Raw genomic sequence first — 230,686 nt, 5'->3', positions numbered from 1 at the left:
TTCTTAGCATTAAAGAATTGTCCATCGTATCTCATCTAAACATCTCAGACTTTAGTAAATTAATAGATCCATTGAATATTACAGAAGTGCACAATGATGATGTAGAAATTCGAGAAATATTAGGTTCTATAAATTTAGACTAATGAGAACAAAGTCTTTAACTTCAAAACAATCCTAAAAAAGACGGTTCAATTATTAGATTCTTTAGTATATAGTTATATTATTATAAATTTTGACCTTTAAGATTTAGAAATTATGTCAGCTGTTTTGCAAGAGATTACTTTAGATATTCCAATTGAGGATGAAATGAAAAGATCTTACTTAGATTATGCTATGAGCGTAATCGTAAGTAGGGCCCTTCCAGATGTTCGTGACGGTCTTAAACCCGTACACCGTAGGATCTTATACTCAATGTATGAGTCGGGTTATTATTACAATAAACAACATCGTAAATCAGCTAGGATTGTTGGTGATGTAATGGGTAAGTACCATCCTCATGGTGATATGGCTATCTATGACTCTTTAGTTAGAATGGCACAAAATTTTGCAATGCGCATACCCTTAATTGATGGTCAGGGGAATTTTGGTTCGATTGACGGCGACTCAGCCGCTGCGATGCGTTATACGGAATCTAAATTAACTAAGATATCCCATACACTTCTTAACGATATAGATAAAAATACAGTCGACTTTCAGCCTAACTATGATGCAACCGAATCAGAACCTCAGGTTCTTCCTGCGGCGTTTCCCAACCTTTTGGTTAATGGATCTGGTGGTATTGCTGTTGGTATGGCTACCAATATTCCACCGCATAATCTGTGTGAGATTATAGATGCATGCATTGCTTACATAGATAATAACGAAATTACCATAGATGAATTGATGGAAATCATACAAGGCCCTGATTTCCCTACTGCTGCAACCATTGTGGGACGTAGCGCCATTAAATCTGCTTATCACACCGGTAAAGGCATTATTTATATTCGTGGTAAAGCTTCTATCGAAGACCTAGATAAGAGACAAGCGATCATTATCGAAGAAATACCTTATGCAGTTAATAAGGCTAAGATGATCGAAAAAATTGCCGAATTAGTTAATACTCAAAAGATACAAGGTATAAGCAACATTCGCGATGAATCAGATCGTACTGGCATAAGAGTTGTTGTTGAGATTAAAAAAGATTTTGCAGCTTCAGTAATACTGAACCAAATTTATTCATATACACCTTTGCAAGTATCTTTTGGTATTAACATGGTCGCCCTGGATCAAGGGATACCAAAACTGATGAACCTTAAACAAATTATTCAAAGCTTTGTTGATTTCAGGGAGGAAGTACTACGCAAAAGAAGTATTTACCTTTTAAATCAAGCTCGAGATAAAGCTAATATTTTATTTGCTTTGAGAATTGCTATAAGCAATATTGATGAAATTATTGCAATCATCAAAGGATCAAATGATACAGCAGAAGCTCGTGATAAATTACTTGCCAAAACCTGGAACATAGAAGATTTAGGAAATCTTACAGATCTTCTTGGAACATTAGGTGACACAAGAGAGATTAGTCCACAATACAGGTTTTCGGAAGAGCAAGTAAGGGCAATTCTTGATATGCGTCTTCACAAGCTTACAAGTTTAGAACACTCTAAAATCGAGGCTGACTTTTTAAAATTAATGAGTGAGATTAAGTACTTGCTTAGCTTGCTTGAGTCAAGAGAATTATTGTTAGGCGTGATGAAGGATGATTTACGAGAAATTCGCGAAGAATTTGGAACTCCAAGACTAACGCAAATTGAAGATGGAGAAATGTCTGACCAAGATATTGAGGATTTGATGCAAAAAGAGGATATGGTAGTTATTTGCACTCTTGGTGGCTACATTAAAAGAGTACCATTAAATAGTTACCGTAATCAAAAAAGAGGAGGAAAGGGGAGAAATACTTTATCTGGAGAGGATATTGCAACCCAAGTTTTTGTTGGAACAACACATACACCCGTACTTTTCTTCTCCACCTCTGGCAAGGTATATAGCTTAAAACTTTACAAAATACCATTAGGAAGCCCCCAAAGTAAGGGTAGGGCTCTTGTAAATCTATTTCCTGATTTAAAACCAGGTGAGACTATTAATAATATTTTGCTGCTACCTGAGAATGTAGCAGAATTAGAGAATTTGAATTTAATTTTCGCAACAGCATCAGGTTGTGTACGTCGTAGCTCTTTAGATGATTTCAAACGTATCGCATCAAACGGTAAAATTGCCATTAGACTTGAAGAAGATGATAGCTTAGTTGAAGTTAGCTTATGCAAATCTGATATGCACATTTTAATAAGTACTAAAATGGGCCAATCTATTAGGTTTGCCGTAAGTGATTTGCGCGTATTCAAAAGTCGTACATCTGACGGCGTGCGGGCTATTAAGCTTAAACCTAAAGACCGAGTGATTAGCATGACAATCTTGAAGGGAGCTAATTACCCATTACTTGAACGTGATTCATATTTAAGCATACCTTATGCAACAAGACTAAAAATCAAAGGAGATCCAGAATATAACCTGAAGAAAATTGAAGAAACTTCTTCTTTAACTAAAGAGCAAATTACAGAAATGGCTCAAAACGAAGAAGTGATCTTTTCTATTACAAGTAAAGGATTTGGTAAATGTAGTTCTGCTTATGAGTACCGTGTTACTGCTCGTGGAGGTAGCGGTGTGAGTAACATGAACACATCTAATAAAACTGGTCATTTAGTTACTGTAGTCCCAATTACAGGTCATAATGACGAGGTAATTTTAGTCACAAATACTGGTAAATTAATACGCTTTAACATAGACTCAATCAGGGTGACAGGTCGTAACACTAGCGGCGTTATACTATTTAGAACAGCAGGCTCAGATGAAGAAATTGTATCAGCTGCGTTGATCGCTGATAACAATAACGATGAAGATGAGGCAGAAGATGCTGAATGATAGAATTTATCACACTACCTCAATATATCGACTACAATGAATCTATAAGTATCATGATGGATAAGGTCCAAGATGTCCTTATCCATCATGATAAAATTTATGTTCTTTTAATAGAATATTCTGATTTATATACCTTGGGCACCTCAGCGTCTGATAAAGATTTATTGGATGTAAAAGATGCGCAGATTTACAAAGCAGCCAGAGGAGGGCAGGTAACTTATCATGGTTCTGGCCAAAGGGTTGTATACCCAATCTTGCACTTATCGCACTTTAATAAAGATATCAAAAAATATATAAATTTCCTAGGCAGGGTATTAATTGACAGCCTTAATGAGCTAGGCATTGAAACATACCTTTCTGATCAAAACATAGGTATTTGGACTAAAACGACAAATGAAAAGGTAGCATCTATCGGTATTAAAGTAAGTAAATGGGTAGCCCATTACGGCATTGCTATTAACATTTCTACTGATTTAAGCAAATTTTCTAAAATCATCCCATGCGGCATCAATCATCCACACCAAACATCTCTCCATAATTTTGGCATTCAAATTTCCTTACCTGAATTCGATCAAATTTTTCAATCAAGATTTAAAAATAATTTTATTTTATACTAATAAGTTTACAACTATTATAATAAATTATACTTCAATTTAGAGACTAGATAAAAATATTGAGTGTAAATACTGTAAACTAGTGGTATTTCACTTTATTAGATAATTTTATGACTGATTTAGATAAGGAATTATGGACAGCTGTATCTAGAGAGGATAAAAATTTGTTCGAGGAGTTAATCGAACGCGGTGCTGATGTTCATGCACGGAATCAAAATGGCGCAACACTTTTACATTATGCGCTAACACTCCACAAGGATGCGGATATGATAGACTTTTTAATCAATAAAGGTTTGGATGCAACAGCGCAAGACCATCATTCAAATACTTCTCTAGATTATTTATTTGCAAATTTTAAATACTATCCTAATCCGTATAAAACTATGTGGAAATTAATAGAAGCGGGATGTGATATGAATTTACTTAACACTCGAGGTAGAACTTCTTTCGAATTAGCGCTGTTATACAATAATTATCACAACATTCATACTGATGAAGGAAAAGAAAAACGAGACCTTGAAAAAGTAGTATTTATAGATAAATTAATTGATCATGGAGCTGACGTTACAGGTTTAGATGATGATGGTTACGTGATTACAAGACAAAAACTTTTCCTAAGAAAGTTTGATCGAGACACCTATTTGAATTTATTAAGTAGAGGAGCAATTTTCCCGTCTGAGCAAACTATTAATTATCGCGCGGAGTTTATAGATGAAGAATTGGTAACTTGCACTTTAAGTGATGAAAAAAAATATACAGGAATCAAAGCTCTCAGAAAAGCCATTGATAACTCAAAGACACTTGATCCTAAGGTTAAAGAAAAAGCTCTAAAAGAAATTGATAAAACTTTAGCAGAACTCAAAAATCCAGCATTTAATGCTTTAGTAACAAAAATTAGAGCAGGGTTTGATAATGAAAAAGTGGAAACTAGATATAGACAAATCGCAAAAGATATGTCTTCAGATTATCCTGAAGTTACTTTATTGAAAGACTGTGGTGAGGGTAGAATAAAATCTGGAGTTGAATTTGATTCAGAATTTTTAGGATCTGCTATAAATGCGCAAAAAGAATCATATCATCCAATACTTGAAAATACTGAAATTGTTACAAAAATTAGTCCTTATCTTAATGCGCTAGAGTTAAAAGCATTACGTACTGCTTTAAAATCTAAAACAACTATTAAAAAATATAATCCAAAAGAGATTAAAAAGATATTTGATACTTTAAGTGCCTCAATCGATGAGTCAGCTAATCCAAATAAGTTTGCCGATAAGATATCACAACAAAATAAAAACCATTTCAAAGGAGGGAAGGGATATTAAATTAAGTTATTTATAAATTCAAAGTTTCATAAAAGCAACAGTTAGATATAAATTTATCTTTTTATGATGTGTTTTCAAGCCTCTAGCAAAGTGCAAAGCTATAATATTAAATAGATTGTTAACCTTAAATTAGTTACTCAAAATGACAAACAATTTTTTCCAAGAATCTTTTCAAATGTTTACAGATCCTTCCGCATATACTAACTGGATGCAAAATTTTTCCAAGTTTGATTGGGCCAGTTGGACTAAAAGCTTACAAGATCATAATACAAGAGCTTTTTCTCAGTTTAATCCTGAAATTTTAGAACAATTTCAAGAAATGACAAGAAATAATGCTGCTTTCATGCAAAAAAATATAGTCACTTATCTTGAAAATGTGAAGAAAAATATGTCCGCATCAAGTATGGATGAAGTAGTGGCCAACCAGCATAAGTTAGTAAAAGAGTTATCCATTAACCATACGGAACACTTAAAAGATAACTTGCAGAACGTTATGCAATTAACGACCCACGTTTCAAACGAGGCGCTTGCTAAATTTGCACAAGAATTGCAAAACTATCTGAACAAAAATGCTCCTGAAGGTAAATCTTGTAGCAGTAAAAAATGCTAACCTTCAATTAATCCTAAGCTTACAAAATTATTATGTTTTGTAAGCTTTCCTACCCTCTTCTAATATATCCTTCAAAAGCCTCACTAAGGATATAAATATAATTTGCTATATAAGGGTAATTCGGTTATAAAATGTAAGAAGAACAAAATTGAGAGAAAATTTTTGTTTTAATGATATGACCTTATTTATCTCAACTACCTTTTGTAGTATGTCGTAGCATTATTACAAAAATGATTATCTTATAAACTCCACGCTTCAAAGTGGTTGTGACCAGCATGTTCAAAAAATAACAATTTAAGATATTAGCTTTTAAAAAAGCAAAAGATTATGAAAAAAACAATATTAGTAGATGCAAGATACCCCCGTCATATGCGGGCCGCGTTAATTGATGAAAACAAATCAATAGAAGAGTTTGAGTGGGAAATGCCAGAGCCTCAGATTAGAGGTAATATATACTTAGCCAAGGTTTCAAGAATCGAACCGGCATTGCAAGCAGTGTTTATCACATATGAAAACGGCAAAAGCGGTTTTATGCCATTTTCCGAAATTCATCCAGACCTCTTTATACTTCCAGAAAATAAGGAATCAGCAGCTCAGCATGAGATACCCTTACCACAACCTTCTGAAAATATAGAAACTTCAGATCAAACGGAAGAAAATTTGTCTAACGATATAGACATAGAGGAACTGGAGAAAAAAGCTTTTGATGACAACTCGATAAAGATTGATTTCGAAACACTAAATGATGAGATAGAGAGTGTCAGGGAGCGTTATCAAAATATGTACAAAAAATATAAAGTACAGGATGTTATCGAAAAAGATCAGATACTTTTAGTACAAGCAATTAAAGAGCCTAAGGGAAATAAAGCAGCTTTCTTTAGCACGTTTATATCTCTTGCTGGAAAATTTTGTGTGTTAATGGCAAATACACCAGAACACCATGGAATATCAAGAAGAATAGTTAATTCAGAGGAGAGAAAAAGGCTCAAAGATATTATACATACAATACTTGAAGAAGTTGACGATCAAAGATTCAGCCTAACAATAAGGACGGCTGGGGTTGATCGTTCATTGGAAGAAATAAGGAAAGACTATGAGTACTTAGCAAGGATGTGGAATAAAATTAATCAGACTGTAGCTAAGTCAAAAGCTCCATGTATAGTACACACAGAGGAATGTATGATTTCAAAAATTATACGTGATATGTTTGATGACCGTGTACAAGAGCTGATCATTGAAGGACACAAACATTATAAACAAGCTTTATACTTCTTTGAGCAAATTTTACCTTCTGCTGCCTCAAAAATTATTGAACATAAATCAAATGAGCCTATATTCAGTGCCTATGAAATAGAAGAGCAGGTAATGGGGCTATACCAACCAATTGTCCCTCTGCCATCCGGTGGATATATTGTAATCAATCCAACAGAAGCCCTTACCTCTATTGACGTAAATTCTGGTAAATCAATCAACGAAAAAAACATAGAAGAGACAGCTTTAAAAACAAACATTGAAGCGGCAAAAATTGTTGCAAAGCATTTGAGATTACGCGAAATCTCTGGATTAATCGTAGTTGATTTTATTGATATGCAAGAGTCTAAAAATCGTAGAATTATAGAGCAAGTCTTCAAAGAAGCTTTAAGTAGAGATAGAGCTAGAATGCAGGTAAATAGTATTAGTAATTTGGGATTAATGGAGTTATCTCGTCAAAGACTAAAGCCAAGCTTTTTAGAGTCTCATAGCTCTATGTGTAAGTATTGTAGTGGAAAAGGCTTGGTAAGATCTCAAGAGGCAAATTCTATAGTAATGCTTCGTACAATTGCAAAAGAATTGTCAAACGAAGGAGCTGATGTAGTAAACATCTTTGCTCATATTGACTCAATTTCTTATATATTTAATAAAAAGCGCAAAGAAATTGAATTTTTGGAAAATCAGTTTGGTGTGGATTTAAATCTACATGAAGATCATAATGCAACCGCCGAAAGCTTTGCTATAGAAAAAATATCCTATAAAGCTAAGAAGGCTCCAAAGCTTGAGGTTATAACAGATAACGAAGAGCCTGCAAAAACGGAAGAAGAGACAAAAGAAAAGCCTATGCGTAAGAGACGCAGCAATTTCAAAAGTCGCCCTAAAAGGAAAGTAAACCAAACGGCTTCAGGAGGGTAAAATGACTTTATCGTTCCAGCAGATTATTTCTCGTCTGCAAGAGTTTTGGGCAAAGCAGGGTTGCGTTTTATTGCAAGGCTATGACATGGAAGTCGGAGCCGGTACTTTTCATCCTGCAACAACTTTAAAAGCTCTTGATTCAAAACCTTGGAGAGCCGCTTTTGTACAACCCTCAAGACGTCCTGCAGATAGTCGTTTTGGCGATCATCCAAATAGATGGCAGCGGTATTATCAATTTCAGGTTATACTTAAACCTTCTCCGGATAATATACAAGATCTGTATTTACAGAGTTTAAAAGTTCTGGGCATAGACTATAAAGTACATGATATTCGTTTTGTTGAAGATGACTGGGAATCTCCGACTCTAGGAGCTTGGGGCCTTGGTTGGGAAGTGTGGTGTAATGGGATGGAAATAACCCAATTTACGTATTTTCAAGGCGTTGGAGGTTTGCCTTGTAGCTCAGTATCTGGTGAAATTACATATGGATTAGAAAGGCTTGCTCTCTACATTCAGGAAAAAAATCACTTCAAAGAATTAATTTGGAATGATGACCCTAAGAATCCTATGACATATGGCGATGTTTATGCCGCTAATGAAAGACAAGCATCTGACTATAACCTTTACCACGGAGATATAGGAATGCTGCTTCGACATTTTGATGATTACGAGGAAGAAGCATTTAAGATGCTTAAAGTGCCACTCCCTTTGGTAGCATATGAATTTTGTCTTAAAACAAGTCATATTTTTAATTTATTAGACTCACGAGGGGCTCTTAGTACAACTCAAAGAGCGGCCTATATTGCCCGCGTACGAAATATTGCTAAAATGTGCTGCCAGGCTTATTTAGATTCACAAAATAATTTATGAGTTCCTTATTATTTGAGTTATATTCCGAAGAAATCCCTGCTTTAATGCAGGAAAGAGCTTTAAGTAATTTATTAAATGCCTTTAAGCAGGTTTGTAACAAATATAATATTACCTTTAAAGAAGAAGAGGGAGCAGTAGGGCCTTGTAGAATGAGCTTATATTTTAATGGCCTTGAAGTAGAATTAGTTGAAACTAAATTACGCGGCCCAAGCTTAGACTCTGGCCCTGAAATTTTGAATAGATTTTACAGCAAACATCACGTTAAAGCTAACGACCTGACAATAGAAGAAGAGAGGGGAAAAAAGTACTACTATCTTAGCAAAAAGAATGATAGTAGCTTGGAAGATATTTTATTATCGGAAATACCTAAAATATTAAGTAGCTTTTCATGGCCAAAATCAATGAGATGGGGAGATTATCAAATTAGCTGGATCAGACCTTTAAAAAATATTTTATGTTTACTTGATGGAAAAGTGCTTCCAGTTAAGTATGGCCATCTAACAGCCAATAATTTAACTTTCGGTCATAAGTTTTTTGCTCCTGAATCTCTTAAAATTACTTCTTGGGATGATTATCAAGTCCAATTGTTAAAGAAACATGTTATTATCTCGAATCGTAAAGATTTGATAAAAAGGCAGCTTACAGAAATATGCCAAAAAAATGAGCTTGTTTTGAATGAAGATGAAAAATTGATTGAAGAAATATCTGGATTGACCGAATATGCTACAATGTTGTTAGGAGAAATTGCTCCAGAGTTCATGAGCTTGCCGTCTGAATTACTTACCTTATGTCTTAGAGTTCATCAACGGTATTTTACTTGTCAAAATCTTGATGGCAGCCTAGCAAATAAGTTTATTTTTGCATCAAACCTACCTATAAAAGATTTCACAGAAGTTATAGAAGGGAATAAAAGAGTTCTAGCAGCAAGGCTTAGTGATGCATTATATTTCTACAATAGAGATTTAAAAGAAGATCTTGAGTCTAAATTTACTGATTTAAGTAACGTTGTCTTTCACTTAAAACTTGGCAATATGCAAGAAAAAGTGTTGCGTATTGAAAAGATATCTAAATTTTTAAGACCTCTTGATAAAGATTTGCACTTAGCTGCAAGACTTTGTAAATGTGACCTATTAACTGAAGCTGTAAAAGAGTTCCCAGAGCTTCAAGGAGTTATGTCTAAATATTATGCTCCAAATACTCAAGTAGGAGAGATTATTGCTGCACATTATAGCCCAAAAGGAGCAAATGATAAAATTCCCGAGCTACAAGCTAGTATTTTGAGCATTGCAGATAAAATAGATACTTTAGTAGGACTTTTGATAGCTGGAGAGAAGGTAACGAGTTCAAAGGATCCATATGGAATCAGACGCAATGCTATTAGTATCTTACGCATCATTTTAGAACACAATCTCGAAGTTAATCTAAAAGAACTAATTCAGTTTACTTTAGACCTTTACGATAACGTTGAATTTAATAAATTTGAAGCTTTAGACTCAATTCAAAACTTTATTTTAGATAAATTTGATAGTCTGCTTGAACAAAAACATAGCTCACAAATCGTGCGCCTCGTGATTAAAAATGATTTAAGCAACGTGATATCTTTACGAAATCAAGTTGCAGAATTAGAGGCAATTTATCAAACAGAAGATTTTGCAAGCATTGTGGCTGCCTATAAAAGACTTTATAACATTACGGATAAAAAAGCTGAAAGTGGTAAAATAGATGCTCAAATCTTTGAAACTGAGTATGAGAGAGAGCTTTATATGGGATTGCTCAATGTAAAATTATCAACCATGCAAGCTTCTATAGATGAACTTTTAAAACTCGTGCCTCAAATTAATAATTTACTAGATAATGTCCTAATTAATGATCAAGACAAGCGATTAGCTCAGAATAGAATCAATCTGGTTATGCAAACTCAAAGCTTATTTGATAAGGTATTACATTTTAAATCCCTAATTTAAAAACGAGAATCTTTGTTTTCGTAAGCATTCATCACAAGTCCCATAGAAATCAATGTAGAAGCCATAATACTTCCACCATAAGAAATAAAGGGTAGAGGTATTCCCACAACGGGCATTAGTCCCACCACCATTGCTATATTGATAAAAAAGTGAAAAAATAGGTTACTTGCAACGCCCTGACATATTAATTTCAAGAACACGCTCCGGCACTTTATTGAGGCGCTTGTGATACATGCTAAAAGTAAGCAAAAAATAGTAATCACAATTATACATCCCGTAAATCCAAATTCTTCACCTAGTAATGCAAAAATAAAGTCAGTTTGATGTTCTGGCAAAAAATCTAGATGAGTTTGGGTACCTTTTAAAAATCCCACTCCCAAAAATCCACCGGATCCTATAGCAATTTGCGATTGTATAATGTTATATCCGCTACCCAGTGGATCGGCATTTGGATTTAAAAATATAGTAATGCGTTGCTTTTGGTAATCATGCAAAAAATTCCATGCAATAGGGCAGCTAATTACTACAAAAAAAAGCGTTACAATAACCTTATTGACGTTTATTCCGCTAACAAAAAAAACCGTCGCAGCGGAAGCTAAGACTAAAATTCCCGTACCAAGGTCTGGCTGTTTGATAATTAATAGAGCAGGGAAGAGAGTACCTATAGCTGGTAATATTAAATGCTTCCATTCACATACTTCCTTTAATCTACAGTCATGAAAGTATCGAGCAAGCATTAAAATAATTGATATTTTACAAAGTTCAGAAGGTTGAAACCTGAATCTTGCAATCTCAAGCCATCTAGTAGCACCCATAGCGCTATATCCTAGAACTTCTACTCCAATAAGCAATAAACATGATATGAAGTATATAGGATATGCGAAATTATAGAGCGTTATAACTCTTAATTTTGATATTCCAAAAGCTATAGGAATAAATATGCAAAATAATATCAGCTGCTTATACCACCAACGTACCAGTACTCCGTCTGCAGCAGAATATAGCAAGCTTATACCAATGGCGCTAAGAGCAATTATGAGAAAAGTAAGTAATTGAGGAAGTCGTATTAGCATTATTCCTTTTTATCATACTAAATAAAGGATATAAATAGCGGCTTCTACAATTTTTTAATTTTGATATATTTTTACCTATGCATATGGATAAAAGAGATAAACATATATTTTATGCATTTAACATATAAATTTGATAGTTCAAAGTTCCCGCGAAGCTGATCCACAAAAAATAAGGAGTAAGTAACAAGCGTATGGATTGATTACTTTGATAAATTAAAGCTAACAAGTTAATCCAAAGAAGTGCGATATCTAGAAGAGCTAGGTCGATTCTATGATAACGAAAAAACATAGGAGACCATAATAAGTTTAACATCAATTGAAAGATAAATAGACCTACATTTTTTGTATTCCAAACCTTAGCAAGCGCTATGCCTATCATTATGTAAAGTATTGTCCACACTGGTCCAAAAATCCATGAAGGAGGCTGAAAGCTAGGTTTAATTAAATTTTGATACCATTCTGAATTACCACTACCAGATATGTAACCCGATAACATACCTAAAGCCAAACAATAAATACTGCCTAAAATTTCATATTTAAATTTTTGCATACTAACCCTTTTAACAAATATCCTTATATTATGTTACTTTAATACAACGCTACTTCCAAATATTTAAAATATTTCAGCCAGCTTCACAAAAATTTAAACCTAATTATTATTATTATCACGTATATACTTATCCAAGTTACATGAAATACTCCAAAATCATAACGCGTAAAACATCCTTATGGCTTTTACTTGCAACGATCATACTACTTACAGGTAGCCTAATTAAAGATCACTTTGACTACGTTACTTTAGAAAAACTATTTGCAGATGTGACCAAAATTCCTGGAGATAGCTGGGATGAGCAATACAAAGACGTGAAAATTAAAGATAAATACAAAGTTGTTTACATTCCAACAGTTGGAGGGGAACATAGCGCTGCAAAATACTTTCAACATGCTGCTGAAAAGATTGGCTGGGAAGTAAAAATTTATCCTATGACCATACAAGGCAAGGAAGACGAAATAATATCTTTTAATCCAGATTTTATTATTGGGACATTCTTAAATACTACAGACAGAGGATTTTTAGATACGCTTCTTCAATATAAAAAATATTATTGGATATCTATGCCCATTAAGTCTAGGATTAAAAAGAGCTTGGATACTGTTTTAAAAACTGATGCTAGATTATGGTACATAGTATATTCTGGTGCTGGAATGTTATCTTGTCCAGAAGAAGAAATTGGCCTTTATAAAATTATGTGGAACAAACTTAATAAACCATTTTATGGTATTAAATTTCTACCTTTACCACCCTCCAATGACTATGAACCAGCTGAGCCTAAGAGAGTTTTTTGGGGAGGTGTTAGTGGAGATGGGTTTAGATTCTCACAAAGATATAAAAGTTTCATTACATTACTTAGTCAAAAAGTACCAATTAAAGTATATGGGCCTCGTTATACTTATCACTTTTTAGAATCTAAATTGTATGGAGGATATATTCCCCCCGGACTTGAAAATATCGAGGCTATAAGAAAAAATGGCATTTACTTAGTTAGCCATCAAAAGGCGCATTTTGATGGAAATGTCCCAAGTATGAAACCATTCGAAGCAGCAGCTGCAAACGTGATCACTATATCCGATATGCATCCATTTGTGATGAAGCATTTTGGGGATAGTATGCTTTATTTTGATCATAATGCATCACCTGAAGAAATGTATAGGCAAGTCGAAAAACATGTAAGTTGGATTTTGGAAAATCCTGATAGGGCTAAAGAAATGGCAAATAGAGCTCACCAAATCTTTTTGGAAAAATTTACAGTCGATCAAGATCTAATTCGAATTGCAAAAATGCACGAATATATATTGACACAAGAGAAGCAAATGAATCTAGAATATCCTTTTTCGTATGGAGATGTATGCAATTAAATAGATTATTTTCTAAAAAGATATCCCTGTGGGTTTTATGGATTATCATTGTACTAGGGATATATATTATAGTTCAAGATTACCTTAACAACTTAAGAGAAAAAAAAATATTTGAAGATTCGGCGAAAATTCCAGTCGAGTTTTGGGACGAAAAATATAAAGATATGCCTATTAAGGACTATTATAAAGTAGTTTATGTAGTTTATAATGGGGGAGAATACAGCGCTGCAAAGTATTTTCAATATGCAGCTCAAAAAAAAGGTTGGGAGATTAAACTTTATTACCAATCTATTGTAGGCAAAGAAAACGAAATTCTAAATTTTGATCCTGATTTTATAATCTTCCCATTACTCACCTATACAGAGGGCGTAGATAGCCGTATTAAAACACACAGATCTAAAAAGTACTATTGGATTCCTATGCCTTTAGAATTGATAAGAAAGTTTGAAGGAGTTGATAAAAAAGACTTGTTAAAACCTCAAGGTTGGTTCAAGCATTGGTTATCTTTTGCTGACGGATTAATTATAACTAATGTGCGCCAAGTTGATATATATAGGCAAATATCCAATCTATTAGGTAAACCATTTAACGCTGTAAGTATGCTACCAGCACCACCAGCAAATAATTATACAGTGGCAGAACCAAAAAAAATTATTTGGCCCGAAGCTGGTTGGGATCAATTTCGTTCATCTAAAAAATATAAACGTTTTATATCGCTTCTAAGTCAAAATGTCCCAATGCGTGTATATGGCCATTATAAAAACTTACTTTATTTACCTGCGGGCATATATGGGGGATATATCCCTCATGGATTAGACAATATAACAGCAATAAGAAAAAATGGTATTTATTTACTTACACATAGTAAAGAGCATTTTGAAAGTAATTTTCCTAGTATGAGACCTTTCGAAGCAGCAGCTAGCAACGTCATTACTATATCCGATATGCATCCTTTCATCATAGAACATTTTGGAGACAGCATGTTATATTTCGACCAGAATGCTTCAGCAGAAGAAATGTATACACAAGTCAAGAAACATGTAGATTGGATTTTAGCAAATCCTGATAAAGCCAAAGAAAAAGCAAAACTTGCTCATAAGATTTTCTTAGAAAAATTTACTGTCGACAAAGACTTAATTCGTATCGCCAAGATGCATGAATATATCCTGAAGCAAGAAAAAAACATGAGTCTTGACTATAACTTAGTTTATTAAAAGCCTTCAAAGTCTTTTTTCAGCCCTAAAAAAATTATTGCTTAATAGAGAATAGATATATATATTAAATAAATACAGTTTCTTGATTGTGATTCTGATATATTGAATCTAAAAGGTATCAAAAAAGTTTTGATACTATTTTTCTTAAGGCTAGGGTTTATGCGTTATATCTTATCGTTATTATTGTTTTTAAGCACCTCTATTGTCCAAGGTCATAATATACTAGATGTAGACTTTATCCAATCCATGACTGATGGTAATGATACAGCTAAAGACATAGTAATGTATAACTTTAAAAATATCAAAACTTTTAAAGAACACTATGAAGCCAAAAAACCTTCAAAAATGCAATATCAAGAAACTCCTTTAATACCAAAAGTGATGCATCAAATTTGGGTGGGAACTAGTGATATTCCAACTTTATATCAAAATTATATTAATGAATGCAAAAAACTTCATCCTGATTGGGAGTTTAAGATTTGGCGTGATGAAGAAATTAATGCTCTTGATTTAGATTACAGAGATTTATATGAAAAAGCCAGAAGTTATGCTGGTAAGGCTGATATAGCAAGATATGAAATTTTGTACAAATTTGGAGGTGTGTATAGGGATATGGACGTAAAATGTTTAAGATCTATAAATGATCTAAATCATTTGTATGAGTTTTATGTACCTATAGACATGCCTATCACCAAATGGGTAAAATGGGTAGGAAGAATTCCACTTAATAACGGTATCATAGGATCAAAACCTAAACATACAATTTTAAAGCGTACGCTTGACCTTATTAGGAGTAATTTTGATAAAAATTGGCAAGATTTTGATCAAAATAAAGGAGCTTATTCAATTCATGATATGACTATTAAATCATCCATGATACCTTTAACTGATGCGTTTACTCAAAAAGCTACAATAGAAGATAAAAACGTTGCTTTACCTTCAACTTATTTTTTCTCACTCACGAATTACCGTAATAGGCCTATTAGTTTAGTGAAAAAAGTGGTACACAAAATAGTAGGTAAATCTAGTGTAACGGCTTTCCATTTCGTAAGACCTGAGAGCCTAATGACTCATAATAATATCGGTATTAAAAAATATGAGATTAGTTACTGCTCTTTTGATAAAGGAAATCATCAGAATAGTACTAAAATAAAACGGATTTTACAAAGTTTTAAACCTAGACAAGCTAGGATTATGCAAACTTTTAGAGACTCATATAAGCGTAACAATACTAAAACTATATTGTACAATAAAACTGACAGAATGCCTAAAGTGATTCATTTTATTGTTTTTGATGATAAAGAATTAGCTACGCTTGAAAAACAGATCTTTTTGTGGAAAATGATAAATGGGGATTTTGAGATTGAAATTTGGGATAAATCAAAAATAACAGAAATATTTCGAGATATAGATTTTAGTTTATTACCTAAATTATCTGAAGATTTGAGGTTTTATACAGCTTTACGAATTTTAGAAAAATACGGAGGAACTTATGCTTTTTTCAAAGCCGTACCTCATCAACCAATCTTTGAACTTAATAATAGATATGCCTTTTATGCAGGACTAATGCCTTTAGTAAGATCTAATTCTCAAATTGCATTTTCCACTAAGCTAATAGGCGCAAAACCTATGCATAGAATCATATCTAGGGCTCTGAAAGAAATTAATCCATATAACGTCAATTCTTTAAAAGATCTAAATAAAGTGCTTGTACAAGAAGCCTATAAAAATATTGAATTATCAGGTCCAAATGTCATACTTCCTACAGTATATTTTGAACCATTATCAAGGTTGAAAAACGAACCGGTTTTGGATAAGATATTAAGGTTTATTACTAGAAAGCCTAAGGCTTTTTCTGTGCTGACAGAGTTTACAGTTGTGGAGTAAGTTAAGGTATGTTAAGAATTATTTTTTTTGTTATTTTTTTATTACAAAGTAGTACTATCATCTCATATGCATATAAAGTTCTTGACGTAGATTTTATAGAATCTATGAGCGACAACGATGCAGTTGCAAAGCAGATATTAGAATACAATATTGAAAATCTTAAAATTTTTCAAAAACAGTATAAGGCAAAAAAACCCTCAAAAATGCCTTACGTAGATAGGCCTTTGATTCCTAAAGTTATGCATCATATTTGGTTTGGTGAAGATATACCTCCTTTATACCTACACTACTTGGATGAATGTAAAAAATTGTATCCAGATTGGGAATTTAAATTTTGGAATGAGAAAGATATAGATAATTTAGGAATAAGATATAGGGATGCGTATGATAAAATTAAAAGTTATGCGGGTAAGTCTGATATAGCTAGGTATGAGATTTTATATAGATTTGGAGGCGTTTATAAAGACCTGGATGTAAAATGTTTTAGACCTATAGATGACTTAAATCATAAATATACCTTTTTTGCTGCTATTGAACCTGTTGGCAAGCCTATCAAAGCTCCTTGGAAATTTATCCTTAATAATGGTATCATCGGCTCGAGCCCTGGTAACCCAATTTTGAGAGATACGCTCACTATAATAAATAATGAATTAGATCATAATTTGCAGGAGTTTGAAAAGAATATTTCTATGAATATACACCAACTAGCTATCAAATCTTCAATGCTTCCATTAACTGAAGGGTTTTTGAATCAATCTTCTATACACGATAAAAACATAGCATTACCCTCAACTTATTTTCTATCTTTATTAAATTTTACATTTAAGCCAGTAAGATCTTTAAGAAAGTGGCGGCAAAAGCTAAGCGAAATATCTTATGATCCTATGAAACCTCAATTTCATTTTTTAAGACCCGAAAGTTTAATGTTTCACAATTATAGAATAGAAGATAAAAGAGAAATACCCTATTGTGACTTTGATTATGGTAACCACATGAATACGGTTAAGATTAACTTAGTATTAAAAGGTTTGGAAATACATAAACGAAAAATGCTTAAGGTTTTTCAACGATTATATACTCAAACAATCCCTGCTAAAGGTCGTCTCAATTTAAATAGAAACAGCAAAACCCCTCAAACAATACACTTTGTAATTTTTAATAAATCGGAAAGAGTAAAACTTGAGAAAAACTTACCTACATGGGAAATATTAAATAGAAATTTTGCAATTAAAGTTTGGGATGAAGAGAAACTTAAAAAAAGTTTTAGTGATATAAATTTTAATATAGATTCTCTGGATTTAGATTGCCTAAGGTTTTATTTTGGTTTGCGGATTTTAGAAAAATTTGGAGGAACTTATGCAAATTACTTAGCAAAACCTCATCAACCAATCTTTGAATTAAACAATAGATTCAATTTTTATGCTGGTCTAATGCCTATAGTAAATAGGACCGATCCAGTAATTTTGTCTCAAAAACTTATAGGCGCCAAGAAAGGTCATCCCATCATATCTAACACCTTAAAAAAAGTTAATTATAAAAATTTAGATTCTGTGAAGAAAATAGGAGAAATATTTACTTTAGAAGCCTATCACGATATTCATCTAACTGGTACAAATATAATTTTACCCGCAATATACTTTGAACCTAAAGCGCCAAATTATACTGAAAATACCTTAGATTATATAAAGAGGCTTTATTCTAAAGAGTCGAAAGCTTTTTCTACTTATACGCAATTTACCGTTGTGGAATAATTACGTTTGAAGTATTTATATTGATTTTCCTTAATTTTATAAATTTTAATTTTTATGCTCCAAAATTTTTGTATAGGAAAAATAAAGATAAAACATATAATATTGTTTTTAATTATTTTCTTAGTTTATGTTAATAAAAAACAGGTAAAAGAACAACTTTTCACACGTGTAAATATAGTTTTAAAAAACATAAAACTACACCAATTGATTGGTAGCAAGAAAGATGTAGATTGTTTTGATTTAATTAATTTGTATTACTCCGGATTGTTTCAAAAAGAAGATTTTATAAATTATGGTGAAAATAATTACTGTATCCAAAAACTCAGATATATGAACGATTCTTCTTATGTAGAATCTATTTATACGCCATTGTTAAATGCTTCTTTAAAAAATCCTGATTATGAATATACAAATGGGTATAATGGCAGTTTTATTAAATATAGAGAATCCTATTTAATGGCATATAGGTACGATGGAATTAAAAAACTTAGAGAAAAAAGGCATCGGGGTAGTATATTTAAAAAAAATCAAGTTCAACTTGATAGAAGAATAAAATTTAACAGTGACATTAACATTGTATTACTTGATAAAGATTTTAAACCAATCAGTAGAGCAATAAGCTTTGCTATGAATAGTAGAGATAGGCAAATTCAAACTTTCTCTATAGAAGATCCACGAATTTTTACCTTTAAAGACAAAATATACGTAATATATAATCAACATTCATTTTCTTCGTTCAAGAAGGAGCTCGGTCCCAGTAGGGGTATGTATTTATCGGAAATCGCCATTGAAAATAATAATATAAAGATTATTAATAATTTAAGGCTATTTTTTCCAGAGAATGTTGCCAATATTGAAAAAAATTGGGCTCCAATCGTGCATAATAATGAATTATATTTTGTTTACTCTGTTATACCCAATTTAGTACTACTCAAGCCGAACCTAAAAACTGGAGAATGTAAAACTTTTTCTGTCACTAAAATACCCGTACAAAACTTTACAAAGTACTATGGCAATAAGAAAGACAACAATACAAGTAATATTCATTTAGGCAGTATTCTTGTTCAAATAAGTAACAATTCATATATATCTTTTTTGCATACTAGATTGTATGATCAAAATAAAAAACCTCAATATTATATTATTCCTGCAATTTATAAATGGGAATCTGATAACAAATTATATTTGGAAAAGATTGGACAAGATCCTATACTAGCTCCGTTTGCGCAACGAAGTTTTGTAAAACTTCATAGTAGTATTGGGGCAACATTTCCAAGCGGTTTATTTTTAGATAATAATGATCTTTTCGTAACTTTAGGCATTAATGATTGTGATACTTCAATATTAAAATTAGATAAAAATAGGTTTTTATCATCAATAAGGTGGATTAGTTTTAGGCAATGAATATTTTGCAAACAAAATTTAAAGAAAAAAGTACTGTACTGGAATCACTTGATCTTAAAGGTAAAAAGAAAGTGGCGGTATTGGCAGGAGGGATGTCTGCAGAAAGAGACGTATCTCTTCAAACCGGACAAAACATTGTTCAAGCATTAAAAGAATTAGGACATAACGTAATATCTATAGATCCTGGCGCTGATCTTAGCGATGTATTAAGTCATATAAAACCCGACGTGGTTTTTAATGCGCTACACGGTACTTATGGAGAGGATGGATGTATACAAGGTTTGCTTAATATGATGCAAATCCCTTACACTCATTCAGGAGTGCTAGCTTCCAGCGTTGCTATGAATAAGCTACAAACAAGAAGAATTCTTGATCATCTACACCAAATCCTTTTTCCTAAATTTTATATAGTGCACAAGAATGACAATCTTAAAAATGATCCTATACCACGTCCATATGTTATTAAGCCCTTATCTCAAGGTTCTAGTATAGGTATTAATATCATTCATTCTGAAGATGATTTTAATTTCACAAAATATAATTTCCCATATGGAAATGAGTTAATAGTCGAGGAATATATCAAAGGAAGAGAAATAAATATCGCTGTTTTAAATGGTAAAGCCTTGGGCATTCTTGAAATAGTTGTTACAAAAGGTGAATTTTATGATTATACGGCTAAATATTCCAATGGCTATACAAAACACGTTGAACCTCATGATCTAACAAAAGAAGAAAAAAATCATGTTTTAAAGCTTTCTGAAGATATATATCAAACTTTAGGTTGCAACGGTATTACAAGGGTTGAATTTTTATATAAAGAAGGAAAGTTTTATTTTCTTGAGATTAACACTCATCCAGGTATGACAAATCTTTCTTTATGTCCAGAGATTGCAATGCAAAGCGGAATTAATTTTAATAGTCTTGTAGAACAAATTCTTGATTCTGCTAAGTATGAGTAAATTATCAGACCCTATAAGACAGAGAAAATTAAGATTATATTTCTTTCATTTTAAATTATTGCTCAAATACTTATTTTTACTTTTAATTGCTTATATTATTTGGAATCAAAGTTACAAGGTATCTACTTTAATAAAAAACTTTTGTTTAGACTGTTCTACAAATATTGGTTTTAAGATGAAAGAGGTGAGGGTAAATGGAGTTAGTAATTTTGAAATCAGAGAGACCTTACCTTATATTAAATTACAAAATAGAAATTCAATTTTTTCTGTTGATTTGGGCGAAGTTAAAGAAATTTTTGAGGCTAATCAATGGGTGAGGGACGTGATTGTGCGTAGAGAATTACCTAATCGTTTAGTGATAGATATATTAGAGAGAAAGCCCTTTGCAATTTGGCAATATAATAAAACATTTTATTTAATTGATGAGAATGGTTATAAAATCACCACAAACGTGGAAAAGTTTCAAGATTTATTACATCTGGTAGGTGAGGGAGCTGATATATATGCTGCTAGCTTAGTTAATCTATTAAAAGATAAACCTCAAATTACTTCAAATATAAAACATGCAATATTTCAAGGACTAAGAAGGTGGGATCTTATTATGCGAAATGGTATGATAGTCAAAATGCCTGAACATAAAATACAGAAGGCTTTAATTTTTTTACATAAACAATTTATAAATGCCTTATTACCAAACGATAGGATCAAAATCTTGGATATGAGAAATGAAGAAAAATATTATATCGAGCCATATTGAAACTGCGCCTACAAAAATTCAGATCATGTCGCTCAATATTTGGGGTGGGCAATGTTACGAAAAACTGATTTCTTTTATCAAAGTCCATCAAGATAAAGATATAACACTAAAAGATCCTAAGGCTCGTAAAGATGTTTTTGAATCTATTGAGAAAGCCCTTCCAAATCATAACGGTATTTTTTGTCCTATCATAGATCAGACCTATGGTATGGCCATTTTTTTTGCAAAAACTATACCTTTATTGGACGAGGGGGTACACTGGATATATAAGAACCCAAAATATATTGGAAACGATCCATCTCACTCCAGATGCCTTCAATGGGCTATTTTAAATCCAAAAGGAAAAAAGATTGGAGTATTCAATATTCATGGGTTATGGAATGGAAACGGTAAAGGTGATTCTCCAGAAAGAATAAAGCAGTCAGAGTCTATTTGCAACTTCGCTACATCACTTCATCTGCCCGTTGTATTGTGTGGAGATTTCAATCTTATGCTGGATACACAAAGTGTTGCGCTTTTAGAGAAAAATTATCAGAACCTCATACGAAATGCCAAAGTTCAGTCTACTAGATCCAGCCTTTATAAAAAGTCTGAGAGATATGCAGACTATATTTTTGTCCCCAAAAACTTAAACGTTTGTTCTTTTCAAGTATATGAAACCGAAGTCTCTGATCATTTACCGTTACTTGCTGCAATAGAAATCAAATAGGATTATATCTGGTTAACAGCAACTCCGATCAAATCGTATCTTGTTGCTTGCAATATCTTTAAATCCTATAATATATATTATGGAAAATATAAATAACATTCAATCGCAGCACTATTGGTTCTGGTGGATTGTGTTGGGTCTGGTAGATTGTACAATAGATTAAAAAATCAATTTTTGATATTTTCTGAAATTTTAGTAAAATTAATCTAGTTAACTAAGCCTGTATAAATCATGGATCTTGACCTATTTATTTTTTCTTCCTTTTTAGCTTTAAGTCTTGTACTGGGCTTTATGAGCAGCACAAAAGTTACAAATATCTCAGAATATGCTATTGGTAATAGGGATTTTTCTACCGCAACATTAGTTGCAACCATGGTTGCAACCTGGGTAGGAGCTGGTTTTTTTTCAAATACACTAAGTGAGACTTATAGACAGGGAGTTTATTACTTGATACCAGCTTCTGTCAGTTCTTTAGTGTTAATTTTAATAGGTTATATCTTTGGTCCTCGCATGGGTGAATTCTTGGGAAAATTGACTATTGCTCAAAGTATGGGCGAGATATTTGGTCCAAGAGTAAAAGGTATAACAATAATATTTAGTTTACAAGTATCATCGACAATTTTAGAGCTAATTTTTGGTACTTCTGGAGAATATGCAACTATATTTAGTGCTATTATCGTTTTGATTTATTCAGCTCTTATCGATCATTATTCCTTTGTTACTGGCTTTAGAGGAATCATTAGTGTTGGTATCATGGCTATGATTATGTCTACCGCTGATTCAGTAATAAATTCTATGTCAGTTATTATTGCTCATGATGTTTGTAAGCCTTTAGGCTTTAAATGGGCTCAAAACGAGCTTTGGGTAGCAAGAATTACTGCTATATTCTCAAGTATTGCTGCTGTAATATTTGCAATTAAAGTGGATAGTATTTTTAAGTTAGTTCTTTGCTAGTTTCCATGATAGGTACTGTACTTATTATGCTTACTGTAAGAGCATTTTTTGCTAAATCTATAATAGATAGTTTGGTTCCTGGCGTTATTTCAAGCATTACTTTGTTATTTGGATTTCACTACCTTACAAATTCGTCAAACCTTTAGAAAAAAATAGCCCTAATAGCGAGGTTATGTACGTCTACACAGGCTTTTTCTGCTTTCTATCCTTTTACTTAAACCTAATTACCGTTAATTACGATCACACATTTGCTAAGTTCTTCGAAGTTGCAACACCGCTAGTCCTTTGTATGGCGACATCTTTGTTCATTTATCCCTTATGGCCTGATTCCTTAAAAAGCCAAGAAACGATAGTAAGGATAATTTGGAATATTGCCGTATTTTATAGCTTAGTCTTTGTCGGATTTATGTTTGCCATAGCTAGTAATTTTGCCTCCCCTCAAGTCATGATCTTAATGGTTAATTTGATAGTAATAGCCCTTTTGGTCAGATGGCAATGGGCTTTAACTATGATACTAGCGGGCATTTTTGTTGCATGGCGTTTTAGTAACTTATGCTTTGCCGATCTAATTGCTGCTAATCAAGGGTCTATAAAGCTACAAATTACTTACATATTGCTGTTGATGAGCAGCTTACTATTGATATTCCTGAAACCAAAACAAGAAGGTCAGACATTAGCTATGGCAAGGATTAAGCATCTTAAAAGTAAGATCCTTTCTTATGAAGCATGTATGATACAAGCCATGTCCTCAAATTCTAAGGTTCAGAATTTGGATCAATATTACGAAAAGGATGGGAATAATATGTCTATAGCCCATATGTTTTTCGATTTTTACGAGAATTTAAGTCATGAAGAACAAAAAGAGACTGCGAGGCTGATTTTGAGAAGTGTTATGAGGCTTGAAAATTTTGAGGCTAATCTTGCAAACATTGATGCACTTGCTCGGGATGATATCAATTTAAGGAAGGAAGAGATAGATTTTACTTACCTTATTCAGGATCGTTTAAAGGCCTTGGCCTTGCAATTGGGAATTTGATCTTAGCTTTGATTAGGCTGTTACACATCTTTGGAAAACCCTATGTAGGATAGGAAATCGCGCAATTCTTGACGTGCTGCAACGTGAGAAAAAGTCATAACTTTTTGCTTTTTGATATTTATCAAATCTACTAAAGTTAGACCTTGTAAGAAAAGTTCTCTAAAAATGACTCTCTCACTAAATCCTGGCGCTATTTTTAAACCTAAACGTTTAGAAATATTTTCCAGTGCTATGGACATATTTCGCTTATTGATTGAATCTATGTTAGCAAGACGATTACGCATTAGTACCCATTCAATAGATTTACCAGATCTTTGAGATTTAACCATTTTTTGTTTCCACACAGTTTCGCTGTAAACAGATGGAGATAAAACATGAAAGGTATTAGGGTCAATTTTCGCAATTAAATCCAAATCTATAAAGCTATCATTAATTGGAGTTATTATTGTATCAGCATATGAGTGTGCTAAACGACTATAATGAGAAAAACTTCCCGGAGTATCAAACACTATAATCTGAGCAAACTGTTTTGCCTTTTCTAATATAGATTCAAATTCTTCTAATTCTTTTTTTTCTCTGATTTCTATGTCTTTATCATTATGCTCTGTAAGCACAAAATGATGTGGAAGAGGAATGTTTTCTTCAGGATGAGTTTGAATATACTTTTTACGGTTGTCTAAATAACTTGTGAGAGAAAGCTGCCTTACATCTGCATCAATGCTTGCAACTGTAAAACCTTCGGCAAGCAAAGAACATATTAGGTGCATAGAGCAAGTAGTCTTCCCTGCCCCACCTTTTTCGTTACCTACTACAAAGATATACGGATAATCCGCAGTCTTAAGCATAATGATCTTGCAAAAGCTTAGTTAATAATCTTACTCCATAAGCCGTAGCTCCTTTTGGACAAATATCCTTGCCCATGTGCTCCCAAGCCATACCCGCTATATCTAAATGCGCCCAAGGAGTTTTGTTTACAAATTTCTCTAAGAAATGGGCAGCAGTTGCACTACCTGCGGCACCTCTGACTGAGCCAATATTTGCCCAATCAGCTACTTCAGATATAATCATTTTTTCAAAATCTTCATGCAAAGGCATCCTCCAAACAAGCTCATCTACTTCTTTACCGGTTTTGATAATTTTATCTGCTAATTTATCATTGTTACTAAAGCAGCCTGAGAAGCTACAACCAAGGGATACCACAATAGCACCTGTCAAAGTAGCAAGATCTACAATATGCGAAGGTTTAAATTTATCTTGTATATACCATAAAGCATCCGCTAAAATAAGGCGTCCTTCAGCATCTGTATTTAATACTTCTACAGTTTGGCCAGACATAGTTGTCACCACATCCCCTGGACGCTGAGCCTTTCCATCAGGCATGTTCTCTACAAGCGCAACTGCAGCAACTATATTTACTTTGGCTTTGAGTTTAGCAAGCGCAGCTACAGCTCCAACTACAGCAGCAGAACCACCCATATCATATTTCATTAAATGCATCTTTTCTGCAGGCTTTAAAGAAATACCACCTGTATCAAAAGTTACCCCCTTACCTACTAAAGCAAAAGGCTCTGAATTTTTTGCTGCATTATTATATTTAAGTACAACAAGTTTTGGTTTATTTACTGAACCTTGCGCAACACCTAACAACGCATTCATTCCCAGCTTGCGCATTTTATCTTCTTCCAATACTTCAATATCGACTCCAAGAGGTTTTAGCTGATTTACTATTCTCTTAGCGTATTCTTCGGGATTCAAAACATTTGGTACCTCATTTACCAAATCTCTAGTCCAAAAAATTGCATCTTGTAATTTACGCTTAGAATCAAAATCTTTTTCAATCTGTTTAAGATCCTTAATTATAAAATGAGCAGCCTGTAGCATTTTTTTCTCTTCAGGTTTTTTGACAGTTTTATATTTATTAAAATCATATGACGCAAGACCAAAACCAAAAGCAAGATCTGTAGCATGCTCTTGCTTTAGAGGTAAAATATTAACCTCCTTAAATTTTTGGTTCAATTTGCAAATTCTACCACCTAATTTTTCCAGTTTTGAAGTCGTAATTTCTTTCGCCGCACCAATACTAATGATCTTAATACCAGCATACCCTGTCTTTGTTGGAACAGTTAAGTATTTCATTTCACCAAATTGAGCCTTAAAATCTTTCTGAGTTTTTAGAAATTTTTTAACTTCATCTACAATATGGGAATCTAATATATTGAAATTTTCAGGTAAATTTAATTTATCGTCAACAAATACAGCAGAGTGATCTAAATTACCAACGGAATTTGTGAAATTAACTTTAACCATATTTTTAACCTGATTTAATTATAGTAATAGCTATTTAATGGAGAGTAGCTTCAAAACTAATTTTTTTATCCTGTACTTCTTGGATAATTTGTTTTGATGCCAAATCCAAAACTTTTAATTTATTTTTACGTAAAAATTCTTCTTGCAGGTTAGCAAAATACCTATCTTGTTCTGCTCTCATGATTGCTATGTTAGCATCAACCTGACTTCTATGTGCTTCAAAATAGCCAGATGCCTCAACCCTTGCTTGGTTGATCTTTTTCTCTTTAACAAGCAGTATTTCTGTCAGATTAGACCTTGCATCTTGCAAAGCTTCTACGGCTTGATTTTTTAAATCTTGAGCTTCAGTAACACGAAGTGTAATATGAGCAATTTGATCTTCTAAAAATTGATTTAGAAAAACCTTTGTCTTCTTGTATAGTAATCCCAGTACTACAAAGAAGCATAAAGCAACGTAAAAATGTTCATCTAGTATCATGGTTGAGACGATCTATTAGATTGAGATGGTGTTTCCTCTGACTTAATTTTTTTAACCAAAATTTGACTTGCTTTAGAAACAAAGCTTTCCATAGTGTCATCTATCGATTTTTGAACTTGATCTAAAGAGATTAAAAGCTCATTTTTACGAGCATCAAAAATATCTCTCAGCATATCCATTTGAGAATCAAGATATTGCTTACATTGATCTTGATTTTCTTTCTGAATTTTAATTAATTGGGCTTGTAAATCTTTTGATTGAATTTGATACTCTTCTTCTTGGGACTTTGCTTGCTCATGAAGATTTTTAGCTTCGCGAATTAGGCGCTCAACTTCTCCATCTCTCATCTTAAAGGCTTCTTTTAATCTAGGTATGAAATTATATGCTAAAAAACCATAGATTAAACAAAAGGATATCGTTAGCCAAAAAATTTGAGATAAGTAAGATGAGACATCTAACTGTGGCATCTGTTATAAGAACAATAATAAGATTGCAATTACGAATGAAAATAACCCCATCGCTTCAGCCAGACCGGCTCCGATCAAAGCAGATTTTTGTAATTGATCAGTAGCAGATGGATTTCTTGCTATTGAATTCAATAAGGAGTTAAAAATTATTGCAATACTGAAAGCAGCAGCACACATACCTATTACCATTAGGCCAATCGCTATATATTTCATTTCCATGTTCTAACTTTTTAATTATTACTAATGTAAATTTAGCGTATCATTTAAGTATACGCAAGACAAAATTGTAAAAATATAAGCTTGAAGAATCGCAACCCCAAACTCAAAAACTAACAAAATCATTATCAAAGGCATAGGCAAAACTTTGAGCACTAATGGCAACATTACCATAAACCCAGCTAAAACCTCTAATAATATGTGTCCTGCAACCATATTAGCAGCAAGACGCAAAGACAAACTAATTGGCTTACCTAAGTAAGAAAACAGCTCTATAATAATCATAAGTGGAGCCAACCATAAAGGAATACCAGCGGGCAAAAATAATGAAAAAAATTTAAAACCGTGTTTTACTATCCCAGCCAAAGTAATAAAAAGAAAAACTACTATAGCTAGTGAAAACGTTATAGCTATATGACTTGTGGGCGCAAAGCTATGAGGGAACAAACCCAAAATATTACAAAATAGGATGAATATGAATAAGCTAAAAATAAGAGGTATATATTTTTGAGCTTTTGCACCCGCGCTGTTTATTAAAGTCTGATTTATTGCATTATATATAAGTTCGCCAAACATTTGTGCCTTAGAAGGTATAATCGCAATATTCTTTACACAATAGGCAAATAATCCACAGGCTAAAATTGAACCTATCAACATAACCATACTTGAGTTTGTAAAGCTTAAGTCATAGCCAAAAATGGAGATTTCAACTATTTTGTGTATCTCAAATTGCTCTAAAGGATTATTCATAATATATTTTTACCCGCTATAATGTTTTTACAAGCTGCGATTATACTAAATATTAAACATATAATCAAAAAGATGTTTTTGGTCTGGAAATATTTATCTAACATCAAACCAACTACAACACCCGCTATTAAGTGAGCTACGATCTCAATACTAATATTAAAAATAGCCCCATATCTAAGTCCTTTAGATGAAGATTTTGGGGCTTTTTCTGCTTGAATTTTAGATTTTAGTTCTTTAATTTTTTGTTCTAGTTCATCTAGTTTACTCATGGTATGCAAGAGATGGTGCATGTAAATTCTTGTCTATTTCAGCAGAAATTTCTTCAAAAGAATGCTGATTTAAAACCTTTCCATTTACTACAATAGCAGGAGTTGGGATTAATTGCGAGTCCAAAACTTCTGCAAATTTCTTTGTTTTTAAAATTAATGCATTCTTCATGTCATCATTATTCAGACACTTATTGTATTTATCTTCTGATATACCTCCCAATTTTCCTATATTAATTAAAACATCTTGATAGTTTTTACCAAAAGCCCAAGATCTCTGTCTTCCATATAATACATTTGAAAACGCTGCAAATTTTGTCTGATCGCATCTTGCTAAAATTGCGGAATCCATATCTTGCCTACTCCAAACAACATTTCTCACAACATATGCTATCCTACCGGTATCTATATACTTAGCCTTAATTTTATTATACACGCTTGTATGGTAGTGGGCACAATGAGGGCATGTCATAGCAGTATATTCAATCACTAACACTGGGGACTTTGAATTACCTAAAACTATATCATCACTGTCAATCGCAAAAACTTGCTTTGCCAACTCTGCCTTAGATAGTTTAGGCGATTCGTTAGTTTTTACTTCTTGTTTTGGTTCATTTTTTACTTCTTGTTTAGAATCCACTTTATCTGGATCAATAGGATTAACCTTACCTTTTTCAGGTTCTTGATTATCAGGTGATTCTAAATTTTCAGTTAAAAATGTCCCATCATCCCCCGCATCATCCATCCAAACATCTTGCACTATGTTTAGTTCTAAATCATTGCTAGCCTTGATAGCTTCGGGTGATGCAGGTTTAGTATCTTGAATCTCATAATGAGATTGATCTCCGGCAATACTTTGTCCAGAAGATATCAATAACGCCAATACGATAGATTTTAAAAGTCCCATAAAAATTAAATTTTTTGATTGTATTACATCTATAAAAAACATAATGCAAACAATCTCCAAGTATTTTAAAGTTCAAAAACCATTTTTGAAGAAGGATTGGAATATTTAAGCCACACTTCGAACATCATCTTAGTAATAACGATCGCTGAAAACATAGATGTCAAAATTCCAATACTCAAAGTGACAGCAAATCCCTTAATAACTCCAGTACCAAAAGCATACAATAGCAAGCTAGCAATTAGAGTAGTCACGTTAGAATCTAAAATACTTGAAAATGCCGAATCAAAGCCTGAAAATATAGCTTTTTTTCTCGTGTATCCCTTTTTTAAATCTTCCCTAATACGTTCATATATTAGTATATTAGCATCAACCGCCATACCAATAGTTAAAATGATTCCGGCGATACCTGGCATTGTCAGCGTAGCTCCAATAAAACCTATTAAAGACATCATGTAGAGCATACATGCCATCAAAGCAACATTAGCGAACATTCCAAAAATCCCATACATCCATAACATAAAGCCCATAACGCCCCCTATTGCTACCATAAAGGCAACCTTCCCTTTTTGAATCGAGTCACTACCAAGGCTTGGACCTACGACACGCTCCTCTATTATCTTTATAGGAGCGGGCAAAGAACCAGCTCTTAATAACAATGAAAGCTCAGATGCAGAATCAAGTGTAAAATTACCTGTAATAATACCCTTGCCCCCTTTAATTTCAGTATTAATATTTGGCGCACTTAACAATTTTCCATCCAAAACTATTGCAAGAGGACGTCCTATGTTATTTTTTGTCACTTCAGCAAATAATCTACTGCCCACATGATTAAATTCAAAAGATACAACTGCTTGACCATCATTGCTGTATACAGGCTGTGCATCAACTAGCATGTCCCCCGTCAGTAAAGGAGTAGTAGACATAACGGCGTACCCCCTGCCCTTGTCTTCTAAAATCATTTGATCTCCAGATATGCCCACATCTTTATCACGCACAAAATCATCTACCAGATGGAACGTAAGCTTTGCAGTTTGTCCTAAAATATTTTTAAGCTCATCTGGATTATTCGCTCCAGGCAGTTGCAATAAAATAAAATCATCACCTTGTCTTTGAATAGTCGGTTCTTTCGTACCATACTGATCAACACGCATACGCACTATCTCTAAAGACTGATCTATGACCTTACCCTTTAAGTAAGATATGTGCTTTTCTGAAAAACTTAGACTAATCTTATTTTCATTCACCTGTGTATTTACAGATCGATCTAAGTTTTTAATTATCTTTTTTACTGCAGCAGAATCTTTTTCGTCTCTTAAATAAAAATTTAAATTGCTTGCAGTAGGACGCATGCCTTGATAACCAATACGAGATTTTCTTAAATTTTGTTTTAGTCTTGCTGCAAGTTGAGAAAATTGCTCATTTAAGTAAGCATCAAAATCGACCTTAAGAAGCAAGTGTGAGCCGCCTTTTAAATCTAGTCCTAATTTTAAACTACTATCAGGCAAGAGGTTAGATTGAAAATAATTAGGTAGTATCAAAATCACTGATACTAGACTTAAAAATATAATAAGAGAAATCTTATAGGATAAATTCATAGCTATTTTGTTATTACTTGCTGAATAGACGATTTATCAACCTTAATTGAAACTTTTGGAGCTATCTCAATTTCTAAAGTTTCCTCTGCAATTTTCATCACCTTCCCATATATACCGCTATGAGTAAGAACCTCTTGACCTTTTTTTACAGATTTAACTAGATCCTCATGTTCTTGACGTTTTTTATTCTGAGGACGCAGTATCAGAAAGTAAAACACTGCAAAAATTAATAACATTGGTACAAATCTAACCAAGATGTCTGAAAAACTTTCCATAGTTGATTCTGGTAACTCTTGTAGTGTTTCTTTGGCCTCTTCCGCCGCTTGCGCATAACTTACGAACATAACCTATTTACTTTAATAATATTAAAAAAAACTTGCTTATTCCCTTTAAATTCGCTAAGTCTTATACAAGGACAATTGCGAAATATATCAAATGAATAACAACTTAATTTTATCAATAATACTTTCAATTGCAATCATTGTTGGATGGCAATATTTTTATGAAACACCGAGAATCAAAGCTTTACAGCAACGAAAAGCGAATATAGAAAAAAATAACTTATTAGCTCAGAAGGCCGAAAAACCTGAAACAATGGTTCCTATAGAACAATCTATTTCCACTCCAACAAGAGTAAAAATAGCAAACGGTGTTATTAACGGATCTATCAACTTAATCGGCGCTCGAATAGATGATGTCTTACTGACGGAATATAAAGACGATTTAAATGATAATCATAAAGTCAGACTATTAGCTCCAAGTAACACTCAAGAAAGTTATTTTATAGAACTTGGGTGGCATAGTTCCGATTTAAATGCCAAGCTTCCAAATAGTAAAACCCTCTGGAACGCTCACACTGATAAACTAACTCCTGAGCAACCTTTAATTTTAAGCTGGACTAACGAAGATGGCGTTATTTTCCAAATAGAGTTCAAACTTGACGATCAATATATGCTATTTGTGAATCAAAAAGTCATAAATAACAGCAAGGCTCCTTTGGAACTAAAAACGTATTCCTTAATCAATAGGCTTTACAAAACAACTAAGAATGAAGCAATTTTACATAAAGGATTTCTTGGCGTCATAGGAAAGGAATTGCACGAATTGAGCTACTCAGATCTAAAAGATCATAAAACTTTCCCAAAACCTTCAACAAACTGGTTCGGAATGACGGATAAATATTGGTTTACAGCAATCATACCGGATCAGAAGAATCAAAATACAATTAACTTGCACCATACAAAAAATCAGAATTTAGATAAATACCAATTGGATATTCTCTCAGAACTTCAAACACTTGAACCTAGTCAAACTACGGAAACTAGTAATAAGGTATTTGTTGGAGCTAAAAAAGTAAAATTACTAGATCAATATGTTAAACAATATGGAATCAAATTGTTCGACCGAGCTATAGATTTTGGACGACTTTATATCATCACTAAACCTATTTTTTATGTAATAAACTTTTTCCATTCCATATTAGGTAACTTTGGCCTCAGTATCATCGCTATCACCATTTTGATCAAAGCCCTACTATTCGGATTAAGCGTCAAATCTGGCAAATCTATCAAAAAGATGAAAGCCTTGCAGCCAAAGATAGATAAAATCAAAAAACAATATGACCATGATAAGGCTCGTCTAAATCAAGAAATTATGGCTTTGTACAAGAGAGAAAACTTCAATCCTCTCTCCGGTTGTTTACCTATATTGGTCCAAATACCTATACTCTTTGCTATATATAAAGTGCTATACGTTACTATAGAAATGAGACATGCCCCATTTTACGGATGGATCGGTGATTTATCAGCACCAGATCCGACATCTATCTTAACATTATTTGGACTTATACCAGTTAATTTACCATCTTTCTTGCAAATAGGAGTTTGGCCAGCGTTAATGGCTATTAGTATGTTTATCCAGCAAAAACTCACAGGTAACGTTGCATCTGATCCAGTACAAGAACAAGTAATGAAATTGATGCCATTTATGCTTTTATTTATGCTTGCACATTTTCCTGCTGGTTTAATGATATACTGGACAGTAAGTAATATACTTTCTATTGTTCAACAGCTCTACATTAACAAATATGTGAATTAGTTATGTGATTAGAAGCAAATTTCTACCAAAAAAATTTTATAATCCTTGGCCTTATATCTCATCTTTTATAAGGCCTTACATCTTAAGACCTATCACATTTATCCAAAAAGAAGTGGCATTAGAGTATAACGATTTGTCTCTTTGGTACTTTATCAGCTTTATATTCGGTTGTGCTTTATATTATTCTTCTTCCGAGCAACACAAGCCCTTGTATATAACATGTTTATTCCTAATCAGCGCTAGCTTATCGTATATTGTTCGTGATAGGTTCTACCTAAAATTTCTTATTCTACTTTGCGCATTTTTTACCGCAGGCTTAGGGATAAGCATACTACAAGATCATCAAACAACCACCTTACCCTTTCCTGAAGATTCTATCGTAAATGTTCAAGGTAAAATCGAAAGACTTAGTAAAACCAACCACGGATTCAAAGCAATATTAAGCAACCTTGATTTTAATGGATCTAATACGGACTCATACGCTAATAGCAAACTTATTGTCAACCTTAAAAAAAAATTTGGAGAAGATCTTAAACAGGGTGATATAGTTGAATTTAAAGCGCGTATTACAAAAATTCCAGGATCAATAGCACCGGGTGGGTATAATTTTAGCTTTTATTCTAAATTACAAGGTATTGATGGTATGGGGATAGCAACCTCGCAACCAACAATCTTGGATGAAAATCCCGATTCATGGGAAGGTATTCGTAGCACTATTTATGACTCTTTAAACCGTCATATGAATCCAACCCATGCAAATTTTATGTCCGCAATTCTTCTAGGCAAACAAGATGGAATAGATCATAGAGTATTACAGAATATGCGTCTAGCCGGCATATCGCATATTTTATGTATTTCAGGATTACATTTATCCCTTGCAACCTTGATTTGCTATAAATTTTTAAGATTTTTACTTAACGGCTCAAATTACCTTGCATACAACACGAACATCAAAATGATAGCTGGAATAGCCGCAACAGCATGTAGTTATGGATATTTACGTTTATCAGGATCTCAGATTGCCGCTACGAGAGCCTTTATTATGTGCTTGGCCGCAAGCCTTGCGATACTATTTCAAAGAAGTTACAGCCCCTTACGCGCCTTGGGAGTTGCTAGCCTAGTTATTTTAGCATTAAAACCTGGATACGTAATGCATCCAAGCTTTCAATTATCTTTTTTAGCAGTACTTGCTTTAATCTGTGGATATCATTTTTTTATAGATTTACAAATTGAAGCGATAGATATATTTGGAGGTAAAAGAAGTTTTGTGATACAGCTTTTTAACTACACCCTTGCAAATATATATACAAGCTTCTTGGTTGGGATTATCACGGCCCCAGTGGTCGCTCATCATTTTCACATGATCTCTAATTATGGAGCTTTAGCTAACCTTATTGCAGTTCCTATCACCACTTTTGTCTTAATGCCAGGAGCGTTTTTATTCTTATTTTTGCTTCTATTTGGCATAGAGAAGTATTTGCTCATATTAATTGGTTATTTCATTGATATAATCTTAAGGGCATCTGAAATTGTTGCGCATATGAAATATAGCGTTACATATACTGGTTTTATTAATCAGACCAGCCTAGGGCTATACATTTTTGGATTTTTATTACTGCTTATTTGTAGATCAAAAATTAAGTACCTAGGTCTAACTATTGTTTTATATGCAAGCTTAGCGATGATTATAGGCACAAAACCAGATCTTATTATAGATATCCAAAAAGGCGCAGTAGGTTTTAATAATCCAAACGGCGAGCTTGAAATATATGCAGATCAACATTTTTCTAATTTTGCAAAACGTTATTGGACTTCATGGTTTGGTAAAGAAATTTTCAGTAAACGTCAAAAATTAAATCGTGATATACATTTTAGTACAAAATATGGTAAAATAATAAATATTACTTTTGATGGCATAAATTGCAACGCCTCTTCAGAAGTTGTTATTAATTATTCGCAAAACTCTTGCATTGGACCTAGTATTTTAAATATAAATGATTTAGAAGACTATAAGTTTGTTTTAGTTTTTTGTGACAAGAAGAATTGTAAAAGTAAACTTTATCATTAAGAATGTATTTTAAGAAGTATTCGCCTAATTACTTGCCTCTAATTTTTTGGCGCACAAGAGTCATAATTTTTTATATCGCGGTTGCATTATTAAGTTTGGTTGTATGGCCAATATTAGCAATCATGTATCTTGTAGGCACTCATTACGACAACAAATATGCTATTGCCAAAAGGTATTCTGAAATATTCATTTGGCTTGGAGAGATAATTTGCGGCCTAAAATATGAGGTTATAGGATTAGAGAAATTACCTCAAACTCCTGCCGTATTCATGGCAAATCATCAGTCTTTTTGGGAAAATGTCTTTATGCAGCTGATAGTCCCAAAACATTCATGGGTAATTAAAAAAGAGTTATTCAATATACCTTTATTTGGTTGGGGATTAAAAATGATGGATCCCATAGCCGTAGATAGAAAAGATATAGTATCTTTGACTAGAATTTTAAAAGAAGGACAGAAGAAAATTAAGCAAGGGCTTTCTCTTATCATATTCCCTGAATCAACTAGAGTTCTTCCCCATCAAAATAAAAGATACAAACCAAGTGCAATTAAGCTTGCTATGGAAGCAAAAGTGCCTGTTGTACTTATGGCTCATAATGCTGGAGTGTATTGGCCTAAAAGCTTTTGGATCAGAAAACCTGGTACAATTACAGTTGAGATTTTATCAGTAATTCCTCCAGAAAATCTTGCTAATGCCGATGTGCGTGAAGTAACAGAAAAAATAGAACACGTGATTAATACATCAAAGAATACGCTTGCTAGAAATAGAGCTGTGCCTGGCTTTGTAGGATAAAATCCTTTACCTTGAAATAACTTTACTCTTACCCTCTTTCCTCCTCTCTTCTTCCCTTTAAACAAAGCTTTTAGAAACCGTAATATTGTTTTTTTGCTTCTCTTCATTTTTTGCATAACACTCCTTTAAAAGATCAATAAGCTCGGGTTTTTTACCTTTACGAACTAAATCTTCTAATTTTTTTCCATCAGGGGTTATGACATCAATATTTGCACCGTGTTCCACTAGCAGTTTAGCAATTTCTAAATCCACTTTATTATATCTAGGTTTAGAAAATAAATTTTGTAATGGAGTATAGCCGAGTGAGTCTAGTATGTTTACATCTGGTTTATATTTTAGTAGTAACTTTACTACTTCTAGCTTAGATAAATTCACAGCTAAAATAAGAGGAGTAGATGAAACTCCCAAAACCGTACCATCAAATTTTTCAATTTTAGCCCCTCCACTAAGTAAAGCTTCTATAGATTCTAGTTTATTGTTTTTAATAGCCAAATCTAAAGCTGTATCGCCATACTTCGTTGTTTGATCAAAATCTACTATTCCTAAACTCATACTTTTATTGAAATATTGTTGTTATACTCTGTAAACAATTTTATTATCACTTGATGACCTTGCTGACTTGCAAAATGCAACGGAGTATAATCCAAAGGATCTTTTGCATTAGGATCAGCACCAGCCTCAAGTAAAATCTTAGCAATTTCTGCATGCCCCTTAAGAGCAGCGTGATGCAAAGGAGTCCTACCATCTTGATCAGATTTATTAGGACTTGCTCCAAGCCTTAATAACTTTTGCACTAATGCTATGTCATTATTATTTACGGCAGCAAATATGTCTTTTAGAAAACATCTACGAATAAAATTCAACTGTCTTACAGCTGAAGTTTTTATAGATGTAAAGATATACTCGATCAAATTCGACCCATTTTCAGACATAGCTATTTAAATATTTGTGGATACTTTAACTATATAAAATGGCTATGTTTTAAAAAAATATAAATAGATATAATTTTGTAAAAAAAGATGAAGCGCATCAAAATTATCATGGTTTATGCAATACCAATCTTTTTGATTTACTTTAAGCTTTCCTTGTTACGTTTTGTTCTATGACTTGTAATAGCAAAATTGTGGGCTTGATCCCGCAATAACTGCAAATATTGCATGGCCTTATTGTCGTTCGGTAGACTAAATGGATCTCTATCTTCCATGTGGAAAGTTTCGTTACCCTTATTTCGCTCGACCCCTTTGGACATACAGGCGTATTTTATTTTCACTCCTAAAAATTCCATCACTTCCTTCACAACACCTAAATGCCCCTTCCCTCCATCAATGATCATTAAATCTGGTTTGTTTTCATCCGTTAATTTAGCTAGTCTACGAGTAAGCACTTCCCGAAGCATCTGATAATCATCTCCTCCAAATACATTTGTGGTCGTACGAATATTAAACTTTCTATAGTCATTTTTTTCAAAACCATTTGGACCAGCCACAATCATTGCGCCAATAGCATATTTTCCCATGATATGACTGTTATCATAAACTTCTATACGCTGAGGCAAATTAGGTAAATTAAAAATCTCCCGAATCATTTCTAAACGCTCATGTATGTCATCGAGTTTTTCAATTTTAGTTTTAAGCGCTGCATCAAGATTTTGTTCAATCATGTTCATAATAAGCTTTTGTTCTTTAGTCTTTGGGGTAAAAAGCTTGGTCTTAAGAGCATGTAAGTTAAATAAACTTTCTTCTAAAAGACCACTATCAGGAACTTGTTTATTTAATATGATATTTTTAGGAGGTTTTCGTTTTTGATAAAATTGCCCTAAAAAGCTTTGTAAAATTTCTGCATCTTCAACTTGCTCAGCATTTTTAGGAAAGTATGCTTGATTACCAAGGTTTTGCCCACAGCGATATATAAATACCTGTACACATGCAGCACCTTTAAGCGTCTTAACGGCTATAATGTCTGCATCTCCTAAAGTTTGAGAATTGATAATATTGCGAGATTGAACATACTCTATAGTTTTAATCCTATCACGAATAGATGCGGCTTTTTCATATTCAAATTGCTCGCTGTATTTTTTCATTTCAATATTTAAATCTTTTATCAAAGTTTTAAACTTACCTGAAAGAAACTGTTTAGTTTGGTCTACTAGATTCTGGTAATCATGTAAACTAATTTTAGCAGTACAAGGTCCACTACATCTTTTAATTTGGTATAAAAGACAAGGCCTTTTTCTAGTCTTAAAGTATGTGTTTGTACACGATCTGATTTGAAATATCTTTTGAATCTCAACTATAGCTGAACTCACCTGTCCAGATGAAGCAAACGGTCCAAAGTAGTATCCATCTTTTGAAAGTTTACCTCTGAATTTAGTAATTTGAGGATAATCATGATCCGTAGAAATTTTAATATATGGAAAAGATTTATCGTCTTTAAGCAATACATTGAACTTAGGTTTAAACTTTTTAATTAATGAAGCTTCCAATAAAAAAGCCTCCGCTTCGGAGTTAGTGATAATATACTTGATGTCACATGCTTGCCAAATCATTTTAGCAATCCTAGTAGTAAGACCTGATTGAAAGTAGCTTGATACACGTTTCTTTAGGCTTTTAGCTTTGCCAATGTATAAAATAGACCCTTTGCTATCAAGCATTTGATATATCCCTGGCAATTCAGGAATATCTTGAATTTTGTTTTGTAATGTCATAATTAAACTATAATAACTATTAGCTATTATAGTTGGGAGAAGCGATAAGTAAAAATATTACTTACAGCCTCTCCATACTTTATTCTACTTCCTCTTCTTCATTCTTTCTACCAGACAGTCCTCCCTTACGACCCATTTCAGCATAACCTTCAGGACCAAGCTGGGCTTTTCTAGCTTCACCTCCTTTATGACCCATTTCAACATAGCCTTCATGACCTAGTTCGCTCTTTCTAGCCTCTCCTCCTTTATAGCCCATTTCAACATAACCTTCATGACCTAGTTCGCTCTTTCTAGCCTCTCCTCCTTTATAGCCCATTTCAACATAACCTTCATGACCTAGTTGTTCTTTGCGCGCCTCGCCACCTTTATGGCCCATTTCAACGTAGCCTTCATGGCCTAGTTGTTCTTTGCGCACTTCGCCACCTTTGTGACCCATCTCAACATAACCTTCATGACCTAGTTGATCTTTACGAGCCTCACCGCCTCTATGGGCAATTTCTCTTACTTTTTCTTTGTCCATTGATGCAAAGCCTTTATTTTCATTTCCCATAAACTACCTTTGGATTGAATTACTAATACAAGCAACATGGAGCGACGTCTACTCCATATTTTCATGGTAGTCATGCATTAAAAATAAAGTCAACAAACCACTAAGTAGGCATCTGTAAAGACTTTCGAAGCAATGTATTAAGAAAAAAGTTAGTGTTTATCAGCTAGAGCAATATGGGTATACAAAGTACATTAGCTAACTTAAATTATACTAATTAAAAATATGCCTAAAAATTTTTTATACTAGACTTGCAACAGTCTCTGAAATTATGTCAACAGAATTAGACCACTCAACTTGTACTCCACATTTCGCAAGCTTAAGATCTAAGTCTTCGTAACCCCTTCTTAGATGATGTATATCTGCGATTCTAGTTACTCCTTTTGCAGATAGACCAGCCAACACTAAACACACAGAGGCTCTTAAATCCGATGCTTTTACGCTTGCTGCATTCAATTCTTTAACACCTATTACTTTTGCCGTTGAGCCCTCAATAGAAATATTTGCACCCATTTTATTTAGTTCTTTTACATGCATAAAACGGTTATCGTATATCTTCTCTGATATGAAAGAGGTCCCCGAAGATAAACACATCAAGCTCATAAATTGTGCTTGTAAATCAGTAACAAAGCCAGGAAAAGGCATAGTTGTGATATCGACTGGATGAATTTGCTGGCCACTGTATAAAGAAATTGAATCATCATGAAATTCCATCTTATTTCCTGCCAGCTCCAATACATTACATAAACTTTCAAGGGTGCTATAATTAATCCCATTCACCTTCACATAACCATTAGTTGCAGCAGCCATTATTAAATACGTTCCAGCCTCAATACGATCAGGAATAACTTTTTGCTCCGCTCCTTTTAGGCTTTCCACTCCATAAATCACAAGTTCTCTAGTTCCTATTCCTTGAATTTTAGCTCCCATTTTGACGAGTAAATGACACATTTCGGAAATTTCTGGCTCAATTGCGCACTCTCTCAGAATTGTTTCGCCATCAGCAAGAACACTGGCTAATATAGCATTGATAGTTGCCCCAACTGAAACTTTTTTAAAAGTAAAATCAGTGGCTTTAAATTTTTCCTTAATTTCAGCTAAAACATACCCATCTCGCACTTCTATACTTGCTCCCATTGCCGCAAGTAAGTCAAGATGCAAATCAATTTGTCTAGCACCGGATTTTTTATCCCCTATCCCACATCCACCAGGCATTGGCATTCTTACTTTACCTAAACGTATCAAAAGCGGAGCCAAAAGCCATATCGAAGCTCTGATTTTTTTTACAGTATCACAAGCCCCTGAATAATTTATACTAAAGCACTTAATATGAAGTTTTTTATATTTTTGATCGAAATATACATCGGCACCATAAGATCTCATTAAATTACTCATGGTATGTACGTCGCTCAAATTAGGGACATTGGATAAGACAATTTCTTGATCAGTAAGCATAGAGCAAACTATCAAAGGTAGCACACCATTTTTAGCACCAGAAACATCAATTTGTCCTCTTAAAATTTGGGGACCAGGTACGATTAACTCATCCATCTCAAAGTATTATTTATATAGATCAAAATCATAAGGCTAATTTATATCATAAAAGTGAATAGATATCTACATATTTCCTGTACTAAAAGCTTTTGTTGTGGATATGTGTGGATAAACTAGTTTAAAACCATTAAAACCTTGTACTTTTATTACTATGTCTATCGATTTACTCGATATTTTGATTAGTTACTTGTTCTTATAAATATTTAGATTAAAAGTAATATTATATTGTAATTAAAGCATGGCTTAAGCGCTAGGATTTACATGGAATCTCAAGATAGTCGCGATGAATATTTAAAAAAATATTTTGCAGACTTAAATGTTTGGTATAATGACAAATACGTCAAACCCTTTACTCATAAGTCTTATATTATATGCTTTTTAGTGTATAGTATTGTGCTATGCATAGCTATGGGCATTAATATATATAAGCTATTTCCTTTGGGACATTCAATCAGGTATTTAATACAACTTGATAACTATCGCAATAATAAAAAGATATATTTAGTCAAGCCCAAAAATAGACACGAAGACTACCTGACTTTTTTTTCTAAATATTTAGTTAAAAATTACGTAGAACAAAGGGAAATTTATGACTACATAAAGCTGAAAGAACAAATACTTTTCGTTAAATCCAAATCAACACCTCAAGTATTTAATCAGTTTTATAGCTATTTGCAAGTAGATAATCCTAATTCTCCTATCTTAAGATATGAAGACCAGGTGAAAAGGTTTGTATACCCCCTATCTAACGACATGCTAGATCGCAATACCGCTAAAATGAAATTTAGATCGATAGTATACGATTCAAAAAGTAACCTAATAGAAAATTTAATTTGGGAAGCTCAAGTTGGATTTGAAATTAATACAAACTATTTTGATAACGAAACAAAACCAACTTTGTATTTTGTTGTAACGGACTACAAGCTGAAATTATTAGAGAATAAATTAGAAAGTGATGAGAAAAAAACTTAGCTTAATTTTCCTAATTTTGATGCTTTGGAGTTTGGAATCCGCAGCAGTTAGAGAGTCTAGACCAACTCCTGTTGATCCTAGAATCAGAGTAATGGTATATAGCCCTGATGATGTATTTAAATTTACTGGTTATTACAACTATCAAGCTAGCATTGAACTTGCTCCCGATGAAGAAGTAGCCAGTATCTCTATGGGTGATACCACGGGATGGCAGATCGTTCCTTCTGGTAATAGAATATTTTTAAAGCCTGTAGACAATGATGCAACTACTAACATGACTTTGTTGACAAATAAAAGAACATATTATTTTGAGTTGTATGCTGAAGAAGCCCAGGATATTCGTGATCCAGACATGGTATTTAACGTAAAATTCCTTTATCCAGATGAAGAAATGAATCTTAACCACATACAAAGTTATTCCCTTGCCGGAGATAACGATTTACCTGATCTAACTCATCCCGAAAATTACAACTTCTATTACTCTATTAGTGGCAATGAAGAAATTGCTCCAATTAAGATTTTTGATGATGGACAATTCACATACCTACAATTCAGAGATCGAAACAGTCAACTTCCTGCTATATTTGCAGTCGATGATGATTTAAAAGAAGAACTTGTAAACTACCGCCCAGCTCGTAGTGACTCCAATTTAGTTATAATAGAACGAGTATATAACAAGCTTTCTTTACGGGCTGGAAAAAAAATAGTGTGTATTTTTAACGAAGCATTTAGACTAAATTAATATGATTAATTATTTAAGTATATTTATCTTCATCTGTCTTACCGTCTTTATTGCACTGGCTATAATCATTTTGCCCCAATTTCTAGCAAACAAAAAACCTCAAAAAAGTAAATTATCTCCTTACGAATGCGGTTTTGAGCCAACACAAGATAACGCAGGCCAATTTAATATTAGTTTCTACTTAATAGCCATTTCTTTTATAGTGTTTGATTTAGAAATCATTTTTTTAGTTCCATGGGCATTAAATTTAAAAAATCTAAGCTTGACAGGATTTTTATCAGGATTATTTTTTATCTTTGTGCTTACAGTTGGTTTTATCTATGAGTGGAAAAAACAAGTTTTAGATAGTAAGTAATATGCATTCATTAAAGGAACAATTTAATAATCAAGGATACCTAGTTGCAAAGCTAGAAGACATAGTATGCTGGGCACGTACTGGCTCTCTATGGCCCATGACTTTTGGACTTGCGTGTTGCGCTGTAGAAATGATGCAAGCTGCTGCAAGTAGGTACGATATGGATCGTTTTGGAATGCTTTTTAGAGCAAGCCCACGTCAAGCAGATGTTATGATTGTTGCTGGTACATTAACAAACAAAATGGCCCCGGCTCTTAGAAAAGTATATGATCAAATGGCAGAGCCTAAATGGGTTATTTCTATGGGAAGCTGTGCTAATGGAGGAGGATATTACCATTACTCTTATTCAGTTGTTAGAGGATGCGATCGTATTGTTCCTGTAGATGTGTATGTACCAGGCTGTCCACCAACAGCTGAAAGTTTATTATATGGAGCTTTTCTACTTCAACAAAAAATCAAAAAACATAAAATTGTCAGATCATGAAGGAAGAGGTATTGAATTTCGTAAAAAACTTAGATCCAGAATGCATTCAGCAAACAGCTGAGTTTATAACCTTAATTACCAAAAAAGATCTGATAACCAAAATTTTATCTGAATTGAAACAAGATCATAATTTTAGATTTACGGTACTGACAGATCTATTTGTAGCTGATTTTCCTTCTCGCCCCAAAAGATTTGAAGTAGTTTATAACCTACTCAGCCTGAAGCTTAATATGCGCTTGATTATCAAGGTGCAATTGAAAGATAAAGAATCTATGCCTTCCGCAACTTCTATATTTTCAGCTGCAAATTGGTATGAACGTGAAGCTTTTGATTTATTTGGCATAATATTTGATGAGCATCCAAATTTAACTAGAATACTTACTGATTACGGTTTTGAAGGACACCCTTTAAGAAAAGACTTTCCTCTTAGCGGCTATAATCAGGTCAAATATGACGAAAAACAAGAAAGCGTAATATATGAACCATTAGATCTTGAACAAGAGTTTCGATCATTTGATTTTGCATCTCCTTGGCAAGGTCCAGATAACGTACTTCCTGGTGATGAAAAAGCTAGCTTTAAGCCAGAACCAAGCAAAAAATAAATACTATTAATGGGTTTTAAATATTTGGGTGAATATCGTATAGCCTATAAATCAGAAAATCATCAAGAGCTATAAACAAAATTGTTTATCAATTATATTAGATGTTGATTTTAAAAATTACATATAAGATATGTTGCTATTAATAGACCAGTTATTTTTATGATGCTGAAAAAAAAGCCAAAAATAACTAGTTTATTAACAGTGTTAAAAATTATGCGTCGTGATGATTGTCGACCGCCTGACCTATAGCTTTGACAGCTGTAGATACTGCGCTACCTCCAGGTACATCCAAACCAGCTTCAACTGATAAGGCACCGTCTTGCTCAACACCTAAAGTGATATCTACAGGGGAATGAATAGGTAAATCGTCTGTACCAACATGTATACCCCCAGTACTTTTTCCAAGATTGGCTAATTCTTTTCCTACTAAATTATTTTCGTTTATTTTTAAGCTTGCCATTATACTAGGTTTACCATTTTCACACTTTACATCTATATTAAATTTACCAAAGCTAGGTTGGTGAATTCCAAGTTCATCAATTAATCCACTAAAATCTCTCACTGGAATAATTGAATTAAATATTTTAAATAATTCTACACTGCCATTAGCTGATGGACCTTGACCTATTATTTGTTCAATCTTTTCTAACTTTTCCGTCATCGCAGGATCCTCTGCCTTAAATTCAAAAGACGCATTGGATAACAAAAGTTTTATCAAATCTGCAGTTCCATGGTTTGATAAAGCATTTTCACTTATTCCTTTAGTAACTAAGAAAACTGACAAAGTTTCAAAAGTACGATACCCTATTCCTAAGATTTCCGTATGTAATTTTTGCAGCTCAATGTTATTGTGATACTCTGCTTTCGTTAATTGCATGAAGTTATCAAAAAGAGTCTGTACTCTTTCTTTCACTTGAGTTTTAGAATACAAATAAGCTGCAAGATCTACATGACCATTCTGGATACATTCAATTATATCGGGAATAGGTACTTGGCTTGCTACTATATTTTCTTTTGAAGCTATATGTATAGCTTTTTTGACCCAATATTCTTGATTATGAAACAATGAACCTTTAGGTTTAAGAGCATATTTTACAGCCGTGGCCAAAGTATTTTCTTGATTAGTAAATATCATATAGGTAATAATTTTAAATAAATTCTCTATCATATTAATGTCTTAATAGGGTATTTATAAATTGCAAAATTATAGTGACTACAAATATATTTGAAAGAGTATAAAAATATCACATGTCCACCTGAGCTAAGATAATCTAGCTCAGGAAGTTTTACAGATATCTCTATCTATTTGTTGGACTATTTTCAGTATGAATATACTATCTTTGTAAAAATTTTAAGTATTTTTTAATTTTTTACTTACTTATATAATTTTTTAGTAAAAATTATAGATAAATTATTTGTTGAAGTTAAAAATATATATCTAAAACTAGTTGCATTAATTATCTTTTTTTTGATAGTATTAATTTGATAGTATTAAAAAGTAGCTTAATTAAATAGAAAAAATTATGTACAAAGGACTAATTAGCGAATTGCAAAAACCTCACCCCAACGTACAAGAAATTATCCATTTATTAACTACGGGCAGACCACAGACTTTTTTTGATAAATTATTTAGAACTCTCTCCGAACCTCAAGCTTTAGGAATTTTTTATTATTCAACTTCCAAAGGTAATAATTTTTTTCATTCCTCAGCTGAAAAAGGTATACTGTCTGATGTTCTTTCTGTTATCAACCACTATAAAGATGCTATATTAGAAAGAGAACGTGTATCTTCAGATAATTTACACGATAATCTAAATGCAGTAAATAATGCGGGCTTAACTCCTGCTCATATAGCAATCAAAACTGATCCAGTGGCCTTATGGTGGCTCATGGAATTAAAAGCAGTTTTAACTAGTAATGATTATTCTAAGGTTTTAACCGACGGAAGTATTAGTAAATCACCCCTAGAGTTTATTTTTGAAAACGAGGAAATAGCACATAATGTTTTAAAGAATATTTTCTGGCAAGTTATTCAAAGTGGTAGCTGGAAATTTTTTGATTTATTTAAAACAGAATCTCCAGAAGTGCAGGAAAAATTCAACAAATATTTGAAAAACATTCCGCAAGAAGTTGGTAAATTTAGGGGCCCAACTACCGACTCATTTAGTAAATTATTTCAAAATCATTGGGAAGATATTCTTGACGAACCTGAACATGGTAAGGTTACACGACTAATTGAAAAAATAGGAGAAATAAATTGGTCAGAATTATTAGGAAAGGAAGATTGGGACAATAATTTAGATAAAGTAAAAGAACATATACTGACAAATTGTTCTTTATTATATTTAAATAAATTTAATCCTATAAAACATATAACAGGGAAGAATCCAACGTTAGAGCATGCAACATTAGAGCAGATTCTTCTTCTTTTACAATCCGAGTCACCTGATAATGAAGAATTTAGAAAAATAAAACGTTATGTAGAAAATTCACAGAATGATACTGGTGCTGATCTTGAAACTATAGAATTAACAGCACCAGATCAATCAGAAGAACAAAAAACATCTACCTCAAATTCAAATCATAATCACAAAAAACTTGGTAAGAGATCTCAAAAAGAAAATTTTATAGATAACAAAGAAAATAGTAGTGTCGTTCTAAACCAAAACCAAGACGTAAAAAATGATAAGCTACCCTTTAGTATAGAGTCTTTTACATCCATACTTGAAGAAGAACTATCCAAAGAGCAGCATGCAGGGATATTTAACGCTCAATTGGAAAAAATTAAAAAAACTGCAACAGACCTGGACAGAAATTTTAAAATAGATTTGCAATTATGTAGTTTGATTTCTGCAGCAAGTAAGAAAGAATTTCGCAAAATTTTTAAGCATGTTATAGACAAATTTGAAGAAGCACCTTTTGCCAACAAAAATGATTTCCTTAAAGAATATATAGGAAATTTATGTAATACTAATAAAGCGCACCCAAATCATACAACGCATCAAATATTAAATTATGCATATGCCATAACCTGCATAACACAAAATGATGATGTAATGAAATTTTTAGTACAAAAAATTAAATTAGGAACATACCCAAGAGGCACAGACCATTTATTTCACATTTCATTTAATCTGAAGGCACAAAATGTAATGAAATACTTATTATCCGAAGAGGCAGATCTCAAAATTGACCTGACCTATCTGCTATCTCAAGTACAAAAATATCCAAGTCTTGAAAGCATTGAAATAATAGGACATTATATTCAATACCAAAAATTTATTAAGAACTCAGCAGATAATGAAGACGAACTCAAGAAATGTAACGAAGATATTTTTAAGACAATACTACACATAGCAAAAGCATCAATTAAATCTTTAACTCGTCTCAACCAGGAAAAAAGATTAGATGATACTATAGAAAAAACAACTAAAATATACCAAGCTATGGAGAGGCTGATTGACGAATATGATTTAAAAACTCCTAAAATTGTTGAAATTCAGAGGTTATTAAATAGCTTGAATAAATATTCAGCTAAAACATTAAAACTCTTACCGAGTGAAGAATCGAAGAAAAATTTAGAATCACTAGTTCAAGATTTTAGAGAGTTCATTTTTAATAAATATCCTAAAGATGATTCATATGACGAACAAGTTAAAAACATAATCGACTTTTTTATGTCAGGTAATTATGAAGAATTAGGTAGTAGCTACAGCTCTGCTCCTTCAGTTTTTCCTTGTTACCCATCGCAAAAGAGTGAGTATAGTAGTTCTTTAATCGGCACAGATAGTGTTGATACTGACGTGATAATTAACTAATTTTTAAAACAGTATAATTTATGACAAAAGAAAATAAAGTGGCAAAGCAAGCAAGTATTACGCTAGAACGGTCATATAAAATGAGAGCTAATCAATCATATAATGATGGTTGCGATGCTCTTGACAATCAAGATTTTAACAAAGCTATAGATTCTTTTTCCAATGCGATCGAACAATATATTAAAATAAGTGATTTTAATAAGGGCAACTTAGCAAAAGATTATATTAAAGCTTGCACTAACTTAGCTGTATGTTTCGTTATGCAGGGAAACCTTGACGAAGTTTTGCATGTTATTAAAGAAGTAGAAAAAAATGGTCTTAAATTAGAGTATGATCATGAAGTAATTCTTTCAAAAGCTCTGTACAATTTAGGTCTTACTCAAGCGCCTGACGAAGCAACTGAAAGCTTTCAAAAAGCTAAAGATTGGGATCCTACAAACGTTGAAGCAACATATAAATTGGGGCTCTTATTTATGAGACAAGGTACAGAAGATAAATATCTTGCTGCTAAAAAAGAATTTCAAGAGGTGATTGATAATAAAAATTGTCCTAAAGAAAATCTTGACCTTCAACTGAACTCTTTCTGTCAGTTAATAGAGTGTGAAATTAGGTTAAGAGAAGATAGTTCAAATACCTTAAATTCAGCCTGGCAATTCATAAGTGATAATGCGCAGGAATTTTTAAGTAATAAAGATACAGAAAGTCAAAAAACTTACAACTCTCTTATTGTATACATGTATAGTCGTACAACGGAAAGTATCTTAAATCAAGGACAACACATAAAGGAGATACAAAAATTTACATACAACATCGACCTTATGGCACTTAACCCAGATATCCAAGAAGCAGTATTTCAATTTTGGCATGATAAAGGGCAATCTTTAGTATGCAGCGAATCAGAAAATGGAGATAAAGATAGAGGGGAGGAAATATTAGAATTTGTTAGACTTAGTGGCTATGATATACCCTTATTTGAAGAGGATTAATTAGTAAAATGTTGCTTGTACGTTTAATTTGCTGGAAAATTCCTAACATTGTAAAACTGCAGGTAATTGTAGTAAGCCTAACGCTAGTCTTTTTCGCAAAAAATGTACTTGCTGTCGAACCGGGATCAAACAAAACCCCTAATTCCGTAAGTTCTGGTATATCAACCAAAGATTCAGGTTCAGAAGGCAGTGAAAATCCTTTGCTAACTAATATTAGAACACCTCTGGCTTCTGATTCAGGTTCAGAAGGTAGTGAAAATCCTTTGCTAACTGATATTAGAACACCTCTAGCTTCTGATTCAGGTTCAGAAGGTAGTGAAAATCCTTTGCTAACTAATATTAGAACACCTCTAGCTTCTGATTCAGGTTCAGAAGGTAGTGAAAATCCTTTGCTAACTAATATTAGAACACCTCTGGCTTCTGATTCAGGTTCAGAAGGTAGTGAAAATCGCCCAGCAAAAGAGCAACATCATTGGATACCCTATAATCCACCTGAGGAAATAAAAACCAAACCACAGACACTTAAGCGGGCTGGAAAAATTATAGTCGACAAACTACCTAAGCAAGATGTAACTATCCAACCACCTCAAACTATACAAACCAAAGCTCAGACACTTAAACCGGCTGGAAAAATTATAGTCGACAAACTACCTAAGCAAGATGTAACTATCCAACCACCTCAAACTATACAAACCAAAGCTCAGACACTTAAACCGGCTGAGAAAATTGTAGTCAATAAACTACCTAAGCAAGATGTAACCATCCAACCATCTCAAACTATACAAACCAAAGCTCAGACACTTAAACCGGCTGAGAAAATTGTAGTCAATAAACTACCTAAGCAAGATGTAACCATCCAACCATCTCAAACTATACAAACCAAAGCTCAGACACTTAAACCGGCTGGAAAAATTATAATCAATAAACTACCTAAGCAAGATGTAACCATCCAACCATCTCAAACTATACAAACCAAAGCTCAGACACTTAAACCGGCTGGAAAAATTATAGTCAATAAACTACCTAAGCAAGATGTAACTATCCAACCACCTCAAACTATACAAACCAAAAAACAAACAATCGAACCAGCTGGACAAATAGTTGTTAACAAACCAACTGCAAAGGAAGTGTCAGTACGAGCACCTTTGAAAATACAAACCAAGCCTCAGACGCTTAAACCGGCTGGAAAAATTATAGTCAACAAACTACCTAAGCAAGATGTAACTATCCAACCACCTCAAACTGTACAAACCAAAAAACAAACAATCGAACCAGCTGGACAAATAGTTGTTAACAAACCAACTATAAAGGAAGTGTCAGTACGAGCACCTTTGAAAATACAAACCAAGCCTCAGACGCTTAAACCGGCTGGAAAAATTATAATCAATAAACTACCTAAGCAAGATGTAACAATCCCACCACCTCCTCAGATACAAACTAAACCCCGGACACTTAAACCTGCTGAAAAATTAGAGATACACGCAGAAGAAATACGGCAAAATTTAGAAAAAGGAGTTCTAGATCCAAACACTTCAAACCAAGATGCTTTATTTTCGTTAAAATACATTCACAATATTTCACATATGATATTTTTCGATTCCATGGATTTAGTCTCTCGCATCCTTCAAACAAGATTATACAATTTAAGTCAATCAGAAATATCGACATTAGCTGCAGCTGGAGAGAATGATCCTGTAAAAAAGGGTTTATGGATAAAAGGTTTAAGCTCTTTTTCTAAACAAAAACCTAAAAAAAATGATCTTGGCTATAATAATCATCAAAAAGGTTTTGCGATTGGTACTGATATAGAATTGATAAAAGATCTTTTTACGGCTGGCATTGCTTATACAAACACTTTCTCTAAAACCAAATTTAGGGGAATCACTATTACTAAAGATAATATACAAAAAACCAATTTGCATATTATAACTCTTTATGGTGAATATGTTTTATCACCAAAGGTTCGGCTCAATACAAACTTAAATTACGGTAAAGCTTTCATAAAAACTGAGCGTAATAATCAAAATATATTATATTTAGGTAAAACCAAAGGAGAATTATTTAGAGCCCAAACAGAAGTTTCTTATAAAACTGACTATAACAAAATCTTTAGTTTATTACCAAAAATAGGAATTACGTTTGATAAATTCTCAATTAATAGCTTCAAAGAAACTAGCCCCAACCTTAGCTTGAATGTAGGACGAAAAAAAATCACTAGAATAGCAGCGAATATAGGTGTTAGGCTTATAAAACGTATGAAAATGCGCGAATTTGAAGTAACTCCTGGCATTAGTATTAATATAGAGCAAGCTATATTTACTAAGGGTAACAGAAATATAATCACAACTATAGGAAATCAATCTCAAAGTGTAGTATCAGATGTCGTTAAGCCAGCTAAGACTACTTATGCTATTGGTACTTTTTTAAGCGCTTGTAAAAAATCCATAGAACTTAATCTAGTATATGACTATACATTTAAGCGCCGTTATCATAGTCATTCTACTTACGCTTCTCTTCTCTTCAAGTTTTAATAAATTCATATATCTTTAAAATATTTACAGAAACAGTTGATCATCTAAGGATTTTAGTCTAATATTTATAGAGAGCATCCGGAGGGGTGGCCGAGAGGCTGAAGGCGGCAGTTTGCTAAATTGTTATACGATCTCAAGTCGTATCGAGGGTTCGAATCCCTCTCCCTCCGCCAAGCTACAATATGAATTATTGTTACGATTTTTCATACATTCTGCATAATCATGTAATCTAATGGTTCATAGTCAATACTGTACGCCCCTGCTCTAATTTTAATTTTCTGCTGAATTTTATAAAATTGTATTTTATGAAAATCTTCAATATTACTGGGATGAAATACGGAGTTATATTCAGAAATTATATAATTATCTCCTTGTGCAGAATGACAATGTTGACATATAGACCGGTAATAAGAATAGTCTACTGACATAGAATATTCTTCTCGAAAAAAACAACAATCAATATATTTGTATATTTCTTTCAAAGCTTCTAATGAAATATAAGTAACATAAGATACGATTGATGAATAGTTTTGTCGACAAAATAATTTCCCTTCTACTGGGATATTTTGTTTTTCTAATTCCTCCATAATGCTATCGTCCACTACTTCAAATCCTTGCGGCAATATGATAGCATTTACCAATGTGTTTTGGGCACATTTATAGCAATTCCTGTTGACTTGAGCTAAGTAGAAATAATCTGCTCGCATATTTCCATGTTCAGATTTTGTGAAAACCAACCACTGCTTAAATGCTGCTATATCCATACTACATGAGATAAACCATTGTTTTTTTACAGGGTCCCATTTAGCTCCTAATTTTTTTGCAAAATCTTTTGCCACATAAGGCACTTCAAGATACAAAATTGCTTCTTCGTCGATTGCATAATAACTCATTGTTTTATTCGATTTAAAACCTTAGATTTTTTTGAAAGCTCCTATCCTAAAGAATAAATTTAATTTATATTATAAAAGAACTAACTTAAATATAAAATACTCTTTTATGAATTGAGGCTTAAAATATCTTTGACACCCTAATTTTGGCGCTTTATACTTAGTTTTAATTAGATACAATAAAAACAATTCTCCATGCCCTTACCTTATATTTTTTTATCAATTGCTTCACTTGCATCTTTATTTGTCAAAAATAAACATATAATTGTAGCTCTTATATCTTGGGCCATATTTACTGCTTTCATGAAGGGAGTAATAAATTTATATGGTATTTTGTCTTTATTTCTTTTCGCTTCAATTTGCCATTACTATTTCGTAAATCAGAATTTGAATAAATTATTTAAGTTCTTGCTCTTTGGTCTTATCTGCTTTTTCATAACAGGATTTGCGTTCCACTTTATACCAGGATTTTTTAATACACGCGTTATCACTGACATGCAGCTATCACCTTTATCGTACCCATTTTCTTCATACATGAATTTTGATAAAACCGTTGCCGCATTGATTTTGTACACAACTAGTAACTTATATGCTTTACAAAAGCCCTTAGATAAAGACTCTTTATTAATTACCTTTCAAACTTTATTAATGGCTTTTTTAATAATTTTAGGTCCCTCCATATTATCTAAATACGTTACTTTCGATCCAAAATTAACAAGTATATTTTGGATTTGGGAAATCAACAATTTCTTATTTGTATGCATGGCTGAAGAGGTAATGTGTCGAGGTTTTTTACAAAACACCTTCAAAGAATTATTGAAATCTAAGTATTTACATATAATCTTGGCATCTTTTATTTTTGGTTTGGCTCATTTTGAAGGAGGTTTAATATACATGGGACTGTCATGGTTAGCCGGAATATTGTATGGATATGCTTACGACAAAACAGGCAGAATCATTAGCTCTATGATAGTACATTGCGGAATTAACTCTATTCATTTTATATTCTTCACCTATCCAGCAGCAATGTAATTAGATTAATGATAATTTTAGCAATTAACGAGCCTTATACACTGAATATAACACTCCTATACTTAGGGATATCACTGTAAAACCTAGAGAAATTATAGGCGGTATTTTATCTACGTGCATCAATTCTGCTATAAACATTTTAGAACCTATAAAAATTAAAATTACAGCTAAAGAAAATTTAATGTAATAAAATTTATTCACTATTGAAGATAAAACAAAATATAAAGACCTTAATCCAAGAATAGCAAATATGTTACTTACATATATTATAAATGGATCTCGAGTTATATTAAATATCGCTGGCAAGCTATCAAATGCGAAGATTAGATCTATAAATTCTATTAATACAAGAGCGACAAATAAAGGCGTTACAAATAAGTATTTTTTTGAATGTAGGTGATCATGCTGTATAACAAAAAATTTTTGATCATGTAATTCATCGGTAATTCTTAGATAGCGACGCATATATATAAGAAGTATATTATTTTTTATATCCACCATATGCGTTGATACAAAGAACGTTTTTATTCCTGTCACAATCATCAGAACAGCAAAAATATATAAAATCCATTCAAATCTAACAATTAGCTGAACGCCTAAACTAATCATAACGCCCCGCAGAATAACTACTCCTATAATACCCCAAAAAAGTACCCTATGTTGATATTTAGAAGGAATAGATAAATTAGAAAATACCAAAGACATTAAAAATATATTATCTAGCGCCAAAGATTTCTCGAGCATGAAGCCTGTTAAATATTCCTCAAAACTTTCTGCACCAAGTTGGTACCAGATATACATGCCAAAAAGCAATGCTATCACTACATAAAATAAACTCATTAACAGAGCGTGCCTAAAACTTAATTCTTGATTTTTATTATGCAAAAACCCTAAATCAAGAATTAATAAAGAAATGACTACGGCAAAGAATACGAACCACATACTGTTTAATCAATTAATAACTAACGATTATAACTGATAAAGCTTATAATTCTCAAACTAATTACGTTATTGATTATAATTTATATAAAAGTTATACTATAAGGCTATGTAAAAGTTAATTGGTTTAAACAATGATTGCTGAAATTTTATTAAGTTTCAGCCACGAAACTGTACTAGTTCCACTGGTCGTATTGGGATACATCTGGATTAGTCAAAGAATATTTTTTAATGCTATTTGTTTGATCCTTATCAACATGCTCATTAGCTTTGTGCTAAAAAATATTTTTCAAATACCTTTAAATCCTAATTTAGAAAAACAAGGATATGCCTTTCCTAGTGGTCATATGCAATCTTGCATTGTGGTATACGGATATTTAATGAAGAGCACTCCTTCTGTAGTATTGAAAATTTTAATAGTCTTTTTATTAATAGGTGTTGGACAAAGCTTGGTATATATGGGTTATCATAATTACTTTGACGTGTTAGGTGCAATTTTTTTTGGCTCCATTTTAGTCTTACTTTCTAAATATTTATCACCTAAAACAACTTTTGTGACTGCCACCTTATTGCTTTTATATATCCTATTATTGTATCAAATGCTTGAACACTTATGGTTAGCATATTACGGACTGATTGGAATAATAAGTTCTTATACATTATTTGCTGAAAAAACTACTAAAATTAATCTCAAACAAAAGGTTTTAGCCACAGCGCTTTGTTTTGGAGCAATTTTTGGAATCAAAACTTTCTTTGGAATATTTTTATCCCATCTACCACCATTTATAAGCCAAATACAATGGATTTTAATAGGATTTGTTATCCCCTATTCTACTTTTATATCATTGAAGACTGTGAAGAATTAGATATTGTAGTTATCCAGCCAGATATCTTGGCAATCTTTTAAGGCTTTTTTAAACTCAGGATGTAGATTACGATCTAATATAGTATCACAAAGGATCCATTCAAAAGATTCATGCTCATGTATATTAATTACTACTTCGCTTGGATCAGTAATAATTTCAGCATGAAATATATGCTCAATATATTTCTTCCCACGCCTATCAGCAAAAGTAAATTCTTGTATATACTTTATTTTATCAATAAGCAAGTTAGTCTCTTCATAGACTTCCCTATGCACGGCTTCTAACAATGTTTCATTTTTTTCTACCTTACCTCCTGGAGGCTCTTGTTGTAGGGAAAGAAAATAATCTTTAGGGCGACGTAAAAGTAAGGTCTTATTGTTGCTAGGATCTCTGATAAGCACTCTAACTAAAACTACATCTTTCATTCCACAATACCCTTCTTAGCAGCCTCAATTAATTCATCAAACTTCTCTTCGCTGATAAGTTTTAATGACATAGCCGCCTGCTTGAGAGTAGTATTGTCATGAAACGCTTTCTTAGCAATTTTTGCAGCATTATCGTAGCCAATTTCAGGAGCAAGACTGGTTACAAGCATTAAAGAGTTATTTTTAAAATCTTCTATGCGTGCCAAATTTGGCTGAATATCTATAACACAATTATCAGCAAAACTTGATACGCTATCACTTAAGAGCCGTATAGATTGAAGCAAATTATATATTATCACCGGCTTAAATACATTTAATTGCAAGTGACCATTGCTACCTGCTATAGAAATTGTGGTATGGTTACCTATAACCTGAGCTGATACCATAGATAAGGCTTCGCATTGTGTAGGATTAACTTTGCCTGGCATTATAGATGATCCTGGTTCATTCTCTGGCAATGATATCTCTCCTAAACCACACCTTGGACCAGATGCAAGCAAACGGACATCGTTAGCTATTTTCATAAGGCTTGCAGCTAGTGTATTAAGAGCACCTGAGAAATTAACTAACCCATCATGACAAGCTAGACTTTCAAATTTATTGGTAGCCGTTTTAAAAGGCAAATTTGTTAACTCATTGATCTTTTGAATAAAAGTTGTGGCAAAATCTTTGTGACAATTGATACCAGTACCAACAGCAGTTCCTCCTTGAGCTAAATAGTATACATCTTCCAAAGACGCCTTAATGCGACTAATATTATATTGAATCTGAGCAGCAAAACTCGAAAACTCTTGACCTAAAGTCACAGGCGTTGCATCCTGCAAATGGGTTCTACCAATCTTTACTATCGAATCCCATTCCTTAGACTTATGAACTAAGACCTTATGTAATTTATCAAGAGCAGGAAGTAAATCATTGTTGACAGCTAGAGCTACAGCTATATTCATTGCTGTTGGGAAGCTATCGTTTGAAGATTGGCTTTTGTTAACATGATCATTAGGGTGTATAGGAGACTTAGTTCCTTTTACCTTTGCGCCTAGCTGCTGGTTTGCCATATTAGCAATAACTTCATTTAGGTTCATATTTGTTTGAGTACCGGAACCAGTTTGCCAAACTGATAAAGGAAAATGTTTATCCATTTTTCCTGCGATGACTTGCTTAAGAGAATAAAGAATAGCCTCTGCAAAATTCTTAGGTAGCAAACCTAATTCTAAATTAGCTAAAGCGGCTGCTGTCTTTTGTAGAGCAAAAGCACGAATTAGCTTTAAGGGCATTTTTTCTTCCCCTATGTGGAAAAATTTTAAAGATCTTTGGGTGCTGGCACCCCAATAATATTGGTCTTCGACTTGTATGTTTCCAAAACTATCAGTTTCGTTTCGAAATTTTGTAGACATAAATATTAAACATAAAAACTAAATTCAATAACATCATCATCTACTATAATATTATAATCGTAATCTAATTTTTGGGTTTTTGATAATTCTTTCAAACTCTGTAAATAATAAGCAACAATGTTATTTGAAAGTACAATTTTATGAGTAGCAAATCGCAAGATCTCTTGTATATTTTCTACAGAAGCCTCTCGCAAATTTTTTCGTGAGGCTAAAATTCTTATACTCAATTTATCCTCTTGTCTTCCATGAATATTTATTTCTCCCTGATTTTTCATACTTAAGGCAAGTATGTTAATAAAAGCTAGTAAAAATTTACTATGCATAGCATCAAGCATAAAGTCAATCGACAGCTCTTCCGAAAGTATGATCTTAGCAGATTGATATTTTAAAAATTCCCTGGATAGCTTAATTAAATCGCCTATGCTTCTTTTTTGATTAGAAGAACCATAAAGATACCTGAAATATTCTATTTGTACGCCGCAGTGGATTCTAATTTCTTTAATTAACTCTAATACATCCTTTGAATATTGACCTTTTTCTATCAGCTCTAAATTTATGTTTAAAGATCCTACACTATTTGATATTTCATGTAAAATATAGGTCGAAATATCCTGAGATAAGTTTGCGATCATTTATTATCACCCTGATTAAAAAATTGTTTAAAGGTATCGATGTTTTTGAAAAATTTCAAAGGAATTGTGCCAATTCTGCTGGAATTAATGTTGTTACTTAAAGAAAAATCAATTGCTATATCTCGACTCTCAGAAGTAGGATGATTAGAGATAGCTTTTAGTAATCTAACTGAATCATTAATGCGTCTTTCTCTAGCTCCTACGTCTTCCTTAGTATAAATAGCTGCTATATTTACCATCTTTCTAAATACACTATCCGGTTTAAGCAGAAGCAACGAACCATCAAAATGCCATTGTCTTGCATCACTTAAGGCTGTATCGGCTTTTAAGTTAAAACCTACTCCATCTAGCATAAAATCAAAATTATCCAGACTAATCTTATTAATTTTAGGACTTAATTTATACCTACCACTTATGGAAGTTTTTATATCATAGGGTTGCTGTAATATTTGTATTAAATCTTTATTTTTTAAGATCTCAAGTTCGGGAGATTTTTTATTGATGAATTCTAGATATTTCATGAGGTTATGTAAATTTTTGAAACTTAAATCCATTTCAAGATCGAAAGAAGAATCTTCATTCCGTTCAACCCTTTGAACGTTTGTCAGAAACTTAATTTTACCCGAAGCATCTTTTCCATCAATCTCCAAAGTTTGAACATCTAGCTTAAAATTATTTAACAGATCCGCAAAGGTAGGATTTTCTTTATTAGTTGAAAGGTTAGCGGCAAAATTTATCTTAACGTTATCAATTGGAGGTAATATTAAATATACTAAACTTATAGGAGCAATAACGGCTCTATTAGGAATCACATCTCCAATTGCTAGTTCCATATTAGCCGAATAATTATCGGGTATATCTTTTAACATTTCATCCAACGAATGATAATACTTAGATTTATCCCAATTAAATGATAACTTTATAAAGTCATGATCAAATATTAGCTCTTCATTCGATAAGTCATAAATTTTAGAATCTTTCGAAACAAATTGAATACGATCAATAAAATTTATCAATTCAAATGCCGAAGTTTGTTTAATTAATAGTTGATAAAAAATTCTAGGTAATCCTAATTTAACAAGGTAGGAAGAACTAACGTTTACAATGCTACCAAATCCAGAACTAAAAGGTTTAACACGCGCTATACTTTGACCAGTATTTTCAAAAAACACTCCTTGCCTAATCAAATCATATCCTACTGTTACCAGTCCATCATGACTAGTATGATATGCTTTTGCATCTTCGTGCAATCCTATGATTTTAGCACCTATTTTAAAAGGAAAACCATAAGGAACGGCTTTTTGAAAACTATATGTCACATCTGTACTCATTAACCTAACTTGTAATTCAGACGAATACCTTCCTAGCTCTTTACACAACATCCAAGAAAGCACATACCAAGAAAGGAAGTATAAAGAAAATAAAATTAAGGAAATTAAACTGTATCTAGCGGCTTTTTTCATTGATCAAGGCCTTATATTGTTGGTTAATCTTACGCACATCAATTAACCAGATTATAATTATAAATAAAAAAATCATCATCAAGAAAGGATATATATTCTCAAAACTTATACCTGGTATTGTAAAAGCCACAAAATGTATCATAGAAACCAAAGATTTACCAATTTTTGTTCCTAAAATTTCCACTGTAGCTTTACCCTTAGTCTTTAATTCTGGAGATAAAGGTATATATGCCATTTCTTTGGTGGCATCAAACAGAGAATATTTACTGGATTTACTTAAAATATTTTGAGTTGCTCCAACCATAATTGCCATAAATGTAGTATCGAAACTAAGAGCTAAATATTTTTCAAATACTATGAATGTAAAAAATATTGTACCGGTTGTACCTATAATGATTGGCGTCAAATATGCTGATATGGTCCACCCCAAAAATCTTAATATACTGCTACTTATTAAATTCACAACAACGGAACTAATACCCATCCATGTATTAAAATTACCCATAAACTGTATGTAACTGTTTGGGGTGTTATACATTTTACCAAGTTTTGCCTTCCATGGACCTTCCAATATGTTTATGCTCATACCATAGGCAACAACTAATATAAATATATATAAAATATATTTCGAATGAAAGATTAACTTAACGCTTTCCTGAATGTTTAATGAGGATTTCGGTGCTTGCGGAGTAAAATTGTAACTTATATGATGAGACATACAATAACTATAAATATGGGAAAATAAACCCATCGCAACGATACCACTAAATGCAACAAGCATTACAAGCATCTTAATTGATATCTCTGTATAATTCTCAGTAGCGGATAAAAATGATAAAGAAGACAAGTTTTCAGCTTTGCCACAAAAAATCAGCGTTTGCCCCGCACAAATTAAACCTATGCTACCCATTAGGGTTAACATTGGATAAAGTCTTTTAGCTTGACTAGTTTTAAAAATGCTATTTGCTAATTGCCAAAACATCAAATTGATAATCATCGCTCCCCAAATTTCAGCAAATATATAGACAAATACATAGCTCCATTTCGCCCTCAATTTTATAAACCATTTTAAATAAGGCAGTTGTTGTATTAATTGGTATGCACTCTGATCAGATAGGTGATACAGATCTTGATTAGGATAAATAAAAAATGCAAAGCATAGAAAAAATGTTACAAAAAATCCCGCAAAAATATTAAATAAAGCATGGAGATTAAATTGATTACTTAATTTAAAATATGTAAGAGTAAATAAAAGCGCTGTTGGAAGAACTAACCATAGTTTTAAAAAACCTATAGCTTCAGCACCAATTAAAGGAATTACTAAACTATCTTTGAGCGCTCTCAAAGAACTGAAATTAAATAATACACAAAAAAGGAGCACTCCTAATTTGATAAGTAAAGAAATTTCAGTAGTTTTGACCGGAAAAAAGAATTTCCTTACAAAGCTAAAAGTTTTAGTTATCATTTATAAATTGTAATTTATTGGGTAGATGATTTATTACCCATTGAATATATAAATTTTCCAATCAAAGCCTCTAAACTTAAAGTAGAGGTTGAATATAAAAACTGATCTCCATCTTTCATAAATGTTTCACTAGGACCAGGATCTACGGAAATTAATTTATTCCCCACGAGACCAGAAGTAATAATAGAAGCCTTAGAATCAACCGGAATTTTTACTTTCTGACTAATCTCTAAGAACACTAAAGCTTCATAAGTATCAGGATCTAATCTGACTTTTGATACATTACCTACTTTAATGCCAGCAATAGTCACATCACTACCTTCAATAATGCCCATTATATCTTGAAACTTTACCTTTATTTTGTAAGTTTCACGTTGTGATTGATAGTTACTAACAGAGTTATGGTAAACAAATGCTACAAATATAGTTGCAACAATAATTACTGCTAAACCTACTAAAACGTCTAGTACACTTTTTCTCATAAAATGTGAAGTATTAACTTTTTTTATCCTGAAACTCCTATATTAAACTAAAATTAGATAAAAAAATACAAGAATTTCAAAAGATAAGCACTTTATGAATATTTTGGTATATTTATACAATCTACTGAGCGTTTTGCATAAGGTCTTTGCTAGCCTGATTACGTCCCTTCACAGCTAATTTATCGGCCAAAGTATTAAACTTATCTTTACTGTGACCCTTAACCCAATGCCATGAAATATTATGAAAATCACATAACTTTATTAACTCCTGCCATAAATCCACATTTTTTACTGGCCCTTTATTTGCAGTTTTCCATCCATTTTGCATCCAATTTTTTATCCATTGCGTTATACCTAAACGCAAATACTGGCTATCCGTATATAACTCAACAGTTGATGGCAAATCTAAACTTTTTAATCCCTCAATTGCACCTTGCAACTCCATCCTATTATTTGTAGTTTGAGGATTACTACCAAAAATTTCCTGCACTTCATTATTTTTGATGATGCAGGCACCCCACCCTCCTGGACCAGGATTACCAGCACATGCACCATCTGAGTATATTAATATGATTTCTTTAGATATTGACATAACGGACCATTAGTGACTTTAAGTATCTAAAAATATCATAAAAATAGTTGGGCACTAATCAAAAATTATACTTAAATAAGTTCTATCTTTCCAGATTTGATACTAATTATTACAACTTACTTAAGATGAAAAATTTCCATCCTGCCCAACAGGTGGCATTACAAAATCATCTTCCATTTCACTTAAAGCTTCAGTTGCAGCATCTCCTTGAACCAAACCCATTACATATCCTATTTTCTCGCTTGTTTGATCTAAATATCTTTGCATAGTCTCATCACACAAGCCTTTAAACAGTTTATTTCCATCTAATATTTCTTGTAATTTACTTAGTATTTTTTCTTCATTTTTATCTAAACTATTTGACCCACTATGTTGAGATGTCAAACTCTTAATAATTTCTTTAAAGTTGTGCGTAATATCTCTTGCAGTACCAATGTCCTTATTCAATCTTTCTTTATCTAATTTTTCTACACCTACCGTTATCTGCTTAGAATGTTGGCCCATAAGATGGCTTGCAACGTTACGCGTGGGCACCTCTCTTGACTCAAATTCTGTTCTACAATAACTATCTGCACTTATTCCCGCCAACAAACCTTCCATTCCCTTTGCTAATTGGTCAAGCTCATTTAAATCTTTTATCATCGCTTGAGACTCCCCTTGTACTATTTGAGTATCTACTTGAAATTCGTCTTTTGTTGTCATAATACTTACCTTCTTAATTTTGTATTAATATTTTTACAATTTTTCCACCTAACCTTCTAAACTAATATCTTTCTTACCTCTTTTGATATTATACAATTCTTTAGAATTTTATTTCAATTGCAATTTTTAAAGGATAGATTAGAAAAATTGCAATTAAGCAAGACAGTGCTTTTTAAAGGTTTTGTTGTGAAAATAAATTTAAAATTATTTTATAAAGCTAAGTCAAAAAATCCATCTACTGAGCCATATAAAGGCACAATATCTTCTAACCCATGAGCTACAAGGTGACCCGAACCTAACTTAGAAGTATAACTTTCTATGATACAAATTTTGCCTGTTTCATCAAAGCTCACACACCCCCTATCTCGATCATACCAATCTTTATATAACTCTTCCTCATAATGATACCATCCAAGAGTTTTAACATACCTAGCAGAATGCGTCATTTGTTTATCCGGATTAGAGTATATTACAATATTTCCTTCATCACGAATCGAAAAATTATTTTCAACTAATTTACTTTCAAAGATAGCAAAAAAAGTATACATAGTTGGATCAGTATTAATTTTAAATCTTTCTTCTTTTCTAGATAGCAGGATCTGATCCGCAAATTGTCCATCTGCTAAGTCAAAATTCACGTTATCAATACAACCAAAACTCCAACCGTAACAATTGTACCTCCAAGTAGCTGAATTTAATAAAATCATCTTATTTACTATTTCTTCAGCTACTTCTGAAACTTTTTCTGTTAATCCGTACTTCCTAAGATGATTAGTGACATCAGACAATAAATCTTTACTTGCCGCAGTAAGATGATGTATATACTCTTCTAATTCGCTATATTTTAGACTCCACTCTTCCATAGAACTTTTCAATTCCTCTAGATAATCTTTTTTATAATTATCTTTAAGTATTATGGGGAGGGGAACTGAGATATTTGGATCATTGAAGCTAGGGAAAGCCTTTATGTTCTTCTATGCCCTTTTCTAATCCCAAAACCTCAGCATAATAAATGGCTTGAGGGCTAAAATATTTAATATCGTCACTATTTGGACGATCTGTATGAGTTTCCAAAAAATCTTTAATTCTATTTCGATCACTTAATTCAGGAATTTGCTTTAATTTTTCCTCATGCGCAACATAGTATAGAGCCCAAGCAACGCCATCACCCTTATTGATTTGGCTAGATAAGTAATCTTTTATTTCTTCTATTTGTCTTAAATAGAGCTTTTCATCTTGCTGTTTTAATAATTTGGCATTAAGTATTGGAGTGCTACTTAAGATATCTATTTTCAAAACTTTGTCGTGTAACTTTCTATAATATCTTCCTTTGGCTGCCAACATATTCATCACCTTGAAGTTAGAAGTGTTATTGAAACATTCCGCAAAACATGATAAGGGGCTTTTCTGTTGCCCGGAAAACCCCAAACCGCCTGCTAGCGTGCGGAACTAAGCCGCAGCAGCATAACCGTAATCATAAGATTGACGATTTTTTGCAAATGAGTTTGCATTTACTTTTATGATCCATCATACGGAGAATCATCCCGAGCAAAATTAGACCTTTATTAAGCCACGTCGAAGCTAACTCACCCCCGTCAATGGTGGAGGTGCCGGGTTCCGCCCCCGAGTCCGCAACTTCTATTTCGAATAAAGTTTATTGCCATATCTAGCAATAATGCTAGCAATTATATTATACTAGAGATTCAGAAAAATTCCAAAGCACATGAACATAAAAAGTTATAAAAAATTTTGCGAAAATATTGCTTATTTCAATCCTTTTGAAAAACAAACTAAAATTGCCGTTGCTTTATCTGGAGGAATTGATTCAATGGCCTTAACAATACTAACTGCCAAATGGCTGGGGGAATTTGGTGGTAATTTAGTAGCTTTAACAGTAAATCATAATCTACAAAAAACCTCTGCAAAAGATGCAAAAAAAGTAGGCGATATTTGTGCTCAGATAAGAATTAAGCATGAAATACTCGAATGGAAGCATGGCGAAATTACTTCTAATGTTCAATCTCAGGCAAGAGAAGCTCGTTATAAAATATTAACGGATTATTGCAAGCAAAATGATATATTACACCTTTTTGTTGCTCATCATCTTGAAGATAAGGTCGAGAATTTTTTTATTAAGCTCTCAAGAAGCAGCGGTATATTTGGACTCATTGAAAGTAAAGTAATGTTCTTAAACAACGTAAGGATTTGCAGACCTCTTTTCAACTTTACGAAAAAAGAATGCCAAGATGTTTTAGAATCTTCAAATACCCCTCATATTCAAGACATTACCAATTTTCAAAACAAATATTTTCGCAATCAGATTAGGTTTAACCTAGAAAATTTTGGTGATAATTTTCAAGAAAGAGCAGCAGAATCGATAAGTCACTTAGAAAGTACCGCATCATTAATACAATCAGAGGTTGTAAAAAGTTTTTGTGAAAGCGTTACTATTCACAAGGCTGGTTACGCAATTATTCAAGATAAATTTAGAAATTATAAGACTGAAATTCAAATTCACATTTTAGCTTACCTATTAACTATTATCAGCGGAGAGTCTAAGCCTCCCAGAGCCATCCAGATAAAACAGGTAATAGATGATTTTGTATTTCAAACTAATCAAACTCATACTCTAAACAAGTGTATAATAATCCCTCACCTTAAAAGCTTGGTAATTTTCAAAGAATGGTGTAGTATTATTAGTGGTGATCTAAAACTTTATAATGGTTTATTTTGGGACAATAGGTTTATCTTTCATACACACTATCAAAACTTACTTGTTAGCCGCTTTGATGAAAATATTTACAGAGAGGTTAAAAATAAAATAAATTTAGAGATAGCTAATTTTGTCTCAAAATATAAAAAAAGAATTTTATTTACCCTCCCTGTGGTAAAAACCCTTGAAAAAGTTATAGCGATACCTACTATAAATTATTATGATCTGAGTATCACGAAAATAAACTGCTCTTTTAACCCTCAACACTTTTCAAAAGTGTTGCACCTAGAGTATTAATACGAAAGCTGAAATTGTTATGAATAATCAAACTAAAAATCTTTTAATCTGGGGGGCAATAGTTGTTGCTATAGTGCTTTTCTTGAATCTTTCTCAAATGCACAATTGGTCTGAAGGAACTGTGAAACTTTCAATGTCGGAATTTTTAAATAAGGTAGAAGATAAGCAAGTTGTTTCAGCTAAGATCCAAGGACGTAACATTGAAGGACGCCTTACAGATGGCGTACCGTTCGAAACATACGTAGGAGAGTACAATGTTGCTCAAAAACTTCACGAAAATAATGTCAATTTTGAAATCGTCCCACCAGATACAAAAATGAACTCCTTATTTAGCATTTTTATATCATGGTTCCCTATGCTCTTGCTCATAGGTGTTTGGGTGTTTTTTATGAGACAAATGCAATCAGGGGGTGGAAGAGCCATGGGCTTTGGTAGGTCTAAAGCAAAATTGATGTCAGATAGATCTAAGGTTACATTTAAAGATGTTGCAGGGATTGATGAAGCTAAAGAGGAGCTAACTGAGATTGTAGACTTTTTAAGAGATCCATCGAGATTTCAAAGATTAGGAGGAAGAATTCCAAAGGGATGTCTTTTAATTGGTCCTCCAGGAACTGGTAAAACACTTCTTGCAAGAGCTATAGCGGGAGAAGCAAACGTACCTTTTTTCAGTATTTCAGGCTCAGATTTTGTTGAAATGTTTGTTGGTGTTGGAGCAAGTAGAGTCCGCGATATGTTCGAACAAGGTAAAAGAAATGCCCCATGCATCATATTTATAGATGAGATTGACGCAGTAGGACGTCATAGAGGAATAGGTCTAGGAGGCGGTAATGATGAGAGAGAGCAAACTCTCAACCAAATGCTCGTCGAAATGGATGGGTTTGAGTCAAATGATGGCGTTATTATTATAGCAGCAACAAACAGACCAGACGTATTAGATCATGCGTTATTAAGACCCGGAAGATTTGACAGAAGGATAATGGTATCTAATCCTGATATAAACGGTAGAGAGCAAATTCTTAAAGTTCATCTTAAAAAGATCAGATATAGTTCCAACTTAGATATTAGATCTATTGCAAAGGGAACACCTGGATTTTCTGGAGCAGAGCTATCTAATTTAGTAAATGAATCAGCATTGCTTGCTGCAAGAAAGCATAAAAAAGAAGTTGATACCGCAGACCTAGAGCAAGCAAAAGATAAGGTTATAATGGGTCCAGAGCGTAAATCCATGATTTTATCTGAGGAAGATAAGCAAATCACAGCTTATCATGAAGCAGGCCACGCGATCGTAAACTTATTCGCAGGTGCATCACACCCTATCCATAAAGTTACGATTGTGCCAAGAGGTAATGCTTTAGGTCTTGTTAGTATGCTTCCAGAGCAAGATGAAGTTCACATGAAAAAGAATAAGGCTAATTCTGACCTCGCTGTTGCAATGGGTGGAAGGGTTGCCGAAGAAATCATTTTTGGTGCCGATAAGATCACATCAGGAGCATCAAGTGACATTAAGTATGCAACTTCTATTGCAAAATCAATGGTAATGCAATGGGGCATGAGTGAAAAAGTTGGTCCTGTACTGCATAGCGATAGTGAAGATGCATATACAACGGGCCACAAAGGAATTATTCATCCTTCAGAATATATGCTACAAATCATAGATGAAGAGATTAAGGGTTTAGTAAACTCAGGCTATCAAAGAGCAAAGCAAATCCTAACAGAAAATGTTAAATCGCTGCATTTACTGGCATCTAAATTGCTAGAATCAGAGACTTTAACAGGAGAAGAAGTAAGAAATTTAGTTTTCAATGGTGATACTAATACAGAAGCTAAGTCTGCTAAAGAAAAGGAGGAAACTAAACCTAAAAAAATACGCAAATCTCCTAAAATTGAACCTTCACCAGCTTAATGCCAAGATACAAAGCCTTAATAGAATATTGTGGTACAAACTATCAAGGCTGGCAAAAACAAGCATCTCCTAATACAATACAAGGTAAGTTAGAAGATGCTTTGTTTAAATTCTCCGAAAAACAAATCAACGTTATAGGATCAAGCAGAACAGATACGGGGGTTCATGCTTTAGGTCAAGTAGCTCATTTTGATCTACCCAAAGAGTATGAAATTGAGAGAATTTTTAGAGGCATCAATTTTTATTTGCAAGATGAAGAAATATCTTTGCTTAAAGTAGAAAAAATTCCAAGGGAATTTCATTCAAGAGCTCTGGCCACACATAGACATTATCAATACATTATCATAAACCGCCCTGCTCCAATTACCTTAGATAAATACAAAGCACTTTGGATACCGCAAAAATTGGATGTGAAGAGGATGCAAGAGGGAGCCAAATTTTTAATCGGACATCATGATTTTTCTTCTTTTCGTTCATCAGAATGCAGATCTCGTAGTCCTATTAAACATCTAACAAAACTAGATATTAAACAAACTGAAGATAAGATATTTATATATGCCAGTGCTAATTCCTTTCTGCATCATATGGTTCGCAACATTGTTGGTACTTTGTTATTAGTCGGAAGAAATCAAATTGAGCCCGAAACTATTAGAGAAATCCTAGAAGCAAAATCCCGCAGTGCAGCCGGTCCCACCTCTCCTGCATGGGGATTATATTTAATAAAAGTGAGTTATAATTAAGTTCATGACAGCTAAAATACAAAATCCCGCCGCTTGCGTAGAGGAATAAATACCTAAGAGATTTAAATAATTATGTATCAGATTCGACCACCCCGTCTTCTTTTTTCTTCTACTCTCCTATCGGAAACTAGTTGTTCTGCATGAGTCTTATCCTTTTCAGCTTTTTTATTAGCTAAAATTTTCTTAGCTTCGTTAATCTGTTTTTTATCATTTACACGTTTAGCAACAAAAGCGGCTATGGCTTTTTCTGCTTGATCACGTCTTGCTTGCTCTCTTTGATCTGCACCAGCGCTTCCCCAAAACCTATTGAATATCCCCTGGATGACACCTGTAGATCCACCTTGTTTTTCTCCAGCCATTTTATTTACCCACTTGATTAACTAAAAATACTTTTAATATGATAACAAATATATAAAATACAGCCTTTTAAAACATTAATTCAAATTATAATTTTATTAAACAAGGTATATATACAACATGACAATTATTAAGTTTAACAATTTTGTTAAATTAGAAACTACAAAAGTCAATCAAATTTTTATCTTTGATTGACTCTATAGGTATTTGATTTTATATATCTAGAGTTATCTTTGCTAAGACGCTGTGTCCTCTAACTAAAGTTTTATATCCAGGCCCCGTTGTTTCTTTTTTAACCGCTTTACCGTGATAGCTATAGTTATATTCTAAACCTAATTTAGTATTGTTAGTAACTTCGAAGTTAGCCCCCAACCCTAAAACATAAGCAAAATTATACCTTGTTTTGAATTTTACAATTTTATTATCTTCAATGTTTTTCATCTTACCCGTAACATTAGATAAACCTATACCGGCACCAACGTATATTCTAGTCAAATCTGATAGTTTAAACAGGTCATAATAACCTTTAATTTGCAAAGAATTTACAAATGTTTTAATATGATATGTGGCATCAAGTATATCACCATCAATTGGAAACTTGATTATTACTTTACTTTTATTTGAAAATGGTTTAGCAAAGTTAGCCTCTATCCTAAGGTTTTCTGTAGCATAGTATCCTAATCCTAAGCCCATTTCTAAAGCTGCAGCTGGTTTTTTAGAGGTCCCTTGCTCATTAGATTCCATAAATAACATTGCAGCTTTTTCTTGCAAAAAAGCACCTACAGCGCCACTAAAATAGAAATTTCCTTCTTTTGCAGATTCAGCTGATGCAGAAAAAGCCGTAGTTACTACTAAAAAACCTAAAATTTTTTTTTGCATTTTTATCATATATGACTACTATAAAATTTAGTTAATAATTCTTCAAAACTTAGTATTTGAGTATGTATATAATATATAAAAAGTACTTTGTCTTATACCCTCTTTTTTAGTTTTTCATCTTACTGTGACAAAAATATCACTTAAGCTTATGAATTATCTCTTCTACTTGAGCCGGAGTGATATTTTCGTATTGCTCCTCATTGATCTGAATCACTGGAGCTTTGATACATCCACCAACACATTCAACTTCAACTAAGCTAAATTTACCATCATTACTCACCTGCCCCATGGAGATCCCTAAAGTTTTTTCTAAGGTTGAAACTATTTCTTTTGAACCACAAAGCATACAAGGAGTTGTTCCACATACTTGGATGTGATACTTGCCAATTGGATTTAAGTTAAACATGCTATAAAAGCTTCCAATTTCATACACTTTAACATAAGGCAGCTCTAAATAGTCTCCAACATGTTCCAACGCTGGTGTAGATAGCCAACCATTATTTTGTTTTTGGGCTAGGTGCAATAAAGGAAGAATAGCACTTTTTTTACGTGCAGGTGGATATTTAGTCAAAATTTGCTTTGCTAAATTAGCATTCTCTTCGTTAAAAATAAACTTTTCCATAAACTAGCGGTCAATTTCTCCAAACACGAGATCTAAGGTTGAAATAATAGCGACAATATCAGACATACGATGTCCTCTAGACATATAATCCAATGCCTGCAAATGAGCAAATCCATGTGACTTAATCTTTAAACGATAAGGCTTATTGCTACCATCTGAATAAAGGTATACTCCAAATTCACCCTTTGGCGCTTCAGTTGCAGCATATACTTCACCTGCCGGCACATTATATCCTTCTGTATATAACTTAAAGTGAGCAATCATACTCTCCATAGCAGTTTTCATTCGCTCTCTTTTTGGAGGCGATATTTTAGGATCTGGAGTTTTAATTGGACCTGCTGGAATTTTTTCTATGCATTGTTTGATAATTTTAAGAGACTCATACATCTCTTTCACTCTAATGATGTATCGATCGTAACAATCTCCATTTTGTCCAACTGGAACCTCAAACTTTAACTGATCATATATCTCATAGCTTTGGTTACGACGTAAGTCCCATGGGATACCAGAGGCTCTTAACATCACACCTGAACAACCAAAATCCATAACTTCTTTAGCACTCATCACTCCTATACCTTGCAGACGTTCTTTCCAAATCCTATTTTCCGTTAGCAGCGTTTCAACATCAGCTAAATATGATGGCAATTCTTCAATAAACTTTGAAATATCTTCTAAAAGACCATTAGGTAAATCTTCAGCCACTCCACCCGGACGAAAATAATTTGCATGCATCCTAGATCCGCTTACTCTCTCATAAAAGCACATAATTTTCTCTCTTTCTTCAAAAAGCCAAAGTAAAGGCGTTGTAGCACCTAAATCTAGGGCTTGACTTGATATATTAAGCATATGGTTTAAAAGACGGGTAAGTTCTGCAAAAATAACTCGTATGTATTTAGCTCGAAGAGGCACTTCACACTTTAAAAGTTTTTCAACCGCCAAAGCAAAACTATGCTCCATGCACATTGGAGAAACATAATCCAGACGATCAAAGTATGGTAATGCCTGAAGATAAGTTTTATGTTCTATAAGCTTTTCTGTACCACGATGTAAAAGACCTATATGAGGATCTGCTTTGTTTACGATATCCCCATCCATCTCAAGTATCAACCTCAAAACTCCGTGAGCAGCAGGATGCTGCGGACCGAAGTTTAAAAGCATATCTTGCTTTGAGGTTTTTTTAGCATTTAGCATCTATATCTCTAATCTTAACATAATTGCACCCCCTATATTGCTATATTTTCTAGCAAAACCATAGTGCATTCCTAATTGAATTGTTGAAGACTTATATTTTACCTGAGTACCCAAATCTAATTGAGAATAAAACTTTTTATCATTCTGTCCTAATAGGGAATATGAATTAGGCGAATCAGCCCTGATATATTCTACACCAGGTGCTTGACCAGCAAATTTCTTACGAGCCGAATAGGTTAGATGTGGTATAACTTCATATTTATCAAGCTTAATCAACTTATTCACACCAACTGAACCAATGAATTCAAAGTCATCACCTGTATCTTTTTTTGTTATCTTATTCATAGGACCAGCTCCATCTTCTGAATGTTCGGGAGTATCAGTATGTATATAACGCACACCCCCAGAAACTAGATAGTTAAATAGGTTTGTCTTGTAGTTATATCCCAGCTCTGTTTGGACAGCTGTCATTTTTTGTTTATATTTACTTTGGGCTAGACCATAACCAGGGTTATCAGAATAAGAATGCAACCTAGTAGAACCGTAAGATACTAAAGTTTTATTAAACATCCCCCAATTCAAATCTACAGTACTGTATAATGTAAATACCCTGGAGTTCGTTTTTATCTTATCCCCATCGCTATCTCCAGATGTGTAACCTAAACGATTTTTTGATAAAGATACAGCTCCACCGAGTAATACATCACCAATATCAGCATCAAAGCCTAAAGTCTTACTGAAAGTATTAGTTTTATTATCAGACCCAACAGATGAATCCGTAGTTTTTGTTGTATCAAGATTTGCACTTCCCCAGAATCCAAATTTTACTGGTTCACTTCCAGCATCACCAGCTGCTGCTGCTTTTGATACACTACGTACAAATAAGTGATTTCCTATCACAGAAGAAATACGACGTACTAGCGTTGTACCACCAGTATGCCTGGATTTTGGAGTTGGATAGAAATTACTTGTCTCCACATCCGTTAAATTTTCCGGTAGATCTGTAGCTAGATTTGTAACGTCCATTGGACTTGTTACATCAATGGGGTTTGTTACAGACACAGAAGGAGTATTATTAGCTGTAGGATTCGCTATATTCTCTGTTGTATCAGCCGAAGGCGTAGTATTATCCATCTCTTTATGATGCTTTTTACCATGACGGGGCGATGAAAGTCTCTTAGGACTTGCATAACTTTCGTGATTTTGATCAACATTATCATTAGCAGAAGTAGCTTGAGCAGAGCTAGAAGCCTCTTGTGCTTTCTTAAGATTGTAATTCTCTATAAACTTTTTTGCTCTCTCATCAGCCTCTTTACCAGCAAGCTCTTCAGCAGCTCTTTGCTCAGGAGTTAATTCTTTATGAAGCTTTTTCATTTTTTTTTCACTAGATCCTCTCCTAGGAGTTTCAAACTGTCCAGCAGAAGAGAAAGTAGAATTACTACTATCTATTGAAAGACGAGGAGGAACTGTATCTTCTTTTTTTGCAAACTTTGCAAAAGATAAAATACTCGAATTTTTAGGAACATGAACATTGGGGGCTTCAGATCCATCTTCCCCTCCTTGCGAAGAAGAGTTTAAGGATGCTGAATCTTCTTTTTTTCCAAAATTTGAAAAAGGTAAAAAGCTTGAGCTCTTAGGACGTGTATTACTCTCATCAGCACTACCTGCACTATTCTGAGAAGCAGGACTTAAAATATTCGTATTCAAATCCGGATTAGGAGAATGCCTTTCAGGAGTTTTACGTTGATGATCCGAAGCATGACTCGCTATTTCGCCCATTAACTCACCCGCTCTAGTTTCAAGTTTTTTAGGAGGCAAATTACCAAAACCACGTCCTAATGTTCTTACACGTCCAGGAGAATCACCTTCAGAACGAGGAGCATTTAAACCACTTGGAGCACTACTAGGAGCATCGGTTGCAAAAGAACTATGAAAACTAACCACAACGACTAATATAGAAGTTCTTGTTAAGAATTTTTTGAATGGCAAATCAAAAAATTTAAGGAAGTCTTTGTTCATAAAAATCCCAAATTTAAGTTTTAACTTCCGATAGAATATGCCTTTAATTTAAGGGTTAAAAGAAATTACCTTAATTTTGAATTAAAAAAACATTACTTGTGCTATATTGGTTTAGATGCTATTTGACTCGAGATATTTTCCTATAAATAGTAATAATTCAACAAATATTAAATCAACATAATTATTGATAAAAATTATATTTATTGTATTATCTGTGAGTAGTCACTTATACTACTAGCCTTATTGACTAAATTGTGAGCATGCAACAATTAATACGTAATTAAAAATGAAAAAGACAATTCTTGCTATTTCTACTTTAACTTTTCTTTCTGCTCTATCAGCTCAAATCGATAATGATTTAGCAGCAACTGATGGACATGAAATCGGTTTAACCGGTTCAAGATACATTTATCGCGAACCTCGTTTCATGAGTACCAGAGGCAATAAGCTAGGTATCGAGTACACATGGACATACTCTCAAGAAAAATGGTTCGGTAAACTAGACTTCAGATATGCAGGTGGTCAGGTTAAGTATGATGGAAGTGGAACTAGGAAAGGGGATTGGAATTACTACTATGATTTCAGATTTTTAGTAGGAAAAGACTTAGAAATAAACAAATATTTATTTGCCCCTTATATAGGTTTTAGTTATCGCTATCTTTTTCATGATAATACCGGAACTACTTCAACTGGTCATTTGGGTTATACTCGCCAAAGTCATTATTGGTATATACCGGTTGGATTGACGTACAGGATGAATCTAGGAGATCAAGCAAAATTAGAAACAACTTTTGAATATAATCATTTTATTAAAGGAAAACAGTACAGTGACTATGTGGAAAATAATCAATCAAAAGGTTATGGTTTCAGATTATCTACAGCGTATAATAAAGATAATTGGTCGGTTGGACCTTTTTATCAGTATTGGAACATAAAAGACTCAGATGTAAACCATGGCATTTACGAACCTAAAAATCACACCAGTGAACTTGGAATAAGATTGAGATATAAGTTCTAGTTCATTTCTGAGAAAAAGCCAACATGTTTACTTAGCTCAGTAAAAAAATCAATAAACTAAATAGTTTACTGAGCTAAATTACTGTGGTATATTCTTTAGGGTATAAAATCAAAAATAATATTTATTAATGCCGAGAATCAATCAATTAGTAAAACAAGGCAGAGTCCTTAAAACAAAAAAGTCTACGGCCCCCGCTTTACAAAAATGCCCTTTCAAAGCAGGCGTATGTATGTCCGTTATGACTAAATCACCTAAAAAACCAAACTCAGCTTTAAGAGCTGTAGCTAGGGTAAGATTATCAAATGGATTTGAGGTAATCTCTTATATCCCAGGAGAAGGTCATAATCTTCAAGAACACTCAAAGGTCCTAATTCGTGGAGGAAGAGTTAAAGACTTACCAGGTGTAAGGTATCATATCGTTAGAGGATCTTTTGATACCCAAGGCGTTAAAAATAGAAAACAGAGTCGTTCTCTATACGGAGCTAAAAAACCTAAGCAGTAAATTAATATAATAACATTTAAAAATTTTAAGTAGCTATGTCACGTCGCCATGCAGCAGAAAAAAGAGAAATTGTGCCAGATCCCATATATAAAGATGTCAGGGTCGCTAAATTTATCAACAAAATAATGTTTGATGGCAAAAAAACAGTAGCCGAAAAGATAGTATACGGCGCTTTTAAAATCATCGAAAAAAAATATCAAGTCAATCCTTTTGAAACTTTCATTGCAGCTATTGACATTTTAAGACCAAACTTACAATTAAGATCCGTTAGAATTGGAGGATCAAGTTATCAAGTTCCTGAAATTTGCGAAGCTGAAAGAGGTAATAACGTAGCTTTCAAATGGATTATTAACGCCATGAGAACTAGATCAGAAAATTCAAGCGTTGAAAGACTTGCTGAAGAAATTTTTGATTCATATAACAAACGAGGTCTTGCATTCAAGAAACGTACAGATCACGATAAAACCGTCGAAGCAAATAGAGCATTTGCACATTATAGTCCAAAGAGTAGAACAAAACAAACTGCCTCTAATTAACCTTAACTAAAAATATGTCTAAGAATAACAAGCACTCTTTATCAGATGTAAGAAATATCGGTATCTGTGCACACATCGATGCTGGTAAAACCACAACTACAGAAAGAATTTTATATTACACAGGAAGATCACATAAAATTGGTGAAGTGCATGAAGGTGCAGCTACAATGGATTGGATGGAACAAGAGCAAGAAAGAGGTATCACGATTACCTCAGCTGCAACCACTTGTTTTTGGAATGATAAAAGAATCAATATCATAGATACACCAGGTCACGTAGACTTTACGATTGAAGTGGAAAGATCTTTAAGAGTTCTGGACGGCGCTGTTGCAGTATTCGACGGTGTAGCCGGCGTTGAACCTCAATCTGAGACAGTATGGAGACAAGCTGATAAATACAATGTCCCAAGAATGTGCTTTGTTAATAAATTAGATAGAACTGGCGCTGACTTTTTCAGATGCGTTGATATGATTAAGGAACGTCTTGGCGCTAATGCTCTCGTGCTACAACTTCCTGTAGGTATAGAAGATAAATTCCAAGGAGTTATTGATTTAGTTCAAATGAAGGCGATTATTTGGAAAAATGAAGATCTTGGAGCAAGTTTTTCCTTTGAATCGATTCCTTCAGAGTTGGAGCAACAAGCCCAAAAGTATCATTCCGCATTACTTGAAACATGCGTTGAAGCTGATGATGAATGTTTTGAAAAATATCTATCCGGCGAAACACTGAGCATCAACGAAATCAAGAAATGCATACGTAAAGGCACTATTGCAGGAAAATTTGTACCAGTGCTTTGTGGCAGTGCGTTTAAAAATAAAGGCGTACAACCACTACTTGATGCAGTAATCGATTATCTACCTTCACCTGAGGATATTGACCACATTAATGCAATTGATTGCAAGACTAATGAATCAATTGAAAGAAAAATCAATAAATCTGCACCATTTTCAGGACTTGCGTTTAAAGTGATGAACGACCCATTTGTAGGTTCTTTAACATTTGTAAGGATTTACTCTGGCACCTTAGAATCTGGTAGTAGCGTTGTTAATACAGTCAAAGGTGAAAAAGAGCGAATTGGGCGTATGCTTTTAATGCACGCAAACCAAAGAGAAGATGTTAAAACCGCTCAAGCTGGAGATATAGTAGCATTAGCTGGTCTAAAATATACAACCACGGGCGATACTCTTTGCGATGGGGACCATAGGATATTATTAGAAAGGATGGAATTCCCAGATCCTGTGATTGAACTTGCCGTTGAGCCTAAATCAAAAGCTGACCAAGAAAAGATGTCCATCGCTCTTCAAAAGCTTGCCGTAGAAGATCCATCTTTTAGAGTTTCTAGTGACACTGAAACTGGCCAAACCATTATTAAAGGGATGGGTGAGCTACATTTAGAGATTATTGTAGATAGGATGAAAAGAGAATTTAAGGTAGATGCTAATGTTGGCGCTCCTCAAGTTGCTTATAGAGAAACCATCACCAAACCTACAGAAATTAACTATACCCACAAGAAGCAAAGTGGTGGCGCTGGTCAATTTGCTAGAGTTGTAATTCAGTTTGCTCCACTTGAGCCAGGTAGTGGTTTTGTATTTGAAAGCAAAATCGTAGGTGGTAATATACCTAAAGAATATATTCCAGGTGTTGAAAAAGGTTTAGAACAAATTAAAGAAACCGGAGTACTTGCTGGATATCCCACAATTGACTTTAAAGCAACTTTAATTGATGGAGCGTATCACGATGTCGATTCAAGTACTTTAGCATTCGAAATAGCAGCAAAAGCCGCATTTAGAGAGGCTATGCCAAAAGCATCTCCTTGCCTGCTTGAGCCTATAATGAAAGTTGAGGTTGTAACTCCTGAAGATTACATGGGAGACGTTATTGGGGACCTAAATAGTCGTAGAGGACAAGTGCAAAGCATGACTATGAGAGGTAATGCACAAATCATTAGTGCTAGCGTACCACTTGCAGAAATGTTTGGATATGTTAACACCCTTCGTTCTTTATCTCAAGGTAGAGCACAATACTCTATGGAATTCTCTCATTACGCTCAAGTACCTCAGCATATAGTAGATGCAATCAAGAAAAAAGCTTAATATTTTGGCCTACCGGTTTTAACACCGGTAGCTTTAATAACTATGAGCAATTTACTAGATCCAGCCGTCTTATTTTTTATCCTTGGCGTCTTTGCGGGACTAGTTAAATCAAATTTAGAAATACCTCAACCTATATCACGTTTTTTATCTCTTTATCTTCTAATGGCTTTAGGTTTAAAAGGCGGTTTTGCATTAAATCAATCAGGCTTGACCACTGAAGTAGCAATAAGCCTAGGAATTGCAATTAGTATGGCAATACTTATTCCTATCATTGATTATAATTTACTAAAACAAAAACTAGATAGGCTCGATGCGGCAGCTATCGCGGCCACTTATGGTTCTATCAGTGCCGTTACTTTTATTACGGCGACACAAATATTAGATCAAAACGGTATCAGTTATGGGGGTCATATGGCTGCTGCCATGGCCCTCATGGAATCTCCTGCCATCATTATCGCAATAATTCTTGCTAATAAAATTCGACACGAATACAATACCTACAGTTTCAATTTTTCTATTCGCAAGATTCTTCACGAATCTTTTACCGATGGGGGCCAGTTACTTTTACTTGGCTCATTAGCCATAGGTTTTTTTTCAGGAGAAATGGGACATAAAATGATGGCTCCATTTTCAATTGACCTATTTAAAGGTTTGCTAGCATTCTTTTTGCTAGACATGGGACTGCTAGCAGCAAAAAATTTAGGCGACCTGAAAAATAAACCACCTATTATCTTTAAGTATGCAATTATGGCTCCATTCGCACATGCCTTGATTGCTCTGGGACTATGTTACTTTTTTCATGTATCTTTAGGCGATACCATTCTTCTTATGGTTCTATCAGCCAGTGCATCATATATTGCTGTACCCGCTGTCTTACGCATTGCAATGCCAGAGGTAAAACCAGCCATTTATATGAGCATATCTTTAGGCATTACATTTCCTTTAAACATAATTGTTGGCATCCCTATATATAACTTTATTGCACAAAGTTTTTATTAATAATAGTTAATTTATCCATAATACATCATATTAATTTTCTTACTTAGTTCTTAGATTTTATAAATCAAAGTTTAATTATTTTTAATAAAACTATTGACATTCAATGTAATAATATTATAATAGAGATATCAACAAAACATTAGTTTTATTCACAATATATTATGACAAAAGGTATACTTTACGGTGTAGATGGTTACTTTGAAATCACAGATGATGGGCTTTTAGAAGAGATTTCTGAAAGCAGAGCAAAAGATTTACAGTCTAAATTAGATAAATTGCACAACAAACCTTCCGAAGATACTTTAGAAGCAAAGTGTGAAAAATTTATAGAGTTGTTACAAGAAGCGTATCCTTTAATTGTAGGCGTTGGATCTTTACTATATGGAATCCATACAATTATCCATAATAAGGAAATAAGAAAATATAATGCAGATATGGCAGCATTGGAGATAAGACCTCGTATCAACAAATTAAAGCAAGAGAAAGCTTATCCAGATAGAGAAATAGCTCGATTGCAAGACGAAAAACTGGACGTAAGTCTAAAAATTGCTCAAGCTACAACAGACTGGATGGATGCAGTAATATCCAGCCAAAACAATTTAGAAAATGATAATAGACTAGATTTTTTAAATTCTAGATATGATAAATTAAATGACAAAATTGCCGAATTAACCCAAACCTCATCCTTAAAAGCTCAAGATATCGAAACATTAGAAAAAGGAATAAAATTACAAAATCAAACAAACTTTTTCGATCACCTTAAAGACTATTCAACACTGACACCTGGAGTCATAGGACTATGGTATGTCATACAAAATCCTAAAAAGATATTCGAAGCAACGAAAGATATGTTTTTTATTGGCGGTGAAATTATCTATATAATTGGAGCCAACACTTTTGATGCCATTAAAAATTCTTGCAAATCTATCTGTAAATCTATTAAGATGCCCAAAATCAAAATGATGAACACAGGCTCAATAGACTCTTCAGAAATCGAAAAAATAGACGTTAATTATGACGAAGAAGATTACAAATGCGTTTATGATAAAGATTATACTTCCAATAAAAAGACAGAGGTTGCGGAAAATAACGATATAGACTCATTAGTAGTAGAGGTTGCGGAAAATCACGATATGGACTCATTAGTAGTAGAAGTTGGAGAAGATGAGCATTATCATGCAACCTGTGACAATATCGATAACGTGCTTCATGATACGATAGATCTCACTGGAGATGACAATATGGGCTCAGAAGCACCAGCAGCTTAATTGTCTATACTTTGTACTACCGACATAGTATCGGTAGTACCCTTATTGTTTTACGTATTTTTCAACAAAATCTAAAAATCCATTATTAATTTCAACTTGAGCATCCAATACTGCTGGAATAGAATATGGATGATTTGCAATAAGCCATTTTTTTAATTTTAGAACATTTGTTTTACTTGTCTTGAACAGCAAAAAACACTCTGGTGATTCCTCAATTTTATCTTCCCAAAAATAAATAGACAAACCATTAGGAATTATATTAACGCATGCAGCTATCTTGAGTTCTACAACCTGACGAGCTAATTTGCGTGCATTTTCAATGGAATCTATAGTAGTATATACTATTGAAATATTCTTCATGCGTTAGGCAATTTTATCGACTTTTAGCGTTGCTACGCTAGTAATAATCTTTTTAGATTTGGGCTTAGATTTTACAGACTTGATAAAAGTTTTATTTGATGTAGAAAAATATTTGTTTAAGAGTGTTATCATTCTACCATCGCGTTCTTTAGCAGTTTTACCTCCTATAATTACCCCTATCAATCTCCTATTACCTCTTTTTGCAGCCGTCACTAAATTATATCCCGAAGCTGATATGTATCCCGTTTTCATACCTTCAGCACCTACATAATTCTTAACTACATGATTATGCCCTTGATATTCCTTATTCTTGAACATGAATGAAGTTAGTCTAAACATAGGATAATACTCTGGAAAATCTCTCTTTAAAGCAATTGCAAGTTTGAGCAAATCTACTGCTGTAGTAGTCTGGCGTGGGTCGTGCCAACCTGAGGCGTTGCGGAAAACTGTGTTGCGCATACCTAAAGCCTTAGCTTTCCTATTCATAATGTATGCAAACTTACGTTCTGAACCACCTATCTCTTCTGCAATAGCACGCGCCGCATCATTTGCAGATTTAATTATTGTAGCCAAAATTGCTTCTTTAACAGTGATTGTTTCTCCAGCTTCAAGTCCAAGCTTACATGGCTTAGCATTTGCTGCATGATTAGATACTGTAATTTCATCTTCTAAGCTTAATTTCCCTTGTTGTAAGCGTTCAAAGGCAATATAAACCGTCATCATTTTTGTAAGAGATGCTGGATGAATCTTGCGATTAATATTATGGGCATAAAGCACTTTCCTACTTGATGCGTCGTATATTAATGCAGCAGGCATTGTTTTTGATTTTGTGTGCTTAATCCTAGAATAAGCTGGACTTTGTATAAAAAGTATAGCAAGAAGGATAAATTTAAGAAGATTAGATGCCCAGGTCATATTATTACATTTTATTATTAGAACTTTCCCAGCCTCTAGCCACGCAGCCCTAATACTTTTAAATATATAACACAATATATATCAAGCAAGGAAGGAAAATTTAAAAATTTTACAATTTATTAAAGAAAATATTTCCATGTTTGCACTTATACAAAAAATTTTAAGGTTAAAAGTCTCAAAGAATTATTTTGATTATATGAAGACCTATTGCAATTGAGGGAGATTTAGTATACATTGAACTATGGAGTTAGAAAGTAAGTTTTTGAACTTTTGGTATAGCTCTTAAAACTTTAAAATATAACGGAGCATAGCGCAGTCTGGTAGCGCATCTGGTTTGGGACCAGAGGGTCGGGAGTTCAAATCTCTCTGCTCCGACCATTCCATTTTAAGATATAATGAATTGCTAAGTACTATAATTTATGCAAGAACAAACTAAGAAATTACCTATTATGCCAAAAGCTACAGCTGTATGGTTGGTTGAAAATACGGGTCTAACATTTAAACAAATAGCAGATTTTTGTGGGATGCATGAATTAGAGGTACAAGCTATAGCAGATGGGGATGTGGCAAAAGGCATAATGGGAGTGGACCCCGTTCGCAATACTATGCAACTTACTGATGAAGAAATAGCAAGATGCTGCGCAGACTCCACAGCTTCCTTAAGTATGCTATTCAATCACCAAGGTACTAAAAAGACTACTAAAAAAAGGTCCAGCAATAAAAAATATATACCACTAGCAAGACGTAAAGATAGACCTGACGCAATACTTTGGATTGTTAAAAATTATCCTGAGATCACCGATGCTCAAATAGTTAAACTTCTTGGCACAACAAAAGATACCGTCGCAAAGGTTAGAGCAAAAACTCATTGGAATATGAGTGAATTAAAGCCCCGTAATCCAGTTCTTTTAGGACTTTGTTCACAACAAGAAATGGATAATCTTACAGGCGAAAATAATTCTTAACGCTATAAGACTTTTAAATCTTACTTATTAGTTAGACCACTCAGGATCGGTAGCATCAAAAGGAGTTGGAATTTCTCTTTCATTCAAACCTTCTATATCAATGGTATGAATTTTTGTTACAGGCTTTTTCTTAGCCCCTACCCTATACGTTTTAGCAAAAGCTATAACTCTACTATTTGGAGCCCATGAAATACTATCGACAAGATAACTGTTAACAAGCAATCTCTCATTACTACCATCAATATTCATAACTCCCAAGTAAAAATCTTCACCTCGAATAGATTTGATAAAAGCAATGTATTTACCATTAGGAGATACCACAGGAGTGCTGTAGCTACCTTCTCCAAAACTTACACGCGTTATATCACTTCCATCTATCTTCATTGAATATAATTGCTTTGAACCGCTACGATCAGAGTTAAAAAATACCAATTTACCATCATGAGAATATGTAGGAGATGTGTTAATAGAAAAACCTGTCGTAAGCTGTTTTGTCTTAAAGTTTTTAAGATTCATTTCCCACAGATGCGTCGCGCCATGACGCGCTAAAGAATATATAATCTTACTCTCATCTGGAGCAAATCTCGGAGCAAACGACATTCCCACATCAGTAATCAATAATGTAGACTTACCCGTTTTAAGGCTTCTACTAAATACCTTAGGTTTTCCTTGAAGATAAGAGACATATAACAAATTTTTACCACTTGGAGACAATCGCGGTGTTAAACTGATAACCTTATCATCACTCAAAAATTCATGATTAGAGCCATCATAATCCATTACAGATATCCTTTTAAATTTATTCGGACCTCTTTCGCGCTCAGCGATATAGTATATTTTTGTATCAAAATATCCTTTATCACCAGTTATTGATTCGTATATTTTATCCGACACTTGATGCGCAACACGACGCCACGAATCTATACTACCTTTAAAAGTAATAGATAAAATTTTATTACCCGTAATGTTATCCCATAGAATCATTTTAGTAGCAAACTGCTTTGCATTATCCCTTCTTAACTGACCATTGAGTAAAAGATTAGCATTAATTTGACGCCAAGATGCAAAATCTGGCTTATGGTACACGCCACGTTTAATTTCTATGAATGAATTGGAAGATATCAGCTTAAAGATGCCACAATATCTTAAGTCAGATTTGATCACTTCTACAATGTTTTCAGCCAAACGCTTCTCAGTGATATCAGGTGTTGCAAAATCATTTACAGCAATAGGAGTAAGTTGTTGAATACCTTTAGAGATGTATAATTCCTCCATGGCATAAGAGCAGTTAACGCAAAGTAAAAACAGCGCTATTCTTACAAAAATCATCATATTTTTAGTGTCTAATTTTTCCTGATCATAATATACTCACATAGCCTTTGCAAGGAACAAATTCAGTGTAAATCCATAACAACTTAAAACATCTTCTAATAATTTATATAATCTTTCACATTTAGAGTTCATATTCTGAGCATAGCAAAAAACTATCTGTGCTTATAGTTCCACAATATATTAAAACAGTCTATCTTTTATTAATTTAATTTTTGATTCTTTTAATTTCAAATACAATTAGCGAGATATAATTAAAGACAAAGTATAATTATGTCATAAGAGGATGAGTTATTACCCAAACTTACAAAATTGTTAGATAGTCTTCCAGAAGAACATAAAGAACTTGCGGAACAGTTATTACACGAAAGCCAAAATTCTCTAGAAATTTTTCCAGATGAACAAAAATCTCACGTTAAAGATCTACTAAAACAAGCTTTAGAGAACCCTACAGTAGAAAATTTACAACATTTTAGGCAGGAATTACATAAAAGGAGAGCTAGCTTAGTTTTTAATTTTCAAGACATATTGCACAGCGCATCCCGAGTTGCCAAAGAAAATCCAAATGCAACTTATCACGAAGTAGCGGAAATATTTGAAAACGAAGTGAACAAAAGGTTAAAAGACCTAAAACAAACTAATTCACAACGGAAGGTGATTTTGCCTAGTATGCCTCAAGGAAAAAAGGAATTACCTATAATTGATCATTCTAATACACCCTCTCCTCAGCATCCTGACAAAATAACAAAACAACCATCTAACAAAGTAATTTTGCCTAAATTAAGAGAACTACCATCAACTCAATTTGGTGATCAAAATACTATCCTTAATGCAAGACAGGCCTTACTACCTTTTACGGAAAGACAAAGTGAATCATCAATAATTCCAGAAGTCCGACAAGGAGGAGCGAGACGCCCATCAACAGTACCCAAAATGAACAACAAAAAAAAACTCACTAGGAGGACGGGGTTCTTAACTTTTTGTGTTTATACTTACACAAAGTATATCAAAGCAACTTCCTTTATTAGTTTAACTTCTTATTTACGTGATTCTAAATATAATAGATTAGAATAATCAAATAAGGGTATGTTTATGCCAGAAGATGAGATACAACTCAAAGGCCCCCTAAAGGAATGGTTAGATAAGCGACGCGAAAAGATTACTAAGGATATAAAAAATGACATACACCTGGATATCAATGCTGATTCTTTTAATTTGGAGCAATTAGACCTCGTTCATGAATTATTGGAAGCAAGACAAAGAGCTATCAAAATTTTTTTAGACGACCAAAAATTTGAGATTGAAAATTTAGTAATAAGAGCTCTAACTAATCCTACAACAGAAAATCTGCTACATTTTACAGAGGAATTAAAAAATACTACAGATTTAAAAGTTTTTGGAGGGTTTAAAGGTTTATTTCAAGATGTCAGAAAAGCTGTTGCACAAAATCCAGGTAGAGAACCTTATGAAATCAATGAAGAATTTCAAAGAACACTGGTCGCAAAAGAAACTAAATTACAGCATCAATATCTAGAACCGCCTCTAAATATTTTGAACAAATCACTATCTAATAAAGTAACTTTGCCCAATTTACAACCTATCGAAGTACAAGTTATACAGGCAGTCTCAGAAATGCACCAAGGATGTTATTCTCCTAAAGCCAGATGTTATTCTCCTAAAACAATGGAAAAGAAAAGGCACCATACTTTAGATAGCTTACCTGAAGAGGTTAAGGCACAAGCTAAATTAGCACTGCAACAATCATTTCAACTTTCCAAATCAATGGAACTTCCAAAGCATAATGATGTCACTTTACCTGACTTAGGTTTAGGACACCACGAATCAACACTAACCATGCACTTAGTTAGGCAAAGCTACAGACTTTTATGACCATCACGATCAGCAAGATCCACTCTAATATTTATCAAAAAAGCCTCGTATAATCTTTGTTTATTTGGAAATTTTTAACTATTTTAATACTTCACCATAAAGTGATATCTTTTTTAAAAAATTTTCACAAAACAAAAAGAAAATATGAGTCTCTGTGCCTATATTGCTACTAATATATTAAAAATCGTAAATTATATGGTACTTTAATAACCTAAATTTTTAACTTAAAGTATAATAAGCCTGTATAATTAATAAAGGTACATTTTATGGCTGATACACCAGAACAAATAGCAGGCAAAATTTTCAATTTTATCGAGGAATCATTTGGAACTAATAATTATAAAAATATTGATGAGAATCAAACAGGAATACCTAAAGCTTATCATCACTTAATAGAGCAAGCTGTCAATAACTTCGCAAAAAGTCGTCCCATGGCCTGGAGCTTGGGTCTAAAACGTTATTTCGATAATGACAGCAAAAAGATAATACAAGAACTTACAAAAAACGTGCAACCAATCTACCAACAAAAAGAGGCAGAACGAGAAGCAGAACGAGAAGCAGCAGCGGCAGCTACTACAATACAAAGAGTTTTTCGTGGTACTAAAGCGAGGGCAGCAATAAAAGCGGAAAAAGCAAAAGAAGCAGCAGCTTTTGAATCTATGAATAACATGTTTGAAAGATCAGAATTAGCGGCTCAGAGAAGGGCAAAAAAGGATAATCAAAAAGCAAATGATATTCGGGGAGAGGAAGCACTTGAAAACTTACAGCACATGTTTGGGGTACGTCAGGATGAAAGGATAGAAGAATTAACGAAACAAAATCTCGAAAAACGCTCTATGAAAGATCGCTTAGGCAATTTGTTTAAAAGGAATGCGCCCCGTCAAGGACAACTGGGAGAAATTGATAGGAAAAAAGCTCAATTAAAACAAGAAGAAAGGGAAATAAAAGCACGCGAAGCAGCAGAAAAGCAATTTAAACAAGAAGAGAAAAAACGACCAATTCAAGACGCTGCTCAACGCAAAGTAACATCTCTATCCGAAAAACTTGCTAGTCAGCAAGAATTCAGAGAAACAAGAAATTCTATTTTGAAAGAGAAAAAAGAAGAATTGCAGAAAGCTACAAATAAAATCAAACAAACAACCCAAACTCTTTCAAACTTGGAAAAAGAAAGACAAGCTTTGGAAAAACAGAAGAAACAATTAGAATCCACGATACAACAAGCAACCGCCATAACTAACGAAAATTTGGAAACGCTAGCACAAATTACGAAAAAGTCGGCAGCAGCTAAACATGACATAAAAGCACTTTCTCACTTGCACACAAATGTAGGAGGCAAATTACCAGAATTACAACACACCTTAAAAAATCAGACTCAAGAGGTCAGAGAATTTGAAGAAGAACTTCAAAATATACAACAAAGCAGAAAAGGTCCTCTTACAAAAAGAGAACAGATAGAATTAAGGGCTCTCGAAGATTCAGCTGGTCGATTCATAAGAGAATCTAAGGCAAGTCAACAAAAAGCTGATGCAGAATTGAGATTCCAAGAAGGCGCTACAGGATCGGTTGAACAAAATATTGATGCGGCAAAAAATAGATGGAAAGAAGCTAACAGAAACATACCAAATTTTGTTGCTAATTTAGAGGCGGGAGAAAAGTCACATGCAAAACTACAGGCTGAATTAGAACGAATTGAAAAAGCCTTAAAGGATAATGGGCAGCGGAAACAAGCTTCTGAAAATAGCCTACATGAGTTGCAAGAAGAGTCAAAAGCACTTACGAAAGTAGTTGGTTCATTAGAAGCAGAAATTCGCAAACAAGATTTAGGAATTGCCACAACCAAAGCTCAGCAAGGTGTAGCTATAGCTGACCAGTATACTTTAGCGCAAATGGGTATTTCATCAGATGGAGTCATCTCAAAAGCAAAACAAAACGTGGCTGAAGGTATTTCAAAAACAAGGCAAGGTATGTCTGATTTAGGAAGTAATATGTCTGCGGGAGCTACAAATTTATGGAATAAATTATCACCTAAAGATCGTCAAACGGTAGAACAGACTAGAGAAGATGTTAAAAAGCCTTCCATAGCTCAGCGAATGAAAACAGGGGCGACTAGCTTAGCTGCTAACTTGAAAAAACGTACAGGATGGGGCAGAGGAGAATAACACCACTACTCCTAAAGATACTTAAGCATCATAGATACTTGATAAGTATTTATGATGCTTTTTATCCATCACCATAGACTGAAGAAGTTAGTTATTACCAATTTTGTACCCCTCAAAAAAGAATAAGCTATATCAAAATATCACGAATTAAATAATTATCTACCAATCCGCATCAATGTCTCCTATTAAAAGCTTGTGTTTACCTTTGCTCTCCTCTGTTGCAGATTGATCCTGATATTGGTCTAGTAATTCAAAATATGTATCATCCCCTTTTTCAACAGATTCTGTTTCATCAGTCCATAAAAGTTTGTTTGTATTAGCACCATACTTCAATAAACATTTTACCCCTTCATAATATCTGGATTTCATGGCCCAAGCTAAAGCAGTCATATTGTAATCACTTACCTCCTTATTAATATCATCATTAAAACCATGCGTCAGAAGTAATTGAAGCATTTCTAAATTTCGGTTATCAATAGCCGGAAATAAGGCATTAGAATTTGAGCTTAACCCTTTATCTATCAAAAACTTTACTATACTTATATCATTCTGTTTAACAGCTTTACAAAGCAACACCCTCCCCTCAGATGGATTCAAAGCCATTGCAGGGTCATCTATTAAAATTGCTAAAATATTCTTATTTTTATTTGTAATAGCTATATCTAATAACTCATACCACTGTCCTTCATATGCAGGTTTCAGAGTATTCTCTAAAAACCACTCAACCATATCAGGATTATTGCCTTTCACAGCATAAAGCAATGGAAAATTTATCATATTAAAGCTTGCTCCATACTCTAATAATAATTTAACGATTTCTAAGTTACCGCTTTCTGAAGCAGTAATTAAGGGAATACTATGCGTTACCCCGATTGTATCATCTTCATACGTTAAATAAGAGACTTCCCCAGGTGTTGCACCATAATCTAGCAATAATTTGACTATATCTAGATTAGCATTTTTTATAGCACATTCTAAAAGAGTAAGACCAACAAACTCTTCGTAGTCCTTACTATGACAAGGACTGTCGATTGTATACTCTTCCTGTAAAAATGATCTAAGATACCGAACTACTTCACATAATATTTTTCGTTCAGAATTATTTTCAAGTGCTTCTAATTTACTTTTTACTTGCTCTATTCTACCCGATTGGATACCCTGAAATAATTCTATATGATCTCGAAAGTTCATCTGATGGCCAAAATAAATATTTTTTCAACATGATAAGTATATATTGACCATAAAACAACTTTTTTTAATATTTAGCCTACCCGTTTCATAATATTCATACCAACAGTGCTATATTTGCAAAAATTTTCTATTTAGAATGACTATCTAAACAACCTGAGAAATTTAAAATGAAACTAATAAGTTTATACAAACGCAAATTTTTGAGATAGGTTATAAACTTTATCACTTATATCAGTTTTAACTTTTTCAAACTTATTTAAGCCGCCTAACACTTCAGCTATCAAATCTGCTATATAAACGAAATCTCCTTCCTTGAAACCTTTTGTTGTACATGCAGGAGTACCTATTCTGATACCCGATGTTACTGCAGGAGGAGCTGGATCAAAAGGTATCATATTTTTATTACAAATTATTCCAACAGACTCTAAAGCGCTCTCAGCATCTTTTCCGGTAATACCTTTACTACGTAAATCAATTAAAACCATGTGATTATCCGTCCCTTCCGTAAGCACATCATACCCTTTACTAATAAGAGCGCTAGCACAGGCCTGGCTATTCTTAATGACCTGATTAATATAATCTTTAAATTCAGGTTGCAAATTCTCTCCAAATCCAACAGCTTTCGCTCCAATTACGTGCATTAAAGGACCTCCTTGCATACCAGGAAATACAGCTGAATTTAATTTCTTCATTATATCCTGGTTATTACTCATCATAATACCTCCTCTAGGTCCTCTAAGGGTTTTATGTGTAGTGGATGTAACAATATCTGCCAAATCTATTGGATTTTGATGAAATCCAGCAGCAATAAGGCCGGCTATATGAGCTATATCGGCTAGAAGATAAGCCCCTACTTTATCAGCTATCTTCCTAAATATATCAAAATCTATACTACGGCTATAAGCTGAAAATCCAGCGATAATTAACTGCGGCTTATATTCCAGCGCACATCTTTCAATCTCATTATAATCAATCAAATAAGTCTTGGGATCTAAATTATAGTGAACAACGTTAAACCACTTACCAGACATATTGACTTTAGAACCATGAGTTAAGTGACCACCAGCACTAAGACTTAGAGATAGAATAGTATCACCAGGTTTAAGCAAGGCAAGAAATGCAGCTTGATTTGCTTGAGAACCAGAATGAGGCTGAACATTCACATACTCTGCGCCAAAAAGCTTTTTAGCTCTATTAATCGCAATCTCCTCTATCTGATCAACGAATTCACATCCACCGTAGTAACGTTTACCTGGGTAACCTTCTGCGTATTTATTAGTTAATATGGAGCCTTGCGCTTTGCGGACAGCTTTACTTGCAAAATTTTCAGATGCAATAAGGCATACTTGCTCATTTTGACGCTTTGCTTCAAGTTCTATTAAATCATTTATAATATTATCCTGCATGATGATTTTTTATAAAGTTAACTGCAATTTTTATACATTTTACATCTATGGAATGGCCTAGGAATGGAATAACATGAGCTTGAACATCAAAACCCAATCCACCCAAATACTTTTCACCTCTATACATCGCATCTGCACTAATTACCTCATCATCTGTGCCATGCATTAAACATATAGGAGTTTGATTATTACCCTCAAAAACCGGACGTGGAATAATTGAACCACTCATTCCAATTACTCCTGCAAGCTTTTTATTCATCGACATCGCTAAGTGAGTCGAAACCATTGAACCTTGAGAAAAACCTATCAAAAACACATCCTCAAATTTTAACCCAAGATCTTTTGTTTTAGCATCTAAGAATTTCACAACCCCAGGTACTGCATCAGCTAAACCCTGCTGTAACACACTTAGTTCCCTGTTTTTCAAACTAAACCATTGATAGCCAAAAGGAGCCATATCGTATTTATTAGGGGCATTTAAGGAAATAAAGTAGGTGTGTTCCAAAGATTGACGCATGTAAGGTGCAATACTGATTAAATCTTTAGCGTTAGAACCAACTCCATGTAACATCACTACAAGGTTTTTCGCCGGACCTCTTAAAGGCAACACTTCTTCAAATGTTAAATTCATAAATTTTGATTTTGCTAGTCTTTTTAAGTACATAGCTTAACATAATTATCTCCCTCCTTGAAAGAGATATTTCAAGATTTGTGATACCGAGTCATCAAAGACGGATAAAAGAGAGTATTGCTACTTGGTTACACTTACGAAGCATCCTGACCAATACATGATAAATCATCATGTTCTTCTTTAGTTAAGGTAGCGCAATAAACTACTTCTTTTAGGTCTAGAAAATCAATAGCGCCAGCTATTGGATTATCAGAAGCTTTAGTAATATCAAAAGCTAATTTCTTTCCAGCTTCTTTGGCTATTTTTTGACGCATTAACTCTTTAAGAGCAGGGCATGGCTTGTATATAATGAGCTCCTTTTGATGTTTTTGAACATCTTCATCAGCTAGAGACCACATCTCAATAAGATTCTTCAGGACATCATCTGGATATCTTTTTTGACATAAAGACTTATTAAAATCCTTGAGAATTTGCGCAATGTTCTTATCTGCCTTAAGATCATAAAATATTAAAAACATTTTTTTTTGATCAGAAAACCGATCATCTCCGCAATTATTGATAAAATCTAAAAAATTAATCTCATGTCCTTTTTCGCTTATGCAAGTCGCTTCCAGATTAGCACCATTATCTATTAACTTTTGCGTCAATCTGATTTGCATATTATCATTTTGTTCCTTGAAATAAGGTAGTAAACTTTTTTGAACCGGTACTACCTTGTCTCCACTACGTATGTATCTTCCATTAACTGTTTCAATATCCATAATATTAAATTTACCTATAGCTAAAGGCATATATAAACTTACGGAAAGTTTATAAACTTGTTCCTTACTTTCAATTGCAGGGTGAGAGAGAATATACTTACCATATTTAGCTATTTTCTCCCAACAACATATCTTGTGCTCATTTGGATCCATTATGGCATTTACGTCAGCACCTTTACTAACTAGGTAATCTATCAAGCCAACAAGTATATCTAGTGATTCGGATAGATATTTATTAAAAGCTACCTTACCTTCTTCTTCGCCTTTTTCATTTTTCTTATATTCAATTTTGGACCTGATTGAATTTGGATCTAAATAGAGCTTGCAAAACTCACGCAATGAAGGATGATCAAAATGTAGCTTACCTAGTTGCATTACCTCAGGTAAAAGAGAATTTAGAGAAACTTCTTCTGGATCTTTAGAAGGCTTTAATAATTTTTTAATAGCTTCTAGATCGTCAGCCTGCATAGCACTTTTAAGCTTTCTATCTACTCTAAAACCTATATTTTCACGCCACATTGGACATACCTTTAATATTTAATTACTGCTTTATGAATTAGTTTATTGAAATTTTAGCTTTAAATCAAAGATATTTTTAAGTAACAAGTACTTTAAATAAATTATTGTAGAGACCATTAAGACAATGTAAATTATTAAACCTATTATAGTAGATTTGCATATATTGAAAGTAAAAAAATTTAACTAGCATCGAAAATACTACTATTTGCATTCTCCGAAGCTTCACCCATACGTTCCATTGGTAAATCGTTATACATTTGTTTAGTCAAGGTTGCTACGTAAAACTGTTCTTTCAGATCTAAAAAGGCAGCAGCGTAACCTATCGGATCGTCAGAAGCCTTGGTAACATCAAAAGCTAGTTTCTTTCCAACCTCTATAGACAATTTTTTTCGGATTAAATCTTCAAGCGCAGAACATGGCTTACGAAAACTATCTGGAGGAAAAGCTTGGGTATATATAAATTTGATAGCATCAAGAATTTGTTTGGGATCTTTACTCTTCTGAAGCTCATAAAAAGCTTTAAACGTTCTCATTTGATTAGTATAACGACAATCCGCGCGATCATGGATAAAACCTAAAAAGCCAATTTCATGTCCCTTTTCACTAATGCACGTTGTGTCTAAATCTACCCCTTTGTCTAGTAGCTTTTGCGTCAACTTTATTTGCATATTATCATTTTGTTCACTAATGTTGCGCATTAAGTCCCTTTGGGCTGACTTTACATGATTACTTAGGTAGCAGCGCTTTGGAAGCTTATACTTCCAACGAAAACTTATTTCACCAATAACTTCAGCATTAACTTTTCCTACCGCTAAAGGCATGTGCAAATTTGTTGAGATATTATGATACTCTTTTTCATTTGGAAAACTCCCAGCTTCAATAGGCTTTCCGTCCAAACAGTGTGTTTGATGTTCAGTCGGATCTATTGCTGCAGTTACATCAGCACCTCTATGAACTAAATAATCTATTAGATCAAGTATTATATCTATTGACTCGGCTAAGTAATTATTAAAGAATACTTTACCTTCTTTTTTTTCTTCGTCACTTAAATTATAAAACTCTAACAATGAATCTGTGTGATTAAAAGTTATCTTACCTAGCTTTATTGCTTCAGGCAAAAGAGAGTTCAATGAAATTTTTTCTGGATCATTTGAAGGTACTAATAATCTTTTAATATCTTCTAAATTATCTTCGTTCATAGCCTCTTTTAATTTTCTATCTACCTTAAATCCTAAATTTTTGTACCACATAAACTATCTTTTATATTAACTATTATTTTACAATATAGTTTATCAAAACCTTAATTTTAAATCAACATTTAGATTTGAATGCTCCTACTCAGTATAAATATGTAACAGCAAATTCATGTATAGATTTGCATATATTGAAAGTAAAAAAATTTAACTATCTAAATCCCTATTTGATTCAAGGCTCCAAAGGTTAAGATACTACATGTAGTATGTCAAGGAAATTTTTAAATAATATTTAGTGTTTTAGTGTTTGATATTAGAATTTTTAGAGGATAGGATTAGGAATGTATAAACTTATATACTATTATTCATGGTTAGCTTTAGATACGATATCAAAATTGACAAATCACGTAATAATCTATTATCTGATTTTGGTAAATCAGTCTTAAAAGATCGTTACCTACTTGAAGGAGAAGATTTTCAAGATTTATTTGGAAGAGTCGCTGCGCATTTCGCAGATGACAAGAAACATGCTCAAAGACTTTACGACTATATCAGTAACTTATATTTCATGCCGGCAACACCAGTATTGAGCAATGGAGGTACAAAACGCGGTATGCCTATCTCATGCTTCTTAAATGAAACTGATGATAGCCTGCATGGAATTGCTAATTTATGGTATGAAAACATTTGGCTTGCATCTCGTGGCGGTGGCATCGGAAGCTATTGGGGCAACGTTAGATCTATTAATGAAAAAGTTGGAATTAACGGTAAAACCTCAGGTATTGTGCCTTTTATTAAAGTTCAAGATTCTTTAACTTTAGCGATATCTCAAGGATCTTTAAGACGTGGAAGTTCAGCTGTCTACCTACCAGTAGATCATCCTGAAATCGAAGAATTTATAGAACTTCGTAAACCAACAGGAGGGGATGTAAATAGAAGATCTTTAAATATCCACCATGGTATTGTCATAAGTGATAAATTCATGAAGGCAGTTGAGCAAGGATTGGATTGGGATTTAATTAGTCCTAGAGATAAAAGGGTTATTAGCACCATCAAAGCTAGGGAATTATGGATTAAAATCCTTACATCTAGAATTGAGACAGGCGAGCCTTATATACTTTTTATAGACGCAGTCAATAGAGCTATACCCGACCATCATAAAAAGCTAAAATTACTTGTTAAAACCTCTAATTTATGCAGCGAGATAACACTTCCAACCGGAACGGATCATTTAGGAGAAGAGCGTACAGCCGTATGCTGTTTATCATCATTAAACCTAGAGTACTTTAATGAATGGAAAGATAACAAACAGTTCATATTAGATGTCGTAAGATTTTTAGATAACGTACTGCAGGACTTCATTGACAACGCTCCTCCAGAGATGAAAAATGCAGCTTACGCAGCATCACGCGAAAGAAGTATTGGTCTTGGTATGATGGGTTTTCACTCATTCTTACAATCCCAAAATGTACCTATTGAATCAGTAATGGCAAAAGTTTGGAATAAAAAGATTTTTGAGCATATCGATAAAGAAACTAAGCTTGCTTCTAAAATTTTAGCCGAGGAAAAAGGTAGCTGCCCCGATGCAGAAGAAGTTGGATTAAAAGCACGCTTCAGTAATCTTACCGCAATAGCTCCAACTGCCTCCATTTCAGTTATAGCAAACAACTCATCCCCTGGAATTGAGCCCTATGCAGCAAATAGCTTTACTCAAAAAACTCTTTCAGGATCATTTGTTGTAAGAAATAAAAATTTAGAAAGACTTTTAGAACAAAAAGGTTATAATGGTGAAAAGACTTGGAGTTCGATAGCTTTAAATGAAGGTTCCGTTCAGCATCTCTCATTTTTGTCTGATCATGAAAAAGCGGTGTTTAAAACAGCGTATGAAATAGACCAAAGATGGTTAGTTGAACTTGCAGCAGATAGGACGCCATTTATTACGCAAGCCCAGTCTTTGAACGTGTTTTTACCTAGTGATGTGCATAAAAAGTACCTCCACGATATACACTTTACAGCTTGGCAGAAAGGAGTTAAAAGTATGTACTATTGTCGTACTTTCCAAACTATCCAAAGAGCTGAAAAACCTGAAGCTCAGATGGCATTGAGACAAGAAGAGCCAAAAAAATATGACGAATGTTTAGCGTGTCAGTAGATTAGTTTAACTTTAAATTTAGAAATAATATTATGTCATTAGCATCATCACCTTCATTATTACAAGCAAGCATAGCTTACAAGCCTTTCAATTATCCATGGGCATATGAAGCATGGCTAGCCCAGCAAAGAATCCATTGGATTCCCGAAGAGGTTAATATGGCCGATGATATCAAAGATTGGAAATACAACCTTACAAATGAAGAAAGGCATCTTTTAACCCAAATCTTCAGGTTCTTTACTCAAATGGACATTGATGTAAATAACTGCTATATGAAGAAGTATTCAAGAATATTTCAGCCAATCGAAGTTAACATGATGCTTGCAGCATTTTCGAATATGGAGACTATTCATATTGATGGATACTCTAAGCTGATTGAGACTGTTGGAATGCCAGAAATTGAATATCAAGCTTTCTTGCAATACAAAGCAATGAAAGATAAGCACGACTACATGCAGAATTTTGATGTTGATTCCAAGGAGGGAATTGCCCTTACCTTAGCAGCATTTGGAGCATTTACAGAAGGTTTGCAATTATTTGCATCCTTTGCTATTTTGCTTAACTTCCCAAGATTCAACAAAATGAAAGGCATGGGACAAATCGTAACTTGGTCAGTTCGCGATGAAACCTTGCACGTTGTCTCCATGGTCAAGTTATTCAAAACCTTCTTAAATGAGAACCCCGAAGTTTGGAATGAGAAGCTCCAAAGCCGTCTATATGAGATATGCGAAAACATAGTGAGGTTTGAAGATGCTTTCATTGATCTTGCTTTCGAATTAGGGAATATACATGGACTAACCCCACGAGAAGTAAAGCAATATATTAGATATATCGCCGATAGAAGACTGCTGCAACTGGGGCTAAAGGAAATGTATTTAATAACCGAAAATCCTTTACCTTGGTTTGATGAAATATTACACGGTATAGAACACACCAACTTCTTTGAAAATAGGGTTACTGAATATGCACGAGCTGCAACTAAAGGTACATGGGAAGAAGTATTCCAAGCTCAAATCGATGGTCGCGCTGACGATCTCATGCAACCTACTCTTGAAATCATTTCTGACGACAAGCGTCCATAGCTCTTCTATATGCATGTAAGGCTGTATCAAGTCTTACATTGCGTTTTATCGATTGTGTTATATTGGCGTTTGGGCTATATTACAATATAAGTACTGCAAACAAAAACCCACACAAAAAATATCAATATGATAATTGATACATTATTCACACTTGCAAGAACCCAAAATTTACAGGAACAACAGATGCTAAAGGATAGGGTAATACAGCACACTTCAGAAGTTGAGCAAGAGATACTATCTCTAAAAGAGCGGGGAGAAGATATTAACCCTCAAGATCCAAATGGATTCAATCTTTTGTATTTTATAGCAGCTGGCCTATTAGGTAATAATTTGCTCCAGTATTTTGAGGCTCACCATATTATTAATGCCCCAGGCGTTCCATTATTAGTCTCAGCTGCTACGGATAATAATCTTGAGATGATACATTGGTTGCTACAAAACGGTCAAAATATTAATGTTCAAGACAGTGATGGTGAAACAGCTCTGCATGAAGCTGTAAGGAATGGTCGTGTTGATATAGTTCAATACCTTTTAGAAAATGGTGCTAACGTAAATATTAGAAATGAGCGAGCAGAAACGGCCTTATGTCTAGCTTTTCTTCATGTAGAAGATATATCGCTGCCAATAATCAATCTTTTGGTAGATCACGGTTTTAACCTCAACGCCCAAATCGGTTATGGAAATACAGCTCTGCATGAGGCTGTAGTTCACGGACAACTTGAAACAGTACGATATCTCTTAAACAGAGGTGTCGATGTTAATATTAGAGACAATAGCCAAAAAAACGCACTATTGTCTTTTTTTAATATTACTGATATAAACAGATTCGGAGAAAGAGAAATTTTTCCTAATAATGTTGCTATCAACATTATAAATCTTTTGTTGGAATATGGTAGCGACGTCGAATCGAATGTTATTGATCACGCCCTTTCCCCTATGGTTTCATCACCGGTCATAAACGAAACAACAAAATTTACGATATCTTTACTATTATTTGCTAATACAAATGTTCCCCTATCCATACATTCAAGGGTGCATTATTATACAGATATAGACTTTTTAAATGGCATTTTTTCCGTGGAAGGATACGACAAAGAAAAAATAGCCACTGGATATAATTTATATAAAGCTTTGACAAGATATGGTGAGGTTAATCAATGCCAAGCAGCTTTGGATGCGGCTGTATATATTAATCAAAATGCCTTGAATGGCTCTGCACACCTTTTACAGCTAGCGATTGATATTATTAAACCTCATACATCAATACGTGATATAGAACAAAGCAATAATATTTACCTTTTGCGTGACAATATTATTAAATGTGAAGAATTAAAAGAACTGGATATTAAGTTAAAAGAATTAAATATCAGATTAAAAGGTGAAATTAATCAAAATTCCCCTTTTTATAAATTCTCATCGGCTTTAAATTGTGTTGAAGAAGTAAAACATGCTACAGAAAACAGAATAGCAACAGTATTTGTAAAAAATCTTAAACTACCCGAACTACTTGATGCACAATCGTTGAGGGCAAAATTGGATAAAATTAGTTTAGAGCCGGAAGAAAAGATCTTGCTTAATAAAAAGATAGCTGATTTGAGCTTGCAAGAAATATTTGAAGAAGGAAATTTAAAACTTTCAGAATGTGCCTTGCTGATTAAACAAATACAAGCCTATGGTATGAAAGAGGTCTTTAATCAAGGAGATTTAATGAGTTCAGTATGTTCATTTCTAGATCCTCAAAGCGCGTCCGATTTCAGCTATACTAACAAAAATCCTATGGAGACTTTAATAACCTTTCCAGATCAAGAAACCTCAGGCAATATGAAGAGCTTCACAATCAAGCAAGTGGATAATAAATACTTAACCAGCTTACATATAACAATTCGCAACATATCAAGCATTTAAAATATACTTAGAACATTTTTGGCTTTTTTGAACGAAAGAACGTTTACATACCATGTTTTTTTATTTACTGTAACACCATTAATATGACAAATAAGGTAAATACAGATGTGGTCTTACATTTATAGTTTTATCTATAAGCTTATACCATTTGAACATATACATCCCTATAAACTAGCTAAGGCTGTCAATACTGGCGACGTTAGACAAATTAAAGAATGCTTAAAACAAAACTACGATGTAAATAAAAGATTTAACCCTCCTCTTGATTGGAGTTATATGCATGAAGCAACTTACTCAATCACAAATAGCATTACGATCCTTAGACTCTTACTCGATTCCGGCGCTGATATGGAAGTTAAAGATTCGCAGGGTCGCACCCCTTTATTTTATGCCGTAATACGTGGAAATATTCAAACAATAGAATTTTTGACTAATAAAGGAGGAAATATTCATAGCAAAGATAATGATGGACGAACCATGCTATTTTATGCAATAGCTAATAGAGAGTATAAAACAGCAAAATATTTACTAAAACTTGGGGCTTTAGAAGCAAACGATTCCTCTCTTCAAGTCCTAACAGCGGAAGCCCAGAGATATCTCTCTCTTTTAAAAAATCAACATCCTGATCATCCAAAAATTGTACAAAGGTTAATTAATTTAGATGACATATCAAACTGGTTAATAGCTTATGGAGCAGGGGTAATGTTAGAACCGTCGATAGCAAGATTTATAAGCACACATCAACTTAAAATGACCCTTGCTGATTGCACAGATAACCAGATTATAAAATTCACTTCTCTTGCAAACATCATATTTGAAAGTTGGAAAGCATTAGAGGATCATTCCATGAGTTTTAATCCAAATTTTACGGAAAGTATTGCTGATATCATTTGTACAGTTGATTTAATATGTGATCCCTCCGACTATTTAAATTCATCAAATGAAATATCATGTAACAATGAGTTTGCAACTCAGCCGGTAGAAAATTCTCTAGAGAAATTTATAGAAAATAGACTTACCAATACGCGCCCGATATTAAACATAAAGCAATTATTCACTTTTATTGATAAACAGCTACAAGAAGCAAAATCGCCTAAACAAGTTCAACATATTTTGAATGAAATAAAACAAATGTCCTTGAGTCTTAACAAATTAAAATCTTTAGATCTAACCTTACAAGAATCTTTAAAAAGGCTTGCAGATATCAATACAGAATTTGCAATCAAAAAAGCTCAAGAGGTTTTAGGCGATAAAAAAGCTCAGTATCTTACTAATCAAGGCAAAAAAGCCATGTCAATGGCGCTCAAATACAACTTACCAGATGCTGCTTTAGCAAATGTAATAGCTTTTTCACCTCATTTTTTTGCAATAGCCACCGCTTCAAAGAATGCGCTACCTCAAATCTGTTCCAAAATATTTGAAGATAAGCTTGATGAAATTACAAATGAATCATATGTTATGGGAGAAGATGTATTTACAGATAATTATGATATATAAACCGTATCACGAAGGCTGCGTAGTTTACAGCCTTTAAGGTCTTACTTAATACCGAAGTTTAAGCCAGCAAATTTTTTGTTAAAGCTGCTTACCGCAGTATTAGATTCATTGGCAGCAGTAAACCCTTTACCAGTCCATGCTGGATGAGTTGTGTAGTCTATATCCATAATCAAAGTTTCTGCAGGATAAGTAGACATTGTATGGTACTTTCTACCTTTAATATCAATTGTTAAAGCTTTATATTGAGGGTGTATATCCTTTTTCATAATGCTGCCATTTTATCTTTTATTTTACTTTTAAGAGTCTTAGCTTTTGGCGATAAAACATCGTTTGAAGCTTTTAATAAATATTCATCTAAGCCGCCACTTTTATCTATAGTTTTTATGGCCGATGAAGAAACAGATAATCTAATTTTAGATTGTAAAGCTGAGCTAACAAAAGTTTTGCTTTGCATATTAGCCATGAATTTTCTACGCGTTTTTCTTTGAGAATGAGAAACCATATTGCCAAAAGCAGCTTTTTTACCTGTTAAATCGCAAACACTCATTTTGTTTAAATTTTAAATTGTTTTCTCTAGACCCAAAGATAATAACATACTTTACCTCTAAAACTCAACATTTATCAGTAAATATTTTAAATGACTATAAAATTTTCCAAGGATATAGGCCAAGAATAAGGCTTAATCAAGACTAAATCAAATCTATAATTATAGTTATTATAAGCAGGGTTTTTATAAATAAAATACTGAGCAGCTCTCACGATCCTTTGTTGTTGATTTTTAAAACACAAGACATCATCGTAATCCTGCTTTCGAGATTTTACTTCAATAAAAACAAGAGTATTAGCCCTGACGCAAATAATATCAATCTCACCATATTTGGTTTTAAATCTACGAGCTAAAATCTTATAAAATTTCAATCGATATAAAATCGATGTCAAAAATTCCCCTAGAAGACCGAATTTATAAGGCGTTATACCCATTTTAGCTTTCTGCGCATTAAAAATATTATTGTTAAAAACATAATAGCTGTTGCAATAATATAAAAACCTGGAGCATAAAATAAACCTGTTATCTCTACTAAATACCTAGCAACAATGGCGCTTGTACCACCAAAAACTGCAATACCAAGATTATAACTTATCGCAACACCCGAAAATCTTTCTTCGGGTCTAAATAAGGATATTACGAACAGATACGAATTCCCAGAGATGCTACCCGCAAGCATCCCCAAAGCAGTAAGCCCTATTATTTGTTGATACGGCTGATCACCTCCCATTAAGATTAAAATTGGGATCACTAATACTAAAACAGTAAAGGTCGCTGCAACCATCACTTTAGTTCTGTTAAATATATCACTTAAAAACCCAAAAATAGGCATGCTTATCATGAGGATACAAGATGCATATGATAGATAAAATAGGGCGATTTTGTTATCTAATTGCAAAACATTTGAATAAAAAACTTGTAAGTATGTTTTAACCAAATATACCAAGCTGCTTGTTACACCTCCGCAAAAAAACGTTACTATCATAGAGCGCCACGAATGCAAAATAACGTGCTTTAAAGGAGATTTATGAGCTCGTTTTCTATTAGCAACTTCTTGAAATATTGGAGTCTCAGACACCTTAATACGCAGGTAAAGCCCCACTAAACCAAAAACGCCTCCAAGCATAAAGGCAAGCCGCCAGCTTTGAGAGTGATTAGGATACAAATACTCTATTATTATCGCAACAAATGAAGCAATCAAAGTGCCTACAATGTTTGAAGCATGAACTAAAGCCGTTACTAATCCAGGTCTTAAATTATGATGATGTTCTAGTACAAAAATTGCAGCCCCCGCCCCTTCTCCACTAATACACAACCCCTGAACTAATCTAAGTAAAACTAAAAAAGCTGGAGCTGCGATCCCAAGTTCATCAAAACCTGGTAATATCCCCATAAATATGGTTGGAATAGTCATGCCAATTATTGATAGAATTAGAGCAATTCTCCTTCCAAATCTATCCCCTATATGACCGAATAAAATTCCTCCAACAGGTCTTGTTATAAAGCCAGCGGCAAAGACTGCAAGACTTGCAAGAATTTGAGATAATTCAGAATAGCTAGAAAAGAAATTTCTGCCTATTGCTCCAACGAAAACAGTAAAAACTGTAAAATCGTAATACTCAAGTATATTACCAAAAATGGCCGCAATAAGGACCTTGTTTTGTTTCATTTTAAATAAAAATATCGGTATAACTCGATAGCATTATACACGATATGAGAAAAGATATGTAATTTATTTCTTTACAAATTGCCAAATGAATTTTTTTATAGGTTGCAAGATCTTATCTTGAATAATTCCTAAACTAGAGATCTTAGGTGCAATATGGCATATGCCCAAAGATATAACAACACTCCAAATAATATCAGCGGGATAATGCATTGCAAGAGCTATTCTAGATAATCCTACTAGTATTACTAAAGCTATTAATAAAATTCTTCCTAACCTATTTACATATGGCCAAACCCACCAACACACAATAATAGCCATTGCAGTATGAGCACTTGGGAAACTTGATAAACAACGCTCATGAGCAAAATTATTAATACTGATAAAATTTGACATGCTACAATACGGACGAGGAAAATTTACGGTATATTTTATCAGTGTGTAAAACACCATAACGCTAGAGTAAATAGATCCAATTTCTACAGCTTTATTAAATACTTTATTGTACTTTTCATAAGTCTGAGCACTCAGATTATTTACTTGATAGACAACAAATGCAGCATAATATATCAAAAATACAAATTCTTTAAATAAGATCGAGATTAGATAGAAAAAATACGACAATAACCCATGGTTTAAACTAGAATTAAGTAAGGTAAAGAGGTATTCGTTTAATCCTAACCAATCGTAGAGCACAAACTTCATTCTTAAATTTCTTTTATTTAGGATAACGATTATCTTAGCAAAATATGAATTAAATTTAAATCAAAATTATGGCAGGAATTTTATTAAGAAGAGGATTGGTTGGAATGGGGGAACTTTTTTTATCAAATGCGAAAGGTCAAATTATGAAATCCGAATTTGTCCAGAATTATGCAATGGAAGGTATAGAGTTTTTATTAAATTCCATTGACCTTTACCCTTCGAAATCATTAGAGGATATTAAACGTTTTAAGTACGCAAAAATATACTGGAAAGAAGATGTTATCAGCGCAGCTCAGGAAGCTAAAAAAATATTCAAAGAAGCTTGGGATTCTGGTAAACCATCGGAGGTACTTTTAGCTTGTGGAAAATGCTTAAAGATTACTACTTCAGGTATAGCTAAATTTTGTAATAGATATCCATACTTAACAGCCACAACATTAGCGGTGGTAAGATTAGCTGTCGCAGCAACCTTGTTTACTTTTGCCCCTTTTACCCCCTTTATTGCGGCAGGAATGACCTTCGATTCAGCTGCCATCACAGGGATGATCATTGGATCTGCTCAATTGATACAAAGAGCTATTTTAAATCCAAAAGCAAAAGAAAAAGAAAGGCTATCAGCAATATCTAATGCCACAGGAAAAACACGAGAAATACTCACAGCAGCAGATGAAGAAAGATTTACTGAAATGCTAAAGACAAAACATGAAATACTTAAAAATTTAGGATCATTACATACTACAATGCCCGAATTAAACAGAGCTTTCTCTCTGGCCGAAGATCTTGCTAATATACAATTAAATTTAGAAAAAAATCTTAAAAACTTGCCAGAAACAGAAAGGACGAAGAGACAAAAGCTAAATACTAATCCTTTGTCATTAATAATGTTAGGTTTAGAAGAAAAGCAAATTAAACAACTTGCCACCAAAGAAGATATTAATCCTGTTGAATTTAGTAAATTTGTTGACCTGGCAGCAAGATTTCAAAATGCTCACGGTGATACCGACCGTCCTCTAGATTATGACATGGTAGACAGCTTAACTAAGATACAACTCAATCTAGAAAAAAATCTTAGCACACTGCCAGAAGCTCAGAAAATAGGAGAAAATTTAGCACTTGATCCTCTAGAACTAACAATCTTGGGCGTGGAAGAGGACAGGATTAAACAACTTGCCACTAAAGAAAATATTAATCCCATAGAGTTTAGTGAATTTATTAGTTCGGCCTATAAATTTCAACAAGCTTATAACAATCACGCTCCACTATCCAAATATGAACTCTTGAACACAATACAATTTTCCGCTAATGAGACTCAAGAAGAATTGAAGGAAAAAGTACGAGTTACACTTAAAAATTATGAAGAAAATTTTCACTCACATCACAATCATCCTTTAACAAACCAACTTAGTTTCTGTACCCAAATGTCTAAAGATTTTACAGATCTGTGCCGTGAAATAAGACAAAGCAGAATATCTAACAAGACAAAACAAGATGAAATCGATCCTATTTTGTTATCATCAGCAAAGCTAGAAAGCGAATTTTATAATTCTGACCTTATTTCTACTATGCACAAGTTAGCAGATAATCCTATCACAAAATACCTAGGTCTTAATGAGATAGGTCAATCAAAACAAAAAAATCCCTTAGGAGTAATAACCCCAGATCAGTCTAAAGAAATTGAAGCAAAAAGACAAAAAGAAGAAAAACATAAAAATAAGTGGAAACAACACATAAGAAAAAAACAAGAGAGAGAAATGAGATTGGCAAAAAATCAAGGTCCTAAAAGATAATTATCTATGCATCATATTCAAGAAGTACATAAAATCTTAAGATCAGTATTAACAGATAAGCTTTCAGATTATTTATACTCGGTGCTGAGTAATATGTTAGCTATAGATTTTCATGCACGCCATATATATAAGGTTAAAGAGATAGACAAGCATTCTTTTGAATGTGGATATAAGCTCTTAAGATATATGGGCACTGGTAAATTATTAAGCGATAAATTTGAAGACGCCCTCAAACTCTTTTCAATAGCTATCTCTGAGGATGAAAATAATAATAAAAAATCATTCAATCAAATTAAAGAAACAACTTTAGAACAAGAAAATCCAGAAAATGCAGTAGAAAGACTAATCTACGATATAACAAATGATTCTGAGTTTACAAAACTAAAAGATTCCATTTCTAGCTTTATTTCTGCTCCTCAAAACACTCAAACAAATACTTTTCAAAATAACATTTTAGAAAAACAAAAAATCTCTCAAGTGATATCAAGATCAAAATAAATTTTTGTTTTAAGTAATTAAATTTTGTATAATTTCTAGTAGCCTTTAGCTATCTCTTTAACTTATAATACATTTAATTTTAATTTTAAGATTGATTTATGAATACACTTGTTGGCCATAAGGCACCTAATTTCACGGCAAAAGCGATTATGCCGGACAATACGATACACGAAAACTTTAATTTATATGCTGCGATTGAGGGTAAGAAGTGCTTATTGTTCTTTTATCCTTTAGACTTTACATTTGTGTGTCCTACTGAAATTTTATCCTTTCATAATAAAATATCGTCATTTGATGAACGTAATACTACAGTCATTGGAGTAAGCGTTGATTCACATTTTAGCCACCTAGCATGGAAAAACACACCTCACAATAAAGGAGGTATTGGACATATCCGTTTTCCTTTAGTTTCTGATCTAAACAAAGATATATCAAGAAGCTATAAGGTACTTAACCCTGAAGGGATAAGCTTTAGAGCTAGTATTTTTATAGATGAAAAACTTATTGTACGTCATCTAACAGTTAACGACTTACCTATTGGAAGAAGCGTATCTGAAAGTCTAAGGATAATCGACGCTTGGGACCATGTACAAGAGCATGGCGAAGTATGTCCAGCTGATTGGCAAAAAGGAAAACCGGCTATGCAAGCAACAAATCAAGGGGTTTCCGATTATCTAATCTCTAACGCCGAAGAACTATAAAATGCTAGAAAAGGTTTTTAAATCCAACGAAAAATTTTCTTATACTCAAGAGACAGTTGATATTATAAGGTTAATCAGAAGTGAAAACGTTGGAGTTAAAACCTTTTTAGATCTAGTCAAGGTTTTTGGTAATGCAACAGAGGCTATAAAGCATGTTCAAGAAATGTCGCTCAAAGGAGGACGTAAAAAACCAATTAACCTTTTTACAAGCGCACAAGCTGAGGCAGAAATATATAGGGCAAACAAAGTGGGAGCAAGGATTATTCCTTACAATAGCCTTTTATATCCTAAGATTCTCAAATATATTTCCGATCCTCCTATTATCTTGAATGTGATAGGAGATGTAGAGTTATTAAATTCTACTTGCGTTTCTGTAGTAGGAGCCAGAAATTGTTCGATATCAGGCATGCAGTTTGCTGCCAAACTATCCAAAGATTTATCAGAAACTGGTCTTACAATTGTTTCAGGATTTGCTAGAGGAATTGATACTTCAGCACATAAAGCTGCACATAAAACTATCGCAGTTTTAGCTGGCGGCGTAGATCATATTTATCCTCAAGAAAATAAAGAACTTTATTTTGATTTAGCCAAAAATGGCTGCATTATTGCTGAACTTCCAGCAGGTTCTGCACCTTCTAGCCAACATTTTCCTCAACGTAACCGAATTATCGCAGGTTTATCCCTTGCCACAGTCATAATTGAATCAAGTATCAAATCAGGATCCTTAATTACGGCTCAGCTTGCTTTAGATCAAGGACGTGAAGTATTTGCAGTTCCAGGCTTTCCTTCAGATCCTAGATATAAGGGTAATAACTACTTACTAAAACAGGGAGCTTTAATAGTAGAGTCAGCTGCAGATATATTAAATAACCTACCTAACCTAGAGCTAAAAACAGTTGCAAATTTAGCAGAAGCACCCGCTGATGATTATGACAATAGATCCAAAAGCATTGTCAGCATCTCCGATGAAATGCGGGAAACCATATTATCATTACTTTCCAACGTTCCTAGTGACATTGAATCATTATCCTATTCTAGCCAAATTCCTATTAACATGGTTTGTGTTATTATAGTAGAACTAGAACTTGCCAACAAAATCCATAGACATCCAGGCAACAAGGTTAGTCTTAATTATAACAGCCTTTAAAGACATACAATCTATTACCCCCTACTCTACTGAGATTAAGCGATCCAAAAAAACTATTAACTCTTAATATTTAAATACAATCGATAAAATTTTGTAATTTTATAGAGATGTTTTTTGCATTTTCTTTAAATTTAAGTTATTATATTATATAATAAGCATTTAAAAAACTAAAATAATGAAATCTCAAAAATTATTAAATGATCTAATAAAATCCATTAAAAAGGGAGATATCACCAAAATATCTGATGCATTAAACTCAGGGATTGATGTAAATTCAACAGATTCGAACAAATTATCACTCTTACACCATGCTGCTAAAATTGGTAACCTTGAAACAATACAACTACTTATCGACAAAGGTGCATCTATTAATGATAGAAAAGGTGATTATAGAGTTATTAATTTTGCCATAGAATCTGGTAACCTTGAGGCTATCAAGTTTCTTATTAATAGCGGAGCAAATTTCGATGCCTCAAATACCCACGCCTACTGCTCTATGGCTAGCTACACACCTTTACATCATGCCTCTAAGGTTGGTAATATTGAAGCAATAAAACTATTTCTTGATCTGGGCGCTGATATCCATAAGCAATATCTGCCGCAAAATGAAGCCAAAACGCCTCTTCATTTTGCTACAAAAGCCGGCCATCTTGAAGCTATAAGATTGCTTGTTAGCCGTGGAGCAAATATTAATCAACCAACATGTGAAGGTACTCCTTTGGGTATGGCAGCAAGGTCTGGCAATATTGAAGCCATGGAATTACTTATACACCTAGGGGCAAATATCTATACAACATTTAATTGTAATACCACAGCCCTTCATCATGCCGCGCAAAAAGGTAATCTCGAAGCCATGCAATTGCTTATAGACAAAGGCGCTGATGTAAACTATAATCCAACATCTTCCCCCCTTCATCAATCTCTCCTTAAAGGCCAAACCCAAGCTGCAGCATTGCTTATAAATTCAGGCGCTCATATTAACGAGTCAAATATAACTACACTCATGTCATATGTTGCATATTCTGGAAATAAGGATGCAGTCAATTTACTTTTAACAAAAGTTACTGAGCTGGGCCTACAAGATTTTTTAAAAAGCACTGATCATCGTATTTTAGGACACGCCCTGCTCAGTCAAAAAATTGAAATTATAGACATGATACTGCCTTATGTAAATAATTCATATATTCTAAAAAACACCTTTGAACTCTCTGAAATAGCTATAGAAAAATTCAGCGCCAATGATTTTACAGCTATTATGGAAATGCTTTTAAACAAGGGAATGGATATTCATGCTTTAGATCACTCAAAGAAACATAATTTTCTACATTACATTAGTACTAATCCTTATTGGAGAGACTGTGGCCGCACTTATCCTGTACATTGGGACAATTATGATAAAAATCACAAGAGAAGGGGGATAGAGCATTTCAAGTTTTTTGTAGAACACGGTGTAGATATTAACGCGCTTGATGAGCATGGCAGAACGCCTTTAATGTATGTAGCTATGAAAGGTAGTCCAAAAATCTTAAAGTATCTAATACAAAACGGCGCAGATATGAATTTAATGGATAGAAAAGGAAATACCTCCTTACATTTGGTTGCTGAAAGAAAATCTGATCCTGTGCTTAAAGCATCAATATTCAAACACCTTATGGACAAAGGGGCTAGGCTCGATATTGCCAATCAAGAAGGATTTACTCCTTTAGATAATATTATGGATTGCAGTTATACAGGCGGTTATTCAACTTCAACTTTCTTAGACCTTTATGCTCATGGAGTACCCTTTGACTTTTCTCATCAGAAATTATTTGCAAATTTAATCAAGCAATTTGAACCAAAGTATAAAAATGAACTTGATAAACAACTGGGGCAAATACTGGTAGCACTTATTCTTTTGAAAGAATGTAGCGATACTCAATTAACCGAAGTAACAAATGCTATTAACAAATTTGCACCAAGACTAGCTCCTAACTTTTTTGAAAAATTAACTCAAACAAAATCGAAACTACAATACTTAGATTCTTTGAAAAATGGAGTTAAATTTGCAGACTCTGCAATTGAAAGAATTCAAGACGAGACATTATTAAACTTGATCTCTAATATTTCTAATCAAATGAAATTAAGTGTCAAAAAAATAGAAACAGATTCTCTCGACTCAATGCAAATAGTCTTGACCAGAACTCCTGTACATAATCTAAGTAAAATCATATTCTCAGACACACCAGATATATTGAATAACATCACAAGCTTTCTTAAAAGTGAGGATATAACGAATTTCAAATCAGTCAGACCAGCTAAACCAAAAGAAATTCAATCTAATTCTCACAAACGTTTAAAAATAGATGCTACACAAGATACAGCCGATACTCATTCCGAAATAGCTGAATTGATCGATATTAGTGTAAATACCGCTGGATCTAGTGATGACTTGAGCGATTAGATCGTATAGAAAATTATTGAGATGTCAACTAAGTAAATTTAGAGAAAGCTGCCCTTTGCTAACTTTAGCAGATTTACTTGACCTAACAGGCTTTCTATTCCTACTACCAAGTTTTTGTACTATCAGTTTTGCTTCTTCTTGAAAACCTGTTGCGTTGATCCTTTTACTAATCTCTGAACGGGCTTTTTGAATTGCTTTTTCATGATTGACGATTGGCGCAGGATAATTTTTAATACTCTCGATCATTTTCCAAGGCTCATGGATAAAACAGTCAGGCACACTCTTTAACTCAGGTACATAACGTCTAATAAATTCACCATCTTTATCTTGATCATAAGATTGTTTTATTGGGTTATAGATTCTAAAGGTGTTAATACCGGTTACACCAGATTGCATTTGAAATTGAGAATAATGGATACCAGGTTCATAATCTGTAAATAACTTTGCAAGAAATGGTGCCGTCTTACACCAATCTAGCCATAAATCGTAGCTTGCAAATGACACTAGTAACGCTCTCATTCGAAACGTAATCCATCCGTTTTGATGCAACGCTCGCATACACGCATCAACTAAAGGATAACCTGTATTACCACTTTTCCAAGCCTCAAAAAAATCTTCTCTAAAATAAGACTCTCTCATACCTTCAAACGCAGAATGAGTGCACTTAAACTCTATTTCTGGCTGTTGCTCCAACTTCTGTATAAAATGACAGTGCCAAGCTAATCTTGATAAAAATGCCTCAAGATTACGTATAAAAAATGAAGCCTCTGGATCAGGATTGCAAGTTAACGAGTTTATTTTAGCTTTTGTAGCATGCTCTATTTCTCTCACAGACAAGGTACCATAGGTGATATGAGCACTTAAACGAGAACAGTGATTTTGTGATAAGCCAGGTTTTGAGATGTAGCGCATATATCCCTTACCCCTTTCACTTAAGAAAGAATTTAAAACCTTTATTCCTTCACTTCGTCCACCTTTTTGTATTTTATTAGATATATCTTTACCAAAGATTTTATGATCTTTAGATGGTAAATCATCAGAATTTATTCCTTGTACAAAACTTATATTCTCAGGAACAGACACTAAAATGTTATTCATACGTTTATCACGAATGCTAGACCATTTATCCCTACTTGCAAGACGTCTTACTATGCCATTTGTTGGAAACTCTCTCCAAATAATACTCCGAGAATTACACCAAGCTTTTATAGACTTATCTCTTTCGTATGTCCAAGCATTACCAGTTTCTTCATGAGAATATAAAGTAAAATGACCAAGTTGATGAAATAAGTTTTCCATCACTTGCAATACTTCCCCAACACGAATGATTAAATTACCCCCAAGCGCTCTTAAATCTCCACGCAAATCGATTAAACAATCATAAATAAAATGCCAATGTCTAGGCGATGAATCTGCCAAGGTGTATAACTCTGGCTCAACAATATAAAGCGGTAAAATTTGACCTGTTATACAGCTCTCAAAGAAAGGAGCATGATCAAAAATACGCAAATCTTTCTTAAACCATACTATATTATAGTTTTTTTGCTCATGCATAATAACCGATAAGCTAAAAAATATACAAATCTACCTCATACATAGATTATACTCTATCATGAAGTCTAGCTGTTGGATTTAGTATCAGTGATTTTGTTCATTAATTATATCTCTGTTTAAAATTAATTTTCATTCTCTTTTTCAGAATTTTCTCCTAAAGGCTCTGAAAAATTATAGCCATCACCCCTATCCATAGCTAATGGCATATCCTTAAAGTTTTGAGAGCTATCGCTTTCTAAGTTTAATATTTTAGCTAACTTATTACTCATATTAAAAATTTCGTCATTATCACCTGACTCAGATTCTACCAAACGGTCAAACTTACCCTTCCTATTATCTGGGTTAATGATCCCGTTAAAATAATCGTAATAGGATTCGATAGGAGTAGCAGGGGGAGCGATACCCCAATTACAACAAATTGTCTTAGTTAGTAAATTTAAGGTTTCAATTACGAATTCGTCGGGTCCTGATTCTTCATCTTTCTGAGCACAATAAAAATTATCTACAACCATTAAATCTTTCAATAAAACTTGAATATCTTTATACTCACTTTTTTGAATTTTTGCTGTTATATGAGCAAAAATACCTACATAAAACTTATGTTGTTGCATCCAATTTTCCGTACAATCATCTAAATACCTTTCCACATCATCCATACCCTCAACGTGTTTATTTCTAAAGATCACTTCGTATACTTCATCAGAATTTTTAAGCTTCGTTATAGGGTCAATTTCATGACTATCGTCGTTAATCTTTAATATGGTCTTAAGAGAATTTACGTCTGTCGTATTTATTGTAATCGGTCCTTGTTTAAGTATTAAAGACAATATACTTTTAAAACCTTGGTTGTAAGGATTTTGAGCACTAAGATTAGACACTAGATCTAGTGCATTTAAATTTTTACTATTAGTACATCTAACATCTGCCCCTTGTTCAAGAAGGTATTGAATAATTTCCACATGCCCTTTATTGATTGATTCAAATAGTGGAGTAGATTTATGCAAAATTTTTACTGAACTACCATACCTGCTCTCTTTAATACTCTCTCCAATAACTACTTTAGAATTTATCTCTGCTTTAATATTTTTTCCCTCTGAATCTTGTAAGCCGTCTTCAGTCAAATTTTTAACTTTTAATAAATTTCCTTGATTAATCTCTTTTATCAAAATACTATTTAATACTTGTTGGTCTATATTCATAAAATTAAGTTAAATTATTATCAATATTACTTTATATTACTTTTTTAAAAATGTCAATTAATAAACATAAAATTCTATAAACCAAAAATATTTTTAAAAAACGCTATTTTTATTTATTATAGATTAACTTGTATTAGGTATAGAAAAGAAGTTAAATAGCGCGTCTAATAAATTTTCAAACTAATCGATGTTACATCTGATCCAACGTTTCATATTAGCCCAAAATTTCTCAATCGGATTCAAATCTGGGGAATATGCCGGAAGATACAACAACTTGCAACCAACTGATTCAATAAGCTCTTTGATTTTGTTGGATCTATGAAATGCAGCGTTGTCCATAACCACAACTTGCCCTGGCTTAAGCTCCTTGACTAAAGATTCGTGAATCCATTGCAAGACAAGCTTTGTGTCACAAGAGCCATTAAAAACTAAAGGTGCAACAGTTTCTCGATTAACATATCCCGCAATAATGTTAGTCATTTGATACCGTTTTCCACTTTTCTTTCCTGCTAATACTTGACCTTTTTGACCCCAACCTCGCTGCTTCCGATTCGTAGTATCAATTCCTGATTCATCAATATAAACCAGTTTATCTTTGGGGATATCAGCTACAATCTGTTTGAACTCTCTACGTTTTTCAGGACAAGCTTCTAAGTAGGTGTACGTTTTTTTTTACAACGATACTCTAGATGCTTTAGTCTTTTATGTATTGCAACAGCGCTAACACCAAAATGTTTGCCTATTTCTACTAGTGTTGCATCGGGATTAGTATCTACAAAATGCATTAACTGCTGAAGAGGTATCTTACTTTTACTGCCGCCCCTTAATTTGGGTTTGATTTTACCTTCATTCTTATACTCCTTACACCATCTACTTGCTGTAGTACTACTAATTTTAAACGTTAAACAAGCTAATTTTTGGCTATTACCTTCTTCAATGTATTCAATAACTCTAATTCTCAAATCTGAGCTATATGCTTTTGTTGTCATTTTCTATTAACCCTAGCATATGCTTTTCCCTTATTCAATTTAAATTATAATATAATATTACATAAGATATATTTTTATCCATAAATAATGTTTCAGACTTGAAAAATATAAAAAAGATAAAGATATTTTGTTTTGTAATGTAGTCAAAAAGTTTAGGAGAATTAGAAAAGTAGAAAAACAAAATGAGTAAATATTAAGCTTGGCAACGCCCTACTCTCCCACGCTAATCCGCGTAGTACAATCGGCGCAGCAAGGTTTCACTTTAGAGTTCGGGATGGGATCTCGTGTTTCACTTGCGCCATAATTGCCAAGCCAAATATTTACTCATCGTAAAGAAAAAGCTAAATGTCAAACAATGCTAAGTTTATAAAAACTTAAACGTTTAAAAGTATATAAGATAAAATCCGTTTTCAGACTTTGCATTTTATATGCAAAAGTTGCACTACAAACAACTACTTTTGATCAGTAAAACAATCGAGCTATTAGTACCAGTTAGCTGAACGTGTTACCACGCTTACACACCTGGCCTATCAACGTAGTGGTCTTCTACGGCTCTGATAGGGAAATTTATTTTTGAGGCGAGTTTCCCACTTAGATGCATTCAGCGGTTATCTCTTCCGTACTTAGCTACCCAGCTATGCCGCTGGCACGACAACTGGCACACCAGAGGTACGTCCACCTTGGTCCTCTCGTACTAAAGGCAGGTCCTCTCAAATTTCCTACACCCACGGCAGATAGGGACCGAACTGTCTCACGACGTTCTAAACCCAGCTCACGTACCACTTTAATCGGCGAACAGCCGAACCCTTGGGACTTTCTTCAGCCCCAGGATGTGATGAGCCGACATCGAGGTGCCAAACGATCTCGTCGATATGAGCTCTTGGAGATCATCAGCCTGTTATCCCCGGAGTACCTTTTATCCGTTGAGCGATGGCCCTTCCACTCGGGACCACCGGGTCACTATGACCGACTTTCGTCTCTGCTCGTCTTGTAGGACTCGCAGTCAGGCTAGCTTATGCCATTGCACTCTAACAGTTGATTTCTGACCAACCTGAGCTAACCTTCGCACGCCTCCGTTACTCTTTGGGAGGCGACCGCCCCAGTCAAACTACCCACCATGCACTGTCCCTGGACCTGATTCAAGGTCCTAGGTTAGATATCAAAAATTAAAAGGGTAGTATCTCAAGGGTGACTCCGCAGCAGCTAGCGCCACTGCATCATAGTCTCCTACCTATCCTGCACATCTAATTTCTAACACCAATACAAAGCTATAGTAAAGGTTCACGGGGTCTTTCCGTCTAACCGCGGGAACTCCGTATCTTCACGGAGAATCCAATTTCACTGAGTCGATGCTGGAGACAGCGGGGAAGTCATTACGCCATTCGTGCGGGTCGGAACTTACCCGACAAGGAATTTCGCTACCTTAGGACCGTCATAGTTACGGCCGCCATTCACTGGGACTTCAATTCAGAGCTTGCACCCCTCCTTTTAATCTTCCAGCATTGGGCAGGCGTCAGACCCTATACTTCGTCTTACGACTTTGCAGAGCCCTGTGTTTTTAATAAACAGTTGCTACCCCCATTTCTGTGCCACCCTTATCTAGTTGCCTAAATAAAGGTCATCCTTATCCCGAAGTTACAGATGCAATTTGCCTAGTTCCTTCAGCATCGTTTTCTCAAACGCCTTAGTATATTCTACTCGTCCACCTGTGTCGGTTTATAGTACGGTCTATATTGAAGAGGCTATTTCCTGGAAGCATTTCACTGCATGTACAATCCATTAAGCACATACAATTTACACACTTCGTCACACTCTTCAGGCTCAGGAATATTAACCTGATTCCCATCGACTACGCTTTTCAGCCTCGCCTTAGGGGCCGGCTAACCCTGCGCAGATTAGCTTTACGCAGGAAACCTTAGACATACGGCGAGAATGTTTCTCACATTCTTAATCGTTACTCATGTCAGCATTCTCACTTCTGATACCTCCAGCAAGATTCACAACTTGCCTTCAACGGCTTACAGAACGCTCCGCTACCACTTACATCTATTGATGTAAATCCGCATCTTCGGTACATAGCTTTAGCCCCGTTACATTGTCGGCGCAAGAAGGCTTATTTAGACTAGTGAGCTGTTACGCTTTCTTTAAAAGATGGCTGCTTCTAAGCCAACTTCCTAGCTGTTTTGGCCTTTTCACTTCCTTACACACTTAGCTATGATTTGGGGACCTTAGATGGCGGTCTGGGCTGTTTCCCTTTCGACTACGGATCTTAGCACCCGCAGTCTGTCTGCTATGATACGCTTACTGACATTCGGAGTTTAATTGAGTTTGGTAAGTCTGTAGGACCCCCTAGCCCATCTAGTGCTCTACCTTCAGTAAGTAATTAACATAACGCTCTACCTAAATAGATTTCGCGGAGAACCAGCTATCTCCCGGTTTGATTGGCCTTTCACCCCTAGCCACAACTCATCTCATAATTTTTCAACATTAACGAGTTCGGTCCTCCAACTGATGTTACTCAGTCTTCAACCTGGTCATGGCTAGATCACCGGGTTTCGGGTCTAATTCATCGAACTTATCGCCCTATTCAGACTCGCTTTCGCTTTGCCTACGCCTAACGGCTTAAGCTTGCTCGATAAACTAAGTCGCTGACCCATTATACAAGAGGTACGCCGTCACGGCATATGCCGCTCCGACTGTTTATAAGCATTCGGTTTCAGGTCTATTTCACTCCCCTGTTCGGGGTTCTTTTCACCTTTCCCTTACGGTACTTGTTCACTATCGGTCGCTAGAGAGTACTTAGGCTTGGAGGGTGGTCCCCCCATTTTTAAACGGGATTTCACGTGTCCCGCCTTACTCAAGTATCTTGAACTTTTTACTTATACTGGGCTATCACCATCTATGGCTAACCTTTCCAGGTTATTCTAATTATTTTCTCAAGACAACTGGCCTGGTCCGCGTTCGCTCGTCACTACTAACGGAGTCTCGTTTGATTTCCTTTCCTCCGGCTACTTAGATATTTCAGTTCGCCGGGTTTGCTTCCAGTAGCTATGTATTCACTACTAGATACCTGACTAATCAGGTGGGTTCCCCCATTCAGAGATCTTCGGATCAAAGCTTGTTTCAACTCCCCGAAGCTTATCGCAGTTTACCACGTCTTTCGTCGCCTTCTAGCACCAAGGCATCCACCAAATGCTCTTATATTATTTACCAACCAAGTAGTTATTTGTAGAACTACTTTTGCAAGAATTTGATAATTGGATTTTTATCTTATTATATACTTTTTAAACATCTCATCAGTTGCCTGACGTATTATAGATACACCGTTTACAAACTTTTGTCAACAACTTTAAAATATGTTTTTTCGAATATAAATCATTCTTTATCAGACAAAAGCTCTTCAACTAGCGGCAAAGAGTGATTGTAAAAGTCCCAAAATTTTTTTATATCCTCCTTAGCAAGGCTCTTAAACTCCTTTTGAAGGCTTACAAATTTATGTTTTTTAGTAAGATCCAAAAATATTTCTTTAGGATTACTTTTAGCAAGACTTGTGAAAAAATATGGATTATGAGTCTGGATGGCAGGTAATATTTTTCCTTGGAGGGCATAAATTTTTTCTGAATTTATGAAATCTTTATAATCGCTAGAAAATTCTATCTCTTTAACTTTTGCCGAAACTTCCTCTTCATCAAAAAGTGCTGGATATTTTATTAACAGCCCTATCAAAGATATTTCCACTAAATTATCCTCAGGCAAAGATAATGTATAAAGACCAGTTTGTTTACTTCGTTTAGGTCTTTTAGTTAGTTGCCATAATTGATCTTGAAAAAATCGCTTAAAATTTTTAACTATTATTTTATCATGAATATGGTCTAAGTACCTATTTAGATTAGTTTCTACTTTAGATACAACCTCGGGACTTTTGGCAGATAAACTACTTGGAGCCTCTAACATCCATATCATTTCAGATAAAGGTTTGCGCCCTTGGATTATGTATTCCATATATTTTGATCCTTTCTTAGTAATTACATCATCTGGATCAAAATTATTCGGTAACATCACAAAACTTACATGCTTGCTGGTTGTGATTTTTCCTAACGAAAGTTCTACAACCTTTTTAGCAGCACGCAGACCAGCCGTATCACCATCAAAACAAATTATAATCTCATCAACTGCGTTCCATAAATGATCTAAGTGTTTAGAACTGACAGCCGTACCCAAAGTTGCCACAGTTTCTGTAAAACCACCTATATGCATCTTGATCAGGTCCATATAACCTTCAACAACTATGGCTCTATTTGTTTTATAACAAGATTTATAGGCAAGATTTAGTCCATATAAAACGTCGCTTTTTTGAAATATCTGAGTTTCAGGCGAATTAAGGTATTTAGGCATTGAGTCATCTAAACACCTCCCCCCAAATGCAATTAATCTATTATAGTTATCCCTGATAGGAAAAATTATTCTTCTGCGAAATACTTCATATATATCTGAGCCTTTGCGACCAATAAGACCGGTTTTATCCATCATTAATAAAGGCACGGATTTAGAGTCTAAAAATTTGCGCAAATGATTATTTCCTGGAGCATACCCTATCTCAAATTTTTCTATATCCTCTTTTGTAATTCCACGAGCAGATAAGTAGTTTATTACATCTTTTGATAAGTTTCGCTTATAAAAAGCTAAAGCCAGCTCTAAAACATTATGTAATTCCTCAAATTCATCCTTTTCTTCCTTTGTATTAAGAGTTTTAGGAATTTCTATGTTATAGTCTTTTGCTAATTGTAGAGCACTTTGTTTATAGCTTGTACCTTCGATTTGGGATACGAAGCTGATCACATCGCCTCCTGCATGACAACCAAAACAGTAGAAAAATCTCTTGATAGGATTTACAGAAAATGAAGGAGTTTTTTCTGGATGGAAAGGACAAAGACCTAGATAGTTAGAACTTTGTCTTTTTAAATCAACTCTCTTGGATATGACTTCTAATATAGGAATTTGGTTTTTTATAAGATCGTAAAACATAATTAATAGAATCTATTTCTACATAACATGTTACACGTAAATTTTGTAAAAAACCATTACAACTGACATTACTACTTTAAATAAAATAAACTAGGCAACAACACCCTCTACTTCTTTCGCTCCCATCAAATTTACGTCATCATAAACTTCCATTATCTCTTGCGCAGCAGCCTTAAGCTGTTGCGTTAGATACGAACCTTCATCCTGATATTTATCTAAACACCCCTTAAATACATCAATGGGAATTCTTACACCCCATGTATTAAGTAGTTTAAAGAAATTTTCACATGGTGGATGTTTTGCCGCATACACTAAAGGAGATCCTTTACAATAAGCTTCTTTATAAAGATCAGCTCCAGCTCTTACCAATATCTCTATCGCCTCCAGAAATTTGTATTTAATGGCCTCATGCAAAGGTGTAGTTTTTGGTAAATCATCAGTCCCATCAAGATTAATCATTTTTTTTGCTAATAAGTTAACAGCTTCGATATTATTAATCCTTATAGCCGCATATATAGGCCAGTTATCATCTAAGCCCAAATTAGGATTTGCACTATGTTCTAATAGCACTTCTAAAGAATCATTAGCGCCATTTTCTGCAGCAAGATATAATGGAGTCTTTTTAGATCTCCCTAAAACATTAACGCTAGTACCTTTATCAATTAAAAATCTAACAACATCTGGATGATTTTTTTCAGAAGCAAGATGTAAAGGAGTATAACCGCTATAATCTGTAGAATAAATATAGGCACCTTGACTCTCCAAATATTCCGCTACTCTTAAATGCCCTTGCTGCGCAGCCAAATGCAATGCCGTTAATCCTTCATCCGCAGGTTCATTAATTTGCGACCCTTTTATTGTCTTGCTTGTAATTTCTACTATTGCTTTTACGACTTCAAGATGACCACCTGCTGCAGCACAATGAAGAAGTTTCCAACCATTTGCATTACGAACATGTAACTCATCGGCGGATCCAGCGTATTTTTTCAGCACCTCTAATTTACCATCTGCTGCTATATATAAAACTTGACGTCCGTTAGTATCTATAATCGTATTACTTTGATTAATGGATGTATCTGTTTTCATGCACAATGTAGTCTAAAAGTTAACCATACCTAACAATATGATATATCAGTTTTCAAAAAAGTCATAGATTATCAAGTTTTTGGTTAATTTAAAAAACTTACAACATCTTATCGACATGAGGACTTTTACCGTTTAATTCCACATCGTGTGCCATTTTGCTGCCACTTTCATCAAATTGACCATTAATAAGCTCATCAAAACTCTGCTTATTAAATAATGACACATCATCAACTAAGGAACCAAAAGATGCTTCTTGAGATTCGAAAATATCATAGATCTTAGCTAGTTGTTTAGACGTATCAATTTCTCTCCTGTATTCTAAATATTTTTCATTTCGTACATAATCTATAGAACTAATTTCTTCTTGCATCTTGTTGTAAATTGCATCTAATTGACTAGATATATCAAAAATTTCTTTGTCAGACTCTATATGATATTTGCTACCATCTTTCTTACACCACTCATTGGGTAAACAACGAAATTCTTCATTCACAGGTAATTTTGTTGGACTAACATCATCTTTCTTACATTTGACGCTCTTAAAACCCATAAAGGATTTAATATTAAAAAATTTTTTTATAGGACATATTGTCATATTATTAGCTTAATAAAATTTATATTTATAAATAGCTAAATATATCACATAAATTTCTAAATTCAAATCTTATACGTTAAATTTTTAGAGGAGAATTGAAAAATAAGGAGCAAATTACGACGTTTAGTTCAGAATTATAATGCTATAGCTACTTTTTAGTTTGCGCACTTTTTACATTGAATTCTTCAGATAAATCATCAAATGCGTTTGCATCCAATAAATTATCTGAAACATATTAAGTGAAATATATTACTGCAGTTGGCCGAATGCAAATATTAAACATCATAAGATGCTGACCTCTTCATGCATAAAAAGTATACCTAATGAGTATTATCATCACATCTCATAAGCATACGGAATCTAGTTTTTATATATTTTGTCGGAATGAAGAGAAAAGGGACATCAATTGTCCCTTAGTGAATTTTATGCAGCTGCTGCTGTTTGTTTGTCTTTTACGCTTTTAACAAGTTGTTCAAAAGCTTGTGGCTGATGAATAGCCATTTCTGAAAGCATTTTACGATTAATGTCGATACCTGCTTTGCTAAGTAGGTCCATAAATTTGGAATATACCAAATCATAAGCACGCACTGCAGCATTAATCCTTTGGATCCAAAGACTTCTAAAATCTCTTTTTCTATTTCTTCTATCGCGATATGCATACTGCAAAGCTTTTTCTACTCTTTGCAAGGCAACTCTGTAACATGTACTTGACCTACCACGATAACCTTTGGCAAGCTTCAATACTTTTTTATGCTTATTTTTTGTAACTGTGCTAGTTATAGATCTAGTCATAAATAATTGTATTTAATATTAATTAGAATAAGGCACAAAATGCTTTAGGATATTTTTTTCCTCTTGATGCTGCACTAATGCCATCCCTTTATAATTTTGTTTTGTACTTTTATTACGCGCCAAATGCTGGTTGCCGGATTTGCTTCTTTTCAGAGAACCATTACCTCTTACTTCAAACCTTTTCTTGACACTTGAATTAGTCTTTAATTTTGGCATATCACCCCTAAATTATCTTTTTGCTAAATTTATTATAGCTTTTATTTGCAATATTTACTATTATTGTACTTTATCAGAGTTAGCTTGTTTACACAAGAGGAGAAAATTAAAATTCACCATTAAATTAAGTCTTTCTAATGATTATTTGTGCCAATTGGAAAATGCACTTAAGGCTTTCTGAAGCACTTGAGATATGCAAAGAGATACAACATTATGGCAATTTGATTATTGCACCACCTATGCCTTTTTTATCTCTTTTGTCAAGCAACTATTCCCAAATTAAGCTTGCTGCTCAAGATATCAGCGCTATCGAACAAGATGAAGGAGCTTATACTGGAGAAGTAAGTGGTTATATTCTATCATCAACAAATGTTAAATATGCAATTGTTGGGCATTATGAAAGACGTAAGTATTTTGGGGAGGATGATAAATTAGTAATCTCAAAAGCAAAAAATTGTCTTAGACACGAAATCACTCCTATAGTGTGCTTTGGAGAAAAAGAAGTAGGACAAGATCCAATTGCATCTTTAGAAAATTTAGCAGATGGCTTACCACAAAGTGTATATTATGCATATGAGCCTTATTGGGCCATTGGAAATAAAAATACAAATATAGAACAAGCATACAATAATTTAAAAAAAGTGATAAAATATTTTAGTCATTTACCCCAAATTAAAGTCTTTTATGGCGGGTCTGTTAATGGACAAAATGCCAAAGATTTCAAAAATATTACAGGACTTGACGGATTACTAGTTGGTAGTGCATCATTAAAAATAAATGAATTGATAAAAATTATAGAAACATGATTAACATTTTACTATTTGTGCATATATTAGTTGGTATATTGCTTATCATCAGTATCTTGCTACAAAAAACCTCTTCCGACAGTATTGCAAATTTGGCTGGGGGACAGCATGGACTTATGAGTCCTAAAGGCGTCGCAAGCTTTTTAACTAAAACTACAACTATACTTGCTACTGTTTTCATGGTAAATGCAATTATTTTGGGTAACTTATCAACAACAAAACCTAAAAATATTTTTGATGAAAAGGTCAAAACTGAAAAAGCTAAAATACCTATCGCAGAATAACGATGCAACATACTGTTTCCATAGGGGATATTAAAATCTCTAATAAATTACCATTTGTTTTAATAGGAGGTCCTTGCCAAATAGAAAGCTTAGATCATAGCTTATTTATGGCTGAGCAGATAGCTAAAATTACTAAAAAATTAGGGATAGGTTTTATTTATAAATCTTCCTTTGATAAAGCAAACAGAACTTCAGCTACAGCTAAAAGAGGCGTTGGCTTAGAGAAATCTTTAGAAATATTCAAAGCCATAAAAGATAAATTTGGGTGCGCCGTTATCACAGACGTTCATAAAGAGGAGCAATGCGATATAGTAGCTGAAGTCGTAGATATTTTACAGATACCGGCATTTTTATGTAGGCAGACTGATCTATTAGCAGCCGCTGCTAAAACAGGCAGAGTGATCAACGTAAAAAAAGGACAATTCTTAAGCCCTGAAGCAATGGCTAATGTTGTCGATAAATTAAAGTTTTTTGGAGCCAAAGATATTATGCTTACAGAACGCGGCACATGCTTTGGATACAATAATCTTGTATCAGATTTTAGATCCTTGCTAGTTATGGCCAAAACTGGATATCCCGTAATCTTTGATGCAACGCATTCCGTACAACAACCAGGCTCATTAAGTACTAGCAGCGGGGGAGAAAGAAAATACGTAGAATATCTAGCAAGAGCAGCTTGTTCAGTAGGTGTTGCAGGAATATTTGCAGAAATTCATCAAGACCCAGATAATGCTCCAAGTGATGGGCCTTGCATGCTTAAACTTTCTGATCTAGAAAAGACACTATCAAAACTTAAAGAATATGATTTTATAACTAAAAAATATGGTTAACGAACAAGAAATAAAATTGCTTTTACAAGAAATAAGCAAAGAACATAAAGTCGATATATCTCAAGTTACAATTCAAGAATCCACAATTACTATTAATGTTAACGCTAGTAGCATGGTGCAAGCAGAAGCTTTTAAAATCCAAGCTGAAGAGTTAGTTGCAAACAGATACCCGGAATATCACATTATCATAGCTATTAATAATCAAAATATTAAAGTTAAACGCACTCTTCCAGGAGTTAAAAAAATAATCACGGTCAGCTCAGGTAAAGGAGGCGTTGGAAAATCTACTATCAGCGCTGCAGTTGCTAAATTATTAGCAGAAAATGGGAACAAAGTGGGGATTATTGACGCCGACATACACGGCCCCTCCATGCCACGAATACTTAACATTCAAGATGCCACTCCAGAATTTCGCAGGGGGAAAATTTTACCAGTTACTTCCTGCGATATAAAGGTTATGTCCATTGGATTTTTGATGGAAGAAAAAGGCGCTCTTGCATGGCGAGGACCCATGCTTGCCAAAGCCGTAATGCAGTTATTTTCAGATGTAGATTGGGGCGAGCTTGATTATTTGATAGTAGACACCCCCCCTGGAACCGGAGATATACACATCACTATACTCAGTAATTATCAAGTAGATGGAGTATTTATTGTTACTATACCTTCAGCAGTTTCTCTGGATAGCGTCATACGGTCCATCGACCTGTATGAGAAATTTAATATCAATATATATGGTATCATAGAAAATATGAGCTATTACTACGATCAACATTCTAAACAAAAAATTCCTCTTTTTGGAGAAAGTCTCACTGACAAACTAGCATCCGAGTACGCACTCAAGATGATTGATCCTATAAACCTTATTCCAGGTCTTTCTGAGGTAAAATTTGCCGATATAACTAAGCATATGAAAATCGACTTACACAACGTCAACCTGTGAGTATAGTACAAAAAGGAATTTGTCAAATTGAAGATTTAGATGAACGTGGCAGAGGCATAGGAATATTTGAAGGGCACAAAATATCTCTGCCTTATACAATTCATGGCGAGACCGTAGAGTTTGATAAACACACATATAGACGCAGATCAAATTATACTCTTAATAAAATTCTGAAAGCATCACCTAGTAGAATTCAGCCATTATGTAAATATTTTGGACAATGCGGAGGCTGCGTACTACAGCACTTAAATTTACAAGAATACACAAAATTTAAAGAATCTTTAATCAAAAAAAGTTTAGCAGATTACCAAATACAAACTAACCTACTTCCAATTATCAACGTACCACCAGGGAATCGCAGACGAGCTAACTTTGAGGCAGTAAAGAAAGAGGATAAGTTATTTATGGGCTTTCATAAGCTTTCATCTCATAAGATTGTAGACCTTGATAGCTGCCCCGCCCTGCTGCCTGATTTATCAAAATTAATACCAAATCTTAAAAGCCTCCTATCTAATATTTTGGACATAAGACAAAAGGCTAAAATATTTGTTACGCAAGCAAGTAATGGGATAGATGTGACCTTTGAGTTATATGGACAAAAAGTTCTAAGCGATACTCAAAAGAAGCAAATTGAAACCTTTGCTGAAAAAAATAACCTAATTAGATCAGTATTTAGGGCTAGAAAATTTATTGACATCGTATATCAAATAGAAGAACCATATGTTATTTTTGGAGACTTAAAAGTCCCCGTAGATGCTTATTGCTTTCTGCAAGCAAGCTTTGAATCTGATAAAATTTTGCAAAATCTTATTTTAAAGTATTCATCGGGCAAAAAAGGTGTTGACCTATTTTGCGGCAGAGGGACTTTCTTATTACCCTTAAGTCAGCACTACAGTATGGATGGATTTGAGTCAGACAAACATGCTGTAGAAGCACTCTCATCAATTATAGAAAACTTAGACATCAATGTAACCAAGCAGGATCTCTTTTTATCCCCCCTGACTAGCAGGCAGTTAAGCATTTATGATTTTGCAGTTATTAACCCCCCGAGATGTGGAGCGGAAGCTCAAATCATAGAGCTTGCTAAAAGCTATATAAAACGCATAATTTACGTCTCATGCAACCCATCCACATTTGCTAGAGATGCAAAAATTTTAATCCAAAATGGTTTCACTTTAGAACAAGTCCAAGGCGTTGATCAATTTTATTGGAGTCATCATTTAGAGGTAGCTGGGGTCTTTTCAAAATAATCTTAATTTGATTATTTTCTAAATCTCTAATACCCTAAATGGTTTAAAAATAAAGCTTTGATTATCAAACTACTTAAGCATCACCGATAAACTACTTTAATCAATCTTGCTACAGCCCTAAATGCTACTACCTCTTTGATCAAAGCTAAAACTTATAATTTTATGTTAGACTCAACATTTCTGATCATCAATTTGACTATATCATTAAAAAAATAAAGTAATCATACATGGCATGTACAGTAGACTAAATAGAGCGGATAATAATACAGTGGTTGCAACTTTTTCTAGATTTAGCTTGATCAGAGATGCAAAAACCATTGTGTTAGCCGCTATTGGGGCTGTTGATAATAAAATAAGAGCGTGATAATGACTTATGTTATACTGATGAAAGATAAATTTATCTAATAAAATAAAAGTGTTAATAATTAGGGGACTAAATAAAAATTTAGACACGAAAGCGCAAATGGTAAATTTGAGGTCTATCTTGAATTTTTGAATAGTTGAAATACCAAGACCTATCATTATCATCCCGAGAGTGGAGTAAACGATTTGCATATTATGTACAAAATCATCAAAAAAATCAGGCAAATCAAATCCCATAAGACTATAAAGACATCTTAGAGCAAAAGCATTTAGATTTGGAAGGCGAAAAACCTGGTTCAAGCTTTCTTGGGCAGATGAAAGACTACGCATGCATATGAAGTATCCTAAAGTAGATTCGTACAAGTTAAGCCCAACGATCGTCATCATATAGATACTTAACGTATAGTCATCAAATAAAGTAGCGGCAAGTGGTAATACTAAATAGCCAGAATTTGCCGTTCCAGCAGTCACTGCTAAAATATTCCTAGTACTTTCATCGAAGTAAGGAGTAAATAATTTATAAGCTATCAAACATAAAAGACAAGATATACAAAATACGACTAAAGTAACGCTAATTTCGGCAAATGAAACTGAAGCATTAGCTGGTATAGCAAAAAATACAATAGGCGATATAAAGTAGAATAAAAGATTGGCTATATGATCTCGATCTAGCTTGGAGAATTTGCCAGCACAAAATCCCAATAGAACATTTAATAGTCCTGAAAAAAGTTTTAAAAAAACTGTTGTAAAAAGGCTCATTTCATTTTAGCGTAAGCAAAAAAACATTTGCGGCTTCATTATACACTAAAATAACTTAACAATAACATATAATTAATAATAAAATAGCATTTTTATATCTCTTGAACTTTTATGTGATATACAAGTAGTCTAAAAAATTAATTTAGTTAAGATTTTTATGTTAAAATTATAAATAAATTATTTGGATCCAATTAAATATTATATTAGCATATATGGTATCAAATAATATTTAATATATGGAATTCAAATCATTTTCAAATAGTTTTTATACGAAATACGTGCATGATAAAGACATAGAAACAATCAATCAACTGATAGGGAATTATCCGTCAGATTTAATGTTTGAGCATCACGAGGTTGTACAAACTATTATCTGCGATGTTATTGAATATGGTGACGATCAGTTGGTAGAACATGTATTAACGCGGTTAAAGTTATATTCATCTAAAGGTATCTCAACATATCTTAACCTCCCCTCAAATAAAGGATTAACTCCGTTGAATTTAGCAACTTATTATGGACGTATCAATGTTGTAAAACTACTCCTAGAACATGGCGTAGATACAGAATTCAAAGATACAATCGGACCTTTCAAAAATTTATCCGCATTAGATTTAGCTATTCAAAATAACCACGTAAATATAGCAGTGGAACTGATTCAACACGACGTTAGTAATAGACTAAAAGCTTGGCAAAAAAATAAATTACCAGATAGCCTTAAACAAGATAATAAAAAGCTCAAGCTATTAGTTAAAGAGAAAGAACTATACCAAAGCTTTATTTCTCAGGATAATATAAAGAATAATCAAAAATTAAAAGAAAAATTAGAATCCATAATTGACGGACTGAGTCCAAACATAGCTAATTATGTAGGGTATTCCTTAGCGGAGGCACAAGCACCAAAGTTTAAAACAGAAACAAAGTTGTGCGAAGATGGTTTTGTCAAAATAATGCCTCTATATGATTCGATAGAAGGACATAATCCATACAAAAGTGATGTATTAACATACGCACAGGTGCTGCCCCAACTTATTGGTTACCTAGATCCTTCAGGGATATTTGGAACAATTATGACAAGTCGCTCTGTAAAAGAAGCTGATTCAAATATGAAAGAAGGGGATAATAATCAAACATCTATAACTAGTGACATAGAGAGCCAAGTTTCTAGGTTAGAAATAGGTACAACTCAGGAGCCTCAAGATTGCGAAATCTAACTTATTTTAGATTATTCAGCGCTGCCCCTTGAGGAATATTAAAGCCCTTTAAAAACTCTGACGTCAGAAGCTTTTTTCCTCCAGGTCGTTGAAGAGCTATAATTTGTAGAGCATCTTTTTTACATGCTATTAATAGATTTTTATCTATCACGCAACCTGGCTCAAAGTCATGATTCAAATTAACGTGTTTTGCCGCCCAAATTTTTATTTGTTCCCCATTATAATTAAAAAATGTTCCAGGCCATGGATTCATACCCCTCACCTGACAATTTATTTCAAATGCGCTCTTATTCCAATCAATCTTGCCTTCTTCCTTTGTCAATTTATGAGCATAACTTACACCTTCATTACTTTGAGGAATACGGGGTAATAAAGCTATATTATGAATAGTTTTATCAAGTAGCAAGGCTCCTATGACTGCGCATTGTTCACTTAATAAAGGATATCTAGTATTTTCTATAATAGGAAAATCTGTACTTAATATAACATCGCCCGTATCTAATGTCGCATCCATTTGCATGATACAAATACCTGTACTTTTTTCTCCATCTATGATAGCCCGCTGTAAAGGCGCTGCCCCTCTATATTTAGGTAACCTAGATGGATGAATATTAAGACAACCATACTTTTTTGATTCTAAAATATTAGAAGGTATGATTAATCCATATGAGCATACAACTATTACCTCAGCTTCTATACTTTTGATTAGTTGATATGATTCATAAGTTCGAAGCTTAGCCGGAGTATGTACGGGAATACCATAATAATTTGCCACCTTATGCACTGGCGAAAGCTTCATTTGCATCTTTCTACCAGCTGGTTTAGGAGATTGAGTAAATACTGCTTGAACTTGATGATTGCGAATTAGAGATAAAAGCGCTGGCACAGCAAAAGAGCTTGTACCTATAAATATAACCTTCACAGTCTTTGCTCTTTAGAGATTTTTTTAATTATCAAGTCCCTTTTCAATTTGGATACATAGTCTAGAATTACCTTGCCTTCTAAGTGATCCATTTCATGTTGTATGACCCTAGCCAAGAAATCATCGTCGTATAATTTTTGAGGTTTACTATTAAAATCGATATATTTTATTTCTATTGCCTTTGGTCTCAGGACTTCTATTTTACTTCCAGGAACAGACAAACATCCTTCATTAAAATATGTCTTCTCATCTGAATGTAAAGTAAATTCTGGGTTTATCAAAAATAGGGGATAGAAATTTTCTTGCCTTTTTATTTCTTCTACTTCAGAAAGGTCGATTGTGATGATCCTTTTTAATACTCCCACTTGATTTGCAGCTAGTCCTATGCCATTTTCGGCACGCATAGTTTCAACCATATCAAGCATGAATTTTCTTAAATTATCATCGACAAGCTCAACCTTGCCACACTTTTGCCTTAAGCGCTTATCTGGAATTGTTAAAACTTCTAATAAAGACATAATCTATAATTGATTAAACTATATTACAAGCTTCTATTATAACACATTTTACTCAATAAGTTTAGTACACATAGTGGTTGTACTTGAAAATTTGTATCAATATTGATGATCTTAGTGCTATTTTCAAAAATTATAGAGTGGAAGAATTGTGTTTAAAAGTACATCTAAGATCAGGTCCTTGAACTTCAAAATCGTTAATTAATTATGATAATAAGATTAAAAATGCTCTAATTTGCAGATAAAAATCCTAAAATACCTTCTCAAGTTGCAGCTCCCGTATTGTTTGATGGCACAAGTCGTGATACATCACAAGCAAAACCAGTTCACACCCAAACTATATAGATTGAACCTACAACAAAAAGTGATACAAGAGAAAGACTAGCGTTGTAGCACCTAGCCTCTTCTACCCCCCAAGCAATAGAAATCAGAAATTGCACCTTGAAATATACATACAAGTTCCTGTATAATCTAAAGGTTCACTAGTTTAACAATTAAAATTATATTCGGTTTAACCCCTAAAATTATGTCACAAAAAATAAGAAAAAGATTCACACCTAACATCGCAACAGAAGAACAAATTAATCAAGTTGCAACTGTTTCAGACTTTGATTCCTTAATAAGCGCAGAAACCATACTGCCATCAAAAGGGTCAATTATAAAAGGCATAGTTATAGGAGTTGAAAACGATATAGTCGTTATAGACGTTGGTCTTAAAAATGAAGGAAGAATTCCAATGTCTGAATTTAAGCTAGAAATTAATACTCCCGATCCACAAGTAGGAGATGTAGTTGAAATTTATGTCGATAAACTCGAAGGAATTAATGGTAAGACCGTTTTAAGTAGGGCAAAAGCTATACGTGAGAAAGCCTGGCAAGAAGTTAGCAACAGTTTTGCCGAAAACAAAATTGTTCAAGGAACTATTTTTGAAAGAGTACGCGGTGGTTTTGCAGTTGATTTATGTGGTGTTGTAGCATTCTTACCAGGTAGTCAAGTTGACTTAAGACCTGTTGATGCAAACTTTATTCAAGAATTGATGGCTTCACCTCAGAAATTCCGTATCATCAAAATGGACCACAAGTTAGGAAACATTGTTGTATCACGTAGAGCCGTCTTAGAAGATGAAAGATCAGAAGCTAAAAAAGCACTCTTAGGCAAAATTGTTGAAGGAGAAACTGTGATGGAAGGTGTTGTCAAAAATATTACCGAATATGGAGCGTTCATAGACCTTGGTAGCGTAGATGCATTATTACACATTACAGACATCTCATGGAAAAGGATTAATTATCCTTTGGAGGTATTATCCATAGGACAAAAAGTTAAAGTCAAAGTTATCAAATTTGATAAAGAGACTTTAAGATTGCATGTGGGTATGAAGCAATTAACTGAAAGTCCGTGGAAACAAATTGCTTCTGAATTGCCAATAGGCAAAGTCTTAAAAGGACGTATCAGTAAAGTGGAAACTTTCGGCGCCTTTGTGGAACTGAAAGACGATATTGAAGGTTTAGTGCATAGCACAGAGATTAGTTGGTCCAAAAATCCACCAGATCCTAAAAAGGTTTTAAAAGTTGATCAAGAGATTGAATACGTGGTCAAAGAGATAGACATAGATAAACACAAAATTTCTCTTAGTATGAAGAGATGCAGGCCAAATCCATGGCAAATTTTTGCAGATAATCATTCTGTTGGACAGGTTATCAAAACAAAAATTCGCAATATAGCAGAAAATGTTGGTATTTTCGTGGCATTAGGAGATGAAATAGACGGTATCATACATTTATCAGATATTTCATGGCAGGCTGCTAGCAACCAAGAGCTATTAAAAAATTATGCTAAAGACCAAGATATTGAAGCTAAGATTTTAATTATAGACGTTGAAAAAGAACAAGTGCGTTTAGGTATCAAACAACTTGAACAAGATCCTTATGAACAACTTCTTTCAGCTGATAAAGTTGATTGCGTAATAACAAAGTTAAATGACGATCAGGTAGAAGTCAAAACAACAGATGGTTTGAAAGGCATTATTAAACGTAATGAACTAGCTTTAGATAGAGCCGAGCAAAAGATTAGTAATTTTGAAGTTGGTCAAGAAATTCGAGCAAAAGCCTTAAATTATGATAAAAATTCAGATGTCATATTTTTGTCAATAAGAGAACTAGAAAGAAAGGAACACGATGAAATCATCAAAACTTATGGCTCAATTGATAGTGGTAGCAATAACGTCATAAATGTTTCAAATATCGTCGGCAAAGAAGATAAAGAATAATGATAGGTTTTGACAACAATGCTAAGCAGCAGCTTAAAAGCTTAGTGGATAAGATTGATAGGCTGCTTGAAGAAAAATCACATGTTGAGGAAGCTCTAAGAGAAACTTATGCTGAGGCTAAAGCTCATGGCTTTGATGTAAAAATTTTAAAGCAAGTATTAAAACTCAGATCAGTTGATCCTAAAGAGCTGGAAGAACAAGACGCTCTTATAGATTTATACAGAGACATTTTAGAAGTATAATTTTAGATTTTGGGGACATTTTTATAGGTCCCTAAATTTAAACATAAATTCAGTATTAGTAGAACTCGACATCTTTAAAGCAAGATTAATAAATTTTTAATCTGTGCTTTTTTTCTAAGACCTTCTATAAATAATTACTATGAGTAGGAATATCTTTTCCTAATAGCAAATCTTCCATATCCCAAGTCTCCATGTTATCAATATTCTGATCATTTGAGACAACAAATTGTTCCCTTTCTACATGAGGCACTATATATGTCTCTAATAACTTAGCAGATATAGTAGAAATAATATCATCTTTATGATTTTTTGATAAATTATCATTTATTTCACAATTGCTATAAAACGTGTATTGACGTTGTAAACAAAGTGGCGGGGGCGGTGGTAAATCGATTAAATTAAAAGTCGGCGTCTCAGGACAAGAATTTGATACGTGAACATCAGAAGTATTTACAAAAAAGTAGCTTTTTTCTAAATTTTTAGGCTTATCATCATTAGTCATAATTTTTATACTTAACCAAAATATTAAACATCAAGGAGTTAATCATATATAACAATTAAAGATTAGATTGTACATAATAAATTTAGATTTGCAAGCACGAATTTTACAAATTGTGATTTTTATTCATATAGTTTCTAAAATCCGTGACTTAACATTATGCTTAAAACCTTTTAAAAACGTACAATAAAATCCAACATAGCGGTTTTATTGTTACTATTTTTTGTAATGTGTTTTAAAACTTGATTGTTATTTCTTATTTGAAATACGCCAAGGATTTAATTTAATTGCTGGTATTTATTATTAAAATCTACCTAATCTGTTCTAAGAATTTACTATATTTTTTAGACGTTGCTCCAGTTCAAATATACTTTGACTAACATTTATAATGTTATTAGTAGTTTTTATACTAAACAGCTTTGCTTCAATTAAAACTTTAGACCCATTTCTATAAGGATAAAATCTAGCACTTATTAAACAAGATGCATTACTTAAAATCACTTTATAGTTTTTGCCTTCATTTTTTAAAATACGATCGAAATTTGCCTTGATTGATTCAGTAGAAAACTCAGAATTTAACTCAAAATTGTAATATACTGACGCAGATATTAAATATGACTGTAGGTCGAAATTAGGTAACGGAAAAGGTAAAATAAGTCCTTCTTGGTAGGTACCCATAGATTCTGCACGTAAGGTGATTATTTTGTTATTTAGCTCATTAGATTTATTTACATTTAATCTATATATCCTTCCCGAACCTGATACACCATTATCAACTAGCGATATATTGTTTTTAAAGGTAGTAACTATTTTTTCTTGCCCCACATCCATTCCTGAGCAACTGTTTTCGAACATTATCCCATCAACTCCGCTTGAACTATCAAGAATTTTAAGAATAATATTAGGTAACCTTTATATCAGAAGTTTTTGTTATAGTTGGTTTTTCAGATATTAAGCGAAGATTTTGGGGCTGAGAAAGAAGCATATCATTCGTACAATATGATGGTGTAAGAATAGGAGCAATAATTTACATAATAAATATATAATTTTTTAAATTATATTACAATATTTCAGTTATATTGTCAAGCTAGTGTTTAGTATTTTAGTATTTATAACCCGCAAGATCTTTAAAAGCACCGTCTGTATCTAAAAATTGTATGTTGCAAGTAGCGATCTCAAAATACCATGCATGTAAAAATAAATCATTTTGCTTAACCTTTTCTGAAAGCCAAGGAAACGTTTTAAGATTGGATAGTGAATTGATTAAAGATTCTTTAGCAAGGAGCTCAATTTTCCTATCTAATGATTCATGAAAATATTTTTCGTGAACTTTATTAAATGGATTCTTTGCTATACTGACCCATTTGTTCATAAAGCTGGGACTACGTTTTTGAGAAGTGGTATTAAACATAGATGTCAAACCCCCACATTTTGCATGCCCGCACACTATAATATGCCTTACTTTTAGATCACATACAGCGTATTCTATTGCAGCTGAAGTACCATGATAATTAATTAGATCTTCTTCTTCACAGTTTGGAACTAAATTTGCAACATTCCTAATTACAAACAAGTCACCGGGAATAGCATTAGTAACTATAGCAGGATCTACTCGGGAATCTGAACAAGCTATGATCAGAATCTTTGGACTTTGTCCATGTGTACTTAAGTTATCAAACAAAGCTTTATGATGAGAAAAATAGTTCTTTCTAAATTCCTTATAACCATCTATTAGATTATGTAAATTTTTAGGCACAACTCACCTTCTCTTAAATAACTTCTCTATATCTTTCAAGCTAACAAATATATATGTAGGTCTTCCATGACAACATTGCCCTGCTCCTGGTGTATTTTCTATTTGTCTTAGCAATTCATTCATTTCTTTTACAGAAAGCTTCTGTCCGCTCCTTATGGAGTGGTGGCAAGCATAGGTTTCTATGATATGCTCCACAAGGTGAGTAAGTGAAAATTCATGCTCTTCTTCCGAAACTTCATCTGCTATATCATGAATCAATTGGTGCACATTAGTAGACTTAATGATTCTTGGCACTTCTAAAACACGGAGAGACTTAGGACCAACTTTTTCAAAATGCAAAGCCAAAGACCTTAAGTGTTCTTGTTGTTCCAAAAGAAAGTCTACTTTTTTTTCACTATCCAACTCTACTACTATTGGTAAAAGCAATTTTTGTCCCTGTAAAGAATGCTGCTTTATCTCTTTCTTAATTTGCTCATATACTATCCTTTCGTGCGCCGCATGTTGATCAATCATTATTATTCCTAAGCTATTTTGGGCTACAATATAATTATTATGCAATTGAGCAATAGCATTGCCTAATGAGCTTTCAGGATTGTTAGAATCTATGAATACACTTTGCGTAAACTCAATTTCCGTTTCTTTGGAAGAAATAGGCATCTCTTCTTCTTGAATAACAGTAAATAACTCTAATGGCTTATTAGAAGTACTGGTTATTTTAGGCAATTCATTTATCTGATTAAAGCTGAAGATAGGTTCATTAGCATAAGATGGCACATAGGCCTTTGAGGTTTCATTTAAACTATGAGAAAAAATATCCTGAGGTCCCAGCAAATCAGGACTCAAATTATATTGTTCTTTAATAGTTCTTTCTAATGCCTCAGAAATAGATTTAATCAAAGTACTCTTAATCAACATCATATCTTGAAATCTTACCTCAATTTTTGCAGGATGAACATTTACATCAACAAATTTAAAGGGTACTTCAATAAATAATACAACAGGCGCAAACCTGCCTTGCACTATATAATCTTGATATGCTACCTTTAAGCAAGTACTAAGCAACTTATCCTTTACTGGCCGACCATTGACGAAAATAAATTGTTGTTCAGACGATGCTTTATGATATGTTGGAGAAGCTATGTATCCATAAACCTTAATATAATCATTAATAAAATCAACGTTAATGGCGTTGGTCATAAATGATTTACCTAAAATAAACTCGATGCGCTCTTTGAGACTCGAATTTGCTGATAATTTGAGCAAGATACTTGATCCATGCTTCAAAGTAAAGGCTATTTGTGGATTTGCAAGCGCAAGTTTTTTGACTACATCAACGCATGCAGCTAGTTCTCTTTGATCACTTCTCAAAAATTTAAGCCTGGCTGGTATGCAACCAAATAAGTCTTGTACCCTAATTTGAGTACCGTGATTATGAGCTACTTCAAATATATTTGCCGCCTTATTATCTACTACTTGTAGTTGATAAGCCATATCATTGCCAAAAGCCTTACTCACTATAGTCATCTTGCTAACAGATGCTATTGATGGCAATGCCTCACCCCTGAAACCAAAGAATTTAATATCAGTTATGTCTTGTTCATTTAATTTAGAAGTTGTGTGTCTTTGAATAGCAAGGGTCATATCCTCTTGAGACATACCACAACCATCATCTGAGACGGATATGAGATTTTTTCCGGATTGCTCGAGGTATATATTTATGTTTTTTGCTCCAGAATCTATAGAATTTTCTATTAGCTCTTTAACGACAGAAGATGGTCTTTCGACCACCTCTCCTGCCGCTATTAAGTTGACAGTATTTTCACTTAGCCTTATTATCGGCATTAAGCATCAACTTATTATTTTTTATTGCTTTTGTTAGCCGCAGTTTTAAGCCATTGTCCAGGCTTAAAATTAGGTTTAACATAAGCATCAATCATCATTGGAGCTTTAGTTTTAGGATTCACTCCTTTTCTAGCCTTCATAGGAATTAGGTAAAAGCTACCAAAACCGATAAGATTGACAGATTGTCCTTTTTCCATAGCGCTGATTACAGAATCTACGAAATTAGAAATAATTTCGTCAGCTGCTTTCTTAGTGACAGACTTTTCTTTTGCTATAAAAGCGATAAACTCTTCTTTATTCATATAAAACCCAGTGAATTAAAACGATAACAATTTAAAATTGAGAATATATTTTTCTTTTAGGCATTTCAAGCCAATTTCTCAACTTTTCTAAACTTTTAGCTATTTTTTTCATTTTTTGTATTAATTTTCATTTTTATAAGCTTAGTAGTCTCATCAAAACCATACAATTTAATGAATGAACCAAGTCTTGGGCCAGATGATTGACCTAGTAAAATTCTATATAAATCACCAAAAAAGTCTTTTAAATTTTCATATCCACTTTCCATACCAATGGCATATATACGGCTCTGAACCTCTTGTGCATCAGTATCATTTGGTAAATTCTCTAGCATGCTTATAATTTTTTCCAATATCAAAATATGATTTTGAGATGGAACTAAATAGTTCTTATTTGCACGCACAAAATCTTCATAGTATCTAATTGCAAAACCAACAAGCTGATCTAAAAATTCGTTTTCTATTGCTGAATTTTTGCTTGCATGAGGGGTATATTTGAAAATAAAGCCCCACAAAATATTTTTATTTTCAGGATTACAAACACAAGCTAGGTTGATAAGTAGCGCAAAAGTTAAACCATAAGTTTGCGCATGTGGCACATTTCCTCTATGTATATGGTAAAGAGGGTGATTTACTTTGCTCTCTAAATCTTCTAATTGATGGTACTGATTATTTAAAGATATGTACTCATCGACTAACTTTGGAATAATGTCAAAATACATTCTTTTTGCCCTATTAGGGGATTGGTACATGAATAAAGATAAAGAAGCTAGTGGTGCATATTTCAACCATTCATCTATAGTTATACTGTTTCCTTTAGATTTGGAAATTTTTTGTCCTGTTTCATCCAAAAATAACTCATAAAAAAATTGTGCAGGAGGTTTTTTACCCAACACCTGACATACTTTAGAATAAAGGGTAGCGTTAGACATAATATCTTTACCGTACATCTCATAATCGACATCTAAAGCAGCCCAACGCATACCAAAATCTACCTTCCATTGTAATTTACATCCTCCCCTTGTTACCGCAACTTCAATCTCATTATTATTGTCATCCAAATATGTAACCGTTCCTTTATCTAAATTAGTTTTAATTATTGCAACTTGTAAAACCTTACCACTGATAGGATCAATGGGGAGAAAAGGTGAATAAGTTTTTTTTCGCTCATCACCCAATGTCGGAAGAATAATTTGTTTAATCTTTTCATGATTTGCTAAAACTTTAAGCATCATATCATCGAACATGCCGCTTTTGTAGCAATCTGTGGCACTATAAAACTCATATTCAAAATCAAAAGCATCTAAAAAACTTTTAAGCTTCTGATTCATGTAATGACCATAACTTTTAGCTTCTCCATAAGGATCGGGAATTTCTGTAAGAGGTTTGTCGATATATCCGGCCACCATTTCTCGATTTGGAATATTAGAAGGAACTTTGCGCAAACCATCCATATCATCAGAAAAACAAATTAATCTTGTAGCAAAGCCTGAAATTTGCTCAAAAACATGTCTAACCATACTTGTTCTTGCAACTTCTCCAAATGTACCTATATGAGGTAAACCCGAAGGACCATAACCTGTCTCAAATAATACATAAGATTTAGATGGCAATTTTCCACCTAAATTTTTTAAAATTCTTTCAGCTTCCTCAAATGGCCAAGCTTTTTTTAAATTAGATTCTCTAAATCTTTGCAGAAACTCTTGATCGAACATACGAATGCACTTATAAATGTTAAAATATAGTAAAATTACACCAAAGGCCTTGTAGAGGATAAAGCTTATAAACTATGATAAAAATATGTACAAATTACAGCACCGAGATTTTCATTTAGCTTCTTGTAAGCTTTATGGACTAATACAAATAATTACAAGGGCTTTGCTTGTAGTGTATGCTATATTCTATCAGCAAATCACTCTCTTTCAAATTCCTGAGATTTTTTTTATAGGATTTATTAACGATGTTATAACCATTTCATATATTTTAGTCGTACTAAGCGTCATACAATTTTTCATTGACCTAGTTTTTAAAAACAAAACTCTGCTTCAAGTAGTAAACATAGTAATGTTCCTTGCATTATCAAGCCTTACATTTTTATGTTTTATTGCTGAGGTAATGTTCTGGGATGAATTTGGGACTCGATTTAACTTCATTGCTGTTGATTACATTATATATACACATGAAATTATAGGAACACTTAGACAGGAGATGCCTTTGTGGTGGATTATTCCTGTAATTCTTGTTGGCTCTATTGTCTCTCTAAAATACTTCTTACGTTATAAAAAAACTGCAATAAGTCGCCAGCATAATCTTCTGTATTTTATTTTTAGTGGATTAATTTGTAGCTTTGCTTTTTTATTTTACAGTCCACACAAAGTGAACTTTACCTCTAACGTATATGCTCAAGAACTAAACAAAAATGGATTGTACCAGCTTTTTGCTGCTTTTTACTATAACTCACTAGATTACATGCAATTTTATCCTACAATCGATCAAGAAAAAGCTTTTTCTATTGTAAGACATAATATTTTACAACCTAACCAGACCTTGCTTGATGGCGGTAATGAAATTGAGCGGATTAATCATCCTATTAAAAACAGTGCTAAAAATAAAAAATTAAATGTAGTGTTGATTATCATCGAAAGTATGAGTTCAGAATTCATGGGTAAATTTGGCAATCAGCAAAACATCACTCCGTTTTTAGACTCTTTAGCAGATCAAAGCGTATTTTTCACAAATTATTATGCAACAGGCACAAGAACAGTTAGAGGACTTGAAGCAATATTATTGTCTACTCCACCTTCCCCAGGAGCTTCTTTAATCCGCAAACCAGATCATAACAACTTCTTCACAGCTGGTGATATATTTCGAGAAAATGGATACGATATCAGCTTTATCTATGGGGGTTATGGATATTTTGATAACATGTTGAACTTTTTTACGAACAATAAATATAAAGTAATTGATAGAAGTGATTTTGATTCAAGTGAAATTACCTTTGCTAACATATGGGGAGTTGCTGATGAAAATCTATTCGATAAATCTATCCAATATTTTGATACAAAGGGCGATAAGCCCTTTTTTTCAGTAATACTAACAACTTCAAACCACAGACCATATACATTCCCATCCGGTAAGATTGATCTTGCTTCTGGTAGCAATAGAGCAGCTGCTGTCAAATATACAGATTATGCAATAAAAAGTTTTATCGAAAAGGCTCGCACAAAGCCTTGGTTTAAAGATACTATCTTTGTCATTACGGCAGATCATTGCGCATCAAGTGCTGGTAAAATACACTTACCAGTCCAAAAATATCATATACCACTTATGATATACGCTCCAGGAATATTGCAACCTCAAAAAGAGACCTCATTATGTAGCCAAATTGATGTTATGCCAACGGTGTTAGGTATTTTGAACTTTGAGTACAAAAATCAATTTTTTGGTCAAGATATATTAAATTATCCTGCCAATAGATCTTTTATATCGACGTATCAAATGCTTGGATTCATGAAAGATAAAAACATGGTAGTCTTAACTCCAAGAAAAGAGCCAATATTCTATGACATAGAGGGCAATAACCAGTCTATATCCAAACAAAAGGATACGAATCTCCTAGAAGAAGCCATAGCTTTTTACCAAAGTGCATATATGTTTTATTACTAAAGTTAATTCTAAACATAAAATTACTTATTTTTTAAAATTTGTGTATAATTAATGTTATAGCAAGTAAACTTAATATTATATGTCAGAAATTGAAGAATTATTTAATGAAATGATAGAAAGCCTTAGTCCAGACCTTACGCCGATAATTGTTAAATTAGGCGACCTTCGATACATAACAAGAGATATTGAAGCCAAAGTTAAAGAAGCGCAAAAGAAATTTATTGGCACCAAACTTGCACCCGGATCTTTTGAAGAAGTTGTAAAGAAGTACGATCAAATTTTAAACCAAGCTCAGGAAAAAAGGAAAGAAGTCGAAAGGCTTCAACAGAAACATATGGAGGCCTTTGATGAAGCGCTTAAATTTAGTAAAAATAAAGCAGAAGCAATTTTTAAAAAAATTATAAAAGCTTTAAAGTCTGATAAAGGAGAAAAATATTATCCAAATCTAATATATTCTGGCGAAGGAGACTATAAAGGATATTCTCTCTTACATTTTATTTCCGGTAAATTTGGAGGCATAACTGCAGAAATATTATCTTGCTTTCGACCAGAAGATATTAAGAAAGTTCCGGGTGTAAAATCCGAACTGATGATAGCAATTGAATCAAGAAATACAGAAGCGATTAATTGGCTGTTAGAAAATGATACAAATTTAAATCATCAAAATGCAAGTGGTTCAACAGCATTGCATATATCTTGTAGGGAAAAAGACTATCACACAACAAAACGCCTGTTAGAGAAAAGAGCAAATCCTAACATAACCAATCTCTATGGCCATACGCCTTTATTTGATTTGGTCGATAAGTATGCACTAACCTCTGAGATTAACGAAGAATTACTAGTAAACTTTTTGCATCTTTTAAAAGATTACGGTGCTAATTTTAACTTAAAAAAAGGAGAAGCTCACGGAGGGTTTGTGGTGGGAATTCGTGAAGATATAAGCCTCAGAGATGTAGTCCCTGTTAGTGTGGCTGATATGTACTCTAAGGCCGAATATGATTATGATAATGAGAATTATTATACCAAACATGAGAAAGTAGCAAGGGACGTAGGTAATCAAGCTTTAAAAAGAGCAAAATTGCTAAATGAATTTATTCCCCAAGATGTATTAAGAATAAACTTAGCAGCTCTTTGTAAGGCACATAAAACATTAATACAATTTGCAAAAAAGCAAAATTATTTTGAGCAAAAAGCTTTAGAAGATCATAGTGATGCAAGCGATCAACCCCAAAGTGTCATTGCAAATAAAACAATAACTGCAATACAGCTGCTGCACGATAGCATACATAGCGTTACTAATATTCCATACGCATTAAATGATCCGTTGATCTCTGTAATATTAGATAATTTTACAAATTCTGCAGATATTATTTCTACCGAACAACTTCAAACTCCTCTAGTTAGCCAAGAATTAGATGCAGCTCTGGTTCTTGTCGGGATGAATTCATCAAACGAAGCGTCTATGGATTTAAGTGGATGATTATTAGATCATGCGAGGGATTTAATTATTGTCTTCAATAAATTCTTTGTGCAGATTTTTGAAAAGCTTTAAAAGATTTATACTCAATACATAAAGAAGCTATAGCTTTTTACCAAAGCGCATATATGACTTATTATTAAGCTATTAGAAATCAAGCTTAAGATAGTTTTTTGAAGGGTCGATACCTGTTATTTTCCCTTCCAAATTACTTCGGAATATTGGCCTAGATTTAATCAAACAATACCATTCCTTTACTTTTGGGTATAGTGACCAATTAATATCTCCGAAATAATCTATAACTGCTAAATGAGATGCAGCCACAAGATCTGCATAACTCAAATCATCTTGAGCCAAGTATCCTTGCATGTCGATAATAGCACTCATCTTTAACATATGCTCATGTAAGTTTTTGTGAGCAAGACGCATGATGCTAGTGTCTATGTATTCACGGGTTGAGAATATCTTTACTAACTTCTCGTGAATTATATGAGCTGAGACTTGTTCATAAAAATGCTTATTAAACCAGTTCGCAACTTGCCTAATACGCGTTAAAGTTATTAGATCTGAGCTAAGGAGATATTTATTGTCTGTTTCAGCTAAAATATACTCAAAACAAGGATAGGTACCCACTATCACAGTATCCTCCACAATCATCACAGGTCTCTCTCCCCACATACTTAAACTATCAAACTCCGGATTAGGCTTCCAAAATTGATGTTCTATTTTGATATGAGCAATATCAAGCTCACTCATTAATATTGCGATCTGTTTAGAAAATGGACATAAAAAATGATGATATATCTGCATTATATTATTCAAAAAGGAGTGCGGTAATTACATAATTAGCTATTAAAATCAGAATAGATGAACTTACAACTGTTCTTGTAGCCGCAATTCCTACTCCCCTTGATCCTTGTGTAGCATTATATCCGAAATAACAGCTTGTTGATGAAATTATTAGACCAAAAAAAGCGGCTTTGATAAGTCCAGATGATACATCTGATGCATCTAAATATTTCACGGTATTATTTATATAAATTGCACTGTTAAATGAAAGCTTATAGACCCCTACTAAATAACCTCCCATAATACCCAAAATATCAGCCATGATAACTAAAAATGGCATACAAAATATACTTGCTATTACTCTAGGAGTAATTAAAAATTTAATAGAGTTAGTTGAAAGAGTATAAAGCGCATCTATTTGTTCTGTAATACGCATGGTAGCAAGTTCTGCAGCAAAAGAAGCTCCTACCCTTGCAGTGACCATTAAACCAGTTAACACTGGTGCGAGCTCTCTAGTTAAAGATATGGCAACGACCATTGGAACAGTATTTTCTCCCGAAAATCTTGCAAAACCAGTATAGCTTTGAAGAGCCATCACCGCACCTGAGAACAAAGCTGTCATTGCAACTATTGGCAATGAATAAAATCCTATAAATATAAGCTGATCCAAAAAATTTTTAGTATAAAAAGGCGGCGTTATAGCATCCCTAATCATTTGAATCGTTGCTACCGTTTGTTTAGCAGCATCAATCAAAAAACGTAAAAAATTCGCTCCTACAGCTCTTGTAATCTTAAATATGTTCATTTTGCTAATATCAAATCTTTCTATAATAATAAACTTAGATTCATCTATAAGCTATCAATTTTTAATGCTATGTGATATCGTTAAAATTTTAAAGTATATAGCTAGTTTATATTACACATTAATTTAATTTACAATGCTGACAAAAGCAAGCACTTTAATTATAGATGGTTATGGTTTTGCATTCAGATCTTTTCATATTCAACCACCTTTAACTTATAAAGATTTCCCTGTTGGATGTATTTATGGGTTTACATCAATGCTACTCAAATTAATTAATGATTTCCAACCTCAAAGAGCTGCCGTAGTGTTTGATCATGCTGGTCCAACTTTCAGGCATGAAATCTATCCTGAATATAAACAACATCGCCCTCCTGTACCTGAAGCATTAAAGATGCAGTTACCATTGCTTCGTGATGCAGCTAGTGCTCTAAATTTTAAAGTCCTTGAGGCAGCAGGTTTTGAAGCAGACGACATCATTGCTTCCTTGGCAAAAAAAGCTAATTCTAAAGGAGATAGAGCAATTATTATCTCCAGTGATAAGGATTTAATGCAGCTAGTTAATGATAAGGTTTGGATGTTTGATCCCGTAAATCAGATATACATAAAGCTAGATGAAGTAGTCAAAAAATTTGGCGTCACTCCAGCACAAATGCTTGATTATCTGTCAATTGTTGGAGATTCTGCAGATAATGTTCCAGGCATTAAGGGATTAGGTCCAAAAGCTGCATCAAGTTTATTGCAAGAATTCGGAAATTTAGAAAATATTTATGCTAACTTAGATAAATTACCTGAAAATAAACGGAAAGAGTTACTAGTACAAGGCAAAAATAACGCATTTTTATCAGCAAAACTGGTAAAACTTCATGATGAATTAGAAGTGCCATGGGAAGATTTGGTATGGACGCAACCAGCTGGCGAAAATATTTTTGACTTTCTGCAAAAATACGGGTTTAAGTCACTTGTACCTAGAGCTGAAAAAATTTTTCAACTTCAACAAGCCCATAAGTATTCTCAGGGTGATACGAACAGAACAATCAGCACGCAGATTATAGATGATTCAAAGAAATTAAATGAGATAAAAGAAAATATTGATGAACAAGGAGTAACTGGGCTAATTATTAAAGATAATCAAGTATTTCTGAGCTACCAGTCAAACATAGTATACGAGTTTAATTTAGAAGGAGTATTTTTAGATTTCGTTATAGATTTATTGGCTAATGAATCAGTTATCAAAATTACCTATGATCTGAAGCAAATGATGTACACATTGCGTCATATTGGCACATTTGAGTTTAAAGCATGTCATGACGTGATGCTAATGTATTACGTCTTATCTGCAGGTAACAAACAACTCAACCTTGCCGATATAATTAGCAAAATTTTTGATATCAACTGTAATGGTTACGTACTAAACGGTAATTCATGTGCCTTTTTACCAGACTTATATTCATCTTTGCAACAAAAGCTTTTTCAGAATAAAGCCTTATATTTATATAACCAGATTGATTTACCTCTTACTTATACACTTTTTAAAATTGAAAAAGAAGGCTGCATTATAGATGTGGATAAGATGCAAGAGCTATCAAATGAGTTTTCAAAACAATTAGATGTAATTGAAGATAAAATCATTTCAATAGCAGAAAAAAAATTTAATATAGCATCAGCTAAACAACTGGGCGAAGTTTTATTTGATCATCTTAAATTACCCGGAGCTAAAAAATCTGGTAAATCACAAAGTTATGTTACGGATATATCTACTCTTTCAACACTTGCCAGGCAAGGTTATGAAATTGCAAATCTTGTTATTCAATGGCGTCATTTAGCTAAGCTGAAAAATACCTACACCGATTCTTTACCCTTACAAATTAATACTAAGACTGGTAAGTTACACACACACTTTTTGCAAACTTCCACAACAACGGGCAGACTATCGTCAATTGAACCAAATCTTCAAAATATTCCTATAAAGACAGATGAAGGCTTGATGATTAGGAAAGCCTTCATAGCACCAAAAGGTTACAAGCTTATATCAGGAGATTATTCTCAAATCGAATTAAGAGTCTTAGCAGAAGTTGCAAAAATTGAATCAATGCAAGAGGCATTTAGACAAAATCAAGATATCCACACAATCACCGCAAGCGAAATGTTTCATATACCGCGCACGCAGGTTACTTCCGAATTAAGACGCAAGGCTAAAGCGATTAATTTCGGTATAATATATGGAATTAGCGGCTATGGTCTAGGGCAAAATCTAAGTATTCCGACAAAAGAAGCAGATACCTACATCAAGAGTTATTTTGCTAAATATCCTGGTATTGAAGAGTATTGCAAAACAACTAAATCTTTTGCATATAAACATGGATTTGTGCAAAATTTTCTCGGACGTAAGTGCTTTGTGCCAGGAATTAACGATCGCAATTTTCAAATTAAAAGCTTAGCCGAGCGTGCAGCCATAAATGCCCCAATCCAAAGCCTAGCAGCGGATATTACTAAAATTGCTTTGATAAATTTAGATAAGATTTTAGAAAAAGAAAAATTCGAAACTAAAATTATTTTACAGATTCACGATGAAATTTTATTAATCGCTCCAGAACATGAAGTCCTAAAAGTTGCTCCCGTTATTAAATCTTGCATGGAAAAAGCTTTTAATATGCCTTTATTTGTAGATATAAAAGTCGGACAAAATTGGAGTGAAATGAAAGGGATTTGAATTAAGATTTTAAAATATTAAGGTAATAGACCAGGTAGATAAAAACTTACCTACCTATCTTTTGAAATTTATTTAACTAACTTCATGTAAGGTACAATCTTCCAAGGGATTACCTAATAGTTGAAGTGCTGGGTCAGTTATTTCAAATGTATCCGTATCCACTTGACCTATAAATTCAGAACCTGGTTTCATGTCTTTATATATAGAGTATTCTTTAACACCCTCACCTTTATTTTCACAGAGTGCTGGAAAAACTACCACGGAATCTTTTTCTTCGCCATATACAAAAGTATTATACTTTTTAGGCATCATACTTGCTTTTGAAGCTTCTAAAGCTCCTTGGCTAGCATTATATAAAGATGCAGGAGTATGATATAAGACTTTTCCAACATTTTTTGTTGTGTCTTTTAAATATTTTGGCTCTTTTGCTATTTGAAAACCCATAAGACCTAAAGTAGTTAGAAAAGGATTACTAAACATACAATTAATAGGAAGTTGGATAACAGACTTTAGTAGGAAATTAGGCATTAGAGATACGCCTAGTTTTGCAGCAAATAAACCTCCTCCAACAGTGGGGATTGATTTAAGGGCAGCAACGCCTTGGGATCCTATACCACCTAAATTGTTATTTAAGTCACTAGGAATTTTAAATAAAGCTGTTTTCGCTTCTATTGCAGATTCTTTAGATTTTTGAGCATAATATTCTGCGTGTCTCCAATGATCTTGTTCATTAAAAACTCTAAAAGAATTTATATACTTTTTATCAATCTGAGTAAATGCAGACTTACCAGTAGAAGGTACCGCACTTGATTTAATAATTGCAGACTTATTAGTGAAAGTTGCTGTACTTGGTTTGAAAAGTTTTGTTGCGATGGTTCTTACGTTCATAAAAATGTTGCCGAATTATTAGCTTATAGCATTTATATCACATCATTTCTAATGAATCAACATCTATAATAAAAAAATCTTAAATATTTTTTAACTATTTAAATCAATGTAATTAAAAAAGTAAGTCTTAATAATAAATCAAACGTCTTAAAAGATAAAACAAATTACCTACCAATACATATTTAATTTACAATTACCTATATAATATCTTATACTCTATGTTTATTAATACACTAAATACTTAGCAATCTAAATTAATCGAAATAGCATGATATATAAATTTACTAACGATTTACCCGACGATGTTATAATTAAAGGGGATTTGGCAATCGATACTGAAACTATGGGCCTCAACCTTAAACGCGATCGCCTTTGCCTCCTGCAAATGAACAACGGTAAGCATACTTATCTTATTAAATTTCAAGACAAGGAATATAATGCTCTCAATCTTAAAAAATTACTAAGCGATCCTGATTCAGTCAAAATTATGCATTACGCAAGATTCGATATGGCGGCGATAAAGCAATATCTAGGCGTTAGTTTACAAAATGTGTTTTGTACCAAAATAGCTTCAAAAATAGCACGTACCTATACTGATAACCATGGTTTAAGGACTATATGCGCAGAGTTGTTAAGTGTTGGTATATCTAAACAACAACAATCATCTTATTGGGGAGCAAAGAATTTATCCAAAGAACAAGAAGACTATGCTGCAAACGACGTATTGTATCTTCATCAAATTAAAGATAAACTCACTGGCATATTAAAAAATGAAGGTAGATTTGAGTTAGTTCAAAAAATTTGTGATTTTCTCCCAACAAGAGTTGAATTAGATCTAAGAGGATGGGAAGATGATATTTTTGCACATTAAAATTTTATGGATAAATATTTAAGGGGTAAAGAAGTTATAAAACAAGAAGCTGAGGCCCTTATTGATCTTGCAAACAATTTATCGCCAGTATTTAGCGAAATTGTAGAAAAAATACTTTCTTTAAATGGAAGACTTATATTTGCGGGCATTGGTAAAAGTGGATATATTGCCCATAAGATTGCAGCAAGCTTTTCATCAACTGGCACACCATCTATTTATTTACATCCTGCTGAAGCCAGCCATGGAGATCTTGGGATGATTACCAAAGAGGATCTTGTATTTTTATTGTCTAACTCTGGAGAAACCAAAGAACTAGGAGACATCATTAATTATTGCAAAAGGTTCGATATAAAAATTGTAGCCGTAACTATGAATCCTAAATCTACCTTAGCCAAATACAGCGATTTTTTACTACAAATACCCAAATGGAAAGAAGCTTCCAACATTGGGGCTCCTACCACATCCAGTACTATGATGTTAGCATTAGGTGATGCATTGGTAGTAGCAAATCATGAAGAAAGAAATATTTGTCATAACATATTTGGCACTTTTCATCCAGGAGGTAAGTTAGGAGCAAGACTTAAAACTGTTGATCAATTAATGCACGTGGGTGAAAGACTGCCAGTAGTTAAACCAGATACTCAAATGTCCGAAGTACTTATTGAAATGACGCGAAAAAGTCTTGGGTGCTGCGTTATCGTAGACGATGGATATATTGTGGGAATTATCACAGATGGTGACTTAAGAAGACATATGAGTCAAAATATATTTAATTTTCCAGCACGTGATATTATGTCGGTTAAACAAAAAATGATATCACCAAAAACTTTAGCATTTGAAGCACTCAAAGAAATGAATGAAAAATCTATTACTAATCTCTTAGTTGCCGAAGATGGTAAGTTGGTTGGCATTATACATATTCATGATTTATTAAGAGCGGGATTAATGTGAAGTTTTTGTTTTATTTTGTCATATTCTTTACTGCTACAAGCTCTATAGCAAAAGAAATTTTACCATCTAAATACGATTTAAATGCTTCCAATCTCAATTTTCAAGGCACAAGTCGCAAGTTTAAATATGAAATCACAGCCTCAACGTTAAGCAATAATGCTACTCAAACATTTGATTTAACAGATATTGAGGGAATTTTTGATGATCAAAAACAGAAAATTCGCATTTATTCTGATAAGGGGCAATTTGATCAAAAAGATGAAATTTTGACCTTAAATCAAAAAGTACGTGTAATTAAAGAGGGATATATATTAACCTCCGATTACGCTCGTATGGAGCTAAATACCGGAAAATTATACTTAGAACACAATGTACTCTTAAAACTAGAACAAGGTGATTTTAAGGCAGATACATGTACGGTTTTTAATGATTTTAAGGATGCTAAATGCCTTCATAATATCCAGGCCCACATTATTTCTAAAGCTAAAGATGATGATTTGTTAATCACCTCAAAAGCCTTAGATATAAAAGATGAAGGAAAAATCTTTAAATTTATCGACAGTGTTAAAGGAGTCTCTCAAAAATATGTTCTAAATACAAATAACTTAAATTTACAAATAGCCTCAAATCAAGGTCAACAACAGATTGATAAAGCTTTTATCACTTCACCTTTCAAGATAATCAATAAAGATAATCCAGATGAATTCATGACGGGTTATAGCGCCGATTATGATGGAAATACTAGGTTATTGTGCGCTAAAAAACATGTAAAAATTCAACAAAATAACAACCTTATTATTACTGATGTTTTCAAAGTACAAATCAAGTAGTGTTTATGGCAATTAATATGTTTTTGATTTTGCTGCAGATAGGTTATTATTATACTTTTAAGTTTTAATTTATGTTGGAGGATATTACATCTTTTTTAATAGAAAATGGACCAGACTTTTTGTACATTGCCCAAGGCGCCTTGCTTAATTTGCAATATGCATCTGTGTCTGTTGTATGCGGATTATTTCTAGGGATTATTCTTACTATTTGCAAGCTTTCGCATAACAAAATAATAAAATTTTTCGCAAATTTCTATACCTCCATTTTTAGAGGCACCCCTCTCCTGCTGCAATTAAATATAATTTATTTTGGTTTACCCGGGTTACTACAAATCGATTTAGGCATTTTTGCTGCCGGCGTCATAGCATTTTCCCTAAATTCTGCAGCCTACGTATCAGAAATTATCAAAGCCGGCATTATGTCTATTGATAAAGGTCAGTTCGAAGCAACTAAGGTCTTAGGAATTCCTCCATATTACGCTTATAAGGATGTAATATTACCCCAAGCTATAAGGAATATTTTACCCGCTTTAGTTAACGAACTAATAAATATGCTAAAGGAATCTTCTCTTATATCTGTTTTAGGTGGTATGGATCTAATGTATAGAGCTGGTATTGTTGTTTCTCAAAAGTATACTTATTTTACTCCCATGATTACTGCTGGCGTTTGTTATTACATAATGATATCCATATTAAATTATTTAGCAGACGTCGTAACGCGGAAGGTTGCAATATGATCAGAATAGAAAATTTATCTAAAAAATTTGGAGACCAAGTAGCCCTTAAAGATATCTCTTTAACTTTTGAGGAAGGAAAAACTACGGTAATTTTAGGCCCGTCGGGTAGCGGCAAATCAACTTTACTGAGATGTATAAAAAAGCTTGAACAAATTGATTCAGGTAAAATGTATCTGCACGGTAAAGAAATTACAAAAGAAAAACAATTATCCAAGATCGGCTTAGTATTCCAAAATTTTAATTTATTTCCTCATTTTACAGTTTTAGAAAATCTTACTTATGCACCGAGACTTTTAAATCCTAAAGCAAAATTAATCACCAAAGCCAAAGATCTCTTATTAAACCTAGGGTTAAGCAATAAGATAAATGCTAAACCGAAAGAACTTTCGGGTGGACAAAAACAAAGAGTCGCAATTGCAAGGGCACTGATGCTAGACCCTGAAATCCTGCTTTTCGATGAGCCTACTTCAGCATTAGACAGAGAATCAACAGCCCTGTTAATAAAAATCATTTGCGAGCTCAAATCCTCTATCACCATGCTTATAGTAAGCCATGAAATTAGTTTTGCTAGAGCAGTTGCTGATAGAATTATATTTATGGAACAAGGAATGGCTCTTTGCCATCAAGATATACAGGGGTTTTTTGAAGATCCAGATTCACATAGAGCAAGATTATTTTTAGAATAATTTTTATAGTTTTACCATAGCTTTTCATCTTTTTACAGATTGATCATATATATTACACAAGATATACTAGGTTAAAGATAATCTTAATATATTACAAATATGAAAGGCTCTAAACAAAATCAGGAGAACCCAAATGCGCCTTACAGCCCGCAAAATTTAAGTCCAAATCCAGATACAAATCAACAACTAGATATAAATCAACAATTCGAAGATAAAAACAACTTATCATATACCGCACAACAAATAGATCATTTATTTACAGCAGCTAAAAATGGTAATTTGCGTAAAGTAATGCTTTTATGCGGCGTTAATCCAGAAACATATAAAGTACCGCAAAAACCAACACCATTTACTAGTACTTATGGAACGAATATCCTAAGCAATAACTGCGCCTCTCCTATAAATAAGCAGAAAGAAAATGTTCAACCCGATTCTTTCCCTATCCTCTCTGCAACTGATGACGAGGGAAGAAGTGTAGTACACTACGCTTCTTGGGGAGGGTATGTTGGAGTGATGGAATTCTTACTAACTCACGGTGCAGACATGCATTCCAGAGACAATTATGGTCAAGAAGCTATACATGCAGCATCATGGGAAGGACATATTCCACTTATTAAATTTTTACGCAGACAAGGTGTAGAACCTGACACAAAAGATGATGCAGGTCGAAATCCTCTTCATTATGCTGCAGAATCTGGAAAACTATACACAGTAAAATATTATACGAGTTTGCATATGTGGCATCTGGCTGGTATGGCTGATAACAGCGGAAAATTACCTATGCATGATGCAGCACGAACCGGTCAATACGAAGTAGTTAAACATTTTATAGAGGATAATCGGGCGATAAAAAATTGGCCCGGTGATGTTGATGGATGCGAACCTTTTCACGTAGCTGCTGCGTACAATCACCCAGATATAATGAAGCTCTTTCTAAAAATAGATAAAACTTACCTCAACAGACTAAACCTTGTAGGAGATTCTTGTTTTCACTATGCTGTTGGTAACCACGCCTTTGATGCATTATTATTCCTCCTTTCTTTAAATCCTTCTTTACACAATTGTATTATAGATAAGTCATTTTTGACTGCGTATTTGGTAAATAATATAGAGCACTTATTTCATAAGGGTCTTACTACTCAACATAATAAAGTTTGTGGATTATTTACATTTATCAACGCGTTTTTCAATGGTGGATTATTAGATATCAGGTCAAATTCTTTAGTTTCAATTAAGCATAAAGGATATGTTTTAGCATTTGGAAAAAATCCTTACAAAGTTAAAGATGACATATTTACCAGAGATATAGCAATTGAAGCATTAAGAAGATCTGTAGAAACATTAAATGACCTACTAGATGAGATGGAAGAACTCTCATTTCAAATGTTTGTCGACAAAGAATCGGTAGAAGAAGAAGATCAAGAAAGAGTTAACGAATTTTCTAAAGTAGACTTAAGTTTTGTAAGTAAAAGATGGCCTAGTAATAAACATATTCAGTATTTGTGCGCAAAAATATATTACTCTGTGATTAAAGTGAGAAAAAACCTAGATTCTTCATTTAATATTAATAAAACAAAGCCACTTTTCGACGTCGTTGGAGAACTTGCCATGTATCCCGAAGACTGGAAAGATGCTTCGCTAGGTAGAAGTCCATGGATACCAAAGGATCTAGCTATGATACCAGTTGGCGATGGCGCTGAGTATGTAGAGCTTGTGGTACCACCTGAATTTAAACATTTAGCTGGCAAAGCACCGCGCCCACCTATTAAGATTAAGCCACTTGACCCACACGGCTTAAAGAGACCAGATCCTGATGTTGCTGGGGCTATACATGAATTTGGTGAATTTGATAAATTATTTGGTCAAGGAGATCACGCGATAGATCATCACAAGTTACCAGAGCTTTACGCCAACGAAGGGTTATATTAGATACTTGCTTAATAAAATCACTGTGAAATATTAATCATATCTTTCATAGCTTTAGCCTCCATGGAAGATTATCACCTACTTTATTAATAGTGCCCATAAAAGTTTTATAGAATATAGGATTGTAAATATAACAATTCCTTTTTACGAGGCTTAATTGCAACTTTCACTTTAATTTTGAAATTAAACTATATTTAATTCTCAATGTTGGCTAAATTTGGAGGTAAAATCTACTCAAAACAACTAAATAAAACTATTATATGGTAAGTACACCTATTGGCGAATTAAAACCTAATCTTACTCAAGAGCAAAAAGATAAATTAGGTTATTCAGGAGGTCAATTAAACGTAGACCAAGCTGTTTTATCAAGCCTTCGTTAAAAATGATCTAGAAAAGGTCAAAACCCTTTTTGAGTGCTGTGATATTACTTCAGAAGCAAGGTTATTACTCTATCTTAGCACAGACCTTGTAGATAACGAAACATCTTCGTTAACAAAGATAGATACCAAAATAATAGAAGAAGTTCTGAGACATGTAAAAAATGTTGATAATAGAAATAAGGAACACCCTACACCTTTACATAGATTTGCAAGAAGAAGTGATATTGAAGCAGTAAGGGTATTTTTAAAAAACAATGCCTCTCCTAACCGATTTGACGCCCATGGTACATCGATTTTATGTACAGCTATCGATTCGGGCAGGTCAGATATTGTAGCTGAGTTATTAAAACACCATGTAAATTTAGAGTTACCTGTATACACACAATCAATAGTAGGCAGAAGAAAAAGTCTTAAAAAGGCAGATTATGAAAAGATGCCATATGATTATGCTATTGAAAATGGACAAACAGAAATAGCAGGCATGATTAAAGAATATCAAGATAAACAAAAATTTATCGATGCAGCAAAAACCGATACGATACCTACATAAAAATTACGCTCAGATAAGTATACTCAAACAAGCCCTCAAAGTCCTTCTACACAAGTAAGACGAACAACTACATCTTCTACACAAACAGAAGAAGAAAAAACTCAAGAAAGTTGGTTGAATCGTACACTTAAAAATATCAATCCCTTCTCTCATGATCGTTAATCATTCGTATCACGTAAACAAAATTATGTGTTAAAACCTTCTTACTTAATTCTCACTAAAATATGCTTTTTGCTACTTGATGAGAGCTTGAGAATATTATCATTAAAATAAGAGGTATCAACTATTAAGTTTTCATCTATAACTCTTTGATTATTAATCTTAACACCATTATTTCGAACTAAACGCTTACCTTCAGAATTAGAGGCCGCCAAGCCTGATAAACTCAATAATTTACTAATAGGTACCCCTTCAGCTATCACACTGCCTTCAATTTCAAAACTCGGTAAATTAGCTTCTATAGCATTTTGCTCAAAGACCAAAGAAGCTGTATTTTGCGCATCTGTTGCAGCTTCTTCCCCGTGACAAATGCTTGTTGACTTAAATGCTAAAGCCTTTTTAGCTGCGTTTATATCGTTTGATGCAAGCTGGACAAAATCTTCCATATCTCCTTTATCAAATTCAGCGTATAAATTAGCAAACTTAACTACATCATCATCATGAACGTTGCGCCAGTATTGGTAATAATCATAAGGTGATAACATCTCTTCATTTAACCATATAGCACCATCAGCCGTTTTGCCCATTTTTGCTCCACTTGCCGTTGTTAAAAGAGGTATAGTTAATCCCAACAGTTCTTGATCTAAGGCTTTGTGAGCCATCTCAACACCCATGATGATATTGCCCCATTGATCACTTCCTCCTATTTGCAAATTGCAACCACAATGTTTACTTAAATGACAAAAATCAAACCCTTGGATAAGCATGTAGTTAAACTCTAAAAAACTTAAATGCTGTTGATTTTCTAAACGTAACTTTGCAGTCTCAATGTTTACCATCTTGTTTACCGAAATATGGCGTCCATATTCACGTAAAAAATCTAAGTAGGAAATATCTTTTAGCCAACTGCTGTTACGAACCATTAAGGCATCACTAGGACCCGTTCCAAACTTGAGGAACTTAGATAAAGATTTGTGAATGCCTTTGATATTAGCATCTATTTCCTCTGAAGTTAAAATCTTTCTTGCCTGAGTTTTGCCCGTTGGGTCACCAATAGTAGTTGTAGCATCTCCTATCAATACAATAACCTTATGACCATGTTTTTGCAAAAGACGAAGAAGCATAATAGATAATAGGCTTCCTACATGTAAAGACGCAGCCGTACAATCATAACCAACATAAGCTACAATTTTCTTCTTTTTACTTAGCTGCTTCAGCTTGTCTAAGTTAGTTGCTTGATAAAGGTATCCTCTATCTATGCATTCCTCTATAAAACCTTTCATACCTTCTTTCCGTGAACTGTTATGATTGTAAATTCCGTAGTAAATTTCGCGTTATCCTTTAATAACTCTTTATATACTTTGAGCGCTAAACCTTGACCCATAGATGATATAATCTTATTTGACTCACCCATTTTTTTCAAGTCTTTCATTGCGCTCAAAATCTTAGGGTAAGTGACCTCCAAAAGTCCAGAGTCAGTAATTATATCCTTAAAACCAGCCATTTGCATTAAACTAGTTATGTCTTGCTTAGTAATAAAAGGAGAAACATGAGGCATTGATAAACTATTTGTTTGTATCTCTAATTTGGTTAGCTCGCTGCGCAGAGATTTTAAGGAGTCCTCGCCTATAAAATTTGCGATAAATCTTCCACTTGGCTTTAAAGCCTTATACACTTTAGCCAAAAAATCTTGTACAAAATTTATCCAGTGCAGGTTCAGTGAAGATAAAATGACATCATAACCATCAAATTCTAAATCTTCCTCATCCCCAATTATTTGATTTTTACAAGGGTTAATTTTAAGCGCTTCTTCTGATATGTCACTAACTGTTAGATCAAAACCCTCTAAGTGCCTGCTTAAATGACCGGTAAAAGCACCTAATTCCAAAATTTTGCCCGATTTTATTTCAAACATTTCTAGCCAATTGAGAATTATTTTCGCAGCATGCTCTCTTAGAAAATTATTACCGGCAAAATTAGCAGCTTTATCTCTATCAAGTTTTACTTTGATTTTATCGAAAATTAGACGCACCTTTAAAAAAGATTATTTTTAAAAGCTAATAAAACTTCAATAGTAATGAGGAATATTATGGTAAATTCAAGACGCGTAGAACTTTTATGGTTTAGTTCGTTTGAAAGCAAATCATAGAATTCATGAATCATATCCAAACGCCTATTCAAAATACTTTGCCTGACTTGAATATCTTGAAATCGTGCAGTTTGAAGATAAAGAGGTTCATAACTAGGTTTGCGCCAAAAAAACTCAGGGGTATCTAACACATCACTAGTTAAGTTAATTGAATATCTCTCATTAAACAAAAACCCTATTTGCTTAGATATCTCGGTCTTTGACAAAGAAACTCTCCCCGTAGATGCCAATTCTTGTCTTAAAGGACTTGTTTGCTTTAATATGTTATTTACCGATTCTTCTAAAGCGCTAAGTTTTGCAGACTGAGCTAAAGCATATGAAACTGCTAGTTTTGAAAAACTTGAAAGCTCTTTTAATACAATTTGGTTACTTTCTTCGTCTATTGAGTGCTCAGATAAAGATGCATCATGTTTATATGATATGAAATCAAGATAAATAGGGGGTTGAATAGGCTCAGTAGAAAAAGTGAGAAGCTCATTTAATATTTCTTTCTCCTGATTCAAATCAGCACTCCAAATTACCACGCAACCAAATTGAAAATAAAATACATCTATCTCCTGACCTGACAAATTACGCCGAGTATGAACTACATCATCAAAAAAGTTTGGAGCTTGATCTTTTTTAGTTAGGTGCTGAGTTAAAGCATCTATATCATAACTATTAGCACTACAATAAGCTGAACAACGCATAAAATTTTATCTTAAATGATCTTTTAAATATTTGCCCGTCAAACTTTGCGGACAATTTACTACATCTTGCGGAGACCCCGCTACTACTATCTCTCCACCTAAGTCACCACCTTCAGGACCAACATCAATAATATGATCAGCGGTTTTAATTACGTCCATATTATGCTCAATAATAAGCACAGTATTACCTAAATCCACTAAGTGATGAAGCACCTCTAATAACTTACTAATATCTTCGAAATGCAAACCCGTGGTCGGCTCATCCAAGATATACATTGTCTTACCAGTCGATCTCTTGGAAAGCTCCTTAGCAAGCTTAATCCTCTGCGCCTCACCTCCTGATAAGGTCGTAGCAGATTGGCCTATTTTCATATAACCAAGACCAACCTGATAGAGGACTTTAAGCTTATCGGCAATACTTGGTACCTTTTCAAAAAAGTACATTGCATCTTCAGCAGTCATATCAAGTATATCGGCAATCGACTTGTCTTTATACTTAATCTCTAAAGTCTCACGATTATATCTCTTACCGTTGCAAGCATCACACTTCACATATACATCTGGCAAAAAGTGCATCTCTATCTTGATCATTCCATCACCTTGACAACTCTCGCAACGCCCACCTTTAACGTTAAAGGAAAAGCGGCTGATTTTGTACCCCCTGGCCTTTGATTCAGGCAGTTCTGCAAACCAATCACGTATATGGTTAAATAAACCTGTATAAGTTGCGGGATTAGATCTTGGAGTCCTACCAATTGGCGACTGGTCTATATCTATAATCTTATCAATGTGTTCCAAACCTTTTAATTCTCTAAAAGGTCCAGGTACTGCCTTAGATGATACTTCCAAATATTTCTGTATAGCCTTGTAAAGGGTATGGATAATCAAACTAGATTTTCCCCCACCAGATACACCTGTTACTACTGTTAAAATACCTAAGGGAACTTGTACATCAACATTCTTTAAGTTATTAGCAGTTGCACCCTTTAAATCAAGAAATTTAGATGCCATCCTTCTCTGTTTAGGTAAGGGTATGGATTTTTTACCACTTAAATACTGACCCGTAATGCTATTTGGATCATCAATAACTTCTCGAACAGTGCCTTGCGCGATGATCTCCCCTCCATGAATACCAGCACCAGGACCAACGTCCACAACATGATCACAGCTCAAAATAGTATCGTAATCATGCTCAACAACTATAACGGTATTACCTAGTTCTTTTAAATGTTTTAGAGTATCAATTAAACGTGCGTTATCTCTTTGATGAAGACCAATAGAAGGCTCATCTAATACATACAAAACTCCCGTTAAACCAGATCCAATTTGAGACGCAAGTCTAATTCTCTGACTCTCTCCTCCTGAAAGTGTACTAGACTCACGTGCAAGCTGCAGATAATCAAGTCCAACATTCACCAAAAACTGCAATCTTTCTTTTACCTCCTTAACAACTCTACCGGCAATATTAACTTCCTTGGCACTTAATTTATTTGGTAAGAGACTAACCCAAGCCAGAGTGTCTCTAATACTGAGCTTGCAGACTTCTCCTATATGCTTACCCAATATTTTGACATACAAAGACGATTCTTTGAGTCTATAACCACTACATACATGGCAAACATTCTCTGTCATAAATTTTTCTAACTCAAATCGCATTGAGTCAGATGAAGTATTTTGCAACTTCTCTGTCAAACTTTTCAAAATACCTCCAAAGGGACTTTTATTACTTATGCTTTTGAAATCATCATATGCGGTAAATATTATCTCTTCATTTTCAGACCCATTCATAAGAATTTGCTTAACCTTTTGGGTCAGAGTAGAAAACGGTTCATCTAAACTAAAACCATAATGCTTAGCTAAAGAATTCAAAACATGCCTCACGGCATTATTACTCATATCCCAAGGTTTAATAGCACCCTCATTAATGCTTAAGTTTTTATTAGGCACAATTAAATCAGGATCAAAAGTCATCTGCTTACCCGAACCTTCACACTTTTTACATGCACCGAAAGGACTATTAAAAGAAAAAATTCTTGGCTCTATTTCTTCCAACTGAAAACCTGAAATTGGACATGCGTAACTAGATGAAAAAATTAAACGCTCACCTACCTTGTATTCAAAATCTTGAACTTCTTCCGGGATATGAGTAACTTGAGCATACATTATACCTCTACCAATTTTCATAGCCTGCTCCACACTTTCTGCAAGCCTATTGCCAAGCTCATCAGAAATCACAATACGATCAACTACAATCTCAATATTATGCTTTTTATTTTTATCTATCTTAAATTCTTGATCCAAGGAACTAAGATAATCATCGACGATTATCCTTTCATAACCTTGCTTTTGATAATGTTGAATATCTTTCTTGAATTCTCCTTTCTCACCCCTAGCAATAGGTCCTAAGATATATAGTCTGACTCCTTCAGGCAGAGATTTTATAGAGCTAACTATTTCCGTTACAGTTTGCGCAGTGATAGGCTTACCAGTAACGGGAGAGTATGGAACCCCCACTCTTGCAAATAAAAGCCTTAAGTAATCATATATTTCAGTAATGGTTCCAACAGTTGATCTAGGATTTTTAGAAGTAGTTTTTTGATCAATAGCAATCGCTGGTGAAAGACCGCTGATAGATTCTACGTCTGGTTTATTATGTAACTCTAAAAATTGCCTGGCATATGATGACAAACTTTCTACGTAACGCCTTTGTCCCTCTGCGTATATTGTATCGAATGCAAGGGATGATTTACCAGATCCACTAAGACCAGTAATTGCAATTAGTTTATATTTAGGAATTTTGACCGTTACGTTCTTTAAATTGTGCTCCTTCGCCCCTACTACTTCAATAAAATCCTGCATAAAACAAAAACATTACAAATTAATGAAAAATATGTAGAATTATAAGACATTTTGGGTTATGATTGCAAGAATAATATAAGTTTTCAAGGGTATTTACGTTATGGCAGTAGGATTAAATAGGGTCGAATTAATAGGTAACGTCGGCAGAGAACCAGAGATTCGCTATACCAAAGACGGTAAGGAGATCGCTTCTTTCTCTCTGGCAACAACAGATGTATGGACAGACAAAGCTTCTGGAGAGAAAAAAGAAAAAACCGAATGGCACAGAATTGCAGTTTTTTATGAAGGCCTAGTAACTTTAGTAAAAAATTATGTACACAAAGGCACAAGACTTTACATCAATGGAAGCCTGCACACAAGAAAATGGACTGATCCAAATGGCATTGAGAAGCAATCATCTGAGGTGGTACTACAAAATCAATCTGCTGTTTTAATTCTATTAGATAGCAAACCAAGCTCCCCTAGAGAGGAAGGAGGATCTCAAGGATCTGAAGAATTATACGATAATAAAGGTAGCGATATTCCTTTCTAAAACAAACAACCTCGCTATTTGCTTACGGGGTTGTCCACTCGATTATTCTTTAAACATATAATTTCTTAAGGAACTAGTTTTTGTTTTATAGTTAATTTAAAGTTAATTGACTATATATACTGAGGCTACACCGCAGTACGTTTGAATATATAGTCTTATCAAATTTTGATAATTAGAATTCTTAAAAATCCTTAAATATAAACGACCCATTAACAGCTCTATGAATCAATCAACATTTCAGATCCAGTTAATTTTACGTTACTTTCTCCTAACTCTTTACCCCCCTCTTCTATTGCCATTTCATCAACTGACTCCTTATATTTCCCAGATAAAGAAATGCATAATTTTTTCATAGGCGGATTAAATGATTGATCAACAAAATGATTGCCTTCTGAATTAGGACCTAAATAATCATCTAATACTTTCTTAATTTGTTCTTTTTCTTCAGCTTGTAGTTCTGTTGGCCTCAACAAATCCAGTACTATAACTAATTTTTCATACAATTCACATGCTGCAGTATGTCGATACTCTAAAGCATTGGTATCTTTATACTTACTAGATAAAGATTTAAAAGTTTCTCTTAAATTAATTAGATTTTCCGCTAATGTTTTTGAATTAAAAGTCATATATGGACTCCATAATGACCGCGCGTTTACTGAAATCTCGCTAAACTCTTTTTGACATGCTTGAATTGTTTCGTCAAGTTTTTTAATTTCTTGATGATACTTATTATATACCTTGTTAATTAAGGTCTCATCAGCATTATAATGAGTAATTTTATTAATGATCTGTAGTAATAAGATAGCTTTTGATGCCCTATAATTGCTGTCACCTATACCATGATCTAAAAATTCTGTATCATCTATTAAACGCTCAAGATATTCGGGATGATCCATTATCTCTAAGACTATATCAATACGTTTATGTGCCGCTAATGCAATATCCAAAACATTACGATTAGATTTACCTTTGGCGCCAATATCTACTACCTTATCAAGCAAAAATTTTACCATTTCCAAGTGGTTACTCCATGTCGCCAACAATAAAGGTGTATCACCATCTTCATTCTTAACATCCGGGCTTAATCCTGTGTTCAATAAATATTGCATTACTTTTACATACCCCCTTTGGGCTACTATATGAATAATACTATTTTTGTCTTGATCTATAACATGATCACAATTTAAATCCGCAACTAATTCTTCGTGTAAGTATTTCACAATTTCAAGGTGACCTTTTACAACAGCCAAATCCAAGGGAGTACAATCACTTAGACAGTCATATTTATTAGATACCGATTTGGTATGAATATCAGCGCCATTTTGGACTAAATATTTTACGATTTCAAGATGACCATTTTCTGCTGCAACATGTAAAGGATAAAGTTGATAATTCGTACTAAACTTATAATTAACCTCAGCCCCATTTTCTACAAGGTATTTTACTACATCTTTATGACCAAACATTGCAGCTTGACATAAAGGTGTTGCTTTAGGTGCAGTATTACCTGTTTCTAAATAAGTTACTCTAATGTTTGGGTCAATACCTTTTTCAAGAGAACTTTTTATCATTTCTAAGTCACCAGATTCAACAGCTCTAGAAAATACTTCAATATCCTTTAAATATTCTAGAACTTGCGAGCTATTTTTTTCCTTAAGTTTTTCAACTAAGTCATTTTTTTTATCTTTACGACGAACAATCTTGACACCATCATATAGACCACCTCCTTGACTTATTAAATATTTCACCATTTCAAGATCATTATTGAATGCTGCTAACTGCAAAATATTAGTATTTGCATAATGAACTCGACGGTCAGGCAAATTGGCTCCTTGGTCTATTAAATACTTTACTATCTCTATATGACCTTCTTCTACCGCATAACCCATAGCTGTTGATAAAATTGCCGTATTTTGAGGTTGTACATATGGCATAAGATACTTTAGAATTGCTATATTACCTGCTTTAGCTGCCGGAGTAATAAAGTCAAAACTTGAAATAATGGAGCGTCCCGTATCTTCTGCTAACAAAGATTGTACTTCCTGAAGATTATTATTTACTATAGCCTGGTCTAAAAGTTCAAATTTATCTGTCATACTTGTTCATTGTTGTTTTTACCATTATATATAATTACAGATAACAAGTAACTATAAAAAATAATTGCATTTTGTTTATTTAAATATAAATTAAAGCAGAGCTTTTTAGTATTTTCTCAAAAATTGCCCTTGACTCCGTAAAGCAAAAATGGTATATATAGAGGGTAGCTTTAAGCACAAATTGCCGCGGGATAGAGCAGCCCGGCAGCTCGTCAGGCTCATAACCTGAAGGTCGTAGGTTCAAATCCTACTCCCGCAACCATAAGCTACTACAGTGCGCTTAAAGGTAATGTTGTCAGCTTCTTTTATAGTGTGTCCATCGGAGAAACAATTTCCCCATTCTCTCATTTCATATTTTTTCAGCAAAGTACTGCACATGAACAATATCCATTTTCAATCCCTTTAGACTATCTTGGCGATCCCAATATAAACGTGGTATAATCTCTATGAATAATAACTAATCAATAGAAATAAAATTTATTTATCATAACTTTCTTACCAAAAAATTATAATAGAAACAAATAAATGAGGTACCAAATTATGACAGATGAAGAATTACTGCAAAAGGTTACAAGGTTAAATAACACATCAGATTTTAGTTTTATAGATACTCAATTAGCACGAGCGAAAAATGATAAAGGTCAAACTGCCCTACACCTTATAAAAACTACTAGTTTTAATACGCTGCACTTCAATGATATTATCAAAACTTTAGTTGAATTTGGCGCCAATATTAATGCTTTAGATAATGAAGGCAAAACCCCCTTACATTATAGCACCACTTTTGATGACATCTTTCTAAATTCAAGGACACCATATCTAAAAAATGACAACATACGATTCTTACTTAAGAATGGGGCAAACCCTAATATAACAGATAAACAAGGAAATTCACCTTTGGATAACATAATTAATCAATCAATTATATTAATGAGTGTATTGGAAAATCTTATACTATCAGGAGCAAATCTTCAATTAATTAAAGAAGGTAATTGGAGATCTTTAAGAGAGACTTTATTAAAAGAGATTGGTGGTAATAGAACAGCTATTTTTCTAACTCAGTTAGAATACGGAGAAACTGCCCGAATGTTACATAACATACCTAGTGATAGGACTACTTTAGTTCTAAAATTCTTTGAAGGCGGAAGACGTATGACAGTAGAAGATCTGCCATTATTGCAAAAAGAATTTACATCCATACTAAACACTGGACAAAGGATGCTAGAATCGCAGAACCGCCCTCTTAGCTCCGTACTATATTTCCGAAATAAACCTTTTGGAATTGAAGGTCATAGATATGCTCTTATACAATTAAAAGAACTATTTGACAAATCAAATATAGAAAATAAGGCAGAATACATAAACAAGATAGAAGAACAACAAAAAAAGATCTTGTCCGTTGCTATAAATAGCGTTCGAAATCACTCAAATGATATTTTATCAATGCCTCTTGCACACAAAGAGAGATACATAAATATTTTATCAGAACTTTGTTCGCAAACTACAGATCCTAAAATTCATAAATTATATGAAATCCTCCCTAAAGTATGTATAGATAAAAAACGTATTGACGCGATGCAACAAAATGAAACCGATAAATTAGAAAAATTGGATCAAGGGTTATTTACTCACCTTAATAAAGAAGCAAATCCTGAAAACCCTCATTCTACAACTCAAGTCTTTAATGACCCTAATACTAGGTCAAAAGTTACAAAATATTTAAAATTGGAAGATCTAGCCAATTTAAATATTGCCATTCCCGTTAGATCTGTTCCTACTAGTGATGAATTATCTCAAAAAATAGATAAATTAAGAATTGCAAAAGACTCAACAAGTCATGCAGCAAAAGAAAAGAACAGACAAACTAAGCCCTCTCCGAGAAAGCGTGGCTAAAATTTAGTGATTTCACCCTCATCTATACTATAACTATTATCACCCAGCTGTTCCACCTCTTCAACAATGCACATATCAACTACACCCGTATCGTTTGATGCCTTAGAAGTTTCTTCTACTAAATGTTTAAAATCCATCATATACTCCTTGGCCTCTTTGCCTTTATCATGATCTATTGCTCTATTTGCACCTTTGAGTAAATAAAGTAATTCTTTATAATTTTTTAAATCTTCAGGCAATTTATCCTCAATATGATCCAAATCATTTAGCAATAGATCCAAACCATACCCAACAAACGGAGATATTTTCTTTAAAATTTCCACTTTTTCTTTGATAAGATTAAATTTCTTCAAAAGATCTACTTTAATTGTTTCAAAATGAGACTTGGAATCATTATTATGCTCTATATTTTTAGTTTGAGTAATGTTCCACATATCATAATTATCAAATTTAGAATCCTCTAATTTTAACCTTGGATCCGGGATTATAATATTATGAACTATTTTTCCCTTAATATTCTTCTGATCACCCTCCTCTAAAATCAATTTCTTTATTTTATCAGCTTTATCCGCATGACTTGGATTGTTACTTAAAATATATAACCTATCCAGTATTTCTACGGCTTTATGATAATTACCATTGGATATTTGAGCTTCATCCTCAATTTTTAAAAGCTGCTTAAGTTTTCTATCGCAAATCGCCCCTCCTGTCTCCTTTATTATCGTTTTTTCACACTGATCTAGTGCGCTTTGAATATCCATGGTATTAATAAAACCTCGCAATTTCGCTATCACCGTTTGCTCCTTAAATTTTTTAGCTTTATTCCACCAAGCTCCCTTCTGGCACTCCCACGATGCCACCCTAATTTGACGAGCAGCAATTAAGCATAAATCATTAAAGGTTTTTTCCGCATCTTGATAACGAGTAGCACTTAATTCAGCTAAAGCCTTCATTTTGAGCATCGTAATTTGATCCATTACATTTTTACTTATTTCAAAAGCCTTAATAGCTATTTCATGAGCTTCTTGATATTTAGCTTTATGAGCAAACATATCAACTTCTAAATTCAAAGCTTCAATTTGAAAATCTTGCTTTTTACTTAATTCATAAGCCCACTCCAAACATAATTTAGCTTTAGAATACTCAAACATTTCCAATAAATCACCTGCTATTACATCAAGCTGAGCAATAACATAGTCCTGATATTTAGAATCTTTACCAAGAACTACAGCCTGCTTTAAATAATTCATCATTTCATTATATTGTCGTTTCTCAAAAAAATTTTTTACATCTTCCATCAAAACACTTATTTGAACATCTAGCCTTATATTAAGCATAGTGGAATCTTTTGTAATAGAGGAATTAAAAGTTGTCATGATATTTATATTGTTCAAATAAGTTATTAAGGTATCAAAAATTTTGTGTGCTAAAGTTCTTTATGGACTTAAGGTGAAGCTTTTTAAAAACCTTATAGATAACTAAAAAATAAGCTCATTTATTACTTGTCGCAATTCTTTCTAAAGGATTCAAAGCGCTCTGTATAAAAGATTCAATACTTTGCATCTGTGCATCGTCGTCTATATCAATATCTGATAATTTATCCAAAAATCTTAACAGTTCTCTTTTTTTCCATTTATGATTTTTTGTGAGCTCATACAATGATCTTTTAATCCCTGTCGCATCACTTAAGATAGAATTTTGGATTAGCGAGAATAATTTATGCCACTTATCCGCACTATTATTACCTTCATGAGCCGCCTGTATTAATCCATTCTCATACAACCCTCGTTGCTCCGAAGTAAATTCCATTCTTTTTAACTCGATCAAAGTCTGCAATCTTTTATCACAATCTACTATTTTTAATGCTTGCCTTAAAATAGGCCCAACAAATAGATTACTCTCAACCACGTGCCATTCCATAAGACCTTTACGAATCTTAAACAATGATTCTAATTTTTGCTGTGGATTTAATGTATAATCATTTTCAATAGCCTCTCTAATCTTTTCACGATTAGGTCCAATATAATTTTTCCAAACTGACTTATCGTGTATCAAAACATCTTTATCTATGACCTTAGCCATAACATTAAAAAGACTTTGATTATAAGCAAGACCCATTAAGCTACGACTATTTGGAGAAGGATTAATGAGAGCTCCTGAGCTAAGCATTAGTAATGCCATCTCAGGGTGATGTTTAATAATGGCATACTCCACCAAACTACCCAAAATCCATCTTTCGTCTCTGAACAAAATCTCATTACGGCGGTTCAAAATATTCTCTGCCACCATTAAATCATTTTGCATTACGGCATATGATAAAATATCCCTTTGACTTTGAGGAGATATTTCTACCGCTGAATTAAGGAGTAATGTAGCCATGTTACTATTACCTTTTTTGATGGCTTCACAAATTAACCATATTACGAAATATTTTTGCCTCTCTAGATCAAGAGCTTCCCTTTTCAATAAATCTTCAATTATCTCTAAATTATTGTAGTAAGCAGCTTTTCGGAAGAGATACTTGATTCTTTTAGCCTTAAGGATTTTAATACTTTTATCTATTAACAATAAGGCTACATCTGAACTCTTATGTTTTATCGCCTCATAAATTATCCATTTAAAAAAAGCTTCATCTGCTAGGAAATTAGGATAATTACATACCCTTTGAGCTATATCTAAATTATTATAATATGCCGCATGTGTCAGTATTTGATCTAGATCATCAATACTAAGTTCTTTATTAGTATTTGATAAATCCATTACATAATGAACTATATGAGTTTGTTTAGCTTCTAAAGCCTTTTGACAAAAATAAATACCCCTTCTGTTAGCAGTTAAATAATCACTAAGTTTATAATGATCTATTAACTTCTTAAATTCCTCTAAATCGCCTTTTTTTATGGCGTTATTAAAGTAGGTATACTTATACCACCAATCTTTAAACTCTTGCCATAATTCCATAATACATAAATTCTGAATTAGTACAGTAAGTATATAGTTGATGGTTAAAAAGATTTAGTAATTAGGATGTACAAACGATAGATTTAAAAATTCATTGCATAAAATCTTCTAGACTTTGCTGGGCGCTATATCCAATGTGATTTAAAGCGGCACTTGTCAAAACCCTGCCTTTAGAAGTACGATGCACAAAACCAATTTGAATTAAGTACGGCTCAATTGTTTCTTCAATAACGTCTTTTTTCTCAGATAAACCTGCCGCTATAGTCTCTATACCCACAGGTTTTGTATGATAGTTGCGAGCAATGAAATTTAGATAACGATAATCATTGCTATCTAAACCCATCCGATCCACCTCTAAGTGATTTAGATAGTGATTAGCAAGTTCTTGGTCTATGACTTTTTTATGCGATACAAGAGCAAAATCTGACAATCTCTTAAGCAAGCGAATCGCAATACGCGGAGTACCTCTTGCCCTAGTTGCAACCTCCGTTGCACCATCTTCTGTTATATCAATTGCGAAAAATGCCGCATTGCGTTTTAACACCTCTTTTAACTCATCTACTCTATAAAATTCTAAGCGCAAGGGTATTCCAAATCTGTCTCTTAAAGGACCACTAATAAGACCTAAGCGAGTAGTAGCTCCAATTAACGTAAAGGGTTGCAAATCGATACGCACGCACCTTGCAGACGGCCCCTCACCTATCACTAAATCTAAGGCAAAATCTTCCATAGCGGTATAAAGTATCTCCTCAATTGAGCTGGACAGTCTATGAATTTCATCAATAAACAATACGTCAAACTTTTGGAGATTAGTCAATATTGCAGCAAGATCTGCAGGCTTAGAAAGAAGAGGTGCTGCAGTAGACTTAAAGTTTGTGCCCATTTCTTTTGGGATAAGACGAGCTAGAGTAGTTTTACCTAATCCTGGAGGACCGTAGAATAAACAATGATCCAGCGAGGAGTTTCTTTGCCTTGCAGCCTGAACAAAAACTTGCAAATTACCCTTAAGCCCTGCTTGACCTACGAATTCTTCCAAACTTTCAGGACGAATAGATAGAATTTCTATATCTGCTTTTGGATTTGTTAATTCATTCATTTTTCGCCCCTCATAGTTAAAGCTTGTCTGATTATATCATCAATTTGACAATCTGGATTTTTCGCAAGTATTTGACTTACATAGCCTGCCGCCTGAGTTTTGCTTATTCCTAAAGCAACAAGAGCAAACGTTGCATCCTGCATTTTACTTGTATCAAAATCTGAGTGGGCATATGCTGCTCCAGCAAATATCTTATGGTTTTTTAATTCTAGTATAATTCTTTCTGCCGTTTTATTCCCAATCCCAGGAGTTGAGGCTATCAATTTTTGATTACCTCCAGAAATTGCAGCTGCTAACTCATTTAAATTTATTTTTGAAAGTATACTTAAAGCGGTCTTATTACCTACACCGTTCACCGAACGAAGTAATAAAAATATATCTTTTTGATAATGACTTTCAAAACCAAATAACACTATAGCATCCTCTCTAACATATGTCTGGATATGCAAACTACATACTTCTCCTACTTGTCTAGTGTTTAAGATATTTTCAGGACAATACACCTGATATCCAACGCCCCCAACATCCAGAATGATAAATTCAGATCCAATTTCCTCAATGATCCCCTTTAATTTACCTATCATTTACACCTCCCAAGAAAAATTTCATATATCGGATGCTCAAACGTTGATAAAGAAATGCTATTAGCACTTATCCATCCCCTAAAAATCATCTTAGCATCATCGTTCATCTTATAATCAGTAAGACTTATCAAAGCATAATCATCCTGATTATAGAGATCATTGTTTCTTACGCACTTTTCGATCTTAACCTCTAGATTGTAAAAAAATTGCGATTCATCCACTTTAATATTTAATTTTTGAGAATTAGCTGTAATTTTGTGAATTCCTATTAACTCTGCTTCTGAAAATTCTTTAAACTTAGTAGGCATTAGTTCATCAGTGTCAATAACATCAAACACATCGCCAGCTAATGCAAAAGAAGTCAAAAATAAAAATATTAATCTCATTTAGTTCGTCATATTTATTATGACATCATACTGGAAATATTTTCGATGCTCAAGACTAAGTGTAAAACTTAAAGAAGGGATTAAGTACGATTCATGTAAACCTGTCTAGCTTTTGGAGGAGTCACCTTAGAAGTGGATGTGTGCACATCTATACCTAAAGTCACCCCTCCAAAAGCCAGACAGATATATCACTTCACCTTATTCTACTACCTAGCCTCTGGAGCCGTCGGAAACTGTGCTGCGAAGAAAAGCACATTAACCACCAACTCCAAAAGCTAGACAGATTCATTAACTCATCTTATTCTACTACCTAGCCTCTGGAGGAGTAACCCTCGGGGTCGATGTGTACGCATCCACACCTAAAGTCACCCCTCCAAAAGCCAGACAGATATATCACTTCACCTTATCCTACCACCTAGCCTCTGAGATCGTGATAGTGGGCAAGGGCCGCGAACGCACCCGGCCACATCACTACCTCAAAAGCTAGGCAGAAAGTATACGTATCACCAACTTCTACATTTTTATCTAACCTCTGCAAACTGCCCGACACCTATGAGCCTGACCAGCCAATAAGTACCAGCAGTTTGCAAAAACCAGACAATTTTGATAATTATTTACTAATATCAATATCAACCTACTAGCATAAATTTCGTATCTTTTTGGAGTATAATTTCTCAACCAACCAACATTAATAGCATTTTCTGAATTTATTTTATTTTTCTTAACGTCATAGTCATACTGACAATTCTTTGACCGCTCAAGACTAAGTGTAAAACTTAAAGAAGGGATCAGCGATTTTTAGTATATGTCAAGAAACTAACAATAAACTATAATACATACGTTACTGCTTAGTTTCTGAGTGGTACTATTGGTTTCAAGGAAGATTGAAGCCAATGGCACGACTCAAAAACTAAGCAGATACATTACCTCACCTTACTTTACTACCTAGTCTCTGAGATCATGTCCTAGCTGGCACGAGAAAGCAGCCCACTACGACATCACCTCAAAAGCTAGACAGACATATCACCTCACCTTATCCTCCTACCTAGCCTCTGAGGTTCGCAAGGCTCATGACGAGAGAAATAGTCATAGCAACACGACCTCAAAAGCTAAGCAGATACATTACCAATCCTTACATTTGTATCTGACCTCTGCAGCATTCAGTGATTGCCCGGAGCGAACCAACTCAGAAAATCACCAAATACTGCAAAAGTTAGACTTACTAATATAAATTTCATATCTTTTTGGAGTATACTTTCTCAACCAACCAACACTAATAGCATTTTCTGAATTTATTTTATTTTTCTTAACTTTGCACTGGAAATATTTTTGATACTCAAGACAAAGCACAAAATCTAAATAAAATACTAATATTTTCAATTTATATATCAAATTTTATTAAAAAATGTTGACACTTTATTATTTATATGTTATTTTAAATTAAACTAACTAATAAATATATGTGTATGCAAGAAGAAATATCCCAAAAAAGACCAAGAGAAGAAGAGAACAATCAATTATCCCAGACATCACAAAATCATGGTGACAAAGGAGCCAAAAAGGTTAAAGAGACTCGAGACAATTCAACACAAACACCACAGCAAATAAAAAAGCCGATATCAATTCAGCAAATAACCAAACTATGCAAAATGGAACCAAAACCATTCATGCAAGAATTAAAAAAAATAGGAAACCCTCTATTTCTCAACCAATTATATCTAAGTGTGTATGATCAATGCTCAGGTATAGAGAAAGCATATCTCTCCAGAAACTATTCAGAAGGAAGCAAGTGTATAAGTAATTTGCAGGAGTCAACAATACAGCCTATAACAAAAGAACTAATGACTAATATCATTAAAGATAAATCAAGCCAGTCGCTTGTAAAAGAATTATCTAAAATGGTGGACAATAATGATTATACTTGGAACAAAAGGTGCGATTCTATTAAAAAAATAATCCAAGAATGTGTGAAGTTAGAGATGCCTGAATATCTTGAGAAAATGCATTCTATTCTAAATCAACATACAAGTCGCACAGCACCATCAAAAATGCGAGATAGTTTTTTAACAGAACAGAATAAGCTTAAGGAGATTATTTCAAACTTAAAACAGATCAGTTCTCAAGATCAAACCTCAGAAACTTCGGCTGCAAGCAGTTCCGACACCCCTTCTAGCGCGAGCAGTTCCGATATGATAGAACTAGAAATAAACGATGCAGCGCATGGATTATTAGCGCTAGGAGGAGCAACTTGGGATAGCGATTCAGATAATGTCAATTAGGGTACAAATAGTCATAGAATTATTTGATAAAAGACCTGTAAGCTAATTATTATACATTAGTCACAGAGTTGACGCCAGAGCGCAGCAATGAACGCTGGCGTCTATCCAAATTAAATATGGAATAATGCGTAATAGTTAAAATAAATTTACGATTCAACATTTTCTTCGGTTTCACCTAGTCCAATAGAAGACCCTATTAACCACATATCTAGATCAGATTCTTTTGTATGAGATACTTTTTCTATATTAGATAAAGCATGTAATATGGATGATAATTGTAATAAATTAGGGTACAATTCGTCTCTATCCCCTTTATGAAAAGATTTTATTGCACTTGAAAAATATAAAGCCCCAGATGGTTGAATAATCTCTAAACTTGTTTTGATCTTTTCCATTAACTCATTTAATTCTTTTTGACTCTTTGATTGACCTTGAACACCAAGAAGAGGATCTTGATCTATTTTCGATATTGCTTGGTCAAATGAATCCAAGTATTTTGGATCTGCAGAGTCTATAAATAACTCTAAATAACTAAGGGCACTCTCATCCGGAATGTTGGTATCAATTGGATAGGTTATTTTAAAATCATCCTTTAATTCAGTTGAATTATGCAATTCTGGATAGATCTTTGCAAGAGTCTCATTATTTTCTAACGTATCAGCCCAAGTATCTGCTATGGGTAAATGAAATATGGGAAATTGATTATGAGATGTGTTTATGTCTGATTGTGCCTTTTCTTTATCATTTTTATCAAATTCATCTTTTTCGTTAATTAAGATAAAATCAAGAAAAATATTATCTTGTTTATTCACCTCTGACCTAAATTTTTTGGACTTAAGCTGAGTCAGATCCAAATTAGGCGCTTCAAAATTAAGGGATGCGACTGACTTTTGATATTCATCTCGTATTGATCTATAACATTCTTTGTAATACGATTCGCCAGTTGATTCAAATAATCTCTTATAAGCTTTAGAAGCTGCTTTATATTCACCTTTTTCATATAAATCTTCAGCTTTTTGAACATCTATTTTTTCTTGTCTTTTTTTCCGTTCTTCAGCTTGCTCTGGAGTAAGTTTTAAGTTCTGATATGATGATTTTGGATTCATAATTAATTAAATTTTTAGCATTAAATATTCAATAGTTTTGTATAAAGCGGAATTATATCATAAATATAATAGATTAACTATGAATAATTAGAACAAATTTAATTTATTTAATGATTAGTTCAAAAATAACTCGAAATAAAAAAGAAAAGTTTAATATATTACTTAAACCTCTTAGCATGTAATTAATAGATGAGATATATACAACGAGCTTAATATAACGGTATTAATTTTTCCCGAAAAAGTTAGACAGCAAACATCTGTATTACCAACTTTTTTACGATGTTGTCTAGCCTCCCAAGATGTGGTAGGCTTCAATGGCCTCATTAAAACCTACAACACCTCCAAAAGCTAGACAACCAGTATCCATATCGCTAACCTTTACATTCTTGTCTAACCTCTGCAAGCTATCGCACTCCAGCGCGAAGGAGGTACCTCAATGCATTGTTCGATGCTTGCAGAAACGAGACATACTACCAACCCTTACCTTACTACTTAGCCCCTTAGGTCGCGAGCATATGCAAGTCCGAGGAAACGAACCACACACGTCACGACCTCAAAAGCATGGCGGAAAGTATCCATAATATCAACTCCTTTACTACATCGTCTAACCTCTGAAGGCTTACCGAGCCTCAGGAATGATATGGGTGTTCCATAAAATCTAAGGAGAGGCAAACCTCCAAAAGCCAGACAGATACATTACCAATCCCTATATTCTTATCTAACCTTTGCAGCGTTAATGAGATTCAAGAGCGAGCAAACTCAGGAAATCCACCAACACTGCAAAAGTTAGACTTACTAATATAAATTTCGTATCTTTTTGGAGTATATATTCTCAACCAACCAACACTAATAGCATTTACTGAATTTACTTTATGTCCCTTAACGTCATAGTCATACCGACAATGCTTTGACCCCTCAAGACTAAGTATAATATTTCAAAGCAAGGTTCAGGATTTTGACTTATTAAAATGGTAGATAATATGTTATAATATAAACATGATTGTTTTGCTTTTGAAGAACCTTCACTTCAACAACCATGAGCACATGGTGATGTAGTGAAGAGCCTCCCAAAAGCTAGACAGATTCATTACCTTATCTTAATCTACTACCCAGCCTCTGACTGGTACTACTGGTATCAGAAGACAAACTGACGCCAATTATACCAATCAGAAGCGAAGCAGGGACATTACCAACTCTTACCTTACTGCCAATCCTCTGAAGTCCAATGAGCCGCGACTTCGCCATCTATTCGAAGATCACGTCACCATACTCCAAAGGACGGACAAATACAAACATCAACTTACTAGCATAAATTTATATCCTTAGCTTATTTTTTAATATATCCCCTTAATTAACTAGCACTAAGAGCATTTATAAAAAAGATCTATCTCAGCAAGTCTCCTAATAACAAGGCCTTTAGTTTTACGCCCCCTAACGTGTACCCATCTCAGCATCTCTGATTGAACACTTTCAAGTTCTCCATAATTAATCTTCTGCCTCAAAGTAGACCTTTGCAGAGCAGAACCTCCTAAGTTATATGTGAAAGATACAAGAGAAGCAAATTGATACTTATTTAACGGAAATTTTATATTACGCACAACTGAAGCCATAGCCCTTTTTACATCTTGCTCAAGGAGTAAACTTGCCTCCTCCTCAGAGATGACTTCATAGTTCTCATTTGATTTAATCTTGTGTCCATAGCCAATTGTTAGAAAACCAGCAGGGCATACATAAGGCCTAGAACTAAAACCTTCAAACTTTTTAATTAAATCAAACCCCTCCTCTATCAATTTCATAACTCCTTATTGCGCAAGAATTTACTAAAAGTTCTGTGACCGAAATAGAAGCTAATGATACCCGCAAAAATTGCCTGATCATCAACTGTCCAAAGCACTTGAACGTATTGATAAAGCTCACCTCCACCATTTTTAATAGCTAAATATTGTAAAGTCTTAATGCCGCAATACATCAGAAAAAAACTATATGCTAGTATAGGCCTAATTGTACCATTTAAAGCATCAAGCCAACCTATACCAGTTTTATAAGTAGAATATAGCGCAGTCTGCTCTAATATGTCAGCTCTGGCGTCTAATTCATCTAATTGATACTTCTCTTTAAGCTTACTGAACTTAATTTGCCTATCAAAAACTTCAAGTTCATGCTTTTTATCATTCTTATCTTTGAGAAGCTTAAGAATTTCGGGCAATATGGAGCTAAAAAATCCAGTAATGGATGCAAGTAATGTAATCATAATTAATAAGTCTTACTAGTAATTCTTCCAAACGAAACTCTTGGCTTAACAACTTGATAAAACTCAACTAAGTCCATTTGATCAGGCAAAAATGTGCCCGTATATTCTATATTAGTAGCCCATACAATTTTATGATCGCATTTCCACGTTACATTACATGGATCAACTCCCTTTTGCATAAAAACAATACTAATTTTGTCAAATATCACATTTGAAATATCAATCTCACAATCTTGAGTTAACTCAAGGTAAAATTTAACTCTCTCTTCCTCACAAACAAACGTTTCACCCACTTCTTCAAAAGGACTGTCAACTTTCTTATCAACGAAATTTAAAGCTTCTGTAGACGGATTATACTGAGTCCAACGATCTTTGCTATATATCAAAAACATATTTGCTTGCCTACAAAATATCATCATGTGCTCTTCTGGCTTATGATATATCCATCCAGATGCAGGATTAGGATAAAAGCATATGCAATTATGATTTTCATCTCCTTTTTTGACTAATATATATTTTTCATGCGGCAAAGGATTGGGATTTAGCTCTTCAATAAAACCATTTACCACACAATTTGTTAAATGGTCTAATTTTTGAACTACTTCGTTAAACATTACCTCCTTACTAAGCTGCATTGGCAGCATTAAAGGAAATTTATAATTAGTTGTGACTTTTTGCATATGAATTATCCTGATAGTTATTCATAGCGCATTATAAACAACAGATATGCCAGGACTAATAGTATGTGATTTATTTTTATCAGTCGTGAAAAAATAGATGGCGAGAGGATAATGATCTTCGAAGTAAAAACAACTAACCAATAAAAAGGCGCAAATAGCTAAATATGATCAGAATCATAGGTACTACTTTCACCGCTTGTAGCAATACTGCATGATTCCTTAATAAAATCAAGAATTATATCACTTCTTGCTTCATCAGTTAACTCGTCTACATCATTAAAGCTTGTTGAAAATAATCCATTTGAAGGCTTGTGAAGCTTAGAGGGTCGTGTTTCTTCATTATTTTGGATTGATTTCGAAGCAGAACTGCCACTCTCTGATTCGCTAGCCTTGAAGCGTTTAGAGGAAGCGCTTATCTTCCCCTCTTCTGAAGCTACCTCAGTTAAAACAGATAAACTACCCTGATTTTCCTGAACTGCGTTATCGCTAATTTTATCTAGCTCATTGTTTAATAAACTTAAAGATATATTTAACTCCGAACAAGGGTACGATGAATCACTTGATAAATTTTGAAAATTTTGATCCTCTTTCAAAACGAAGACTAAACTTTTAATACTACCTGCATTTTCTTTAGATATACTTTTCATTAAGTTATCCATCATATTAAGTAAACCCACAGCTTTTTCTTCAGGACTACAACTTTCAACAGCCAGAAGAGAGCTTATATTCTCCTTCAGTCTAGTAAGTAATATGAAATCATCTTTTAACTTAAATTCTGGATTATTCAAATTTATTTTAGCCCTTGCACCAAGTAATAACAAAATCGATGCTGATTTTTTAAATCCTATAGCCTCATCCAAAGCAGTACGGCCCGAGTGATTTTTAGCTTCAATTTCTACACCTTTTTCTAATAGAAAAGACCCTACTCTAGGATGGTTGATAGCTGAATGCAAAGCAGTATTACCAAAGAATCCTTTAGTATTAACATCCACGCCTTGGCTTAAAAGAAATTCTATAACCTCAAGTTGGCCTTCTTGTGCAGCCCTATGCAAAGGATTTTTAGAATCGCTTATCAAAGACACTATATTGAGCTTAACTCCATCGTAAGTTTGATACGCAAATGACCTTACTTCATCTTTACAAATATATGCCCCTTGATCTATCAAAAACTTTATTACATCAAGTTTACCCCCTTCAGCAGCTTTACACAAAGCTTGGATTATTTCCTCCCTAGATATACGTGCCTTTAATTCTACCAAAAACTTTATTACATCAATATTTCCACCTTTCAGGGCCTCATATAAAACGACACTTCCACCATCTTTAAGCTCAGCACCTTGCTCTATGAGAAACTTTACTACATGGAGCTGCCCCTTTTGTGCAGCAACCTCCAGAGGAGTAATATCACCTGATCCTTTAGTATTAATATCCCCATATTTGGTCAGGACAAAGTGTAATACGTCAAAAACATTTGAGGGAGTATTACCATTTATTGTCGTAGCTTTAATATCTGCTCCTTCGCTTAACAGCAGTATCACCATATTAATATCGCCTTTGTTTAATGCTATTCCTAAGGGAGTCAGGTTATTCGGGCCTTTTACATCAATTTTCGCACCTCTTGCCATGAGCAGCTCAGCTACTCTAAAGTTTCCTTTGAGTACAGCACCATGCAAAGGGACAGCATTGTGGTTATCTGTTATATTAACATCTATATCCTCTTTTTTTAAAAGAAAATCTACTGGAGAATACTCGGAGACAGAAGGGATGAAAAACAACTTGGACGGCTCTTGCAGTGAAGCAAGATGCAAGGGAGTAAGGCCCCATGTATCTTTAGACTGAATCTCACCACCTTTTGCCAGAAGAAGCTCTACTATGCCATTTCTGTATACCTTTGCATAAGGATTGTTTGAAGCTATAACAAGGTGCAAAGCCGTTCTTCTTAAAATGTTGGTAGCATTCACATTTGCTCCATTATCTAGGAGAAACTTTACCACCTCAATATACCCCCATTCTACAGCAAAATGCAAAGGAGTATATTCATTTAGTCCTTTAGTATTAATATCAACACCCTCCTGCACTAAACATTTTAACATTTCGAGGTCATTTCTCATTACAGCCTGGTGCAAAAGAGTACTGCCAAATTGTATAGCTTTCACATATAAAACCTATTAAATGCTTATAACTATATCATACACTACTTACCAAACCTTTAACAAATATAAAAAAAGGAGTTATATTGCTTTAACCGAACACCTTTAGTATAATCTGCCTTGGTAAAGGCATGACCTTTTAGATCTATTAATCTTAATCCATTAATATTTTGAAAAACTTAGAACGAGAAAACCGTCAGGCCCTTCTTGGAGGGGGACCAGAAAAAATTAAATCTCAACATTCAAAAGGTAAACTTACAGCCAGAGAAAGGCTTGAAGTATTGTTAGATACGGGTAGCTTTGAAGAAATAGGAATGTTTGTTGAGCATGATTGCATCAACTTTGGAATGGAAGATAAGAAGTTTTATGGCGATGGAGTTATTACAGGCCATGGAACTATTAATGGTCGTCTTGTTTTCGTTTATAGCCAAGATTTCACAGTACTTGGGGGATCATTAGGTTATCGTCATGCGCAAAAAATTAAGGCTCTAACAGACAAAGCTATACAAGCAGGAGCTCCTATTATAGGCATTAACGACTCTGGAGGAGCAAGGATTCAAGAAGGAGTAGATTCACTTGCTGGATATGGCGATATTTTTGATGCCAATGTCAGAGCCTCAGGAGTTATACCTCAAATTTCCATGATCATGGGACCTTGCGCTGGGGGAGCGGTATATTCACCTGCTCTTACAGATTTTGTCTTCATGGTTGAAGATGTATCATACATGTTTGTAACAGGCCCTTCAGTTGTTAAGAACGTCACTGGAGAAGATGTATCGCAAGATGAATTAGGCGGAAGTGACGTACATACCGCAACAACCGGAGTTGCAGATCTAGCTTTTGCTAATGATATAGAAGCACTGCTTGAAATGCGCAGGTTTATAGGATTCTTGCCCCTATCTAACTCTCAGCCCCCTCCAACACGTTTAACATACGATGCACCTGATAGAATAGAAATGTCACTTAACACTCTGGTGCCATCCAACCCTAATAAGCCATATGATATAAAAGAGCTAATTGAAGTCATTATTGATGAAAATGACTTCTTTGAGCTACAACCAGAGTTTGCTAAAAACATTGTTATAGGATTTGGTTACATGGCTGGACAACCTGTGGGGATAGTGGCAAATCAACCTTTACAACTTGCCGGATGCTTGGATATTAAAGCATCAAGAAAAGCTGCAAGATTTGTGCGATTCTGCGACTCATTCGGCATACCAATTATCACTTTCGTAGATGTCCCCGGCTTTTTACCAGGAACGGACCAAGAATATAATGGAATTATTAAACACGGCGCTAAACTACTATATGCTTACGCTGAAGCTAGCGTGCCCAAAATTACGATCATCACTCGTAAGGCATACGGAGGGGCTTACATAGTTATGGGTTCTAAACATTTAGGAGGAGACATCAACTTTGCTTGGCATAATGCTGAGATTGCAGTTATGGGCGCCGAAAGTGCTGTAGATATCATTTATAGCAAACAAATTGCGGGAAATAATAATTTAAGAGAAGAAAAAATAAACGAATATAACCAAACTGTTCTATCTCCTTTTGTTGCTGCAAAAAAAGGATATATAGATGGAATTATTGAGCCTCAAGAAACTAGATCTAAGATCTGTAAAGCTCTTAATATGTTAAGACATAAGAAAAGTGTAAAACGCGATAAGAAACACGGAAATATACCTTTATGAATAAGCCTTTATTTGAAAAAATTCTAATTGCCAACAGAGGTGAGATAGCAGTTCGGATTATTAAGACATTAAAACGCATGGGCATAGGATCTGTTGCGGTTTACTCTGAAGCCGATAGCAATGCTATGCATGTTAAAATGGCTGATGAGGCTTATTATATAGGCAATTCACCCGCAACAGAGAGCTACCTGTCAATAAAAAACCTCATTAGGGCAATAAGAGACAGCGGTGCTAGTGCAGTACACCCTGGATACGGCTTTTTAGCAGAAAATCCAGAGTTTGCTTCCACTCTTAGCAAAGAAGGAGTAACGCTTATAGGTCCTTCTACAAAAGCAATTAGAAAGATGGGAGATAAAGTTGAGGCTAAGAAAATTGCAGTAAAAGCTGGCATTAACACAGTACCAGGATATGTAGGTACGGTGGATAATTATGAACATGCAAACTCTATTGCTAAAAATCTCGGTTTTCCTGTAATTGTAAAAGCTGCTGCAGGTGGAGGAGGACGAGGAATGAGAATAGTAAATGATGAATCTCAAATGGAAGCAGCTTATAATTCAGCTTATTTAGAAGCAACAAATAGTTTTGAAGATGGCAGATTATTTATAGAAAAGCTTATCCAAAAACCACGTCATGTTGAAATTCAAATACTTGCAGATCAACATGGCAACATAGTATGCCTAGGAGAACGGGAGTGTTCCATTCAAAGACAACATCAAAAAATCATTGAAGAAGCTCCCTGCGTATTTATAGATGAAGAGATAAGACAAAAGATGTTTTCTCAGTCTATTGCTCTAGCTAAAGAGGTCAAATACTACTCAGCCGGTACTGTTGAATTTATTATTGATGAAAATAAAGAGTTTTATTTTCTTGAAATGAACACAAGGATTCAAGTTGAACATACTGTTACCGAACTTATTACTGGAATTGATATAGTTGAACAGATGATCAAAATTGCAGCAGGAGCTAAACTAGAATTCACACAAAAAGATATTACTTTTAATGGTCATGCTATTGAGTGTCGAATCTCCGCTGAGGATCCGGTTAGAGGCTTTTTACCTTCGAGTGGTAGAATTATCGAATATAACGAACCAAATAAAAGCCCTAATTTGAGAGTTGACACATCGATTATACCAGGATCTGAGGTGAGTATGTTCTATGACTCCATGATCGTAAAATTATGTAGCTATGACCAAAATCGAGATCTTGCAATAGAGCGCATGAAACATGCACTTAGTACGTTTGTAATTAGAGGCATTTCACATAATATTAGTTTTTTAGAGGCAATGATTAATCATCCTCGCTTCATTGCAGCAGATATTTCAACTAATTTTATAGCAGAAGAATATCCCGGAGGATTCTCTGGAGCTCACATGACCTACGAAATCATTGAAACATTTATCGCAACTGCAATTTTCGTATTTATATCTGAGCAAAAAAGAGCTGCTGGCATTCCAAGACAATTAACAAATCAGGTTAATAAAATCAGTAACAGATGGATTGTTAAAATCGATAAAGAACTCTTCCCTGTCGTAATCAAGTCCATAGACAATGGTTATAAAATTAGATACGGCGGCAATAAGGTAGTTATTTATAGCCATTGGACCTTAGGCAGCAGACTCTTTCAAGGTACTATTAATGGCCGCAGAATTAACGTACATATTGAGCATATCAGAGGAGGTTATTTACTAACACATGTTGGAGTGACGACTAAAATTCATATATTATCTGCAAAAGTCGCAGAGCTTGAAGCATTAATACCTCAAAAAGAACATTCTAATTTTAAAAAAGAACTAAGGGCTCCTTTAACGGGTAATATTGTAAGCGTTAATGTATCAGTGGGAGACATAGTTTCTCCGGGTCAAATATTAGCTGTACTTACTGCCATGAAAATGGAAAATGCTATTTTAGCGGAAAATAGAGCAGAAGTAGTCGACATTTACGTACAGCCAGGAGATAATGTAGTCACCGATCAAGTTCTAATTAAATTTAAAAAGGTCAATTAATTATGTTTGAGTCATTAGCAAGTAGCTTTAATAAAATCCTTAATAAAATTGCAGGAATTAAAAAAATCTCAAGCCAAGATTTAGACATCACCTTAGGAGAAATTAAGGCTATTTTAATAGACGCAGACGTAGCCGTATCCGTCGTTGACGATTTTATTGTAAAAGTTAGATCAAAAGCATTAGGACAGGAAGTATTAAAATCACTTACTCCTGGACAAATGATTGTCAAGATTATTAATGATGAACTTATTAAGTTATTAAGTAGCGATGAAGGAGAAGGTGATGAAGGAGGAATAAAGCTAAAATCTAACAAACTAAATACCGTGCTTATGTTGGGCTTGCAAGGAAGTGGTAAGACAACTACCAGCGCTAAGCTTGCATCATGGTTTAAAAAACAACTTAAAAAAGTTTTATTGATCTCTACAGACGTTTACAGACCAGCGGCAAGAGAGCAACTAGCTACTCTAGGACAAAGTTTAGGTGTAGATTTCTTCTCTTCAAACAGTAACGATCCGATTGAAATTGCAAAATCTGGTCTTAAATATGCTCAAGATAAAGGGTATGATGTAGCAATTTTTGATACTGCAGGACGATTGCAAATCGATGAAAGAATGATCCAAGAAGCAAGAAGCATTAAGGAAATCTGCCAACCTCAAGAAACATTACTCGTTGTAGATAGCTTATCAGGACAAAGTGCTGCAGCGGTTGCTAAAAAATTTCATGAAGAACTCAATATCTCCGGATCTCTCCTCACAAGAATTGACGCAGACAATAAAGGAGGAGCTGCACTTAGCATCAAAGCAATCACGGGACAGCCTATAAAATTTTTAGGCACAGGTGAAAAAACAGATGCTTTAGAGCCATTTGAGCCTAAAAAAATTGCAGAACGCATACTAGGAATGGGCGATTTGCAAGCTTTAGTAAAAGAGGCGGAAAAAGTCATTGATAAAGAAAAGGCAGAAGAAGCTGCTAAAAAAATTCAAAGCGGCAAATTTGACCTTGATGACTACCTAGACCAAATCAAAAATTTGAGCAAGATGGGAGGATTAAGCAAAATTATGAAATTTATGCCTGCAGGAATATCAGGAATGCAAAACCGTATGAAATCCTTAGGCTTTGATGATGATTCTTTAAAAAAACAAGAAGCCATTATTTGTTCCATGACTAAAAAAGAAAGAAGAGATCCTGAACGAATTACTATGTCACGCAAAAAACGTATTGCTCAAGGTGCGGGAGTTAAAGTATCAGACGTAGATAACTTACTAAAACATTTCGCAAAAATACAAGATACAGTAAAAAAAGCCAGCAAAATCAATTTTTCTGAAGCCGCAAGTAAAATGGGTCTGAATAAGTTCTTTTAATAATGCCTAAACTAGTGTATAATATGATGCGTTGATATTAAAAATTTGTAAAATTGTTATGTCTAAAAACGCTAAAACAGCCTCTAAAAATAATCCAACAGCCCGGGCACAAGCCACAAAATACCTTTTTGAAGGTAAAGAGATTAAACCTGTTAAAATTATTTTGCACAATAAGAATTTTTTTGGAGCTGAATTTGATTCCGGAGATTTAGTTGTAAATAAAAGCGGTTCTCCTCTAAGCTGGCAACAAGCTAGAATAATGGCAACACGTTCCTAATATAACTTTAAGAAAGTCAGATTTATATATGATAGAAATGCAAGCAAGCATCAGAAGCGACTTAGGAAGCAGCGCTTCGAGAAGAATACTTAAAGCAGGTCAAGTTCCTGCAGTAATTTATGGCCATGATAAAGAAAATATACATCTAAGCTTAAGCGCAAAAGAAGTAACAAAACTTTATCACAGCGGGTGTTTAACATCTACTTTGATTAACCTTTCATTTGAAGATGGTAAAAAAACTGTTTCACATAAAGCATTAATTAAGCAAATTCAGTGCGATCCCGTTAAAGATAACGTAAGACATGTTGAAATGATGTTTGTCGCTAAAGGAAAGCAGGAAGTTGATGTGCCGATTACTTTTGAAAATAAAGAAAAATGTCCAGGCGTCAAAAGAGGAGGATACTTTAATATCATTCACAGAAAAGCTAAAGTTAAATGCCCTATTGATGGTATACCGTTGAAGCTAACAGTTGACGCATCAAATGCTCGAATTGGACAAAAGGTTTTAGCAAAACATATCATCTTGCCAGAAGGAATAGCCCTTGCCATGAAAGAAGATACAATTATTGCATCAGTAACAGGTAGAGGAAAATCTTCCGATGCAGAAGACGCAAACAGACCAGAAGCTGCTGGAAAATAATCACTAAAGGATCTCTTAAGACAGAGATCCTTCTTCTTGACCCAAGCACTCTCTGACAAAATCTTTTTCCCAGATATCAGCTTCCAGATTGGTTTCAATTATAGAATTAGACCCATTAACCACTATACCCGATAAACATTTAATATCAACGCTACTATCTTCTATTTTAGCTTTCTTAGAAGGCTCTACATCATTTTTAGCTCTTTTTAGCCCCTTAGCTTTAGTATCAAGTGTCATTACATCTTTTCTGAAATCTTGTCGCAGACTATCGTTTAATATTAATACCTTTATACGCTCCGGTATCTTAGGAAAAATGCTTTCCATAGCATCACCAAGCTGATCATCTGTTATATAACCATCACGTAAATCGTTCAATATATCTCGACTCATTTTACCAACCATAACTCCCCTGAATAGATCTAAATTCTGAAGAATTGTTTCACTAACTACGCTACACAAACATTCTACATCTTTCTCAGTAGTATGAGTGGTTTTAATCTTAGGAAATAGATCTTTCATTTCTATAACCATTTTTGGCTCTCCTGCAAGAAGAATTTTTTGTTTAAGCAATTCAATATTTTGAGTAAATTCAGAATATAAATCTTTATCATTAGTTGCAAAAAGCAAATTCCCAAGTACAACTATTTTTTGCGGCAAACTACACTTTTTTAAAAGATAATCTCTACTTTCCACGAACTTATTTATGACGCCAGTCAAATCCGCCCCTGCAATAATTAATTTTGCCGCCAATTGAAATGTATCTTGCTCTACAAATTCAGAAAAATATCCATGAAACATACCCTCCCAATATTCCAATGCCTCATCAAAATGTTTCAAAACGCAATCAACGGGATATTCATCTTCAATATTTCTAACATTTAGATTCACACCTTTATTTATTAAATAATCCACTATCTCTAAATTGCCATGTCGTGCAGCTAAGTGTAATAGAGAATCTCCATGTGGAGCAGTGATATCGTTAACATCAAAACCTTTATTTAAAATATATTCAAATATTGCAGGGGGGCAGCACATTGCAGCAGAGTGTATGGGCATAAAACCTCCTTCACTTATCTCACGAAAATCACAACCTATCTCATCAAGGAATTTTAACATGTCAAGTGTTTTAGATTCATCATATTCCCTATCTTTGCCCACTAAAGCATGGTAAACTAGATTTAAACTATCATAGACCATCCCCTTTTCATGAATTAAAAACTTAACAGTCTCTAATTGCCATCTTTTTACAGCAATCTGCAAAAGATTTAAATCAGGATGCTCTTCAAACCCAAGACTTTTAGCCAGAGTATCTTGCATTGAAAATTCACTATCAAGCGAAATCTCTTCATGTCTCAATAAAAGATCAATCATAGGAATATCATGAATAATATACTCCATCATATGATCATAAGTATAATCCCACTGAAGTTGATGATCATTCAAAGTAATTCCATATCCCAATATCAGTTCTACCATTTCCGTATTACCATCATATATAGCATGATATAAGGCATCAAAATATTCATTTATGTCATCAACCTTAGGAGAATTAGAAGCAAGATCCAATAACATTTTTACTGCTTCTTTATTACTATTTTGTGCTGCAAAACATATAAGATTCTTACCATGATAGCTATAAAAATCAGCATCAGAATCTAAAAGTAACTTGACTATATGATTATGATTATGCTTTACGGCCCAATGCAAAGGAGTAAATTCATGACGATTAGACTCGTCTCTATTAGGAATTGATTGCCAAAACTCCCAACTTTTCACCTCACACTTATCAACATCAGCGCCTTTTTTCAATAGCAACTCCACTATTTCATAATGACCGCATTTGGCCGCCATTTGTAAAGGAGTAAAAAACTTATCATCTAATCCATTGACATCAATACCCAAATCTAACAATTCTTTTACCACATCTATTTTTCCTTCCTTCACTGCTCTTACTAGGTCATTAATATCAAAATCCCCTCCCCCCATAAATTCGTTCAGCTCCTTGGGACTTGGTAAATCTGACGTTTTTAAATTTTTATCTTCTTGCATATATCATGATATTTATTTACTATTATTTATATTATACTACTTTTTTTTAATACTATCAAGAATCAATAACCCCGCTATAAGCAGCGGGGAATAAATTTTTAATGAGATGAAAAGACTATGTGTAATACCTACACAATTTCCTCTTGACCATCTTTTATGGTGCTAATTTCAAAAAGTTCATTAACTGCATTGGGGTTGAACTTTGATTCTTCTTGATAAATAGCTATTTTTTCAGCAGTATTTTGTATTTTGAGTGCTTCAATAGCATTACTAATATCCGTTGATTTTAGTCTTTTATTTATTTCTTTAATTTTTTCAATAGACTCTCTAATTAGACCTAATTTAATTAGCTCCCCCCCTTTCTTTGCAACATCTTTAAATGCACTCTTATTAAACATACATGCTTCATAGGCCTTTTTGATTTCTTTATCTTCCTTAGATAAAAACTCCCTCATATTCTCTATATGCTTAACCTCCCCGCCATTGATGAGTTTTTGATTCAAAGATTTAGAGAAAATTTCTAATATATCTCGATCATTAGTTTTCAGAACCTCTTTCCTATCTTGAAGCCGATTAACAAATTTTTCTATATCCGCTTCCATCCACCTAAATAATTTAGCCTTAGGCAATAGATCCAAAGTCTCTTCACACAACTTGATTTGTTCCCTTCTGTCCCAAGCTTTTTTGTTTAGATTTTCAATAATTTTATCGCGCGTCTGCTCTATTTGTTCATGTATTTGCTTTAAAGTCTTGGCATTAAAGTTATCAAGATTATAGATGACATAGTATAAATTTATAAATACTATAAGCTTTTCTGGTAAACTACAGCTTGCTATAATACCATTCCAATCTTTCTGGAATAAATTATTGAGATCGGGCACGCTTGAGCCGGCAATAATTAACTTTTTCTTTATCTCATACGAACCAGCTGGATAAGAACCTTTATATGCCTGAATAGGAATCTCACCTATACCATTTTTAATGTTGATATTTGCGCCTTTACTTATTAAGTAATCAACCATCTCTGAATTATTCTCTTGTACGGCTAAGTGCAATAAGGAATCGCCCCGAGGCGCAGCTGCATAGTTAACATCAAAATCCCGATCTAAAAAATATTCTAATATTGAAGGTTCCCTATACATTGCAGCATAATGTATGGGCTTGAACCCCATATTATTTACTTGATCAAAACTACATCCCCATTCATTAAGAAGCTTGAAAGTCTGGAGCTTTTTTATAGGATCTTGATTAATATTATATCCTTGCACGGCATAATGCACATATTGAGAATCTCCTTTTATCTCAAAACCTTTATCATTTACTAACCACTTAGCAGTTTGGAATTCATTCTCTCTTATAGCATGCTCCAAAAGATCTAAATCATCATCATTTCTCTCGTTAAGTAAATCATCCCCTCCATGACTTAGCAAAAGTTCCATTATTGGAATATTTCCCACAGCCTTATGCATATAATAACTCTCCCCGTCGGTAGCCGGACTGACTCCATGCTTCAATAAGCACCTTACTCCTTCTATAAAACCATTATCTATATATTCTAATAAAGTACAATCAGTCCATAAATGTAATTTTAAACGAGCAACAGTATCAAGTAACGTATTTACCATTTCTACATTGCCCAATGCTTTAATCAACAAAACTCTCCCCGAATCTCCCTCATAATCATCAAACTCACCTTCTTTAAAACTATTAAACAATAACTCAACTACCTTAATTTGGTTACATTTTACAGCTAATTGTAAAGGGTCAAGGTTATCATAATTAAAGTCATCTGGGTTAGAACTTGATTGCGCAAGCCCATAAACTTTATGGCTACTCGCTGCTCTTTTCTTAATACCAGCCCCTTTATCTAATAATAATCCGGCAATTTCATAATGACCGCATTTAGCTGCCATTTGTAAAGGAGTAAAATTATGCTCATCCACTTCATCAATATCAATACCCAAATCTAATAACTCTTTTACCGCATCTATCTTATCCTCCTTCACAGCCCTTGTTAGATCATTAATATCAAAAATTTCCCCCATACCTCCATTCATCTCCTTAATACTTAGCAAACCTGGTTCTTTTGAATTTTGCTCGTCTTTCATATATCTATACTAATATTTATTTATTATTATATCTATAGTATTAATTTTTATTAATATTGTCAAGCAATATTTCCAAAACTAGTCAATAAAAAACCCCCTAAATCTAACAGATCTAGAGGGTTTGAGATAGTATATGGAATGTAAAGCTAACTAGTTACTAGAAACTGAAGCAAGCTTTTTATTGTACTCAACATTCAACTTACTTACTGCATATAACCATAAGAGTACTATAAATGTAAATATTACAGCAAAATATGGTATTGCTTCAGCAAACGTAAGTGATGGGAATAGTATGAACGTAGTTGATTGGATAAATGCGCCACCAGACTTACCAAGCCTTCCTCCGATCACATCAACCGCAGCCTTACCTTTTGATTTCATCTCATCATCAAGAGGAATATATGACATCTCTTTTGTTGGATCAAATAATGAATATTTTGTTCCTTTTCCTAAAACTTGCTGCCATGTTCCAAGAGATACAGCAAACGCTAGCGCACCACCACTTAAGAATGCAGATAAATATGCAGAAATAATATCATCAAAAATCACAAAGCTGAAGAATCCAAGACCAGTCACCAAGAACATTAAGGGAGTAATAAGGGCTGCTGTTTTCCAAGAAAGCTTACGTAAGATATTACTGCCAATAAGCATGAAAATAATTGTTCCATAACCTTGAATAATCTGGAAATTACCCATAAAGTTTTGATAAGATTCAACAGTTGGATATAAAGCTCTTGCTTTAGCTTTCCATGCTACCTCAACTAAATTTGTTGAAATACTATAGGAAATAATCAATAAAGCAATTAAAGCTAAATATCTTGATGAGAGAATCATTTTGAAACTTTCACCTAAAGAAAGTTTCATTTTTGTCTTTTTAGTTTTCGCGCCACCAGCATCTTGATAAGGCAAAACTCTTGTGTTAAGCCAGTAATAAGACATAACGATTGCAACCGCACTGATTGCCGTCATTAAGACTTTAAACTTAGTGGTTTCAATAGGGTCAGCCATTTGCATTTTTAATACGCTACCAGCTATTGGCAAACCAAGATTTCCAAGCATACCAAACATAGCATAGAACCTTTTAGCTTCAGCTGTTGCTGTTATACTATTAGCAAATTGCCAAAATAGTAAAGATACCATTAAACTTCCCCATAGTTCTGCAACTACGTAAAAAGAAGCATAACTCCACTTGCCCATGATTTTGATAAACCACTTCCACCTATCATATTGAGCAGCTAAAGAATCAATCCATACTTGATCAGGATGTACGACTGTAGGATTTGGATATATAAATAGTGCAAAGGCAAGTAAATATGCTATAAAAAATGCCGATATTGCATAAAACACTCCGGCTGCATTTGTTACGTTGCAGAGCTTACTGTAAACAATCATCGCCAAAACAGCAGAAGGCAATACTACATAAAACTTTAAGAAGTTTATTGCTTCAGCACCAATATTAACAACTATCAAACTGTCTTTGATTGAACGAAGAACAGCATAGTTAAATAAAATACACATCATCATAAAAGCCATTGGCAAAAACTTAGGCAATTCCTTGTTTTCGATAGGCCACACAGCATTTTTCAGCTCTTTAGCAAAACTAGACATATTAAAATAAATTAAATTAAACTACAACATTCGGCTGACATAAGCTAAATCAAACACAAAATTTTACAAAAAACTTGTCGCAAGATTTTGCTAACTATCATAACCATTACTTCACGAGAAACACTTTAACATAAAAGAACATACAGCGCAACAGCATCAAGATTATTTGTATTTTCTGTAAAATATTAATAGCATCCATACAGGACAATATGAGTTAAATTAACTACCTATGTTTGTAATTTTATGCTTTATAGGTCTTAAACTTTGAGTTTATTACCTATTTTAAGATATAATTCAAAGAGTTTAATTAAATGGTGAATTTTATGCCTATAGAACAAAAATATTTAGATTTAATTGAGGCTGTAGAACAAGGAGATACGACAAAAGTAAAAAAATTGCTTAAAACAGGTATTGATGTTAATTATAGATTTCCATCAGAGGGTTATAATTATGAACTTACAGGAATTCTTAATAAAGGTACCATATTACACTTAGCCACAGAGAGACAAAATGCACAAATAATGCAAACATTAGTTGATGCTGGCGCTGATGTCAATGTATTAAATAATGCAAAATCGAGCCCTTTCGCACTGGCAGGGAAAAAAGTACAACACATCTTACTCACAAACGGAGCAAATCCAAAACTGTCATTTGGTGATAATACACCATCCCTCGTTTTTCGTAACGCAGTAATGAAGGAAAATGATATAGAAACAGCACGAGTAATTGCCAGGGATACCGATGTAATAAAGGGTTATGTTGGCCCTCTTGATTTTCGCAATAATATATTGACCTATTATTTAGAAAACACATTTGAGTACGACCCTAAAATGATAGATTTTCTTCTTGAAGCCAAAGCAGATGTAAATAACCAAAATGCCAAAGGCCTAACTCCCTTGACGATTGTTTTAGAAGCCTTTGAAGGAGAAGAAACAATAAAAGTAGTAGACAAACTTTTAAAAGCAGGAGCCAACCCTAATATGAAGGATAAAAATGGTCTTAACTATTTTGACAGAGTTCGGAATCATAGTGCTTTAGATCCAAAAGATAAGGAGGCATTATTAAAATTAGGCGATGATTATATAAAGCCAAAAAAGTTCATTAAAGAAAATAATATCAAAAATTTCGATGATCTTGATAAAAAAGCATTCGAAAAGATATATGAAGATTTGAATAAAGCAGCAAAAAGACCATCCATACTTCAAAGAGTAAGGAGGGTGGCTAAAAAGTTAGGAGAAAAAGTTAAAGGACTGCGTTCAAAGAAAAATTCTAATGGTATTGAAAGATAAGGGTTATCAGCATAGTTACCTCTTTATCTTCATTGCTGTGTATGATAAAAAGGCAGAATTAAAACAAGAGGTAATAAAAAAACTTGGCCACAATCTCAAGGTATAGAACATCTTCTCATGGTAATAAACATTTTAACGCTCTACTGGAATTTGATTCAATACAACGAGCTGCAGAGGAATCTAGAGGTTTAGAAAAAAGTTATTCAGCGGTAACACCAGAACTAGCAAGACAAACCCAAAGCATAGCAGAGGAAGCAAAAAATCCCAAAACAACAAAAGTACTTAATTATAGAAGAAGCTTTAGTAATAATGATCGAGGATTGTAACGGTGGCAACAATATAACCCTTTGAAAACTATTATAGGCGCCTATAGGCGCCATTAACAAAATTATAATTTATTACATATCTATTCCTAAAACTTAATAACAAAATTATTAGAAAATATTTTACTACTCAAGACTTCATCTAGCACCATTCATCACCACACAATCTTGTCCTGCATGACTAAGTTTTCTACAAATATTAATGGCAGTATTAAAATTTGGCAAATTACTTAAAGTCATATGATACAAAGCTCTATCTTTAAAATTTTCAATCTTTACACTTTTAGTATATTTCTCTAAGCTCGGTTCGATGCTTACCATATGACGAAATACTTGATTGGATTTTTCTTCGATTACATAATAGCCCAAATCAAGGTTGTATAGACTGTGGGATTTAGGTTTACGAATTTTATAAATCTGCGTCTCAGGATATGATGTGACTTTAATACCTTCATAATCTATAACCTCTGATTTCTCAATAAATTCATTTATAACGTCCTCAACGATACTATTAGATTCTAAATTTAAATCTAAAGGTTTTTCTTGATCCAATATTTTTGTACTTATTTTGTTATTGTTGTTGATATCGCTAAGATTTTCATATACTGATAAATTAAGTTTGGTCATTTTAGATGGTACATTTTTAGCTTTACGAGACTGACCATCATAAAATATTATGATAGGAGAAGCATTCTTATTGTAGAAAAATATTCCACTTGCGACCAAGATAAGAAGTAGCATTAAGAAAGCAGCTTTAATAATTTTCACACGAAAAACTATAAATTAAATGTTAAATAAAAAATATTTACCCAATACCTTAAGTATTATACGAATTTTCATTACTCCTATCATAATTATAAATTTTTATTTATCTAGTTATTTAGATGACATAGTAATGACTTACAGGATAAATGGCATTTTATTTTTTATTGCAAGTATAACAGACTTTTTAGATGGTTATATAGCAAGAAATTTCGATATGGAGTCTAATTCTGGAAGAATATTGGATCCTATTGCAGATAAAATACTTGTATCCAGCATACTAATAATGCTTGTCAAATTTAATAAAGCTCACGAAATACCTTGTATTCTAATACTTGCCAGAGAATTAACAATGTCAGGAATAAGAGAGGCAATGGCAGACCACAAAATTCAAATACCTGTCTCGGGACTTGCAAAAATGAAAACTTTTTTGCAGATGATTGCTATCTTAGCTCTGTTAATAGGATCAAAAGGATCTAATATTCCACAACTTGATACTTGGGGTAACTATTTATTATGGATCGCAGCAATATTGACGATTGTTACAAGTATTCATTACCTGTTTTTTGTTGTTGATGCATTAAATTCCCAAAAATCTGACTCACATGGTATTTAAGTGACTTTCTAGTAAATATTTTAAATATTTTGTAGCAAATATTAGCTTAGATGCTTGTACCCAAAACTTATTGCTATATAATCTCATTAAATAATAATGCAAAGAGTAAATTTTTATGAAAAAACTTCTTTTAGTATCTCTGTTTACAACATCTTTAATTGCTTCAGGAGCACTGGCAGCAAAAAATAATCAATCAATCGAAACAAAATATACTAATTCTAAAACAATTCTATCCAGTGATAGTGCTAAAATTTTAATTGCCCAAGGCAGCGCAAGGGGTAAAGGCCAAGGTGGTCAACCAGGCGTTCCAGGAGGTCGAGGAGGAGCTCAAGGCGGACAAGGAGGCGCTCCAGGCATGGGTCAAGGCGGTCAAGGCGGACAAGGAGGCGCTCCAGGCATGGGTCAAGGCGGTCAAGGCGGACAAGGAGGCGCTCCAGGCATGGGTCAAGGCGGTCAAGGCGGACAAGGAGGCGCTCCAGGCATGGGTCAAGGTGGCCAAGGCGGACAAGGAGGTGCTTCAGGCATGGGTCAAGGTGGCCAAGGCGGACAAGGAGGTGCTTCAGGCATGGGTCAAGGTGGTCAAGGCGGACAAGGAGGCGCTCCGGGCATGGGTCAAGGTGGCCAAGGCGGACAAGGAGGCGCTCCAGGCATGGGTCAAGGTGGCCAAGGCGGACAAGGAGGTGCTTCAGGCATGGGTCAAGGTGGCCAAGGCGAACAAGGAGGTGCTTCAGGCATGGGTCAAGGTGGCCAAGGCGGACAAGGAGGCGCTCCGGGCATGGGCCAAGGCCGCCAAAGCGGACAAGGAGGCGCTCCGGGCATAGGTCAAGGAGCTCCTAATAAAGCTTTAGATTCAACAATTTCTGTACCAAGCCGAAATTTGCCACAATTACCCTCTAGAGATCAAGCAGCAGATAACACATCAAGTACATCAACCCCAAGTTCTTCAAGCTCTAGTACAACACCAGATGCAACATCTAATGCTACAGTAACAAACACACCAGCTCCAGCAGCTTCAGGTGCGCCAGCTCTAGCTAACACACCTGCACCAACCAATACAACCACGTCTGGATCAGCCCCAGCTACTACCGTTACCACTACACCACCAGCTGCTCCTACTCTTACTGGACCAGCACCGGTATCAACAGTACCTAGTACTCCCGCAGCCGCAACACCAGCTAGCACTCCTGCATCAACAGATACTACGGCAGCAACACCGACTAGCGCTCCTGCATCAACAGACGCTACAGCCGCAACACCAGCTAGCACTCCTGCATCAACAGATACTACAGCAGCAACACCAGCTAGCACTCCCGCATCAACAGACGCTACAGTGGCAACACCGGCTAGCACTCCTGCACCCGCAGATGCTACAACAACCACGGCAACTACAAAAGATTCTAACAGCTCAGGAAGCTTAACAATCCAACCAGCTACTGTAAAATTTAAAGGTAAAAACGCAGCTATTTATCTTACTTTAACAAATGGCACCTCATTACCTATCACCTTAACTGATATTTCAACAACAGGGCCTGAAGGTAAGGGATGTAAAGCAGTCTTACACAAAAAAACTGTAGATGACGAAGGAACAACCGGTATGGATGAAGTAGGACAACTAACAATTAATCCAGGTGGAACATTAGATTTTGCTCAAGAAGGTTTGCACATAATGATAACACGATGCGCTAAAACTCCAAAAACCGGCTCAACATTAAATCTCACATTAACTTTTGATTCAGGTGCCACTCAAAATGTACCAGTAGATGTTGTAAGCAAAATGTCAAAATAAATAAATTGACACGTTAAGGCATTAACTGATTTGAATCTTTTTAACGACTTTGATATTATATATATTAAGCTGAAAAGTTTCCAAATCAGTTAATGTTATTTTAAAGTTTATATGAGTCCTACGATTTATCTCCCCAAAATATTCTTAGTTTTTCAAAAACTCCTAAGAGCTTTTTAAAAGCTTTTTCCAATGGATACAAAAATCAGTCTTTTTATACAAAATAAACAATGGGAATCCTACCCAGACCTTAATGCTAGCTTTATCAACAAGATCTTTCAGTTAATAATAGATAGTTTTTTAAGCTTAAAATCATTTAAACTAATAGAAGCCTCGGTTTTTCTATCAAACAATAGCTACATTAGGTATTTAAACAATAGATATTTGCATAAAAATAAACCAACAAATGTCCTAGCATTTCCAAAGATAGAATTGGACTATAAAGACTTACATCTACCTAATTTAAAAATACAAACTGATAGCCTCAATTTAGGTGAAGTGATACTTAGCTATAATACTTGTTTTATAGAATCTAAAAAATTATCCGTTTCTATAATTAAACACTGTTCACATCTTTTAATACATGGTTTTTTACATCTACTAGGTTTTGATCATATCAAATCTGATGATGCAAAAATTATGGAAGAGATGGAGCGTATAATTCTCTCGCAGATAAAATAATTTATGCCCAATACAGACCGACACTCAAATATCTTTCAAAATTTTTTTAATAAGATATACAATTTTTGGAAACAATTAGCTTATATACACAAGCAGAAAGATCTATATTCCAACGCTCTCGATAAGTTACTAAGCAAAGATGATAAAATTGATGATATGTCAAAACTCATCCTGGAAAACTATGTACAATTTATCGACAAAACTGTAGAAGATATTTTGATCCCAAGATCAGATGTGTTTGGGGTTAAATCTACAGCAACTATTGCCGAAATAAATCAAGCTTTAACTAAACACTTTCATACACGCATCTTAGTATACGAAAACAATTTAGATAATGTTGTTGGTTTTATCCACATTAAAGATCTATACAAGAACTTTATCACTGGCTCTACCTTAAAGCCTTTGGACTTAATTAGAAAACCTTTGACAGTTGTAGACTCCACTAAACTAGTTAAGCTACTTGCTCAAATGCAAAAAGACCGCACGCATTTAGCTGTTGTGGTCGACGAGTATGGAGGTACAAAAGGAATAGTCACAAACGAAAATGTTATAGAAGCATTGGTAGGAGAAATTCGTGATGAACATGACCGAGCACCTAACGATAAAGACGAGTATCAGCTTCTCGATGAAACCACACTAATTATCAATGCACGAGCCAGGATAGAGAAAGTGGAGGAGCTGTTAAATATAGACCTGCAAAAAGATCAATATGACTGCGATACAATTGGGGGCTTGGTCACTGCTATTGCTAATAAGGTACCCCCTATTAATACTGTAGTTACTGTTAATGAAAATGTGCAAGCAGAAGTAATAGATGCCAGCAAAAGATACCTTAAAACAATTAAGGTAAAAGTGTTACAAGATGCCTGAATTACCCGAAATAGAAGTCATTAAAAACTATCTCAAAGGTATTTTAATAGGGAAACAAATTACTAAAATTAAAATCCTAAACCCTAATTTACGTTATAAAGTACCTGAGGCAATTAATCAGATCCAAGGAAAAAAAGTAACTTCCTTGCATCGTCAGAGCAAATATTTGCAGATATTTCTAGATAATGGCCTAGCACTAGTAATACATCTTGCAATTAGCGGACGTATCTTAAAAAAAGACCTAAACTATCACCCTATCAAACACGATCACGTCATCTTTTATTTTAATGATTTTACTTTAGTATACAACGATGCTAGAAGATTCGGATTGATAGATATAATATCTAAAAAAGAACTCAAGAAGCATAAACTATTCGCACACCTAGGTATCGAACCTTTAAATCTTGACGTATCTTCTCTGAAGCAAATGCTTAAAAAATCTAAAAAACCTATAAAGCAGTTTTTGATGGATAATCAGAGGGTTGTAGGAATTGGTAATATATACGCGAACGAAATATTATTTTACAGTAAGATTAACCCTCATATTAGCAGCCATAATCTATCAGATGAACAAATTCACACTTTGTTAAAACAAATTATAAAAATTTTGACCAAATCTATTCAATTAGGAGGATCTTCAATTAGAGATTTTATGGATCCGGCTGGAGTTAAAGGAAGATTTGCTGAAACCTTTGCGGTATATTCGCGCTCTAATTTACCATGCAAATTATGTAAAACACCAATTAAATCAGGGAAAATACAAGGTAGGTCCACATTCTTTTGCCCTTTATGTCAGAATGTAGGATGATAAAGATAAAGAAGGCTTAAAGCCTTACTTTATCTTCTTCTTTCTCCAAAAAATGAAAGTAAACTTAAAAATAAGTTTATAATGTTTGTGTATATGAAGAGAGCTGCAAAAACAGCTTGTTTTTGACCAATCTCGCCTCCACCTGATGCGTAGTATATCGCTTTAAGCCTTTGTGTATCCCATGCTATAAGTCCAAGGAAAATAAAAATTCCAAGGAAGGAGGTTATAAAATATAATTGCGCACTACCTATTAGCATATTTATCAATGAAGCAACAAAAATCGCAAGAAGCCCCATTGAGAAAAAAGCACCTGCAGAAGTTAAGTCACGCTCTGTGGTATATCCATAGATACTAATTGAGCTAAATGCAGCTGCACATATGAAAAATGTTTTCACAAGAGATGCGCCAGTATAAACCAATCCAACCCAAGATATACTAATACCTATACTTGCTGAATAAATCCAAAATAACATCTGTGACTTTTGAGAGTTCATCGCATGGTAATTGGATGACATATATATAGATATTAAGAGCGGCATAAAATTCATTAGCCAACCGAATGAAGTAACACCATAAATCATACCACCTGGCCCTACGTTATAAAGCATACGCGTTAAAGGCTCAAAATTTAAAGCTCCAAAAGCGCTGATACCAGTAATAACTAGTGCCAAAGCAATGTAGTTATAAATTGATAAGAAATATTTTCTTAGACCTGGATCGAAAACTTTTTTGGCTTGTGTTGTGTAAATATTTGAGAACATAGGCATAATAGAAATTTAAAGTTACCTTTACCATAATTATAGTATATTTACTAAAATATTACAATACCTTAAGGAGTTAAAAAGCATAAAATTAAGCACCTATACGTCTTTTGTATCACTAACTTATCACTACATTCAATTCCAGGTTAAATTAAAAATGCTTAGTGTAATCTTTTTGATTGGCACTTGATCTAAAAAAGTCTAAATGGTAAAATCCTATTTTAGCATGGCGGGATAGCTCAGTGGTAGAGCAGCGGGATCATAATCCGTTGGTCGGGGGTTCAAATCCCTCTCTCGCTACCAATCTATTTTCCAAATGTTTTCATGCTATCATATTCCTTTACACAAAGGTTTTAAAAGCCACAAAATCAAAACAAATTCTTACTGCTAAAATCAATAATTTGCTAATTCTACCTTTCATTCTTTAAGAATTTAAGACGCATTAATAAATATAAAAAATTTATAAACTGATTAAATAATCTTAAAAAATAACAGTTGTGCTTTGCTGGAAATTTTATTCTAATTAAAGGTAAGGATCTTACAATTGTCATACTACCTATATGAAAAAGCACTTATTTAAGCGTCAATTTTCAAAGAAAAATGCCTTCCTTTACAAAATATTCTGTGCTTCTATCTTGGGATCATCTTTATTAGTACAGGATCAGTTAGCAACTGCCGGCCCTAAACCAGATAGACAAGAAGAGCGCTATAAAGAGGTGGAAAATGATCCTTTCATATCAAATCAACCGATTGGCAAGATCCAAGCCTACGTTTCTAAAAGCACATTACCAGACAAGTTTACTAATGTAAATTTTAAAGACAAAGTACATAAAAGACCAAATGGCGGTCAAGGAGGCGGAGGAGGAAGTAATGATAAAGGTCCTACCCAAGATTTTAGAAAACGCGATAATACTAATACAGAACAGAAAAATTCTATTCCTAACATTATATCATTAAGTTCAAACGAAATTTATGTAAATAAGGATCATCAATCATCCACTCATCTAAAAGAGATGGAGAAACACCTTCAATCTAAAAGATCAAAGAACAAAATAGAATACAAATCTGATATAGAGGCTCCAACTTCTCCCACAAATAATCCTTTTGGATGGTCAGAAATATTATGCTATAGCCCAAAATCCACAAGATCCCCAACTTATCATTTTACAAAACTAGAGCAACAAGAACAACCACAACCAAAAGTAGGATCAGGTTTACTGGACAATCCATCTGGATTTGAGTCTCATGAACTCACTAACACTTCAACAAAGGAGCAAAATTCAGAAAGTACAAAACCATTAAATAAAGGGAAGAAAAACCCTCAAATATCTTCTAAAGCACCAAACACTCCTAGCTCTATGTCACCATTAAGCTCAGGTAATACTAGAGAAGACTTGCTAAAAAGACAAAGTCTTAATGATAAAACAAATAATAAAAAAACTATAGAATCTTACAGCTACGATCCCGATTATTCAGAAATAGTCAGTATACTAGAACATAATAATACTTCTCCACAATCCCAGACTAATACACCTGCGGCCAAACCCTCACCACCAGCAGGTTCAAATGTAGAGTCAAATACAAAAATGGATCAATTAACAAATCAACTTGCTGCGGCCGCTCAGGTACAAGCACCTGCTGCGGCAATAAAAGGGGCCGCTAGCGCTAAGGATAATCAACCATTGGTTGAACAGTATAATCAATTTTCTAAAGGGCCATGGTGCTCAGATTCAAGCACTATAGATACCCCTTCTAGCAAGGATGATTTATTACTATCTGACGGTTTTACGCAAACACAAAACCACCATGCTGCAACCTATCCTCCCCCTGCAGCGGGGCAGCAAAAGGGGCCCGCTGCCTACATACAAGACCCAGCAGAGACTGATTTATATAGTGTACCCCTAAGCACACTGAGCCGGATGGTTACAGAGGAAAATAGACAATATGATGAGCTAAATCCTATTTCATCTGATGCAATGACTCGATCACATAGTCAAGTATGTGGAAGTAATAACGATAAGAAGTCCCCTAGCGATCAGGAAATACAAAAGGGGTTATGGACATCTCCCAAATTACAGGCTTATCAACAAAATGAAAAAGTATTAGAGACAAATGATAACGAATTAGACCCGTTATTTTATGAATTAGATTCACATACTAATACCCCAAAAGATCTATGGAGTTCACTCAAAAACAATCTAAAACCTTACGATGATCAAGCTGTATCACAAGATGGAGAAGCCGACGACATAGAAGGAAAAGATCAACAAAATGCACAAACGGTAAAAAAGAGTGAACAAGATATACCCCAATCCAATCCTGAAGAAACTGTATTAAATAAGGATCAAGACATACGGTCAACATCAGGTAAAATACCCACACAAACTAAGGTACAGAATTATGCTAACCGCGTTAACCTAGTGCATTTCCAACTACACGCTCTGCAGGCCATAGCTCACCATATGGAGACTTGGTCGTCGCACGCCTTTACATCTTCAAATTCGGTACTACCCGCAGCTGGTGAATATGATGAAGAATCTTTACCTCTTCTTACAGGGCTAATGAAAAAAGGAACATTCGTACCATGGATCTCGGGCCATTACGGGAAAAGTATCCAAGGTAAAGTGAAAAATCATGCTGCATATAGAGCCGATTTAGGAGGATTTAGCATAGGTACAGACTTCGTACTAAACGAGTGTACTGTGCTTGGCATTTCTTACACCAAGATTACTTCCAAATTAAAATATAGACAAGATCGCTTAGGTGATAAGGAAAGCACTGATTCTCAAACCTTTACGCTTTATGGACAATACAATTTTAGCGAAACATTATTTGCTCAATCTGCACTTGCTTATACAAAAGGTTTAACGAAGCATAGTCTTAAAAACCAAGAAAGCTATAAATCATCTAGCAAAGGTTTTGCAGGATTTGTGAGCTTGAATAATGTCTTTGTGATATCTAATAGTACTTTTATAGTACCAAGAATCGGTTTAAGATATATCCAAAATAAAGAAAAAGATGTCCAAGTAGGAGATGTTAAAATTACAGGGTCTAAAAACCGCTATCTAACAGCAATATTAGGATCTAAGATATTATTTAGAAAAAACTTTGGCGAGGTATCCATTACACCAGGTTTATATGCAGGACTTGAACAACCAATTATTGTTAAAAATCAGGGAGCCAAAGCTTCAATTATAGAAGCTGGTAAAACTTTTGAATATCAATGCCCAGCTAGCAAAAATAAAAATCTATCATATAACTTAGGCGCCGAAATATCAGCTAAACGGAAAAATATAGTACTCAGTCTGTCATACCAGTGTTCACTTGCCAAAAAATACGTAAGCCACCAAGGCAGCTTAAAAATTGGCATCGCATTTTAAAAATCTGAGAATATTTAGCTACAGATAGACATTACCTTACTCTGAAAGATTTTGAAAATATCCCGACCCATCAAAGCGCACCATACTTTCAAAACCATGTCCACCATCTCGGCAAATTTTGAAACTACCTTAGTTTTTCTTGTCATACGTCTCAAATGATATAGAGTATTGTTGTTATCGTGCTCTGTGATTAAGGTATGCCCTTTTACCTATAACATAGAGTTTGAGAGTTAATACTTGTTTGAAATCACTCTGTTCATTCGTGTAAAAAGTACATAACTTTAAGGTATTTGATTTTATAATACAATTTTTGGAAGATTTTAGCATCACGACTACCTAGAATAAATCCAATAACTCCCTTTCTATTACGACCTACTGCTTTAATGTCATAAATATCATTTTAATGACAAAAATTTAATAATTAAAACTTTGGATTTTTAGTTAGCATAATTGTATTATGTTTATAAATAATTAACTTTAATTTTGTATGTCAAATAATTCACAAAATACACCCGTCTCGAACAACAAGATCCTTAATTGGTTCACAACTAAAGGAGCAGCTATAACAAAATGCATAATTAAATCACCTTATTTGATCACACACGCAGGAAAAGAGCTCTTTCATATTCAAAACCATCTCACTTCGATTCATAACAACTCCAAAGAAATGTTACAAATTATCTCTGAAGACTTTAAAGATTTTTTGCAAGTAGCAAAAAATCAAAACCGCACTGAAGAAGAGTTAACCGCAGTACAAGAGAAACTAGCATTTGATATCGCCAAATGCTTAAGACAAAATACCGAGATAATCTGCCAAATCTTAAATATTGGAATTGTGGTATTTGATTGCGTAACAGAACTAAAGGATTTATTGATCAAAGCTCAGGATAATTTAAAAGAAATATATCAAGAATCGAAAGATGCTACCTTCGAAGGAGCCTCTTTCGTTTATTCAAAGACGTATAAAGCTATTAAATATTTCACTGAGTTTTGTATACCTCATAATTTAGTCAATACCCCTCAAACAGCAAATTATCAAGTAGAGGTTTTAGATATCCCAAGCATATCAATTAGAGTGGCAGAAGTAAGAGACGACGATATTTCTTCATCAAGATCAATAATTGACACTACATTACCAGAATCCGAAACAACAGGACAAGATTCATCAGAATACGAAACCGTTTAATTTCTCCACTATATATTTTTATAGCCTATTGTGAAGGTAGTACTTTTATCATACCTTCACAATACTTTTCTTGAATACTATAACCAAACTCACACCTATAATTAATATGATTTATAATTTAGATAATAGCAATTAAGAGGAAAATTTATGTCAAAATCAGACGACGAAGATAAGAAAAATGTCCCAATTGCACCAGAAGATATGTACGAAGAATCACCTTTTGGCGAAAAGGCGAATATAAAGCATTATTCAGACATTACTCATAACACTCTATCTAAAACCTTAAATCAAACTGAATATAAAAGCTTAACTGACGAACAACTAAAAGCTCTAGATTTAGAATATATAAAAAAGAGAGAAGAAGCTGAAGCAAGAATAGAAAAAGGCAAACATAACTACTATCCTTTTACAGATATAAAATTTGATACAGCTGCAACTGCAAAGGAAATTGAAGAAAGACAAAAATTAGGGCAACCAATAGACTTCGTTAAACTCTCCCCATTCGAACCCAGAGATAGAGATGATACTACTCAGCCTCTCCAGAGTGATAGCATCTCTTCTACTATTAAAGCACCCATTCAACAAGTTATAAGCACATCCCAAGAAAATCTACCTAAAACTGTCAAGATTGATTCTAGCACTTCTATCTTAGAAGCTATAAAAAAATTTAGAGACTTTTTATGGGAAAAAATATGTAAAATATTTTCAAAACTCAAACCCAAAACTAATACAAAGAATCAAAATACATCAATCGCCCCTACACCAAACAATAAAACTGAAAGTTTTTTAGATAAGGATCCGGAATCACTGATTCATACTAAACCACAACTTAATCAAAGTAACAAAAATCAGACCAAGTCACCAAATCCCAGTCCTCATAAATGGACTAAGCAAGTTCAACAAAGAACTTCCAAATCGCCATCCCAAAACAAAAGGGAGTTATAGGTAGATCATAACCCCCTTCAAAGATATGTGGTTATTGATAACAACTCCCCAAATTTTTGGATATGTACCTTTATATTCAAATTATATATCCTATTACAGAAATTTTAGATATCAATTAAAACACTCAGAAGGATACAAAAATTTTTCTCATGAACCATCACTATACAAACACTAACAACATATCTAACATTATTGCCTTTGACCTAGTCATTACAATTTTGAGTATATGCGCTTTGACAGAAATTATTTCACAATCCAATTCGATTACAAATCATGACTTAAATCCAAATATGATCCATCACAATAAACTAACATTTTCAATCGCTATTATATTGTTATTTAGCATTTATAAGACTACTTTATTAGGAGTGGTGATATTTGGGGCTGAAATTGAAGATTTAGAAGATCCAGAATTACTCTATACTTTGGAAGAAGATATCCACTCGGACTATATTATGGATTTTGACGATATGGTATAGTGTCTACTAAATTGTTCTTTTTAAAAGCCGCTAAGCGCACAAGACATGCTATGCATTTACCACAAGATCTACCTTGATCATCAGGTTTATAGCAGGTAATGGTGTTTGAATAATCAACTCCTAAAGCCTTACCTTTAGCTATCACACCATCTTTATCCAAATCAATTAAGGGGGCGTAGATTTTAATTTGAGCATCAGTCCCACAGTTCACAACTTCTTGAAATGACTTAATAAACTCAGGCCGAGTATCAGGATAGTTTGCAAAATCTTCCTTATGTACGCCAATAAAAATGCTAGAAGCTCCTATACTTTCAGCATAACTAGTTGCATAGCTTAAAAACAAAAGATTACGAGCAGGAACGTAAGTATCTGCAACTTTTTGAGGTATTTGATCTACCGAATCATACTTAGGTACATTCAGATTATTATTTGTAAGAGCAGACCTTTGAAATGCTGTAGGGTCTAATTTAATAACTTTATGGGAAGCAGCTTTTTGCGCTACCAACTTTGATTTCTCTAGCTCGATACGATGTTTTTGACCGTAATCAAAACTAATTGCATGTACTTCAAATCCTTGTTGCAAGGCTATCGCAAGAGTTGTAGCAGAATCTGCTCCACCGCTGATTAATGCTACTGCTTTTTTCATAAGTTATTTATTATTAGATTCAATTTTTAGTTTACTCCCTATTTTAATAATAATGCAAATATATAACAAATCAACCGATCTGATCTATTGTGGTTCCGTCTTCACCTAAGGTTTTTAGCTCCTTTGCATCGAAATCTGCATCAGGATGGAACTTTAGATGACATGCTTTAAGCGCATCTAATGTTTCTTTTTTATGAAATCCAATTTCTCCGTAGTACTTTATTAGAGCTTCGCTCGATGCTTTAAATTGATCCACTAAATATTCAATCATTGAAAACTTTTCAGGCGATTTTTCAATTTCCTCGTTTCTAACTATCCATAAACTTTCTTCTAATGTTTCAGGTGCGTAGCTTTCCAAATCGATATTTTTTTCACGGGCAAAATCTACCATAAATTTCACCATATCTAAACTATGATCTATAGCTTTTTTTAATGGATATTTTCTAATACCCTCCCTAATATAAGATCCCGCTCCTCCTTCGTTGAAAAGAAATGTAAAGACATCTTTATAACCATATTTTGCAGCTATATCTAAAAGATTTACTTTCCCTGTTCCAGTATCATTAAATTTAGCATACAATTTAACACCCTTTTCTTGGAACCATTTCAATCTATTTAGTTTACCAAACTTCGCAGCACATACAACCGGAGCTGGCATATCAACAACTGTCCACTTATGCCTGATTGTATAAGATATTTGATAAGGATTAACACCATAATCATAAAGAAGCTGGAGCACTTCAGTTCCATCACCATGTGCCGACGCAACCACATGCATAAGACCTATATATCTCGACACCTCATAACCATCAATATCAGCGACTTTTCTAGTATCAAAATGGTTTAAATTTGCATCTTCACGCCCAAACTTCTCTAATGCTTCCTGCACCTCTGGAATATTATTAGCTTCTATACTATTAATTGATTTCAAGAATGGCTCTTTCCATTTCCCTGTTGGACGTGGCGTACCCTCATATTCTTTAGGAGAATTAGATTTTAACATATAGTTACACTTTTGTATTTATTTATTGATAACTCTTCGTTATAAATATTAACATACCTTTTTCTAAGTGTAAAGCTAAGGGCTTCTAGGAAAATGCTAGTTAAAGAGTAAATATCAAAAAAATCTTGTTGATGAAGAGCGCTTTGCTATAAATTCTAACTCCAAAGATTCTTCATCTTATCAAATATGCTTTCTGAGGCTTTATTTTGAGCTAAATCTTTTTCTAACTCTTCAAGCATTTGACGTTGTTTAGCGGTCAAATTCTTTGGCACCGTCGAAACTACATGCACGATAAGACTGCCTCTGCTTTTAGAACCCGTAATAGACATACCCTTATTCTTAATAGTAATTTGATGACCGTGCTCTGTGCCTTGAGGGATCGTTACGGAGATCTTTTCTCCATTTATATCTTCAACTTCCACTTTTCCTCCCAGGATTAGAGTAATAAAGCTAACTGGAAGCCTGCAGTGCATATTTGCTCTCTCATCTACTCTAAATATTGAATGAGGCTTGATAGAAATCAGAATATATAAATCACCACTTGCGCCCCCTCTAAAACCAGCACTACCTTCAGCAGTTTTGCGTAAACGCATACCGTCCGTTACGCCGCAAGGTATATTAATTTCAACATTTTTAGTTTTTTGATAAGCCCCCCTGCCTCCGCATGATGAGCAAGGATCTTTTACAATATGTCCAGCTCCGCCACAAGTTCCACATGGGCGCTCTATCGAAAAGAAGCCTTGTTTCATATAAATAGCGCCTCTACCTCCACATGTAGTACATGTAGAAATGGCCCCAGTCTTACTACCTAATCCATTACATTGACCACACTTAGTATCACAAGCAAAAGAAATTGTTTTTTGAGTACCATGAAATGCTTCCTCAAGAGTTATAGTCATATGATACTGCAAATCAGCCCCTCTCTCTTTTTGAGGTCCACGCGACTTACTTCTACCTCCCCCACCAAAACCAAACATGTCAAAGATATTCTCAACATCTATATCACCAAAATCAAATCCTCCAGCTCTTCCAAATCCGCCTCCACCAAATCCACCAGAATTAAAGGACTCGTGACCAAAACGATCATATGTGGCCTTCTTTTGTGGATCTTTTAAAATATCGTATGCTTGGTTAATTTCTTTGAATTTTTTCTCAGCCTCAAGATTCCCTTTGTTCCGATCAGGGTGATATTGCATCGCAAGCTTGCGATAAGCTTTTTTTATCTCATCCTCTGATGCACCTTGAGAAACTCCTAAGATTTTATAATAGTCTTGTTGTGACATGTATTTCTTTATTTATATACAAACAAGGCACCATTAAGGTACCCTATTTAGTTAATATCAACCACTTTTTCGTCTTTAGGCCCCTCTTCTTGATTTCCGCTATCTTGAGGGTTCGCATCAGCATTTTGTTTATACATAGCTTGCCCTATTGCCATAGCAAGAGATTGAAGTTTATCAATATTACTACTAATAACTTCTTTGTCCTCACCTTTTAAATACTCTTGCAAAGCAGATATAGCGCTTTGAATCTCAGTTTTTTGGGATTCTTCTATCTTATCACCGTATTCTTTTATGGAGCTTTCTGTTGAATAAATTAACGTATCAGCTCTATTTTTGAGCTCAACAAGCTCTTTACGCTCTTTATCTTGGACTTCAAATTCCTTAGCTTCACGAACCATTCTTTCAATTTCATCTTTTTCAAGTCCACTTGAAGATTGAATTGTAACCTTATTTTCTTTACCTGTAGCCTTATCTTTTGCAGATACGTGAACAATACCGTTAGCATCAATATCAAATGTTACTTCAATTTGAGGTACTCCCCTTGGAGCCGGTGGAATGCCTTCTAAATTAAATTCACCAAGCAGTTTATTTTCCGCGGCAAACTCACGCTCACCCTGGAATACCCTAATAGTTACAGCTGGCTGATTATCACTAGCAGTTGAGAAAACCTGACTTTTCTTAATCGGTATAGTAGTGTTACGCTCAATTAGCTTTGAGAAAATACCACCCATCACTTCTATACCCAAGGAAAGAGGCGTTACGTCAAGTAGAAGCAAGTCTTTTACATCTCCTTGCAACACACCCCCTTGTACAGCAGCACCAAGCGCAACAACTTCATCTGGGTTTACACTTTTATTTGGCTCTTTACCAAAAAATTCTTTTACCTTTTGGACAACCTTAGGCATCCTTGTCATACCACCAACAAGCACTACCTCGTTCACATCTTTTGCAGTAAGACCAGCATCTTTCAGTGCAAGTCCGCAAGGCTCTATAGTCTTGTCAATTAAATCCATAACCAAACTCTCAAGCTTTGCTCTAGTAAACTTGATATTTAAATGCTTAGGACCTGTTTGGTCGGCAGTAATATATGGTAAGTTAATATCAGTTTCTTGAGTTGAAGATAACTCTTTTTTAGCTTTCTCAGCTGCCTCTTTTAATCTTTGCAAAGCAAGTGGGTCATTTTTTAAATTAATACCACTCTGTTTTTTAAATTCATCAATTAGGTAATCTTGAATTCTCATGTCGAAGTCTTCACCCCCCAAGAATGTATTACCGTTTGTAGATTTTACTTCAAACACTCCACCATCACTTATCTCTAAAATAGAGATATCAAACGTACCACCACCTAAGTCATACACAGCAATAGTTTGAGATTTAGCCTTATCAAATCCATAAGCAAGAGCCGCAGCGGTTGGCTCATTAATAATCCTTTCAACTTCTAAACCAGCAATATGACCAGCATCTTTTGTAGCTTGTCTCTGGGCATCATTAAAATATGCAGGAACTGTAATAACAGCTTTGGTTACTTTTTCACCTAAGAAATTTTCAGCAGCTTCTTTCATTTTTTGCAGGATAAAAGCACTGACTTGACTTGGAGAATATTTTTTGCCATCAATTTCAACCCATGCATCACCATTGTCTGCTTTAACAATTTTATATGGCACCAACTCTTGATCCTTTTTGGTTAATGGATCATCAAATCTCCTACCAATAAGCCTTTTTATAGCAAATAAAGTTTTTTGTGGATTAGTAATTGCCTGACGCTTTGCACTATCACCAACTAATACATTTGAATCAACGAATGCAACCATTGATGGAGTTGTTCTACTACCTTCCAAGTTTGCTATTACTTTTGGCTCCTTAGCATCCATAATCGCGACACAAGAGTTAGTTGTGCCTAAATCTATACCAATAATTTTTGACATAATATAATTTACTTTTTGAATTATCTAATAGCTTTGATATAGTGAACATATTAACTTTTACAAGAAGGTCATATGAAAAAATTTGTTTTTTGTTTGTTTTTTATTTTTTCTAGCACATTTGCTGATATTAAGGACAACGTTCTAGACAAAGCTCGCAAATCTACCGTAACCATAGAAGGAAGAGCTGCAGTAGCAGCATACGGAAGCAAAGGTAGCTGGTCCGGTACAGGTTTTATAGCTAATAAAGCTAAGGGGATAATAATCACAAACGAGCATGTAACAAAAGCTTCAAATTCTATCGCAAATTACTCTATCAAATTCCACAATGGTAGACTAGCTCAAGCAAAACTAGGATATTATGATCTGTGGCTTGATTTTTCTTTCTTGCAAGTAAATCCCAAAGATATTCCTGACGATGTGCAGGAAATAAATTTTAGCACCAAACAGGCTTTTGAAGGACAACATGTATTTATCGTAGGCAATACAGAAGGTCAATCTTTCTCATTTCATGATGGTTATATATCAAATCCATTTGAAATTAGTGGAGATATTGCACAACACACTTTTGTAGTTAATCTAAATATTGCAGGTGGCGCAAGTGGATCTCCTGTGTTAAACGACGATGGCGATGCTGTTGCCATAACATATGGAGGATCAAAAACATACGCCTTAGCTCTTCATGGATCATATATATCGAACGCTTTAAAAAGTTATGAATCCGGCGTAACACCTCAAAGAAGACACATAGGTGTTATCACAAAGATGTACTCATTAGACAAAGTTGTGAAACATAAAAATTTCCCAGAAAGCTTAATGATTGCTTATCTGAAAGATTTTCCGGATAGCAGAAACAATGTATTAGCAATCAAAGCATTTATACCAGGCTCTAAAGCTTCAGATAAATTGCAAAATGGCGACATAATATGGGAAGTAGCCGGTAAACGAGTTGGTCCTAGCTTATATGAATTTGATCATCTAATGGATAGTGTAACAAGCAACACTATAGATTTAACTATCTACCGTAATGGTCAAAAAATTCCAGTCACTCTTGATCTATATAATTTAGAGGACAACAAAATATCTAAAATGCTAGAGTTTGGAGGAGCGGTGCTTTTCGAAACTAATGACCTTAGTAGCTATGCTTCAGGTATACCCATTAAATCATTGGGAATAGCTTACATAGCACCAGGTAGCGGTCTTAGCGTTAGAGATCTGCTTCCTTATAGTCATGAGAGACAAGACTTTAGACTAAAGATTAATAAAATTGGCTCAACTCCAGTGAAAGATATTGACAGCGCAGTTAAAGCAATATGCAGTTTAAATGGCGCTAAATTTATAACCATGGATTTTGAAAACTTTAATCCTTTTATTACTATGTACAATGGCACGATCACTTCAAGACGTGATCTTGGAATCGCCGACATCGTATTGAGTAATACAGAAACTTTACCAAAACTATATACCTTTAATAAAAAGATTATGGAGTGGGAGTTAAACGAAAATCCATGTAAACAACCACAGTAGTTGTAAATTTGTAGCGAAATAGATAATTTTTTATTTATTGAGACAGAGAATCTAATATTTAGGCACAAGGTAAGTGATAATGGCAGGAATAATTTTTAATATACAAAACTTTATGCTGCCATTTAAAAAGTTCCTTCTTTGTCTTCCGATTTGCTTATTAAGTTCTTTTGCCTTATCGGCACCTAAATATGTAGATTACTACGACTCATATGATTCTTCTCATTTAGAGGGTAGTCTGCTTGGGAATAAGATATTCTTTAAAATGAAATTAACTGGCATAAGATCCAAAAGTAAAGATAGCGGATTACCAGATCCAAGCCCTATAAACGGCACATCTTTAAATAGCATCGACCACGATCTAGTTGCTAATGGCTTTGGTGGCGAATTATCAAGCTCTGTCTTTTTCTCAGAATATTTTGCCTCAGAAATAGGCTTAGGTTTTCACGCTTATCGCACAAAACAAGAAGCACTTAATAACGTAGGATCATATTACGGTAGTCTAAATTATCATAAAAATATCAACATATACTCCGTACCATTTCAAGTAATTTTTCAATATTATATTGCTCCCTTTGGAGGCATTACTCCTTATGTAGGTCTAGGTTATGGAACTTCATATTTTTTCACGCATAATAAATCCTTGAAAGTTAAGCCTTTATCCTTGGGACCTATAGCTCAAGTTGGTCTTGATTTATGGGCTCAAGATAATACAGCTATTACTTTTGAAATTAAAAAACAATTCTTACGTGCAAAGGTATTCTATAAGTCTTCTTATCTAGAAACTACAAATGATGTGCCAGTAAAAGTAAAATTGGATCCTACGTTTATTTCTTTAGGCATAACTTACAAATTTTAGTAATTTTCAAAGTACAACCTTCTTGCATTTTAATCTTGAAAAAGTAGACTAAAAGTCTCTTATTTCCAGGATTATTATCACTTTATAATAACCATATCCTTCCCAAAAAACTCACAAAAAAAGGATGTGCTATATTAACCATCTTTTCCAAATATATTAACCCAATAAATGAGTTGACATATCCTTAAAGTAATTTGGTTGTAATATTACAAGTATATTAAACAGGTGCAACTTTATGGATGGATCATCATTCAATTTATTTTCTGCTATAACTAATGACGATGAACAAGAGGTGGATATTATACTCGATCACCGACCATTTCTCATTGATGATAAAAATGAAGACAATGAAACTGCTCTGATATATGCCGTTAAGAGATCCAATTACTCAATAACAAAAATTTTGCTCAACAAAGGAGCTAACGTCTTAGATCGAGATTCTTTGAATTCGCAAACTGCTTTGCATATAGCAGCAGCAAATGGAGATGAAGATTTAACTATTTTATTAATTGGACATGGAGCACGAGTTAATACAGTAGATGGACATGATGAGACACCTTTGTATAAGTCAGTTAAGGAAGGATATTATCAAGTAGCATCTATCTTATTAAGTCATGGAGCACGTGCTAATTGTCATGGACGCTATCTCATTACTCCCCTACACTGGGCAATATCAAAAAACGACGCACGCTTAGTAGAATTATTACTAAACTACCAAGCTAACGTTAATGCAACAGATCATTCAGGGATGAGCCCTTTGCATTATGCAGTTAAATACAATAACTTTCAAATTGCCCAACTTTTAGCTCAAAAAAATCCTGATCCCAACATATTGGATCATTATTTTCATAGCCCTTTAACTTTCGCTATAAGTAAAACCGGAGATCATCTAGAAATAGTATCGATATTGTGTCAAATGAACACTTTGATCAATCTCAAAGAAAGCAAAGTACGCGATTACTTTCTTGACAACTTTGAAAAGCTTCTTTCATGTGTTACTGATATGAATCAAAGGGTGTTTATAGGTCTTAAAATTTTATCTCTCTTTTATATCAGCGGACAGGACGAATCAAGTTTCAAAGATTTTACCTCTGTAATGATTAATCAAATCCAAGAATATAAGAGTTCCCTTTTACTTAAATTAGATGAGATAGAATTTAGTAGTGAATCACATTTTCAAGAATTAGTAAATCAATTAACATACCAAGCTTCAGAGTGGGAAAGATTAAAGGAAATCTTTATTAAGAGAGAGCCCACAATATGCGAATCTTTGGATAGATTGTTAAATGTAACCAATAATATTCTAAATACTTGCAATACAAAACATTTAGCAACCAATCATATTAAACGTAAAATAGAAATTTTACCAGAAGTTCAAGATCATGTTTCGCCAATTAAAAAAACCTCATCCAAAAAATCTTTACAAAAACCTTCAGCACTAGAAATACCATCATCAACTTTACCAGTAGTAAAACACTCAAGCCCTCACTATGAGTCTTCTCCTCAAACTTCCACCAAGTCATCACCCAGATCTCCCTCTAAATCGCTCTGCAAGAAACATCTTGAACCAATTAAAACCGATAATATTACAAACCAAGAGCTATCTTCATCCACAAAAACTAATGATGCTTCATACACACCTAAAAAATCGAACTTTTCATCATTAAATCAAAAAGATACCTCATTAGAATTTAAAAGCGAGTCTTCAGGAACAAGTCCTAAAGTAAAACTCAAAGTAATTGATCCTTTTTTAACTGAGTATTTTGTGGATCTTCCAAATGATACATTGGACCTTTCAAATACTCCAAAACCTCCAAGTCCACAAAGAAAAAAAATAAGCCCAACACATTCTAAAACAAGCCCAAATGCAAAATCACAAGCGCAAGATTCTTATCTAAATGAACACTTTCCAGATCTTTCGAATGATGCACTAGACTCTTCACACACCCCAAGACCTCCAAGTCCGCAAAGAAAAAAAATAAGTCTAACATCCCCTAAAACGAGCCCAAATTCGAAAGTGAAGTTAATAGATTCTTATTTGATTGAACATCTCGATAATTTTTCCAATGATGCATTGGACTCTTCACGCACATCAAATCCCTCAAGTCCGCAAAGAAGAAAAACAAGTCCAACATTCTCTAAAGCAAGCCCAAATGCTAAATTAAAAATCATGGATTCTTATCTAGCCGAAAGGCTTGAAGATGTTTCAAGTGATGGATTAAATTTTGCAAGTACATGGAGCCCTTCAGGTACACCAAGGCCAAAAACTAGCCCAATATTCTCTAGAACAACTCTCAATACAAAATCAAAAAAAATAGACACACATCTAACCGAGCATCTTGAAAATTTTCTAGATAATACATTAGACTCTTCCAATACTTTAAATACTTCCAACTCTCAAACTTCACAAAGACCAAAAACTGCCGGGACATCCTCGAACGCAACATTAAATATGAAATTAAGAATTCATGAACTTGAAACAAGGTTGGATTCTCTTCTATTAGACTATTCTCAAGAAATACAAGAAGATGTAAACGAATATAGCGCGGACAAGTTAGGTGATGATAATAACATATAAATTTTCCTTAAAAAATATGTATTATTTTATTAGCTCTTGCAGTTTGAAAATTTCATCTAACGCATTTCGTGGCGTAATTTGATTTGCATCTAACTTGCAGATGTAATCTTTAATTTTCTGATAATTATCATCTTCGTAATTTATTTCATCAGCAGGAACTGTTAACTTCACATCTTGCTGCAGCGAATTAAAGATTTGTTCTGCCCGTCTAATAACGCTTATAGGAATGCCAGCGAGCTTAGCGATCTTGATACCATAAGACCTATCTGATGGTCCTTCTTTAATTTTATGTAGGAACAATAATGAACCCGCTACTTCTTTTGCGCTCACATGATAATTGCGAATATTAGGCCAATTACTAGAAAAGCTAGCAAGCTCATGATAATGAGTTGCAAACAATGATCTACACTTTATTGCATCATGAATATACTCTAGGCAGCTCAGTGCAATTGAGACTCCATCATAAGTAGATGTACCCCTCCCTAATTCATCTATAATGATCAAAGATTTGGAAGTAGCTTGAGCAAGTATTGCAGCAGTCTCAGTCATTTCGACCATAAACGTAGACTGCCCCTTTGCCAAATCATCACTAGCGCCAATTCGACTAAATACTTTATCAATTATGCCAATTTTCGCATAAGATGCAGGAACAAAAAAACCAGCTTGAGCAATAATAGCAATAACCGCGTTTTGCCTCAAAAATGTACTTTTGCCTGACATATTAGGCCCTGTTAAAAGCCAAATATTATGCCCATCCGATAGATCGGAATCATTTGCTATAAAACTGGTTTGATCAGACTTTAAATAATCTTCAACAACAGGATGGCGCCCATCTTTAATAATAAAAGTATTATCCTCTAGCATCTCGGGTTTACAGTAATTTTTCTCATGCGCAAAAAGTGCTGCGCTTGTGATAACATCCAAAAAGTTCAAAGAGGTTGCCATGCTATTTAAAGAGATAAACTCTTGCATAATGCTATGGCATATTTCTGTAAAAATCTCTTTTTCAAGCCCTCTCAAAAGACCTTGTGCGTTAATGATATCTTTCTCAAGATTTTGAAGCTCGCTAGTAGTAAATCTAGCTCCATTGACTGTTGTTTGGCGATGAATAAAAGTATCATCTAGTTTGGAGATATTGCGAGAAGATACTTCCACGAACATCCCAAGCACGTTGTTTTGACTAATTTTTAAATTTTCAATACCTGTACTACTTACATATTTAAGTCTTAACTGACCTACAATTTTATGCGAATCTTTAATCAAATCGCATAACTCTTGTATTTTTTGATGATAAGAGTGCTTGATATAAGTTACTTCCTCTGCTAGATCGGTTTCTATAATGGCCTCATGAATTAAATTATAGATTTCATCATGACCCTGAAGACCATAAAAAGCCTTTTCGAGCAAATCAGGCATAATCAGTCCTAGCTCGCTTGTAAAAAACTCTTTAATTTTGTTTGTAATAACAATAGCATTTTTTAGATCAAGTAAATCAGCTGGAGATGCTCTGTGCATATTGATACGACTTATCGATCTTTCAGGATCTCCCAATTGATTTAAAATACTTCTTATCTGGTTGCACAGATTTAAATTATCTTTAAAGAATTCAATCAGATCATGCCTAAACTTAATTTCTTCAATATCAGTTAAAGGACTTGCAAGCATGGAATAAAAAAGTCTTGCACCAGATTTAGTAATCGTAGAATTTAGGGCATCAAAAAGGCTTCCTTTAACCATTCCTTTATTATTACGAGAAATCTCTAAGCCACTTCTTGTAACAGCATCAATTAGCATAAATTTTGAGTTATTCAAAATTTTAGGAAATCCCAGTTGTGGCAGATTACTCTTTTGAGTTAGAGATAAATATTGCAACACGGATCCTATGCTTACAACGGATAAATCCCTTAATTGTCCTAAAGATGAGATATTCGCTATGTTATAGTATTCTAAAATAGATCTAGTGCATTTAGAGACGGCAAAATAACTATCTACCTGAGAGACTAATTTAGATTTATAAGGCGTAAGTATTTGATGCAACAGAGGCCTTACACTTTGCGGTACTAATATTTCTTTAGGATCTATTCTTGTTACCTCTGCCAAAAGACAATTAATAGGCACACAAGTAGTTTTAAATTCTAAGGTAGTAATATCGACATAAGCGATTGCGGCAGTTTCCTGATTACATACTAAAGACATTAAGTAGTTTGGAGCATTTTCAACCACTCCATCTTCGAACATAGTACCACTAGTCGCAATCCGTACTACATCACGTTTTATAACGGCTTTTGTACCACCTCTTTTTTTAGCTTCCTCCGGAGTTTCAATTTGATCACAAATAGCAACCTTAAATCCTTCTTCAACAATCTTAGGTAAGTAGTTAGCAAGAGCATGATAAGGCACACCGCACATTGGCACATTATCTTCCTTATTGCTGCGTTTTGTAAGTGTTAAGCCTAAAAGTTTGCTTATTATGACTGCATCTTCAAAAAATAGCTCATAAAAATCTCCTAAACGAAATAAAATGATGCAGTCAAGGTTTTGGTATTTAATATCTAAATATTGCTTGATGATGGATGTGGCAGATTCATAGTTATATTTTTCTTTAAATTCTTCAAATGTCATTTTTAGGCTTTAAAAAGTATAAAGGTATCATTACAGCAAACCATGAGATCAAAATTTTACCAGTCAACATCAATTGACCATTTTTATCTATGATCTGTATAAATAATAAATAAATACATGCCACAAGTGCAATAGGCGCAATGATAAATACTGCAGGACATTGAAAATGTCTTGGCATTTCGGGCATTTTAAAGCGTAAGTAAAGTACGATAGATGTAACGCAAGCATAATCCATAAGACTTGCCATACTTGATAACCTGATAATAGTATCAAAAGGTACAAAACCTCCTATCAATGCTATTAGTACCGTGAGCATTATGATAGTTTTATGCGGGCTACCATATTTTTGGTGTATTTGACTAAAGGCTTGTGGCAAAATACCATCACGAGAGATAACATACACGATCCTAGAAAGACCATAAAGCTGCATCATAAGTACGGTTGTCATACCACATATTGCTCCAATTGCAACTATTATAGAACCAATTTGGCTACCTTTTACATTCAATGCATATGCAAGAGGCTGCGCATTATTTAATTCAGTATATGGCACAAGACCAGTGACAAGACCACCTAATACAACATAAACAAGCGTAGATAAAACTAAGGCTCCCACGATACCTATAGTAACATCTCTTTTGGGATTTCTGCACTCCTCTGCAGCTGTTGCGATAACTCCAAATCCACAAAATGAAAAAAATGATATTGACGCCCCTCCCAGAACTCCATGAAAGCCAAAAGGCATAAAATCAGACCAATTTTTTGATTCAAAATGAGGGCTAGCCGCAATCACAAAAGCAGTTATAGCAATAAATTTTATAATCACTAAAATAGTATTTAATCTTTTGCTATCTTTAGTTCCTAAATAAACAACAAATCCAGCAAATCCAGCCATCATTATAGCAAGTAGATCGCAAAAACCTCCTGCAGAAGGAACTTTTCCTATTATATCAGGTAGCACAATACCGGTTTTAACCATTAACCCCTGAACATAAGCAGACCAACCAGCAGCAACAGAGGCAGCACCTAACCCCATCTCTAAAAACATAACACCACCCATGATCCAAGCAAAAAGCTCTCCATAGGCAACATAACTATATGTATAAACGCTTCCAGAAGTAGGTATCATTACAGCAAGTTCGGCGTAAGCAAGTGCAACAAAAATACATACAAGACCACCGATTGCATAAGAAAGAGTAACAGCGGGTCCTGCAAATTCCGCAGCTACCTGTCCGGTTGTAACAAACGCGCCAACTCCAATGATAGATCCAAGGCCGATCATAATTAAGTCCATAGGACCAAGGTTTTTTGCAAGACCACTACTTGCACTACTTTCTCTAATAGAATCTATATTCTTTTTATAAAAGGCTCTTATCATAACATCATAAATTAAAATTTCTCAATCCACCCCCCTCCTAAAACTCTTGATTTATCATAAATTACGCACGCTTGTCCAGGAGTAATCGATTTTTCAGGCGTAAGCAAACAAACTTCCATCCTGCTACCACCCAAATTTGATATTCTAGCATAAGATCCTTGATGAGTGGAGCGAATTTTTACAGTAAATTCTTTTTCCTCATTTGTAAGAGGTTTTTCATCTAGCCAATTCACATCAGAAATAGTAAATGTAGTTTTTTCTAAATGCTCCTGATCTCCAACATATACAATATTTTGATCAGAATCAATTTTTACCACATACAAAGGTTTTCCAACAGCAATTTTTAATCCTTTGCGTTGGCCAATAGTATAATTTATTATGCCTTCATGTTCTCCCAATTCGTAACCTTCCACATGCAAAATTTTACCTTTTGTATTTGAGTTAGGTTTTAGTTTAGATATGAGATTTGCATATTTTCCGTCCGGCACAAAACATATATCTTGACTATCCTCTTTATCGGCAGTAATTAAACCAAAATCATTTGCTAGTTTGCGAGTTTGAGTTTTGGTTAAATCTCCTAAAGGAAAATACGTAAAATCCAACTGTTTTTTCGTAGTTGCAAAAAGAAAGTAGCTCTGATCCTTATCTAAATCAAGCCCTCTATGCATTTCTGGCATGTTCTTGTTAAACACTTTTTTTACATAATGTCCAGTTGCAAGGCAGTCTGCGCCAAGCTCTTTAGCAAATTCTAATAGGTCTTTAAATTTTACGCTTTGATTGCATCGCACGCATGGCAAAGGAGTGTAGCCCTGTAAGTAGCTATCAACAAAATCATCAATAACCGCCTCTTTAAACTTACTTTCGTAGTTTAAGACGTAATGAGGAATGCCTAGCTTATCAGCAACCATTTTTGCATCATAAATATCTTGTCCAGCGCAACATGCTCCTTTCTTAGCTAAAACCATACCATGATCATAAAGCTGTAAAGTGATTCCTATGACCTTAAAACCTTCATGATGAAGCATTGCTGCTACGGTTGAACTATCTACCCCTCCAGACATTGCAACTACTACAGTTGTGTCGCTGGGACTTTTATTCGGTATGAGCATTGTATAATTCTATTAGCTTATCTAATGTAATATTAGGCTTAATAATTTTAGATTTTACGTATCCTATAAGATTAGAAAAATTTTTCTTCATTTTCCAGCGAAGAGACCAAAAAGTTTTATAAAAATCATCTAGATAATCTTTCCCTAAAACTCTATTATCTCGTAAAAAATTCCTTAAAGCGATCAAACTTTGCATATATTCAAACTTTTTATTATAAGAAAGGCGAGATTTATCCATCACATCAGGAGCAAAAACAAGTGTCTCATTCACTCGCACAAAACTACTATATTTTGCACACCTTAAAGACAAAGAAAAATCTTGTACAAACACACCTTCATCAGAACCTTTTACTTTTTTCAACAAGGCCTTGGAAACTAAAGATCCAGAAGATCCTATCCCTCTTATGCCTCTGCTTTTTTTTGTCAGCAAATGAGAAAGAGGCTCTGTTATAAAATTTATATTCGGATCTAGAGAATGTGAATTTATCTTATCTCCATCATAGCTTCCCTTTATACAAAAAGCCACATCGCACCCAAACACTTTTGCAGCTTCAACTAATTTAGTGGTACAGTCAGGCGCTACAATATCATCTCCATCAACAAATTGCACATAATCAGCTTTTTGTCTTAAAGCTTCTTTGATAGCTGTATTGGTAGCTTTACTAGGCCCTTGATTTTCTTGATCAACTAAAGTGACATTTTCTAAACCTCTTAAAGCTTTTTGGGCAATCTCTAAGGACCCATCACTTGAGCCATCGTTAACAATAACATAGCGCTTCTCGAAATCTCCTCTAATCTTCCTTAAAGAATTAATAACACCAGCAATATAGCGTTCCTTATTGTAAAGTGTTATAATATATACAACTATCAAAATAAAAATTAGTTAAATTTTAGGTAACAACCATAATTATAACATGATCATTGCAATATTGTAAATGTTTATTCAAACCCAAGACACACCAAATCCAAATGCTGTAAAGTTCCTCCCTAGTAGAAGTATAGCTGATAAACCAGAATACTTTACTAGCAAAAAGGATGCAAAAAATAGCTTTTTAGCACGCAAAATTTTGTCTATTAAAGGAGTTGAAGGCGTATTTTTCGGGCATGATTTTGTCACTGTAAGCAAGAATGATGAAATTAATTGGGCAATATTAAAATCCGAAGTGATCATGATCATGATGGATCATTTCGTCTCTGGCCTTGAGCCTTATGATAGCATTAAGGCAGAAGAGAAAAAGATTTCTAATGTGCCTCTAAGTGAAATCGAAAAACAAATTATTGAGATTATAGAAACAAAAGTTCGTCCAGCTGTTGCTCAAGATGGAGGAGATATAATCTATAACAGTTTTGAAGATGGAGTTGTAAAATTAGAATTAAAAGGAGCGTGTAGTGGATGTCCTAGTTCCACCATAACCTTAAAAAATGGCATCGAGTCGATGCTTAAATATTATATACCAGAAGTAAAAGAAGTTGAAGCAGTATGAACAATATCAGTAGCGGCAATTTGCCAGATGAAATAAACGTTATTATAGAAATACCAATGAATTCAGAAGGGGTAAAGTATGAGTTCAATAAAAAAGCAGGCGTAATTGAAGTAGACCGTTTTATGAACGTAGCCATGCGCTATCCTTGTAATTACGGTTATATTCCTGGCACACTTGGTGCAGATGGAGATCCTTTAGATGTATTATTAATCGCACAAGCTCCTCTCTTGCCAGGATGTCTCATCAAAGCTCGAGTAATTGGAGCTTTAGAGATGGAGGATGAATCTGGTATGGATGAGAAGATTATAGTATTGCCTACAGTTAAACTCGATCCTTTATATTCAAACATTAAGGATATAAGTGATTTACCAGAAATTCAAAAGAAAAAAATAAAACACTTTTTTGAGCATTATAAAGATTTAGAGGAAGGTAAGTGGGTTAAAGTAACGGGTTGGCTAAACTCTAATCAAGCCAAGGATTTAATACTAAATACAAAAAATGAAAACTAAGATATCTAAGCTTATAAAGCCCCTTCCATCAAGAGACGACGCCCTAAGAGCTGTTAGCACGCTGCTAGAATACATAGGGGTCGACCTTGAAAATGAGCACTTTAAAGATACGCCAAGGAGGGTTGTAGATAGCTTTGAAGAGATTTATGGAGGATATAAACTTCTTGCATCAGATATTTTAAAATCCAAGGTTTATAAGAAAAATAATTATGATCAACCCATCTTACTGAAAGACATAGAATTTACCTCAACATGCGCTCACCACATGCTTCCTATAGTTGGAACCGTAAGCGTAAGTTATATTCCAGGTGATGCAATAGTGGGAATTAGTAAGATAGCAAGAATCATAGACGTTTTTGCTAAAAGACTGCAAATTCAAGAAGATATGACTACAGAAATTGCAGAACATATAGCAAGAGGTTTAAAAGCAAAAGGAGTTGCTGTAAAAATTTCAGCAGAGCATTATTGCATGATTTCTAGAGGTGTCAAACGCAAAGGCTCAAAACTTGATACTTATCACTTTACTGGCCTTTTTGCGGATAATCATTCTATTCAGACAAATTTCATTCACGCAAACGCATAGCATGTTATTATCTAAATTTTTCTTACCGCTTATTAAAGAGCAACCAAAAGAAGCAAGTATTATTTCTCACTCATTAATGCTAAAAGCTGGCCTTGTAACCCAGGCAGCAAGTGGCATATATACATGGCTACCATTAGGACTTAAGGTATTAGATAAAGTAAATCAAATTATCAAAAAAAATCTTGATCAAGTAGGTTGCTTAGAGCTTTTGATGCCATGTATTCAGCCAGCAGATTTATGGAATGAATCTGGGAGGTTTGATGCATATGGTAAAGAGTTGCTTAGAATTAAAGATCGCCACGATAATGATTTACTATTCTCCCCTACGGCAGAAGAATTGGTAACCGATATATTCCGCAAAGCCATAAAAAGCTACAAGGATCTACCGAAAATTTTATACCAAACTCAATGGAAATTTAGAGATGAAATTAGACCTAGGTTTGGCGTTATGAGAGCAAGGGAGTTCTACATGAAGGATGCTTACTCTTTCGATCTAGATAAAGAAAGCGCTCTTAAAACCTATGACCTAATGTACGATACTTACTACAAAATATTTAATGATTTAGGTTTAAAGGCTGTCGCAGTGAAAGCCGACTCTGGACCAATAGGAGGTGACTATAGCCACGAATTCCATATCTTAGCAAATACCGGTGAAAGTACAATTTATTACGATTCCCGTTTAGAAGAAGAAACAGATCTACAAAAACGTAAAAAACTATATGCCGTTACTGATGAAAAGCATACGGAAGGAGCTTGTGAAGAAGAATATTTGAGATCTAAAAAGGGGATAGAGGTAGGACACGTATTTTACATAGGCGCTGAGAAATATGCTGAAAAAATGAAAGCTTTTGTCACTAATAAAGAAGGTCACAATCTACCTGTACATATGGGATGTTATGGTATAGGCATTTCAAGATTAGTTGGAGCTATAATTGAAGCAAGCCATGACTCGCAAGGCATAATTTGGCCAAAACAAGTTACTCCTTTTGATATTAGCCTAATCAATATTCATCCTAATTCATATGAGACAACTAGGATAGCGTTTGATTTTTACAATAAGCTAAACAAATTAGGTTTTGCAACTCTTCTTGATGATAAGGATCAAAGTGCGGGATCTAAGTTCGCTACTCATGATCTTATAGGTATCCCATGGCACGTGATTATATCAGAAAAAATGATTCAATCTGGTAAATTCGAGCTAAAAGATAGAACCACAGGCCAAGTTAGCTCTTTAAGTTTGGAGGAGATAATAAATAAACTAAGTAGCACTTAGTTTAACGTCTTCATCACCTGTAAGTTGTAGATTAGGTAACTTAATATCTACTTCTTTTTGTTCCCAAGGACCAAAATCTGATTCTTCGTCAATCTCAAATATTGTTGGCAAAGGAACCTTTCTATCTGAGGGAAAAGCCAGTTTACACAAACTACTTATGATTTCCACCCTTGCCCAACGATTACATTCTTCAACTTTTTCTCCCGTAATTTCCATTAATCCTTTAACATAAAGTTTAAACCCTAAAGTATCCTGACACCAAATGTATTCTAATAAATCATCTACATTATAATCCTCAGAAAAGGCATCTTTGATCTGTGTTGTCATTTCTTTTTTTATATATTTTGCAGATTTTTGTTTATTTAGATTTTTCTGTAAATAGAGTTTAGTATGTAATGATACTTTTTTTTGTTGGGCCTTTATATCTTGTTTAATTTTGTTATGTATAATGATCAGTAGTTGATCTATTTTGCTATAAAATTCTTTATCCTTGGCCATATCGATATGGCAAGTTGCATTTTTAAATATATTTAATACAGTCTTTGCAAATCCAAAAGAGGATAATTTTCCATTTAGATCACGTAGTAAATCTTCAGTAATTGAGCCTTTTATTTGAGAATTAACAAAATTTAAAAACAAGTTTTGAGTATCCTGTGTTTTATTTATAGATATTAACCTTTCGATGACACAAGGAACAAAAGCATGTGTTATACGTAAATTTACGATATCTTCAGAAGAAAATTCATTACATAAAAGCCTGTCAGGATCAAAAAGAGAACTTATTAAATGGCTAATTACTACCGCGCCGGAATCAGCGTTAGTGATGCCACTAACTTTTAAACCTATGTTCCTAACATCAATACCTAATTGGGCAAAAATTTTAGGCATATCTAATCTTACAGAGTATTTATGACCTACTAGAGGGGAATATTTGAGTGATCCTAAAATTTCACCATCTGGTTTGTTATATATACCCCTTAAACTCCCTCCTTCTTCTTTTTTTATTATTAAAAAAGACCATTGATCAGAATGAATGAGAAATATCGAACAAAATCCCGGATGAATAGGCAATGATTCTCGTATGTCTTTTTTTAGATTCAAAAATACTGTCTTACAAGTTTCTCTTATCTTACTTTTTGATAAAGATGTAATAAATAAAGTCATTCGTTCAAAATTTATGACTTTTAATTTGAAAATTTTTTTTGAAACTTCATTTAACTCCACCAATTTTATAAGTTCTGAAATAGCCAGCATTACATCGGGTTCATAATTAGCAGTAAATTTATTTGTTATTAGGTAATCGTATATCATCAAGCTATACTTATTGAAATTGAAAGTTTTGCTAAGAACATTATGTACTGATTTTTTTAGTAGACAAGTTTATGATAAAAATTCTAAAATAAAATATTTAAATTGAGCATAACATGTTAGACCAGATTATTATTTTCACATACCTTATTCTGCTTTTATTCGTAGGTCTTTATACCAGATCTCAGGCCTTAGATATTAAAAGTTATGGCAAGATAGACGCCTCAATTCAATCTAGTGTCTTATTCTTACTTACCGCAATCTTTACAAATAGCGTTGGAGGAGGAACAGTCATAGGACTATCGGAAAAAACGGTAAGCGGCAATTTAGCCTACGTATATGCCATGATGCTTACAATCTTAGTGGATCTTACAGTTGCAATTTTCGTGCTCCCAAGAATTGCAAAACACTATGGCGTAGTAAGTATAGGAGAGATAGTAGAAAAACACTATGGACAATTCGGTAGAGTGATGAGTGGAATTTCTGCAAGCTTAGTTTCTTTTGGCTATATCGCCGTACAAATAAGCGCAAGTAGTAAGATCTTTCAATATTTACTCCAAGTTAATTATGCTGAAGGTGTTGTACTGAGTTATCTAATCGTAATTACTTATACAGCTATAGGAGGTTTGCGTTCTATTATCTTTACGGATTTTGTGCAGTTTATAGCCATAGTTCTTTGTATACCTATTATCGCTTTTGTCGGTCTTTATAAATTAGGAATCAATGAATTTATCAATGCTTTACCAGCAGCTAAATATTCTCTTCCCCTGATTTGGCAAGAAGTATTTTTGCTATTTTTAAGCTTCAGTTTCATGGGCTTTTATCCAGGATTTATTCAAAGAGGTTTCATGACCAAGGATTATAAATATACCCAAAGAGCTATTTTTAGAAAATCACTCGTGTATTTTATATTTTTAATTTTCATCGCAATTAATGGCTTGCTTGCCTACATTTATGAACACGATGGAGCTAGCTCTTTAGCTCTATTAAATCTGATTGACCATATTATGCCTACTGGACTAAAGGGCATAGCTGTAGTAGGTCTTATTGCAGCAGTTACCTCAACTGCGGATTCGGAACTAAATGTTGCATCACTCAACATTACAAATGATGTAATTCAACCAATTTTTAAAGTTAAGAATAATAAAATAGTTCTGCTTTTTACTCAACTTGCCGCTTTTGCTGTAGGTATTTTAGCTATATATCTTGCTTTACAGTTTGATAATGTAATTGATTTACTTTTATTTATAGCTGGGTTTTGGCTACCTGTCATGCTTGTTCCATTTATAGCGTGCTTATATGAAATTACCATAAGCAAGGTAGGTCTTGTATGCTGTGCTATAGCAGGTATTACAGCCTTTAGCTACTGGCAAGAGTATTGCGCAGATGCATGTATGGTTAAAAGCGCTTTTATAGGCTTGGTTGCAAATCTTATTTGTTTTATAATAGTAAGATTGATAGAATCTTTTAAAAGGTAATTTAATGTCTTGGTTTGATAAGATTAAAAGTGGTTTTAAATCGGTTAACGACAAAATCAGTGAGACACTGTCTAACATTGTCCAGAAACAAGTCTTAGATCCCAAAAAATTATCTGAGCTTCAGAGACTTTTATTAGAGGCTGATCTAGGTGTTAAAGCTACAAAAAAAATCATTGATCAGATTAGCAAACTAAAAAATATTGTACCAGACATGGTACAGAGTCAAATCAAATCGTTCATTGCCAATTCTTTTGATGCAAGTCTTAGCAAAGAGTTAATCTTTAGAGATGGACTTAACGTAATTGTAATGTGCGGAGTTAATGGCAATGGCAAAACCACTACTATTGGGAAGCTTGCATACTACTACGGACTAAAAAAACAAAAAGTTGTTCTCGGCGCATGCGATACTTTTAGAGCTGGCGCAACTGAACAGCTAGAACATTGGGCAAAAGTTAATGCTATTGATATAGTCAAAGGTGAAAAACTCCCTTGCGATCCAGCAAGCGTTGCTTACAGAGCCGTAGAATATGCAAAAAACTCTAAAGCAGATCTCTTAATTATAGATACCGCCGGTAGATTGCATAATAATAAGAACCTTATGGAAGAGCTCGCAAAGCTTAAGAAGGTAATTTTAAAGCATTGTGATGAAGCAAATGTACACTTCTTAATGACTATAGATGCCACTACTGGACAAAATGCTGTACGTCAGATGGAAGAATTTAAAAAGCTTATACCAGAAATCCAAGGATTTGTTGTAACAAAAATGGATAGCAGCGCAAAAGCTGGAACAATTATCAATATTATGGATCAGTTTAATATCCCTGTATACTTCATCGGCACAGGTGAGAGAATTGAAGATCTAGAAACCTTTAGTCCTGCAAAATTTACCGATAAACTTTTTGAATGACAAAATTAGGTTATGAATTTTACAATCGCTGCCCAGTCGAAGTAGCAAGTGACTTGCTGGGTAAAAAATTCATATTTGGTCATTATAAAGGTATCATAACAGAAACAGAGGCATATCGAGGGTCAGACGATGAAGCCTCACATGCCTTTAAGGGACCTACAAAAAGAGCTAGCATTATGTTTGGTCCATGCGGCCAGCTTTATGTGTACATGATATACGGAATGTACTTTTGCATGAATATAGTAACAGGCAATATTGGAGAAGCTGGTGCAGTTTTAATTCGAGGATTAAGGCTAGAAGATAAAACCCTTGATGGACCAGGTAAAATATGTCGCCATTTAGGCATTACAAAAGTGCATAATGGGCTTGATCTTATTAATAACGATCACGCTTATTTAACGGAAGGAATTAAAATATCAAGCCCCATTATTACTTCAAGAATAGGTATTACAAAAGCAATTGATAAAGCTTGGAGATTTTGTACTAGTAATGTTTAAACTTGGAAAGAGTGATTAATATCTACCCTTCCGTTACATGAGTTTGAGTACTCTCACCTAATAATTTAGATATTTCTTCCATTATCAATTGGTCGCTGGCATCTCGATGTTCTGATATGTATTTTTCTGCGAGGCTAATTTGCTGATCATTAAAGGTAGGAGAGAAAAATATTAACAACATTTCATGAGGTATCTGCTTTTGTTTTATCGAATCTATAAGCATCTCTATCTTAGCTTTAGCCTTACCTTTAGCTCTATCTATAATGCTTTCGATTATGCTCTTAATTAAACCCTCAACATAACCTTTCGCATAAGCTTGCTTTGCAATTTGCTTTTCATGCCACTCTTCACAAACCTCATCAAAACGAGCCATGTAATATGCTACGCTATGATCTTCTATAGTTCTTGTGATTGGTTCTATCTTATGTTCCTCTTTTGTCATGTATTATCTACCCTTCTGTTGTATGAGTTTGAGTACTCTCACCTAATAATTTAGATATTTCTTCCATAAGTAATTGGGTGCTTGCATCTTGATGTTCTGAGATATACTTTTCTGCAAAACTAATTTGCTGATCACTAAAAGCGGGAGAAAATATTATCTTCAACGTTTCATGAGGTATGTGCTTCTGTATAGAACCCACAAGCATTTCTAGCTTTGCTTCATCCTTACCTTCCTCCTTACCTTTAACCTTATTTTGTTCAGCAATTTGCTTCTCATGCAACTCCTCGCAAGCTTCATCAAACACGTCCATATAATATTCTAAGAGTTTTTCTTCAGTTTCCCAATTTGCCTTTTTCATCTTTTCGTAAGCTTCTTGAATTGTTTTATTTGCATACTTTGGTATATCTTCTATAGTAGCACATTTATTGAAAAAATCTAACCATTGTTCCTGTGGCGATAACTCAAAACCATCTTTTATCTTAGCATTTATAATATCTTGAACTTTTTCAATTTCATAAGCCTTATAATATGTAAGGTTTTGTAGCATCTCTACACCGCCAAATTCTTCCACCATTGGGTACATGGTATTACCCTAAGTATCTTGGGTATCTTTGCTTGGTAATTCATGAGCTTTGTATAAATTTTCTTTAGAGATAACCAACATATAGGTTTTGGTCATCATTTTATGCAGGTCATCTGCTTTTATTAAAGATCCCTGCTGAGATAGGGTACGCGCCATGTAGTACTGCATACGACATATAAAATATGGTTTATATTGCCTTTGCATTTCGATCACAACATCATATCCATGGTCCGTTCTACACCTTACATCCAAAGTACTTTTCTTATCACTAGGATGAGATGGATCTAATTCTTGAGATAAAAACTCTATATCGTGAACGCAATTTGCACCTTTCAAATCAAATAAACTGTTTATCGGGTCTATTGTTAAATGCTTATTACTTAAGGTGCCAAAAAGCATCTTAAAAGGTGTATCATATGTTGGATCGGCAAAAATTTGAGCTTTCCCTTTTATAAAAATTTCTTCCTTAAGCTTTTTCCCTTCTTCTGTTCGCTCAATTACTTCTCTTATTTTCCTCTTCCTTTTCTTATGCATACGCTATCCTAAAATTGCTCAGTTGTTGTTGATTATTGCTAGTCTAAAATATAATCTTACGTGTGTGTACTAAAAATATATTTCCCCTAATCTCTTTTTACATTAGACTAATAATTTTAAGGCCAAATAAAAATCAATGCTACAAATAACTGTTCTTGGTTGTGGATCATCTCTTGGAACGCCGGTCATAGGATGTAAATGTGAAACTTGCTCCTCAAGCGATCCCAAAAATAAAAGACTCCGCTCTGCGATTTTAATTACTAAATTTCATCCAAATGATAGCAAGACAAACATACTTATTGATTCTGGCTTTGATGTTAGAACTCAATTGTTAAGAGCCGGCGTCAGTAAATTAGATGCCACTATCATTACACACGATCATGCTGATCATATCAGCGGCCTTGATGAATTAAGAGTTTTTAGCCCTCTTGGCAGCAACAAAATTTTACCTATTTATTTTACAAGCGCCACAGGAGCTAGGATTATTCCACGCTATCAGTACCTATTCGATAACAAAAACCTAAATGCAAATACTATAGAATATGACTCATCCATTAATATATGCGATGTAAGCATATCATTTTTTAAGCAAAATCATATCGTAATGGACAGTTTGGGCATAAGGATCAACAACTTCGTATATGCAAATGATGTCGCATTTTTTTATGATGAGTCCTTGAGATATCTAGATAATATCGATACCTTTGTGATAGACTGTTGCGATTACCAATCCACAAGAGTGCATGCCGGTCTAGATAGAGTACTGTCATGGATTAATCAATTTAAACCAAAAGTTACTTACTTAACTAACTTGAGTCATAAGATAGATTATTATAAAATTAAAAATATGTTACCCGTTAATGTTTATCCAGCGTATGATGGACTGGTATTTAAAATCTAGAAGCAGTGTTGTATGGCCATTTTTGATATTATTGATAGCCGCTTCACAGCTAAGCAATTTTTTGTTCTATAAAATAATAGAAGGAGTCTTGCTTTTTAACTATAAGACCCTAAACCTTACTACCTTACTCATTACATTTTTTTTAGATGCTGTCCATCTGAAAGAATTAGGTTCCACCGCGATATCCGTATTATTCAGTTTTATCGTGATGCGTAAATATTGTATCACTCTTTTTAACCCTGACTTAGATTACCAACTAAGGTGCACCGCATTCACCTTATCTTACTGCCTTGCAGAATATGGTACTAGTATACTTATTTGAAATATTAACTCATTAACGCTTTTTATTTCTTTTATTTCGAAGGATTTTATGCTATAAATACTTTGGGTATAATGTAATAGGTTACAAAAGATGCATATACAAATATCAGCTCAGCATTTCGCGCTTAATGAAGCTTTACAAAGTTACATACATAACAAACTTTCAGCACATGTCGTAAAATATATGAACTGCTCAACAGGTTGTGATGTGCACTTTAGCAGGATCAATCACCTGTTTCAATGTGAGATAGTTGTTAATTCTGGTATTAAAATTACTTTTGTCAGCAGATCTTCAGCAGAAGATATATACGAAAGTTTTGATATATGCCTTGCGAAACTCGACAAACAGCTTATCAAGCAAAACTCAAGACTTAAAGATCACCATCAACAAAAAGTTAAAATTGAGTTAGAAGATACTGATTTGTCTTTAAATTTACAAAATAGCTAGAGCTTATGACTAGCAACTAGCTAGTTAAAAGTTATTAATAGCCTTATTTAATACAAAAACTCAAATATATGGTTAAGGAGTTAACAGATCAAAATTTTGATAAAGAAATTCAAAATAGTAAAACACCGGTATTAGTAGATTTTTGGGCTGAATGGTGTGGTCCATGCCGTTCATTTGCTCCAATATTGGAAGAATTTGCAAAACAAATGAAAGGCAAGGTAAAAGTTGCAAAACTTGATATTGACAAAAACCCCGAAACAGCTAGCAAAATGCACATTAGAAGTATTCCTACTTTATTATTGTTTCAAAAAGGGAAGAAAGTCGATACTAAAGTAGGTTTTCTTACTAAAGAGGTTATAGAATCTTGGGTTAAGGAATACATATAAAATATAAAAACCTATAATATTTAAACTGATTTATTCAGAGCAAGTAACATTCAAGCAGTTCTTAAGAATTTCTTAAACTGCTCTTATGTTGGGCTTTGCAAATGCTTACATGTATTAAATGACGCTCCCAAACCTTGATCTAAACCTACAAATCCAATAGAACCCCAAATTATTGCCTTAAAGTAGCTTTAAATTCCTCTACAACTGAATTAATAATATTCTGGGACATTAAATCTATTTGTTCAGATGTAAGGTTTGTGTTGGTTTGGATAGTAACGTTAATGGCAATAGATTTCTTATTCGACCCTATTTGATCTCCCGTGTAGATGTCAAAAATATTCACTTCCTTTATGGGAAGTAGTTTATTATTTTTAATATGAGATACTATATCTCCCGCTCTTATATCTTCATCCACAACGAATGCAAAGTCACGATTTACTGGAGGATGAGCATAAGGTACAAATTCTGCTTTTTCTTTTATTAAACTTAATTCATTCAAATTTAGTTCAAAATAAAATACTTCACCTGTAACATCGTATTCTTTTAGTAATTTTGGATGGACAGAACCGATATAGCCTATAGTTTTATCGTTATAAATAATATTACCCGAAATATTTGGATGCAAATAAGCGTCTTGCATTTTGTCTATATCATCTAATTTTATTCCTATCGTTTGCAAAATATATTCCAAATCACCTTTAATATCAAATATATCTACTAAACGGGATTTTTCATGCGGCAAGTTAGAATATTCTCCACTATATAGTGCGCTTAGAACAATTCCTTCGTCTTTAACCTGATTACCATTAAATACCGGACCAATTTCAAAGATCTTTATATTTTTAATAAAATTATTCTGATTATATATAACGTTATCAAGGAGATTAGGTAGAATGCTACCGCGCATATAATTTAATTCATTGCTGATCGGGTTTACAACTTCTAAATCCTTATTAATATCTCCAAATTTGCTAGCTTTGGCATCTTGCATAAAAGACCAAGTAACAACTTCATGATATCCTCTAGATACCAGTGCAGCAGATAATTTAGATGCAATTTGAAAATTTTCAGGAAATGATTGATGCTGAGTATAGGTCAAAGGCTCTTGCCCTACATGATCATAACCATAAACTCTTACTATTTCTTCTACCAAATCTTCGGGTATCTCCGAATCTCTCCAAGTAGGTACGATTACATGGTTAGATTGAGTAATTTTATAACCTAATTTCTCCAATATCTCTACAGATCTTTCTATCGGTATATCTAAACCAGATTTGTCTTTAACTAAACTAAAGTCAAATTTTATTGTCTTAGGTTCTTTTAAAGTACCTTCATTAAGTAAATTATAAAATTCTCCTCCACAAATCTCTTGAATCATGCTGCATGCTAATTTAAACGCATCTAAACGTTTATGACCATCTACATGACGTTCAAAACGCATCTTTGCATCCGTGATAATCTTATGTCTTTTAGAAGATTTAGCTATGGAATTTTTATCATAGAGAGCAGCTTCTAAAAAGATATTTTGAGTTTGCATAGTGCATGCAGAATCTATACCTCCCATAATACCGGCAAGCAAGCAAACTTGTTTATCATTTGCAAGAACTATATCATCTATATTCAGACTATACTCCTTCTCATTCAAAGCTTTAAATTTTTCTCGTTCGTTAGCTGTGCGTATAATGATATTATTCCCAAGCCTATCATGGTCAAAAGCATGCATAGGCTGAGCAAAACTATGGCACATATAATTTGTAATATCCACAACAGTAGATATAGGTTGAATACCTACATTACTTAGCATATTAGCAAGCCATCTTGGGCTTGGCTTATTTTGAATGTTCCTGATTTGGCATCCTATAAACAGGTTAGATAATTTCTGATCCAGCTGCAGCCTCATCTCACTTTTGGAATCTTTCAAAAATTCTATCTCTTTATGTGCTATTTCTTTTAATTTACCCAGTCCTTTAGCTGCCAGATCTCGTGCAATACCATACACACCAAAACAATCTGCCCTATTTGGGGTAATTCCAAGAGTAATAACTGGATCATCCAAACCATATTCTGTTGCAAAACTTACACCTATTGGTAAATCTGCAGGAAGTTCTATGATACCTTCATCGTTAAAACCACCTACCTGCAGTTCATCAGCACCGCAGAGCATTCCCTGACTTTCTATCCCTCTTATTTGAGCCAACTCTATAACTAAACCATTTTCTGGAATTACAGTACCTACAGGAG

At 33.9% G+C, this 230,686-nt stretch carries 205 protein-coding genes, 4 tRNA genes, 2 rRNA genes, 1 other RNA gene and 1 pseudogene (2 of these 213 running past the window's edge); 107 read left to right on the top strand and 106 right to left on the bottom strand.

All coding sequences use genetic code 11. The annotated features are described in order from the left end of the window. From phytr_RS02020 to glyS, 8 genes are all read left to right on the top strand, one after another. Positions 1 to 143: the final stretch of an ankyrin repeat domain-containing protein gene (locus phytr_RS02020; protein WP_106874229.1), read on the top strand. It extends 1,144 nt beyond the left edge of the window; the window shows 143 of its 1,287 coding nt (coding positions 1,145-1,287); its start codon lies beyond the left edge, outside the window; the stop codon is at positions 141 to 143. A gap of 112 nt (positions 144 to 255) precedes the next feature. Continuing rightward, positions 256 to 2,958 (top strand): DNA topoisomerase (ATP-hydrolyzing) subunit A, encoded by a 2,703-nt coding sequence (gene gyrA, locus phytr_RS02015; RefSeq protein ID WP_106874228.1) that lies wholly within the window; start codon positions 256 to 258, stop codon positions 2,956 to 2,958. Beyond that, positions 2,955 to 3,575, top strand: coding sequence for a lipoyl(octanoyl) transferase LipB (lipB, locus tag phytr_RS02010; protein WP_106874227.1), 621 nt, complete (start codon positions 2,955 to 2,957; stop codon positions 3,573 to 3,575). Before gyrA ends, lipB begins: the two co-directional genes overlap by 4 nt. A 107-nt stretch (positions 3,576 to 3,682) precedes the next feature. Further along, complete coding sequence (locus phytr_RS02005) at positions 3,683 to 4,894, top strand: ankyrin repeat domain-containing protein (RefSeq protein ID WP_106874226.1); 1,212 nt, start codon at positions 3,683 to 3,685, stop codon at positions 4,892 to 4,894. Positions 4,895 to 5,036: 142 nt separating this feature from the next. Beyond that, positions 5,037 to 5,504, top strand: coding sequence for a phasin family protein (locus phytr_RS02000; protein WP_106874225.1), 468 nt, complete (start codon positions 5,037 to 5,039; stop codon positions 5,502 to 5,504). A 327-nt stretch (positions 5,505 to 5,831) separates the two neighbouring features. Continuing rightward, positions 5,832 to 7,670: an Rne/Rng family ribonuclease gene (locus phytr_RS01995; RefSeq protein ID WP_106874224.1), complete on the top strand. Its 1,839-nt coding sequence runs from the start codon at positions 5,832 to 5,834 to the stop codon at positions 7,668 to 7,670. 1 nt (position 7,671) lies between these two features. Then, positions 7,672 to 8,538: a glycine--tRNA ligase subunit alpha gene (locus phytr_RS01990; protein WP_106874223.1), complete on the top strand. Its 867-nt coding sequence runs from the start codon at positions 7,672 to 7,674 to the stop codon at positions 8,536 to 8,538. Then, entirely contained in the window at positions 8,535 to 10,502 is a 1,968-nt protein-coding gene (gene glyS / locus phytr_RS01985) for a glycine--tRNA ligase subunit beta (protein WP_106874222.1), read from the top strand. Before phytr_RS01990 ends, glyS begins: the two co-directional genes overlap by 4 nt. Here glyS and rodA read toward each other — a convergent pair. Both rodA and phytr_RS01975 read right to left on the bottom strand, forming a co-directional pair. Further along, the gene (rodA, locus tag phytr_RS01980) at positions 10,499 to 11,575 is read right to left on the bottom strand and encodes a rod shape-determining protein RodA (protein ID WP_106874221.1); all 1,077 of its coding nucleotides are present in this window, start codon (positions 11,573 to 11,575) and stop codon (positions 10,499 to 10,501) included. The genes glyS and rodA overlap by 4 nt on opposite strands. A gap of 109 nt (positions 11,576 to 11,684) precedes the next feature. Continuing rightward, complete coding sequence (locus phytr_RS01975) at positions 11,685 to 12,125, bottom strand: TspO/MBR family protein (RefSeq protein ID WP_106874220.1); 441 nt, start codon at positions 12,123 to 12,125, stop codon at positions 11,685 to 11,687. Between the two features lie 140 nt (positions 12,126 to 12,265). On the opposite strand from phytr_RS01975, the gene phytr_RS01970 reads away from it, so the two are divergent. The 10 genes from phytr_RS01970 (at position 12,266) to phytr_RS01925 (ending at position 24,163) form a co-directional block, all read left to right on the top strand. Continuing rightward, a complete protein-coding gene (locus tag phytr_RS01970; protein WP_106874219.1) occupies positions 12,266 to 13,492 on the top strand; it encodes a glycosyltransferase family protein in 1,227 nt (408 codons plus the stop codon). Then, complete coding sequence (locus phytr_RS01965; RefSeq protein ID WP_106874218.1) at positions 13,483 to 14,706, top strand: glycosyltransferase family protein; 1,224 nt, start codon at positions 13,483 to 13,485, stop codon at positions 14,704 to 14,706. The genes phytr_RS01970 and phytr_RS01965 overlap by 10 nt, the downstream gene beginning before the upstream one ends. 159 nt (positions 14,707 to 14,865) lie before the next feature. After that, positions 14,866 to 16,593 carry a glycosyltransferase gene (locus phytr_RS01960; RefSeq protein WP_106874217.1) on the top strand — a complete coding sequence of 576 codons (1,728 nt, stop codon included), beginning with the start codon at positions 14,866 to 14,868 and terminating at the stop codon, positions 16,591 to 16,593. Positions 16,594 to 16,601: 8 nt separating this feature from the next. After that, positions 16,602 to 18,344 (top strand): glycosyltransferase family 32 protein, encoded by a 1,743-nt coding sequence (locus phytr_RS01955; protein ID WP_106874216.1) that lies wholly within the window; start codon positions 16,602 to 16,604, stop codon positions 18,342 to 18,344. 54 nt (positions 18,345 to 18,398) lie between these two features. Further along, positions 18,399 to 19,748, top strand: coding sequence for a hypothetical protein (locus tag phytr_RS01950; protein WP_106874215.1), 1,350 nt, complete (start codon positions 18,399 to 18,401; stop codon positions 19,746 to 19,748). Continuing rightward, on the top strand, positions 19,745 to 20,707 hold the full coding sequence (locus phytr_RS01945; protein ID WP_106874214.1) for a D-alanine--D-alanine ligase: 963 nt from the start codon (positions 19,745 to 19,747) through the stop codon (positions 20,705 to 20,707). The genes phytr_RS01950 and phytr_RS01945 overlap by 4 nt, the downstream gene beginning before the upstream one ends. Beyond that, on the top strand, positions 20,700 to 21,464 hold the full coding sequence (locus phytr_RS01940; RefSeq protein ID WP_106874213.1) for a cell division protein FtsQ/DivIB: 765 nt from the start codon (positions 20,700 to 20,702) through the stop codon (positions 21,462 to 21,464). The genes phytr_RS01945 and phytr_RS01940 overlap by 8 nt, the downstream gene beginning before the upstream one ends. Continuing rightward, on the top strand, positions 21,433 to 22,173 hold the full coding sequence (locus phytr_RS01935) for an endonuclease/exonuclease/phosphatase family protein (protein WP_106874212.1): 741 nt from the start codon (positions 21,433 to 21,435) through the stop codon (positions 22,171 to 22,173). The genes phytr_RS01940 and phytr_RS01935 overlap by 32 nt, the downstream gene beginning before the upstream one ends. Before the next feature lie 231 nt (positions 22,174 to 22,404). Continuing rightward, positions 22,405 to 23,127, top strand: coding sequence for an SLC5/6 family protein (locus phytr_RS01930; RefSeq protein ID WP_106874211.1), 723 nt, complete (start codon positions 22,405 to 22,407; stop codon positions 23,125 to 23,127). A gap of 172 nt (positions 23,128 to 23,299) precedes the next feature. Continuing rightward, positions 23,300 to 24,163: a hypothetical protein gene (locus phytr_RS01925; RefSeq protein ID WP_158706824.1), complete on the top strand. Its 864-nt coding sequence runs from the start codon at positions 23,300 to 23,302 to the stop codon at positions 24,161 to 24,163. A gap of 20 nt (positions 24,164 to 24,183) precedes the next feature. Here the strand turns inward: phytr_RS01925 and phytr_RS01920 are convergent, their stop codons facing one another. The 10 genes from phytr_RS01920 to yajC are packed head-to-tail and all read right to left on the bottom strand — an operon-like array spanning position 24,184 to position 31,493. Continuing rightward, the gene (locus phytr_RS01920) at positions 24,184 to 25,008 is read right to left on the bottom strand and encodes a division plane positioning ATPase MipZ (protein WP_106874209.1); all 825 of its coding nucleotides are present in this window, start codon (positions 25,006 to 25,008) and stop codon (positions 24,184 to 24,186) included. Then, positions 25,001 to 26,470: a leucyl aminopeptidase gene (locus phytr_RS01915; RefSeq protein WP_106874208.1), complete on the bottom strand. Its 1,470-nt coding sequence runs from the start codon at positions 26,468 to 26,470 to the stop codon at positions 25,001 to 25,003. The genes phytr_RS01920 and phytr_RS01915 overlap by 8 nt, the downstream gene beginning before the upstream one ends. A gap of 34 nt (positions 26,471 to 26,504) precedes the next feature. Then, the gene (locus phytr_RS01910; RefSeq protein WP_106874207.1) at positions 26,505 to 26,948 is read right to left on the bottom strand and encodes an ATP synthase subunit B family protein; all 444 of its coding nucleotides are present in this window, start codon (positions 26,946 to 26,948) and stop codon (positions 26,505 to 26,507) included. Further along, on the bottom strand, positions 26,945 to 27,415 hold the full coding sequence (locus phytr_RS01905) for a F0F1 ATP synthase subunit B family protein (protein ID WP_106874206.1): 471 nt from the start codon (positions 27,413 to 27,415) through the stop codon (positions 26,945 to 26,947). The genes phytr_RS01910 and phytr_RS01905 overlap by 4 nt, the downstream gene beginning before the upstream one ends. A 3-nt stretch (positions 27,416 to 27,418) precedes the next feature. Then, the gene (locus tag phytr_RS01900) at positions 27,419 to 27,634 is read right to left on the bottom strand and encodes a F0F1 ATP synthase subunit C (RefSeq protein ID WP_106874205.1); all 216 of its coding nucleotides are present in this window, start codon (positions 27,632 to 27,634) and stop codon (positions 27,419 to 27,421) included. A 21-nt stretch (positions 27,635 to 27,655) separates the two neighbouring features. Then, on the bottom strand, positions 27,656 to 28,384 hold the full coding sequence (locus tag phytr_RS01895) for a F0F1 ATP synthase subunit A (protein ID WP_106874204.1): 729 nt from the start codon (positions 28,382 to 28,384) through the stop codon (positions 27,656 to 27,658). Further along, positions 28,378 to 28,650 (bottom strand): AtpZ/AtpI family protein, encoded by a 273-nt coding sequence (locus phytr_RS01890; protein ID WP_158706823.1) that lies wholly within the window; start codon positions 28,648 to 28,650, stop codon positions 28,378 to 28,380. Before phytr_RS01890 ends, phytr_RS01895 begins: the two co-directional genes overlap by 7 nt. Next, on the bottom strand, positions 28,643 to 29,596 hold the full coding sequence (locus phytr_RS01885) for a DsbA family protein (protein ID WP_106874202.1): 954 nt from the start codon (positions 29,594 to 29,596) through the stop codon (positions 28,643 to 28,645). Before phytr_RS01885 ends, phytr_RS01890 begins: the two co-directional genes overlap by 8 nt. A 23-nt stretch (positions 29,597 to 29,619) precedes the next feature. Then, a complete protein-coding gene (gene secD / locus phytr_RS01880) occupies positions 29,620 to 31,149 on the bottom strand; it encodes a protein translocase subunit SecD (RefSeq protein ID WP_106874201.1) in 1,530 nt (509 codons plus the stop codon). Between the two features lie 2 nt (positions 31,150 to 31,151). Next, positions 31,152 to 31,493, bottom strand: a complete 342-nt coding sequence (gene yajC, locus phytr_RS01875; RefSeq protein WP_106874200.1) for a preprotein translocase subunit YajC — start codon at positions 31,491 to 31,493, stop codon at positions 31,152 to 31,154. A 91-nt stretch (positions 31,494 to 31,584) separates the two neighbouring features. On the opposite strand from yajC, the gene yidC reads away from it, so the two are divergent. The 3 genes from yidC to phytr_RS01860 are packed head-to-tail and all read left to right on the top strand — an operon-like array spanning position 31,585 to position 36,105. Next, on the top strand, positions 31,585 to 33,246 hold the full coding sequence (yidC, locus tag phytr_RS01870) for a membrane protein insertase YidC (RefSeq protein ID WP_106874199.1): 1,662 nt from the start codon (positions 31,585 to 31,587) through the stop codon (positions 33,244 to 33,246). Between the two features lie 4 nt (positions 33,247 to 33,250). Then, the gene (locus phytr_RS01865; RefSeq protein WP_106874198.1) at positions 33,251 to 35,314 is read left to right on the top strand and encodes a ComEC/Rec2 family competence protein; all 2,064 of its coding nucleotides are present in this window, start codon (positions 33,251 to 33,253) and stop codon (positions 35,312 to 35,314) included. Positions 35,315 to 35,355: 41 nt separating this feature from the next. Beyond that, complete coding sequence (locus tag phytr_RS01860; RefSeq protein WP_199843761.1) at positions 35,356 to 36,105, top strand: 1-acyl-sn-glycerol-3-phosphate acyltransferase; 750 nt, start codon at positions 35,356 to 35,358, stop codon at positions 36,103 to 36,105. A 57-nt stretch (positions 36,106 to 36,162) separates the two neighbouring features. On the opposite strand, the gene phytr_RS01855 is transcribed toward phytr_RS01860, so the two are convergent. From phytr_RS01855 to murA, 5 genes are all read right to left on the bottom strand, one after another. After that, on the bottom strand, positions 36,163 to 36,657 hold the full coding sequence (locus phytr_RS01855; protein ID WP_106874197.1) for an ankyrin repeat domain-containing protein: 495 nt from the start codon (positions 36,655 to 36,657) through the stop codon (positions 36,163 to 36,165). Then, positions 36,654 to 37,037, bottom strand: a complete 384-nt coding sequence (locus tag phytr_RS01850; protein WP_106874196.1) for an ankyrin repeat domain-containing protein — start codon at positions 37,035 to 37,037, stop codon at positions 36,654 to 36,656. The genes phytr_RS01855 and phytr_RS01850 overlap by 4 nt, the downstream gene beginning before the upstream one ends. Before the next feature lie 137 nt (positions 37,038 to 37,174). Beyond that, complete coding sequence (gene uvrC, locus phytr_RS01845) at positions 37,175 to 38,809, bottom strand: excinuclease ABC subunit UvrC (RefSeq protein WP_106874195.1); 1,635 nt, start codon at positions 38,807 to 38,809, stop codon at positions 37,175 to 37,177. A gap of 79 nt (positions 38,810 to 38,888) precedes the next feature. Then, a complete protein-coding gene (locus tag phytr_RS01840) occupies positions 38,889 to 39,359 on the bottom strand; it encodes a KGG domain-containing protein (RefSeq protein ID WP_158706822.1) in 471 nt (156 codons plus the stop codon). Positions 39,360 to 39,596: 237 nt separating this feature from the next. Continuing rightward, the gene (gene murA / locus phytr_RS01835; protein ID WP_106874194.1) at positions 39,597 to 40,907 is read right to left on the bottom strand and encodes a UDP-N-acetylglucosamine 1-carboxyvinyltransferase; all 1,311 of its coding nucleotides are present in this window, start codon (positions 40,905 to 40,907) and stop codon (positions 39,597 to 39,599) included. A 264-nt stretch (positions 40,908 to 41,171) separates the two neighbouring features. On the opposite strand from murA, the gene phytr_RS01830 reads away from it, so the two are divergent. The 5 genes from phytr_RS01830 to phytr_RS01810 are packed head-to-tail and all read left to right on the top strand — an operon-like array spanning position 41,172 to position 44,065. Beyond that, positions 41,172 to 41,882 (top strand): VirB8 family type IV secretion system protein, encoded by a 711-nt coding sequence (locus phytr_RS01830; RefSeq protein ID WP_106874193.1) that lies wholly within the window; start codon positions 41,172 to 41,174, stop codon positions 41,880 to 41,882. After that, a complete protein-coding gene (gene virB9, locus phytr_RS01825; RefSeq protein ID WP_106874192.1) occupies positions 41,866 to 42,624 on the top strand; it encodes a P-type conjugative transfer protein VirB9 in 759 nt (252 codons plus the stop codon). Before phytr_RS01830 ends, virB9 begins: the two co-directional genes overlap by 17 nt. Position 42,625: 1 nt before the next feature. Further along, positions 42,626 to 42,979: an NADH-quinone oxidoreductase subunit A gene (locus tag phytr_RS01820; RefSeq protein ID WP_106874191.1), complete on the top strand. Its 354-nt coding sequence runs from the start codon at positions 42,626 to 42,628 to the stop codon at positions 42,977 to 42,979. A gap of 1 nt (position 42,980) precedes the next feature. Beyond that, the gene (locus tag phytr_RS01815) at positions 42,981 to 43,463 is read left to right on the top strand and encodes a NuoB/complex I 20 kDa subunit family protein (RefSeq protein ID WP_106874190.1); all 483 of its coding nucleotides are present in this window, start codon (positions 42,981 to 42,983) and stop codon (positions 43,461 to 43,463) included. Continuing rightward, positions 43,460 to 44,065, top strand: coding sequence for an NADH-quinone oxidoreductase subunit C (locus phytr_RS01810; RefSeq protein ID WP_106874189.1), 606 nt, complete (start codon positions 43,460 to 43,462; stop codon positions 44,063 to 44,065). The genes phytr_RS01815 and phytr_RS01810 overlap by 4 nt, the downstream gene beginning before the upstream one ends. A gap of 211 nt (positions 44,066 to 44,276) precedes the next feature. Here the strand turns inward: phytr_RS01810 and phytr_RS01805 are convergent, their stop codons facing one another. Further along, complete coding sequence (locus phytr_RS01805; protein WP_106874188.1) at positions 44,277 to 45,233, bottom strand: hypothetical protein; 957 nt, start codon at positions 45,231 to 45,233, stop codon at positions 44,277 to 44,279. Positions 45,234 to 45,588: 355 nt separating this feature from the next. On the opposite strand from phytr_RS01805, the gene phytr_RS01800 reads away from it, so the two are divergent. The 4 genes from phytr_RS01800 to phytr_RS01785 all read left to right on the top strand — a co-directional run bounded on the left by phytr_RS01800 (position 45,589) and on the right by phytr_RS01785 (position 51,573). Then, the gene (locus phytr_RS01800) at positions 45,589 to 47,883 is read left to right on the top strand and encodes a hypothetical protein (protein WP_106874187.1); all 2,295 of its coding nucleotides are present in this window, start codon (positions 45,589 to 45,591) and stop codon (positions 47,881 to 47,883) included. Positions 47,884 to 47,903: 20 nt separating this feature from the next. After that, a complete protein-coding gene (locus phytr_RS01795; protein WP_106874186.1) occupies positions 47,904 to 48,869 on the top strand; it encodes a tetratricopeptide repeat protein in 966 nt (321 codons plus the stop codon). Between the two features lie 8 nt (positions 48,870 to 48,877). Next, positions 48,878 to 51,400 carry an autotransporter domain-containing protein gene (locus phytr_RS01790; RefSeq protein ID WP_106874185.1) on the top strand — a complete coding sequence of 841 codons (2,523 nt, stop codon included), beginning with the start codon at positions 48,878 to 48,880 and terminating at the stop codon, positions 51,398 to 51,400. Positions 51,401 to 51,480: 80 nt separating this feature from the next. Further along, positions 51,481 to 51,573, top strand: a tRNA-Ser gene (locus phytr_RS01785). 30 nt (positions 51,574 to 51,603) lie between these two features. Here the strand turns inward: phytr_RS01785 and phytr_RS01780 are convergent. After that, complete coding sequence (locus tag phytr_RS01780) at positions 51,604 to 52,293, bottom strand: DUF5710 domain-containing protein (RefSeq protein ID WP_106874184.1); 690 nt, start codon at positions 52,291 to 52,293, stop codon at positions 51,604 to 51,606. Positions 52,294 to 52,485: 192 nt separating this feature from the next. Here phytr_RS01780 and phytr_RS01775 point away from each other — a divergent pair, with 192 nt between their 5' ends. Further along, positions 52,486 to 53,322 (top strand): CPBP family intramembrane glutamic endopeptidase, encoded by an 837-nt coding sequence (locus phytr_RS01775; protein WP_106874183.1) that lies wholly within the window; start codon positions 52,486 to 52,488, stop codon positions 53,320 to 53,322. A gap of 24 nt (positions 53,323 to 53,346) precedes the next feature. Here phytr_RS01775 and phytr_RS01770 read toward each other — a convergent pair whose 3' ends face one another. Further along, positions 53,347 to 54,264 carry a TerC/Alx family metal homeostasis membrane protein gene (locus tag phytr_RS01770; RefSeq protein WP_106874182.1) on the bottom strand — a complete coding sequence of 306 codons (918 nt, stop codon included), beginning with the start codon at positions 54,262 to 54,264 and terminating at the stop codon, positions 53,347 to 53,349. 131 nt (positions 54,265 to 54,395) lie between these two features. On the opposite strand from phytr_RS01770, the gene phytr_RS01765 reads away from it, so the two are divergent. Continuing rightward, positions 54,396 to 55,127 carry a phosphatase PAP2 family protein gene (locus tag phytr_RS01765; protein WP_106874181.1) on the top strand — a complete coding sequence of 244 codons (732 nt, stop codon included), beginning with the start codon at positions 54,396 to 54,398 and terminating at the stop codon, positions 55,125 to 55,127. Here the strand turns inward: phytr_RS01765 and phytr_RS01760 are convergent. The 11 genes from phytr_RS01760 to ssrA all read right to left on the bottom strand — a co-directional run bounded on the left by phytr_RS01760 (position 55,124) and on the right by ssrA (position 64,004). Continuing rightward, entirely contained in the window at positions 55,124 to 55,552 is a 429-nt protein-coding gene (locus tag phytr_RS01760; protein ID WP_106874180.1) for an NUDIX hydrolase, read from the bottom strand. The genes phytr_RS01765 and phytr_RS01760 overlap by 4 nt on opposite strands. After that, positions 55,549 to 56,946, bottom strand: coding sequence for a class II fumarate hydratase (gene fumC / locus phytr_RS01755; RefSeq protein WP_106874179.1), 1,398 nt, complete (start codon positions 56,944 to 56,946; stop codon positions 55,549 to 55,551). The genes phytr_RS01760 and fumC overlap by 4 nt, the downstream gene beginning before the upstream one ends. Positions 56,947 to 56,951: 5 nt before the next feature. Continuing rightward, on the bottom strand, positions 56,952 to 57,578 hold the full coding sequence (locus tag phytr_RS01750; protein ID WP_106874178.1) for a hypothetical protein: 627 nt from the start codon (positions 57,576 to 57,578) through the stop codon (positions 56,952 to 56,954). Further along, a complete protein-coding gene (locus phytr_RS01745) occupies positions 57,575 to 59,041 on the bottom strand; it encodes a hypothetical protein (protein ID WP_106874177.1) in 1,467 nt (488 codons plus the stop codon). Before phytr_RS01745 ends, phytr_RS01750 begins: the two co-directional genes overlap by 4 nt. Continuing rightward, positions 59,025 to 60,506, bottom strand: a complete 1,482-nt coding sequence (locus tag phytr_RS01740) for an Npt1/Npt2 family nucleotide transporter (RefSeq protein WP_106874176.1) — start codon at positions 60,504 to 60,506, stop codon at positions 59,025 to 59,027. Before phytr_RS01740 ends, phytr_RS01745 begins: the two co-directional genes overlap by 17 nt. Positions 60,507 to 60,520: 14 nt before the next feature. Then, positions 60,521 to 60,988: an outer membrane lipid asymmetry maintenance protein MlaD gene (mlaD, locus tag phytr_RS01735; protein ID WP_106874175.1), complete on the bottom strand. Its 468-nt coding sequence runs from the start codon at positions 60,986 to 60,988 to the stop codon at positions 60,521 to 60,523. 121 nt (positions 60,989 to 61,109) lie between these two features. Then, positions 61,110 to 61,580: a ribonuclease HI gene (gene rnhA / locus phytr_RS01730; RefSeq protein WP_106874174.1), complete on the bottom strand. Its 471-nt coding sequence runs from the start codon at positions 61,578 to 61,580 to the stop codon at positions 61,110 to 61,112. A gap of 120 nt (positions 61,581 to 61,700) precedes the next feature. Further along, complete coding sequence (locus tag phytr_RS01725; protein ID WP_106874173.1) at positions 61,701 to 62,282, bottom strand: DUF2972 domain-containing protein; 582 nt, start codon at positions 62,280 to 62,282, stop codon at positions 61,701 to 61,703. A gap of 209 nt (positions 62,283 to 62,491) precedes the next feature. Next, entirely contained in the window at positions 62,492 to 63,145 is a 654-nt protein-coding gene (locus phytr_RS01720; protein WP_106874172.1) for a DUF7689 domain-containing protein, read from the bottom strand. A gap of 88 nt (positions 63,146 to 63,233) precedes the next feature. Next, positions 63,234 to 63,626 carry a hypothetical protein gene (locus phytr_RS01715; RefSeq protein WP_106874171.1) on the bottom strand — a complete coding sequence of 131 codons (393 nt, stop codon included), beginning with the start codon at positions 63,624 to 63,626 and terminating at the stop codon, positions 63,234 to 63,236. 52 nt (positions 63,627 to 63,678) lie between these two features. Then, positions 63,679 to 64,004: a transfer-messenger RNA gene (gene ssrA, locus phytr_RS01710) on the bottom strand. Between the two features lies 1 nt (position 64,005). Between ssrA and tilS the strand changes: the two genes are divergently transcribed. From tilS to truA, 3 genes are read left to right on the top strand one after another with little or no spacing between them, the layout of a single operon-like run. Further along, positions 64,006 to 65,292, top strand: a complete 1,287-nt coding sequence (tilS, locus tag phytr_RS01705) for a tRNA lysidine(34) synthetase TilS (RefSeq protein WP_106874170.1) — start codon at positions 64,006 to 64,008, stop codon at positions 65,290 to 65,292. A 19-nt stretch (positions 65,293 to 65,311) separates the two neighbouring features. After that, positions 65,312 to 67,195: an ATP-dependent zinc metalloprotease FtsH gene (ftsH, locus tag phytr_RS01700; RefSeq protein ID WP_106874169.1), complete on the top strand. Its 1,884-nt coding sequence runs from the start codon at positions 65,312 to 65,314 to the stop codon at positions 67,193 to 67,195. Further along, positions 67,195 to 67,935, top strand: coding sequence for a tRNA pseudouridine(38-40) synthase TruA (truA, locus tag phytr_RS01695; protein ID WP_106874168.1), 741 nt, complete (start codon positions 67,195 to 67,197; stop codon positions 67,933 to 67,935). The genes ftsH and truA overlap by 1 nt, the downstream gene beginning before the upstream one ends. 77 nt (positions 67,936 to 68,012) lie before the next feature. Here truA and phytr_RS01690 read toward each other — a convergent pair whose 3' ends face one another. The 5 genes from phytr_RS01690 to phytr_RS01670 form a co-directional block, all read right to left on the bottom strand. Further along, positions 68,013 to 68,294, bottom strand: coding sequence for a hypothetical protein (locus tag phytr_RS01690; protein ID WP_106874167.1), 282 nt, complete (start codon positions 68,292 to 68,294; stop codon positions 68,013 to 68,015). A 211-nt stretch (positions 68,295 to 68,505) separates the two neighbouring features. Continuing rightward, entirely contained in the window at positions 68,506 to 69,180 is a 675-nt protein-coding gene (locus tag phytr_RS01685; protein WP_106874166.1) for an outer membrane protein, read from the bottom strand. Positions 69,181 to 69,307: 127 nt separating this feature from the next. Beyond that, the gene (nuoE, locus tag phytr_RS01680; RefSeq protein ID WP_106874165.1) at positions 69,308 to 69,793 is read right to left on the bottom strand and encodes an NADH-quinone oxidoreductase subunit NuoE; all 486 of its coding nucleotides are present in this window, start codon (positions 69,791 to 69,793) and stop codon (positions 69,308 to 69,310) included. A 3-nt stretch (positions 69,794 to 69,796) separates the two neighbouring features. Beyond that, positions 69,797 to 70,984, bottom strand: a complete 1,188-nt coding sequence (locus phytr_RS01675; RefSeq protein ID WP_106874164.1) for an NADH-quinone oxidoreductase subunit D — start codon at positions 70,982 to 70,984, stop codon at positions 69,797 to 69,799. After that, positions 70,985 to 73,003, bottom strand: a complete 2,019-nt coding sequence (locus tag phytr_RS01670) for an autotransporter outer membrane beta-barrel domain-containing protein (RefSeq protein ID WP_106874163.1) — start codon at positions 73,001 to 73,003, stop codon at positions 70,985 to 70,987. It abuts the gene before it with no gap. A gap of 286 nt (positions 73,004 to 73,289) precedes the next feature. Between phytr_RS01670 and phytr_RS01665 the strand changes: the two genes are divergently transcribed. The 6 genes from phytr_RS01665 (at position 73,290) to phytr_RS01640 (ending at position 79,419) form a co-directional block, all read left to right on the top strand. Further along, positions 73,290 to 74,021 carry a hypothetical protein gene (locus tag phytr_RS01665; RefSeq protein WP_106874162.1) on the top strand — a complete coding sequence of 244 codons (732 nt, stop codon included), beginning with the start codon at positions 73,290 to 73,292 and terminating at the stop codon, positions 74,019 to 74,021. Positions 74,022 to 74,148: 127 nt separating this feature from the next. Next, a complete protein-coding gene (gene rpsL, locus phytr_RS01660; RefSeq protein ID WP_106874161.1) occupies positions 74,149 to 74,523 on the top strand; it encodes a 30S ribosomal protein S12 in 375 nt (124 codons plus the stop codon). A 35-nt stretch (positions 74,524 to 74,558) separates the two neighbouring features. Then, a complete protein-coding gene (rpsG, locus tag phytr_RS01655) occupies positions 74,559 to 75,059 on the top strand; it encodes a 30S ribosomal protein S7 (protein ID WP_106874160.1) in 501 nt (166 codons plus the stop codon). A gap of 14 nt (positions 75,060 to 75,073) precedes the next feature. Beyond that, on the top strand, positions 75,074 to 77,152 hold the full coding sequence (fusA, locus tag phytr_RS01650) for an elongation factor G (RefSeq protein ID WP_106874159.1): 2,079 nt from the start codon (positions 75,074 to 75,076) through the stop codon (positions 77,150 to 77,152). 42 nt (positions 77,153 to 77,194) lie between these two features. Next, positions 77,195 to 78,151 carry a sodium-dependent bicarbonate transport family permease gene (locus phytr_RS01645; RefSeq protein ID WP_106874158.1) on the top strand — a complete coding sequence of 319 codons (957 nt, stop codon included), beginning with the start codon at positions 77,195 to 77,197 and terminating at the stop codon, positions 78,149 to 78,151. A 161-nt stretch (positions 78,152 to 78,312) separates the two neighbouring features. Next, complete coding sequence (locus phytr_RS01640) at positions 78,313 to 79,419, top strand: hypothetical protein (protein ID WP_106874157.1); 1,107 nt, start codon at positions 78,313 to 78,315, stop codon at positions 79,417 to 79,419. 42 nt (positions 79,420 to 79,461) lie between these two features. Here phytr_RS01640 and cutA read toward each other — a convergent pair whose 3' ends face one another. After that, complete coding sequence (gene cutA / locus phytr_RS01635) at positions 79,462 to 79,779, bottom strand: divalent-cation tolerance protein CutA (RefSeq protein ID WP_106874156.1); 318 nt, start codon at positions 79,777 to 79,779, stop codon at positions 79,462 to 79,464. 3 nt (positions 79,780 to 79,782) lie between these two features. Then, positions 79,783 to 80,694: a D-alanyl-D-alanine carboxypeptidase family protein gene (locus phytr_RS01630; RefSeq protein WP_106874155.1), complete on the bottom strand. Its 912-nt coding sequence runs from the start codon at positions 80,692 to 80,694 to the stop codon at positions 79,783 to 79,785. A 301-nt stretch (positions 80,695 to 80,995) separates the two neighbouring features. On the opposite strand from phytr_RS01630, the gene phytr_RS01625 reads away from it, so the two are divergent. Both phytr_RS01625 and phytr_RS01620 read left to right on the top strand, forming a co-directional pair. Further along, positions 80,996 to 81,072, top strand: a tRNA-Pro gene (locus tag phytr_RS01625). Between the two features lie 41 nt (positions 81,073 to 81,113). Continuing rightward, the gene (locus phytr_RS01620; RefSeq protein ID WP_106874154.1) at positions 81,114 to 81,659 is read left to right on the top strand and encodes a cell cycle transcriptional regulator TrcR; all 546 of its coding nucleotides are present in this window, start codon (positions 81,114 to 81,116) and stop codon (positions 81,657 to 81,659) included. 27 nt (positions 81,660 to 81,686) lie between these two features. Here the strand turns inward: phytr_RS01620 and tolB are convergent, their stop codons facing one another. Next, positions 81,687 to 82,991, bottom strand: a complete 1,305-nt coding sequence (tolB, locus tag phytr_RS01615) for a Tol-Pal system beta propeller repeat protein TolB (RefSeq protein WP_106874153.1) — start codon at positions 82,989 to 82,991, stop codon at positions 81,687 to 81,689. A gap of 309 nt (positions 82,992 to 83,300) precedes the next feature. Here tolB and phytr_RS01610 point away from each other — a divergent pair, with 309 nt between their 5' ends. The 3 genes from phytr_RS01610 to phytr_RS01600 all read left to right on the top strand — a co-directional run bounded on the left by phytr_RS01610 (position 83,301) and on the right by phytr_RS01600 (position 87,037). Further along, positions 83,301 to 84,062, top strand: coding sequence for a hypothetical protein (locus tag phytr_RS01610; RefSeq protein WP_106874152.1), 762 nt, complete (start codon positions 83,301 to 83,303; stop codon positions 84,060 to 84,062). An 18-nt stretch (positions 84,063 to 84,080) separates the two neighbouring features. Beyond that, on the top strand, positions 84,081 to 84,878 hold the full coding sequence (locus phytr_RS01605; RefSeq protein WP_106874151.1) for a hypothetical protein: 798 nt from the start codon (positions 84,081 to 84,083) through the stop codon (positions 84,876 to 84,878). A 266-nt stretch (positions 84,879 to 85,144) separates the two neighbouring features. Further along, entirely contained in the window at positions 85,145 to 87,037 is a 1,893-nt protein-coding gene (locus tag phytr_RS01600; protein WP_106874150.1) for a coiled-coil domain-containing protein, read from the top strand. 159 nt (positions 87,038 to 87,196) lie between these two features. Here the strand turns inward: phytr_RS01600 and phytr_RS01595 are convergent, their stop codons facing one another. The 5 genes from phytr_RS01595 to phytr_RS01575 all read right to left on the bottom strand — a co-directional run bounded on the left by phytr_RS01595 (position 87,197) and on the right by phytr_RS01575 (position 92,795). Continuing rightward, positions 87,197 to 88,228, bottom strand: coding sequence for an ankyrin repeat domain-containing protein (locus tag phytr_RS01595; RefSeq protein WP_106874149.1), 1,032 nt, complete (start codon positions 88,226 to 88,228; stop codon positions 87,197 to 87,199). A gap of 182 nt (positions 88,229 to 88,410) precedes the next feature. After that, positions 88,411 to 89,634, bottom strand: coding sequence for a serine hydroxymethyltransferase (gene glyA / locus phytr_RS01590; RefSeq protein ID WP_106874148.1), 1,224 nt, complete (start codon positions 89,632 to 89,634; stop codon positions 88,411 to 88,413). Continuing rightward, positions 89,624 to 90,265, bottom strand: a complete 642-nt coding sequence (locus tag phytr_RS01585) for an alpha/beta hydrolase (protein WP_158706821.1) — start codon at positions 90,263 to 90,265, stop codon at positions 89,624 to 89,626. The genes glyA and phytr_RS01585 overlap by 11 nt, the downstream gene beginning before the upstream one ends. A gap of 134 nt (positions 90,266 to 90,399) precedes the next feature. Next, positions 90,400 to 91,545, bottom strand: a complete 1,146-nt coding sequence (locus phytr_RS01580; protein ID WP_106874146.1) for a hypothetical protein — start codon at positions 91,543 to 91,545, stop codon at positions 90,400 to 90,402. 179 nt (positions 91,546 to 91,724) lie between these two features. Further along, positions 91,725 to 92,795, bottom strand: a complete 1,071-nt coding sequence (locus tag phytr_RS01575; RefSeq protein ID WP_106874145.1) for a hypothetical protein — start codon at positions 92,793 to 92,795, stop codon at positions 91,725 to 91,727. 310 nt (positions 92,796 to 93,105) lie between these two features. Between phytr_RS01575 and phytr_RS01570 the strand changes: the two genes are divergently transcribed. The 4 genes from phytr_RS01570 to phytr_RS01555 all read left to right on the top strand — a co-directional run bounded on the left by phytr_RS01570 (position 93,106) and on the right by phytr_RS01555 (position 99,374). Next, positions 93,106 to 94,890 (top strand): ribonucleoside-diphosphate reductase subunit alpha, encoded by a 1,785-nt coding sequence (locus phytr_RS01570; RefSeq protein WP_106874144.1) that lies wholly within the window; start codon positions 93,106 to 93,108, stop codon positions 94,888 to 94,890. Positions 94,891 to 94,922: 32 nt separating this feature from the next. Beyond that, positions 94,923 to 95,972, top strand: coding sequence for a ribonucleotide-diphosphate reductase subunit beta (locus phytr_RS01565; RefSeq protein WP_106874143.1), 1,050 nt, complete (start codon positions 94,923 to 94,925; stop codon positions 95,970 to 95,972). A gap of 126 nt (positions 95,973 to 96,098) precedes the next feature. After that, positions 96,099 to 97,877 carry an ankyrin repeat domain-containing protein gene (locus phytr_RS01560; RefSeq protein WP_106874142.1) on the top strand — a complete coding sequence of 593 codons (1,779 nt, stop codon included), beginning with the start codon at positions 96,099 to 96,101 and terminating at the stop codon, positions 97,875 to 97,877. A 105-nt stretch (positions 97,878 to 97,982) separates the two neighbouring features. Then, a complete protein-coding gene (locus phytr_RS01555) occupies positions 97,983 to 99,374 on the top strand; it encodes an ankyrin repeat domain-containing protein (protein WP_106874141.1) in 1,392 nt (463 codons plus the stop codon). Between the two features lie 41 nt (positions 99,375 to 99,415). On the opposite strand, the gene rpmE is transcribed toward phytr_RS01555, so the two are convergent. From rpmE to phytr_RS01530, 5 genes are all read right to left on the bottom strand, one after another. Further along, positions 99,416 to 99,640 (bottom strand): 50S ribosomal protein L31, encoded by a 225-nt coding sequence (rpmE, locus tag phytr_RS01550; protein WP_106874140.1) that lies wholly within the window; start codon positions 99,638 to 99,640, stop codon positions 99,416 to 99,418. Further along, positions 99,637 to 99,921 (bottom strand): 50S ribosomal protein L28, encoded by a 285-nt coding sequence (gene rpmB, locus phytr_RS01545; RefSeq protein WP_106874139.1) that lies wholly within the window; start codon positions 99,919 to 99,921, stop codon positions 99,637 to 99,639. Before rpmB ends, rpmE begins: the two co-directional genes overlap by 4 nt. An 86-nt stretch (positions 99,922 to 100,007) precedes the next feature. Next, a complete protein-coding gene (locus phytr_RS06525; RefSeq protein WP_106874138.1) occupies positions 100,008 to 100,355 on the bottom strand; it encodes a YraN family protein in 348 nt (115 codons plus the stop codon). Beyond that, a complete protein-coding gene (locus tag phytr_RS01535) occupies positions 100,346 to 101,590 on the bottom strand; it encodes an MFS transporter (protein ID WP_106874137.1) in 1,245 nt (414 codons plus the stop codon). The genes phytr_RS06525 and phytr_RS01535 overlap by 10 nt, the downstream gene beginning before the upstream one ends. Before the next feature lie 63 nt (positions 101,591 to 101,653). Beyond that, positions 101,654 to 102,292 carry a phosphatase PAP2 family protein gene (locus tag phytr_RS01530; protein WP_106874136.1) on the bottom strand — a complete coding sequence of 213 codons (639 nt, stop codon included), beginning with the start codon at positions 102,290 to 102,292 and terminating at the stop codon, positions 101,654 to 101,656. A 68-nt stretch (positions 102,293 to 102,360) separates the two neighbouring features. Between phytr_RS01530 and phytr_RS01525 the strand changes: the two genes are divergently transcribed. From phytr_RS01525 to phytr_RS01505, 5 genes are all read left to right on the top strand, one after another. After that, positions 102,361 to 104,079 carry a hypothetical protein gene (locus phytr_RS01525; RefSeq protein WP_106874135.1) on the top strand — a complete coding sequence of 573 codons (1,719 nt, stop codon included), beginning with the start codon at positions 102,361 to 102,363 and terminating at the stop codon, positions 104,077 to 104,079. Between the two features lie 6 nt (positions 104,080 to 104,085). Continuing rightward, positions 104,086 to 104,577: an RP853 family protein gene (locus phytr_RS01520; RefSeq protein ID WP_106874134.1), complete on the top strand. Its 492-nt coding sequence runs from the start codon at positions 104,086 to 104,088 to the stop codon at positions 104,575 to 104,577. Positions 104,578 to 104,675: 98 nt separating this feature from the next. Beyond that, positions 104,676 to 105,278 carry a peroxiredoxin gene (locus phytr_RS01515; RefSeq protein WP_106874133.1) on the top strand — a complete coding sequence of 201 codons (603 nt, stop codon included), beginning with the start codon at positions 104,676 to 104,678 and terminating at the stop codon, positions 105,276 to 105,278. Position 105,279: 1 nt separating this feature from the next. Beyond that, the gene (gene dprA / locus phytr_RS01510) at positions 105,280 to 106,425 is read left to right on the top strand and encodes a DNA-processing protein DprA (protein WP_106874132.1); all 1,146 of its coding nucleotides are present in this window, start codon (positions 105,280 to 105,282) and stop codon (positions 106,423 to 106,425) included. 175 nt (positions 106,426 to 106,600) lie between these two features. Then, positions 106,601 to 108,865, top strand: a complete 2,265-nt coding sequence (locus phytr_RS01505; protein ID WP_106874131.1) for an ankyrin repeat domain-containing protein — start codon at positions 106,601 to 106,603, stop codon at positions 108,863 to 108,865. Positions 108,866 to 108,889: 24 nt separating this feature from the next. Here phytr_RS01505 and phytr_RS01500 read toward each other — a convergent pair whose 3' ends face one another. From phytr_RS01500 to rpmI, 11 genes are all read right to left on the bottom strand, one after another. Next, on the bottom strand, positions 108,890 to 110,419 hold the full coding sequence (locus tag phytr_RS01500) for a cryptochrome/deoxyribodipyrimidine photo-lyase family protein (protein ID WP_106874130.1): 1,530 nt from the start codon (positions 110,417 to 110,419) through the stop codon (positions 108,890 to 108,892). A gap of 122 nt (positions 110,420 to 110,541) precedes the next feature. Then, positions 110,542 to 111,618 carry an ankyrin repeat domain-containing protein gene (locus tag phytr_RS01495; RefSeq protein ID WP_106874129.1) on the bottom strand — a complete coding sequence of 359 codons (1,077 nt, stop codon included), beginning with the start codon at positions 111,616 to 111,618 and terminating at the stop codon, positions 110,542 to 110,544. 180 nt (positions 111,619 to 111,798) lie between these two features. Further along, positions 111,799 to 112,233 carry an IS630 family transposase gene (locus phytr_RS06380; protein ID WP_320410444.1) on the bottom strand — a complete coding sequence of 145 codons (435 nt, stop codon included), beginning with the start codon at positions 112,231 to 112,233 and terminating at the stop codon, positions 111,799 to 111,801. Between the two features lie 35 nt (positions 112,234 to 112,268). Further along, positions 112,269 to 112,607: a helix-turn-helix domain-containing protein gene (locus phytr_RS01485; protein ID WP_106874127.1), complete on the bottom strand. Its 339-nt coding sequence runs from the start codon at positions 112,605 to 112,607 to the stop codon at positions 112,269 to 112,271. Positions 112,608 to 112,804: 197 nt separating this feature from the next. Next, positions 112,805 to 112,919, bottom strand: a 5S ribosomal RNA gene (gene rrf, locus phytr_RS01480). 149 nt (positions 112,920 to 113,068) lie between these two features. Beyond that, a 23S ribosomal RNA gene (locus phytr_RS01475) occupies positions 113,069 to 115,820 on the bottom strand. Between the two features lie 162 nt (positions 115,821 to 115,982). After that, positions 115,983 to 117,632 (bottom strand): DNA primase, encoded by a 1,650-nt coding sequence (gene dnaG / locus phytr_RS01470; RefSeq protein ID WP_106874126.1) that lies wholly within the window; start codon positions 117,630 to 117,632, stop codon positions 115,983 to 115,985. Positions 117,633 to 117,722: 90 nt separating this feature from the next. Next, the gene (locus phytr_RS01465) at positions 117,723 to 118,718 is read right to left on the bottom strand and encodes an ankyrin repeat domain-containing protein (protein ID WP_106874125.1); all 996 of its coding nucleotides are present in this window, start codon (positions 118,716 to 118,718) and stop codon (positions 117,723 to 117,725) included. A gap of 97 nt (positions 118,719 to 118,815) precedes the next feature. Beyond that, positions 118,816 to 119,313: a hypothetical protein gene (locus tag phytr_RS01460; RefSeq protein WP_106874124.1), complete on the bottom strand. Its 498-nt coding sequence runs from the start codon at positions 119,311 to 119,313 to the stop codon at positions 118,816 to 118,818. A 423-nt stretch (positions 119,314 to 119,736) separates the two neighbouring features. Continuing rightward, positions 119,737 to 120,105, bottom strand: coding sequence for a 50S ribosomal protein L20 (gene rplT / locus phytr_RS01455; protein WP_106874123.1), 369 nt, complete (start codon positions 120,103 to 120,105; stop codon positions 119,737 to 119,739). Positions 120,106 to 120,123: 18 nt separating this feature from the next. Beyond that, complete coding sequence (rpmI, locus tag phytr_RS01450; protein WP_106874122.1) at positions 120,124 to 120,321, bottom strand: 50S ribosomal protein L35; 198 nt, start codon at positions 120,319 to 120,321, stop codon at positions 120,124 to 120,126. 137 nt (positions 120,322 to 120,458) lie between these two features. Here rpmI and phytr_RS01445 point away from each other — a divergent pair, with 137 nt between their 5' ends. The 5 genes from phytr_RS01445 to phytr_RS01425 are packed head-to-tail and all read left to right on the top strand — an operon-like array spanning position 120,459 to position 124,431. After that, complete coding sequence (locus tag phytr_RS01445) at positions 120,459 to 121,127, top strand: triose-phosphate isomerase (RefSeq protein ID WP_106874121.1); 669 nt, start codon at positions 120,459 to 120,461, stop codon at positions 121,125 to 121,127. Beyond that, positions 121,124 to 121,411 (top strand): preprotein translocase subunit SecG, encoded by a 288-nt coding sequence (secG, locus tag phytr_RS01440; RefSeq protein ID WP_106874120.1) that lies wholly within the window; start codon positions 121,124 to 121,126, stop codon positions 121,409 to 121,411. The genes phytr_RS01445 and secG overlap by 4 nt, the downstream gene beginning before the upstream one ends. Positions 121,412 to 121,413: 2 nt before the next feature. Beyond that, positions 121,414 to 122,241 carry a 3-deoxy-8-phosphooctulonate synthase gene (gene kdsA / locus phytr_RS01435; protein WP_106874119.1) on the top strand — a complete coding sequence of 276 codons (828 nt, stop codon included), beginning with the start codon at positions 121,414 to 121,416 and terminating at the stop codon, positions 122,239 to 122,241. Next, positions 122,234 to 123,181 carry an Mrp/NBP35 family ATP-binding protein gene (locus phytr_RS01430; protein ID WP_106874118.1) on the top strand — a complete coding sequence of 316 codons (948 nt, stop codon included), beginning with the start codon at positions 122,234 to 122,236 and terminating at the stop codon, positions 123,179 to 123,181. The genes kdsA and phytr_RS01430 overlap by 8 nt, the downstream gene beginning before the upstream one ends. Then, positions 123,178 to 124,431 (top strand): class I SAM-dependent RNA methyltransferase, encoded by a 1,254-nt coding sequence (locus tag phytr_RS01425; protein WP_106874117.1) that lies wholly within the window; start codon positions 123,178 to 123,180, stop codon positions 124,429 to 124,431. Before phytr_RS01430 ends, phytr_RS01425 begins: the two co-directional genes overlap by 4 nt. A gap of 204 nt (positions 124,432 to 124,635) precedes the next feature. On the opposite strand, the gene phytr_RS01420 is transcribed toward phytr_RS01425, so the two are convergent. Then, complete coding sequence (locus phytr_RS01420) at positions 124,636 to 125,553, bottom strand: AEC family transporter (RefSeq protein ID WP_106874116.1); 918 nt, start codon at positions 125,551 to 125,553, stop codon at positions 124,636 to 124,638. Between the two features lie 236 nt (positions 125,554 to 125,789). Between phytr_RS01420 and phytr_RS01415 the strand changes: the two genes are divergently transcribed. Further along, positions 125,790 to 126,767, top strand: coding sequence for an ankyrin repeat domain-containing protein (locus phytr_RS01415; RefSeq protein ID WP_106874115.1), 978 nt, complete (start codon positions 125,790 to 125,792; stop codon positions 126,765 to 126,767). A gap of 1 nt (position 126,768) precedes the next feature. Here phytr_RS01415 and fmt read toward each other — a convergent pair whose 3' ends face one another. Together fmt and def are read right to left on the bottom strand one after the other, a co-directional pair. Next, positions 126,769 to 127,689, bottom strand: coding sequence for a methionyl-tRNA formyltransferase (fmt, locus tag phytr_RS01410; RefSeq protein ID WP_106874114.1), 921 nt, complete (start codon positions 127,687 to 127,689; stop codon positions 126,769 to 126,771). Then, positions 127,686 to 128,207 (bottom strand): peptide deformylase, encoded by a 522-nt coding sequence (gene def / locus phytr_RS01405; RefSeq protein WP_106874113.1) that lies wholly within the window; start codon positions 128,205 to 128,207, stop codon positions 127,686 to 127,688. The genes fmt and def overlap by 4 nt, the downstream gene beginning before the upstream one ends. A gap of 523 nt (positions 128,208 to 128,730) precedes the next feature. On the opposite strand from def, the gene phytr_RS01400 reads away from it, so the two are divergent. Further along, positions 128,731 to 130,470, top strand: a complete 1,740-nt coding sequence (locus phytr_RS01400) for a 30S ribosomal protein S1 (protein ID WP_106874112.1) — start codon at positions 128,731 to 128,733, stop codon at positions 130,468 to 130,470. After that, entirely contained in the window at positions 130,470 to 130,712 is a 243-nt protein-coding gene (locus phytr_RS01395) for a DUF2312 domain-containing protein (protein WP_106874111.1), read from the top strand. The genes phytr_RS01400 and phytr_RS01395 overlap by 1 nt, the downstream gene beginning before the upstream one ends. Before the next feature lie 124 nt (positions 130,713 to 130,836). Here phytr_RS01395 and phytr_RS01390 read toward each other — a convergent pair whose 3' ends face one another. From phytr_RS01390 to phytr_RS01365, 6 genes are all read right to left on the bottom strand, one after another. Then, positions 130,837 to 131,214 (bottom strand): hypothetical protein, encoded by a 378-nt coding sequence (locus tag phytr_RS01390; RefSeq protein ID WP_106874110.1) that lies wholly within the window; start codon positions 131,212 to 131,214, stop codon positions 130,837 to 130,839. A 321-nt stretch (positions 131,215 to 131,535) separates the two neighbouring features. Beyond that, positions 131,536 to 132,066 carry a hypothetical protein gene (locus phytr_RS01385; protein ID WP_106874109.1) on the bottom strand — a complete coding sequence of 177 codons (531 nt, stop codon included), beginning with the start codon at positions 132,064 to 132,066 and terminating at the stop codon, positions 131,536 to 131,538. Between the two features lie 247 nt (positions 132,067 to 132,313). Continuing rightward, a complete protein-coding gene (locus phytr_RS01380) occupies positions 132,314 to 132,967 on the bottom strand; it encodes a carbonic anhydrase (RefSeq protein WP_106874108.1) in 654 nt (217 codons plus the stop codon). Positions 132,968 to 132,970: 3 nt separating this feature from the next. Then, positions 132,971 to 134,809, bottom strand: a complete 1,839-nt coding sequence (mutL, locus tag phytr_RS01375) for a DNA mismatch repair endonuclease MutL (protein ID WP_106874107.1) — start codon at positions 134,807 to 134,809, stop codon at positions 132,971 to 132,973. 14 nt (positions 134,810 to 134,823) lie between these two features. Beyond that, positions 134,824 to 135,111, bottom strand: a complete 288-nt coding sequence (locus phytr_RS01370) for an HU family DNA-binding protein (RefSeq protein WP_106874106.1) — start codon at positions 135,109 to 135,111, stop codon at positions 134,824 to 134,826. Positions 135,112 to 135,206: 95 nt separating this feature from the next. Next, the gene (locus phytr_RS01365; protein ID WP_410519434.1) at positions 135,207 to 136,805 is read right to left on the bottom strand and encodes a lysine--tRNA ligase; all 1,599 of its coding nucleotides are present in this window, start codon (positions 136,803 to 136,805) and stop codon (positions 135,207 to 135,209) included. A gap of 103 nt (positions 136,806 to 136,908) precedes the next feature. On the opposite strand from phytr_RS01365, the gene phytr_RS01360 reads away from it, so the two are divergent. Then, on the top strand, positions 136,909 to 138,774 hold the full coding sequence (locus phytr_RS01360) for an LTA synthase family protein (protein WP_106874104.1): 1,866 nt from the start codon (positions 136,909 to 136,911) through the stop codon (positions 138,772 to 138,774). A 79-nt stretch (positions 138,775 to 138,853) separates the two neighbouring features. After that, positions 138,854 to 140,254 carry an ankyrin repeat domain-containing protein gene (locus phytr_RS01355; protein WP_106874103.1) on the top strand — a complete coding sequence of 467 codons (1,401 nt, stop codon included), beginning with the start codon at positions 138,854 to 138,856 and terminating at the stop codon, positions 140,252 to 140,254. A gap of 144 nt (positions 140,255 to 140,398) precedes the next feature. Here the strand turns inward: phytr_RS01355 and phytr_RS01350 are convergent, their stop codons facing one another. Next, entirely contained in the window at positions 140,399 to 141,061 is a 663-nt protein-coding gene (locus tag phytr_RS01350) for a glutathione S-transferase family protein (RefSeq protein WP_158706820.1), read from the bottom strand. 4 nt (positions 141,062 to 141,065) lie between these two features. Next, positions 141,066 to 141,845, bottom strand: a complete 780-nt coding sequence (locus phytr_RS01345; protein ID WP_106874101.1) for an MlaE family ABC transporter permease — start codon at positions 141,843 to 141,845, stop codon at positions 141,066 to 141,068. Between the two features lie 133 nt (positions 141,846 to 141,978). Between phytr_RS01345 and polA the strand changes: the two genes are divergently transcribed. Continuing rightward, positions 141,979 to 144,555, top strand: coding sequence for a DNA polymerase I (polA, locus tag phytr_RS01340; RefSeq protein ID WP_106874100.1), 2,577 nt, complete (start codon positions 141,979 to 141,981; stop codon positions 144,553 to 144,555). 72 nt (positions 144,556 to 144,627) lie between these two features. Here polA and phytr_RS01335 read toward each other — a convergent pair whose 3' ends face one another. Beyond that, positions 144,628 to 145,443 (bottom strand): hypothetical protein, encoded by an 816-nt coding sequence (locus phytr_RS01335; protein WP_106874099.1) that lies wholly within the window; start codon positions 145,441 to 145,443, stop codon positions 144,628 to 144,630. Between the two features lie 268 nt (positions 145,444 to 145,711). Between phytr_RS01335 and phytr_RS01330 the strand changes: the two genes are divergently transcribed. The 7 genes and pseudogenes from phytr_RS01330 to phytr_RS06520 all read left to right on the top strand — a co-directional run. Next, entirely contained in the window at positions 145,712 to 146,314 is a 603-nt protein-coding gene (locus phytr_RS01330) for a ribonuclease D (protein ID WP_106874098.1), read from the top strand. A 6-nt stretch (positions 146,315 to 146,320) separates the two neighbouring features. Further along, positions 146,321 to 147,265 (top strand): KpsF/GutQ family sugar-phosphate isomerase, encoded by a 945-nt coding sequence (locus phytr_RS01325; protein WP_106874097.1) that lies wholly within the window; start codon positions 146,321 to 146,323, stop codon positions 147,263 to 147,265. Positions 147,266 to 147,270: 5 nt separating this feature from the next. Beyond that, on the top strand, positions 147,271 to 148,095 hold the full coding sequence (lptC, locus tag phytr_RS01320) for an LPS export ABC transporter periplasmic protein LptC (protein WP_158706819.1): 825 nt from the start codon (positions 147,271 to 147,273) through the stop codon (positions 148,093 to 148,095). A gap of 83 nt (positions 148,096 to 148,178) precedes the next feature. Further along, entirely contained in the window at positions 148,179 to 148,832 is a 654-nt protein-coding gene (locus tag phytr_RS01315) for an amino acid ABC transporter permease (protein ID WP_199843760.1), read from the top strand. Next, positions 148,829 to 149,518: an amino acid ABC transporter ATP-binding protein gene (locus phytr_RS01310; RefSeq protein WP_106874094.1), complete on the top strand. Its 690-nt coding sequence runs from the start codon at positions 148,829 to 148,831 to the stop codon at positions 149,516 to 149,518. Before phytr_RS01315 ends, phytr_RS01310 begins: the two co-directional genes overlap by 4 nt. Before the next feature lie 99 nt (positions 149,519 to 149,617). After that, complete coding sequence (locus phytr_RS01305; protein ID WP_106874093.1) at positions 149,618 to 151,447, top strand: ankyrin repeat domain-containing protein; 1,830 nt, start codon at positions 149,618 to 149,620, stop codon at positions 151,445 to 151,447. A 354-nt stretch (positions 151,448 to 151,801) separates the two neighbouring features. Next, positions 151,802 to 152,173: pseudogene (locus phytr_RS06520) on the top strand (ankyrin repeat domain-containing protein); the annotation flags it as partial. Between the two features lie 404 nt (positions 152,174 to 152,577). Here phytr_RS06520 and tyrS read toward each other — a convergent pair. From tyrS to uvrA, 4 genes are read right to left on the bottom strand one after another with little or no spacing between them, the layout of a single operon-like run. Then, positions 152,578 to 153,816 carry a tyrosine--tRNA ligase gene (gene tyrS / locus phytr_RS01295; RefSeq protein ID WP_106874092.1) on the bottom strand — a complete coding sequence of 413 codons (1,239 nt, stop codon included), beginning with the start codon at positions 153,814 to 153,816 and terminating at the stop codon, positions 152,578 to 152,580. Further along, positions 153,813 to 154,565 carry a methyltransferase domain-containing protein gene (locus phytr_RS01290; protein WP_106874091.1) on the bottom strand — a complete coding sequence of 251 codons (753 nt, stop codon included), beginning with the start codon at positions 154,563 to 154,565 and terminating at the stop codon, positions 153,813 to 153,815. Before phytr_RS01290 ends, tyrS begins: the two co-directional genes overlap by 4 nt. Positions 154,566 to 154,567: 2 nt before the next feature. After that, positions 154,568 to 155,371, bottom strand: coding sequence for an RMD1 family protein (locus phytr_RS01285; protein ID WP_106874090.1), 804 nt, complete (start codon positions 155,369 to 155,371; stop codon positions 154,568 to 154,570). 6 nt (positions 155,372 to 155,377) lie between these two features. Continuing rightward, positions 155,378 to 158,230 (bottom strand): excinuclease ABC subunit UvrA, encoded by a 2,853-nt coding sequence (uvrA, locus tag phytr_RS01280; protein WP_106874089.1) that lies wholly within the window; start codon positions 158,228 to 158,230, stop codon positions 155,378 to 155,380. Between the two features lie 100 nt (positions 158,231 to 158,330). On the opposite strand from uvrA, the gene ssb reads away from it, so the two are divergent. Next, complete coding sequence (gene ssb / locus phytr_RS01275; protein ID WP_106874088.1) at positions 158,331 to 158,762, top strand: single-stranded DNA-binding protein; 432 nt, start codon at positions 158,331 to 158,333, stop codon at positions 158,760 to 158,762. A gap of 218 nt (positions 158,763 to 158,980) precedes the next feature. On the opposite strand, the gene phytr_RS01270 is transcribed toward ssb, so the two are convergent. Continuing rightward, a complete protein-coding gene (locus phytr_RS01270; protein WP_106874087.1) occupies positions 158,981 to 160,858 on the bottom strand; it encodes an ankyrin repeat domain-containing protein in 1,878 nt (625 codons plus the stop codon). A 185-nt stretch (positions 160,859 to 161,043) separates the two neighbouring features. Between phytr_RS01270 and phytr_RS01265 the strand changes: the two genes are divergently transcribed. Beyond that, a tRNA-Met gene (locus phytr_RS01265) sits at positions 161,044 to 161,120 on the top strand. Between the two features lie 278 nt (positions 161,121 to 161,398). Continuing rightward, positions 161,399 to 162,751: an ankyrin repeat domain-containing protein gene (locus phytr_RS01260; protein WP_158706818.1), complete on the top strand. Its 1,353-nt coding sequence runs from the start codon at positions 161,399 to 161,401 to the stop codon at positions 162,749 to 162,751. Here phytr_RS01260 and phytr_RS01255 read toward each other — a convergent pair. The 5 genes from phytr_RS01255 to phytr_RS01235 form a co-directional block, all read right to left on the bottom strand. Next, complete coding sequence (locus tag phytr_RS01255; RefSeq protein ID WP_106874085.1) at positions 162,748 to 164,127, bottom strand: hypothetical protein; 1,380 nt, start codon at positions 164,125 to 164,127, stop codon at positions 162,748 to 162,750. The genes phytr_RS01260 and phytr_RS01255 overlap by 4 nt on opposite strands. Before the next feature lie 115 nt (positions 164,128 to 164,242). Beyond that, positions 164,243 to 165,712, bottom strand: coding sequence for an ankyrin repeat domain-containing protein (locus tag phytr_RS01250; protein ID WP_106874084.1), 1,470 nt, complete (start codon positions 165,710 to 165,712; stop codon positions 164,243 to 164,245). A 91-nt stretch (positions 165,713 to 165,803) separates the two neighbouring features. After that, positions 165,804 to 166,808, bottom strand: coding sequence for a Holliday junction branch migration DNA helicase RuvB (ruvB, locus tag phytr_RS01245; protein WP_106874083.1), 1,005 nt, complete (start codon positions 166,806 to 166,808; stop codon positions 165,804 to 165,806). After that, positions 166,805 to 167,392: a Holliday junction branch migration protein RuvA gene (ruvA, locus tag phytr_RS01240; RefSeq protein ID WP_106874082.1), complete on the bottom strand. Its 588-nt coding sequence runs from the start codon at positions 167,390 to 167,392 to the stop codon at positions 166,805 to 166,807. Before ruvA ends, ruvB begins: the two co-directional genes overlap by 4 nt. Continuing rightward, positions 167,389 to 167,757 (bottom strand): DUF2155 domain-containing protein, encoded by a 369-nt coding sequence (locus phytr_RS01235; RefSeq protein WP_158706817.1) that lies wholly within the window; start codon positions 167,755 to 167,757, stop codon positions 167,389 to 167,391. The genes ruvA and phytr_RS01235 overlap by 4 nt, the downstream gene beginning before the upstream one ends. A 1,487-nt stretch (positions 167,758 to 169,244) precedes the next feature. On the opposite strand from phytr_RS01235, the gene phytr_RS01230 reads away from it, so the two are divergent. Beyond that, positions 169,245 to 170,057, top strand: a complete 813-nt coding sequence (locus phytr_RS01230) for a hypothetical protein (protein ID WP_106874080.1) — start codon at positions 169,245 to 169,247, stop codon at positions 170,055 to 170,057. Positions 170,058 to 170,203: 146 nt separating this feature from the next. Here phytr_RS01230 and phytr_RS01225 read toward each other — a convergent pair whose 3' ends face one another. From phytr_RS01225 to phytr_RS01205, 5 genes are all read right to left on the bottom strand, one after another. Next, complete coding sequence (locus tag phytr_RS01225; RefSeq protein ID WP_106874079.1) at positions 170,204 to 171,163, bottom strand: hypothetical protein; 960 nt, start codon at positions 171,161 to 171,163, stop codon at positions 170,204 to 170,206. A gap of 1,361 nt (positions 171,164 to 172,524) precedes the next feature. Continuing rightward, positions 172,525 to 172,959 (bottom strand): lysozyme, encoded by a 435-nt coding sequence (locus phytr_RS01220; protein ID WP_106874078.1) that lies wholly within the window; start codon positions 172,957 to 172,959, stop codon positions 172,525 to 172,527. Then, entirely contained in the window at positions 172,956 to 173,414 is a 459-nt protein-coding gene (locus tag phytr_RS01215) for a hypothetical protein (RefSeq protein WP_106874077.1), read from the bottom strand. The genes phytr_RS01220 and phytr_RS01215 overlap by 4 nt, the downstream gene beginning before the upstream one ends. Positions 173,415 to 173,416: 2 nt before the next feature. Then, positions 173,417 to 174,094 (bottom strand): hypothetical protein, encoded by a 678-nt coding sequence (locus tag phytr_RS01210; RefSeq protein ID WP_106874076.1) that lies wholly within the window; start codon positions 174,092 to 174,094, stop codon positions 173,417 to 173,419. A gap of 158 nt (positions 174,095 to 174,252) precedes the next feature. Then, entirely contained in the window at positions 174,253 to 176,250 is a 1,998-nt protein-coding gene (locus phytr_RS01205) for an ankyrin repeat domain-containing protein (RefSeq protein ID WP_106874075.1), read from the bottom strand. Positions 176,251 to 176,405: 155 nt separating this feature from the next. On the opposite strand from phytr_RS01205, the gene phytr_RS01200 reads away from it, so the two are divergent. Genes phytr_RS01200 through phytr_RS01180 form a run of 5 tightly spaced genes read left to right on the top strand, consistent with a single transcriptional unit; the run spans position 176,406 to position 182,219 of the window. Then, complete coding sequence (locus phytr_RS01200) at positions 176,406 to 177,938, top strand: acyl-CoA carboxylase subunit beta (RefSeq protein WP_106874074.1); 1,533 nt, start codon at positions 176,406 to 176,408, stop codon at positions 177,936 to 177,938. Then, positions 177,935 to 179,941: an acetyl-CoA carboxylase biotin carboxylase subunit gene (locus phytr_RS01195; protein ID WP_106874073.1), complete on the top strand. Its 2,007-nt coding sequence runs from the start codon at positions 177,935 to 177,937 to the stop codon at positions 179,939 to 179,941. Before phytr_RS01200 ends, phytr_RS01195 begins: the two co-directional genes overlap by 4 nt. Positions 179,942 to 179,943: 2 nt before the next feature. Beyond that, positions 179,944 to 181,302, top strand: coding sequence for a signal recognition particle protein (gene ffh / locus phytr_RS01190; RefSeq protein ID WP_106874072.1), 1,359 nt, complete (start codon positions 179,944 to 179,946; stop codon positions 181,300 to 181,302). A 58-nt stretch (positions 181,303 to 181,360) separates the two neighbouring features. Beyond that, the gene (locus tag phytr_RS01185; protein WP_106874071.1) at positions 181,361 to 181,579 is read left to right on the top strand and encodes a hypothetical protein; all 219 of its coding nucleotides are present in this window, start codon (positions 181,361 to 181,363) and stop codon (positions 181,577 to 181,579) included. Between the two features lie 28 nt (positions 181,580 to 181,607). Beyond that, a complete protein-coding gene (locus tag phytr_RS01180; RefSeq protein WP_106874070.1) occupies positions 181,608 to 182,219 on the top strand; it encodes a 50S ribosomal protein L25/general stress protein Ctc in 612 nt (203 codons plus the stop codon). 15 nt (positions 182,220 to 182,234) lie between these two features. Here the strand turns inward: phytr_RS01180 and phytr_RS01175 are convergent, their stop codons facing one another. The 3 genes from phytr_RS01175 to phytr_RS01165 form a co-directional block, all read right to left on the bottom strand. Further along, positions 182,235 to 184,268 carry an ankyrin repeat domain-containing protein gene (locus tag phytr_RS01175; protein ID WP_106874069.1) on the bottom strand — a complete coding sequence of 678 codons (2,034 nt, stop codon included), beginning with the start codon at positions 184,266 to 184,268 and terminating at the stop codon, positions 182,235 to 182,237. Between the two features lie 128 nt (positions 184,269 to 184,396). After that, positions 184,397 to 186,376 (bottom strand): ankyrin repeat domain-containing protein, encoded by a 1,980-nt coding sequence (locus phytr_RS01170; protein WP_106874068.1) that lies wholly within the window; start codon positions 186,374 to 186,376, stop codon positions 184,397 to 184,399. 150 nt (positions 186,377 to 186,526) lie between these two features. Further along, positions 186,527 to 187,984, bottom strand: a complete 1,458-nt coding sequence (locus phytr_RS01165) for an Npt1/Npt2 family nucleotide transporter (protein WP_106874067.1) — start codon at positions 187,982 to 187,984, stop codon at positions 186,527 to 186,529. Positions 187,985 to 188,307: 323 nt separating this feature from the next. On the opposite strand from phytr_RS01165, the gene phytr_RS01160 reads away from it, so the two are divergent. Then, positions 188,308 to 189,273, top strand: a complete 966-nt coding sequence (locus phytr_RS01160; protein WP_158706816.1) for an ankyrin repeat domain-containing protein — start codon at positions 188,308 to 188,310, stop codon at positions 189,271 to 189,273. 83 nt (positions 189,274 to 189,356) lie between these two features. Further along, on the top strand, positions 189,357 to 189,599 hold the full coding sequence (locus phytr_RS01155) for a hypothetical protein (protein ID WP_106874065.1): 243 nt from the start codon (positions 189,357 to 189,359) through the stop codon (positions 189,597 to 189,599). Positions 189,600 to 189,734: 135 nt separating this feature from the next. Here phytr_RS01155 and phytr_RS01150 read toward each other — a convergent pair whose 3' ends face one another. Next, positions 189,735 to 190,364, bottom strand: coding sequence for a hypothetical protein (locus tag phytr_RS01150; RefSeq protein WP_106874064.1), 630 nt, complete (start codon positions 190,362 to 190,364; stop codon positions 189,735 to 189,737). Between the two features lie 19 nt (positions 190,365 to 190,383). On the opposite strand from phytr_RS01150, the gene pgsA reads away from it, so the two are divergent. The 5 genes from pgsA (at position 190,384) to mutM (ending at position 195,116) form a co-directional block, all read left to right on the top strand. Continuing rightward, entirely contained in the window at positions 190,384 to 190,974 is a 591-nt protein-coding gene (gene pgsA / locus phytr_RS01145; protein WP_106874063.1) for a CDP-diacylglycerol--glycerol-3-phosphate 3-phosphatidyltransferase, read from the top strand. Between the two features lie 115 nt (positions 190,975 to 191,089). Further along, a complete protein-coding gene (locus tag phytr_RS01140) occupies positions 191,090 to 192,760 on the top strand; it encodes a copper chaperone PCu(A)C (RefSeq protein WP_106874062.1) in 1,671 nt (556 codons plus the stop codon). A 189-nt stretch (positions 192,761 to 192,949) separates the two neighbouring features. Further along, positions 192,950 to 193,438, top strand: a complete 489-nt coding sequence (gene ybeY / locus phytr_RS01135) for an rRNA maturation RNase YbeY (protein WP_106874061.1) — start codon at positions 192,950 to 192,952, stop codon at positions 193,436 to 193,438. Positions 193,439 to 193,441: 3 nt separating this feature from the next. Then, a complete protein-coding gene (locus tag phytr_RS01130) occupies positions 193,442 to 194,308 on the top strand; it encodes a hemolysin family protein (RefSeq protein ID WP_106874060.1) in 867 nt (288 codons plus the stop codon). Beyond that, on the top strand, positions 194,301 to 195,116 hold the full coding sequence (mutM, locus tag phytr_RS01125) for a bifunctional DNA-formamidopyrimidine glycosylase/DNA-(apurinic or apyrimidinic site) lyase (RefSeq protein ID WP_106874059.1): 816 nt from the start codon (positions 194,301 to 194,303) through the stop codon (positions 195,114 to 195,116). The genes phytr_RS01130 and mutM overlap by 8 nt, the downstream gene beginning before the upstream one ends. Positions 195,117 to 195,145: 29 nt before the next feature. On the opposite strand, the gene phytr_RS01120 is transcribed toward mutM, so the two are convergent. Then, the gene (locus tag phytr_RS01120) at positions 195,146 to 195,877 is read right to left on the bottom strand and encodes a Bax inhibitor-1/YccA family protein (protein WP_234352498.1); all 732 of its coding nucleotides are present in this window, start codon (positions 195,875 to 195,877) and stop codon (positions 195,146 to 195,148) included. Positions 195,878 to 196,105: 228 nt separating this feature from the next. Here phytr_RS01120 and phytr_RS01115 point away from each other — a divergent pair. Next, positions 196,106 to 196,180: transfer RNA gene (locus tag phytr_RS01115), tRNA-Met, on the top strand. A 257-nt stretch (positions 196,181 to 196,437) separates the two neighbouring features. Further along, a complete protein-coding gene (locus tag phytr_RS01110; protein ID WP_106874057.1) occupies positions 196,438 to 199,257 on the top strand; it encodes an autotransporter outer membrane beta-barrel domain-containing protein in 2,820 nt (939 codons plus the stop codon). A gap of 14 nt (positions 199,258 to 199,271) precedes the next feature. Here phytr_RS01110 and phytr_RS06485 read toward each other — a convergent pair whose 3' ends face one another. Beyond that, positions 199,272 to 199,403 carry a hypothetical protein gene (locus tag phytr_RS06485; RefSeq protein WP_267895095.1) on the bottom strand — a complete coding sequence of 44 codons (132 nt, stop codon included), beginning with the start codon at positions 199,401 to 199,403 and terminating at the stop codon, positions 199,272 to 199,274. 341 nt (positions 199,404 to 199,744) lie between these two features. Between phytr_RS06485 and phytr_RS01105 the strand changes: the two genes are divergently transcribed. The 3 genes from phytr_RS01105 to phytr_RS01095 all read left to right on the top strand — a co-directional run bounded on the left by phytr_RS01105 (position 199,745) and on the right by phytr_RS01095 (position 201,867). Next, on the top strand, positions 199,745 to 200,443 hold the full coding sequence (locus tag phytr_RS01105) for a hypothetical protein (RefSeq protein WP_106874056.1): 699 nt from the start codon (positions 199,745 to 199,747) through the stop codon (positions 200,441 to 200,443). Positions 200,444 to 200,590: 147 nt separating this feature from the next. Further along, positions 200,591 to 201,388: a hypothetical protein gene (locus phytr_RS01100; RefSeq protein ID WP_106874055.1), complete on the top strand. Its 798-nt coding sequence runs from the start codon at positions 200,591 to 200,593 to the stop codon at positions 201,386 to 201,388. A gap of 149 nt (positions 201,389 to 201,537) precedes the next feature. Further along, positions 201,538 to 201,867 carry a hypothetical protein gene (locus phytr_RS01095; protein WP_106874054.1) on the top strand — a complete coding sequence of 110 codons (330 nt, stop codon included), beginning with the start codon at positions 201,538 to 201,540 and terminating at the stop codon, positions 201,865 to 201,867. On the opposite strand, the gene queC is transcribed toward phytr_RS01095, so the two are convergent. The 4 genes from queC to dnaK all read right to left on the bottom strand — a co-directional run bounded on the left by queC (position 201,842) and on the right by dnaK (position 206,724). Continuing rightward, positions 201,842 to 202,513, bottom strand: a complete 672-nt coding sequence (queC, locus tag phytr_RS01090) for a 7-cyano-7-deazaguanine synthase QueC (RefSeq protein ID WP_106874053.1) — start codon at positions 202,511 to 202,513, stop codon at positions 201,842 to 201,844. The two genes, phytr_RS01095 and queC, sit on opposite strands and share 26 nt — an antisense overlap. A gap of 70 nt (positions 202,514 to 202,583) precedes the next feature. Then, positions 202,584 to 203,516: a hypothetical protein gene (locus phytr_RS01085; protein WP_106874052.1), complete on the bottom strand. Its 933-nt coding sequence runs from the start codon at positions 203,514 to 203,516 to the stop codon at positions 202,584 to 202,586. 155 nt (positions 203,517 to 203,671) lie between these two features. Continuing rightward, on the bottom strand, positions 203,672 to 204,799 hold the full coding sequence (gene dnaJ / locus phytr_RS01080; protein ID WP_106874051.1) for a molecular chaperone DnaJ: 1,128 nt from the start codon (positions 204,797 to 204,799) through the stop codon (positions 203,672 to 203,674). Positions 204,800 to 204,846: 47 nt separating this feature from the next. Continuing rightward, a complete protein-coding gene (gene dnaK / locus phytr_RS01075; protein ID WP_106874050.1) occupies positions 204,847 to 206,724 on the bottom strand; it encodes a molecular chaperone DnaK in 1,878 nt (625 codons plus the stop codon). Between the two features lie 72 nt (positions 206,725 to 206,796). Here dnaK and phytr_RS01070 point away from each other — a divergent pair, with 72 nt between their 5' ends. From phytr_RS01070 to phytr_RS01060, 3 genes are all read left to right on the top strand, one after another. Continuing rightward, complete coding sequence (locus phytr_RS01070) at positions 206,797 to 208,248, top strand: S1C family serine protease (RefSeq protein ID WP_106874049.1); 1,452 nt, start codon at positions 206,797 to 206,799, stop codon at positions 208,246 to 208,248. 79 nt (positions 208,249 to 208,327) lie between these two features. Continuing rightward, positions 208,328 to 209,104 carry an OmpW/AlkL family protein gene (locus phytr_RS01065; RefSeq protein WP_106874048.1) on the top strand — a complete coding sequence of 259 codons (777 nt, stop codon included), beginning with the start codon at positions 208,328 to 208,330 and terminating at the stop codon, positions 209,102 to 209,104. Between the two features lie 235 nt (positions 209,105 to 209,339). Next, positions 209,340 to 211,682, top strand: a complete 2,343-nt coding sequence (locus phytr_RS01060; RefSeq protein WP_106874047.1) for an ankyrin repeat domain-containing protein — start codon at positions 209,340 to 209,342, stop codon at positions 211,680 to 211,682. A 21-nt stretch (positions 211,683 to 211,703) separates the two neighbouring features. Here the strand turns inward: phytr_RS01060 and mutS are convergent, their stop codons facing one another. From mutS to phytr_RS01040, 4 genes are read right to left on the bottom strand one after another with little or no spacing between them, the layout of a single operon-like run. Next, positions 211,704 to 214,304, bottom strand: coding sequence for a DNA mismatch repair protein MutS (mutS, locus tag phytr_RS01055; RefSeq protein ID WP_106874046.1), 2,601 nt, complete (start codon positions 214,302 to 214,304; stop codon positions 211,704 to 211,706). Next, positions 214,294 to 215,682 (bottom strand): amino acid permease, encoded by a 1,389-nt coding sequence (locus phytr_RS01050; RefSeq protein ID WP_106874045.1) that lies wholly within the window; start codon positions 215,680 to 215,682, stop codon positions 214,294 to 214,296. Before phytr_RS01050 ends, mutS begins: the two co-directional genes overlap by 11 nt. Positions 215,683 to 215,693: 11 nt before the next feature. Continuing rightward, a complete protein-coding gene (mnmA, locus tag phytr_RS01045) occupies positions 215,694 to 216,785 on the bottom strand; it encodes a tRNA 2-thiouridine(34) synthase MnmA (protein WP_410519433.1) in 1,092 nt (363 codons plus the stop codon). Beyond that, complete coding sequence (locus phytr_RS01040; protein WP_158706815.1) at positions 216,775 to 217,662, bottom strand: glycosyltransferase family 2 protein; 888 nt, start codon at positions 217,660 to 217,662, stop codon at positions 216,775 to 216,777. Before phytr_RS01040 ends, mnmA begins: the two co-directional genes overlap by 11 nt. Positions 217,663 to 217,726: 64 nt before the next feature. Here phytr_RS01040 and phytr_RS01035 point away from each other — a divergent pair, with 64 nt between their 5' ends. Genes phytr_RS01035 through proS form a run of 4 tightly spaced genes read left to right on the top strand, consistent with a single transcriptional unit; the run spans position 217,727 to position 220,640 of the window. Next, positions 217,727 to 218,275, top strand: coding sequence for a NifU family protein (locus phytr_RS01035; RefSeq protein ID WP_106874042.1), 549 nt, complete (start codon positions 217,727 to 217,729; stop codon positions 218,273 to 218,275). Next, entirely contained in the window at positions 218,272 to 218,784 is a 513-nt protein-coding gene (ppa, locus tag phytr_RS01030) for an inorganic diphosphatase (protein ID WP_106874041.1), read from the top strand. Before phytr_RS01035 ends, ppa begins: the two co-directional genes overlap by 4 nt. Next, positions 218,774 to 219,367: a GTP cyclohydrolase I gene (folE, locus tag phytr_RS01025; RefSeq protein ID WP_106874040.1), complete on the top strand. Its 594-nt coding sequence runs from the start codon at positions 218,774 to 218,776 to the stop codon at positions 219,365 to 219,367. Before ppa ends, folE begins: the two co-directional genes overlap by 11 nt. Before the next feature lies 1 nt (position 219,368). Further along, the gene (proS, locus tag phytr_RS01020; RefSeq protein ID WP_106874039.1) at positions 219,369 to 220,640 is read left to right on the top strand and encodes a proline--tRNA ligase; all 1,272 of its coding nucleotides are present in this window, start codon (positions 219,369 to 219,371) and stop codon (positions 220,638 to 220,640) included. Here the strand turns inward: proS and phytr_RS01015 are convergent. Beyond that, entirely contained in the window at positions 220,626 to 221,951 is a 1,326-nt protein-coding gene (locus tag phytr_RS01015) for a hypothetical protein (protein ID WP_106874038.1), read from the bottom strand. The genes proS and phytr_RS01015 overlap by 15 nt on opposite strands. A 113-nt stretch (positions 221,952 to 222,064) precedes the next feature. Here phytr_RS01015 and phytr_RS01010 point away from each other — a divergent pair, with 113 nt between their 5' ends. The 3 genes from phytr_RS01010 to phytr_RS01000 are packed head-to-tail and all read left to right on the top strand — an operon-like array spanning position 222,065 to position 224,830. Beyond that, positions 222,065 to 223,426 carry a sodium:solute symporter family protein gene (locus phytr_RS01010; RefSeq protein ID WP_106874037.1) on the top strand — a complete coding sequence of 454 codons (1,362 nt, stop codon included), beginning with the start codon at positions 222,065 to 222,067 and terminating at the stop codon, positions 223,424 to 223,426. Between the two features lie 4 nt (positions 223,427 to 223,430). Next, positions 223,431 to 224,333, top strand: a complete 903-nt coding sequence (ftsY, locus tag phytr_RS01005) for a signal recognition particle-docking protein FtsY (protein ID WP_106874036.1) — start codon at positions 223,431 to 223,433, stop codon at positions 224,331 to 224,333. Beyond that, positions 224,330 to 224,830: a DNA-3-methyladenine glycosylase gene (locus tag phytr_RS01000; protein WP_106874035.1), complete on the top strand. Its 501-nt coding sequence runs from the start codon at positions 224,330 to 224,332 to the stop codon at positions 224,828 to 224,830. Before ftsY ends, phytr_RS01000 begins: the two co-directional genes overlap by 4 nt. 22 nt (positions 224,831 to 224,852) lie before the next feature. Here the strand turns inward: phytr_RS01000 and phytr_RS00995 are convergent, their stop codons facing one another. Genes phytr_RS00995 through phytr_RS00985 form a run of 3 tightly spaced genes read right to left on the bottom strand, consistent with a single transcriptional unit; the run spans position 224,853 to position 226,389 of the window. Then, the gene (locus phytr_RS00995; RefSeq protein WP_106874034.1) at positions 224,853 to 225,272 is read right to left on the bottom strand and encodes a PLC family EF-hand domain-containing protein; all 420 of its coding nucleotides are present in this window, start codon (positions 225,270 to 225,272) and stop codon (positions 224,853 to 224,855) included. Between the two features lie 7 nt (positions 225,273 to 225,279). Further along, the gene (locus tag phytr_RS00990; RefSeq protein ID WP_106874033.1) at positions 225,280 to 225,855 is read right to left on the bottom strand and encodes a hypothetical protein; all 576 of its coding nucleotides are present in this window, start codon (positions 225,853 to 225,855) and stop codon (positions 225,280 to 225,282) included. A 9-nt stretch (positions 225,856 to 225,864) separates the two neighbouring features. Continuing rightward, complete coding sequence (locus tag phytr_RS00985) at positions 225,865 to 226,389, bottom strand: PD-(D/E)XK nuclease family transposase (protein ID WP_106874032.1); 525 nt, start codon at positions 226,387 to 226,389, stop codon at positions 225,865 to 225,867. Between the two features lie 136 nt (positions 226,390 to 226,525). On the opposite strand from phytr_RS00985, the gene phytr_RS00980 reads away from it, so the two are divergent. The 3 genes from phytr_RS00980 to trxA all read left to right on the top strand — a co-directional run bounded on the left by phytr_RS00980 (position 226,526) and on the right by trxA (position 228,445). Further along, the gene (locus phytr_RS00980; RefSeq protein ID WP_106874031.1) at positions 226,526 to 227,290 is read left to right on the top strand and encodes an MBL fold metallo-hydrolase; all 765 of its coding nucleotides are present in this window, start codon (positions 226,526 to 226,528) and stop codon (positions 227,288 to 227,290) included. Between the two features lie 412 nt (positions 227,291 to 227,702). After that, positions 227,703 to 228,059: a ribosome hibernation-promoting factor, HPF/YfiA family gene (gene hpf, locus phytr_RS00970; protein ID WP_106874029.1), complete on the top strand. Its 357-nt coding sequence runs from the start codon at positions 227,703 to 227,705 to the stop codon at positions 228,057 to 228,059. A 68-nt stretch (positions 228,060 to 228,127) separates the two neighbouring features. Next, on the top strand, positions 228,128 to 228,445 hold the full coding sequence (gene trxA / locus phytr_RS00965; protein WP_106874028.1) for a thioredoxin: 318 nt from the start codon (positions 228,128 to 228,130) through the stop codon (positions 228,443 to 228,445). Positions 228,446 to 228,614: 169 nt separating this feature from the next. Here trxA and pheT read toward each other — a convergent pair whose 3' ends face one another. Continuing rightward, on the bottom strand, positions 228,615 to 230,686 hold the 3' portion of the coding sequence (gene pheT, locus phytr_RS00960) for a phenylalanine--tRNA ligase subunit beta (RefSeq protein ID WP_106874027.1). Its footprint extends 274 nt past the window's final position; only the last 2,072 of its 2,346 coding nucleotides appear in the window; the start codon falls outside the window, past its right edge; it ends in the stop codon at positions 228,615 to 228,617.

It is taken from the genome of Candidatus Phycorickettsia trachydisci (assembly GCF_003015145.1).
GTDB lineage: Bacteria > Pseudomonadota > Alphaproteobacteria > Rickettsiales > Rickettsiaceae > Phycorickettsia > Phycorickettsia trachydisci.
This window is presented reverse-complemented; position numbering and strand designations above follow the sequence as displayed.

What these genes read in the sequence shown, in the direction of transcription:
- phytr_RS01830 (WP_106874193.1), top strand. Translation starts at nt 41,172, where the DNA reads ATGGAATCTCAAGATAGTCGCGATGAATATTTAAAAAAATATTTTGCA.
- phytr_RS01160 (WP_158706816.1), top strand. Translation starts at nt 188,308, where the DNA reads ATGCCTATAGAACAAAAATATTTAGATTTAATTGAGGCTGTAGAACAA.
- phytr_RS01840 (WP_158706822.1), bottom strand. Translation starts at nt 39,359, where the DNA reads ATGGGAAATGAAAATAAAGGCTTTGCATCAATGGACAAAGAAAAAGTA.
- trxA (WP_106874028.1), top strand. Translation starts at nt 228,128, where the DNA reads ATGGTTAAGGAGTTAACAGATCAAAATTTTGATAAAGAAATTCAAAAT.
- ssb (WP_106874088.1), top strand. Translation starts at nt 158,331, where the DNA reads ATGGCAGTAGGATTAAATAGGGTCGAATTAATAGGTAACGTCGGCAGA.
- phytr_RS01885 (WP_106874202.1), bottom strand. Translation starts at nt 29,596, where the DNA reads ATGTTTTTTATAGATGTAATACAATCAAAAAATTTAATTTTTATGGGA.
- phytr_RS01750 (WP_106874178.1), bottom strand. Translation starts at nt 57,578, where the DNA reads ATGATCGCAAACTTATCTCAGGATATTTCGACCTATATTTTACATGAA.
- phytr_RS01420 (WP_106874116.1), bottom strand. Translation starts at nt 125,553, where the DNA reads ATGAGCCTTTTTACAACAGTTTTTTTAAAACTTTTTTCAGGACTATTA.
- phytr_RS01780 (WP_106874184.1), bottom strand. Translation starts at nt 52,293, where the DNA reads ATGAGTTATTATGCAATCGACGAAGAAGCAATTTTGTATCTTGAAGTG.
- phytr_RS01285 (WP_106874090.1), bottom strand. Translation starts at nt 155,371, where the DNA reads ATGCGTTGTTCAGCTTATTGTAGTGCTAATAGTTATGATATAGATGCT.
- polA (WP_106874100.1), top strand. Translation starts at nt 141,979, where the DNA reads ATGCTGACAAAAGCAAGCACTTTAATTATAGATGGTTATGGTTTTGCA.
- phytr_RS01360 (WP_106874104.1), top strand. Translation starts at nt 136,909, where the DNA reads ATGTACAAATTACAGCACCGAGATTTTCATTTAGCTTCTTGTAAGCTT.
- folE (WP_106874040.1), top strand. Translation starts at nt 218,774, where the DNA reads ATGAAAACTAAGATATCTAAGCTTATAAAGCCCCTTCCATCAAGAGAC.
- phytr_RS01015 (WP_106874038.1), bottom strand. Translation starts at nt 221,951, where the DNA reads ATGATATACGATTACCTAATAACAAATAAATTTACTGCTAATTATGAA.
- phytr_RS01185 (WP_106874071.1), top strand. Translation starts at nt 181,361, where the DNA reads ATGTCTAAAAACGCTAAAACAGCCTCTAAAAATAATCCAACAGCCCGG.
- phytr_RS01790 (WP_106874185.1), top strand. Translation starts at nt 48,878, where the DNA reads ATGTTGCTTGTACGTTTAATTTGCTGGAAAATTCCTAACATTGTAAAA.
- phytr_RS01685 (WP_106874166.1), bottom strand. Translation starts at nt 69,180, where the DNA reads ATGATAAAAATGCAAAAAAAAATTTTAGGTTTTTTAGTAGTAACTACG.
- phytr_RS01815 (WP_106874190.1), top strand. Translation starts at nt 42,981, where the DNA reads ATGCATTCATTAAAGGAACAATTTAATAATCAAGGATACCTAGTTGCA.
- phytr_RS01675 (WP_106874164.1), bottom strand. Translation starts at nt 70,984, where the DNA reads ATGCTAAATGCTAAAAAAACCTCAAAGCAAGATATGCTTTTAAACTTC.
- virB9 (WP_106874192.1), top strand. Translation starts at nt 41,866, where the DNA reads ATGAGAAAAAAACTTAGCTTAATTTTCCTAATTTTGATGCTTTGGAGT.
- phytr_RS01620 (WP_106874154.1), top strand. Translation starts at nt 81,114, where the DNA reads ATGCAAGAACAAACTAAGAAATTACCTATTATGCCAAAAGCTACAGCT.
- phytr_RS01385 (WP_106874109.1), bottom strand. Translation starts at nt 132,066, where the DNA reads ATGTTCGAAAACAGTTGCTCAGGAATGGATGTGGGGCAAGAAAAAATA.
- phytr_RS01850 (WP_106874196.1), bottom strand. Translation starts at nt 37,037, where the DNA reads ATGTCTGAAAATGGGTCGAATTTGATCGAGTATATCTTTACATCTATA.
- phytr_RS01665 (WP_106874162.1), top strand. Translation starts at nt 73,290, where the DNA reads ATGAAAAAGACAATTCTTGCTATTTCTACTTTAACTTTTCTTTCTGCT.
- phytr_RS01715 (WP_106874171.1), bottom strand. Translation starts at nt 63,626, where the DNA reads ATGTTGGCAGCCAAAGGAAGATATTATAGAAAGTTACACGACAAAGTT.
- queC (WP_106874053.1), bottom strand. Translation starts at nt 202,513, where the DNA reads ATGAAAAAAGCAGTAGCATTAATCAGCGGTGGAGCAGATTCTGCTACA.
- phytr_RS01760 (WP_106874180.1), bottom strand. Translation starts at nt 55,552, where the DNA reads ATGAAAGATGTAGTTTTAGTTAGAGTGCTTATCAGAGATCCTAGCAAC.
- phytr_RS01460 (WP_106874124.1), bottom strand. Translation starts at nt 119,313, where the DNA reads ATGACAATATGTCCTATAAAAAAATTTTTTAATATTAAATCCTTTATG.
- phytr_RS01605 (WP_106874151.1), top strand. Translation starts at nt 84,081, where the DNA reads ATGCCAGAAGATGAGATACAACTCAAAGGCCCCCTAAAGGAATGGTTA.
- phytr_RS01945 (WP_106874214.1), top strand. Translation starts at nt 19,745, where the DNA reads ATGAATATTTTGCAAACAAAATTTAAAGAAAAAAGTACTGTACTGGAA.
- phytr_RS01995 (WP_106874224.1), top strand. Translation starts at nt 5,832, where the DNA reads ATGAAAAAAACAATATTAGTAGATGCAAGATACCCCCGTCATATGCGG.
- phytr_RS01640 (WP_106874157.1), top strand. Translation starts at nt 78,313, where the DNA reads ATGACAAAAGGTATACTTTACGGTGTAGATGGTTACTTTGAAATCACA.
- phytr_RS01950 (WP_106874215.1), top strand. Translation starts at nt 18,399, where the DNA reads ATGCTCCAAAATTTTTGTATAGGAAAAATAAAGATAAAACATATAATA.
- murA (WP_106874194.1), bottom strand. Translation starts at nt 40,907, where the DNA reads ATGGATGAGTTAATCGTACCTGGTCCCCAAATTTTAAGAGGACAAATT.
- phytr_RS01120 (WP_234352498.1), bottom strand. Translation starts at nt 195,877, where the DNA reads ATGTTCTCAAATATTTACACAACACAAGCCAAAAAAGTTTTCGATCCA.
- hpf (WP_106874029.1), top strand. Translation starts at nt 227,703, where the DNA reads ATGCATATACAAATATCAGCTCAGCATTTCGCGCTTAATGAAGCTTTA.
- nuoE (WP_106874165.1), bottom strand. Translation starts at nt 69,793, where the DNA reads ATGGAAAAGTTTATTTTTAACGAAGAGAATGCTAATTTAGCAAAGCAA.
- phytr_RS01110 (WP_106874057.1), top strand. Translation starts at nt 196,438, where the DNA reads ATGAAAAAGCACTTATTTAAGCGTCAATTTTCAAAGAAAAATGCCTTC.
- mutS (WP_106874046.1), bottom strand. Translation starts at nt 214,304, where the DNA reads ATGACATTTGAAGAATTTAAAGAAAAATATAACTATGAATCTGCCACA.
- mutL (WP_106874107.1), bottom strand. Translation starts at nt 134,809, where the DNA reads ATGCCGATAATAAGGCTAAGTGAAAATACTGTCAACTTAATAGCGGCA.
- phytr_RS01065 (WP_106874048.1), top strand. Translation starts at nt 208,328, where the DNA reads ATGGCAGGAATAATTTTTAATATACAAAACTTTATGCTGCCATTTAAA.
- phytr_RS01520 (WP_106874134.1), top strand. Translation starts at nt 104,086, where the DNA reads ATGCATCATATTCAAGAAGTACATAAAATCTTAAGATCAGTATTAACA.
- phytr_RS01060 (WP_106874047.1), top strand. Translation starts at nt 209,340, where the DNA reads ATGGATGGATCATCATTCAATTTATTTTCTGCTATAACTAATGACGAT.
- phytr_RS01965 (WP_106874218.1), top strand. Translation starts at nt 13,483, where the DNA reads ATGCAATTAAATAGATTATTTTCTAAAAAGATATCCCTGTGGGTTTTA.
- phytr_RS01000 (WP_106874035.1), top strand. Translation starts at nt 224,330, where the DNA reads ATGACAAAATTAGGTTATGAATTTTACAATCGCTGCCCAGTCGAAGTA.
- phytr_RS01910 (WP_106874207.1), bottom strand. Translation starts at nt 26,948, where the DNA reads ATGATACTAGATGAACATTTTTACGTTGCTTTATGCTTCTTTGTAGTA.
- phytr_RS01930 (WP_106874211.1), top strand. Translation starts at nt 22,405, where the DNA reads ATGGATCTTGACCTATTTATTTTTTCTTCCTTTTTAGCTTTAAGTCTT.
- phytr_RS01775 (WP_106874183.1), top strand. Translation starts at nt 52,486, where the DNA reads ATGCCCTTACCTTATATTTTTTTATCAATTGCTTCACTTGCATCTTTA.
- phytr_RS01305 (WP_106874093.1), top strand. Translation starts at nt 149,618, where the DNA reads ATGAAAGGCTCTAAACAAAATCAGGAGAACCCAAATGCGCCTTACAGC.
- tyrS (WP_106874092.1), bottom strand. Translation starts at nt 153,816, where the DNA reads ATGAAAGGTTTTATAGAGGAATGCATAGATAGAGGATACCTTTATCAA.
- phytr_RS06485 (WP_267895095.1), bottom strand. Translation starts at nt 199,403, where the DNA reads ATGACAAGAAAAACTAAGGTAGTTTCAAAATTTGCCGAGATGGTGGAC.
- rodA (WP_106874221.1), bottom strand. Translation starts at nt 11,575, where the DNA reads ATGCTAATACGACTTCCTCAATTACTTACTTTTCTCATAATTGCTCTT.
- ybeY (WP_106874061.1), top strand. Translation starts at nt 192,950, where the DNA reads ATGGATACAAAAATCAGTCTTTTTATACAAAATAAACAATGGGAATCC.
- phytr_RS01585 (WP_158706821.1), bottom strand. Translation starts at nt 90,265, where the DNA reads ATGAATTTAACATTTGAAGAAGTGTTGCCTTTAAGAGGTCCGGCGAAA.
- phytr_RS01350 (WP_158706820.1), bottom strand. Translation starts at nt 141,061, where the DNA reads ATGCAGATATATCATCATTTTTTATGTCCATTTTCTAAACAGATCGCA.
- phytr_RS01555 (WP_106874141.1), top strand. Translation starts at nt 97,983, where the DNA reads ATGTGGTCTTACATTTATAGTTTTATCTATAAGCTTATACCATTTGAA.
- rpsG (WP_106874160.1), top strand. Translation starts at nt 74,559, where the DNA reads ATGTCACGTCGCCATGCAGCAGAAAAAAGAGAAATTGTGCCAGATCCC.
- phytr_RS01530 (WP_106874136.1), bottom strand. Translation starts at nt 102,292, where the DNA reads ATGAAGTTTGTGCTCTACGATTGGTTAGGATTAAACGAATACCTCTTT.
- uvrC (WP_106874195.1), bottom strand. Translation starts at nt 38,809, where the DNA reads ATGACATTACAAAACAAAATTCAAGATATTCCTGAATTGCCAGGGATA.
- phytr_RS01180 (WP_106874070.1), top strand. Translation starts at nt 181,608, where the DNA reads ATGATAGAAATGCAAGCAAGCATCAGAAGCGACTTAGGAAGCAGCGCT.
- phytr_RS01960 (WP_106874217.1), top strand. Translation starts at nt 14,866, where the DNA reads ATGCGTTATATCTTATCGTTATTATTGTTTTTAAGCACCTCTATTGTC.
- phytr_RS01095 (WP_106874054.1), top strand. Translation starts at nt 201,538, where the DNA reads ATGAACCATCACTATACAAACACTAACAACATATCTAACATTATTGCC.
- phytr_RS01740 (WP_106874176.1), bottom strand. Translation starts at nt 60,506, where the DNA reads ATGATAACTAAAACTTTTAGCTTTGTAAGGAAATTCTTTTTTCCGGTC.
- phytr_RS01670 (WP_106874163.1), bottom strand. Translation starts at nt 73,003, where the DNA reads ATGAACAAAGACTTCCTTAAATTTTTTGATTTGCCATTCAAAAAATTC.
- phytr_RS01335 (WP_106874099.1), bottom strand. Translation starts at nt 145,443, where the DNA reads ATGAACGTAAGAACCATCGCAACAAAACTTTTCAAACCAAGTACAGCA.
- phytr_RS01940 (WP_106874213.1), top strand. Translation starts at nt 20,700, where the DNA reads ATGAGTAAATTATCAGACCCTATAAGACAGAGAAAATTAAGATTATAT.
- phytr_RS01465 (WP_106874125.1), bottom strand. Translation starts at nt 118,718, where the DNA reads ATGAAAACAGATACATCCATTAATCAAAGTAATACGATTATAGATACT.
- uvrA (WP_106874089.1), bottom strand. Translation starts at nt 158,230, where the DNA reads ATGCAGGATTTTATTGAAGTAGTAGGGGCGAAGGAGCACAATTTAAAG.
- phytr_RS01920 (WP_106874209.1), bottom strand. Translation starts at nt 25,008, where the DNA reads ATGCTTAAGACTGCGGATTATCCGTATATCTTTGTAGTAGGTAACGAA.
- dnaJ (WP_106874051.1), bottom strand. Translation starts at nt 204,799, where the DNA reads ATGTCACAACAAGACTATTATAAAATCTTAGGAGTTTCTCAAGGTGCA.
- rnhA (WP_106874174.1), bottom strand. Translation starts at nt 61,580, where the DNA reads ATGTCAATATCTAAAGAAATCATATTAATATACTCAGATGGTGCATGT.
- phytr_RS01570 (WP_106874144.1), top strand. Translation starts at nt 93,106, where the DNA reads ATGGTTAGCTTTAGATACGATATCAAAATTGACAAATCACGTAATAAT.
- phytr_RS01515 (WP_106874133.1), top strand. Translation starts at nt 104,676, where the DNA reads ATGAATACACTTGTTGGCCATAAGGCACCTAATTTCACGGCAAAAGCG.
- phytr_RS01105 (WP_106874056.1), top strand. Translation starts at nt 199,745, where the DNA reads ATGTCAAATAATTCACAAAATACACCCGTCTCGAACAACAAGATCCTT.
- yajC (WP_106874200.1), bottom strand. Translation starts at nt 31,493, where the DNA reads ATGTTCGTAAGTTATGCGCAAGCGGCGGAAGAGGCCAAAGAAACACTA.
- phytr_RS01400 (WP_106874112.1), top strand. Translation starts at nt 128,731, where the DNA reads ATGTCACAAAAAATAAGAAAAAGATTCACACCTAACATCGCAACAGAA.
- phytr_RS01430 (WP_106874118.1), top strand. Translation starts at nt 122,234, where the DNA reads ATGGTTAACGAACAAGAAATAAAATTGCTTTTACAAGAAATAAGCAAA.
- phytr_RS01575 (WP_106874145.1), bottom strand. Translation starts at nt 92,795, where the DNA reads ATGTGGTACAAAAATTTAGGATTTAAGGTAGATAGAAAATTAAAAGAG.
- phytr_RS01990 (WP_106874223.1), top strand. Translation starts at nt 7,672, where the DNA reads ATGACTTTATCGTTCCAGCAGATTATTTCTCGTCTGCAAGAGTTTTGG.
- phytr_RS01445 (WP_106874121.1), top strand. Translation starts at nt 120,459, where the DNA reads ATGATTATTTGTGCCAATTGGAAAATGCACTTAAGGCTTTCTGAAGCA.
- rpmB (WP_106874139.1), bottom strand. Translation starts at nt 99,921, where the DNA reads ATGAGTGTTTGCGATTTAACAGGTAAAAAAGCTGCTTTTGGCAATATG.
- ftsY (WP_106874036.1), top strand. Translation starts at nt 223,431, where the DNA reads ATGTCTTGGTTTGATAAGATTAAAAGTGGTTTTAAATCGGTTAACGAC.
- phytr_RS01100 (WP_106874055.1), top strand. Translation starts at nt 200,591, where the DNA reads ATGTCAAAATCAGACGACGAAGATAAGAAAAATGTCCCAATTGCACCA.
- phytr_RS01345 (WP_106874101.1), bottom strand. Translation starts at nt 141,845, where the DNA reads ATGAACATATTTAAGATTACAAGAGCTGTAGGAGCGAATTTTTTACGT.
- fumC (WP_106874179.1), bottom strand. Translation starts at nt 56,946, where the DNA reads ATGTCTACAAAATTTCGAAACGAAACTGATAGTTTTGGAAACATACAA.
- phytr_RS01270 (WP_106874087.1), bottom strand. Translation starts at nt 160,858, where the DNA reads ATGACAGATAAATTTGAACTTTTAGACCAGGCTATAGTAAATAATAAT.
- dnaK (WP_106874050.1), bottom strand. Translation starts at nt 206,724, where the DNA reads ATGTCAAAAATTATTGGTATAGATTTAGGCACAACTAACTCTTGTGTC.
- secG (WP_106874120.1), top strand. Translation starts at nt 121,124, where the DNA reads ATGATTAACATTTTACTATTTGTGCATATATTAGTTGGTATATTGCTT.
- phytr_RS01175 (WP_106874069.1), bottom strand. Translation starts at nt 184,268, where the DNA reads ATGCAAGAAGATAAAAATTTAAAAACGTCAGATTTACCAAGTCCCAAG.
- secD (WP_106874201.1), bottom strand. Translation starts at nt 31,149, where the DNA reads ATGAATTTATCCTATAAGATTTCTCTTATTATATTTTTAAGTCTAGTA.
- glyS (WP_106874222.1), top strand. Translation starts at nt 8,535, where the DNA reads ATGAGTTCCTTATTATTTGAGTTATATTCCGAAGAAATCCCTGCTTTA.
- phytr_RS01195 (WP_106874073.1), top strand. Translation starts at nt 177,935, where the DNA reads ATGAATAAGCCTTTATTTGAAAAAATTCTAATTGCCAACAGAGGTGAG.
- phytr_RS01975 (WP_106874220.1), bottom strand. Translation starts at nt 12,125, where the DNA reads ATGCAAAAATTTAAATATGAAATTTTAGGCAGTATTTATTGTTTGGCT.
- gyrA (WP_106874228.1), top strand. Translation starts at nt 256, where the DNA reads ATGTCAGCTGTTTTGCAAGAGATTACTTTAGATATTCCAATTGAGGAT.
- phytr_RS01765 (WP_106874181.1), top strand. Translation starts at nt 54,396, where the DNA reads ATGATTGCTGAAATTTTATTAAGTTTCAGCCACGAAACTGTACTAGTT.
- phytr_RS01795 (WP_106874186.1), top strand. Translation starts at nt 47,904, where the DNA reads ATGACAAAAGAAAATAAAGTGGCAAAGCAAGCAAGTATTACGCTAGAA.
- phytr_RS02005 (WP_106874226.1), top strand. Translation starts at nt 3,683, where the DNA reads ATGACTGATTTAGATAAGGAATTATGGACAGCTGTATCTAGAGAGGAT.
- phytr_RS01500 (WP_106874130.1), bottom strand. Translation starts at nt 110,419, where the DNA reads ATGCATGAGCAAAAAAACTATAATATAGTATGGTTTAAGAAAGATTTG.
- phytr_RS01330 (WP_106874098.1), top strand. Translation starts at nt 145,712, where the DNA reads ATGATATATAAATTTACTAACGATTTACCCGACGATGTTATAATTAAA.
- ruvB (WP_106874083.1), bottom strand. Translation starts at nt 166,808, where the DNA reads ATGAATGAATTAACAAATCCAAAAGCAGATATAGAAATTCTATCTATT.
- phytr_RS01505 (WP_106874131.1), top strand. Translation starts at nt 106,601, where the DNA reads ATGAAATCTCAAAAATTATTAAATGATCTAATAAAATCCATTAAAAAG.
- phytr_RS01255 (WP_106874085.1), bottom strand. Translation starts at nt 164,127, where the DNA reads ATGACAACTTTTAATTCCTCTATTACAAAAGATTCCACTATGCTTAAT.
- phytr_RS01935 (WP_106874212.1), top strand. Translation starts at nt 21,433, where the DNA reads ATGAAGAAAAATATTATATCGAGCCATATTGAAACTGCGCCTACAAAA.
- phytr_RS01215 (WP_106874077.1), bottom strand. Translation starts at nt 173,414, where the DNA reads ATGATTACATTACTTGCATCCATTACTGGATTTTTTAGCTCCATATTG.
- phytr_RS01925 (WP_158706824.1), top strand. Translation starts at nt 23,300, where the DNA reads ATGTACGTCTACACAGGCTTTTTCTGCTTTCTATCCTTTTACTTAAAC.
- phytr_RS00980 (WP_106874031.1), top strand. Translation starts at nt 226,526, where the DNA reads ATGCTACAAATAACTGTTCTTGGTTGTGGATCATCTCTTGGAACGCCG.
- phytr_RS01725 (WP_106874173.1), bottom strand. Translation starts at nt 62,282, where the DNA reads ATGACAACAAAAGACGAATTTCAAGTAGATACTCAAATAGTACAAGGG.
- phytr_RS01800 (WP_106874187.1), top strand. Translation starts at nt 45,589, where the DNA reads ATGTACAAAGGACTAATTAGCGAATTGCAAAAACCTCACCCCAACGTA.
- phytr_RS00985 (WP_106874032.1), bottom strand. Translation starts at nt 226,389, where the DNA reads ATGCATAAGAAAAGGAAGAGGAAAATAAGAGAAGTAATTGAGCGAACA.
- phytr_RS01325 (WP_106874097.1), top strand. Translation starts at nt 146,321, where the DNA reads ATGGATAAATATTTAAGGGGTAAAGAAGTTATAAAACAAGAAGCTGAG.
- mutM (WP_106874059.1), top strand. Translation starts at nt 194,301, where the DNA reads ATGCCTGAATTACCCGAAATAGAAGTCATTAAAAACTATCTCAAAGGT.
- phytr_RS01230 (WP_106874080.1), top strand. Translation starts at nt 169,245, where the DNA reads ATGCAAGAAGAAATATCCCAAAAAAGACCAAGAGAAGAAGAGAACAAT.
- ppa (WP_106874041.1), top strand. Translation starts at nt 218,272, where the DNA reads ATGAACAATATCAGTAGCGGCAATTTGCCAGATGAAATAAACGTTATT.
- rplT (WP_106874123.1), bottom strand. Translation starts at nt 120,105, where the DNA reads ATGACTAGATCTATAACTAGCACAGTTACAAAAAATAAGCATAAAAAA.
- phytr_RS01310 (WP_106874094.1), top strand. Translation starts at nt 148,829, where the DNA reads ATGATCAGAATAGAAAATTTATCTAAAAAATTTGGAGACCAAGTAGCC.
- phytr_RS01955 (WP_106874216.1), top strand. Translation starts at nt 16,602, where the DNA reads ATGTTAAGAATTATTTTTTTTGTTATTTTTTTATTACAAAGTAGTACT.
- cutA (WP_106874156.1), bottom strand. Translation starts at nt 79,779, where the DNA reads ATGAAGAATATTTCAATAGTATATACTACTATAGATTCCATTGAAAAT.
- tolB (WP_106874153.1), bottom strand. Translation starts at nt 82,991, where the DNA reads ATGATGATTTTTGTAAGAATAGCGCTGTTTTTACTTTGCGTTAACTGC.
- phytr_RS01225 (WP_106874079.1), bottom strand. Translation starts at nt 171,163, where the DNA reads ATGAATCCAAAATCATCATATCAGAACTTAAAACTTACTCCAGAGCAA.
- pgsA (WP_106874063.1), top strand. Translation starts at nt 190,384, where the DNA reads ATGTTAAATAAAAAATATTTACCCAATACCTTAAGTATTATACGAATT.
- phytr_RS01645 (WP_106874158.1), top strand. Translation starts at nt 77,195, where the DNA reads ATGAGCAATTTACTAGATCCAGCCGTCTTATTTTTTATCCTTGGCGTC.
- ftsH (WP_106874169.1), top strand. Translation starts at nt 65,312, where the DNA reads ATGAATAATCAAACTAAAAATCTTTTAATCTGGGGGGCAATAGTTGTT.
- phytr_RS01260 (WP_158706818.1), top strand. Translation starts at nt 161,399, where the DNA reads ATGACAGATGAAGAATTACTGCAAAAGGTTACAAGGTTAAATAACACA.
- phytr_RS06525 (WP_106874138.1), bottom strand. Translation starts at nt 100,355, where the DNA reads ATGGGTATAACGCCTTATAAATTCGGTCTTCTAGGGGAATTTTTGACA.
- phytr_RS01900 (WP_106874205.1), bottom strand. Translation starts at nt 27,634, where the DNA reads ATGGAAATGAAATATATAGCGATTGGCCTAATGGTAATAGGTATGTGT.
- phytr_RS01535 (WP_106874137.1), bottom strand. Translation starts at nt 101,590, where the DNA reads ATGAAACAAAACAAGGTCCTTATTGCGGCCATTTTTGGTAATATACTT.
- phytr_RS01905 (WP_106874206.1), bottom strand. Translation starts at nt 27,415, where the DNA reads ATGCCACAGTTAGATGTCTCATCTTACTTATCTCAAATTTTTTGGCTA.
- phytr_RS02000 (WP_106874225.1), top strand. Translation starts at nt 5,037, where the DNA reads ATGACAAACAATTTTTTCCAAGAATCTTTTCAAATGTTTACAGATCCT.
- rpmI (WP_106874122.1), bottom strand. Translation starts at nt 120,321, where the DNA reads ATGCCAAAATTAAAGACTAATTCAAGTGTCAAGAAAAGGTTTGAAGTA.
- phytr_RS01805 (WP_106874188.1), bottom strand. Translation starts at nt 45,233, where the DNA reads ATGATAGAGAATTTATTTAAAATTATTACCTATATGATATTTACTAAT.
- phytr_RS01010 (WP_106874037.1), top strand. Translation starts at nt 222,065, where the DNA reads ATGTTAGACCAGATTATTATTTTCACATACCTTATTCTGCTTTTATTC.
- phytr_RS01130 (WP_106874060.1), top strand. Translation starts at nt 193,442, where the DNA reads ATGCCCAATACAGACCGACACTCAAATATCTTTCAAAATTTTTTTAAT.
- phytr_RS01630 (WP_106874155.1), bottom strand. Translation starts at nt 80,694, where the DNA reads ATGACCTGGGCATCTAATCTTCTTAAATTTATCCTTCTTGCTATACTT.
- phytr_RS01165 (WP_106874067.1), bottom strand. Translation starts at nt 187,984, where the DNA reads ATGTCTAGTTTTGCTAAAGAGCTGAAAAATGCTGTGTGGCCTATCGAA.
- truA (WP_106874168.1), top strand. Translation starts at nt 67,195, where the DNA reads ATGCCAAGATACAAAGCCTTAATAGAATATTGTGGTACAAACTATCAA.
- phytr_RS01915 (WP_106874208.1), bottom strand. Translation starts at nt 26,470, where the DNA reads ATGGTTAAAGTTAATTTCACAAATTCCGTTGGTAATTTAGATCACTCT.
- phytr_RS01070 (WP_106874049.1), top strand. Translation starts at nt 206,797, where the DNA reads ATGAAAAAATTTGTTTTTTGTTTGTTTTTTATTTTTTCTAGCACATTT.
- phytr_RS01820 (WP_106874191.1), top strand. Translation starts at nt 42,626, where the DNA reads ATGATTAATTATTTAAGTATATTTATCTTCATCTGTCTTACCGTCTTT.
- ffh (WP_106874072.1), top strand. Translation starts at nt 179,944, where the DNA reads ATGTTTGAGTCATTAGCAAGTAGCTTTAATAAAATCCTTAATAAAATT.
- phytr_RS00995 (WP_106874034.1), bottom strand. Translation starts at nt 225,272, where the DNA reads ATGACAAAAGAGGAACATAAGATAGAACCAATCACAAGAACTATAGAA.
- phytr_RS01250 (WP_106874084.1), bottom strand. Translation starts at nt 165,712, where the DNA reads ATGGAATTATGGCAAGAGTTTAAAGATTGGTGGTATAAGTATACCTAC.
- tilS (WP_106874170.1), top strand. Translation starts at nt 64,006, where the DNA reads ATGAACATAAAAAGTTATAAAAAATTTTGCGAAAATATTGCTTATTTC.
- proS (WP_106874039.1), top strand. Translation starts at nt 219,369, where the DNA reads ATGTTATTATCTAAATTTTTCTTACCGCTTATTAAAGAGCAACCAAAA.
- lipB (WP_106874227.1), top strand. Translation starts at nt 2,955, where the DNA reads ATGATAGAATTTATCACACTACCTCAATATATCGACTACAATGAATCT.
- phytr_RS01690 (WP_106874167.1), bottom strand. Translation starts at nt 68,294, where the DNA reads ATGGCTGGAGAAAAACAAGGTGGATCTACAGGTGTCATCCAGGGGATA.
- phytr_RS01050 (WP_106874045.1), bottom strand. Translation starts at nt 215,682, where the DNA reads ATGATAAGAGCCTTTTATAAAAAGAATATAGATTCTATTAGAGAAAGT.
- phytr_RS01395 (WP_106874111.1), top strand. Translation starts at nt 130,470, where the DNA reads ATGATAGGTTTTGACAACAATGCTAAGCAGCAGCTTAAAAGCTTAGTG.
- phytr_RS01565 (WP_106874143.1), top strand. Translation starts at nt 94,923, where the DNA reads ATGTCATTAGCATCATCACCTTCATTATTACAAGCAAGCATAGCTTAC.
- phytr_RS01355 (WP_106874103.1), top strand. Translation starts at nt 138,854, where the DNA reads ATGTCAGAAATTGAAGAATTATTTAATGAAATGATAGAAAGCCTTAGT.
- yidC (WP_106874199.1), top strand. Translation starts at nt 31,585, where the DNA reads ATGAATAACAACTTAATTTTATCAATAATACTTTCAATTGCAATCATT.
- phytr_RS01085 (WP_106874052.1), bottom strand. Translation starts at nt 203,516, where the DNA reads ATGTTAAAATCTAATTCTCCTAAAGAATATGAGGGTACGCCACGTCCA.
- phytr_RS01770 (WP_106874182.1), bottom strand. Translation starts at nt 54,264, where the DNA reads ATGTGGTTCGTATTCTTTGCCGTAGTCATTTCTTTATTAATTCTTGAT.
- mlaD (WP_106874175.1), bottom strand. Translation starts at nt 60,988, where the DNA reads ATGAGAAAAAGTGTACTAGACGTTTTAGTAGGTTTAGCAGTAATTATT.
- glyA (WP_106874148.1), bottom strand. Translation starts at nt 89,634, where the DNA reads ATGCAGGATAATATTATAAATGATTTAATAGAACTTGAAGCAAAGCGT.
- phytr_RS01890 (WP_158706823.1), bottom strand. Translation starts at nt 28,650, where the DNA reads ATGAGTAAACTAGATGAACTAGAACAAAAAATTAAAGAACTAAAATCT.
- phytr_RS01035 (WP_106874042.1), top strand. Translation starts at nt 217,727, where the DNA reads ATGTTTATTCAAACCCAAGACACACCAAATCCAAATGCTGTAAAGTTC.
- phytr_RS01595 (WP_106874149.1), bottom strand. Translation starts at nt 88,228, where the DNA reads ATGAACTTTCGAGATCATATAGAATTATTTCAGGGTATCCAATCGGGT.
- ruvA (WP_106874082.1), bottom strand. Translation starts at nt 167,392, where the DNA reads ATGATAGGTAAATTAAAGGGGATCATTGAGGAAATTGGATCTGAATTT.
- phytr_RS01745 (WP_106874177.1), bottom strand. Translation starts at nt 59,041, where the DNA reads ATGAAAAAAGCCGCTAGATACAGTTTAATTTCCTTAATTTTATTTTCT.
- phytr_RS01220 (WP_106874078.1), bottom strand. Translation starts at nt 172,959, where the DNA reads ATGAAATTGATAGAGGAGGGGTTTGATTTAATTAAAAAGTTTGAAGGT.
- phytr_RS01390 (WP_106874110.1), bottom strand. Translation starts at nt 131,214, where the DNA reads ATGACTAATGATGATAAGCCTAAAAATTTAGAAAAAAGCTACTTTTTT.
- phytr_RS01970 (WP_106874219.1), top strand. Translation starts at nt 12,266, where the DNA reads ATGAAATACTCCAAAATCATAACGCGTAAAACATCCTTATGGCTTTTA.
- phytr_RS01525 (WP_106874135.1), top strand. Translation starts at nt 102,361, where the DNA reads ATGGCAGGAATTTTATTAAGAAGAGGATTGGTTGGAATGGGGGAACTT.
- phytr_RS00990 (WP_106874033.1), bottom strand. Translation starts at nt 225,855, where the DNA reads ATGTACCCAATGGTGGAAGAATTTGGCGGTGTAGAGATGCTACAAAAC.
- phytr_RS01720 (WP_106874172.1), bottom strand. Translation starts at nt 63,145, where the DNA reads ATGGAAGAGTGGAGTCTAAAATATAGCGAATTAGAAGAGTATATACAT.
- phytr_RS01210 (WP_106874076.1), bottom strand. Translation starts at nt 174,094, where the DNA reads ATGCAAAAAGTCACAACTAATTATAAATTTCCTTTAATGCTGCCAATG.
- def (WP_106874113.1), bottom strand. Translation starts at nt 128,207, where the DNA reads ATGTCTTTATTAGAAGTTTTAACAATTCCAGATAAGCGCTTAAGGCAA.
- phytr_RS01415 (WP_106874115.1), top strand. Translation starts at nt 125,790, where the DNA reads ATGGAATTCAAATCATTTTCAAATAGTTTTTATACGAAATACGTGCAT.
- phytr_RS01485 (WP_106874127.1), bottom strand. Translation starts at nt 112,607, where the DNA reads ATGACAACAAAAGCATATAGCTCAGATTTGAGAATTAGAGTTATTGAA.
- phytr_RS01600 (WP_106874150.1), top strand. Translation starts at nt 85,145, where the DNA reads ATGGCTGATACACCAGAACAAATAGCAGGCAAAATTTTCAATTTTATC.
- rpsL (WP_106874161.1), top strand. Translation starts at nt 74,149, where the DNA reads ATGCCGAGAATCAATCAATTAGTAAAACAAGGCAGAGTCCTTAAAACA.
- dprA (WP_106874132.1), top strand. Translation starts at nt 105,280, where the DNA reads ATGCTAGAAAAGGTTTTTAAATCCAACGAAAAATTTTCTTATACTCAA.
- phytr_RS01495 (WP_106874129.1), bottom strand. Translation starts at nt 111,618, where the DNA reads ATGAATATAGACCAACAAGTATTAAATAGTATTTTGATAAAAGAGATT.
- phytr_RS01140 (WP_106874062.1), top strand. Translation starts at nt 191,090, where the DNA reads ATGAAAAAACTTCTTTTAGTATCTCTGTTTACAACATCTTTAATTGCT.
- phytr_RS01170 (WP_106874068.1), bottom strand. Translation starts at nt 186,376, where the DNA reads ATGAAAGACGAGCAAAATTCAAAAGAACCAGGTTTGCTAAGTATTAAG.
- phytr_RS01560 (WP_106874142.1), top strand. Translation starts at nt 96,099, where the DNA reads ATGATAATTGATACATTATTCACACTTGCAAGAACCCAAAATTTACAG.
- phytr_RS01370 (WP_106874106.1), bottom strand. Translation starts at nt 135,111, where the DNA reads ATGAATAAAGAAGAGTTTATCGCTTTTATAGCAAAAGAAAAGTCTGTC.
- phytr_RS01810 (WP_106874189.1), top strand. Translation starts at nt 43,460, where the DNA reads ATGAAGGAAGAGGTATTGAATTTCGTAAAAAACTTAGATCCAGAATGC.
- phytr_RS01855 (WP_106874197.1), bottom strand. Translation starts at nt 36,657, where the DNA reads ATGAGTTTAGGAATAGTAGATTTTGATCAAACAACGAAGTATGGCGAT.
- fusA (WP_106874159.1), top strand. Translation starts at nt 75,074, where the DNA reads ATGTCTAAGAATAACAAGCACTCTTTATCAGATGTAAGAAATATCGGT.
- dnaG (WP_106874126.1), bottom strand. Translation starts at nt 117,632, where the DNA reads ATGTTTTACGATCTTATAAAAAACCAAATTCCTATATTAGAAGTCATA.
- rpmE (WP_106874140.1), bottom strand. Translation starts at nt 99,640, where the DNA reads ATGAAAAAGGATATACACCCTCAATATAAAGCTTTAACAATTGATATT.
- kdsA (WP_106874119.1), top strand. Translation starts at nt 121,414, where the DNA reads ATGCAACATACTGTTTCCATAGGGGATATTAAAATCTCTAATAAATTA.
- phytr_RS01580 (WP_106874146.1), bottom strand. Translation starts at nt 91,545, where the DNA reads ATGTGGCGTGAAAATATAGGTTTTAGAGTAGATAGAAAGCTTAAAAGT.